Here is a 230,686-nt window from a genome sequence, read left to right as displayed (position 1 = left end):
ACAACGAGTAGCAGCAACAAAGCTTGATATCGAGAAAGTGTTAAACAGAAATAAATTAAAAATGGAGTAAGAACTAATGCAAAATGCGAGGGTTCTAAAAACAAAAAAGTTGGCTTTGCTAATCCTGTAGCTAAAAAATCTATTTTTGTAAGACTAATCAATCCATTTATTAACAAAATTATAAAGCTAACTTTAACAGCACTATAAAAGTGACTGTTCCGGGAGTTATATTTTAAATACAAAGCAGCCAAAAATGCTGACAGCGCCACAATAAATAAGCAAGCAAAGCTGAAGATAAACCGATTAGTATCAATTTCAACCAACATTGGTAGTTGTTGGTTTACAATAAACAGATGTAATGTGATAGAAAAACAACAAAAAAAGATCATTAACAATACAAAAATAGTACTTCGTTCGAATTCTAGCGTTCTATTTAAATAAAAATAAATACCCAGAATAAATATAATGCACAAAGAAGCGGCAACAATACCAGGCGTAAAAGATGATTGTCCGAGTAATATCATTGTCAATGAAGGAAAAAATAGCACCATTGAAAATACAAAAAACATTAACAATGCTTCTAAATTACTATTCTTACATTTTAAAACCATCCGCCATCCCTTTTTTAATCGCCTTTTTTATTTCAGAGGGGGCTGACAGCAACCTAATACTTCGGGTTAAGACTGTATAGGCTAAACTAATATATTTTTTTATACCTTTAATATTTTTACGGATAAAGTAAATTCGATTGCGTGAAAGGTGATAGGCACCAAAATAAGATAAACCACCTCCAGTTGAACTACCTACTTTATGATGAATAACTACATTAGGTAATAGCTCAACCTTATATCCAGCTTGGTTACAACGAAATAAAAAGTCTGTGTCATCATAATAGGCAAAATATTTTTCATCCATACAGCCAACTTTCCCAAGTAAAGATGCTGTCACTATTAAAAAACAAGTTGGAGCATAATCAAATGCAGCCCGTTGAATACTGTTCGGAATATACTCGCCATCTATATTATAATGCGGGGCTACAGCTTTAATAGTGTCGATATACCCGCCAGCGTACCATATTTTTTTGCAGGATAATTTAGAATAACTGGACTACACATATCAAGCATATCGGAATCCATACTGTTTACTAAACTCGAAAGTACATTTTTATCATCGAAGATTAAATCATTGTTAATAAATAATATCAGGTCACAACCATCATTTAAGGCGGCATTTACTCCCTGATTGTTTCCCGCAGCAACTCCTACATTGTCGCCTTTATTATCAATAAATGTTACTGAGATTTGATAATGCTCGGCTAACTCACGAGCCTTTGTCAAAGGTTCAGGGACTGTACTATTATCAACAATATACACTTGGTACTGTTCATAACTTTGACAAGATAAACTAGTGAAAAAATCATCTAAGACATCTGGTGCATTAAACAAAACAGTGACTAAACCCAATCTTTTATATTGATTCATAGCTAACTTTTTTCCAAGATTTACTTTCATGACAATAACGTTTGATAATTTTTGCAGGAGCCCCTGCTACGATACAGAAATCAGGCACATCTTTTGTGACAACTGAGTTTGCTGCGACTACTGAATTTTTACCGATACAAGCACCAATAATACATACATTTTCACCGATCCAAGCCCCTGATTTAATAAGAACATTACGATGGTATTTTACAGGTTGGTGAATTATCGGTACTGAAATCGATTCGTAGTTGTGTAAATTATCTGAAATATAAACTTTATCAGCAACTAACACTGAATCTTCAATTATCACCTTCCTAACAGCAACAATATGAACATAATGGCCAATGTAACAATCATTTGAGATAACAAGCTGTGGATCATTATCATCAATCTTAAGCGCTAATAGCCAAGCATCAGGCATAAATGATGTTCTACAACCTAAATCAATATACTTCGCACCTTGAATATTTCTAGGCTTGTAGATAGTCGTTTTTTTACCAAATGACTTGAAATCTCGCTTAAATAAAATATTCCATAATAATAGGTAAATACGACGATTTACTTTATAGATAAACTCATACATGTGAATTATCAACCTTGGTTAAATATTCATTTAAGCTAATATCATCGAATTCCCACCACGGAATATTAGTTACCTCAGGTTGGGTTCGATACTTAATTATCTTTGCAGGGACTCCGGCGACTATAGCGTAGTCATCAACATTCTTAGTAACGATAGAACCGGCAGCAATAACAGCACCATTACCTACAACAACACCATCCAAAATGATTGCATTTAATCCAATCCATACATCGTTACCTATAGTGACGGTTTCTGATTCGAGAAATGGTTTTGATCTTGAAAAATGCCTATAAGGAAAAATAGTATTACTAGAGAAGGTTGATGGGTGTGTAGAAACCCAATCAAGCGGGTGTAATCCAATGCCAATTTTAACGCCATCAGCAATAGAGCAATAACTACCAATTATTGCGTTGCTCACAGTTCCCTTACCAGCAAAGTAAGTGTATTTCCCTATTGATGAGTGGGATATATCTATTTTTTCAAAAAGTATTGTCTTGTCCGCAAAAATAGAACTTTTATTTAACTTTTTATAATAATTAGACTTTATCACAACTAAGGAATCTCTAATTAGTTGCTTTAGTTTCATTAACAATACCTTTAACTTTCGCAAAATATTTACTCATATAGTACCCAGCAGCAATACTTACAAAGACCTGTGTTAATTGCAAATAGATGCGATATTCATCACTTACATAATCAAAGGAGAAAATTGAGATTACAGCTACTGAAGGTATTAGCAGAAATGACAAGAATATAAATAAAGCACTTTTATCTAAAATAGTTTCTTTTGAGTATTTTATTGCATACACCAACATAATGACTAGTGCAGACAGTATTGTTGAATATGCGATACCTATAGCTCCAAATTCTTTCACAAAACATATTGAACAAACTAAATTTAATACACCTTCAATAACCGGGAAGTGTGCAATTTTAAGCTGATGGCCATTGGCAACTAACTTCATACCATAAGGAGCAATAACCATTCGAATCGAAAATGCGACTAATAAATAGTTGAAATAGTTATTAGCAAGTTCACCATTACTGTCGCCAACCCAAAGCTGAAGAATTTGCAAAGAAATATAATTAGAAATGTTAACACCCAAAAATGTTGCCAATGCAAAAATTATTGACAATGACATAACAAGCTCATCAACTCCCTTTTTATTATCTGCCCCATTCAACTTTACTATTGGTTGAATAATCGGGTTAACAATCGCACCTAATAGACCAACGATTGCATTCACCATGGTCATTGCTAATACAAAATAGGGGAGATTTTCAAAGTCATAAATAGAAACAACGAAAATACCTATTCCTGATATAAGAAACTGAGCAAAATTCCAAATAGTTAGCCCACCGAAGAACTTAATAAGTTCGTCAATTTTACCTTGCAAACCAAATGAAAAATGATGTTTTTGAAAAGTACGAAACTGTTTGTACATAAATAGATATGAAAGCACATTAATCACAAAGTAACTGGATGCAATGGCAATTAAGCCATAGTCGGCTAAAAATACTACTGCTATACCAATAAACACTCTGGATATAAGATTAATATTTGCCGTGACATAGTTTTTTTCTATGCCTATGAAGTAACCAATGACTACTGTAGAAAATATACCGAGAATAAATGAACTGAAAACCAATATGAATGAGATTATTGAATCAAAAATAATATCATTTGGGATGTTGGCGAATATAGATTCAAAGTTTACTATAATGACAGTTAACAACAGCAAGAAAAATACAAAAATACACAAAATGATATTAAAGTAGTTATTAATAACTCGATTTAACCCTAGCTCATCATTGTTAAACTTGAACTGAGAGGTAAAGCGGCCTATCGTTATTTGCCCCGCTACACCAAAAATGCTCACAGCAATACCCGCCTGTAGGCATATTGACCAAACTGAAAACTCTTCAAAGCTTAGTGTATTTATCAAAAATGGGGATATAACAATACCTAATATTACATTAGAAAAACCATTGATTATATTAGCTAAAGAATTTTTCAATAAACGATTAAACCCACTCATTAATTGATACTTAACACTTTTGTAAATTCAACAATCATTTCTTGTAAATCCGCTAATACATTTTTAGGGCTGTAGTTTGGTATTATATGACTTATTAATGCTATATCAGTTGGTGGAAAGACCTCATTTGGAAAATCTATTTCATGCCATACAATTTCACATTGTGTATGTTTTTGTAGCATGTCTGCAATTTGTTGTGCTGTTATATTATAACCCGCAGCAATGTTAATTATTTGGTTATCGCATTGTTCACTTGAGGCAATTGTAATACAACAAAAAGCAACGTCTTCCACTGAAACATAATCTTTAGCATACCCCTTAGGAATATACATATCTACTTTTCTATGATTAATAGCATTACGTGTGATAGCAGGTAAAAAAAGAGGACTGTTTAACGCCACGCCATACACATTACTCGGTCTTACGATACTAACGTTACGACCACTTTTAAGGCATAGCTCTTCTGCTACTAACTTTGTCAAATTGAATAGTCGCCTATTATCATCTACACAAACAGTTAAGTTTTCATGTTCACTTGATAGTGCCTGGTTCATGTATACGCGAGTAGAGGAGACGTAAAGTAAGCGCTCAAACTTTGCTTGTTGTAAAATCTGCGCAAGTAAACTGACATTGGCCTCCAAAACAGAAAATGGTGTGTTTTTACAATCACCAACACCAGAACAGTAAATTACAATTCCTAAGTCGGATTCAAAAATTGCATTATCACCTCTTTTGGGAACGTTAACTGTATGCCCTAGAGCATTTAGCTGATTCACTATTTCAGAACCAATAAAACCACGCCCGCCAAATACTGTATACAATGCCATTATTTATCCCACCCATTTATTAGCTTGTCTTTAATCTCGCTAAATGTTGGCTGAATTTTATCTTTATCAGACAATAGTGGATTATTAAGTGGCCAATGTATTGCTAATTCAGGGTCATTCCATAATAAGCCACTTTCGTCATTTGGATCGTAATAGTCGGTACACTTATACTGAAAGTCAGCGGTTTCACTTAATACACAAAAGCCATGAGCAAAACCAGGTGGAACGTAAAATTGTAGTTTGTTCTCACCAGTTAATAAAACAGCTTCGTGCTGACCAAATGTATCTGAGTGTGGACGTAAATCAACGGCAATATCAAACACCTCACCTTCGGTAACGGATACTAATTTCCCTTGAGGTTTGTTTTTTTGAAAGTGCAGGCCTCTTAATACCCCTTGAGTTGAGCGGGAGCGATTGTCTTGCACAAAATCTGCATTTATTCCAGCGGCTTTATAGCGTTCTGCTTGAAACATTTCATAAAAAAACCTCTTTCATCACCGAAGACTTTAGGCTCTATGATGACTAAATCTTTTATTTTGGTCTTAATAACGTTCATATTTTTATCTTTTAATAACTATTTTGTGATGTTCAATAAATATTGACCATAACCAGTTTTTGCCAAGTCATTACCTATACGATAAACTTGCTCTCTAGTTAACCAACCTTGCTGTAATGCAATTTCTTCTAGGCAAGCAATTTTAAAGCCTTGACGTTTTTCAACTGTTTGAACAAATTGGGATGCTTCTAGTAGCGAATCATGAGTACCAGTATCAAGCCATGCAAAGCCTCGTCCCAATTGTTCTACGTTTAAGGTACCTTGTTCTAAGTAAGCTTGATTTACGCATGTTATTTCTAGCTCACCACGTGATGATGGCTTAACATTTTTAGCTATGTCGATAACTGAATTATTATAAAAATATAAACCAGTTACTGCCCAATTCGATTTAGGATTTTTAGGTTTCTCTTCTATGGACAATGCTTTAAAGTTTTCGTCAAACTCTACAACACCAAATCGTTCAGGATCCATTACTTGATAACCAAAAACACTCGCGCCAGTTAAATTTTCAGCAGCATGTTTAAGCTGTTTACCAAATGCCTGTCCAAAAAAGATGTTATCACCTAAGGCCAAGCACACGTCATCTGTGCCAATAAAATCTTCACCTATAATGAATGCTTGTGCTAACCCATCAGGAGAAGCCTGAACTTTGTAAGTAAGGTTTATACCAAACTGAGAACCATCTCCCAATAAACGAATAAAGCCCTCTTGCTCTTCTGGTGTTGTGATAATTAATATTTCATTAATACCAGCCAGCATTAATACTGATAATGGATAATAAATCATTGGTTTATCGTAAATCGGTAATAGCTGCTTCGATACACCTTTTGTTATTGGGTGCAAACGCGTACCAGAGCCACCCGCTAAAATAATCCCTTTCATATTATTCCTCATTCTTATTAATTAAACTTCCTAAACGTTCACGCTGATAAGAACCATCTTGAACATTTTTACACCACTGCTGATTATCCAGATACCATCGAATAGTTTTTTGTAAGCCTGTTTCAAATGTTTCAACTGGCATCCAATTTAACTCACGACTCATTTTTGATGAGTCTATAGCATAGCGTCTATCGTGACCTGGCCTGTCTGTAACATACGTAATTTGATCAGCATACTTTGCTTCTTTCGGCACTAAAGTATCTAAAATACTACAAATAGTTTGTACCACTTCAATATTTTGCTTTTCGTTGTGACCACCGATATTATAGGTTTCACCGACTTTACCTTCAGTTACTACTTTATATAAAGCACGCGCATGATCTTCTACATACAACCAATCTCGAATTTGGTCACCTTTACCGTAAATTGGTAATTCTTTACCTTCAAGTGCATTCAAAATAACCAGTGGTATTAATTTTTCAGGGAAATGATAAGGTCCATAATTATTAGAGCAATTAGTAACTATTGTAGGAAAACCATATGTTCGTAACCAAGCTCGTACAAGGTGGTCACTCGATGCTTTACTCGCTGAGTAAGGACTACTTGGAGCATATGAAGTTTGCTCGGTAAATAAAGGTAGTTCACCCGTTTGCTCATCAGGATGTGGTAAATCCCCATACACTTCATCAGTCGATATGTGGTGAAACCTAAAGTCTTGTTTAGCCTTATTTTCTAGCGAATTCCAATAATCACGTGCTGCTTCCAATAAATTATAAGTGCCTACAATATTAGTTTGAATAAACTCGGCTGGCCCTGTAATAGAACGATCGACATGGCTTTCTGCGGCTAAATGCATTATTGCATCTGGTTTGTGCGTTACAAACAACCGATCAAGCTCTATCCGGTTACAAATATCAACCTGCTCAAAAGTATAACGTTCACTATTATCCACCGATTTAAGCGATTCTAAATTACCTGCATAAGTGAGCTTATCAAGGTTAATAACTGAATCATTTGTATTATCAATGATATGACGGATAACAGCCGAACCAATAAACCCTGCACCACCTGTAACTATAATTTTCATACAACCTACTTTTAATTCGTAAAAACTTAACGACCCATTCCAAATATTACTGTTTTAACTGTCAGTAATAATATTTTCAGATCTAACATACTCGAATGATGCTTAATATAATAAATGTCATATTTGTGTTTCCAAACAGCGTCCTCAACTGACGCTCCATAAGGATATCTAACCTGAGCTAAACCAGTAACGCCCGGCTTAACAGCATGACGGAAACGATAATATGATATCTCTTTTTCCAAGTCTGCTATAAACACCTCTCGCTCAGGCCTGGGCCCTACTATAGACATTTCACCTTTGAGAACATTAATTAATTGTGGTATTTCATCAATACGTGTTTTTCGAATAAAATTTCCAACTTTTGTTACTCGCGCATCATTTTTACTAGCCCATTGAGCGCCATTTTTCTCTGCATCGTTCCGCATAGAACGAAACTTATACACACAAAACTCAACATTGTACTGACCCGTTCTTTTTTGTTTAAAGAAAATAGGGCCGGGGCTTTCTAATTTAATAAAAAGAGCTGTTAATAATGATATAGGTAAAGTAACAATCAAAATTAATATTGAACTAACTATATCTGTAAATCTTTTTGTTATTTGAGTTCGCTTTTGAGACAAAATTGAAAAAGCTTTTTGATGTAAAAAGTAACTGCTGTGTAATAACCTTACTTCGGTATATTTCAATCTATCATCTAAATAACTTACTAAAGGTTCAACCCATGCTCCACATTCGGTAGCTTTAACTAAAAAATCCCTCTCTTTTTCACCCAAGTCTCCGCTTTTATAATGACAAATTATTTTTTTACTAAAATCTAAAATATCATAATCATTAACAATTATATCAAAACCATAATCGTCAATAACTTCACCTATGTTGAAGGCACATTCAACTGGACAATATACATAAATAATCTTTTGTGTAAGTGCTTCTTTTTTGATTTAAAGCGTTTGTTTAAAAAAAGGGAATTTTTTTCATTTCACTATCATCTCGTTTTTAATTGGCATATCACTCTGCCTCATAGATTAACTTTATTATATAAATCATAATGATATGATAAAAATAGGATTGACTAATCATTTTTTATAAAGTACCGAGTTAAAACAATCATTATTGAAAAGAAAGCACCTATCATTGTACCAAGTATAATTATCAGTACTCGTTTAGGTTTAGACTTCGTTTCAGGAACTAGTGCTGGATCAACTGTTTTAAAAACATATTCATCACGCACTTCAGCAAACATGATGGTTTTAGCTTGTTCTTCAACCAGCTTATATAAAACAGCGCGTATATCTGCAATTTTAGTTTGTTCTAATTGCCGAGTTAAAAACTGAGTGCTTTTATTAGCCTCAATAACATCTCGTGCTTTCATGGTTTTATTTATGTCTTCAACTAACCAATTAATCCATTGTTGTGCAATAAAAGGTGATACGTGTTCAATGGAGAGAATTACCATCCCAGTTTCTTTATCCGTCTTTATTGCAATTAATTTAGTAAACTCTTTGTATGCTTCTTGCATTGACGGCTTTGGTTTATAGGGTGCTTCAACTTCTCGTACCCATTCCCTTAAATTCACGTCATAAATTTCATCATCGTAAATCACTTTATTTTCTAATAGATTCCAAGATTTAGCTGCCATCAAATCACGTAAAGCATCGTGATTTTGTATAAATTCAGTAGTGAATTTACGTGATTTCAACACTTCAATCGCCAACTTGGTTTTAGTATCTGAACTTCCACCCAGACTAACGCCAGCCAAACTTGCTAATCCACCAAATTGACCTGCCAGACCACCTAAACCACCTGACTGCTCTTCTTCAGCAGGCGCTAATAAAGCCTCTGATTTGTAAATATTCGGTTGGCTTATTGCATATATTACTGATGCAACGGAAAATGCAGCGGTAATACTTATTATTAACCATTTTCTTTTCCATATTGCAGAAAATAGTCCATGCAGATCTAATTGCTCTTTCGTAGTATTTTGATTGTCAGTCTTTTGCATTTTTTCACTTACTTTATTTTGTATATAAACACCTCCAAAGCATATAGCAAGGAGGCCTAATTATAATAAATTAAAGACTACCAATCGCAGCAACTGCTACACCTAGCTGATAAAGAATCTGCGTTGCTGTGCTCCATAGCGTTAGCTTATCCATATGCCCTGCATCCATTGGTATTACTATTGTGTCACCTGGTTCTAACTGGTCAGCATTATTTGCTGCAAACCAGCCACCTGTATTAGGGATTTTTACTGAACCATTGGCTTTAATAATATAAATACGGTCTTCAGCCGCACGTTCTTTAAGGCCACCACTTAGCGCTATATAATCATCAACACTTACACCAGCTTGATAAAGGTGAGACGTAGAGTAATTAACTTCACCTATGATGCTTATAGAATCACGCTTACTTGGTACATAAAGCGTGTCACCATCTTGTAATACTAAATTTTGCTGATTACTCACTATACGAGGAAGATCGATAACTAAACGCCCTACAGCTTCAACATTTGCTAAATCGTTTAACAGTTTATCCATTTCATCATAAGAAAGGGTATTGCCACTTACGGAGTTTTGGAAGCTTTTTGATGCAATATCTCGTCGAAGTTCTGTAGACAAACGAGCTAGTTGCTCTTGTTCCTGTTTTTTAATCGATTTACGTGTAAATACCGCAGCTTTTTGCTCTGCAAATTGAGAGAAGCCACCTGCACGCTCTAATAAATCAGTTAGTTTTTCACCGCGACGAATAGTATAAGTACCAGGGAATTTGAGCTCACCTTTTAATTCTACTTTTACGTTTTCTTGCCAGTTGGGAATGGCGAAAATATTAATGCTATCTTTACTGCGTAGTACAATATTACTTTGTAAGTCACCTTTCATGGCGCCTTCAAGATCAAACCTTACATGTTCAACCTGAGATGCATTACCAGACACGATGCGTGTAATTTCTGCTTGCTTAATAAAGGCCGACTCTAATAACCCACCTGAGGCTGTCACTAAATCAACAACTTCGCCGCCCACCGTTAACGGGTAAATACCTGGATAAGTTACATTGCCACTAATTTCAACCAATTTCATTGCTTCGCTAACAGAAGCTTGTTGTTTAAATTTAGCAATAATAGGCGCTAATAAGTTATTGCGACTAAATGACGCATACTCTTGAGCTTTAAGCTCTTGTTCTTCTTCTTTTGCTTTACGTTTAGATATTTCAGCAATAGTGAGTATTTTATTGTCTTCAAGTACAAGCTCTTCGTCTTTTTGATTTATACCTATATATTTTTCGAACTCTTTTTGTTCAAACTTATGCCATTGCTCTGCTTTAGTTTGCTGCTCTTGTTGCTCTTGGCTTAATGCCATATTTGCTAGCGCAGACAACTCAGCTTCTTTCTCTTCAAAGCGGCTAAATACAATTATTTTATCGTTTGCTTTAAGCTGTAGGTTATTTGCGGTGTTTTTAACTATTGCTTGCGCTATATCAAATTGGTGCGCCTCTATGTCACCATTAATATTTGTTTCACGAATAAGTAAGCCGTAACTTAAATCGGCTTGTGGGAGTAAGTCACCACGTACTGATTTTAGAACGTCGGAAATACGTTTTCCTTGATACCATTGATAATTACCCGGGCGTACTACCGCGCCAATCAAGCTAATAGTGTTTTGGTATTGAGAGCTAACTGAATTAAAGCGAATACGGTCGCCATCTTGCGGAATATAGTTAATTTGCGGTTTTGAAAAGTCTACCGATAGAACTTCTTTACGATCGAAGTTAAAGCGCTCTACAATTGCGCTTTTAGCGTATGCATTTGCTTTAAGGCCTCCAGCCATTGCTAATAACTGCTTAGCAGATTCACCTTTTTTAAGTTCAAAAATAGCGGGACGTTTAACTGCACCTTCAACTGTTACTTGAGCGCCAACTGATGGTATAAACACAACATCGCCAGGCTTTAATACGATGTCGTTACTGCTATCGCCATTAATAAGTAAGTCGTAAAGGTCAAAATTTGCTACAACCTTGCCTGCGCGTTTAACTTGAATATTACGCAGTGAAGCAATATCAGACACTCCACCACTTACAAATAATGCGTGCGAAACAGTTGTTAATGAAGAAACACTGTAGCTACCTGGCTTGTAAGCCTCACCTAGCACTAAAATGCGCATACTGCGAAGTTGACCAAGCGATACAAATGCTTTTACACCAATAACTTCTTGCTCTACTTTTGCATTAATTAACTCTTTTACTTCAGCAAAAGTAAGGCCAGCCACTTGAACTGGACTTAAATCTGGAATACTAATACGTCCTTCACGGTCAACTATAACTTCAAAACTGTCACTTTCTTTGCCATAAAAATTTATTTTTAATTGATCGCCAGGGCCCACTATATATGTATCTGGTACTGCAGCATTTTCGCTTGGCATAAATGTAGTTGGCTCACCTGCCAACAATTCGTAACCGTATGGTTTTAATTCGTCTGCTTTTGGTTTGAAGCGCTCTTCATCTGTAAGCTTTTCTTTTTCGGGTTCTGCGCGCTCACCAATACTATTTTGCTGCTGTGCATTATTTTGATTATTAGATTGGTTTGTACCAGTGATCGTTGCTATATCAACACCGTACTGTTTTGCGAGGGCTTCTTGTTGAGCTTTAGGTAACTTTTTAAACTGCTCCAATTGTGACGCTGTTGGCGTTAAAGCCAATGCACTAAAACTGCACAATAGAACAAAAGCACTAAAAAATTGAGTAAATACTTTCACGAGTAGGTATATCCCTAGGTCTACAACCAAAATTGGTCGCCATAATACATTATTTAGTAGCAAATAAAAAAGGGACTTTCGTCCCTTTTTGTCACTTAAATGTCATTTCTTTAGTTACATTGGTTAAAAACTGTAAACTAACGTGAATGACGTTTCAGTATCAGTGCTTTCTTTATCATCAGCAACATCTGAGTTGTTGGTAACATTAAAAGCAACTTTCATTTGTAATGAGCCATTAATTTTTGCAAGTAGTGCAGTTTCTGAACGCGTTTTAGTGTTTGTATCACCATACTCCACTGCAATTAACTGAGTAAAGCGCGCATTATCAGAAATCTTCCAGTTATAATCTAACTTACCTAGAGCAATCACCTCACCTTCAAACTCACCAGCAAGTAAATCGCCGTTGTCGTCAATTTCAGTGCTGTCATCTGGGTATTCGAAATATTTATAACCTGGACCAATTTCAGCACTTAGCCACATGGTTTTTTCGTTTAATAAACGTAAACCATAACCAGCAGAAATTACTGATTCACTTCGGTATGCGCCAAAGTAATCTGACACGTGTGAACCATAAATGAATAAGTGAGCATGCTTTTCATTTAATTTGTAATTACCTTGCGCAGAAATAGAGTATTTTTCGTTGGTACGCTGCTTATCTTTATTACCGTCAGCATCTTCAACTTCATCTTCTTTGAAGATTCCATCGATTTTATACTCATTGTTCCAGTTTTCTAGATTGTGCTGTACTTTAATACCACCTTTAAGCGTGGTTGTTTCTGTATTACCACTTGTGATAATAGCACCAAGCTCACTGGTAACTTCCCACGTTTTTTGCTCTGCATCTTCGGCAAATGCGTTAGTTGCAGCAGAGGCTGCAACTAACATTGATAAAAGCTTTAATTTCATTAAAAAAATAACCTATTTAAAATTAGTCTTGCTTGTGTAAATGAACATCCATTTGTGGAAATGGAATTGAAATGTTTGCGTCGTCTAATGCAATTTTAATATTTTCCATTAGCGAGAAATATGTTGGCCAGTAATCCGCACTGTTAACCCAAGGACGCACTACAAAATTAACACTCGAATCACCTAGCTCAGATACAGCAACTGTATAAGCTGGGTCTTTAAGTAGACGTTCTTCTGCATCTAACACTGATTTTAATACTTCTTTTGCTTGACGTAAATCAGCATCGTAACCAACACCGATAACTAAATCGATACGACGAGTAGATTCACGTGAGAAATTAGTAATAGCACCCGACATAATTTGTGAATTTGGCACAATTATTACTTTATTATCTGGAGTGCGTAGTTCAGTTGAGAATATTTCGATTTTTTTAACAGTACCCATTTTACTGCCTGCTTCAACAAAATCACCTGATTTGAATGGACGAAGTAAAATAATTAGTACGCCAGATGCAAAGTTAGACAATGAACCTTGAAGCGCTAAGCCAACAGCTAAACCTGCGGCACCTAAAATAGCGATGAATGACGTAGTTTCAATACCAATTTGCGAAAGTGCCATTAAAATAGTGACAGCAAATACAAGTGTATACACAATGCTTGAAACAAATGAGCCAACCGCTTTATCTACGTTCTTTTTAGCAAAACCTTTTTCAGTTAAGTTAGAACAAAACTTAGCAATACGACTACCAAGTAAAAAGATAACAAGCGCAACAACCGCCTGTATACCGTAATGTAAAATTAGGCCTGAGTTTTCGTTCAGCCAGTTTAATATTGAATCCATAATCACTCCAAATAGTTTTCATTAAGCGTTTTTCCAGCCAACATTATACATTCATTTACAATTTATTCTCAAAAAACAATGAATTTTCACTACAAAAAACGCTATGTTTATATAAATTAATATATAAAAGCGACAATATGTTTTATATTTATTGAGTATTTATCGTTTTTTTAGAAGGTATGCGCTGTTTCTTAATCATTCGCACTTACTAAGAAAGAAAGTAAGACTTAAATATTTCTTCTCCCTTTACTAATCCCGTTCGTTACACGTTTTGCCCCCAGTTAAATGGTCTAAAGTAGCCATATTTAAGCACTAATCAATCACCACCTTACATACTGTATTTTACGCATTAATGATTTTTTTTGATTTTTTTCACTTTTAGACTTCACAAGATTTATTATTTTATGTATTATGCGCGCCACACCAAACAAGGTGTGTTGTGGCGGTTGTAGCTCAGTTGGTAGAGCCCCGGATTGTGATTCCGGTTGTCGCGGGTTCAAGCCCCGTCAATCGCCCCAATTTTTCTCCTTTTTTATTTTTTGTATAATCATTTTCATATTATTTCCCCAGTAATTTTAAATAACTAAAAATACAATCTATTCCCCCTGCACTTACTTGTCTGAACAGCTAGACCAGTTCTAAACCAATTTTATTAAAACATGACTAATTTACCGAATTAAATTACTCTAAAATGTTGTTAAATTTTATTTAGAATAACTAATACCAATTCCAATAAATAGCTGATCTATTTTACTTGCTAAAACAACCCATTTCTTTGTTGTAAATTTCGCAAAGGGAACACCATTTACATCAATTTACGCCTAGAACTGAATTGTTTTTTCGGCGTAAAATTTAGAACACATACTTAATGGAATTGGTATAAATAACGAAATTTATGCTTTGTTATCAAGCTGTTTTATTATCGCTATAATAGGCCACTAATTTTATGCTATTGATTTAAAAAGCTGGAAGATATTAATATTTACATTTTTGAAATAATGTTTTCATTTGCTTTACATGCCTATAAAAAGTGCTAAATTATTACCTACTACCATCATTTATTAGGGCTTGTTTATCTTTCGAGGTTAGATTTGCAGCGGCGTGTTTGGTTTTAAATAAGGCCCGTGAGCATGATTGGGCAGCTTTGCTCGGTTTTGATTTATTCTTATAGGGATGTAAGCCATTAGAGTAACGCAGGAGCAGTTACCGAGCCCACTAAGCTACAAACCTTGCGCCGCGATTAAGTCGCCCCTAGATAGAACAAATTTCAATCCGCAAAGGTCAACTGACCCTAATGGCAATAAAGGTCAACTGACCCTAATGGCAATAAAGCAAAAAATTTCTTATAGGATATTCGATAAAACATGATTAAACAGGCTCTAGCACATTTACTGTGTGGTTTTTTAACTGTAGTTAGTGTTAGTGCTCTGGCTAAAAATGACGAAAGCTACGCTAAATTGTTAACTGAACTACAACAATTAATTTCTGATCATAAGTTTCAACAAGCCTACAAAATAAGTCATATTGAAAATCAATATTTAGGCGAGCCTGCTTTTGACTTTTTATTAGGGATTTCCGCACTTAAAACAAACCAACCAGCTACAGCAGTCTTTGCTTTTGAACGTGTAGTTGAAGCAAGCCCGCAATGGTACGAAGCTCGCCTACATTTAGTTCGAGCTTATTTAATGGTTAAAAACTTACCCGCAGCAGATACTCAAGCGCTAATACTTATTAACGCGGCTAATACACCTAAAAATATAAAAACGAGCGCGCAATCACTACTTGATGCTGCCATTGTTGAACAGCAACGTGCAGGGCGCACTTATACACAAAATATTCAACTGGCTTTTGGTGTGGATGACAATGTAAACGCAGGCACAGCCGAAGATACTATTATCATACCTAATTTAGGCGAATTTTTACTGTCGCCAGACAGCAAAAGTACTGATGATAACTATATGCAGCTTAACTATAGAGGGAGCTATTCTCATCCTCTGGACCAACAAAGCTTATTAACGTTAAGTGTTAATACTGCATGGTATAAGTTTGAAGCGTTAGAACAATATGACCGCGTTAACACACACATAAATGCAGCTTATAAACACAAACAAGATAAGCTAAGTTGGTATGTACAAGCTGGTGTAACACCATTAATACTTGATGGCGAACTTTATAGAACAGAATCGTCGCTCGTAACAGGGGCTGATTTTAAATTATCTAAAAAGTCTCGCTTATTTGGGGCTGTTTCTTTTGGTGTAATGAATAATAAACTTGATGAAAAACTCGATAACACATTTATTGCACTAAACGCAGGAACTAGTTATGTATCTCAACGCTGGTTTCAGAGTGTGAGTATTAATATCAAAACTGAAAATGCGGATGTACCTGCGGGTAAATCAAATAGTCGTAATATACTTGGCATGTATTATCAGGCTAATTCTCAGCTTGCTGAACATTGGCAACTACTAACACTTGCAGGATATCAATGGATTGATTACCAAGATGAACATCCTTTATTTTTAAAAGACCGTGAAGACAATTTACTGATGCTTACAAGCACCATACGTTATTTAATAAACGACGATTTAGCTATACAACTGGCGGCCAATTATCAAGATAAAACCAGTAATATATCTTTATTTGAATATGATCGCTTAGATATTAATTTAAGCGTTTCTTACTCATTCTAATTTAAGGTACTTATGAAACTTTTACTCCCTGTAATAACAACCTTACTTTGTGTGAGTTTTAATGCACAAGCCGCCAATCCTGCTGGTAAAACGATTCTTGCCCGAGGTACTGTTTTAGCTCTAGATGCTAACTCCGAACAGCAAAGACAATTAAAACGCAGAGACACTGTATTTGGTGTAGATCGCATAACTACTGGTGAAAAAAGTAAGGCACAGTTTTCAATGTCTGACGGTGGCTTGATTGCGCTAAAAGAGAATTCTGTGCTCAATATTGCTAATTATGAATTTGATAGTAATACCCAACAAGGCTCTGCATCAATTGAATTACTTAAAGGTGGTTTGCGTTCGATTTCGGGAGTAATTAAAAAAAATGGTGGCTCTTATAGCGTAAAAACCCCTGTTGGATCTATTGGTATTCGCGGTACACATTTTGAAGTTCAGTTGGTTGAAGGCGATGTATTTTTAGCTGTTTGGGACGGCGCAATAGATTTAACACTCGAAAACCACCAAGTTCTTTCTTTAGGCAGCGATGAAGCGTTTTCCTTTGCACAAGTTACGTCTTCTGGTGAAGTATTCACAAGTATTAGTGCGTCGCGCGTTTTTGATCAAAATATAACAAGTATCGATAGCCCAAGTGAAAGTGAGGAAGAAGAAAGTGAGCAACAAACGGCTACTGCCTCGCCCGATCCTGTTACTGAGATTGTAGTAGAAAGTAACTTTGATTCAGAGACAGTTATTATTGCTGATGTTTATTCTGAACAACAATATCAAACGGTTAGTGATGCATCTTTGGTTGATCAAATAGCACAACGCCAAGGCGTTTTTAACTATCAAGCGACAAGCTTTGGAGTGAATTCTAGTTTAGGTGCAGTGACTGACTTTGCAATGACCATGGCGGTTGATTTTGATAATGGTACGGTGCCCGAGGGTGAAATTAGCTTTAGCGATACTGGTGGTAATTGGTATGCAGCTTACAGCGGCCTAATAGATATAAGTAAACTTGATTTAGCTATTACCTTTGCATCTCATGGCAATAACAAAGCGGCTGGCGATATTGAGGCGATTTTTTTGAATGGTTTAGATACGATTACCGGCAATTTTAATCTCAATGAAATAAATAATCCTAATGTAAATGCTAATGGCTCCTTTAGGTTAGAACCATAAACACATTGGACACAGCGCTTTTTATTATGGAGTATTTAAAATGATAGCAAAAAATATATTTTTGCTTGGTGCCATGGCGTTTATATTAAGCGCCTGTGGTGGCTCAGAAGGCACCACTGCACCAGAAGCTTCGCCAAGTTCGAGTAACGAAGCAACACCTCAGCCTATTTCAAGTAACCTCAACTTAACGGGAGTTACTGCTAGTAATCAATCGACCAAATTTAAAGTTTCAGGTGTTTCGACGTCAAGTAGAGCATTTGTTAGCGATGTAGTTGCTAATTCACAGGCTGATATTATATTTGCGCAAAAAAATGAAGTTGTGCAAGGTAATGTAACGTTTTCACTTGCGGTTTCAGATCCCGATGGTATTGCTACAGTAAGCTTGGTATTACCAAGTGTAGATAAAAGCATCGCACTTTGTTCTGAACTATGTGGCTTAAGCTTTGAACAATCAATTATTGGCTTTAACCCTTATTTTTATGGTGAAAAAGCGGGCGATCTTCGTTTAGAAATATGGATAACCGATAATTTAAATAACCAAGTACTTGCTGACGCGACTACATTTAGCTGGCAACCCCATCAAATTGAAGGCGTTACGGCGCAGCGTAATGATCAAAGTATTGATCTTTCATGGCAAGCCAATTCAGACCTCAATCGCTATAACGTTTATTTAGCAACTCAAGCTGGTGTGACTCCTGAAAATATTAATACGCTCGAAAATGGGCAACAATTTCTAAGCTTATCAAATTCAGCTTTTAGCTTTGATGGATCGCTTGTTGATAAAAGTTATCAAATACTGATCACTGGCATTGATGGCAGTGGCGAAAGTGGTTTTGCTGAAGCAATAAATATAGCCCCTATTGGTGGAGAACTAAATTTTGCCCCGAATGCGCAACCCGATCAATTTCAAATTAATGAAGATGAAAGCCTACAAGGCAATGTAGTTGCTAATGATACCGATCAATATATGGGTGAATTGCGCATAAATTTAGATGCGCTAGTGCAACCACAGCACGGTACGTTAAATATAAATGAGTCTGGTGAGTTTAATTACACGCCAACGGCCAATTTTAATGGTGAAGATGCTTTTAGCTATCAAGTGGTTAATAAGCTTGATATGACAGACATCGCTGTTGTTGAAATTGTTGTTAATCCGATAAATGATGCACCTATTGCACTTGATAACAGCTATAGCATTCCACTTGATGGTAATTTGAATATTGCATCACCTGGCTTACTTGCCAATGATAGTGATATTGATTTAGATAGCTTAACGGTTGATACCTCACCTATCACAGAGCCAAAAAGAGGTCGTTTGACTTTACGCGCAGATGGTAGCTTTGAATACCTTGGTGAAGTAGATATGCGCGGGGAGGATAGCTTTCAATATCGTATTGTTGATAGTCAAGGTGAGCAAGCTATTGCCAATGTAGTTATCATCGGCGCAGCTGAAAATATGCCACCGATTGCGACTAACGATAGTTATAGTTTAAGTGAAGACAGTACATTAGTTGTTGAAGCGATTGCTGGTTTACTTAAAAATGATACAGATCCTAATAATGACAACTTTTTTGTTGATGAAAACTTTATTGTTGCGCCTGTTCATGGCCAATTATTACTAGCAACTGATGGTAGCTTTACTTATATACCCGATGCTAATTTTTTTGGTGTAGATCAGTTTCAATATCAAATAATTGACTCTCAAGGTGCTACAGCTCAAGCCAGCGTAACGTTAACAATTAATAGTGAAGCTGATAATCCGATTGCCCAAAATGATGAGTATTTATTCAGACCGAATAAGTTGCTTGAAGTTAACGTTGAAAGCGGCCTGCTAGTTAATGACATTAATATTGAAAGCGGTGATCTTTATGTTAATACCGTACCGGTTGTGGCTGTAAAAAATGGCGAGCTTAATCTTAATACTGATGGCTCTTTTACTTATCAACCGAATCAAAATTTTGTAGGTGTTGATAGCTTTACTTATTTAGTTTCAAATGAACAAGGCCTTGCGGCGAGTGCTCAAGTAATATTAAGTAAAAGTGGTGTGAATACTTTGCCAAGTGCAAATAATGATACCTTTACACTAAATGAAGATAGTCCAGCGACGTTACTTGATGTACTGGCTAACGATAACGACTTAGATGGCGATGTAATTAGTATATCTCGTATTGAAAACACGATTGGCCAAGCTGTTATTGTCGATAAAAAAATAGAATTTACACCACCAGTCAATTTTAATGGTGATATAACGCTAACTTATAGTATTACTGATGGAAACACCTTAGAAAGCACCAATGCTAATGATACAACCGCAACAGTAACTATCACGGTTATCCCAGTAAACGATACGCCTATTGCGAACGCAGATACAGCAACAATGGCCGAAGATGCCGCCCCACTACTAATTAATGTGCTCGCCAATGACACCGATATTGACGGAGATACCTTAACAATAACCTCTGCAGCTACTGACTTAGGGTCGGTATTAATTGTTGGTAATCAACTTCAATATACACCTGCTATAAATAGTTATGGCGCAGCAACCGTTTTATATTCTGTAAGTGATGAAAACCAAGGCACTGCCTCGGCAAGTTTGTCGATTACAATCACACCTGTAAACGATGCGCCCATTGCAAATGCTGATACAGCAATAATGGCCGAAGATGCCGCCCCGCTATTAATTAATGTGCTCGCCAATGACACCGATATTGACGGAGATACCTTAACAATTACCTCAGCGACCGCCGACTTAGGATCGGTATTAATTATTGGCAATCAACTGCAATATACACCCGCTGTAAATAGTAATGGCGTGGCAGCCGTTTTATATTCTGTAAGTGATGGAAACCAAGGCACTGCTTCGGCAAATTTGTCGATTACAATCACAGCTGTAAACGATGCACCTACTGCATCAAATCAAACATTTAGTGTTAGTGAAAATTCGACAGACGGTGACGTTGTCGGCACCATTGTTGCCAGCGACATTGAAAACGAAAATTTAAGCTACACACTGGTCAGTGGCGACATAGGTTTGTTTAACATTAACAGCAGCTCTGGCCTATTAACAGCAAGCGGCCCGAGCCCTTTTAATTATGAAAATGCGACTCAGCATTTGATAACAGTAGCAGTTACCGACGATGGTACTCCTAATGAAACAACTTCTATTAATATTACTGTTAATGTAATTAATGCTGACGACTACCTCATACCTGTCGAAAATGAAACTTTTGGACGCCCTGTGACTGGTGAGTTAGAGCTGTCTAGTGTTTTTTCAAACGGTGAATTTAACGACAGTATTGAGTTAAATAATAATCTTTATTTTGTTGGGTTTAGTCAAAACACAGACCAAGATATTGTCATTGCTTCATATACTAATAATGGTGCGGCCAATAATGCGTTCGATGAAGATGGCATAAAAATACTGGATTTAGGGCACGATGAAAAAGCAACGGCCATAATTTCAGGTGGCGGTGACTTGTTTATCGCCTTTTCTAGTTTTGATGGTACCAACACCGAAGCATGTTTATTAAAAATGAGCGTTACAGGCGTGATAAGCAACACATCAGGTGACAATAATTCAGGTATTCACTGTACTAAAATGGCAAGTACGCTGGTTATTAATGATCTTGAATTTAGCGACAATAAAATTCAAGCTGTTGGCAAACAGTTTAATGGTAATGACGATGATAGTTTATGGATAAAATATGACATTTCGACATTAGCTTACGAAGCGTCTAGCCCTAAAATTAAAGATGTAAGTGGTCAACAACGCGATGATGAAGCATTTGCCATTAAAAACTTTAATGGTTCTGATCTTATGGTTGTGGGGAGTGTTACCAGTGCAAACGGTGATAAAGATGCATTAATCCGTTACCTTATTTCAGATGGTGAAAATAACGGTAATTTTAATGATTATAATGCACTTAGCATCGATTTATCTGGGAATAACACCGACGATGAACTCTTTGCACTTGGCGGTTTAAATACAGCTGATTTTACCGCCTTTGTTGGCGGATATACCACTCGCCATTCAGGTGAAAAAGAAGCTGTTGTTCTCGCTATTGATAAAAAAGGCGATTTGGTAACGAGTATAGGTAATCATGGTATTGCCGTTTATGACATTGATGGTAATACAGGCACTGGCAATGGTGGTACTGAAATTACTGGCGTAAAATATGAACCTATAAATAATCAAATTACTTTATCGGGCACAACGGGAAAAGGTAAGACTGAAAAGCTGTTTTCTACGCGTATTTTAGCAACCGATGGGGCACTTGATGACACCTACGGCATTAATATTATTTCGGATATTAACGGTAAACAAATAGCTAATGCTGCAACAATAGATTTAAATGATACGCTTTGGGTATCAGGCATCAGCGATGATTCAAGTAGTCTGCCATTTATTGTAGCAATAGACAATCACGCGGCATTGTTTACTGGCTTAGCAGGATCAGGTTACCTTACATTGAGCAACTTAGGGACTGACTCTAATGATCAATCAAAGCAGGTGATACAGCTTAGCCATGGCACCCATGCTGGTAAATATATTATCGCATCAACAGCTCAGCAAGGCTCCGTAATTAAACTAGTATTAACGCGCCTGACCGTTGCCGGGCTGTTAGACACTAGCTTTAGTGAAAGTGGGCACAAGCAAATTGCAATCGACTTAAGTACATCTAATTTTGCATTAATTGAGCAAAATGATGGCAAACTTATTATCGCGGGTTCGCGTAAAACTGAAAATAATGAAGAAGGTTTTGTAGCAAGAGTAGATCAAAATGGTTATTTTGATACAGACTTTGCAACAGAAGGGATTTACGCCACTACAGCCGTAACGACGCAGAAGCTCAATCTAACTGACGCAGCACTGGATAACGATAACGATATTATTGCCGTAGGCTCGTTAACAGTGGCAGATACACCGAGCTCATTTGTTATGAAGTTAACGCCAGAAGGCTCACTGGAGAGCGACTTTGGTAACAATGGTAAAATTATTGGAACCGCTTTCGAATCCTATAAAACTGTTTACATTGATAATAGCGATAAAATTTTTATTGGCGGAAAAGTTGTTTCGGGTTCTGATTCTCAGATACTAGCAGTAAAGCTAAGTGTTGATGGTGAACGCGAATTTAACTATATAGACTCTGTAATGAGTTTAGATAACGATGATAGAATAGTTAAAATATTTGCTGATACCTTAAATAATCTGTATTTAATTGGTAATGAAACGAATACGCCAAACCAAGCTGTCATTGTTAAATTATCATCAGCAGGAATAAAAGAGACTAGTTTTGCTGAAGGTGGAGCTGGGCAGTACATACTGACGCAAACCGGTGACACAAAGGTAAAAGATGCCGCGCTTGATAGCATGGGTAACATTGTACTAAGTGGTATGGGTAATAATAAAGGTGTGTTAGCGCGCATTTTAAGTAATGGTGTATTAGATGGCACATTTGGCCACAACGGTGTTGGTTTTTACAAGGCCGAGCAATGTGCAAATGAACAAGTATTTACATCAATGATTTTACAAAGTGATACCCAAGTTATTGTTAGCAGCACCTGTAATAACGGTACTTCTAATAATATAAGTGCATCTAAGTTCAATTTTTATGTTGATGGAGTTACACCTTAATTTATGAGAGTTGAACTTTTTGGTGTTAGGGGCTCAATGCCCTCAACAGGAAAACATACGCACATTTTTGGTGGTAACACATCTTGCGTATATATAGAGCAGAAAAATGGCAAATCCCTTATTTTAGACTCAGGTACAGGTATTGTTGAACTAGGTAAACGTTTAGTGGTAAAAGCGGAACCTATCGCTATATTACTGACACATAATCATTGGGATCATATTCAGGGTTTCCCCTTTTTCACCCCTATTTATCAATCTAACCAAAATATAACAATAGTGGCTGGAAATGTAGATGACGAAGAAAGCAAAGATGCCATACTAAAACAAATGAGTGGCTCTCAATTTCCGGTTAAATACCAAGAGTTACCTGCAAATATTACGCTAAATACGACATTGTCGGCTAAAAAAACATTTAGCCTTAATAGTTTTTCAATTTCGACTGCGCCGCTTAATCACCCCGATGGCGGTACTGCGTATTGTGTTAACGCTGACGGCAAGAAAGTAGCATATGTTACTGATAATGAATTAAACCCCCAGAAGATCTAAGAACCGATATCAACGAGTGGATTCACTTTATTAAAGGCGCTGATTTACTGATCCATGACGCACAATTTATAGATATCGACTTACCACTTAAGCATGGTTGGGGACACAGCACGATTAATCAAGTTGTCGATCTCGCCGTAAAGGCGAACATCAAAAACATTGTTATTATCAGCCACGACCCTGCAAGAAGCGATGATGAACTTCTAGCAATAGAAAACTCATTGCAAGCTAAATACGGTGACAAGTTACTGATAGAATGCGGCCGAGAAGGACGAGTTTTTGATTTTTAATCTATCAAGGATAAACGCCCATTAGATCTTTAAAGACTATAATTTCCAGGCATTTTTTTATTGGTGCCGTTATAACTTTATTCATTGCATCAATAGAGTTATTTGCGACAGGAACATTAGCCAAATTAGTTAATCGTGTGGAAGGCATCATTTATGATTCTCGGCTCTTATTAACAACACCTGCAACACCTAGACATATCGACGAATCAGTAGTTATTATCGATATTGATGAAAAAAGTATGCGAGAGCAAGGTCGATTTCCTTGGAGTAGATCGAAAATAGCTGATCTTGTAACAAAACTCACCGATGCAGGTGTTATTGTTATCGCTTTTGATATATTTTTTGCCGAGCCTGAAGTAAATCCAGTTACACAAATCATTTCTGAAATACCTAACTTATCAAAGCAATATAGCTTACCACTTGCCAAAATTAAACAGCAAGTAGACGCCGATACCAAGTTTGCTAACGCACTTGCTAAAAATGATACCGCCCTTGGGTTTTTACTAACCGATGACCAACTTGCAGCCCACAGTCCACCCAAAAAAAGCAGCGTTTTATGGCAAAATGCTGAACATGCGAACTCACAAATAAGTGAGTTTTCGGGGGCTATTGTAAATATCCCACAATTACAAAATGCCGCTGCTGGTATTGGTTTTATAAATGCGCATAGCGACAACGATGGCTTTATCCGCAGAGCCGCTCTTATTAATCGGGTCGGTGATAAACTTTATCCCTCTTTAGCACTTGAAGTGGCTCGACTGTATGTCCTTGCTAATAAAATTGAAACGCGCTCAAATATTTTAGATGGTATTACTTTGTTTGAAGGAATTAAGTTTCAAGATAAATGGATTCAGACAGATGAGCACGGCCAAATACTCATTCCCTATAAAGGCCGAGCACATAGCTTCCCTTATTATTCAGCAACCGATGTGCTGATGCAAAGAGTTGGCTCTGATGAACTAGAAGGAACAGTTGCCTTTATTGGTACTTCAGCTGTGGGCTTAGCTGACCTAAGGTCAACCCCAGTTGGTATGCAATATCCTGGTGTTGAAGTGCATGCCAATATATTTGAAGGACTGATGCACCCAGAGATACTGCCAGCCAAGCCCAACTGGTCTTTAGGTGCGAGCCTATTTATTATTGCGCTAACGGGTGTCGTTTTATCACTTTTTAGCCACGGCAGAAGTGCCCGATTTATTATTTTTCTTTCGTTAACTATTACGATAGCTGTTATATCATTTAACGTGTATTTATGGTCAGTACAAAAAATTAGTTTGCCATTATTAATGCCTCTCTTACTCATAATATTATTAGCTGGTTATTACATTATTGTTGGCTCTATCGCCGAGATGCACCACAGCCGAAAAATTAAATCTATGTTCAATCAATATGTCCCCCCTGCGCGTATTGAACAACTTATAAAACAAGGCAATGAGCTATCTCAAAGCAGTGAAAAAAGAAACATGACAGTATTATTTGCGGATATTCGCAGTTTCACCTCATTATCTGAAAACATGACTGCGCATCAATTAAGCGAGTACTTAAACCAATACCTTACTTCAATAACGCAAATAATATTTGATCATAACGGGACTATCGATAAATACGTTGGTGATATGGTGATGGCGTTTTGGAATGCTCCATTAAAAGATGAAAACCATGCACAAAACGGCGTTGAAGCAGCAATGGCTATGATTAACGGTCTGACTCTCATTAATAAATTATTTGCCGAACAAAAACTACCGGCGGTCAAAATTGGTATAGGCTTAAGTACCGGTGATATGAATGTTGGCGATATGGGATCCGTTTATCGTAAAGCTTATACCGTACTAGGTGATACAGTTAATTTAGGTGCAAGAATTGAAAACTTGACCAAGTTTTACGGCGTAGCTATTCTAGTAGCTGAAGAAACAATGAATGCATGTCCACATATAACGTTTCGCTTGATAGATAAAGTGCAGGTCGTTGGAAAAACGACCGCAACGCAGCTATTTGAGCCCATTGGCTTAACAAATAAATTAGATACAAAACAATTCGCTGAAATAAAAAAATCATTTATCGCCATGACCCATTTTTATAATAAAGATTGGCCGCAAGCACTAAGTTTATTTACTGAATTACAAAGTACTACACTGTTTAGTTCGCATGTGTACGGTGTTTTTATCAAACGAATTCAAAATACTGATTTACAAGCACTCGCAAAGGATTGGAATGGTGCCTTTATTCATACCAAAAAGTAGTGGAAATATGCCGCAGCACATCAAAGATAAAATAAACCTGCATCACTTTATTGATATCAGCGTTAGGTTAACAACCGAAAAAGATTCGAGTAAATTACTCGATGATATACTGCAAGTAATTATGTCTATAGCTAATTCAGATGCTGGGACTATTTATTCGATTACAGATAACAAACAACTTAAGTTTGAAACGGTTATTAATGAATCATTGGATCTGTATTTAGGCGGTCGTTTAGGTAAGCCTGTTGATTTTCCTAATATAGATCTTTTTATCGACGGAAAAGAAAATAAAACAGCGATTGTTGCTCATGCGGTTAATTCTGGGGAAGTTATTAATATTCCTGATGTTTATGCTGCACTGCCTTTTGATATGAGCGCAGCTCGCGCTATGGATGCTCGTATAGGTTATCGTACCCAGTCAATGTTAACTATTCCCTTAAAAGATCATGCTGATGATATTATTGGCGTTATCCAGCTTATCAATGTAAAAGACGACGAAAATAATAATATTCCTTTTAGTGAGGAGCTTGTTACGCTAGTTCGTTCTTTCGCCTCTTTAGGTGCTATTTCGTTAACAAACTCTGCATTAATTAAAGATATGGAAGAGTTGTTTGCAACTTTTGCTGAGGCTATTGCCATGGCGATAGATGAAAAGTCACCTCATACAGGAGGTCATTGCAAACGAGTACCCGCATTAACATTGATGCTTGCCGATGCTGTTCATCTAATAGATAAAGGCCCACTTGCTACATTTAAAATGAGTGATGCAGAGCGCCATGAGTTAGATATTGCAGGATGGCTACATGATTGTGGAAAAATTGCGACTCCCGACCACGTCATGGAAAAATCAACAAAGTTAGAAACTATTTTTGATCGAATCAAATTTATCGATGCAAAATTTGAAATAATTAGCAGAGATTTAAAAATAGCGTATCAGCAGAAAATAATCTCTGCGATGAAAAAAATAAGCCAATTGAAGTACTCCAATTTGAACGATTGCTTGATACCGAACTGAAACAACTCGCATTAGATCGTGCATTATTACAACGCGTGAACGTTGGCGGAGAGTTTTTAGGTGAGGAAGAACAGGCGCATATCCAAAGAATATCAACCCAATATCAATTAAAAATTAATGGCGAAAAAATCCCATTACTGTCTGATAATGAAGTTGAAAACTTAATGATTCGGCGTGGTACGCTTACTCAAGGTGAACGTGACATTATGAAGCGCCACATGGATATAACTAAGAATATTTTAGATATCTTACCGTTTCCAAAGCATTTAAGTAATGTATCTGAGTATGCTCTAGGGCATCATGAAAAACTTGACGGTACAGGCTATCCTCGCGGATTGACTAAAGAACAAATGTCAGTACCTGCTAGATTAATGGCTATCGCTGATATTTTTGAAGCTCTTTCGGCTGTAGACCGACCATACAAAAAAGCAAAACCAGTAAGTGAATGTTTGCATATTTTAGGCTCTATGGTTAGTCAGAACCATCTTGATGCAGACATTTTTGCAGTATTTATTGAATCCGAAGTGTATAAACATTACATCAATGAATATGCAAAACCTGAGCAGCTAGATGAAGTCGACCTCGATAACCTTCCCGGTTACTCACCTATCCGTTGATCTATTTATTACAAAAGCTGGTTTGTGTGATTTAAATAACACAGACCAGTTTGTAATAAAATTAAAAATCCTCACACGTTATACCAATTCGCTTATATAGGGTCTATTTAACGTTAAGAAAATCATGCTATAACTAGGCAAAAATTTATTATCCAAAGATCTGATTATTGAATGCTTAATTTAAAATTCTCTACCAGTTATTTTGCTAAAATTAACCTTTTTAAATTTTGAACAAAAAAATGCCACCTTACGGTGGCATTTACACACGGGGTTATTTCTACTTATAGAAATCCTTTTACTTTTTATTAGTTTTTGTCTTATTTTTTTAACAAAAAATATACTGCCAAAGGTAGCATTTAGTGCCTTGTGTGGCAACAGTAAAGGATAAAGATCATATATCTGCCACATTACTGTAATAAAAAATTGATTATAAAGATTTACGTTTACAATCACTTGTACCCATATTGACAATATAGCTGTTAGTTTGTTTTTTGCCCATAAATTAAGCGTTATAAGCAAATAAACCGCGTAAATAAGACGTTATTAAATTTTAATGCACACGTACTTTTCTTCTAAGTACTCATCAAGTCCTTGATGGCCGCCTTCACGCCCTAAACCTGACTGTTTAACGCCACCAAATGGCGCTACTGGGTTTGATATAACACCTTCATTTACGCCGATCATACCAAATTCAAGCCCTTCACTAATTCGGTAGACTTGCTTAATGTTTTGGCTGTAAAAATAAGCTGCTAGACCAAATGGTACATCGTTGGCAAGTGCAAGCACTTCACTTTCTTCATCAAAAGGAATAACCGTTAATACTGGCCCAAATACCTCTTCGTGGTAAATATCCATGTCAGTGGTTACATTATTCACTATTAATGGGTTTTGAAAGCTGCCATCTAAGTCACTATTATCGCCAATCAGCGTCGCGCCTTTATCGAGTGCGTCTTGTACTAACTGCTGCACTTTCTCTTTGGCTTTAGGGTAAATGAGTGGGCCAATATCAACATCGTCCTCAAAACCATTTGCCACTTTTAACGCTGCAACCTTAGGCGTGATTTTTGACAGTACCTTGTCGAGAATATTACGTTGTATAAAAATACGGTTTGCAGCAACACACGCCTGCCCACTATTTCTAAATTTAGCCGCCATTAGCCCTTCAACAGCTTCATCTAAATCTGCATTATCAAAAATGATAAAAGGCGCATTGCCGCCAAGCTCCATTGAAGTACGCTTGATTGTGCTTGCACACTGCGATAGTAATTGCTTACCTACACCGGTAGAGCCGGTAAATGTAAACTTACGCACAACGTCTGAGTCGGTTAACATTTTGCCTACTGTTTTGGCATCTTGTGAAACCAGTACATTAAATGCACCTTTTACAAAACCAGCTTGATCGGCCAGATAAGCAAGTGCAATGGCGCATAGTGGCGTATGTTCAGAAGGTTTAAGTATAAAGCTACAGCCCGCAGCATAAGCTGGAGCCACTTTACGAGTAACCATAGCAACAGGGAAGTTCCATGGCGTAATACCAGCTACAACACCTACAGGCTGCTTAAAGCTAGTTAAACGATGCGAGTCATCTGTTGGCGGAATTACATCTCCGTAACTACGTTTGGCTTCTTCTGCAAACCATTTGATAAACCCTGCACCGTAATCAATTTCACCAAAGGATTCTTTGAGTGGTTTACCTTGCTCTTTAGTCATTAGCTCTGCAAGTGTTTGCTTGTGCTTTATAACTAGCTCATACCAGCGCATCAAGGTTTCACTTCGCTCAGTAGCATTCGTCTCTTTTAACTTAACAAAAGCCCCTTGAGCTGCGGTTATTGCGCTATTTACACCCTGCTCGTCAATATCGCTTACTTCAACAATACTTTTTTCGGTAGCAGGATCGTTAACACTAAAGCGCGTATCAGTTTTATAAAATTCGCCGTTAATAAATGAGTCTGAAAAAATAAGATTACTCAAAATAGATCTCCTAAAGGCTACGTATAAAAATTACAGGTACGTGTTAATTTAGTAACAAGCGAGGTATAAAACCTCACCTACATCAATACATACACCAAACTTGTAGGTGTGAATTTATTTCGCGCTTATGCAACATAGCGAGGTATAAAACCTCACCTACATCAATACATACGCCAAACTTGTAGGTGCGAATTTATTTCGCGCTTATGCAACATAGCGAGGTGTAAAACCTCACCTACATCAACACATACACCAAACTTGTAGGTGTGAATTTATTTCGCGCTTATGCAACATAGCGAGGTATAAAACCTCACCTACATCAATACATACGCCAAACTTGTAGGTGCGAATTTATTTCGCGCTTATGCAACATAGCGAGGTGTAAAACCTCACCTACATCAACACATACACCAAACTTGTAGGTGCGAATTTATTTCGCGCTTATGCAACATAGCGAGATATAAAACCTCACCTACATCAACACATACGCCAAACTTGTAGGTGCGAATTTATTTCGCGCTTATGCAACATAGCGAGGTGTAAAACCTCACCTACATCAATACATACGCCAAACTTGTAGGTGCGAATTTATTTCGTGCTTATGCAACATAGCGAGGTATAAAACCTCACCTACATCAATACATACACCAAACTTGTAGGTGCGAATTTATTTCGCGCTTATGCAACATAGCGAGGTATAAAACCTCACCTACATCAACACATACACCAAACTTGTGGGTGCGAATTTATTTCGCGCTTATGTAATTTGGTTTTAATGCAGCTTTAATGCAAAACAAAGCGAGATATAAAGCCTCACTTACAAAAATGAACGTATACAAACAAAAAAGCCGCTGTATCAAACAGCGGCTTTTAATAAATTTATCGTTAAAAACTAGTGCTCTTCATTAACGATATTGAGATTGTACTTAGGTATTTCAACCACTAGGTCTTCATCTCTTATAATTGCTTGGCAACCAAGGCGCGATTCAGGCTCTAAACCCCATGCTTTATCTAGCATGTCATCTTCTAGCTCATCACTTTCGTCAAGTGAATCAAATCCTTCACGAATCACTAAGTGACACGTAGTACATGCACACGACTTTTCACAGGCATGCGCAATGCTAATACCATTTTTAAGTGCAGCGTCGAGTACCGTTTGACCTGTAGGAGCTTCAATTGCAGCGCCGTCAGGACATAATTCAGGATGTGGAAGAAAAACAATTTGTGGCATTCTAATCTCTCTTAAATGTTGTCTACTGACTGCCCTGTAAGGGCCTTTTTAATTGATGCATCCATTCTACGCGATGCAAAATCGCTACTCGCATTATCGACTTTTTCGATAGCTGCTTTAATTTCACTAGGCTCTTGTGCATTTTCGCGCACTTTTACCAGTTCTGCAATTTCAGCGCGTAAGTTAGCTAGTTGCGTATCGTCAAGCAATGCTCCATCGCTTGCAAGTGATGCATTAAGCGCTTCAATTACGCGCAGTGCTTCTACTTGTTGCTCTTTAAGCATACGCGCTTGCATATCGCCTTTAGCGTTACTCATTGACTCTTTTAGCATATTAGCGACCTGATCGTCAGATAAACCAAACGACGGCTTAACCTGAATCTCAGCTTGTACGCCTGTTGATTTTTCCATAGCTGAAACACTTAATAGACCATCGGCATCAACTTTGAAGGTAACACGAATATGCGCAGCGCCTGCCGCCATTGGTGGAATACCTTTTAAGCTAAACTTAGCAAGCGATCGACAATCATCAACAAGCTCACGCTCACCTTGCAGCACATGTAATGACATGGCTGTTTGGCCATCTTTAAACGTTGTAAATTCTTGTGCGCGTGCTACCGGAATTGTCGTGTTACGTGGGATGATTTTTTCAACCAAACCACCCATCGTTTCAAGGCCCAGTGATAACGGTAATACATCAAGCAATAACATGTCAGAATCGGGCTTATTGCCAATTAACACGTCGGCTTGAAGCGCGGCACCTAAGGCTACAACACGATCAGGATCGATTGAAGTTAGCGGCTCTTTATCAAAAAAACTTTGTACTTGGCTACGTACTAATGGCATACGGGTTGAGCCGCCTACCATAATAACTTGCAGTATTTCTTCGTTTTCTATGCCAGCATCTTTTACAGCACGACGACACGAACGCAGTGTTTTTTTAACCAGCGGCATAGCCATTTCGTCAAACGTTTCGCGCGTTACTTCTACTGTGTATTTTTGATCGTCAAACTCAAGACCCACGTTTACTTTAGCGTATTGGCTTAATGCTTCTTTACAGGCTTTTGCTTTATTGATGAATAAACGTAAAACTGAAGACGATAACGCCGACACACCAGTTTGCTGCTTAAAGTAATCAACAAGGAGCGAGTCAAAGTCATCGCCACCGAGGCTAGAGTCGCCACCGGTTGCCATTACTTCAAATACACCTTGATGTAGTCTAAGTACTGAGATATCAAATGTGCCACCGCCTAAATCGTAAACAGCAATAATACCTTCTTGACCTGAATCTAAGCCATAAGCAACGGCTGCTGCTGTTGGCTCGTTTAATAAACGAAGTACGTTAATGCCTGCAAGCTCTGCGGCATCTTTAGTACTTTGGCGCTGTGCGTCATCAAAGTACGCAGGTACTGTAATTACAGCCCCTAAAATTTCTTGGTTGCCAAAACTTTGCTCAGCTCGTGCTTTTAATGCAGCTAAAATATGGCTTGATGCTTTAATTGGACTAATTTTACCTGCCGCAGTTTCTATTGCTAGCGCACCATTGTGCTCACAAAATTCATACGGTAGTTGCCCATAACTTTGCTCTATTTCAGCCTGAGTTTTACCTAAAAAACGCTTAACCGAAATAAGTGTATTAGCAGGGTCTTGCGTTGCTGCTTGAGCAGCCTCTGCGCCAACAGTAATACCGCCTGCTTGATAACGAACAACCGACGGTAACATAGCCGCGCCAAGATCATCAGTTAACGTGCGGGCTTCGCCACTTTGCACTGTTGCAACTAATGAATTGGTTGTACCAAGGTCAATACCAATCGCTAGTTTATGTTCGTGTGGTGCCGCGCTCTGCCCCGGCTCAGCAATTTGCAATAATGCCATAATGCTCTTTAAACTCGTGTTGCTCGCTTTGCAGCAAGTAATTAATCGTCAAATAAACTGTCTTCAATACGCTCTAGTTCGTCACGTAACTTATAAACAAACTTCAGTTTACGAATATTATCAGCGGCAAGTTGATATTGCTGCTCATCGTTACTTGCGAGTTGCTCGGCAAGTTGTGCACTGTACTGCGTGTTTAGTTGCTTAATTTGTTTTTCAAAATTTGCAATCGCAGTATCAGGATCGCTTGCTGATGTTAGCTCTTCAAGTTCTTCGCGAAGTTCCATTTGTTGCATTAAAAACATTGGATCTTGCAAGGTTTGCTGCTCTGCACGAATATCAACGCCTAGCTCGCTCAGCATATATTCGGCACGTTTGACTGGGTGCTTTAATGTTTGTAGCGCATCGTTAATTTCGGCGGCGCTTTGCACTGCCATTAACTTATCACGGCTACTCGCGTTCGCGTGGCGATCTGGATGTACAGTACGCTGTAATTCCAAGTAGTGCTTGTTAACTGTTGCTAAATCAATATTGTAATCAACGGGGACTGCAAATAATTCAAAGTAACGCATAACTTCAACCAATAAAATTCAGAAATTAATTTCAAAAATAACAAAGCCCTACATTAACTGGCAGGGCTTATTGATACTACAAAGATATTTTAAGCTTAAACGGTAAAGCTTTCGCCACAACCACACTCATCTGCTTGATTAGGGTTTCTAAATTTAAACCCTTCATTTAAGCCTTCTTTAGTGTAATCGAGCTCTGTGCCGTCAATGTAAACTAAGCTTTTAGCGTCAACAATTAAGGTGACACCTTTAGCCGCAAAAATTTCATCGTCTTCGTTTAAATCGTCAACAAACTCAAGTACATAAGCAAGACCTGAACAGCCCGTCGTTTTAATGCCAACGCGCAGGCCTAAACCTTTGCCGCGGTTTGCTAAAAATGATTGTACGCGGTTTGCTGCCGCATCTGTCAATGTCACTGCCATGAGTTTCTCTTCTTACTTCGCTTGTTTGCTTTTGTAGTCTGCAATTGCTGCTTGAATTGCGTCTTCGGCTAAAATTGAACAGTGAATTTTCACTGGTGGTAATTCAAGCTCTGCACTGATATCAGTGTTTTTAATTGTCGCTGCTTCGTCTAGCGTTTTGCCTTTAACCCACTCTGTTACAAGTGAAGAAGAAGCAATTGCGCTACCACAACCGTAGGTTTTGAATTTTGCATCTTCAATAACGCCTTCGGCAGATACTTTGATTTGCAATTTCATTACGTCACCACATGCTGGTGCGCCTACCATACCCGTTGCCACTGACGGATCGTTCTTATCTAGAGTACCTACGTTACGTGGGTTTTCTACGTGGTCGATTACTTTATCACTATAAGCCATTATTCTATCCTCATTACCTGCTAGGGTATGTGCTCACACTATTAGTGGTGAGCCCATTCAACTGAATCTAAATCAATACCTTCTTGATGCATCTCCCAAAGTGGAGACATCTCACGTAGGCGACCGATAGAGTTTTTCATTAATTCGACGGTGTAATCAATCTCTTCTTCGGTAGTAAAGCGACCAATACTAAAACGAATTGAGCTATGTGCTAATTCGTCGTTACGGCCAAGTGCACGCAGTACATAAGAAGGCTCTAAGCTTGCAGATGTACAGGCTGAACCTGACGATACTGCAATGTCTTTTACTGCCATAAGTAACGACTCACCTTCAACAAAGTTAAAGCTGATGTTTACAATGCCAGGTACTGATTGGTCTTGTGTGCCGTTAAAGTATACTTCGTCCATATCAGCCATAATGCCGTCGATTAAACGATTACGTAGTGCGCTGATGTGTGCGTGATCTTTTTCGAAATCTTGCTTAGCAATTTTAAACGCAGTACCCATACCCACTAATTGGTGAGTTGCTAGTGTACCAGAGCGCATACCACGTTCATGTCCGCCACCGTGCATTTGCGCTTCAAGGCGAGCACGTGGTTTACGACGAACGTAAAGTGCACCAACACCTTTAGGGCCATACACTTTATGTGCAGAGAACGACATAAAATCAACTTTAAGTTGTTGCACGTCGATTAATACTTTACCCGCGCTTTGCGCTGCATCTACGTGGAACATAATTTTACGTTCGCGACACATTTCGCCTATAGTCGCGATATCTTGAATTACACCTAGCTCGTTATTAACGTGCATGATGCTTACAAGTACTGTGTCGTCACGCATTGTGTCGGCAAGTTTTTGCAAATCAAGTAGGCCATTTTCTTCAACGTCCATGTAAGTTACTTCAAAACCCTGGCGCTCAAGTTCACGACATGTGTCGATTACAGCTTTATGCTCAGTTTTAGCGGTAATAACGTGCTTACCTTTTTTCTTATAAAACTGTGCTGCACCTTTAATAGCTAGGTTATTTGATTCTGTTGCACCCGATGTGAAAACAATTTCACGTGGGTCTGCATTAATTAAATCAGCAATATCTGTACGCGCTTGGTCAACAGCTTCTTCTGCTTGCCAACCAAAACGGTGTGAGCGTGACGCAGGATTACCAAACTTACCGTCCATTGTAAGGCACTGCATCATTTCTTTAGCAACACGTTCATCAACAGGCGTGGTCGCTGCGTAATCTAAATAAATCGGTAACTTCATTTCTCTCTCCGCTGCAGGTCAACCTTAAAGTTGACAGCTTACTTGAATGTTTTCCAACTGCTTAATTGCATTATTGATACTGTTATCTTGGCGAGATGCTATTTCTTTCACATCTGATTTTTCCACCAATTCAGCAAGGGTAATATTATTCAAAAATTCTTCTATGCGTGCGCTTAAGTCTGACCACAAATTATGTGTTAAACAGCGCATACCACTTTGACAGCCGGTATCGGCACCTTGGCAACGTGTAGCATCGACCGATTCGTCTACGGCGCTAATAATATCACCAACAGAGATAACGCCCGCTTCACGCCCTAGTAAATAACCACCACCAGGCCCACGAACAGAACTTACTAAGCCATTTTTACGTAAACGAGCAAATAATTGTTCAAGGTATGACAAAGAAATTTCTTGTCGCTGTGAAATATCAGCAAGGGCTACAGGACCTACACCTGTGTGCAGTGCAACATCCAGCATCGCTGTAACGGCATATCTGCCTTTTGATGTTAACTTCATAACGCCCCCTGCACAAAGAGTGCAAATTTTAATTACCAGAGTAAATTAGTCAAGTATTATCACTTGATAAAAATTTGATTTAAAACTCTTACTTATTAAATTGTAGAGTTAACAAATTTTTTAATACCTGACCTCTTTGGTCAAGTATTACAGCCATTGTAATTACCTGAGTATTTTAGTCAAGTATTAGCTAGTTATTTAACCACTGGTTTTTATAACTAATCGCTATACCTAAGTTACTTAACCTGAACTCTGGTTACTTAGGGATAGACTTATTAATTGAAGTGAGAATACCGCGTAGAATGTTCATCTCTGCATCTTCTGGACGAGCACGGTTAAATAAACGACGTAGTTTTGTCATTACAATACCTGGGTGCTGTTTTATGATGAAACCGGTGTTAAATAGTGTCTCTTCAAGGTGGTCATAAAACAACTCAGTTTGTTTTGAGCTTGGGTAAACAGTGTCATCTTCTTCAACCTTTTTAGGTTGTTGATTTAAAAACGCCATACGCGTTTCGTAACACAGAGTTTGCACAGCCATCGCTAAATTAAGCGAGCTGTATTCAGGATTCGCAGGGATGCATACATGGTAATTACAAAGCTGTAATTCGTCGTTGCTTAAACCACTGTTTTCGCGACCAAATACTAATGCCACAGGGCCATTTATAGCTTCCGCAACGAGCTTTTCACCACATTCACGAGGTTCAACCATAGGCCAAGAAAGCGTACGTGAACGTGCACTTGTACCAATTGTTAATGCACAATCGGCAATGGCTTCTTCAACTGTACCAACAATAACAGCATTACCTAAAACATCACTAGCACCTGCAGACAAAGCACTCGCGTGGCTGTCTATTTCACATGCAGGGTCAACTAAATACAGTTTTGATAAACCCATGGTTTTCATGGCGCGAGCCGCCGAACCAATATTGCCTGAGTGTGATGTGTTAACTAAAACAACGCGAATATCATCTAAGATCATTGCTATGCTACTTACCTATACCAAAAAATTGCGCGAATTCTAACACGAAAGTGTAATAAGATCCTAGATTCAAAAGGCGAGATCCTAAGATCTGGCCTAATATAAGGCATCTTACGTGAGTCGACTTTAATGTCGCTGCAAGCAAACTATAAACTATGGTTTCAGCGACAATTTAATTGTATAAAAACACCAATCTATTCTTAGTGTTTAAACCATTGCCGCTTTTACATACACATCAAAACGGTTCTTTTTGGTTTTAATTTGCATACTTGGGGTTTTGTCATTTAAAAATGGGGCGTAATCGGGACGTTTTACTACTACGCGCTTACTGGCAAGTGGGTAGGCGAATTCGAGTAAATCGTCAGCGTCGGTATCTGCACCAACAAGCTCTTGAAATACACGCATTTCTTTTTTTACTAATGCTGATTTTTCGCGATGCGGGAACATAGGATCTAAATAAACCACATCGGGCATGCTTTCACATTGCGATAGTAGAGTGTGGCTTGAGCCAAATATAAGGCTCATGCTTTGCTTCATCCATGCGCCAATTTCAATGTCGTTATAAGCACGTTGCAAACCATCATACAATAACGCGGCGACTACGGGGTGGCGCTCATGTAATATAACGTTGCATCCAAGTGACGCAAGTACAAAACCATCACGCCCTAAGCCGGCAGTTGCATCAAGCACTACGGGCGTTGCGCCTTTATTTAAGCCAACCGCTTTGGCAATTGCTTGGCCTTTACCTCCACCAAACTTGCGCCTATGCGCCGCTGCGCCGGTTACAAAATCAACGTTGATCGCGCCTAATTTGGGTTCATCCGTTTTATATAAACTCAGGCCGCTATCGTCGTAATTCAGCCGAAAACCATTGTTTTTCTCTGCCCATTGAGCCAAACCAAAACGCGTTTCTAACTCATTTAAATAAGGGCGACACTCTTTAAAAGCACACTGAATAACCACTCTACACTCCGACGATAAAATACCTATTTAGTATATCAATCAGTACAGGTTAAAGCACTAAAATAGCTCTATATCGTTATTTTCAGTGGTATTTTGTAAGACAACTTCACTATCGTTACTACGCAAGCTAGCGAGTAGCCCATTACGAGTTTCACTAATTTGCTTAAGCTGACATTTAATAAATGCTAAATCGCTATTAGCAGAAGTAAACAACTGCATAGTTTTATCTAGCTTGGTAAAGTAAGACGTTAAGTCACAAATATTATCACTCTCTTTTTGCACTTTAATTGCACTATCAAGCTCACTTAATTGCTCTATAAGCTGTTTAGCAATACTGTTTTTTGCCTGGCCCTGAGAATCTAATTGCTTCACTATGTCTTCAAGCACGATGCCTATTTGCGTGGCCTGTTCGTAGCTATTTTCATTATTTTGTATAGTGATCACTTTTTCATTGGTGATCTCCAATATGTGTGGAAACAAATCTTTGTAATGCCCAAATTTAGCGCTATCGTCAACGGGCATGTTTTTTATCAGTAATGATATTTTAGGGTAATTAATAATTGTGCTGGAGCTAATATCGACAAACCGCTGTGCATGCCTATGTTGTTCTAATAACTCTTGTTCTAATGGGCACACTGCACTTTGCTGAGAATAAAATATGCCTCTACTTTCATACCAAAAAACAACAACAACATCTAAATCTAAATGTGTAAAAAATGCTAAAAAATATTCGCTTAATGATGAGAAATTATTAGCATGATAACTTTGCCCAACGTAGCGTATTATTCGGCCCATATCACCTGATTCAGTCATGGCCATTTCGGCTGTTTTATTTGCGTGAGCTACATCATATTTTAACTTTATGCCTTGCTGTCGATATTCGTAAAGCACTTTTATACGCGCCATTAATTCTTCTGCGTTAAAAGGCTTAGCTATATAGTCAGATGCACCAGCACTGTAACCTTTAACACGATCAGCCAACTCAATGTTGGATGATAAAAACATAACGGGAATATCTTTGGTTAGCTCATTTTTTTTAATCGTTTGGCAAACTTCAAAGCCTGATTTACCCGGCATTTCTATATCGAGCAAAATAATGTCGGGGTTATATTTATTAGCGAGCCTTAAACCTTCATCCCCATCTTTTGCATGAATAATTTTACAAAACCCTGCTAAAGACTCCTCTATTATATGGTGAACCAACTTATCGTCATCAATTGCCAATATTAGCTTTGCCATGCCCTAGTCCATTTTATTAGGTATGTTAAGAGCATAGCTCGGTAGACTGAATTTACTAAAAATTTTAGTGAATAAGTTAAGGCGTATTGATCTTTGTGGATTGAAATTTGTCCCTAGAAAGAACACAAAGGGCAGCGCATGTTTGGCATTTATGCTGCGTTATCGCCTATTTATGGGGAATAACCACACTACATAGGCTCTGCCTTGCCTAAATACCAAACAGTCTGCTGCAAATTCACCCACCAAAGATCAACACGCCCTAAAATTTAGATAATAAAAAAGCGCCATTAGGCGCTTTAATTTGGTTTGTGCTAAATATTAGCTTTTTTAAGCTGCAATACCGCTGTGGCGTAGTAACGCGTCAACATTAGGCTCACGACCACGGAACTTTTTAAATAATTCCATTGGCTCTTCACTGCCGCCTTTTTCTAAAATATTTTGCATGAAAGCTTGCCCGGTTTGCGGGTTAAAAATACCTTCTTCTTCAAATTTAGAATAAGCATCAGCAGATAGAACTTCAGCCCATTTATATGAGTAATAACCAGCGCTGTAACCGCCTGCAAAAATGTGGCTAAAGCCATGCTGAAAACGGTTAAACTCAGGTGGATTAACGACCGAGGTACGGCTACGCACATCGTTTAGTACGGCTTGAATTTGACACTCTTCACCCGCTTTATAATCATTGTGGATTTTAAAGTCGAATAACGAGAACTCAATTTGACGTAGCATTTGCATGCCTGAGTTGTAGTTTTTAGCCGCTAGTAGCTTATCAAGTAGCTCTTTAGGTAACGGCTCGCCCGTTTCATAATGACCTGAAATAAAGCTCAATGCTTCTTCTTCATAACACCAGTTTTCTAAAAACTGACTAGGAAGCTCTACCGCATCCCACGCTACACCATTAATACCCGCAACAGGAGCAGCATCAACTTGTGTAAGCATGTGGTGAATACCATGACCAAACTCGTGGAATAAGGTTGTCACCTCGTCATGAGTAAACAATGCAGGTTTATCGCCAACCGCTTTATTAAAGTTACACACTAAATAAGCCACTGGAGTTTGTAGTTCGCCGTTAGCACGTACTTTACGACCCATACAGTCATCCATCCACGCCCCACCGCGTTTACGGTCGCGTGCATATAAATCGAGGTAAAAACGTCCACGTAAGGTATTGCTGCTATCTACAATTTCAAAAAAACGTACATCTTTGTGATAAGTATCAAAGTCAGTAACTTCTTTTACGCTAATACCAAATAAGCGGTTAACGGTTTCGAATAAGCCACTTAATACTTTATTTGCAGGGAAGTAAGGACGTAGTACTTCATCTGAAATAGCGTATTTTTCTTGCTTAAGTTTTTCGCTGTAGTAACCAAAATCCCATGCTTCTAATTCAGAAATACCATGCTTTTGCTCAGCATAGGCTTTTAACTCTGCCACTTCTTGCTCTGCTTGTGGTTTTGATTTAGCCGCTAGGTCTTCTAAAAACGAGAATACTTGCGCCGGTGTTTCGGCCATTTTAGTTGCCAGTGACTTTTCAGCGTAGCTGTTAAATCCTAGTAACTGTGCAAGTTCATGGCGAAGCGCAAGCTCCTCACTCATAATCTCTGAGTTATCAAATTCACCGGCATTAGGGCCTTGATCTGATGCGCGCGTAGAAAACGCGGTGTAAGTTTCTCTGCGGAGTTCGCGGTTATCTGCATAGGTCATAATTGGTAAATACGACGGGAAATCAAGGGTAAATACCCAACCGTCTAACTCTTTACTTTTTGCTGTGTCAGCTGCAAGCGCTAAAGCAGATTCTGGCAAGCCAGCTAAGTCGCTTTCATCAGTAATATGTTTGTGCCAAGCAAGTGTGGCATCCATTACGTTGTTGCCAAATTTTGAGGCTAGTTCTGATAAACGCGCGCTAATTTCGCCGTAGCGTTTTTGCTGCTTCGGTGCTAATGCAATACCCGATAATTTAAAATCACGCAGCGCATTAGTAATTGTTTTTTGCTGTGCTGTAGTCAGCGTTTTAAATTCGTCGCTGTTATAAAGCGTATTATACGCGTTGTATAAACCTTGGTGCTGACCTACAAATGTTGAATATTCTGATATTAACGGTAAGCATTGCTCGTAAGCTTCACGTAATTCGTCGTTATTCATTACTGAATTTAAATGCGATACAGGGGAAAACATGCGCGATAATTTATCGTCAGCTTCTTCAAGGGGTAATACTAAGTCATCCCACGTGTACGAACCTTTCGCTAGCACGTCATCAATAGCTTTACGACAAAGCTCAATACCGTCTTTTAGTGCTGGTACTACGTACTCAGGCTTTATTTTTGAAAATGGTGGTAAGCCTTCAAGGCCAATTAGTGGGTTGCTCATAAATACTCTCTTTGCGTTAATGCATTACGTTTTAAATTGGGTCTAAAAGTAAAAAAACAACTCAACTGCTTTTAAGTTGTGTAATTTTAATAGGGTTGCTCTAAAGCAAAGCACAAATAACCCATTAATGAATCGGCCACTTTATAACGTTCTAACACCGTATCAACTAGGTTATTGCTGCATATTTGCTTTTGAGTAAGTGGGCTAATGGCTATAAAGTCTTTTCGTTTGAGCTCATCTATTAAGGGATGCTCTTTTTCAAAACCTCTTGGTGGGCGTTTTAGCGACTCTCCTGACATTTCAAATATAGATTTAAATTGCTCATCATAAATTGCTTTTTTATAGCTATTTGGGTTTTCATCTATGCAGGTTCTAATTGCGTTAAGCGCCTTTGATTCTGGTCGCCAAATACCAGCACCTATAAAACATTCGTCATTTGCTAAGTGAAAATAAAAACCAGGGGCGTGTACGTCTTTTCCCATAAAATGGCGAAATTGAATTCCTACATTAATTTTATATGGGGTTTTATCTTTACTAAAACGCGCGTCTTTATGGATTCTCATTAAACTACCGCCGACTTTTTTATCTGATGCGACAAAATGGCTAGAAACCTCAGCAAGTGGTGCTTGCATTTGCCTAATGAAATCTAAAGCGGGCTCTCTTACGTATTCCTCATACTGTGATTTATGGTCGTTAAACCAGTCTCTATTATTGTTTTGATCAAGCTGAGCAAGAAATTCGAATGTTTTTTACTAAACATAGGTCACCTAAACACTCTTTATTTTTAAAACTTAATGTTATGCTAATGCGCATAAAACTCAACGCCTAAGGACATAAAATGACACAACACTTTGATTATATTGCAATCGGTGGTGGCAGTGGTGGTATTGCCTCTGCAAATAGAGCGGCAATGCGTGGCGCTAAAGTAGCACTTATAGAAGCAAAACACATGGGCGGCACATGCGTAAACGTGGGTTGCGTACCTAAAAAAGTAATGTGGCACGGTGCTCAGGTTGCTGAAGCAATTAATTTATATGCCCCAGATTACGGCTTTAATGTTGAAGTTAAAGGCTTTGATTGGAGCAAGTTAGTAGAAAGCCGTGAAGCCTACATAGGTCGAATTCATAAAGGTTACGACAGTGGCCTTGCTAGCAATGGCGTTACTGTAATTAAAGGTTTTGCTAAATTTGTAGATAATAAAACAGTTGAAGTAAACGGCGAGCACTACACAGCCGACCATATATTAATTGCAGTAGGTGGTCGCCCAAGCATTCCGCATATTGAAGGTGCTGAACACGGTATCGATTCAAATGGCTTTTTTGAGCTAAAAGAGCAACCTAAGCGCGTTGCCGTTATTGGCGCAGGCTACATAGCCGTCGAGCTTGCTGGTGTATTACATGGTTTAGGTACTGAAACACATTTATTTGTTCGTAAGCATTCTCCACTTCGTAACTTTGACCCATACATAGTTGAAACACTTGTTGATGTTATGGCTGCTGAAGGCCCTACTCTTCATACAGAATCTGTACCTCATAAATTAGTTAAAGAAGATGATGGCTCTGTAACGCTACATTTAGATAATGGCAAAACTCATAACGTTGACCAAGTAATTTGGGCCATTGGCCGCCAGCCAACAACAGATGCAATTAATGTAGCCGCTGCCGGCGTAGAAGTTAACAGCGATGGTTTTGTTAAAGTTGATGAGTTTCAAAATACCACAGCTAAAAATGTATACGCGGTTGGCGATATTATCGAAAACGGTATTGAACTTACGCCTGTAGCAGTGAAAGCAGGGCGTACCTTATCAGAGCGTTTATTTAATAAAGAACTACCTGATGATTTAAAAATGGATTACAGCCTAGTTCCTACTGTTGTATTTAGTCACCCACCAATTGGTACTATTGGCCTTACTGAGCAAGAAGCTATCTCTCAGTATGGCGAAGAAAACGTTAAGATTTACCAATCTGGCTTTACGGCTATGTACACAGCGGTAACTAAACATCGCCAGCCTTGTAAAATGAAGCTTGTATGTGCCGGCCCAGACGAAAAAGTAGTTGGCCTACATGGTATTGGTTTTGCGGTTGATGAAATGATTCAAGGTTTTGCCGTTGCCATGAAAATGGGTGCAACTAAAGCTGATTTTGATGCTGTTGTGGCTATTCACCCGACTGGCTCAGAAGAGTTTGTAACCATGAGAGGTTAGTGTAAAAAAGATACACATAAACGTTTTCAATATCTGAAAACGTTAAACTCCCCGCATTAATCACTTTATCAATGAGGGGAGTGATCAACTAACTTTAGACAGTAAATTAATTTTTCCATCCGTAGCAGTAAGGCGAGCCGCCTATTGTGACTATGTAGCCCTCCAAGCTTTAATCTATACAGTAACAACCTATATCTTTCTCTATTTCTGAGTTATTTCGATAAACGGCTGTAGGTAACCATTCTACTTTTAAACTTCTTGATAAACGCCCTACCCTTATTATCGCCTTACGGTCTTATGTTTTGTTGAATTGGATAACAGTATGGGAACTTACTGCCAGCTTTGTTACTTCTTTCGGTTACGCTTGTTTCTACCTCCTATCAAAGCTTCTTTTATGACCATAATTAGTGCCATCACTACCGGCGATATCATTCCTACCACGGCAGTAAACGCTTGAAGCTCAAGAAAATATCCAGCAAGGCAAGTTACTAAGACTAACACTACCGTAGTGGGCATCGCCCATCGTCCTATTAACATAATGACAATATCTTGAGGCATAGTACGATTGGTAGATTGATCTATATTTGTTTGCTCAAGCTCGGGGTTAGATTTGTTTTTTGCATCGCAGTCCGATGAACTCTCAAAATTTTTTTCATCAAAATTACTCCTCTGATTAATAAATTTTTTGGGGAAGGAGGGGAGGCAAAAGCCTCCTTAGTCAGTCGCTGCAATAGTCGTTATTAACAGGAGAAGGAAGGAGAGTATGGAAGAGGGTTATGTCTTTAAATAGGGCTACTTAATGAAGCCAAACTTGAGGACTAAAAAAGTGTTGTTCCGGTGAATATTCGAGTTGAGAATATAGGTGTGTTTGATTGGCATAAATATCAAAATAAAGAGTATATAAACGAAGCCATATAGTGAGCCTAGGCTGATCAGTTTGATTAATTTGTTGCAGCGTGTACGAACACATTACGCCACTAATAGGGAGTGAAAAACACTGCTGAAATTGCACTAATAATTCGTCAACATAGCCTTTAACTGATGCTTTAAATAATAAATTAGCAATACTTTGTTGCTGGATATTTTCTCCCTGCAACTGCAGCCATATTTCTTCACAGTAATGATGTTTAAATAGTTGGTATAGCTCAGATGAGGAGAAGCCAATGTCCTTCATGGTTTGCCAGCAGGTGAGATCCTCAATATTGACACTATAAATGTTTGCTGCTTCACGCTTTAAAGCAAAGACTTTTTCAAATGCCTGCACATAATTTGCCATTATCACTTCCTTTGTTAGAACTTCTAGGAATAACGTGCGGGCATTAGAAATGTGAATTAAATTCGACTCAAACTAGTCCTTTTTTCAATAAAAATAAGTGAAATAAAATCATCAAGGATTGATGCTAGCTCTGAATGATTCCTTAAATGCCCGTGCCACAAAGTCTTAGACTCGCCATTCGCTAGAAAATGACTGTATCCTTCATCGTCAAAATATAAGTGTTGTATCTGACTATTTAACTGTGCTGTTTTATAACGACAAGCAATATGATTGCTGCCTGGTTGTGTGAAAAATACCATTTGACTATCACCGGAGGCTATTGTGTCGTCACTTTGTAAATTACCATTAAATTTAAATGTGACTTCATAAATAAAATCAACAACAGTGTTGCCACTCTCTAACTGAGCTGTTTCCGTTATAACTTCACTCGCGTAACCATGACTGGCCAACTCTATTTTTATATCACTTAACTGCGCTAACACTGTGTGTGAAAACAGCTCGTCAAAGTAACGCTTGCGATCGTATTCGCTAAGTAGGCGAGTGCTATCGGCTTTCGCTTTAGCAGCGTCATAAAGTGTTGATTTATGCTGATGTGTAAGAATCAACTCATGCGTGTTGGTTTCGCTATAGGTATGCATAAAAATCCTCTGTAACTTGTTTGTTAAAAACCATACTTCCATTCAATATGAAGTAACGCTTTACCTAACCAAGGCAATGTCACCATGCCAAGCCCCCAAGGCAACTTTGACATTAGAACGTCTTGCGGCATAGTCACTACGCGAATATGACAACCTGATTCTGTTTGCTCAACCGTCCCCTCTCGTGTAATAAACATCTTAGAAAACTCAATCGTTGGCATTCTTTTTAACACTTCCCAACGATTCACAAGCGCATGTAACATATGATCAATTGCCATAATTGTCTGTTCATTCAACTCAATGGGTTCCTCTATTTGGGTATCTAATGGCAGTCCCAGCAACGCATTAACGGTTAAACTAACTTCAATAAGTGGATCAATATTAGCGATATAACAAAGCACGGCATGCGCCTGCATTTGCGTGTCATCGTTTTTAAACTCCCCTTCATCCATCAGCCCAAGCCTGGTAAACAAAGTAGGTAAAAAAGGCCATAGAATAACCAAACCCACATCAAATGTGACAGGCTCACTTTGCTGTTCATTCACTTGTTGTAATTGCGCTAGCTGCGTTTTAACTTGTGAAATAGCACTTTGAACAACCCCTTTTTCGCCCTCTGAAGACGTGGTTCTGGCAAGCTTTGTTAAAAGTCTTTTACTTTGTTTAATTGCCTGTTTGAGATCAGAATTTTGCAGTGTTGATTGAACATCAGCTCGTTTTTCTATGTGAGCTAATAAGTTTTGCGTTTCATCAACGCGTTCAACCGCCATTAATGCGTTAAGCAGCGTTTCTGAGCGGGTTACTACTTGGTTTTTCTCTCCTTGAGGCGAAGTTACGAGCGTCTGTGCTGTCAATGCTTCTTTTGCGTCATGTTTAACTAATATTGATGAATGAGTACCTATGGTTTCCTCTGTATATGAACTCACTTTATTAAGCTTATTATTCTGTGCTGATGACGCTGAACCATGGTGTACTTCGTCGTCTTTAATTGTCTCAATATCCAGCTCGACATGTGAGCTTTGAGTTTGTTTTATACCCCCTTACTTTGACGTGTATTATTATTTTCAAACGCTATTTTTTGCATATTGAGCTTAGGTACTTGCGCTGAGTTTTTATCGAGTGTCACCTGTGTTTTATCGACATTAACTTGATTTTCATCGCTATACTCAAACGTTTCTGAAGGTTTATGACTTATGTTCATATCGCTACTCATGTTTAACAATACGCTGTCATTGTTATCTTCATGCGTAAGTACATCTGGTAGAAAATTATTACGTAGTTTGTCATCGTCTTTAGTGGCATTTAAGGTAGCTTTAGTGAAAGACACTTGCTCGTCCTCAACCAAGGTTGATACCGCTCCATGTGTAATATGCGTATCAACTTTATGCTTTTGCAAATTACATTGCACCGCTAGAGGTTTTTCATCCACCTCATATTCTTGGGTTATGTTATGAGTAACGCTGTCAGCTCGTCGCTCATTTTTTTGTGGCTGAAAAACCGTAACTTGTTCATCATTGAAATTTGCTATGCGTGATGTATAAAGTTCCTCAATATTAAAAGGCTGCAGCCATACACTATTCATTTCTGTTAGATGTTTTGTTGCATGACTAATCAAAGGTGTGAACCAAGCATCCAAACCAACCTCGGCACGCGCTATGAGCGGTAACTTTTGAAGTAGCTCTTTTTCAATCAAACCTAAAGACTGAACGTGCTGTGTAATTATTTTTGCAGCTGCTTGCACTGCTCATCTTGCTTTATTTCACCAAAAAGTAATGAACTTAGTTCATTAGCAAGCCATACTTGCTGATTTAAAACAAAACGATAAACACGTTGTAATGATGGCTGATAGCAAAACTGTAATTTATACCCAAATTTAGCCATGTGGGTGACTCTAGCGTAACATTGCCAAGTAATAGAGCCACGGTTATTCATTGCAGTTTGCCCAGATGTTAAAGCATGTTGTTGCTCAAAACTTTGAACCATGTTTACTAAATTGCGGTTAAGTTTTTGATAAAGTTTATCTAAACACTCATGCATAGCTTTTTCACTCTGCGCACCATCAAATAACAATCCAGTTAAGTTAGCTTGAGTAGTTGATTCATCTGAAAGAGCGCGTTGACACTCTACCTGTAACTTTTCAACGATCCGATTAAGTGCATGACCACTTTCTGTACTGTGTAATTGCAACCATAAGTTCGAGTTTTTTTGAATAGGTAAGCTTTTCAATAGTTCAATAACACAAGGTAGTACTATGTGATCATAGGCATCTAGGGACATCGTTTGTTGATACTGCACCAACCAAATTTTAATCTGTTTGAGCACAGTCGATAGTTCATTATGGTTAACTTGTATAGCGAACTCATCTAATTGCTTCTTCGTCGCTATTTGCTGATATTGCTTACTCCATCTATTTACGTCATCAAACCAGCATTGTATTTCTTGTTCAGGTATACGCTTTTTTACTTGCCATTTAATCGGTCTCTCTAAGAGTAGAGCTGGCACATCAGGCAACCGACTCAACAAGCTATAGAGCCTCAACACTCCCAATTTTTGGTTATTTACGTGGCAACTAAATAGTCCTTCAGAACCTAGCTTGTCTGTTAGTTTTACTATTTTATCTACTGTATGCTGCGGTGTTTCTCTCTTTCGAAAAGTATCGCCGACCGCTTGAGTTATTTGGGTTAATTTGGAAGCTAAAGTTACGCTTAGTCGTGTTTGATTGGCGCGAATAACCTGCAGTGCGAACCAAGCTTTTAGCCTTTGCTTTGGTAAAGCATGTGAATCAGCAAGGATCTGTAATAATGTTAATACCTGTTTTAAAGTTTGTTGTTGCTTTACCCCTAAAACATTGACTTTTTTGGCTATATTTAGTTTCCTACTGTCATTGTTAACCAACTCTGAGTGCTCAACCAGCTCAATTGCTAGATCACTTTGCTTCGCAGCACTAGTCACAATACGCTGTAAATCACTCAGTAATTTTTTATTACACTGCGCTTTATTTAATACACACCACATGCTGAGCATTTGCCTATATTTAGGTGTATTAAGTACAGCAGTAGTTTGTAGTAATAATCGCTCGCTAAAAGCGCTATGGGCAACAAATAATTCATGTAGTGAGAGCAACAAAATGCACTGTTGTTCGCGCTCAGTATGCTCAGTGATACTCGTCGTAAATTCTAATAAGCGAATAAAACGATCACATTGCGCCATACTTAAGCAAGCCAACAATTTGCTAACTCTTTGCTGTTCTTGCGCATTATAAAGTGGCGCCACCAGCAACAGGAGTACCGTTTTATCTTGTTTGAATAACTGTACTAACCTTTGCCTAAGTTGCGGCCAATTTGGCTCTGCTTGGAGTTGCTGAAGCGGGTTAGAGATGGTTTTAATTGCTTCACTAATTTGCCTTTTTAACTCAAGTCTAAGCGTCGTCTTGGCCATTATTCCCTGTGGATTTTGTTTACTTAATTTTGTAAGTAAACTAAGTAAAACTCTATTAAGACGAGTTGCACCTTGGCTATTTATCACAGCGAACTGAGCAGAGTTCTGTTTACGGTATTGTTTTAATGGCCTTGCTATGCTGTCGCTCAGCAGCGGATAAACATAATGTTTAAACGCTGCAAATGGGTCTAGCATTACAAATTGCCAATCAATTTCAGCCAAATCAATAACCAAATCAGGTAACTTAATCGTATCAAGCTGTAAGTCTGATTCATCTAATTCAGGCCAGTCCATTTGTGATAGACCTTGCATGATCCACTCTGAAAATTGACTTTGAACATCATCCAAGGTTATGTCTGATGCACGCAAAGCTGATTGAGGGGCCTGTATATCAGCCCTAAACTGTTTGATGGTTAGTTTCATAATTAAAAGTGATCATTGCGCCAAGGTTGAGTACCACACATCACTGGGCCATCTAAATATAATGCATGCCACCAATAATCTTGATGTGTATGGTCATCGTGACTAATGTCTCCTCCTGCACTATAAATATGATGCCCAACACTCGCCTCCGCACGGTTACTTCGCCAATAACCCTGTGCCATCAGGTTTTGACATTTATATGCGCCACCACCGTATAGCACCGCGGTGTTAGCACGTGCAACTACTTGACAATCATCGCAATACGCAACACCTGCGCCATATTCAGAGTGACATGACGACACATCTAAAGTTGACTCTCGCACACCATACACACCGCCACCTTGGCGTGTTGCTGAACAGTGTTTAATATTGCTAGCTTCGACACCACTGACGTCAGCTTCACCGTAAATAGCCCCACCATCACCATTAACATGATGATTTTCGATGACACAATTAAGTTTTGTGCTTCGCACATAGCGTAAATGAAATGCGCCTCCATTACCTTCATACAAGCCACCATTAAGTAATGAACCATCGAAGGTAAAACCACGCATTTCAACACTTTTGATCAGCGCGTCACTTTGACCATGAATTAAAAAGCGACACCCTGCATGTTCTTTTACAATGCGCGTTTCTCGTTCATTAAAACCTATAATACTAACGTTTGAACCTATGCGTACTTGTTGTTTCAATTTGTAAACTCGGTTCATTTGTGGATGACTGGTGTGTGGCAGTAGTAAAAGAGTCACATTGCAGAGCAACTCTCGGCTCATCACTTCATCAAACTCTTGCTGATTTTGTATCAACAGTACTTTGTTACTTTTAGCCCACGACCAACAATGCGCATCTATATACGCTTTTACGGCAGCCTGTGTTGCCAGAGCTTCATCTGAAGCCATATCACCACCAAGATCAACATCAGCTGATATACAGTCAATCATTTGGGTTTCACCCAATTGGAGTGTTGATGAATTAAGTGACCCATTTACAGTGCAATCACTTTGTATGATGGCACCATCAGCAAAGCTTAAGCTATTATCCACCAGCAATGCATTGCGAACACGTACATCCCCTTCAATATCTAATTTATAGCTTGGTGCTTGCGTGCCGATACCAACATTACCTTCTGATGTTATGTGTAGGGCATCGTGGCCATTAGCTTGAATCATTAATGGAGCTGCATCTTTGCCCGACTCAACATTGATAAGATGCTCACCCTCAGTGCCAAATACCGACATAGAGGGCCCCGTTATACGGCTTCCCATTTGCAAAGTACTAAGTAAATTAACTTGACCATGCACTGTTACTGCATTATTGAACGTGGCTGCTGGTGTAACAGACACCTGTGAACCAACCTCTAATCCTTCAATGTTTATGCCGCCTTGGAACGTTGCTTGCTTAGCAACTGTAAGGGTATCTCGCAATGACGTGTGATTTTGGACCGAAAGCTCATCATTGAGCCTTACCGAACCTTGGAATGTACTTTCACTTTTCACTTCAACATGGCGATTAAATGTTGAGATACCATCCACTAACAACGTATCTTTGAGATGAACATCATCACTAACAGTTAAGTCCGATCGCAGCTCAACATCGCCAAATATTTTTGCTCCATCCAAGCACTCTAATCGACCAGAGCCGTGCAACGTTCCTTTAAGCTCAACATCACCTCTAAATACTGCATTGCCGTTAACATCCAATGCTTGTGTTGGTGAGTCGGTTTGTACACCAAGCTTACCGTCTTCAATCACAACGGGTTTTGCACCTTGATGGTAAACAGCAAAAGCTTTTGCAAAATGATTTTGGTCAATAGCCACTTGTGCTATACCCGCAGGCATACCTGCTGATTCGTCATCAATAACGCTACTAAAAGGTAAACCAAAGCGCGCTTCTCCTGCGAGTTCGCTATTACCGTACACATTAATGTTACTTCTAAAGCTGGCATACTCATCAACATGTAAACTTTCATCGACCTCTAAGCGCCCTTTGATCCCAACGTCTTTTCTAAACTGACTATCTTCAGCAACATCGAGCGCATAATCGGGTCGCTCAACACCCACACCTAATCGACCGTCGTTAAATACTAAACCCGCCTGGCCTCCTTGTCTTTCAATATAAAGCCCTTGCTTTCCTTGCTCTTGAATATGTAATCGTGCGTTTGCCGGTTTATCTGATAGATTTAAGTCACCCTCTATCTCTACATCAGTATCAAATTGCGCTCCGCCTTCAACAAGTAACGCATTACCGCTTTCAGTGGGCGATATTTTCATACCATCCATAACACTCACATGGCCATTCACTGTGAGTGTATTATCGACGGTCGTTGGACCATTAGCATTGAAGTTATCAGAAAAGGTCACAGCACCATCTGTTACCGTTAAGCCATTATGAAAATCAACGGCATCTGTCACAGATAAAGTGCCAGCTAGGTGGCTAGAACCTTGCACAGCTAAGGCATCTTTTTGTTGCTGCGCGCTATTATTCGTTACGCTAAGTGATAAACCATCATCAACTTGAGCCGTGCCATTAACACACAGCTTGTTTTTTAGTTTAGTGTCGCCTTGAACTTCAAGCGCAACCTCTTCACCTGAGTTCGCCTCACCCATGATCTGCACTTGACCAGTCACACAAGCTTGGCCAGTTAGTGCAAAATTCACATCAGATACTGGTAATGGCTGGTTAATAGCAAGTTGACCGGCAGCCATATAAGTTGCAAAACCTTCAGTGGCATGTTCGACTTTTATTGCCGCTTGTTCACTCAATTGGGTGATATGCACTTGCGAGTTGGCAGTTCTTAATAATGGATTACCAGCAACACCCACCGTTAATTGACCATGAACCTCTGTATTACCAAAAATACCAGCACCGCCATGCACACTAAGTTGTGTGGAATAATTACTGTTCCCCACAACCACATTCATATCGTTGACGCTAAAAATGGCTTCGTCATTATTGTTCAATACATTAATATCACTGGCAAAATCTACAGAGTGCGCAAACAGCGCATCAGCTCCTACGTGCAAGGACTTCATTGGGTTAGATTCAAAAAGACCTAATTTATCCATCTTACTGGTGATAATAGGCGTCACTGCTTGGCCGTTAAAATGACTGATCTCAACGCCTGAAGAGTTACTTGGACTACTCAATACAGCAAGCTTTGCGTCGCACTCCCAGTTTAGTTGATCATTGTTTGAAGCAATATTAAGCTGATTATAAATCTGCGCTTGTTCAATATCAGCGTGAGTATTCACCGTTAAACTATCAGTCGTTGTACTGCCAGCAATTAACTGGCCATTTATTGTTGCTGTATCACTATCAAGGTGCTGATTTACTGTTACGCTTTCGCCAGTGACATGTCCCTCAACGCTTAAAGCATCTTTGATTTTAGTTGCTTGGTACACCGTAATTTTTGATTCATCTAGCAATGGGGCATCTGTGACTTTGACAAACTGTGCTGCGTTCGTCGCTATATTTAATAATGACTCTCCGGTGTTACCATTCACATCTAACTTAGCCGTAGCGTTAACTTTGCCCAATGCAAGCTTACCTGATACCGCTAAGCTTCCAGCGTCAATCGGTAATTCATTCACACCCACTGACATTGATTCAGAGACACTAACATTACCTTCAAAGTGACTTTTATCTAGCCCGTTAAGCTTCACATAATGCGCATTTCGTATATCACCAAAAAGCGCATCACTGGCCACATGAAAATCGGCAGCAACATCCGTTGTGCCCACACCAACCTTACCTTCAGAATTAATAAAAAATGGCGTGGTATCGTTGTTATAGTCATCTACTCGCAGCAAGGCATCCATATCACTACTGCGTTTTGATATGTGCAGTTTAGCTTGTGTACTTTGCGCATCAATCCCCACACCTAATGTGTCACTTACTTCTAGATGCCTGGTAAATATCGCATTTTCACCTTCAAGCTTGTCGCTAAGTATTGTTTTACCTGTAACCACTAATGTATTGGCACTGGCATTTGCAAGTGTCGATGATACTGACACCACCAAATCTGACGCATCAATTGTATCCGTCACATTAAGTGATTTAGCTGTAACAGATTTTGTGATGTTTGCATCACCAGATATCGTGACTTTAGGTGCTGTATTTTCATCAAGCTCGGCACGTAAGATTTCTGTACTGGCGTTGTTAACCAGCAATGCATCAGTATTAAGTTGTACCGTATTCACCTGAGTAGTCGCATTGAGCATACTTGCTTGTACAGTGCCCAAAACTTGCAGCTTTTTATCGTCTTTTGAAAGCGACAATACACCGTCAAACATTTCCATGCTGTCACTATCGAGATTTAGCGTTTGCGTCTCACCTTGTGTCATGCTCAATTCGTTAGCACTTAATTTCAACTTTTCATTAGTTTGTGTATCAGATGTGATAGTCAGAGGTGCAGACACTTCTAATTCACTTTTATCATCTACTTTAACCACTTGAATAGGATCATCTACTTGATTGAAACTAGAGCGGATCAACGCCTCAAAATCATTGCCTGAGGGCGTTTTTAGATCATCAAACTTCTCAATAAGTGAATCGCGGTTTTCCTTTTCAATTACTGTTGTTGCATGCGCAGGTAACGTCGCATTTTGATCATTAAGTGTAGTCATTATGTGTTCCTTAATTAAATTCGATTTGGCGTGCTGTTAGCAACGATAAATTGGTACTTCTCTGGCGAAATTGGATTAATAGCAGAAATAGACACAGGAAAAAGTGGCTTTAAATAAGCCAAAGGCGTATAGCTAATGGCGAGCCGCTGCTGACGGGATGCATGCTCTTGTAGACTAGGGCGACAGATTTCATCAATGTGATGCTGTGCTGTTAGATAAAAAATAGTATCGGCATCAAATCCATCGGGAAAGTTCGCATCGTGGCTTAGGATATTCTCATTAACCGAATCATGTATTTGATCAGCGTTTTGCCCTGTGATAATAAAATCAGTATTTGAATGTTCACTATCGTAGGTATTGAGTAGCTCCACTATGGTGGCTTTTATTGCATTCCAATTACCATGCTGCAGTGCTTGATACGTGAGTATTAAATCTGCAAGCAGCCAATGTGTGTGGCCTTTGTCATCAGTACTTTTGGGTTCAATTAAAAAAGAACTTAGTAGCTGGCTAAGTTGCTCTGTAATATTTAGCAGAGTGTCATTTTGCTCACTAAAACGAGTACGTTGAGTTTGCGCAAAATAATTCAACCAACCATAATATAAGCGTTCAAATAAACTCATCGTTTCTCTGTCTAGCCATAGACATTGCACAGGCATATGCAACGGCGTGTATTCACGGATCGTACGTTGTACAAAATCCTGAAATTCTGCTGTGGCAAAACGAGTTGTCCAATCAGGTAAAATGACATGTAAAGTATCGCTCAGTGCTGGCGTTGTAAGTAAACTCCCTTCAACCAAGTAAAAGCTTTCTCGGTTATGGGTGGCCAATGGCATTTGACCAGGGTGCGACATGCCAAGGCGGCGCATAATACCCTTAGCCATAGAACTGCAATGCTGATACTGTAAAGTTTTAGAAAGATAATCAAAACCACGACAACGATTCTGCCCTAAATCACCAATCTCACTTAGCAAGCGGCATTTATCTATGTACTGACGCAACAATACCAAACGCTCAAGCAATGATTCATCAGGGTTAGGATCTCGTTCATCTTTTAAGCTTGGTGCATAAAGCGCAAATACCGCTTTGTATTTTAATAAATTACTATCAACAGGACGTTCAGCAAATCGTGCTAGTAAATGGTCTACGCTTTGATTTAATCGTGTCAATTGTGCAATAGAAAAGTCACTCTCAAGGCTGTGTTGCATGCCCCGCTGCCTGTAATTAAGCGATTGAGTATCTAACAAATGCTCAATTCCACTTATTTCTTCTAGCGCCTGACTTAATTGCGAATGCGGTAAAGTGCAAGCATGCTGCCAAAATACGTCGACCTGTTGAGCATTTAACGACTCACTAGCCAACATACAATCGAGTAACTTACCCAAACTTTCAAATGATTGCGGCTTTGGAAGCGAGAGAATATCGGGCAAAACATCAAGTTGTTTATGCTGATCTGCCAGTATTTGATCAAACAGATGTAAATACCCTTTAAACTGTAGTAATCGAGCCTTTTCAGTACTATCAATAGCTTCATTTAAGGTGTGCTCTGCAACAGCATACACTTGTGGAAGTTCATTCTGTAATGAACGATAGTCACTTAATCCTAAATGCCCTGCTTGCTCAAATTCAGGTAACATGACTGACTGAGTAACTTGAGGAGCTTGATTAAGCACCTGCAAACCTTGGCGTATCAGGGTTTTTTCTTGTTCGGTTAGCTGATATGACTGACCATCAATCAGTAAATTTAAGTCATTAAAAAAATTATCTTCATCAAAGCCTAATTGCGCAATGTTAACGATTTGCTCGTTATCATCGCTACCAAATTGAATTTGCCAAAACTCATAACCATCTTGAGCATTGTAGTTCCCATCCGCATTATTCTGATCGGCTAAAAACCGAAACGCGTTAACGCGCTCTATGTTTTCATACCCATGTAATACACTTAAAATGTCTGAGCTAAACAAGCGCACGCTATAAGATGACTTATGTAAGTCTTCATCTAGTACAAAGCCATGATGTAATTTGGGTCCTTGATAGATTTGCCCAGTACTCATGCCAAGTTGTAATAACTGCTGCGCAGAATACTTAGGGATATCAGGGGAGATCTCCCGACCGATTAACGTATACAAATCCGTTAATAAAGCCACTAAATTATCAACATGTTGTAATGACAAGGTCATGCCTATTGTCACTTTACTGACGTCATAAAATGTAATATCACCTAGTCTATGGTTCACGCATCGAGCTTGGCTAAATACACGGCTAATCAGCTGTGTTACATTTGTTTTTTTGTCGTCATTAGTTGAGTACAACAGCACATTAAAATCTAAAACAGTGGCATTTGAGCCTTCGGTTTGACGCGATATAACATGTACATTTTTAACTTCTAGTAAATCTAAAATAAGGCGTCGATAGTCATCTTCTGTCACACAGTGACTAAATAACACTTGCTCGGGCTCGTAAAATTTAACACTCCCCCACTATGTGGTTGCGCTAATAGCTCCGGAATTGGATAGTCCAACTTATAACTGAGATCAGACAGCACATACACCAACACTTCTAGTACCGTTACACCAGGATCAAAACGGTTGTGATCGGTCCAGGTATTGGGCGCGAATTGTTGTATTCTAGCTATGCCTTGCTGACGCAGTGCCTCTAAATCTTGCCCCGTATTTCTGGGCGCAATATTTAAGATCTGCAGAACTTGATTGTCCATAACATTCCTGAATTAGTCATATGAATAACTACAAGACGCACGCATCCAAAAACTGTGAAAATTAATTTCAATTATTTTGTAAGCGGCCGTTTAATAATTAATTTAGTGGGGGAATACGGGCTTATTGAACAACAAAATCCAGTTCAATTTCCCATTTGCCAATACCTTCAAATACATCGCCTAAGGTATTAGCGAGGGCTATTTTGTGATTGCGAGCAGGCACTAAAATATCATGTGCATTATCGGCGCTAATTACGCTGTATTGTTTCTCAGTTTGACCTTTTTTAGTGGCACGGATCACTTGAATCATATCCACTGCAGGGTGGGTTTCTAGCACTTGTGCTATTGATGCTAAATAAATAGTACGCTCAAGCGGTTTATCTAATTTATTCCATGGTGTTAGTGAATCTACTACCATCTCGTTCAGGTCAATAACAGTGCTTTGAATATCGTATAATGGATCAATTTTTACGATCAATTCCAGCTGTACTTCAACATAATTTGGATCATCTATTTCAATTGTTAAGTTTGGTACAGACAACGCATTTACCTGCTCCCTAACTTGTCGCTTAAGATAACGCGGCACCTTGGGCTGCAACACCGTAACATCATAATTAAGCGGTACAACTACAAGCGATAAACCAGATGCATTAACCACAGGGCGTACCGAATGCAACTGCGGGAAAGTTTGTAAAACGAAGTGCTCATAATCCCACGCGCTTAATAAGCGCTGTCGATGATGTAATCGCTCACTCACCCGACGGTCAAATTGCACTGTTTTTTCTGCTACTTTGGCATCAAAAGAAGCAAAAGGCTGCAATACTTTATCAACGTTAGGATTGGGTAATAGCAACTTACTAATAGACTCACTGGGTAATGGTTGATCAAAATGAGAGGCGTCATTACCTTGGCTGGTTAGAATCACCTTCATACCTTGCGCAAACACCCCTTTGAGTTTGGAGTAAATAGGAAAAGCATTAACGAAGCTACTCGGCACTTCAGTTTGACTATGATCTACCGTGGCGCGTAGCCAAAGCTTACCATCGTGATTAAATGAACCGTCTTGTGTCAGCTCAGGTAAATAAAATACCACTAACCCCGAATCGAGTAGATCATAAGTGCTGTCTCTGAGGATGCGCCCCTCACCCGCTTGACCTTGTGATTCTTCACGCTTGAAACGATGCCAAGTACCTGCGTTAAAGTACTCCCATACAAATAACGGGTTATCACCCATGTTATAACCATCAACGGGGTCAACCTGATAGTACATACGCACTTGCCCTGGCGTATTGACTTGGCTAAGCGCTATATACAAATAACCAAATTTTTCTATTCTGGGCAGTAAAGACAATAGGCTTTGCTTGTTTAATTGCTCAGTTGGTCGCCCTACAGGAGTTATATGCTCTAAAAAAATAGGATTACCCACTGTCAGCGCTGATGAAGTAATACTTTCACTCTCATAGTGTAAAGTTAAGCTATCAAGAGTTGGGGTGTAAGGTGCATTCACTAATACAGGGTTATTTGAATTAGCATTCTTATAAGCAAATAGCTCAATCACTTTGGTATAATCTTTGTGGGCAAAATCTTGCTCTGATAACTCTAAGGTATAATACTTAGGCCATTTACTAGCTGTTGGCTCATCAAGGGGTAATAGCTGATAGTCACGCAATGCATTATTATCGTTATACACAAAGGTTAGTGTGTTAATAGCGATATTATTTTTTACTTCAGGCAACGCGCCCGAATCTTCATTATAAAACAACTCAAGATGCGTTTGCGCATCACTTCTCGCATCTGAGCGAGAAATATTCACCACAGTGTGTGGCCAAGTTAAGCAGTGGCAATCACTTGAAAACAGTGTTTCCACCAACAATTCAATGCCTTCACAAGGTTGATCAATACCACATGAGGCGCTGCTATCAAAATAGCGTTCATCTAGACTATGCTGTGCACTGTAATAATAACTGTAGGCACGATAATAATTATCAAAATTATCGGGTCTATCTAACCATGCAAACTCGACATTAGCATGAGTGATATTTTTGATAACCAGTTCGGGGTGAGTAAAATGAACTTTAGACGCCAACCTTGGCGTCAGACCAAACGGCTCAAATGGCTTTGAGGTATCTAAATCTATCTCGCCATTATTCGCAACCACGCCACCTAGACCGCTCACTTGTGTAGTTAAACTCATTTGTGAGATTGTGAAACTATTAAAGCGCGTAAATACACTCGAATCATCACTATAGAGCAGATAGTAATAATCATTTTTAAGTACCAAAGCAATAAAAGGCAGGGCTTTATCTTCGCCAATAGGCGTATCTTCTAATGGTGTTATGGCAGGAAACAAACTATTGAATGTTAATTGCAGATGCTGTTCAACAACGCTCAATTGAGCTGCATCGATTTCTTTTATCCCTTCACTGGTGGAAATATAGAAGTCAAACCAAGTTAACCAATTTTGTAACAGTGCTTGTTCTCCAAAACCTAAGCTGACGATACGTTCACCGCCACTTAAAAATAAATCTTGTGAAGCAATTTTAAAGCCAACCTCAACACTTGATGACACTTGTTCAGCTAGCTTTTGCCCAAAAGTAGGCTCGCTTTGCTCAAGTAATATACTCTGCTCATTATCAAGTAATACTTGCTGATTTAAACTGATTCGGTCTGAAGACTTGATTTTATTAACAGTAGCAACATAATCCACTTGCGCTTTGCTAATAGTCACTACTTCATCAGTACTGTAAATAAGAGGGGCTCCCTCTGCATCTTTACCACCATCAAATTGTGTTCCCGCAGGTAAAGTCAGCATATCAACATTATTCAACGACATTACTAAATGCGCACTGTCTGCGCTTTCTGATAACGGCTCAAAGCGCAACACTTCACCATAAAAATGATCTAAATGCCGCGCTACAAATTGATTAAACTGAGCATTACTGTGTTGTAATAAATCTATAAAGGTGAGTAATAACGCCATATCAGGACGACTGGCTAACTGTTTAATATGTTCATCCGCGTTACCATATTCAATTAGCTGCGCAAGACCCGCAAGCTTTTCTGGCTCGGGTAGTAGGTTTTCCCATGTGCCATTAGCTGATAATACACGCTCATCGATATAGTTTACTTGTTTGGCCAGCACAGATAAGTACTTCAACCAAGCGTCTACAGTACGCGGCTCTATGTAAAAAAGAACGAGATAACGCTTTAATATTCCGCCCTAGTTGACTTCGTCCCACTTCACTTGGGTTAACTGTATTAAGCGTCGCAACGGTGAGGTTGTTGTTAGACTTCAAAGTCATGATAGTACCTTGATAAGTAATAGATTTAATTAAAATGCAATAAAATAAAGCGTGCTCACAAAGATGACAGAACGTACTTTGATAGTGGCTAAACTGACTGCTCAGTCAAGTAGAATGGAAACACCATGTTGCTACGGCTGTTGGTTTGCCGTATCACGTAGTTAAGCTGAATTAACAGCACGCCGTCGTACAATTCGCTACTATCAAATTCGATGGTTTGCAGAGTAATACGAGGTTCATGATTAAGTAACACGGTGGCAATTTCTTGTCTTAGTTGCGATAAACTCTGTTCATTAGCATCAGCAAATGAATAACTCGAAAGACCAGAACCCATATTGGGCGACAAAGGCCGCTCTCCGACTAAGGTATTTAAAGTCAAATGAATCGCTTGTTTAAGTAAGGTTTCACCGCTATCCATACCAGGCCCTGTGGCGGGGTTGCTAAACTGCACGGGAAAGCTCCAGCCAGTTCCTAGAAAAGCTTGATTTAACATTGCTGCTCCTTTTAGCCTTAATTTGAGGTTATTTTACATCCACACCTTTGCCTTCTAGTGTGATGCTATCTGAAGTTTTAAAATTAATGGCTTTTGCCACCTCTAAGGTAGACTTATCTTTGCTTTCAATCATTAATGACTCCCCTGCAACCAAAGACGTCATGTCTTTTTGGGTTAGTTTTAAGCCTTCTTTAGCGTCAAAAGTGATGGTGTGATCGGCGCTACTTTGTAGTGTAAGTAGCGGCTCTTTTAAGGTGAATTGCAACGCTAATGCTTGCTCTTTAAAAAACAATCCGCGCTGCTCATTTTTATCATCATATTCAAATGGTGGCTTTGCTTTGGGGTTATGACATGCACCTAAAATCACAGGGTAACGACTATCGCCCCCAATAAATCCAACCATTACTTCTGTATCTATGTCTGGGGGCAGAAACAACCCCTCTTCAGCTCCTGAGAAAGGACTGGCTAACCGTGCCCAAAGTGGTTTTTCACCACAGGCACTGGGTAATAAAACTGGGATACGGTGTAATGCTTGTGCATCGGCTTTAAATGCAGCTACTTTCCCTATTAATATTGGGGTATAACTTGGTTTAGCATAGTCTGACCAAATACTTAGCGTTAAAGGAACACCCAGTATGAATTCACTAAACCAGCCATCACTCGACAAATGGTGATGAATTTCACCCACCACATAATCACCACTATATTCCTTTCCCACTCCAGAGAGTGTCAGTGCATCTAAATGCTTGACTTTAGTAAGCGCTTTTTGCGCAGACATATCTATACGTACATGCCCTTGGTACATATCGAGTAATCGATAATATTGCTCAGCACCGGCTTTAGCCGCCAACTCTAATTTTTCAATAGGTGCTTGTGATAGGCGTAAAGTATCAGGTAAAGCCATCGCCGTATCTGCATCACTGTGAGTTTTAAACTTAGCAGCCGGCATGACTGGATCAGCATTGTCGTAGAGTTTTTGTTCTTTTATATCCCAACTACTGTATTGCAGTTTTTTAAGATGCGAACTCACATCACAGTGCAAAGCGAAATCAACACAGCCATCCATTGCCACGTTAAATTCATGCGCAGTGGGAGTGTGTTTTGCCAAATCAACAACGTGATTTTTGCCATCGTTAAAAAATGCAAAACCATTGCACAGCACTCGGCGCATAAACACCGCCCATGGCTGTTCATCCACCACTAAAAATTGGTGATGTTCAATTTTACTGGCCGCTATAGTGCCAGGCGTTGCACCGTATGTAGTGAGTAAATCACTGAGAATATCGCCGTCTTTGGCTTTTTCATCATAGAGTTTACTCATGGCACTTTGACACAGCTTAATTGTATCGGCTCGAGCTTCAATATGCATAAATGGTTGCCGTTCAAAGCCTATACCTTGAGCAGTAATAACACCGCTAAATAGCACACTTTGTTCGCCATCACCAAAGCCGGCTTTTAGCTCTATCGCTTTACCCATAGTGAATAGCCCTTCATCAGTTTTAGCAAAGGTTTCTTTGGCCATATCACCGTCGTCAATTACTAAACTCAGATGCGCAATTTGATTAACGCCGTTTTTTACAGTTGCTTCTCGCAAGGCAAATTTATCACTGATTTTGTTGCCCTCTACGGCAATGGTATATCGCAAATCCATACTAACGCTCCAACGGAGGATAAATGATTTGCGTACCCACCTCAGCGCTACGAATAGAAGGTAGACGATTAACCATCGCCACCTGATGTACAAACTGTTGGTTGCCGTATATTTTTGCACTTTGTACAAGCACCGAACTGCCCGCCTTATGTTGAATAACATGAGTTAAGTCGGGAGAACTTTTACCTGATTTAAGTTTCATTTCTTTTTCAGATAAACACTCCACCACGCAACAATGAACTTTGGCTTTTAAACGGCGTCCTTTGTTATCTACCAGTTCAGTTTCTACTTTAGTGGTGCATAACATGCCATCAAATGTCCCACTTGGGCCATGATTAAGTACCATATTCAATGGTTGGACTGTCACATAAGTGGGTTCGTGTGTTTCACTCTGAACTGCGGTGCCATACTTCAACAAAGTTTGGATGTTTTTTTCTGTTTCTATGTTCCCTTGCAACTTTGCTAGTAATTCGGTGGGTAAATCAATAATGGTGTCATCTAGCAAAAAGGTCACCGATAGCTTTGAAGGCGAAGACTTTTGATATTGGCTTGCGCCGCTTTCGGCGCCTATCGTTTGTGATTTTTGAATACTGTTGGAATAGCTGGTTTGCAACGATTTTGCATCATACGCAAGTGTCATCTCAGCCAGCTGGTTACCAGAGCCACGCTCTATTTTACTATAAAAGGTCACTTTACATAGCGGTGACCCAGCCGCATTTGCACCAATACCTATCATTTTTATGGCCTTTTTTGTTTAGTAAATTGCTGAAATTGCTTGTCTATGTAGCGTTTTAAAGATTTTTCGATTTGTTCAACTTGGTTATTAATAGTCCCAGTATTTTCGCCTGTGCTAGTACTTTGTGATTGCGGCCTATCGCCATCAGGTTCACTTTGTCCAGATAAACGAGCTTTAACATGAATCGCATCACATTGAATTTCCATTAGCATCACCTTGTCTTTAATGTGTTAAGTAAAAGGAATTGGCACTGTCACCAAGTTTTGATAGCTAAACGTAATAGACTCAATGAGTACATCGTTACGCGTTGCATCTAGACTGTCCCACTCCCAACTTTCCATAAATGCGCGAGTGACTAGCCATGCTTTTGTGGGTAGGTTGTTATCGCTAAGTAAAGTGATCAAAATATCGTTGCGAACCGCAAACTGATTCCACTGCGGCAAACTAATAAAGTTTGTTAATTCCAAGGTGCTACCAGTGCGCAGTACACCACGTTTCAAAGTTAAGGTGCGCGATTGTTTATTACTGCCTACCGTTGCTCGATTACCGTCATACTCAATGTTGCGATTAACTTTTAGGCCACTGATTTCCTTAAAAAAATATCTATCGGATTCGGTATAGCCGCTGATGTAATTAGCGCAGCAAAGCGGTATCCCACCATAGGTGTTGTTAGTTCTTGAATCATAGTAATGTCCAAAAAGGGCACTAACGTGCCCAAGACAAGGAGAATAAAATTAGTGGAATTCGATCTTAATATCATCGGCCATCATTTCTAACGACTCCACACTGGCTTCGTTTGAGCCACCATTAATACTTGGCGCTGTAAGCTTTTTAGGAAAAGCATTAATCACCTTCCAAGTAACCAATGGCTGTGAACGGTCTTCGTTAGTGAGTGAAATAGTAATGTCTTTTTTATCAACCAAATTTAAGCTAATTGATGAAATCCAATCATAAAACTGACTCTTTTGACGCACTAAACCTCGTTTAAGTGTGATATTCACATCGGTTGATTGCCCAGGCATGTGCTTTTTGCCGTAACCATCTTTGTAAGTAATGGTTTCAACACCAATGTCTAAGCCCGACACTTCAGAAAACGGAATACTCTCCTCACCAAAACTAACGACAAATCGATATACCGGGATCGGGTATTCTGCTGCAATATCTGCTGCTGTAGTAGCCATAAAAAACTCCAAAAAATAATAATTTTAGTGCCCAAGTTACAATAAAACTTAGGTAAATAAGTAAATTAAAAAGGCTGATTGAGAAAACATAAAACGTATAAATATGACCCCCAACCAACCTTGGTCGGGTTCGTTAGCCTTCTAAGCTCTTATGTGAGAAGGTTAATACAATAAACTCAGCAGGGCGTACCGCAGCTAAACCAATTTCTATATTCATTACACCATTATTGATGTCGTCTTCGGTCATGGTTTGGCCAAGGCCTACGTTTACAAAGAAGGCTTGATCTGGGGTCTCACCAAAGAAAGCACCTTGACGCCATAAATTCTCAAGGTAACTTTCAATCATGGTTTTGAGCTTTAACCAAGTGAAAGGCGTGTTTGGCTCAAACACCGCAAACTGTGTGGCTTTTTGAATTGACTCTTCCACTAAGTTAAATAAACGGCGAACCGATACATAGCGCCACTCATTGTCATTACCAGCAAGAGTACGTGCACCCCAAACCAAAGTCCCTTTACCAACAAAGGTACGAATCGCGTTGATTGATTTACCAGAAATGGCATCAACGTTAAGGCTCTCTTGCTCAGTGCTATCAATAGCAAGCGTTGGCGCAAGCACTTGCGATAAAGCTACGTTAGCAGGTGCTTTCCATACTCCGCGTTCTTTGTCGGTTTTAGCGATAATACCCGCAACGGCAGGTGACGGAGGCAATACGAGATAACTTTTTGCTAACGCCGCCTTAGCTTGATTATAAATTTGCGCGTTATAATCTGTATTTGTACTGTCATCATTACCTAGTACAGATAGCATCACATCTTTGTAAGTTATAGGGTCTGCTGTTTCATCTTCTACCACCTTAACAGTCACGTTTGCTTCATCGTAACTGCGTGCGATAGTCGTCTTTAAATATGGGTAGTAAGATGCACCATATTTTAAACCCTGCGTTACTTTGGCGCGCAAACGTTCAGAGTCATGAACAATTGCAGTAGTCCCAGCAGGCGTTTCTTGCATTTGCACATCAACTAATGCAAAACGGTCCATGCGTTTTTCTGCATGTTTAAGCGCCTTATTTTGCACCTCGTAGTGGCCAACTTCGTCTAAACCAATTGCTTCTGGAGATGAAATAAGTGTTACTTCATCAACCTTATTTAAAAGGTCAATGCCAGCGCTATAAGACTCTTTTGACGCAAGTGTACCTGCCATACCAATAGAAACGACATAACACGCCCCACCACCATTAGCAAAAAAGTGACTAACTGCTTGATGAAGAAAGAACTTAGCACCTTCTAGTTTTGCAAGATCATCAGCAACAGCCGCTACATTGGTAATATCATAACCTTTAGAGCTAGGCATTAGCGTAAAGCTCTCTTTGTATGGGCCACCAAAGTTTGCTTCAAACTGCACCATGCTAGTAATACGCACTGGCATGTTTAAAAAGTTGGCAGCATCACCGGCTTCATTAAGTTGAGTGGTATGACCAATAAATGCTGGAATAGCCGTTGCCACCTCTGCGACTGACGGCGGTAGAATTGATTTTTCTCTAACGTAGACGTCAGGGGTTTTATATTGAGACATAGTATTTCCTTTAGTTAATAGAACGCATTCTTAAACGCCGAAATGGCAAGAATTAGGGATTGAGCACCAAGCAAGCCTTTTATCAATGCCTACCCACCAAATAAAATGGATAAACGCCTGGCGGATCCTACTTAGTACTCAAAAGACTTTATGGGTTAACCCACGGCTCCGCCTCATCAGTCACAACTGATGGCAAAATAATTGAAACTTACTTAGAAGAAAATTTGAGTTACCTCACAACCAGCTTCATCTGTCACGTTAAGGCCTGTTAACCTTTTAAGATTACAGCTTGTTCTATCTAGGGACGATTAATCGCGTTGCGAGGTTTATAACCTAGTGGGCTCGGTAACTGATCTTGCGTTACCCTATTGGCTTACATCCATGTAACAATAAATTGAAACCAAGCAACAAAGAGTAAATCGCCCCTAGGGCGAACCCAAAGGGCTACACATGTTTGGTTTTTTATACTGCGTTATCGCCTATTTATAGGGGATAACGCAGCATAGGCGCTGCGCTGCGTTGCCTACAAACCAAACATACCGCTGTAAATTCAACCTCGAAAGGTAAACAGCCCTAATAACAAGTTTATTTATATTGTGTTCAGAAGACGTTGTTCGATAAGAAATGTGAAAACTAATTGAAATATAATTTTGTAATGCATTATTTTATAGTTAGCGAGAAACACCTTTGAGTTTTTCAACGGTTCGTAAGCCCGCTAACCCCAACATGGCCAAAGTAAGCTCCATCATGACGTCGAGTGGTAATTGTGGAGTACCAATCTCTGGCAACAACCACTGCAATATAGGATTAATAACAAAGGCAAATAAAAAGCCAAGGCCGCACACCCACATTAAAAAAGGCCGGGCACCCGCCACAAATAAACTACGGTGAGATGCTTGCACTTGATTAATTTTTGCTTGAACTAAATTAGGTTGCTGCGCTACACGTTGTTTGAGAATATCTAAATTTAGCGTTTCTTCATCACTAGTAAATAACTCATCTAGTATTGAGCCGATTGCGTTAATAGGCTCTTGTGCTTTGGAAGAAAATAAAACCGATAACAGTCCCATCATTTATTCTCCTGCTTAAAATTAAATATGCTTTTTTGCTGATGAAGAGTAATAACGCTCCACGAACTAAACAACTGTAAGCTTTGTCTGCCCTGCATCAGTAAACTCAATAGTAATATTGATCATAGGAACGGGATCGGGTACACCTTGTGGACTTTGCGCTGGTTTTGAAATTTGTAGTAGCGCCATTATTTGCGTGTCTTTGGTGACTAGCGCTGTTTTAGACTTACCTTTAACCGTTAAATTTGGCTTACCAGAAATGACTTTACCCATCGCAATACCGCCCTTAGAAGCAGCGTTATCGTAGTTTGACTGAAATTTTTGCAACCACTGTTTTACATCATCCTCAGTGAGCACTGCTTTTTTACCTTGTGAGAATTTGTTTTTAGTCGCAGTTGGAATTTTATCACTGGTTTTTACTAGCTGCTGGGCGCCATTAACTGTAATTTTAATCGCAGCACCATCCACACATACAAGCGGCATAACCATCCCTTACTCAAATAAAATAAATTGCATACCTGAACAGACGCGTGAAAAGTAAAAATGTGAAATCCAACATTATCACAATAAATGAAAGTACAATCATGTAGGAAGTTTAAGGGGTCAGGAAAGAAGTCAAGGAAGCCAACGGGTCTTATAAGGAGCCAGGGTCTTAAGAGGTCAGGGTCTTAAGGGGTCAAATCGCTTGCTTCATAATACTGTCAAAAATAGCATCTAATTGTTTTGAAAATTGCTTATCTTCTCTGCGCTTTTTCCTTATTTGATGAGTAATAAAACTCACAGAGCCACTATGACCAAGGTTAAAATACTCTGCAATATTACTTAACTTTTCAGCCAAAACCTCTTGGCAAAAATACATGGCAACTTTACGTCCTTCAAATCCTTTGCTTGGCCCTTTAAGCACACTGGTAATTTTAGATAGCGGGCAAGCATAATAATCAGCAACCGCCATAACCACCTCATTCATTGTGATATTCGGTTTTAGTTGCTGTAAAACCTCAGGTTCGGGGCTATTTATAAGCTGAGTATTTTTAAGCCAACGTTTAAAACCATCACTACCCAAAACCGATGCAATATTACCTTTGTCGTAAAAGTCAGTGAGTTCATCACTGCTACCTCGTAATACATAAGCTTTGTACTGCTTAAACTTGTGACGATGACCCAGTATTTGATAAGTAAAGTCGCGCGTAAGCCATTCTGGTGGTTTTACTTTCCCGATATAAGCTGGGTAGCTCGACCAAGAATAGTGCGCTAAGTCATCCACCAGCGGCATAGTCATATCAATAGGATTACGATGGATATAGCGGCTTAATTGCAGCAAATACTCATCTTTTTCGACCAATATCGCTTTGTACCTCCCACGAAATAATGGCCCATCGGTATGCTTCAACTTATTATATCGCTGAGTATAAACCCCATTAATATGGCGCATAACACGGCCTAAATTCGCTTTGGGTGTTTCAATCAACAAATGATAATGGTTCGTCATAAGGCAATACGCATGAATAACGCAATCAAAGCGCGCTTGTGCTTCACCCAATGTGATTAAAAAGGCTTGAAAGTATAATTCGTCGTGAAAGGTATTTTTCCGTCCGCGCCCACGGTTCATAACATGATAAAAAGCATGTTCGTACTCAATTCGTTGTGGCCTTGGCATTTTGAACTACCTGTTTTAATAATACTCCTTTGAAGGTAGTCGACCTATATCATGAAGCAAGTGATTTGACCCCTTTTTCTTTTTCAGACTTTTCATGGCATTTTGAACTACCTGTTTTAATAATACTCCTTTGAAGGTAGTCGACCTATATCATGAAGCAAGTGATTTGACCCCTTTTTTCTTGAAGGTAGTCGACCTATATCATGAAGCAAGTGATTTGACCCTGACGAATCCCCACAATTTGATACTATAAATCAATAAAGTAGCTTAAAAAACAGTTGAAGTGCACAGCCAATTTTGATCTTATATGTTTTTTCCGACCAAAGAAATTACAGAGTAAATCGACTATGCACTTGGGTAAATTATTACATAAAACTTTTTCTAATACAGCGGGTATTATTGATAAGCGTAACCACTGCACATTAATGAAAGCTGTAGAAACACTCTGCCAACATAAGTTCTTATCCATTGCTGCTTTAGGGCGAAAACTAAAGAGCAATGCGAAGGTTAAACACAATATTAAACGAATAGATAGGTTATTTGGCAACCCTCGCGTCCAGCATTCTCGCTACCATTATTACCAAGAAATTACTCGCCGCGTTATAGGTCAAATTAGGCGCCCATGCGTGACGATTGATTGGTCTGGGTTAACACCTTGTGGCGAGTTTCATTTATTACGAGCAGCAGTGCCAGTTAAAGGTCGAGCAATGACAATCTATGAGCAAAGTTTTCGTGAATGTGAATACATGAAGCAAAGCGTGCATAAGGATTTCCTCAAAACACTTAAATCAATATTACCTTCTGATTGCAAGCCGATCATCGTTACCGATGCAGGATTTCGTAACCCTTGGTTTAAATTAGTGCTTAAATTTGGTTGGGATTTTTTAGGCAGGGTGAGGCATCAAACACAATATCAAAAGCCAGAAGATGATACGTGTTGGTCACCAGTAAAAACACTTTATTCTAAAGCGACAGCAAAACCCGCTTATCTATTTGAAACACAACTCGCTAAAGCCAATTCATTGAGTGGTCACTTTTACTTGTTTAAATCAAAGCCTAAACAAAGAAAAAAGAAAAATCTTCGAGGAAAAACGATTCGTTGCAGCGTAAGCTTGAAACATGCTAAAGGCGCCACGGAGCCATGGTTATTATTTACCTCACTGTGCAATATTAATTATTCAGCACAAGATATGGTTAAAATTTACAGCCAGCGAATGCAGATAGAAGAGTCCTTTCGAGACTTAAAAAACACGAGTAATGGTTTGAACTTACGTCATTGTCGTAGCTATGAAAAAGGCCGTTTGAATGTCGCATTATTGATTGCATTAATTGCTAATTTTATCCTTTGGCTAGCAGGTTTAACGGCAAAAATATTGAATGTGCATAGAAGCTTTCAGGCGAATACGATAAAGAATAGAAACGTGCTGTCTAGCTTTAGTTTGGGGACGCAATACTTCGAAAAATTTGGTTATAAAATAAAACTGAAAACTTTTTTAGAAGCACTCAAGCAATTAAATAAGGATTGCCGTGAGTGCTTGTAGCTCATTAGCAATTGTGGGGATCCCTCAGGATTTGACCCTGACGAATCCCCACAATTTGATACTATAAATCAATAAAGTAGCTTAAAAAACAGTTGAAGTGCACAGCCAATTTTGATCTTATATGTTTTTTCCGACCAAAGAAATTACAGAGTAAATCGACTATGCACTTGGGTAAATTATTACATAAAACTTTTTCTAATACAGCGGGTATTATTGATAAGCGTAACCACTGCACATTAATGAAAGCTGTAGAAACACTCTGCCAACATAAGTTCTTATCCATTGCTGCTTTAGGGCGAAAACTAAAGAGCAATGCGAAGGTTAAACACAATATTAAACGAATAGATAGGTTATTTGGCAACCCTCGCGTCCAGCATTCTCGCTACCATTATTACCAAGAAATTACTCGCCGCGTTATAGGTCAAATTAGGCGCCCATGCGTGACGATTGATTGGTCTGGGTTAACACCTTGTGGCGAGTTTCATTTATTACGAGCAGCAGTGCCAGTTAAAGGTCGAGCAATGACAATCTATGAGCAAAGTTTTCGTGAATGTGAATACATGAAGCAAAGCGTGCATAAGGATTTCCTCAAAACACTTAAATCAATATTACCTTCTGATTGCAAGCCGATCATCGTTACCGATGCAGGATTTCGTAACCCTTGGTTTAAATTAGTGCTTAAATTTGGTTGGGATTTTTTAGGCAGGGTGAGGCATCAAACACAATATCAAAAGCCAGAAGATGATACGTGTTGGTCACCAGTAAAAACACTTTATTCTAAAGCGACAGCAAAACCCGCTTATCTATTTGAAACACAACTCGCTAAAGCCAATTCATTGAGTGGTCACTTTTACTTGTTTAAATCAAAGCCTAAACAAAGAAAAAAGAAAAATCTTCGAGGAAAAACGATTCGTTGCAGCGTAAGCTTGAAACATGCTAAAGGCGCCACGGAGCCATGGTTATTATTTACCTCACTGTGCAATATTAATTATTCAGCACAAGATATGGTTAAAATTTACAGCCAGCGAATGCAGATAGAAGAGTCCTTTCGAGACTTAAAAAACACGAGTAATGGTTTGAACTTACGTCATTGTCGTAGCTATGAAAAAGGCCGTTTGAATGTCGCATTATTGATTGCATTAATTGCTAATTTTATCCTTTGGCTAGCAGGTTTAACGGCAAAAATATTGAATGTGCATAGAAGCTTTCAGGCGAATACGATAAAGAATAGAAACGTGCTGTCTAGCTTTAGTTTGGGGACGCAATACTTCGAAAAATTTGGTTATAAAATAAAACTGAAAACTTTTTTAGAAGCACTCAAGCAATTAAATAAGGATTGCCGTGAGTGCTTGTAGCTCATTAGCAATTGTGGGGATCCCTCAGGATTTGACCCCTTTTTTCAGACTTTTTTCTTGAAGGTAGTCGACCTATATCATGAAGCAAGTGATTTGACCCCTTTTTTCAGACTTTCAGACTCCTTTTCAGACTCCTTTTTATATCATGAAGCAAGTGATTTGACCCCTTTTTTCAGACTCCTTTTTTCAGTGATTTGACCCCTTTTTTCGTATTCTTTTGGTTTTTCTACTTGTTCATACATAACTCAAACCTTTTTGAATTAGCTTTATTCGTTGTTATAGGCTTTCTTCAATTGCCTATAACAATTGGGCTAAAAGACGTTTTAATGGGTTTTAGGTTTTGTTATAGGCGTTTTATACATAAACTACATCGTTTTTAAGTCCTGCAACCACCATGAATTATATGTCTTTTCTAGCTCAGTAACATTTGCACCATATGCTTTAGCGGTAGTTGTATTCTTATACACATGGTCATTTGCTGGATTATATACTTTCACATCGCCCTTGAAAGGCCCCCAAGGATATGAATCACTTTTGCTAGAATTTTTCGAGTATGAAATTATTTGAGCATTAGCTGGGTGATTTCCACCACCACCCGCTTTTGGCACTATATGATCAACCGCAGCTAGGTCAGTTGATAAATCACCAGGACTAAGCAGTCTTGAGCCATCATTATCGTCACTTAAAAGATCAAAAGATCCGATTAATGTTTCTTTTTTAACAGTTTTGGTTTTATTATTACCTAAAAGACTATGTCTTTCACCACTCGAAAATAGTTCCCCCGGACCAGATCCTGCCCACCCAGAACCAGTATATTGCGACCCTTCTATCGGTACTAAAAAGGCCTCGCTCTTAACCCGCTGTTTTACTTGTGATTGTAATCTCCGCTGCGCAACAGAATTAACAATAGCTATACTTTTATTCTCTTTGGACTTTTCTACTTGTGCATACATATTTACAAACCTTTTTAAATTGGACTTTAGCGATTGTTATAGGCTTTTCTTTATTGCCTATAACAATTGAGCTAAAAAGCGTTTTAATGATTTTTAGGTTTTGTTATGGGATTATTTTGGCATTTGAAAACGCTTAGTAGGTCCCCAAATAGCAGGGAACTGATCATGTAAATACTTTATTTGTGCCGCAGCTGCTCCACCATAATTCATTGCGTTAGTTGCGGTTTCATATGCCTTGTTATTATCAGCTACTATGACTATATCATCTGTAGCAAATTTCGGATTGAATTTGGTGAAATTATCCCCTCTGCTCATATTTGATTTTGCATCGATTAACCTTCCGTTACTGTCCAATGCTCCGCCTCCCAAATTCGCTGGAACGATATGATCTACCTGCCCCACAAGATGAGTCACATCAGAAGTGGGTACCAAACCGCTACCATCCAGTTCATTTACTCCTATACGAGTTGAGTTAAAGTTTACAGCCACAACCCCATCTTTATAATACGTATCCTGATTAGTAAACCCCGATTTAGGCGCAGTATCTCCATCATGCGTTCCGTTTCCTTTCACGGAATAACATACTCTCTGAAGAGTATCCCCCGGTCTCGAATTGTCCTTTTTCTTGATAGACTTATCGACCAATTCACTATTTATACTCTTTAATTGTCTACGGCTTTGGCTGACCATTGTATTTTTTTGCAATATTGACAAGGAGCGATTATCCACAAATCCAAAACCCTGGCTAGAATTCCTTTTTTCTGTCCAACATTATTAGCAATTGTCGTACTTTTGTTCTCTTTCATCTTTTCTACTTGTGCATACATATCTCAAACCTTTTAATTTTTATTCAGTGGTTGTTATAGGCTTTCTTTATTGCCTATAACAATCAGGCTAAAAGACGTTTTCAATGGCTTTTAGGTTTTGTTATGGGCTTCTGTGGTAAAGGCTAAATTCAGTGCCTGTTTTTTTGATTGGGTGTATATTAACTTTCATAAAACCTTCTCAACGAGACGAACTTGTGGCTTCAGTTCTTTTATTAAGTCTTTACTTTTATGTAAGTGGACACTAAAAACATCTTTATCTACTTTCATAATGTCGTTCTGCTCTGATTTACCAGTCAATTTATTACCCTGTGGGGCACCGCCCTCACCTCCTCCGTTAACTTTTGAATAGTCCAATAGCTTCGAAGCATCACCTGAAAATTTAAATTCAACAAGCACATCATCTTTACTACTCTTTTTAGATTTATCAAAATAGTGCATTGCCTGACCAAGAGAGCCTCCATGACCAAACAGAATATCTTTCAAATCACCACTGCCTTTGTAATTACTCCAATCGGCTTTAGGCATGGTTCGATAAATAACAAGTTTCTTCTTACGGCCACTGGCAGAACCACCAAAGCCATCGTCAGTTCTTTTAAATTGCCCGTCATGATGGGCAATACCGGCTATATTGTGGAAACCCAATAGAGAGAGTTTGATGTCTTGTGTCACTTGTCTGTATAAATCACTTCTGTCAGCGAAGCTTGTACGGTTATTGTGCTTTCTAAGGGATGCTCGAATGTCAGCTTCGAATGGAGACACGCCTATACTGAGGTCAACAGTGTAATAGGCGTTGACTGCCTTATTAGTATCTCCATTGGTTCCTTTTTTAAATATATTATCTTTAAGCTCTGACCAGGAGTTCAACCGAGGCTTTACGTCTTTCTCAATATCACTTACCAGAACATCATCTGCATGACCTTCCCACTTGTCCCCAATTAATATTTGGCGTTGCAATACTGTAGTACTCAGCCGGCCATAACTAATACTTGGAATATTCGTTTTCCCAAGACTACCTGTAACCTCACCTACTTTTAACTGTATCGATTTAAGACTATCATTAACGGTCTCTTTCATTTTTCTTTTAGAAGTTGCGTCAGACCTATTATCCACAAACCCAAAACCTTGCTTCACATCACTTTTCTTTTGAGTAACAGAATTAGCCACAGCCCTACTTTTGTTCTCTTTCGGTTTATCTACTTGTTCATACATATTTCAAACCTTTTTTAATTGGGTTTTTTCGATGTTATAGGCTTTTTTATTGCCTATAACAATCCCAGATACACCACACAGTGGTGGATGTGGCGTTTATTCTGACTATCTCATTATCATTTCTGGACTTTTAACACCTATTTTGGCTGTTAAAAGTCCACTTTTTAAACTTCATCTACTTCCCATTAGCGGTAGCTCTTTAATACCCGCATGGGCTGTTAAAGCGCCACTCTTTTGGTCATCTATTCACAACCCGTCAATCTCATCCAGCGGTGAACTTATCCCCTCAAAACCTTTCGTGGTTATGTGCGTATAAATCTCGGTCGTTTTAGAGCTAGAATGCCCTAGCAATGCTTGGATATATCTCATATAGGATAAGGGGTCGATAAGGGGTCAAGTCCTGAGGGATCCCCACAATTGCTAATGAGCTACAAGCACTCACGGCAATCCTTATTTAATTGCTTGAGTGCTTCTAAAAAAGTTTTCAGTTTTATTTTATAACCAAATTTTTCGAAGTATTGCGTCCCCAAACTAAAGCTAGACAGCACGTTTCTATTCTTTATCGTATTCGCCTGAAAGCTTCTATGCACATTCAATATTTTTGCCGTTAAACCTGCTAGCCAAAGGATAAAATTAGCAATTAATGCAATCAATAATGCGACATTCAAACGGCCTTTTTCATAGCTACGACAATGACGTAAGTTCAAACCATTACTCGTGTTTTTTAAGTCTCGAAAGGACTCTTCTATCTGCATTCGCTGGCTGTAAATTTTAACCATATCTTGTGCTGAATAATTAATATTGCACAGTGAGGTAAATAATAACCATGGCTCCGTGGCGCCTTTAGCATGTTTCAAGCTTACGCTGCAACGAATCGTTTTTCCTCGAAGATTTTTCTTTTTTCTTTGTTTAGGCTTTGATTTAAACAAGTAAAAGTGACCACTCAATGAATTGGCTTTAGCGAGTTGTGTTTCAAATAGATAAGCGGGTTTTGCTGTCGCTTTAGAATAAAGTGTTTTTACTGGTGACCAACACGTATCATCTTCTGGCTTTTGATATTGTGTTTGATGCCTCACCCTGCCTAAAAAATCCCAACCAAATTTAAGCACTAATTTAAACCAAGGGTTACGAAATCCTGCATCGGTAACGATGATCGGCTTGCAATCAGAAGGTAATATTGATTTAAGTGTTTTGAGGAAATCCTTATGCACGCTTTGCTTCATGTATTCACATTCACGAAAACTTTGCTCATAGATTGTCATTGCTCGACCTTTAACTGGCACTGCTGCTCGTAATAAATGAAACTCGCCACAAGGTGTTAACCCAGACCAATCAATCGTCACGCATGGGCGCCTAATTTGACCTATAACGCGGCGAGTAATTTCTTGGTAATAATGGTAGCGAGAATGCTGGACGCGAGGGTTGCCAAATAACCTATCTATTCGTTTAATATTGTGTTTAACCTTCGCATTGCTCTTTAGTTTTCGCCCTAAAGCAGCAATGGATAAGAACTTATGTTGGCAGAGTGTTTCTACAGCTTTCATTAATGTGCAGTGGTTACGCTTATCAATAATACCCGCTGTATTAGAAAAAGTTTTATGTAATAATTTACCCAAGTGCATAGTCGATTTACTCTGTAATTTCTTTGGTCGGAAAAAACATATAAGATCAAAATTGGCTGTGCACTTCAACTGTTTTTTAAGCTACTTTATTGATTTATAGTATCAAATTGTGGGGATTCGTCAGGGTCAAGTCACTTGCTTCATAACACTTAACTTAAAACAAAGCTTGTCAATTCGACATGACGCTCTAACTTAGTCACATACTCTCTGCTCTTGCCCCTATCACATCGGCTTCATGTTCTAATTTTGGATCATCATTCACCGCTTGCCCTGCAAACTGGGTAGTGGCTTGTACGCGACCTTGCATTTGCTGGCCAATGTGAGCAAGCTCATGCCCTAAATGGCGGTCTTGCCCCGGGCTGATGTGTACTTCTCTGCCTTGGGCATAGGCGTGGGCATTAAGTTGCGCGGGCTTGGATGAGTTGGTATGCACAGCAACGTGGCTTAAATCGACGCCCATCATGCTGCCTACGTTGTCTTTTAAACGCGTTTCTCGGCTTATTGCTTGGCGTTGTACGGGGAGCGTGTCGTGTTCTTGCTGCTTTTGATTAAGTGACTGGTACATAAAAATTCCAAGGTATAATAATAGGTTAAATGAAGCTGCCGTATATAAGATGTCAATGAATAAAAAGCAGCATTAATGCATTTTAATAATGTAACGAATCGGTTGAATGGGGTTATCCACCAACGGTGCCAAACTAGGAGTACCGTTTAGGCCGTCGCAGGCTAAAAAGCCGTCGGGGATTTGTGCGCCGCAGTAGAGTAAAATACAGCCAATTGGCACGCTAACTTGTTGGGTATTTGCGTTAGCCGCACTGTAGTTTGATGTTTCATAAACTCGGCTGGTTGGTGTTGTGGCGCTTGATGAAGGGGCACCGAGTAGCTGCCCCTCTACAATTAAATCGCCTTGAATACACACACTTTGTTGAAAAACTGCATTGTTATGATGGTGTTCTTGCAGTAAAAAGGTCAGTACTTGCCCCGCTGCAGATGACTTCTTCGTAATGCCATCATCACTTTGAATAAACGCTGCATCTAAAAACTCGGCAAACTGCGCCTGGGTTGGTTTTGCACCTGTAATGAAGTAGTGTTTTAGCTTTTCTCGAAAGGTCGTAAACATGGCTTAGTTGTACCGTATAATTACGTGATTACGCAATTACACGCTCTTGCCATATATCGTTGGAGAGGTTGAATATACTGTGTTTTTGTACTAAATCATTTTCAACTAATTTAAGTACAACAACGGCAACATCGCCTAAATATCGTTTTAAAGCAGGGTCTAGGTCGTACGTTTTAAAACCAGCCCCATCATCAAAAATGGTGATTGGATAAATACCGCGATCAGGACCATTTTTAACCAAAAAGTAATCCCCCGTGTAAAACTCTGTTGCGCCAAACATGGCAGGCTCAACCGGGGTCACTGGTAAGTCATCACTAGCGGCGACTACACGACCAGCATAGCCAAGCACATCTGCAATATCTTCTACCCTGTGTAAGTCAGTTGTTTGCATACCTAAATATTGGTTCATATCAGCACGAACCTGATAAATAACACTATTTAATAAGTTTAGGCTTCTAGCTTTATTACTATCACGAGCACTCAGTTCTTCAAGTTTTTGGATCACGTTTACAAAATTATTCATAGGGTTTTCCTTTTAGAGGGAGGGGGTGTTTGAATTGATGACTAAATTAATAACTGGTTGCCTTAGAGAAAAAATTTGCCAGTTGAGTCATAGGAATAAAAAATGTCATTTACTTTGTATAAATCATAATAAGCATGTGAGCTGTTGAGCAATATTGTAAGGCTGGAGTTATCTGCAAATTTAAGAATAACTTGGCTGTTTGTCCCCCAAGTTCCACTAAAGTCCTGCACCCTAAAATAGGTGACTTTTTCATCAATTATAGCTGTCAATGTAGTGTCATCTGTAAGATCTAAAAAATGAATGGAATTTGCGTCAATAGTAAAGTCATTAGTGTGTACTTGAGGGTTAATATTAAGCATTTGGTTTTGAAGCTGTTGCCCAAGCGAAGTTAAGTTTTGCTTTAATAAAGCACTATCAATAACCTTATCAACTCTGCCATTAGCGAGATCATTAGCTGAAGCGAAATTTACACTGAAGCGGTTTTTACTCTTTATGAGCCCATCACCAACAGTCACTAAACTGGCTGTCATTTTCCATTGATACTCAAAATCAGCATCATTATCGTAAATAGCCCTAAGCATAAATGCTTGATCTTTATAAATGTCACCTTGAGTTATGATCACCGCATCGCCGTGAACCATGTCAACAGGTTCATAGCGGACCACAGACTGTAAAGAAAATGAGCTTGATAGTTCATTTACTTGCCATATGCGGTTTTCACTCTTATTCGTTTGGGCGTTCAATAACACCAAATCACCATCAACAAGCATATAACCATCAATTTCACTAGGAACGTTATCAATATCGATGTTTTGTGTTGTCTCAACACATGCAATCAGCAGCGACAACAAATTGGGGCATGTAAGCGCTTCTACTTTTTGATTTAACCAGCCACCGTGTTGTGCGGTAGTCAGCTTGCTTGTATCACCCATTTGAATATCTGCAAACGTTGCAATGGGTAAACTAGTAGTTTGAATATTAGATAACCTAGCCCCATCACCAATAAATTCACCTGCTTTAATGCGCGAATCCGTCACCGTTCCCGCTTGGGTTAAGTCAACTTGCGAAGGGAGATCAATCTGAGGTAAGTTTATAAGGCCAGATCCATCACCAATAAATTCACCTGCTTCAATGCGCGAATCCGTCACCGTTCCCGCTTGGGTTAAGTCAATTTGCGAAGGGAGATCAATCTGAGGTAAGTTTATAAGGCCAGATCCATCACCAATAAATTCACCTGCTTCAATGCGCGAATCCGTCACCGTTCCCGCTTGGGTTAAGTCAATTTGCGAAGGGAGATCAATCTGAGGTAAGTTTATAAGGCCTGACCCATCACCAATAAATTCACCTGCTTTTACACTTGAATCAGTGACTAAGCCACTCTGCGTTAAATCTATTTGAGGCGGTAAATGATTGTTGGCTATATTGCTTATTTTTGCCCCATCACCAATAAATTCACCTGCTTTTACACTTGAATCGGTGACCAATCCACTCTGCGTTAAATCTATTTGAGGCGGTAAATGATTGTTGGCTATATTGCTTATTTTTGCCCCATCACCAATTAATTCATCCGCTTTTACACTTGAATCGGTGACCAAGCCACTCTGCGTTAAATCTATTTGTGGCGGTAAATGATTGTTTGCTATATTGCTTATTTTTGCCCCATCACCAATTAATTCATCCGCTTTTACACTTGAATCAGTGACTAAGCCACTCTGCGTTAAATCTATTTGAGGCGGTAAATGATTGTTGGCTATATTGCTTATTTTTGCCCCATCACCAATAAATTCACCTGCTTTTACACTTGAATCGGTGACCAATCCACTCTGCGTTAAATCTATTTGAGGCGGTAAATGATTGTTGGCTATATTGCTTATTTTTGCCCCATCACCAATTAATTCATCCGCTTTTACACTTGAATCGGTGACCAAGCCACTCTGCGTTAAATCTATTTGTGGCGGTAAATGATTGTTTGCTATATTGCTTATTTTTGCCCCATCACCAATTAATTCACCCGCTTTTACACTTGAATCGGTGACCAATCCACTCTGCGTTAAATCTATTTGAGGCGGTAAATGATTGTTGGCTATATTGCTTATTTTTGCCCCATCACCAATTAATTCACCCGCTTTTACACTTGAATCGGTGACCAATCCACTCTGCGTTAAATCTATTTGAGGCGGTAAATGATTGTTGGCTATATTCGTGATTTGTGCGCCATTAGCTATAACCTCTTTCACTTTAAGCGATGAATTTTCTCCAATTTGAGTTAAATCTATCTGCTCTGGTAAACGATCATTATTGATACTGCTTGTTGCCGTATCAATTAGATCCCCAAATTCTTGTTGAGTAGGGATATCACCACGCTGAAAGTAGCTTTTTAATCGTTCATTGAGTTCTGAAGTACTCATAATATTCCTCTGTAATCTAATAAATAAATGATGATTTCAGCCGCTGAGCTGAATGCTCAACAACTGCCGATTAAATTATGGGATCTGTTAGGTAAAATAATTGAGGTTAAATTAAGCTTTGTTATCTAATAGTTTATTAATTTCTTTTACTATTGGCAGTTGTACTGGCTCAAATACTGGCATAGGCAAAGAGAGCGTATAGAGAATGGTTGCTTTAGGCGTACTCCCGAGTGCCTGCCATACTTGCCCTGTTACTTTTTCACTGTACTCATTACCGAATATTTGGCTGCGGATACCATAAGGTGATATATCAATTTGTTGTGCGAGTAGTAACTCTTCAGGTAGAAAATCGTACCGTCCTATACCTGCAATTAAATAGCCCATGATCAAATGCTCTATCGCAGCGCTTTGCTGTGGGTTTTTACTCCAAACGGTTAGCATATAAGTCAATGACACAAATTTAGGCTCAATGAATCGTGTACGGTGAGTTTGCGTAAAATTTATTTGCGTACGAGGTGGCTCACTTTGACGACGCTGAATATCTTCAGTTATACCAACTAAATAACAATTTATTGCGGGGTCGCTGCCTAAACCAGTAGTAAATTCATTATCTGGCGCTTGAAAGCTCAATACAATAGAAGTATCTACTACATCATCGTTATTATTGAGCGATAAAACTTTGTCTTTAATAAACGAATCAAGTGCCTGTTGTACTTTATAAATTAAGGTTGCGTCCATTGTGCCCTCCCGTTAACCACGTTGATAAAGATTGCTGGGTCATAAAGCCGGCATGTTGTTTTGAGAGTTCTCTATGTAATGCATTGGCAATCTCGGCTCGACTAATCAACTTTTTGTCAGCGATCAAACTTTGCAACAATGCCATTTCGCAGATATTGATTATTTGCGCAGCACTGAGCTCAAACAATGCTGCAAGTTGGCTAATGCCTTGGCATAAATCACTATCTGCATTGGTGCTTAAATTACGCTGCCAAATATCAACGCGCTGCTGTTTATCAGGTAAAGTAAACTCAATTACCCCTTGAAAGCGACGTAAAAATGCCTCATCAAGGTTACTTTTAAAGTTAGTACTTAGTAACAACAAGCCCGTGTAGTGTTCCATACGTTGAAGTAGGTAACTTACGCCCATATTGGCGTTTTTATCATGGCTTGACTCTACCTCGCTGCGTTTTGCAAAAATCGCATCTGCTTCGTCAAACATGAGTACCGCATTATATTTCTGAGCTGAATCAAATAGCTTAGCTAAGTGCTTTTCAGTTTCACCTATCCATTTACTGGCAATATTGGCCAAATTAACTATGTACAGTGGTAGTTGCAATTCACCTGCAATGGCTTCTGCGGCCATAGATTTACCAGTGCCTGGTTTACCCCAAAATAGCGCTTTACATCCTTGATTAAAACTAGGTAGACGCTGTTGTAATGAAGCTTTAAAATTAATTCTGGCGATTAACTCCTGCAATTGCACCGTAATTTTGTCATTCAATATCATGTCGTCGAGGGTAAAGCGCGCTTGACACAATTTAGCTAGTTCATCGCAGTGTTGACTTTGCGCTGAAAAACACAGCGCTTGCAATGTTTCCCAGTAATCTTGTTCATCACTTTTATCTGCCTTAGCATTGTTTGCTAGCTGCTTCATATGAGGTAACGCTACGGGATATTTAGCCACCAACTGCTGAGCTTGGGCTTTATCTAAATGCGTATGTTGCTCGCTATTACATAACGACAACCAAGCCTCTTTTAATTGTGACAAATTTGGTACTTGTACTTTAATTTTTAATGATTGCGTAAATACCTCGTCAAACAAGGGGCTAGCTGTTGTTGTTATTAACGCCAATTTTGTACATTGCTCAACTAGAGTATTTAATTGAATTAAGTTGTGTTGTAACAAGCTACCAATTTCGGGCCAATACAATAATACTGGTTGCGTTTGAGCTATGAGCTGTAAGCAGGCAAATTCATGCGCTAAATGAGATATGTTGAAACCATTGTTTGGCTCTGCTACATAGTGTGCCAACGTGGTATCGCACCGTAATGCCAACTGCTGAGTATACCAGGCGGTTATTTCATCATTTTCACTGTCGATAATAAGTAATGATTGAGCTGCAACCTCTTCTGGTAAACTAAAACAACTATCAAATACTGGGTCCTGCGCCGTGTCTACTAAAGTAAAGAAACTAAGGTAATCACAGCTTGTAGTACCACATTGCAAAAATTCATGTAAATAAGGGGCAATATTCACTGCGCTTTGTAAACCTATACTCTCATTTGTTAGGTATATTAACCCCCATTTAAACAATGCTGATTTAGGGCCAAATTCTGCTATGGTGTTGTATTTATTTAAAGATTCGTCCACTAATGTTACTAACTTATCTAAACTCAATGTTGGCCCTTGCTCAAACCAACTTAATCCTAAAAATGGGGCTATTACGTCTGGATCTTGAACTTGAATATAAACAAGTGCTAGCAACTTAGTTTCAGAATGAGACAACGAAAATAAATCAGTAAGATGGTTAAACCGTGGCATAAAAATTAGTTTATTTAACTGCTCATGTAGCTCTTTAACAGTATCACTTAGATGTTCATCTTGTGCTTTTAGCGCACTACCAAACTGATAGAGATGATAAGCAACTCGCCGCTCTTGCTCTGAATGAGGCACTTGTAATTGAGGTATAATGGCACTCATATCACTCTCCTAGAGCCATTTTTTGTGCCAGCTCATCAGCTCTCACTCCAACCTGCTTAGCCCATCTAGAGTCAAGCATTTCAGCCGCTGCTAAAGGGTAATTTTTATCTTCCAGTGCCCTGAGCATATTTTTAAACTTACATAGCCCTGCAACCCCAAGATTAAACGCCATATCTAGCAAAATAATCTTTTTAGTTTCATTCAATAATTTGAAAACGCGAATATGCACTGCAACCTGTGCTATAACATTATTAATGTCATTGTTTAATAGGTAATCTACCTCATCCAATGACAAACCTTTATCTTCTAAGTTACGGCCAATACCGATCGTTAATTTTCCTTCGGTACATCTATATGGTTTTAATGATAACCCCTCATAACGCAATAATTGGGCTTTCAGCGTTTGTATATTTGTTTCACTTAGATACGCCATAATTAAACCTCAACAATCGGTTTCAATAGCATTTCAGGTAAAGTTAGCATCATACTTTGCGCTAATCCCTCGACTTCAATTGCGACTAATTGTTGATTACGTCGCTCAACCAGAATACCGCAATACCCTTGTAAACTACCGCTAACAATTTCCACTTTAGTTCCTACTAGCAAACGATTAGACAGCACTTCAACCACTTTACCTGTAGATATAAAACGTTGAATTTTTTTCATTTCTTGCTGAGAAATCACAGCTGGTAGATTATTAAATTTAATATATGAAACGAAACCTGGTAGGCGTTTTAACTGTTGAAATTCATTACCGTCAATATAAACAAATACGTATGATTTAAATAACGGTACGCTTACCACTTTGGTTCGGTCACTCCATTGGCGGGCCTGATCTATTAAAGGCAAAAATGCTTCACAATCACTTTGCAAAAGATTGACCTGTACAGCAAATTTTTTCTCACTATTGGCTTTGGTATAAACCACAAACCACTGCCTTTCATTTTTCATATTAATGCTCCAGCCAAGCTCCGCCACATCAATCCCAGCTAAGGTGATGCGAATGTTCGATTTAAATTTGGGTATCTTGGTCAGATACCCCGTTATTTGAATAACGGGGTATTCATCTGTTTGTGAAAAAGATTTTTTAAATTATTTTGTGGTTACAAGCCAAGAAAAACCGATGACCTGAACATGAGGGCTTATACATACTGTAATGCACTTAGTTTCTTACGAGCCAATTGCACACGCTTTCTTGCATTTTCTTGGCTAATTTGTAATTGGTTTGCTATTTCTGAGTACTCCATTTCATAAATAAATTTATACTGGATCACTTGCTTTAAATCATTAGGCAAATCATTAATGGCATCCATCAACTTCTGATATAGGTGAATACGTTCATACTCACTTTCCAATGTTTGTGACTGGCTCTCCGTAAAATAAAACTGTGTTGAGGAGCTGTTGGCTTGTTTCACTAAATCGCTTTCTTTACTATTTAAGCGATGTATATCCATACAGATGTTATGGGCTATCCGACAAAGCCAAGCAAACATGTTTTCTATTTGAGAGCTGTCTTGTATATAAACTTTAAGCGCTTTTTCACACGCTTGTGCCATGGCGTCTTCAACTCGATCTTGGTCACTATATAACCATTTATAGCAACAAGCCCGCACTCGTTTTTCATAATCTGACCAAATAACCCAAAACTTTAGGTGGGGATTAGTTTCAAGCTGAACGCTTGAATGGGAACTCCTTGATAAAAACATCATCTCTCCGCTTTAAATTGAATTTACGAAGCGATGACGTAGAACCAAGAGTTATGTGAACAAAAACAAAACAAAAGAAAAACAAAAAAATAACAATATGTAGTTATTTATCATTAATCGGTGTTTTTCTTACTTGTCTGTATTTAAGGAAATAATAGTATTACTTTTTTGATTCGTGTCTATTACAAAGCATTACAACAAAAAAGCGCCAATATATTGCAAGGTAGAGGAGTGATAAAAACTAATAATCGCTTTTATTACTGTATGTAGTTTTAATTATTAGAATAGCGTTATAAATTAAAGTCTGTGAACTTAAACCTCATCAAATAAAACTGCACTGACAAAAAATTAGCAGTCCTAGTCTCAATAGGACGGTTCAATACCTTCTAACTTATAAGTAGTTGTTTTGTTATTTCCGACTTATAAAATATGGGTTAAATGGAACTTATGAAGTAAAGGGAAAGTACTTAGTGAAATAAATTTAATGCTTGATAAGTATTCTAATTCTATATTGCGCGTACTTAAATAAAAGCCGGAAATACGTATCTAGCAGCTTGTCTTATCGATTAAAACCACAATACCCATCTTCACTTGAAATGCGTGCTTCACACTAAATTATCTATAGGATCTGGACTATTCCACCACGGTACATCTAATTTACTCTCGATAAAATACAAGCAAAGGCATTATTGATGTTAAATAGCCTTTAATACCAACTGACATAAGTACCGGTACAATTTAACGAATTCCCCTTCCAATAGCGTTGTTATAATTTTTATTTAAAACAACTAGATATAAAAAATATTACCTAGTCTTTAAGTATTAAAATTTATTTAACCTAGGGCTGCACATGTTTGGTATTTATACTGCTTTATCGCCTATTGATGGGGGTAACCGCACAACATAGGCTAACCCTTACCTAAAAGATAAACAGACTCTAGTTATAGTGCAATTTACCTATCGTTAAATAGACCTCATATCTAAATAACCTGAACTCTGGATAATAAATTTATCTCAAGCAGTTGTTTTCAGCGCTAACTGCGTTTAATTTACTGAAATCTCTAGCTAGAGAGAAATAAACTTAAATATCACTGTAGTTCAATATGTTAGTAAACCTCTTAACCAGAGATCAAATAGAGTAGGTTGGTTTAACCATTGAAAATTACTGATAAAAACGAATACTCCTTAGCATTAATTTGCTAAAGGGTTTTTATTTGCGTTAAATTAGCCCATTGGCAAAATAAATCAATAAACTGGTCGTGTTTATCAACTTTAAACCATTAGGAATTTATGACTAAAGATATATTACTGCATCCGTTTCTTCTCTCACTAATAATGTTAACAATTGCATTTGTGCTTAAGATACTTGTCGATAAGTTAGCAAAAAGTCGCGCTGAGAAAAAAGAAAAAGATATTCGCTACATCGCGCATAATATTAAGCACTTTATTAACTTTGTAATGGTGATATCACTTCTCTTTGTGTGGTCTACAGAGATTCAAAACTTTGCACTTTCTATTGCCGCCTTTGCTGTGGCGATTGTACTTGCAACGCGTGAATTTATTCAGTGTGTAATAGGCTTTTTTACCTAGTAACAACACGCCCGTTTAGAGTGGGTGATTGGATACAAGTTGGTGATTACTTTGGTGAAGTTGCTGAAACCGATTGGATTAAAACGACCATGCATGAAATTGATATACATACTTATCAATTTTCGAGAAAAACCATATACATACCAAACAATAAGCTAATTACCAGCTCGATTAAAAACTTAAACTTTGTAAAACGCTTTGTTACACACCATTTTATTATTGTCCGAAGAGAGAGCTTTAACCCGTACCCTATTCACGACACATTAACTGAACAGGCTAAGCTGTACTGCGAAGAGTTTCAAGAAGTAGCAAGCCGCTATAATTCGATGATTGAGCGTAAACTTGATGCAAAAATATCTGGCCCAGAGCCTGTAATTCACTTTGGTACAACCGATTTAGGTGAGTTTAAAGCAAGCTTTACCTTGTTTTGTCCTACAGAAAAAGCGCTTGAGATAGAGCACAAATTAACAGAGTGCTTTTTTGCGTTATGGTATAAAGAGGCTGAAAAAACTAAAGGGGATGAGGGAGAAGTATAAACCTCACCTACACAGAGTAAAAATACAAATTGTAGGTGCGAATTTATTTCGTGCTCTATTTCTGAGCTTATATTTAAAAAGCGAGGTGTAAAACCTCACCTACACAGAGTAAGCATGCAAATTGTAGGTGCGAATTTATTTCGTGCTCTATTTCTGAGCGTATATTTAAAAAGCGAGGTGTAAAACCTCACCTACCCAGAGTAAGCAGGCAAATTGTAGGTGCGAATTTATTTCGCGCTCTATTGCGTGAGCGTATATTTAAAAAGCGAGGTGTAAAACCTCACCTACACAGAGTAAAAATACAAATCGTAGGTGCGAATTTATTTCGCGCTCTATTACGTGAGCGTATATTTAAAAAGCGAGTGTAAAACCTCACCTACCCAGAGTAAAATACAAATCGTAGGTGCGAATTTATTTCGCGCTCTATTACGTGAGCGTATATTTAAAAAGCGAGTGTAAAACCTCACCTACCCAGAGTAAAAATACAAATCGTAGGTGCGAATTTATTTCACGCTCTATTACGTGAGCGTATATTTAAAAAGCGAGGTGTAAAACTTCACCTACACTGAGTAAGAATGCAAATTGTAGGTGCGAATTTATTTCGCGCTCTATTACGTGAGCGTATATTTAAAAAGCGAGGTGTAAAACCTCACTTTCATCAAAACGAAAGCGCGAATCCACTTCGCGCTCATGGTTTTTTATGCTGTACCACCCACTGTTAACTGATCAATTTTAAGGCTTGGTTGGCCTACGCCTACCGGTACGCTTTGACCATCTTTACCGCAAACACCAACACCTTTATCAAGTGCTAAGTCGTTACCAACCATAGATATTTGCTGCATTACTTCTGGGCCATTACCAATAAGCGTTGCGCCTTTAATTGGCTGAGTAATTTTACCGTTTTCGATTAAATACGCTTCTGATGCGCTAAATACAAACTTACCTGAGGTTATATCAACTTGTCCGCCGCCAAAGTTAGGCGCGAATACCCCTTTTTTAACACTACTGATAATATCGGCTTGGCTGTGCTCACCACCTAACATGTAGGTATTAGTCATGCGAGGCATTGGTAAATGTGCGTAAGACTCACGACGTGCGTTTCCGGTAGGATTTACACCCATTAAACGCGCGTTTAGCTTATCTTGCATATAGCCTTTTAAAATACCGTTTTCGATTAGCACGTTGTAAGCCGCTGGTGTACCTTCGTCATCTACGTTAAGTGAACCTCGACGGTCAGCTATGGTGCCATCATCAACCACAGTACACAGCTCAGATGCTACTTTTTGGCCCACTTTACCACTAAACGCAGACGCGCCTTTACGGTTAAAGTCGCCTTCAAGGCCATGCCCTACCGCTTCGTGTAAAAGCACGCCAGGCCAACCATTACCAAGTACAACTTCCATCGTGCCTGCAGGTGCATCAATAGCTTCAAGATTTACTTTAGCTTGGCGTACCGCTTCTTCTGCAAATTCCATCCAACGCGGTTTACCATCAACAAGCTCTTTAAAGTAACCATAATCTAAACGTGCACCACCGCCTGCGCCACCGCGTTCACGGCGACCATTTTTTTCAAGCAGTACTGAACAGTTTAAGCGAATAAGTGGGCGAATATCGGTAGCAAACGTGCCATCACTTGCCGCGATTAATACTTCTTCGTATACCGCAGACATTGAGCTAATTACTTGCTCTGCATCGGGTGCTAATTCACGAATGTAGTTTTCAAGTTCGCGTAATAAATTAACCTTGTCGGTATCGCTCATACTCGAAATTGGTTGATGCGGTGCAAACTGCTCTTTAGCTTTAACATCGCTAAATACTTTAATTGCTCTATCTTCGCCAGCATCGGCAATGCTACGCGCTGCTGTTGCCGCTTTATTTAGCGCTTCAAGGTTTATTGCATCAGAGTAAGAAAAACCTGTTTTTTCGCCGCTTACAGCACGTACACCAACACCACGTTCAACGTTATAAGAACCTTCTTTAACTAAGCCGTCTTCAAGCACCCACGATTCGTGGTGGCTTGATTGAAAATATAAGTCAGCGTAATCCACTTTATGCTGATGTATGTAAGCGAGCGTTTTTTCGAGTTCTTCTCTATTTAGCAGGCTGTCGTGTAGTAAATGCTGTTCAACCGAATTCATAATAAATGCTCTCTAAATCGTTGATGAGACTGCACGGGCATATCTCGTCTAATTTTTTGTAACTGGTCTAAATCTGCGTGGCAGCTTATAAAACCGGTGCCTGTTGGCAATTCGCTCAGGGTATTGCCCCAAGGTGAAATAATAATACTGTGACCATATGTTTGTCGGCCATTTTCATGTGTACCGTGTTGAGCCGCTGCAACTACATAGCATTGTGTTTCTATTGCGCGAGCTGCTAATAGCGGTTGCCAGTGTGCTTGCCCTGTAACAACTGTAAATGCACTCGGGACTAAAATAATCTCCGCGCCTTGGCGAACTAGATCATTGAACAAGCCACTAAAGCGCAGATCATAACATACTGTTAAACCTATTTTACCAAATGGAGACTCAACCACCACCACATCGCTACCTGCTTGGGTAAAATCTGATTCTCGATAGCTACCTGTCTTATCATCTACGTTTACATCAAATAAATGTATTTTGTTGTACGTTGCAACAAGCTCGCCTTGATTATTGAGTAAGTGCGATGCTGCGTAATACTTATGTTCGTTAAATGGCTCAGGCATTGTGCCTGCATTTAACCAAATATTATGGTGTTGGCACAATTCACTAAGTTGTAATTTGTATTGCTCAACTTGCTTAGCAACAAGTAAAGTATCGCTGCCACTTTTACTAAACACTAAAAAAGCTTCTGGCAAGCAAACAAGTAATGGCCTTGTTGCTGGCAGAGTTTTAAGTGCGCGCTTTAAGCTTGCTATGTTGTCATCAGGGTTTAGCCCTGAACACATTTGTAGGGCAACTATTGTGGGTGTGCTTATGCTTGCTGTTTTGTTCATTGCGTTACTGTTACTTGTGCATCTTTAAGCTTTAAATCGACTGATGCTTGTGGCTGATTTTGCGCAGCTTGAGGTAGTGTAACTTCACGACTTTTTCTGTCGAGTTCTTGAACAATAGGATCGTTCATTTTACCCGTTACTTTAAAATTGATCTCTGAGATGACGCGCGCAGAATGAATAACTTTATCAAGTGCTAAAGCAGCAAGCCCTGTTACTGGATTAACCATCCATGCCACTATAACCGGAATGCTTGAGGTTACTTGTGGCGCTACAGCAAGGTCATAATCTATATCTAGGGTATTTAAGTTTGCGTAGCCTTTAATAGTTAAATCGGCAGGCACACCGTCCATTTTAGTATCTTTAGTGTAAGCGATACCGTTTTCTAACTGCATAGAGCCTTGCATGCTGTTATAAAAAAGCCCTTTGAAAATACATCTCTAAAATCAAGTTTCAGTTTGCGTACGAGTGAATCAAGGCTCAACAGCGAAAATACGCGTGCACCACCATCACTGATTTCAGTTAAGTGACCTTCCCCTAAATCCCAAGTAACTTCACCACTTAAAGTTTTCACATCAAAATCATAAGGTGCAGCTTGCCAAGTAAGATCATAATTTAGATCAGCTTTAGAATCCTTAATTGCAGAGGTAATATCAAACTCGCCAAACAATGCGCCTATATCATCACTTTTAAGCTCACCACTTAGCATTGTCAAACCATTTTGCCATAGCCCTTTAGTGCGCAGTACATGATCTCCTTTATCGATTACAAGTTCTGATATCGATAAGCGCTCGCCATCACCTAATAATGACGCACTCACTTTATCAAGCTGATAGCGATCAATTTTGCAGTCACTACATTCAAACTCAATGGCAGGTATTTTAGTAAGCCAGCTCAAGTCTTCCTCAGGAAGTACATCTGTTATTTCAATTAATTGCTCGCTAGGCTGTGCAAAATTAAGCCTTAAGTAATCGGTATTAATTCGTATAGGCTGGCTAGGTTGTGATGTAGGAATAAAAACTCCAGCTCTAAGTTCTTTAGCATTTAGCTTTAGGTATAAATCGTCTTTTGATGGTGCTAAACGCATTTCAAAATCATTAAAGATGATGTTACTCGCATCAAGCATACCTACATTTGCGACCACCTCATTAAGCGGTGGCATAATCCCTTTTGATTCTTTATCTGGATTTGCTTTACCTGCTTTAATTATTTGATCAATCAGATCAAACCAAGGCACTAGTTCACTCTGCTCAAGATTTATATTTACGCTTAAGTCTTTTTGGTTTAATCCTAAATCTTGTTTTCCGATCACAAAATGGGCATTACTAAACTGTGATTTCCCATTTTCTAAAATAGCATTAAAGTAAAACTGTTGATTAGCGTTTGCTGTAATGAGATTAGAAATATCATCACCTTGAACTACTGCATCAAGTGCCCACGCTTGTTCGCTATTTTTATTATAAGGTGCGGGTAAGTTACTCGTTAAGCCAAGTAGTTCTGAGTTTACCTGTGCACGGTAATTAAAGCCTTGTTCGGTAAAATTAAGTACTAAACCAATATCAACATCGCTTTGCCCACTTAAATAATTTTTTAATATACCTTGCCCACTATCAATTAGTGTATCGGCGTCAACTTTGGCGTTTATATCTATGTTTGCTTGGTAATTTTTAGCATCACTTTTACTGCTGTAATTAATATTTAGCGGCATACCCAACCACTTCGCAGTCGCATTTTTAAGTGTAATATTGTCGTTTGTAAAATTAAGCTCGCCAGTTAAGTTTTTAAGCTCAATGCCTGGCGTTGCTATAAATACTGGCAAGTCATTTAAATTAACTTTGCCGCTAACACTGGCTCCGCCTTTAAACTTAGAGCCTACTAAAAGCTCAATACTGGCATCGGCTTCGCCTTTGCCCTGTACGACTTTAAAAATTTCAGCAAGAGGTTTGGCAATAGGTGTCGCTGCAAAAAAATCATGTAACTTTTCCATCTCTGCTTTTTTATCAATTTGCACAATAAGTTCATCAGCATTCATTAAATCTGCAATGCTCACCTGTACACTATGACCAATATCTAAATTAACCAACTTGCCTTGCTGGCTATATATGTCCATCCGCTCATTAGCAAAATGTAGCTGCACATTAGCATTAGTGACCGCAGGCCAATCAGGGTCAAACTCATAGGTTGCATTGTCTATTTGTGCTAATACATCAAACTGACCACTACCATCAGTAAATGGGAAACCAGACAAAGGCCCTGCAAATAAGACCTGTGCTTTAGATACTTCTCCGCCTTTAATTGCACCATTTAAATAGCTAACGAGCTCATGGCTCATTGCTTTTAGCGGGAAGTAATGCCCTGCAATATTGGCATCTGGAGCGAACGCTTCTGCATATAAATCTAAACGAGGCGTATCCCCGAGGCTCAGCTGCATTTCAGCAGCAAGTGTTATTTCATTATTATCAAACCAAATTTCATCACTACTGATGTGCCAACCTTCTTTTCGATTTACTAAATCTAAATCGATATTAATTTGATTATATTGGATATCATTACTAAAGTTTTCGCCAGTAACAAGCGTGCCATTTTCGCCAAATAAGCTAATACGTCCGCTTGCTTGATTTACAAGACCACTTACTCTTAACCCTTGAGCAGCCGGTACTGAATCGAGCTCTTGCCAACCAATATTGTCAGCCTCAAACCATAGCTGCCACTGCTCAACGCTTTCAAAATTTAAATATGCTTGTTTAATCAAACCACTTGGTTCACGCTCTAAAAAAGGGGCTAAACCATTAAAATTAGTTAATCCAGCTAAATTATTTAGTAGCTCTAAATCAACTTGCTGTAACCATACTTTGTTTTGCGCATCTAGCTTTGCTTCAAACTCTAAACTTGGCCAAGCCTTGCTGTTACTAGCAAATGTTAAACCTGTACTTTTTAAGCGCCAACCATTTTGCTCTGGGTATAAATGAAATCCCCCTTCGCTTAAACTAACTTGTTGATTTTTTTCTTCATACTGCCAACGCACAAAGCTTGGTAACCATTGCACTTTTATATCGCTAAATAGCCCTTTTTCGAGCTTAAGCCAAGCTTGTAAATTTATATCACTGTGTAATTGCTGCTTTTCACTTGTTATGTATTGCGCTAACCAGTTAGATACATCTACTTTATTTGCTTGCACATACATATCACCAATTACCTTTTCCAAGGTCTTACCCGATAAAGCAATGCGCGCATCAAAATTACCAACTGAGATACCAGGCAATGCCAAGCTACCACTGCCTAGGTGTTTTTTATCTTCATTTTGCCAAGTAATATTTTTAAGCATTACTTTACGCTCTTTACCATCTTCAAGTATGAAGTTGACGCTTGAATTCTCAATAGCAAAATGCCCAGTTTCACCTAAAAAAAGACCTTCAATGAGTTCTTTTTGTTCAAAAGAAACTTCACCTTGCTCATTGCCATTAAATAAGTTGCCCACATTAACGCTGGTGTGAAAGCCACTAATAACAAAATAATTAGATTTTAACTGTAGCGTTTTTAAGCTTTCCCACAAATTAAGCTCTAAACTGGTTTTTGCGATGGTAAGAGAAATAGGAGCCGTTTCATTATCTTTAAAGGATAAATCTTCAAGAACCAAAGCGGGGCCACTACCCTGCCAACTTGCTGAAATAGAACCAATTGAAAGGCTGACATCAAATTTACTGTGTAAGTAAGTTTCAATATCGCCTTTATAGTCATTAGCATAAGGAAGTGTATATTTTAAAATAGAAACAATAACGGCCAGTAATACCAAAATTATGGCGCAGGTTTGCCATAACTTTCTAAAACAAAAAAACAGACCGCTTTTGCTTTCATTACATCATTACCACATCAAACTGTTCTTGGCTGTATAAACTCTCGGTTTGAATATGTACTTGCTTACCAATAAAAAGCTCAAGTTCCGCTAGGTTATGATATTCGTCATTAAGTAAAGATTCACTCACTGCTGGGGCAGCGTACACCATAAATTTATCGGCTGCGTAAGCACGATTAACGCGCACTATCTCGCGTAATATTTCATAGCACACTGTTTCAACTGTTTTTTGCGAACCACGACCTGAACATGCAGGACATACATCACATAAAATATGTTCTAGACTTTCGCGCGTACGCTTACGGGTCATTTCCACTAAACCGAGTGCAGAAAGACCATTTATATTCGTTTTGGTGCAATCTTTCGATAACGCAGATTCAAGCGAATGTAATACGCGGCGTTTGTGGTCTTCGCTTACCATATCAATAAAATCGATAATAATAATGCCGCCTAAATTACGTAGTCTGAGTTGACGGGCGATAGCCGAAGTAGCTTCTACATTGGTATTAAAAATAGTTTCTTCTAAATTACGATGGCCAACAAAAGCTCCAGTGTTTACATCAACCGTGGTCATCGCTTCGGTTTGATCAATAATGATATAACCGCCCGATTTTAACGTTACTTTACGATGTAATGCTTTTTGAATTTCATTTTCGACATCAAACAAATCAAATATTGGGCGCTCACCTGGATAATACTCAAGTACTTTAGAAAGCTGTGGTACAAACTCATCAGTAAATAACTTAAGCTCTTGATAAGTCAATTTTGAATCGACACGAATACGCTCCATGTCTTCACCTACATAATCACGAAGCGTTCTGAACGCAAGTGTTAAGTCTTCATGTAAGATGCTCGCTTTACTTGTTTTTTTCTGCGAGATACTATTTTTTCCCATAACTTTCTTAAAAATTCAGCGTCGTGCCTTAGCTCAGCTTCGATTGCCCCTTCGGCTGCTGTACGCACAATAAAACTGCCATTTTCATCGCCATATTCCGCAACTATTTTTTTAAGGCGTGCACGCTCTTCTTCGGTTTCGATGCGTTGGCTAACTCCTACATGAGTAGCATCGGGCATAAATACTAAATAACGAGAAGGAATTGTTATATCTGTGGTGAGTCTTGCACCTTTAGTACCAAGCGGATCTTTAACCACTTGCACCATAATGTATTGACCTTGGCGAACTAACTCACGAATATCTTGTACTTTTTTTATCGGAGTGTCGTCAACGCCTTCTACAATTGATGCGCTGTTTACGATATCTGACGCATGCAAAAAGGCCGCTTTTTCAAGGCCTATATCAACAAAAGCAGCTTGCATTCCTGGTAATACACGACTTATTTTCCCTAAGTAAATATTACCAACAATACCGAGGTTGCCAATACGCTCAAGTTGAATTTCTTGTAATACACCGTTTTCTATTAAGGCAACACGGCTTTCGCTTGGTGTGACATTGATCAGTAATTCTGTACTCATGTTACCTTCTTAAGAATGCTTGTAATAATTGTTCGGTCTCATATAAAGGTAAGCCTACAACACAAAAATAGCTACCCGAAATATGAGTAACAAAGCGACCGCCTAAACCTTGTATTCCATAGCCACCGGCTTTATCTTGTGGTTCACCACTTAGCCAATATGCTTTTATTTCTTCATCGGTGAGGGTTTTAAACGTAACGTCAGTACTTACTACGCAACTAAGTATTTTATCTTTACTAGCAAATGCGATAGCCGTTAACACTTGATGTGTGTTACCTGATAAGCGCTTTAATGTTTGCGTAAAGTCAGCTTCATCACGAGGCTTACATAAAGACTCGTTATCAATAACAACCACTGTATCACTACCAAGCACCGGTCGGTCGGTATAGCCAAGCTCAACACCTAAGCTTGCCTTTAAACGCGCTAAACGCTCTACATAATTATGCGGCTGCTCATTAGGCAACTGGCTTTCGTCTGCATCAACACTAAATTGCGAAAACTCGATGCCTAACTGATTTAGTAATTCTTTACGGCGGGGAGAGGCTGATGCCAAATACACTGAGGTAGTCATTTACCTGATCCTAAAATGTCTGCGGTACTTACGAAGTAATGAAAATACCCAAAACCAACTCACCATACCGGTAAGCACTGGCCATAAATATTGTGGATTAAAATAAACACCGAGTAAAAAGTGATTTAACCAAAACTGCATTAAATGATAAAGCGTTAAAAACAAACCAATTAATAAGCTTTGCTGCCAAAGCGAAAAATTACGAATTTTTTGGAAATTGCTCGCAGTTACAAAAATACAAATCGAATAAGTCAGTGAATTCACACCAAGTGGCGAACCAGAAGCTAAATCAATTAATAAGCCAACCACCCATGCTGTAGCAATATTTAAACGATGCGGTAATGCAAGTGACCAATACATCAAAACAAGTAATACCCAATCAGGGCGAAATGGTTCAAACGAAAAAGGTAATGGCATTAACGCCATAACTAAGGCAAAAAATATGCTCAACCCTATTAACAATGAATAACGGCTAATCATTATTTAGACGCTCCTGCTTATTGCGCCACAAAATAACTAATAAACGAATACGATCTAGCTGAGCAATTGGCTCGGCATATACTTGAGCAAATGGCTGACCTTCATCTCGGTTAATTTCAGTTACAACAGCCACGGGGTAGCCTTCTGGGAATGTGCCGCCTAAACCTGACGTAACGAGTACATCGCCAATACGCACATCTAAGCTATGTGGCACATGCGAGAGTTTAACGACATTAATTTTACCAATGCCTTCGACCACGGTGCGCACATCATTACGTAAAATACGTACCGGCGTAGCATGCGTGGTGTCTGTCATTAGCAATACCCGTGATGTCGTCGATCCTACTTTAGTAAGTTGCCCTACCACTCCCATTTCATCAATAACGGCTTGCCCCTCACTGAGTTCATCGGTTGTACCACGATTAATTACCACTTGGTGACTATATGGATTTGAATGAACTGAAAGCACTTGCGCAATAATTTTACGATTAGACTGCTTTGCCGATGAGCCAAGTAGGGCACGTAGTTTTTGATTCTCTCTAGCTAAGAATTGATATTGCTGAAGTTGCTCACTTTGTAACATTTGCTTTTTTTAAGCGCTTCGTTTTCAGTAAGAAGTTGATCACGTGTATGCAGGCTTTTGGCACTAAAACTAAAAAGTTCATATGGTAAATTAGCAACATAAATTAGCGGGCTAACGAGGGTATTGAGGCTAGTACGAACAACCGTACCACCTTGTGTGTATCTATCACCAATTATGAGTACGATACTCAAAAACACTGCGACAAAAAGTCGCAGTTGTAAGGAGACGGTTCGTCCAAACATTAATTTCATTAATCGTAACTAAAAACATCACCACCATGAACATCGATCATTTCCAGCGCTTTACCACCACCACGTGCAACACATGTAAGTGGATCATCGGCAACAACAACCGGAATACCCGTCTCTTCCATCAATAAACGGTCTAAATCTTTTAGCAATGCACCGCCGCCAGTCAATACCATTCCGTGCGCAGAAATATCTGACGCAAGCTCTGGTGGAGACTGTTCTAGTGCAACCATAACTGCACTTACAATACCCATTAATGGCTCTTGTAGCGCTTCTAAGATTTCGTGTGAGTTAAGTGTAAATGAGCGTGGTACACCTTCAGCTAAATTACGGCCACGTACTTCAATTTCGATTGGCTCGTCAGTTTTAAACGCAGAGCCAATTTGATGCTTAATGTTCTCAGCTGTTGCTTCACCAATTAAGCTGCCAAAGTTACGGCGCACATAGTTAATAATCGCTTCGTCGAACTTATCGCCACCAATACGTACAGATGATGAGTAAACAACACCGTTAAGTGAAATAATAGCAACTTCAGTTGTACCGCCACCAATATCAACAACCATAGAACCGGTTGCTTCTGATACTGGTAAGCCTGCGCCAATAGCGGCTGCCATTGGCTCTTCAATTAAGTAAACTTCACGAGCACCGGCACCCATAGCAGATTCACGTATTGCACGTTTTTCTACCTGAGTAGCACCACACGGTACACAAATTAGTACACGTGGGCTTGGGCGCATAAAGTTATTGTTGTGCACTTGCTTGATAAAGTGCTGTAACATTTTTTCTGTTACATAAAAGTCAGCAATTACACCATCTTTCATTGGACGAATTGCTTTAATATTACCAGGCGTACGACCTAACATTTGCTTTGCTTCAGTTCCTACTGAGGCTACACTTTTAGGTCCACCAGCACGCTCTTGGCGAATAGCAACAACTGAAGGTTCGTTTAATACAATACCTTCTTCTTTTACATAAATTAGGGTATTGGCTGTACCCAAATCGATCGATAGATCGTTAGAAAAAATACCACGGAGTTTTTTAAACATGAGGCTGGATGACCTTTGAAATACGTTCTTATGTTAGCTGCCTTACTTTAACATGCTTAGTTATGTGAGCAATATAAAGCGCAGCTGCCTTTGTAAATTTGTGAAAAAAAGGAAGCTAAGCTTCCTTCTTAAATTTTATCGTTCACGTACTAGACGAAAACCAATGTAATTAGATCTAAAATCAGGTGCTAAAATTAAGCGCGTTGAAGCACGAGCAAGACTTGGTGCAAAATTCCACGCCCCACCTCTTACTGCAATATCAGATTCACCTGATTCTTTATTGGTCCATTCCCATACATTACCTACGGTATCGTATAGTCCAAATGCATTCGGTGAAAAAGAACCAACTGGTGCAGCGCGCTTATTTGACCATTCACTACCACACCAACCACAGTTAGCTAAACCTTTACCAATTTCGTTACCCCAAGGGTATTCGGTTTCAGTACCGGCTCGTGCAGCATATTCCCATTCAACTTCATTAGGTAAACGAAATTGCTGCCCGGTTTGACCTGATAACCATTCTGCATACGCTTTAGCATCGTTATAGGTTAAGCATACAGCAGGAAAGTTACTATTTTGATCAAATCCTGGGTTGCGCCAATTTAAATTTGCTTCCCATACTGGTTCGCCATTTAAATAATATGCGCACCCTTTATTTTGCTCTGCTTGTGTTTTGTAACCGGTATTTGCTACAAATTTTTCGTAGGCTCCAACGGTCACTTCTCGACTTTGCATCGCAAATGAATTGGCGATCACTTTTTCAACAACCGGACGCTCATTCGCTAAACCATTGCCGTTAATATCGCCCATTTTAAACTTGCCTGCTGGAATAACAACAACAGCGGTCTGAACATTTTCATTTAATACATTTATATTTTCATTAACCTGACGGGTAGTCACTTCTGTTTGCTCACGAGTGTATGTCGGTGCAGCAATCGACTCAGGCTTTTTTACTAAATTTACATGAATAGTCTGTGCTTTATTTAAATCTACACGTGCTTGGTAGGGTTTGTAACCCAACTTACGCACTTCTACATTATGAACTCCACGCGGTAAACTAGTTACTAAACGAGTGGAACCAAAACTAACACCATCAATAAAAACTTCGTCGTCGTACACATTAGAGCGAAGCGTTAACTCTACCTGTTTATTGTTATCATTTGTGGTAATAACACGATTATTGCTAGCAACAGGTTTCATTGTGTAATTACTTACTGACGCCTCATCTAAACGAGATACCTGAACTGTTGCGCTATTATCCGTGCTATTACTGAATGTTAACTGACTATCTGAAAAAGTAGTGCCATAAGCTGGCTGATACACAGCGGTAAGTGGTGTCCCATACTCAGAACAATAATGGTTATCAACACTTAGTAAGTTACATAAACGACTGCTGTTGACTTCACCACGCATTGTGACGCTTAAATTAACGTTGTAATTACCTTGCCCACTAAATGCGCTGCTCACTACATGACTACTTAAAATTTGTACTTGAGCGCCCGCCATATTACGTTTTGGCTCTACTAAGCGCTCTTCCGTTAAGTTGGCAAAAATTTGGTCTACAAAACGTTTTGTTGCTTTTTGTAAGCCCATTTGTTGGCCGCGTTGTTCACAAGCTGCAAGTGTTTCGGTGCGTTTACAGTTAATTGTATGATTAACTTCTAGCGTACCCTCGCGCGTAAACTCATTACGTAAACGTTCAACTCGCGCTGTTGTTAGTTGCTCTTTTAAACTTTCTAAGGTGTTTAGTAACGTATGCTTAGCAACACGGATCTGTTCAATGTCTTTACGGTGGGATGCAATTGCCGCCAACTGCATAGAAATATCGTCTTTATTTTGCTTGTGATCAACCACCGCTTTTTGATAACGCGACTGAGTTGTACTGATATCTAACGTAGGATCGTCAATTAAGCGACGATACATTTCGTTCATTGCGTCAAGTGCTTGGTTTTTTTCTTTATCTAATTCAGTTGAACGAGAACGAAGTAACTCCAGTTGAGTTTGTAACTGATTTTCTTCTTTAAGATGTTTATCAAGTATTCTTGTCGAGTTATCGTATTCTGTTTGTTTAATACTAATTTCTGACTCAATTCCAGTTACAGTTGCTGTATCTTGTGCAAATGCACTACTAGCTAACAAACTAGCTGAAATTAACAGAGATAAAGGAGTAATTCGCATATATTCCAGTCCCAAAAAGCGGCAATTATTTGGTCGTTATTATTTTTTATAATTAAAGTCTTATGCTATGTACTTGCAGCACAAAATACAAGCTTTGTTCAATTATTATCTGAGTTTACAACTATTCACGTGTACCACGCCAGTAAATAACCCGATCATTTCCCTTTAAGCGGCAAAATTATAAAATAGCCACAAGTTCACTTCCCGTCTTTTCAGTATTAACAAGACTTTTGTATTGCATTTAAAAATATGACTTTATAAATAACGCGACCTAACCTGAACTCTAGGTAAGGGACTTACCAGAGCCTGTTGATCTTTTAAGAATCAAACTTGTTCTATCTAGGGGCTATTTAATCGCGGCGCGAAATTTGTAACCTCGTAGGCTTAGTAACTGCTTCTGCGTTACTCTACTGATTTACATCCATGTAAGAATAAATAAAAAATAAATTGCCCCAAGGACGATCCCAAAGGACAACGCAGTTGGCATTTATGCTGCTTATCGAATAGTTTTATGCGCTATTTTATTATCGTTAAATAAACCCTATATAAGCAGGTTGGTATAACCACATAACATAGACTCTGCCTTGCCTAAAAACCAAACCTGCTGCTGAAAATTCAACCCCGAAAGGAAAATAGACCTTGGACCTTAAAACATAGAGCTATGATGATATTTAAATCTATTATCCAACGTTCATATACCTTTATAAAAATCACGATAAGGTTTTTAATGCTTAATTGCCCAAGCATAAACTAAGATATTTCTACATCCATGTATTGATACGCTACATGTGTAGATTACTTGCCTATGGTGCACCTTTAAAAATACAATGTAGCACTCTAAAGTAATAGATTAACCCTAAGTAGGCTGCGGATTAATCATATATTTATTATCAATGCACTAAACAAAAACAGAAGATAAAATGTCTAAGCAATTAAAAATAAAAGAAAATAATTATATTCAAAAAATAGACTCTCAGCTTCTAAAAAACAAAAATATCTCTGTGAGTATTCAACGAGATGACTTAATACACCCATTAATAAGTGGTAATAAATGGCGTAAATTAAAATATAACCTAGCCAATATGCAGAAACTTGGAAAAACTGAATTACTGACTTTCGGAGGCGCCTTTTCAAATCATATTCATGCTTGTGCTGCTGCCGGAAAAGAATTTGGTTTAACTACGCACGCAATTATACGAGGCCCTGAGCTCGACAGTAATAACCCCACACTTGAATTTGCAAAGCAATGCGGAATGAAGCTGCACGTTGTTAATCGTATTGAATACCGACGACGAAACGATGATGATTACTTAAAGTCACTTCAAGCTCGCTTTCCTAATGCCTATATACTTCCTGAAGGTGGTACTAACTCTTTTGCTCTATTGGGCTGTGCTGAGTTAGCAAAAAGCCTTCCTAAGCATGACTACCTAATTTGTCCTACAGGTAGTGGCGGTACATTAGCGGGTCTAATTGAAGGCAGTGAAGAAACCACCCAAATAGTAGGGGTTGCTGTATTAAAACAAGCAGATTACTTAAAAAAAGAGGTAGGTAAATTAAGTAATAAAGCCGATAAGCAAAATAATTGGCAACTACTCACTGATTTTCACGATGGAGGGTATGGTAAGTTCACACCCGAACTATGGCAGTTCTGTCAAAAAATGAGTGATGAACATCAACTTCCTTTGGAGCCAATTTATAGTGGTAAAATGATGTATGCACTTTGGCAATTAATTGAAAAAGATTTTTTCCCTACAGGTAGTAAAATTATGGCGATACATACAGGAGGAATGCAAGGTTTAAACGGGTTAAGGTATAGAGATCTGATTTAATGAAATACGGCCTGAGTGAGTTCCTCTAACGGCTCTGAAAAATAAAACCCTTGAGCCCCTGCTACCCCTAATTTTGTTAGCATTAATAGCTCTTTTTGAGTTTCAACACCCACCGCAAACACAGGTAAGTTTAATGTATTACTTATACTTATAATTGTTTTTATTTGATTTTGGTTTTGTGTTTTTTCATCCACTAGATGTACTAACTCATACGATAACTTTAACCCACACACCTCTTGGTGGTCAGCTAACTTCATTAAATTTTCACTACACTTTACATTATCGATGATAATTCGAGAGCCTCCTTTTTTCATTATTATAAATACGTCCTTTAAAGCCTCATGATGATTAAAAAACTCGACTTCACTTATTTCAAATTGTAACTTACTACTCAGTTTAAAATCATTAATTTGAACGCTAAACCAGCTCCAAAACTTTTTGTTTATCCAGCTGTCAGAACATAAATTAACACTTACGGTTAATTGCGAAGGCTCTGCTAATAGTAATTTTTTAACTTGAATTAAAACACCTTTATCTAATATTAAAGTATCTTGGCGGCTATACGTTTGATCGATAAAATAGCGAGCAGCAATCAAACCATGCTTACTGTGCCTAACTCTAAGCAATACTTCATGTTGTAAAATATCGCCACTTGAGAGTTCGAATAGAGGCTGAAAAAAAGTATAAATTTATGCTTTTTAATATTATCGATAACTTGTTTACTAGAAAGTACTCCTGTTTGGCTTTGATTTAGAGGTAATCGATGACAATGCTTTAACAAGCTACGTTGGGATAAAACTAACGCAGCTTTTGCAAGCTGATAAACAGTTGTTTGATCGGCTCTAAGCCGATAATCACATGCACCGACTTTAATGTCTTTTCTGGTGATATTTTTTTGATAGTTTCTGCATGCTAAAAAAATACTTTTATGTAAGTGTTGTACATATCGTTCAAGTTCTGAAAAAGGAACCTCTGATAATGTAATCGCTAAGTTACCACAATTTAATAACCTTACTGAAACACCACTCAATTCAGAAAAGTTTTTCACCATTAACACTTCAAAGCTGGCTTCTTTATCAATATTGTTATCAAAATGGCAATTACATTGAACCAGTACAAACAAGCTGTGACATACAGGTGCTGTTGTGTACAGCGAGCTTAATTCGAAATTTTTTAATACTTTAACAACCTGTGTATTGTGCTCTTTAACTGATGGAGTTGTGCTGGCGAGTAAGTTTTTCGAACGTGAAATATTGTTGACATGTAACGTGTTCCACCAACGATAAAACCAGCTAGCAGCTCCAAACATAACCAAGTTAAGCAATATAAATAAATAGCTTTCTATTATCCATACAGGAGGGTGGTATAGATTTAAGCTCAGCGTTTTATAGTTATAGACCTCTCGCTCTAACTTTATAATATGACCAAAGTGCGTAAGAGATGAATTCGGCTTAAGCATAAACCCTTCATTTTTTACGAGGGCTGCAAGTATCTTATTATTTGAAGAAGGGGCTATTTCAAGTTCAAAAACTTGTTTAACTAATAGCTGGCCTGAGTGATGTATTTTTTCATGTAATGCATCATTCAAAATAAAATTAAAACCCAAAATTATTAATGCAAGCAGGGCAAAATAGATGACTTTAAATTGATTAAAAATCCAGAACCTTTCCTTTTGCATAGCTTGCCCACTCGTTAAATTAATAACTAAAGTGTTGTTCAAGATCCCCATTAGCACAAGTCAATAAAGTAAGTTTAAATGTTCATTACTAATTTTAAAAAAGCTCTGTATAAACGAGGAATTATGAATTTAAGCGATCTAAAGCAATAATTATCATTCCACTGACTCTCTATAGATCTCCTAAATAGAGCATTGATCAATAATCCCGCCAAGCAAACAGTATATTTAACCTGAATCGTGACTAAATAATTTACTAATACATTGAACCATAATGTATTTAAATTTATTTTTCGTTAGCCAGAGATTCTTCGTAAAAATAAGACGAAGTTACACGCTAACAATAGGCGTCTATTGCAAGTAAATACAACCTAGTAGCACTGAAAAAGCTGCTTGAGATAGATTTATTATCCAGACAACAAGTTACTCAGCGGCCACACATTAAGGCCTCAAAAAAATTAGATCCTTAGATCAAAATAGACTGGTAATTAGTTTAATTGCTCATACATGATCTTACTGCGCACCAATTGAGCCAACGTTTTAGCGCCTAATTTGGCCATTACATGAGAACGATGAACTTCAACTGTACGCTCACTAATACTAAGGTCGTATGCAATTACTTTGTTCATAGCCCCATCAGTCACTCGCTCAAACACTTCTCGCTCTCGATTTGACAGCGACTCTACATTAATTTTATTTTTGTGTTTATCGAGTAATTTCTCACGTTGGCTCTCATTAAATATCAATGCTTCGTTAATGCGATCAATCAAATGCTGCTCATCAAATGGCTTTCTAATAAAATCAATTGCGCCTAAACGCATAGCCTCTACTGCCATTGGAATATCACCATGTCCGGTAATAAATATAATAGGTAGTGAGCAGTTTAAATTTTTAAGTTTTTGCTGCACTTCCAAGCCGCTCATTTTAGGCATACGTATATCCAGCACTAAGCAACCGGTCATATTCTCATTATATACATCTAAAAATGCAGACCCTGAGCTAAAACTCTGTGCATCTATTCCAATGGAGTCTAATAATATTGCAAGCCCTTCACGCACACCTTCATCATCATCAATTATAAAAACGCTTTGCTCATAACTCATTCGCGACTCCTTTTTTCATAAATTGGCAGAGTAAACATAAAAATGGCCCCTGTTGGTTTATTATCACAAAAATTAATATGACCGCCATGCTCTTCAATAATACTTTTTGATATTGATAGGCCAATACCTGTGCCATTTTCTTTGGTTGACGAAAATGGTTTAAATAATCTTTCTCTCATTTCTTGGGCCAATCCTGCCCCAGTATCGGTCACTGATATTTCAACATTTTTATCTTCATTTAGTTTTATTTCAAGCTCTATTTTTGAACCATTATCACAAGTATTTAACTGCATAGCTTCCATACCATTGCGCAACAAATTAAGAATAACCTGCTCTATTTGAACTCGATCAACAAATACATCAACAGCCTCATCACATGCTGTCATTCGTATAGTTACATTGCGAAGCCGTGCTTCTGACTCAGCAAGATTTATTACTTCTTTTATCATAAATATACAATCGATGACTTCTTTTGAGCGCTGCCCTTTTTTTGTCATTAACTGCATACGCTCAATAACGGCTCCCGCTCGACGAGAGTGCAAACTTAATTTTTCAAATATTGAGGGGAGCTTTTCAAACCTTCCTTTTTCACAAAAATTTTTAGCTGTCTGAGAAAAAAGTGAAATTGCAGTCAGAGGCTGGTTTATCTCATGTGCAATTCCTGCTGCCATTTCTCCTAATGCATTTACCCTTTCGGCATGAGCTAATTGTTCAGTATGAAGCCGAGCTTGTTCTTCAGAAGCCCGTTGTTTTGTGATATCTCGAATTAAACCAACAAACATCGTATTTTCATGGTTTTGTATTTCACTTACCGATAAATGAATTGGAAACTGCGTACCATCTCTGCGTTTAGCAATAAGCTCTCGGCCTACACCAATAATATGCGTTTGCTTTGTTTTTAAGTATTGAGCTAAATGTTGATCGTGCTGATCACAAAAAGTTGTAGGCATTAGTATTGTTATGTTTTTATTTTTCACTTCATCAGCGCTATAACCAAACATAACTTGTGCAGCAAAATTAAAGCTTTGAATAAGCCCATGCTGGTCAATTGTAATAACCGCTTCAACTACTGAATTTACTACCGCATCAGAGAAGGCATAACTACTAATTAAATCAGCCTCAGCCTCCTTAATAGAAGTAATATCATTGATAAACCCTTCAATGATTATTTCGCCATTAAAAATAGAACTAACAGGGCCTCCTTTTTCCCATACTAATTTAATGCTACTATTTTTAGTGATAATTCTATATTCAAGCTCAAAAGGGCTGTTTACTTTAAAAGCTTCGTTAAGTGACTTCTCTACCCGTTTAAAATCATCCTCATGTATTATTTTTCTCCACAGCATTCTATTTTTTTAAACTCAGCCCGAGAGTAACCAGTTAAATTTTCACACCCATCACTAACAAGTATCATTGGCCTGTTTATAGTGTTAGATGAGTGATACGCCATACCTGGAAGGTTTTTTAACAAGTGTTCAATTTTATAACGTTCATCTTTTAGTTTACTACGTGCAAATAAATAAGTGTAAGCAGCCAATACAATTATAAAAGTGATAAAAAGGCCCAGTGCAATTAAAATTCTCATTACTTTATAGTGAGCAATATATAAAAACTCATCGTTGGGCGATACGTTTATTTCCCACTCATGACCTTGCAAATAATAAGATGAGCTTTTACTCCAGGCATATGCAATAGCGGGTTGGTTGCTTTGATCTGAGTACACTTTATCCCCATCAATAAACAGTGTGAAATAATACTCGTTGAGTAAAAAATCAGGCACAACAGACTTAATATAAGGTTTAAACAGCAATACACCTGAAATAAAACCATCTAATTTATTGCCTCTTGTACCTGCGTTAAAAATTGGGATATGTATTCCAATCCCTTCATCTCCATGAATAAACGCCAAAGGCATTGTGACTGCCCTTTGCTGTGTATCTTGTGCTTTTATTGCTGTTAATAAGGCAGGTGGATTTAACGCTAAATTAAAATCGATAGTCACTTCATTATTGTGCTTTGGTATTCTTTTTCGAACATGAAAGGTGCTGTCAATCCAGCCAATAGCTTGATAACCATATTGTGTACCATAAAGATTTTTACTAATCGCATCCCAATCACTTTGCGACATACCACTTGAAATAACCGATAGTTTAGATTGCTCTGAAAGTGATGTTATTCGCTTTTCTAAATCGTTTTTAAGTAGTGTTTTAATGCCTTCAGCGGTGTCTTGGGTTATGCGTTCAATATATGTTCGCTCTTGGGAATCTATATGGAAGACTATAATAATCATTAAGCACGTAACCAGCATACCAAGTATTATTGCATACCATAAAATGGCTAGTTGGGATGAGGAAAATAGCCTTGCTTCTTTATCGCTGTAGTTCATAGTGAATTTACACTAACGCCTAGTTGATTAATAACGAGTACACTTACTTATCTCGCACTTCCTTGCTTAATAATCCTCCTCGCTTACACTTGCGTCAAGAGGTAACTAGGGTCTGTTGATCTTTCAAGGTTGAATTTGCAGCAGTCTGTTTGGTATTTAGGCAAGGCAGAGCCTATGTAGTGTGGTTATTCCCCATAAATGGGCGATAACGTAGCATTAATGCCAAACAGGCGCTGCCCAAAGGGTTCTTCCTAGGGGCTATTTACTCTTTGTTGCTCGGTTTTTACTTATTCTTACATGGATGTAAGCCAGTAGGGTAACGCAGGAGCAGTTACCGAGCCCACTAGGTTACAAACCTCGCGCCGCGATTAAATCGCCCCTAGTTTGAACAAATTTTAATCCGCAAAGTTCAACAGACCCTAAACAATAAAATTAGCTCTATTGAGTCAATCACTTAACTTTTCAAGCTGTGGTTTTCCACATGCTTTTACGTAACATCACCAATAGTTTCACTTCAATACTTACTCTAGGATAGTTACATACGCAGTTTCTCGGCGTTATTCATTAAAAATGAAAGTGTTAACAATCTTATTTAGCTTAATTGAGGGTACTATCATGGCTTACGCAACAACAAATCCATATACAGGTGAGGTTGTAAAAACCTTTCCTGATGCTACTGATGCTGAAATCACTCAAGCAATAGAAAATGCCGATTCGGTATTCCAATCTTGGAAGCGAACATCTTTTTCTTCACGCGCAAAAATAATGCAAAAAGCGGCCGACTTATTACGCAAAAATGTTATTAAATACGCTAATTTATTAACCCTAGAAATGGGAAAAATAACATCAGAAGCAAAAGCCGAAGTAGAATTATCAGCCGCTATTTTAGAGTACTACGCTAACAACGCTGAAAAACTTCTTGCACCTACAAATTTACCCGTAGCAGAGCCTGCTGAAGGTGAAGCAGTTGTTGTACACGAACCGCTTGGTGTACTACTTGCTGTTGAACCATGGAATTTTCCGTATTACCAGGTTGCTCGTATCATTGCGCCACAATTATCAGCGGGCAATACGATGCTACTCAAGCACGCTGGGATTGTTCCACAATGTGCAGCAGCATTTGAAGCACTTATGCTCGAAGCAGGCCTACCTAAAGGCGCTTTTAAAAACCTGTATGCCGCACACTCTCAAACAGAAATGATCATTTCTCATCCACGAGTTCGTGGGGTTGCACTTACGGGTTCTGAAAGTGCTGGTGCAATAGTGGCTGCAGCCGCTGGTAAAGCACTTAAAAAGTCTACATTAGAGCTTGGTGGAGCCGATGCGTTTGTTGTACTTGCTGACGCTGAAATGGAAAAAACAGTTAATTGGGCGGTATTTGGTCGCCACTGGAACGGTGGACAAGTATGCGTATCATCCAAGCGTATGATCATCGAAGATAGCGTTTATGATGAATTTGTTGAACTTTACACTGCAGGTGTTGCTAAGTTGCAGGCAGGCGATCCGCTTGTTCCCGCCACTACGTTAGCTCCGCTGTCATCACAAAGCGCTGCTGATGAGTTAAAAACAAAAATCAATGAGGCTATTAAGCTTGGTGCAACAGCCACTGAAGTGGGCCCTAAAGTACCGAGTCAAGGCGCCTTTGTACAACCCACCATTTTAACAAATATTAGCGAAGATAATCCTGCGCGCAACTGGGAATTTTTTGGTCCTGTATCAATGCTATTTCGTGCAAAAGATGAAAAAGACGCAATTAAAATTGCAAATGACTCTCCATTTGGCTTAGGTGGATCAGTATTTACCTCAAATCCTGAACATGGCTTAGAAGTCGCTAAGCAAATATCTACCGGGATGATCTTTGTCAATCATCCAACAATGGTTAAAGCAGACCTACCATTTGGTGGCGTTCGTCGCTCTGGTTTTGGTCGTGAGTTAATTGGCCTAGGGATTAAAGAGTTTGTTAATCATAAACTTATTGATGTTGTTGATATTGACGCGCCTTTTAAAGGCGCTGTTAAATAGCATACAGAAAAATTATTTATATAAATATCTATAAATTCAAGTCTAGAGGACATTCTTATGAAAAATATAAATGACAAAGTAGCACTTGTGACTGGAGCTGGTCAGGGTATTGGACGCGGTATTGCATTACGGCTTGCAAGCGATGGGGCTGATATTGCAATCGTTGATATTAACGAAGAAAAAATGGCAGTAGTCGCTTCAGAAATTGAAAATCTTGGTCGTAAAGTAACGACGTTTAAAGCTGACGTAAGTAACCGCGATGAAGTATATGCTGCCGTTGAACATACTCAAAATACACTAGGTGGATTTGATGTCATGGTTAACAACGCAGGTATCGCACAGGTTAACACTATTGCCGATGTAGAACCTGAAGAAGTCTCGCGCATCTTAAAAATAAACATTGAAGGTGTGCTATGGGGAATTCAGGCTGCAGCAGCTAAGTTCAAAGCTCTAGGACATTCAGGAAAGATCATTAATGCTTCATCGATAGCCGGACATGATGGTTTTGCTATGTTAGGTGTTTATTCTGCAACAAAATTTGCAATCCGAGCTTTAACACAAGCATCTGCGAAAGAGTACGCCAGCGATGGTATCACCGTAAACGCCTATTGTCCTGGGATTGTGGGTACTGATATGTGGGTAACAATTGATAAACGCTTTTCAGAAGTTACGGGGGCTGCTGTTGGTGAAACCTACAAGAAGTTCGTGGATGGCATTGCGCTAGGCCGCTCAGAAATACCTGACGATGTTGCAAGCCTAGTTTCGTATCTCGCAAGCCCAGACTCAGACTACATAACTGGCCAGGCAATCATTACTGATGGTGGTATCGTCTACCGATAAGGTCGCGGACAAGGTGTTCGATTAAGGAAAATTGGCTTACGGCAGCAAGTGAATGAAATGCAAGCTACATCACCCTGTAGTCAGTGAGATGGGGAGCTGTTCTCTATATTATTTCGTGCAAAAGATGTAGTCGACTTAACATTTAATGTTGTTGATATTGACGCGCCTTTTTAAAGGCGCTGTTTCTAGCTTTTTAATATTATAGGAAAAATTATGAACCAAAAAATGAAAGCAGCCGTTGTAGAGCAATTTGGTAAACCTTTAGTTCTACGTGATTTAGATATTCCATCACCTAATGCAGGGCAAATATTAGTTAAAACAGAAGCCTGCGGTGTATGCCACACCGATTTACACGCAGCAAACGGTGATTGGCCATTAAAACCAACTCCACCGTTTACTCCTGGTCATGAAGGCATTGGGCTAGTTACCAAAATTGGTGAAGGTGTTACCAGTGTAAAAGTGGGCGATAGAGTGGGTGTTCCGTGGCTTTATTCTGCTTGTGGACACTGTGAATTTTGCTTAAGTGCCTATGAACCCGTTTGCCCTGATGCTGAGTTTGGTGGTTACACTAAAAATGGCGGCTTTGCCGAATATATTATCGCTGATCCTAATTACGTAGCGCATATTCCTGATGGTTTATCAGCAGTACAAGCAGCCCCTATAATTTGTGCTGGCATTACAACCTACAAAGGTATTAAAGAAACCGATGCTAAACCTGGTGAGTGGGTAGCAATTTCAGGTTGTGGTGGACTTGGCCATTTAGCAATTCAGTATGCTAAAGCTATGGGCCTTAAGGTCTGTGCCGTTGATATTGATGATACAAAACTTGAACATGCCACCTCATTGGGCGCAGATGCGGTTGTTAATGCAAAAAAAGCGAATGCCGCTGATACAGTCAAAGAAATAACGCAAGGTGGTGCGCATGGCGTGCTTATTACAGCGCCTTCACTGCCTGCATTTGAGCAAGGGGTTAACATGACCCGCAAACACGGTACATGTGTTTTAGTTGGCTTACCACCAGGCGAGTTTCCGACGCCGCTATTTGATGTAGTAGCAAATTGTATCACTATAAAAGGATCGTTCGTTGGTAATCGCAAAGATATGGCCGAGGCATTGGCTTTTGCAGCACAAGGCAAAGTTAAAGCTGATATTGAATTACAGCCTTTGAGCGCTATCAATAACATTTTTGAAAGGCTCGAAAATGGCAAGGTCCCTTCTCGCGTAGTTATTGATTTTACACTTTAAATAGCAATAAATACGGTGGACACGTGCCAATAAGCAACAACCACCACCGTATTACTGATTCCACGCCCTAAAACACTAATCTCTACTCTTGGCATTAAAATCTGAGGTATAAAATGAAAATCGGTGTTCCAAAAGAAATTCGCACAGGTGAGCGCCGAGTCGCAACAACCCCTGATGCTGTAAGTAAATTAATAAAACTTGGTTTTAATGTCGCCATTGAAGCGGGTGCAGGTATGGCGGCTAATTACACAGATGATGCGTATATCGCAGCAGGTTGTGAAGTAGTTAACTCAGCACAAGATATATGGGCACAATCTGATATTGTGCTCAAAGTACAAGCACCTGAAGTTGATGAAAATACATTACTAAAAAGTGGACAAACATTAATCTGTTTTTTATGGCCTGCACAAAATCCAGAGATACTAAAAGATTTAACTCAACGCGGCATCACCGCCATTGCAATAGATAGCATTCCTCGTATTTCTCGGGCACAAAAAATGGATGCCCGAAGCTCAATGGCTAATATATCTGGCTATCGTGCAATTGTAGAAGCAGCCCAACATTTTGGTCGCTTTTTTACCGGACAAATTACAGCGGCAGGAAGAGTTGCTCCCGCCAAGGTACTTGTAATTGGCGCAGGTGTTGCTGGTTTAGCCGCTATTGGGGCTGCAAAAAGTATGGGCGCAATTGTTCGCTCATTTGACACGCGCGCTGAAGTAAAAGAGCAAATTGAAAGCATGGACGCTGAGTTTTTAATGCTCGACTTTAAAGATGAAGACGGCTCAGGCGAAGGCGGTTACGCTAAAGTAATGAGCGATGAATTTATCGAAGCCGAAATGGCATTGTTTGCAGCGCAAGCTAAAGACGTTGATATAATTGTTACTACCGCGCTCATACCCGGAAAACCAGCGCCTAAGTTGATCACCAGCGAGATGGTTGCATCAATGAACAGCGGCAGCGTAATAGTCGACCTCGCTGCTGAACAAGGCGGAAACTGTGAATTAACAGTCCCGGGAAAGGTTGCCGTGTGTCATGGTGTGTCGATCATTGGTTACACCGATTTACCAAGTCGCCTTGCTACGCAATCGAGCCAATTATACAGCAATAACTTATACAACCTGTTAGCCGAAATGACCCCAGAAAAAGACGGCGAACTCTTTGTTGATATGACAAACGACGTTGTATTAGGTGCAACCATATGCACAGAAGGAAAAACAACCTGGCCGCCACCAGCGACCACACTATCTGCAACCCCTAAAAAGGTAGCCGCAACACCAATTTCTACCCCCACTATTGTTGAGAAGAAGAAATCGGTATTTGGACCTATTATTGGCGCTGCTATCGGTGCATTAGCACTGCTTGGTCTTGGTGGCGTTGCACCCGCTGATTTTATGTCTCATTTTACCGTTTTTGTTTTAGCCTGCTTTGTAGGTTATATGGTTATTTGGAGTGTATCGCCTGCGCTGCATACGCCTTTAATGAGTGTAACCAATGCCATTTCAAGCATTATTGTTATCGGTGCTTTAATTCAAATAAGCTCAACAGACGACACCATTAAATGGTTTGCCGTTTTTACCGTGTTAATTGCGAGTATTAATATTGTTGGCGGCTTTGCTGTAACACATCGCATGCTCAAAATGTTCCGTAAGTGAGGTTGTCATGATCAGTACTGGTATTGTAACCGTGGCATATATTGCTGCGATGGTTCTTTTTATTTTGGCTTTAAACGGCCTATCCAATCAAGAAACTGCCCGTAAAGGTAATTGGTATGGTATTTCAGGCATGGTTATTGCGCTTTTTGCGACTGTTTTGGGCGTTGTTACCAATAACTATATTGAATTGATGATTGCACTATTAGTGGGTGGCAGTATTGGCCTACTTGTAGCCAAACGCGTGCAAATGACAGAGATTCCAGAGCTGATTGCTATTTTGCACAGCCTTGTTGGGCTCTCGGCTATAATGGTTGGCTATGCTAATTTTGCTGACGCTTCCAGCCACTTTTCGGGTATTGATTTAACTATTCATGATATTGAAACCTATGTAGGAGTTTTAATTGGCGCTATTACATTTTCAGGTTCAATTACCGCTTTTGGTAAATTATCTGGTCGAATGGGCAGTAAGCCTTTAACACTACCAGGACGACACATATTTAATCTTGTTTTATTAGTTGCTGTAGCGTGGCTTGGGCAGCAATTCGTTGTGCAGTCTGCTGTTGGTAATGGCATGTTGCCGCTGGTTATTATGATAGCGCTTGCTTTAGTTTTTGGTGTTCATATGGTTATGGCAATTGGCGGTGCCGATATGCCCGTTGTTATATCTATGCTTAATAGTTACTCAGGCTGGGCCGCTGCCGCGACAGGCTTTATGCTAAATAACGACTTACTTATTGTCATTGGCGCATTAGTAGGTTCAAGCGGAGCTATTTTAAGCTACATAATGTGCAAAGCTATGAATCGAAATTTTTTATCTGTCATTGCCGGCGGCTTTGGTGGTGGTAATGTAAAAGCCCCATCTGGTGAGGTTCAAGATCAAGGTGAAGTGCTTACCATAAGTGCAACCGAAACAGCTGCACTACTTATGAGTGCAAAAGAAGTAATGATTATTCCGGGGTACGGGATGGCCGTTGCAAAAGCACAGCAAATAGTATGCGAACTCACAAATAAATTACGTGAAAAAAATATTAATGTGCGCTTTGCAATACACCCTGTTGCAGGACGCATGCCTGGACAAATGAATGTGTTACTCGCTGAGGCTAAAGTTCCTTACGGTATTGTGTTTGAAATGGATGAAGTAAATGATGATTTTCCACAAGTCGATGTTTCACTTGTGATTGGTGCAAACGATATTGTTAACCCATCTGCACTTGATGAACCAAATAGCCCTATTGCGGGAATGCCTGTACTTGAGTGTTGGCAGGGCAAAACATCCATTGTTTTAAAACGTAGTATGGCAACTGGTTATGCTGGGGTACAAAATCCACTATTTTTTAAAGAAAACACTCAAATGCTCTTTGGAGATGCCAAAGATACGTTAGTTGAAGTTGTTGCTGCACTATAAAAGTAACGTTGCAAAGCCGTGGGGGACTCCATGGCTTTGTTATTTTTGCATTACTTATATTTTTGAGATCAGCTTAATTGCCGTGATTACAAATAGTTAAACTACCTACTAAATTTTTGAATCAAAATTGATTTATTATCCAGCTTTTAGATTAGGGCGTGTTGAGTATTATAGTACTTGTTTTTTTTATAAAACCATTTTTTAAGTCAAATGTGGTGGTATTAGGCTTTTATCACTTATCTGGAGCGCTTTAGCGGCTATATTTTATCTACCTAGACTACGCAGTCTTTAAACACTGAATAATAATGCGATATAACTCTGCGGCTTTTGTTGGCTTAGCCACATGCGCATTCATACCTATTGATAGATAATACATAATATCCTTTTCCATAACATTAGCTGTTAAAGCGATGATTGGAATATTGGCAATCGTTTTATCGCTGTCATTTCGTATCATTTTACTCGCTTCAATACCATCCATAATTGGCATATGGATATCCATTAATATTAAGTCGAATTGTTGAGATTTATGGGCTTGAATACATTCAAACCCATTATCGACTAAATGAATTACCACACCTTTTTTCTCCAACATTGCGCTAATAACTAATTTGTTAATCTCGTTATCTTCGGCTACTAACACCTTTAAACCAATTAAAGATGGATGATTAGCTGAATTTTTTGAATCTAAAATACTGGTTTGAATTGAATTGAAAGAATCTGCAATAACAATTTTCTTATTAACTTTTACTTTCACTGATGCAGTAAATTCACTGCCTAAATGTTGCGTACTTACGACAGAAATATCGCCTTCCATTAACTTACACAAACGTCTACTTATTGTTAAACCTAATCCTGTGCCGCCAAAGTTTCGGGTCGTAGAGCTATCTTCTTGCGTAAATGCATCAAATAAGTGAGATACGTTTTGAGGTGCGATACCAATGCCTGAATCTTTAACAATAAAGTGTATTAATATTGATTCATCATCGTTCAGTATTTGCTCTGCATGAATGCAAACAGACACCTTCCTGTGTGAAGTAAACTTTATTGCATTAGAGCATAAATTTAATAGCACTTGATTAATGCGAACAACATCTCCGACTAAATCAGGTGGAACATTTGACGCTACATTAACTATAAATTTAATGCCCTTGTCCTGAGCTTGGTTTTCAAACGTTGTTTTTATGTAATCTACAACAGCGTTAACCGAAAAAGGAAATTCTTCGAGGTTAGTATTTCCTGATTCAATTTTAGAAAAGTCTAAGATATCGTTTATCACGATTAACAATTGATCCGAAGAGTATTTAATTTTATCTAGGTACTGCCTTTGTTTTAGTGGCAATTCACTTTCAAGTAAAATATTGGTGAGGCCTATAACTCCATTCATTGGGGTTCTTATCTCATGACTCATATTAGCCAAAAACTCTGATTTAACCAAAGCTAAATGCTCCGCTTCATCTTTTGCTGTTAATAACTCTTTGGTTCGTTGCTCAACACGAAATTCTAGTTTTAATTTTTCGCTATCTAACTCTTTTAACAGCTGTACGCGTTTGCTATTCAAAATTAAAAAAAACATTAAAAAACTACTTAGCGTTAATATAATAATAATTGCGCTATAAATAAGCATTTTGTTTTCTTCAAAATAGGTAGGTTCGTAATAGGAAAGCATCGACCCTTGGGGTAAACGTTGAGGATCTATTTTAAACTTTTTTAATTGTCTCCAATCATAATAGTGCGCACTGAGTTTTTCATCATCAATCGGTTTTAAGCTTTTATTTTCCTTAAAAAAATGATTGATTCTGCGATGCGATTACCAATGGTTTCGCCCGATAATAAGTACCCGCCAACAATACCAGAACCTAATAACGCATGCCAATAACTAAAAATAGGAGCTTGGTTATCACTTGTTAGTAATTTTACAAACTGAAAAGGACTTAACTGCTTCCCCTTATACTTTCGAAAAATAGGAGTAAACAATACAATGGCATCAGATGGGGCATTATTTATTTTATTTATTAAGGTCTCGGTTGGCACATCAAACCATTTTTCTATCCTCAAATGAGGAAAATCATTACCAATAACCGGAAGAAGATTTTGATAAAAATTACGCCCCATGTCATTCGTCGTATCTAAAATAACAATGAGCTCTTTTGGGTTTATTAAATTAACTGCATCTTGAGTTGCCTGCTTGTAGTCTAATTTAGCATTTATTGTAACCGTATTGATACTCTCAGGTACTGTAAAATTAGCGCCTGGCTCTAGATATATTTTTGGTACATCTGGGAAAAAACCATAAAATTCAGTCAATAACGCTGCAGCTGATACCGATTGAGTAACAATGATATCAATTTTTCTGTTCTGATACTTTTGCTGTAAATACAGTTTCATCACTTTTTTTGCTGTACTTCATCAAAGCGACCAACATCCATATTTTCAACAAAGAGATCAAAGTCAAAAGCTTGTCTAGTTAATTCTGCACGTAATCCAACCTCAACACTTTTCTGCCATGGCATATCTTGATTTATAGAATTAATTAATAGAACTTGCGTAGTCTCGGATGATACTTGAGCATGCAAATTAGCACTAAAAAGCTGAAAAAATAGAAATACTGTTACGATATGAGTTTTCATATTTCCCATAGCTTCATTTAAAAAAGTCTGTAGAGGATAGATTGCAATCATTTATATATCAACTAATACAAATTACATAAAATAAAATGAGCAACTGATACGATTGGCAAATACTTCTACAACAGAGAAGAAACAAAGTAGATAAGTTATTTAGCTCGCAAGAATGAGTCATATTTTAATAATATTGATATAAACATTAGCTTCAGTTACGTGGCTAATTGTTTAGATAATAGTGACATAGTGTTTTATAGATACACCATGTCATTTTTACATCTTTTAAAAAAAAACCCAGTTTTTACACTGGGTTTGGTTTAACACTTTAATTAAAAGCGATTTATATTTACACTTTTAGATTATACGTAAGCTAGAACGGAATATCGTCATCAAAATCAATGGTTGGTTCCATTGGGTTTGATGCGCCACCTTGCGGAGCACTTTGTGGTTTAGGAGCGAAACCACCTTGTTGCTGCGGTGCACTATTTTGTTGTGGTGCAAAGCCGCCTTGCGGTTGTTGGTATTGATTATTTTGTTGTGGTGCTGGCGCTGACTGAGGTTGCGCTGCAGGTGCTGCTTGCTGTTGTGGAGCATAACCACCTTGTTGCTGGTTATTTTGGCCTTGATTATTTTGGCCGTAACCACCACTTTGTTGAGCACTTTGCGCTTGATTACCTTGGTAACCACCACCTTGTTGTCCACCTTGCGGCTGATTACCTTGGTAACCACCACTTTGTTGATCGCCACCACGTGCGCCTAACATTTGCATTTGACCAGTAAAGCCATCTACAACTATTTCTGTAGTGTATTTTTCTTGGCCTTGTTGATCGGTCCACTTACGTGTTTGAAGTTTACCTTCAACATAAATTTGTGAACCTTTACGACAATATTCACCAACAATTTCAGCTAACTTGCCAAAGAATACAACACGGTGCCACTCAGTTTTATCAACCATTTGGCCAGTGTTTTTATCTTTATAGCTATCTGAAGTTGCTAAGGTAATATTTGCTACACCGTTGCCGTTAGGCATATAACGAACTTCAGGATCTTGCCCTAAATTACCAACCAAAATTACTTTGTTCACACCGCGTGCCATGGAACCATCTCCTATAAATGTTAGATTAAACCAGCTACTTTACGCGCTTGGTCTAGGTCAAATTCTTTATCATTAATCTTTAAATAGCTGCGACTTTCATCGCAAACCACAGTTGCTTCTATTACGCCTGGTAAAGCAACTAACTGAGAAGCAAGTGTTTGAGCATGCTCTTCAGAATCTAATTTGGTCATTAAACTAATAACTTTACTTTTGGGTGGGACTTGCATTTTCCACGCAATAATAAGCCATATTAACCCAACAAGTGCCGCTGCCGCAAACACAGCTTGCGTCGTTGTAGTTTGTGCTACATAGCCACCTAACATACCGCCCAAAAAGGCGCCTAAAAACTGACTAGATGAGTAGCCACCCATTGCTGAACCTTTTTGGCTTGCAGGTGCTATTCGCGATACAAGCGCAGGCATAGTGGCTTCTAAAAAGTTAAACGCCACAAAATAAAGCAGCATACACACAGCAATGCCTACTACACTATTAACCCATACCGACATTGCTAACATACTAATAGTTAACAAGGCTACTGAGCCAATGAACGCTTGTTTTTCTTTCTCTTTTTTAATGGCCACAATCATTATTGGTACCATTAATAAAAAGGCTAAAAACAACACTGGGATATATAAATACCAATGCTGGTCGGCAACCAAACCATCTTTAATTAATTGACTCGGCAGTACCACAAAAATTGTGGTTAGCGTTAAATGCAATAACAATACACCTGCATTTAATCGTGCTAACTGAGGGTGTTTAATTAATTTTTTAATGTCGCTAAAGCTTGCTAATGTATCGCCTTTGGGTGCTTTATTTACCGCCTTTGGCACTAGCATGGTCACTATAAATATACCAAAGACAGCTAAAATAGCAGTCAACCAAAATACACCCGCAATACCCCACGAAGCTGCAACAATTGGTCCAAGTAACATAGCAAAGGCAAAGCTCATTCCTATGCTCATACCAATAACGGCCATTACCTTTGGTCGTTGCTCATCGCGGCTTAAATCTGAAGCAAACGCGAGTAGCGCACTGGCTATTGCGCCCATACCTTGTAGAGCGCGGCCTACGGTAACCATTTGTATAGAGTCAGCTAATGCAGCAACTACAGAGCCAATGGCAAATACAACTAAGCCACCAACAATAACCTTTTTACGGCCAATCTTATCGGATAATCGACCCATAGGTATTTGTAATACAGCTTGCGTTAAACCATACGCACCAATGGCAAAACCAATCCAAATAGGCGAAAAACCTTCAAGCGATTGTCCATAAATAGCCAATACAGGCATCAGCATAAACAAGCCGAGCATTCTAAATGCAAACACACTCGCCAGTGATACAGCGGCGCGTTTTTCTCGTGAATTAAGTGAAGATGCGGTCATTATCTGCGTGATCTTACTCTATGAAAAATTGAGGTTGGGATTCTACCATAAGCTTGGCAATAATTAATCGCCTATAAGTAAGGATTTTTCATTGATCAAGGATTAATATTGCTTCGTATTATGCGATACTGAGTAAATAATTTTGGTAATAAACGAGATAGCATGGAAAACATTGAAGTCCGAGGCGCCCGCACGCACAATTTAAAAGACATCAGCCTAACCATCCCACGTGATAAATTAATAGTTATTACTGGCCTATCTGGTTCGGGGAAGTCATCACTTGCATTTGATACACTTTATGCAGAAGGGCAGCGCCGGTATGTTGAATCACTCTCTGCGTATGCAAGACAATTTTTATCGCTTATGGAAAAGCCTGATGTAGATCACATTGAAGGCCTCTCTCCTGCCATTTCTATTGAGCAAAAGTCAACGTCTCATAACCCGCGTTCAACCGTAGGTACTATTACCGAAATTTACGATTACCTACGACTTATGTTTGCCCGCGTTGGCGAACCACGATGTCCTACACATGATTTACCACTTGCTGCGCAAACAGTGAGCCAAATGGTAGATACTGTTTTGGCTCTACCTGAGGGCAGTAAATTAATGCTGCTTGCGCCAATAGTAAAAGAGCGTAAAGGCGAGCATGTTAAGTTATTAGAACAGCTATCTAGCCAAGGTTATATTCGCGCCCGTATAGATGGTGAAGTATGTGACTTGTCTGATCCACCAACACTTGAGCTTCATAAAAAACATACAATAGAAGTGGTTGTAGACAGATTTAAAGTAAAAGATGGCTTACAACAACGCTTAGCAGAATCGTTCGAAACTGCACTAGAAATGTCTAATGGCGTTGCACATGTAGCATATATGGATGATAGCAGCGCTGAAGAGATTCTATTTTCAGCAAATTTTGCCTGCCCTACTTGTGGCTATGCAATGACTGAACTTGAGCCGCGTTTGTTTTCGTTTAATAACCCAGCTGGTGCGTGTCAAACCTGTGATGGTTTAGGTATACGTCAATATTTTGATCCTAATCGCGTAGTGCATAACCCAGAGTTAAGCCTTGCTGGCGGTGCAATTAAAGGATGGGATAAACGCAGCTTTTATTACTATCAAATGCTGCAAGCGGTTGCGGATCATTACAATTTTGATTTAGATGTGCCTTATCAAGATTTAGACAGCGACTCGAAAAAAATTATATTAGACGGCTCTGGTAGCACTAAAATTGCGTTTAATTACCGTAACGACCGTGGCGATTTAATTACGCGTAACCATGAGTTTGAAGGCGTTTTAAATAACATGAATCGCCGCTACCGCGAGACAGAGTCAAGCTCTGTACGCGAAGAACTTGCTAAATACCAAACAAGCCAAGCCTGTCCTAGCTGTCATGGCTCGCGTTTACGCGAAGAATCTCGAAATGTATTTATTGGACAAACCAACTTACCTGCAATCACATGCATGAGTATTGGTGAAGCCATGGAATTTTTTGAAGGTTTAGAGTTAACCGGAAAAAAAGGCCAAATAGCTGAAAAAATATTAAAAGAAATTCGCGACCGCTTATCGTTTTTAATTAACGTTGGCCTCAATTATTTATCACTTGAACGTAGCGCCGATACATTATCAGGTGGTGAGGCTCAACGTATCCGCTTAGCCAGTCAAATTGGTGCTGGCCTTGTAGGTGTAATGTATGTACTAGATGAGCCATCTATTGGGCTGCATCAACGCGATAACGACCGCTTACTACAAACACTAATCCATTTACGCGACTTAGGTAACACCGTTATTGTGGTAGAGCACGATGAAGATGCTATTCGTGCGGCAGATCATATTATTGATATTGGTCCAGGTGCGGGTGTTCATGGTGGGCATATTATTGCACAAGGTACACGCGATGATATTTTAGCAAGCAAAGAGTCTGTTACGGGCCAATTTTTATCAGGCGTACGTAAAATAGAAATACCAAAAGAACGTCACCCAACGAACGACAAATGGCTAGAGCTATTTGGCGCAACGGGTAATAACCTTAAAAATGTGGATTTAAAAATCCCATTTGGTTTAATGACCTGTGTGACAGGTGTATCGGGCTCAGGTAAATCAACGCTAATAAACGATACTTTATTTAAACTTGCTCATACAGAGCTAAATGGCGCAACCACTGCCGAAGCGGCACCGTATAAATCAATTAGCGGTTTAGATCATTTTGATAAAGTGATTGATATTGATCAAAGTCCGATTGGTCGTACTCCGCGTTCAAATCCGGCAACCTACACAGGTATATTTACCGGCATTCGTGAGTTATTTGCAGGCACACAAGAAGCGCGTTCACGTGGCTACAAAGTAGGTCGCTTTAGCTTTAACGTTAAAGGCGGACGCTGTGAAGCGTGCCAAGGTGATGGCTTAATTAAAGTTGAAATGCACTTTTTACCTGATGTGTATGTACCGTGTGATGTGTGTAAGAGCAAACGCTATAACCGCGAAACGCTCGAAGTACAATACAAAGGTAAAAACATACACCAAGTACTTGAGATGACTGTTGAAGACGCTCATGATTACTTTGATAAAATACCGGCTATTGCGCGTAAGCTTAAAACGCTAATGGACGTTGGTTTATCGTATGTTCGCTTAGGACAAGCAGCTACTACGCTCTCTGGTGGTGAAGCTCAGCGTGTAAAACTTGCCCGTGAGCTTTCTAAACGGGATACAGGTAAAACACTGTACATACTTGATGAGCCCACAACCGGCCTACATTTTGCCGACATTGAACAACTGCTTGTTGTATTACATCGCCTGCGCGATCACGGTAACACCATTGTGGTTATTGAGCACAACCTCGATGTAATTAAAACAGCAGATTGGGTTATCGATTTAGGACCTGAAGGCGGAGCTGGCGGCGGTGAAATACTCATTGCAGGCACGCCTGAAGAAGTAGCCGAATGTGAGCGTTCACATACTGGGCATTACTTAAAACCTCTATTAAATAAATAGAGGTTCAGTTGTTACGAATTAATCGGCTTTGAGGTTATTTAACTGTCGAGATTGCACTTAATTAAAAATGGCGAGAAGACTCACTTCCCGCTATTTTTTTGCTCTAACTTTTCTTTTATCAACATAACAATCGAAAATGTTATTAAAGAAAAACAACATACTGCAATAAATAAATTAGCGACAAAAATGAGTAATACACTCGCCTTAAAACCAAGATAAGCAAATACGCTGCACAATAAGCCAATAACTAATTCAGTGAGTAGCATTTCCCACTCCATTGCATAGCTAGTCTTAATCGTTTTTGCAGCATAGTGCTTAACTTTAAAGCTCATGTAAATTCCTTTCAATACTGTAATGTTGCATAAAATGAATGTACTACAACATAAAATACCGCTAAGTAGCGGTATTTTATGGGGGTTCAATATTTATAATTTAACCGCGAGGTATAAAACCAAGTGCATCGTAAACTGATTTAAGTGTTTTCTCAGCACGTACACTTGCTTTTTCAGCACCTGATTTCATTATGCTATCAAGTAGGTTTTGATCATCTCTGATCTCTTTAAAGCGTGCTTGAATTGGCTCAATCATGTTGACAACTGCATCTGCTGTATCTTTTTTCAAGTGGCCATACATTTTATCTTCATACTCAGGCACTAGGTCTTCAATTGAACGTTTAGTTGCAACACTCAATAAAGTAAGCAAGTTTGATACGCCAGGCTTTTCTGTGCGATCAAAATAAATACGTGCTTGTTCATCTGAATCAGTTACTGCTTTTTTAAGCTTTTTCACAATTTGCTTAGGCTCATCTAATAACATGATGTAACCATTTGGGTTTTCGTCAGACTTAGACATTTTTTTAAGTGGATCTTGCAAGCTCATTACGCGTGCACCAAACTCAGGGATGTACGGCTCTGGTAATTTAAATACGTCGCCATATAAATTATTAAAGCGTGTGGCTATATCGCGAGTCAGCTCTAAGTGTTGCTTTTGATCATCCCCTACTGGTACTTGATCAGCTTGGTATAATAAAATATCTGCAGCTTGCAATACCGGATATGAAAATAAGCCCACGTTTACGTTATTTGCGTGCTTAGATGACTTGTCTTTAAACTGAGTCATTCGATTAAGCTCACCCATTTGCGCGTAACAATTTAATACCCACGCTAATTGTGCGTGCTCAGGTACTTGCGATTGTACAAATAACGCAGATTTTTCAGGATCAATGCCACATGCCGCGTAAAGAGCAATACCATCTAACACTCGAGAGCGCAGTAATTCAGGCTCTTGGCGAACCGTAATAGCGTGTAAGTCTACTAACATAAAGAAACTTTCGTGGTCTTCCTGTAACTTTAGCCACTGGTTAATAGCGCCAACATAGTTGCCTATTGTCATACCACCGGTTGGCTGAATGCCGCTTAAAACTACTGGTTTACTCATGATTTTCCTTTATTTTGCTTAATGAATAATATTTAACGCTGCGTTAGAACAGGTATTATATCTAAGAAGTTATCGCATAGGTACTGCGGATTATAATCCTCAAGACTTTCACCTTGGTTATAGCCATAACTAAGTGCAATTACGTCTATATTAGCGGCTTTAGCTGCAAGTATATCGCTTTTAGAATCACCTATCATTATTGCTTTATTAGGCTCCGCATTTAGTTTTTTGCAGGCAAATAGCAATGGTTCTGGCGATGGTTTTTTTGCCATGTCGTCACCGCATACAACCACATCAAAATGACTCGTTAGGGCCAATTTTTCGAGTAGTTTCTCTGTAAAAATTCGAGACTTATTAGTGATTAGCGCTTTTGGCATACCACGAAGTGCTGCAAGCCCAGTTTCCACGTGTTGGTACAGCACACTATACTCACCAACTTGTTGCTCATAGTGCTTATAAAACCGTGATATTGCTTTATCACTAAGTGACTCGTCTAAATGTTCACTCACTTGCATATCGCCACTCAAAGCACGCTTAACGAGTACTTCTATGCCATTACCTACCCAGCTTTCAACTAAGCGTTGGCTAACGATAGGAAAAGCGAGGTCACTCAAGGTTAGGTTAATAGCAATATACAAGTCGTAAACGCTATCAACCAAAGTACCATCTAAATCAAATAAGGCGACGTCGTACTTCATTATTTTACACTTCCAAGCTGCTCACGCATTTGATCAATCACCACTTTGTAATCAGGTTGGTTGAAAATAGCGGAGCCTGCCACAAACATATCTGCACCCGCTCGAGCCGCTGCTGCAATATTATCGACTTTAATACCGCCATCTACCTCTAAGCGAATATCACGACCCGATGCAACTATACGTTGCTTAGCTTGTCGTAGCTTTTCAAGCGTATGAGAGATAAAACTTTGTCCGCCAAACCCAGGGTTTACCGACATTAGTAAAATGGTATCTAGCTTATCAATAACATGGTCCAAATAACTTAGACTCGTTGCAGGGTTAAACACTAAGCCTGCTTTACAGCCATGATCTTTAATTAACTGTATTGTACGATCAACGTGTTCACTGGCTTCTGGATGAAAAGTAATAATTGATGCGCCAGCCTCTGCAAACAGTGGAATAAGGCTATCTACAGGTTTAACCATTAAATGTACGTCGATAGGTGCTGTTATACCGTAATCTCTGAGTGCTTTACACACCATTGGGCCAATTGTGAGATTAGGTACATAGTGATTATCCATCACATCAAAATGAACCACGTCAGCACCCGCATCGAGTACTTTATCAACATCTTCGCCTAGTTTTGCAAAATCAGCAGACAAAATAGAAGGGGCAATTAAATATTTTTGCTCTGGGTTAAACATGACTAACTCCATCAATAAATAGTATATTTCGTTAATGTAACTTAATTAATGAAGTTACCCAAGAACGGATAAAAGATAATGATGGATCCCTAAAATTAAAAAGAATAGTTAAGTTATTATTTTTAATAATTATTCACTATTATCTTAAATATTTAAGTTTGTTATTTAACCAACCTTTGGTATGATTAAAAAAGTAACAAATAATTAGGTCTAAATATGCGAGCTTTTAAAACAGGGATATTAATTGCATCGGCATTATTGTTTATTGGGGCGTTTAGTTTCTCTCCAAATTCTGAGCCGGAAATTAGCTCAGTAAATAATTGCCATTATCAAAATCTATCTGTGGTTTCTAAAAATACTGCTGAAGTGTGTATTAAGATAGAAGAGGATTCGTCTTGGGTTTCGTGGATTACTGGTGATAGTAGAAGTGCGCAGTTTCATTATTTAGATTTATTAGAACTACTTACCAGCTCAGATGATTCGAAAAAAGCGCCATCTTTAAAACCTCTATTTTAATATAATGCTGCAATTTTTTAGCGCGTTACAAAGTGTGCTAGCAGCATTTTTTGGCGTTCAATCAGAAAGCAAACGCAATTCAGACTTCAAAAAACACTCTCCATATTCAATAATTATAATTGCGATTGTGCTTTTTATAGTTTTTGTATTTTCGATTTACGCGATTGTTGCTTTAGTGGTAAATACATAGCCATTAACTCATCTACTTTATTACGAGAACCGCCTTTAGGGCTAATAGTACGCTTTACTTGAATTTGATCCAATGATGCCTGGCTATAAATCTTTCGTGTCCATACTGTATCGTGGTTAGATATAAGTACTGGTGTATTATTTTCAAATGCTGCCCGCTCTGCCAAATTAGCTAAGTTAGCCTGATCATCTAAATTAAAGCCACCCTTTGCATAAGAGGTGAATGATGCAGTTTTACTTAAGGGTACATATGGCGGGTCGCAATAGATAACTGCATTCTCAGGTACCAATTTAAATACATCATCGTAATCTAAACAGGTGAAAGTTGCTTGCTGAGCTTTCGCGGCAAAAAAATACATTTCTTTTTCAGGAAAATAAGGCTTTTTATATTTACCGAAAGGCACATTAAAAATACCTTTTAAGTTGTATCTACACAACCCGTTATAACCATAACGGTTCATGTACAAAAATAACATTGATCGCTCATATACATCGCGGCTTTGATTAAACTGTACACGATACTCATAGTAAGCGTCAGGATGGTTATTCAAATCAACAAATAGCTTTTTTGCATCACTAATAAACTCATCTGGTGAATTTCTTAGTTCTTTGTATAAGTTTATTAAATCTGCATTTATATCATTAAGAATATAATGTTTAAAATTACTATTTAAAAACACCGATCCAGCACCAACAAAAGGTTCAACCAAAGTGTCTGCATGCTTGCTTGCTTGGTTTAGTCGCGCGTTAATATCATCAACGAGGCTGTATTTTCCGCCAGCCCATTTAAGGAAGGCTCTACTCTTTTGCTGCATCGGCTCTTTACTTCAATCTGGTGTTACGCGATTTTACACTAAAGCGATTTAATTTACTGATCAACTAGTGCTATTTCTTGTTTTATTTTGCTAATTTTTTTATAAAAAGGTTTATTTTTCAAAATGTCAGAAGGCAATGTTTTCATTGCCAATTTTGCATCCTCTAAACTCGCAAAATTACCAAACGTAACTACCCACCAAATTTTGTTGTTTCTTTTAGTTTGATAAGTATAGGCCTCACCTTCCAGTTCATATTTAGTCATAAACTCAATACTAATTTGCTGCTGTGTTACGGCTAATAACTGAATTACAATGTGGTGAGTAGGTTGTTGTAAGTACCAATTCTTTTCAATATCTGATTGTTCATTCTTCATTTGCGATTTAGGGTGCTCTTCAGCTATTTTTATATTTGTAGCTAACCGTTCCGTTTTTACGCTCGCTTTTTTTAAGCTTTGCATAATTGCGGGCACATCATTCTGGTGCTCTTTAAGCTTCGTCTCGTTTATTACATCTGGAAGTATTTGGGGGATAGGCGCTTCATTAGGAGACATGAGTCGATTACTTACTTCGCTCACTGGAATGGCTAACGTTAGCAACTCAGGTTGCTCCTGCTGATGATATTGCTGCCACCATTGCGTCATATTTGATTTATACAATAAACCTATAATTAAGAACATTATTATCAACAGTAAAGTTAATAAGTGTAATCGCCACGATACTTTGTCTTTGACTGTAAAATCTGCCACATGTTCAGTGGGTTGCCATGCCAACAATAAGCTAGGATTCCCTCGAGCTTCAGACAAAAAAGTCTGGAAAACAGGATCCTCGTCATAAGGAAGAGCAGTGAAGTACCAACTCATAAGCTGCTTACTTTCTCGTAGACTTAAAGGCTCTAAATAAATTTCAACAACATCATTAAAAAACAGTTTTGATTGTGAAGCGACCATAATATACAAGGTACTTGGACTCATTTTAGCCAATGACTCAAGCTCAATGAGTATTTCTTCTGAAAGATGTCTACCACCGTCAAGCACCCACAAACAAGGCCCACATGTTTGCTGTTGAAGCAATTGATAATAGTTTTCAGATAAGCTTAAGTTATGATCCACCAAAGGAGCATTAAAGCTTTGTTCTAATAACTGACTCATAAGCTGAGTATCAGTCATTTTTCCTGTTACTTGTACAAAAGCTTTATTGAAGTCATTATATTTATCGGTAATGAAGGTTTCGAGCATATAACTTTTACCTAGCCCTGATGTGCCAAGTAAAACGATAAGGTTTTGCCCGTATTCAAATTGCAATGCGATTCTATCCACCAAAGCCGCACGGCTTGGTAAAATTTGTGACTGCATTTATTGCTCGATTAAGGCTCGAACTTGGTCGTCAGATACATCATCAACTAATGCGCATTGACCAAATTGGGTTGGTAAAATAAACCGAATTGTACCTTTTTTATTCTTTTTGTCTTTACGCATATGGGTTAAAAACTGCTCGCTTGTCATTTCTGTAGGTATTTTAGTTGGTAAGTTATATTGCGTAATAACATCAATAATACGTGCCACTTCATCAGCACTCAAGTCTTTGCGTGTATGAGCAAGTTGTGCGGCAAGCACCATTCCTGTTGCAACAGCTTCACCATGTAGCCAAATACCGTAACCCATTTGCGCTTCAATCGCATGGGCAAATGTATGACCCAGATTCAAAAGTGCCCTAAGGCCTTGCTCTTTTTCATCTTGAGCAACAATTAAAGCTTTAATTTCACAACATCTAAAAATAATATGCTGTAAACACGCTTCATTTAATTGCTGTAAGTCTTTTACGTTTTTTTCTAAATAACTAAATAATTCAGTATCATAAATCAATCCATATTTTATAACCTCAGCCATACCGGCAGCAAACTCTCTTGCTGGTAGCGTATGCAAAGATTTGGTATCAATAAAAACCGCTTGTGGCTGATAAAATGCCCCAATCATATTTTTACCTAAAGGATGATTTACAGCTGTTTTACCACCAACTGATGAGTCTACTTGCGATAACAATGTGGTTGGTATTTGAATAAATGGCACACCGCGTTGGTAACATGCAGCTACAAACCCAGTTAAGTCACCTATAACACCACCACCTAATGCAATTAAGCACGTATCACGACCGCAGTTATTTTGGAGTAAAAAAGCAGATATTTTTTCAAACCATTCTAGTGATTTATATTGCTCACCGTCAGGTATGACAAAAGAGAGTGGTTTTAGCTCAGCTAACGAATCAAGTAGTCCTTGTAGATATAAAGGTGCAACTGTGTCATTAGTAATGATGATAGGCCGACAATCACCAATGTAGTGAATTAGGCGGCCATTATCTTGAAGTGCAGATTGACCAATATATATAGGATAACTTCGCTCGTCCAAATTAACAGTTAATTCAAGCATGCTCAGTCTTCCTTTATTATTGGTTTTTAAAAATCTAATTTCTCGATGATTTGGTTAGCAACAACTTTAGCGCTTTGCTCATCAGTGCGTACAACAAAATCAGCCACTTCTTTATATAACGGTTCGCGTTCTTCTGCTAAGCGCTCTAGTACATCACGAGGTGCTTCTTCAGTTTGCAGCAATGGGCGACGCTTGTCGCGTTGTGTGCGTGCAACTTGCTTTTCTATAGGTGTCTCTAGGTATACTACTATACCGCGAGCAGAAAGCTTGTTTCGGACTTCTTTACTCATTACTGAACCACCACCAGTTGCAAGTACAATACCTTGCATCTCAGTTAAGTCGCCAATAACAGATTCTTCACGAAGTCTAAAGCCTTCTTCACCTTCAAGATCAAACACCCAGGCAATATCTGCACCGGTACGGCGTTCGATTTCTTGATCAGAATCAACAAATTCAAGGTGTAATTGATCGGCAATGTGACGACCAATTGTGCTTTTTCCAGCCCCCATGGGGCCAATTAGAAATATATTACGTTTCTCAGCCATATCTTTTAGTACAAACGAACTCTAAAATTTGAAATAAAACCCCGCCTAACGACCTGGCCCCAAAATTAAGGAGGGGATTATCTCAGTAATTGCTGGGGTATTTCAAGTCAATTAGAATAAAAAGCCATATAACGAGCAATTAATCTGAATAATCGCCCATTGGTTAACAAAAATACGCCTAATTTTAGTCTATTTGTATTTTTGGTGTTACAAAAATAAGTAATTCTCTCTTTTCGTTAAACTCACTTGTACTCTTAAACAGCCTTCCTAAGTACGGAATATCACCAAGTAGAGGTACTTTTTTAGTCGAATTTATGATTTGCTGCTGAAAAATACCGCCGAGCACGATTGTTTGCCCATTTTCCACTAGCACTTGTGTCTGAATTTGCTGAGTATCAATTGCAACAGCTGGCCCAGTTCCTGTTTGAACTGTATCTCCTCGCGTATCTTGAGTAATAATTAAATCCAAAATAACTTTATTATCAGGAGTTATATGAGGTGTTACTTGTAAACTCAGTACTGCTTTTTTAAAGCTAACCGTTGTCGCACCACTAGAAGCTGACTCAACATAAGGTATTTCAGTACCTTGCTCTATTCGTGCTTGTTGTTGGTTTGCAGTAGTAATACGAGGGCTCGCAATAATCTCACCTTTGTTTTCTTCCTCAAGAGCTGTTAACTCTAAATCAATCAAAGTACCGTTAGCTAACTTGGCGATATGCATGCCGATACTTGCTGATGGGTTTGTCACGGGTAAATTCACGTTTAAACGATCAGAGATATCAGGAATGATACCATTTGATATTGTATTAGCGCCTTCAAGTGTACCTGATATGCCATCACTGCCCTGCTGGTCGCTAAACCCCCAACGCACACCTAAATCTTCGGTTACATTATCACGCACGGTTACCATACGTGATTCGATTACAACCTGTCTAACCGCTATATCAAGTGTTTCGACCATGCGTCGCACGCTCTCAATACTTTTGGCCGTATCTTTGAGTAATAATGTATTAGTACGCTTATCAACAGATACGCTACCACGTTGAGTGATAATACTATTTGTATCTGTTTTTAATAAATCAGCAAACTCTTCTGCTTTTGCGTAGTTTAAACGAATGTATTCACTGTAAAGCGGCTCTAAGTTTTCTACGTTCTGCTTTGCTTGTAAATCTTTAGCTTCACGTGCTGCAAGCTCTTCTGATGGGGCAACCATCAAAATAGAACCATCCATACGCTTGTCTAAGCCTTTAATTTTAAGTACAACATCAAGCGCCTGATCCCAAGGCACGCCATCTAAGCGTAATGTAATATTGCCTGTCACCGAGTCACTAGTGACTAAATTAAAGTCATTATAGCCCGCTATGATTTGTAACACTGCACGAACAGAAATATCTTGAAAATTTAATGTCATTAGGCGGCCTTGGTAATCTTTACCACCATCTAAATATGCATTTTGCGTTTCGTCTTTTTCCACCGTTAAAGTAAGAATATTATCTATTTGTTGGTAGGTAAAAGTAAAAGCGGCATTTGGTTCAATAACAACGCGGCTTAATCCATCTTCTTTAAAAGTTTCAATGCTGCTTACTACGGTGCCAAAATCGAGCACATCTAACTCATACAGTAAGTCATCTAAAATATCTGTATGATGAAAATCAGCAATAATTTTACCACCACTTTCATGCACTTCTATTGCGGCTTGCGTATCTTGTAAGAACACCAGTATTTTTGCCTCGCCCTTCTCCCCCGACGAAAGTCAATAGACTGAATCCGATTGATATAATTTCCAGACACTGCATCAGAGTTAGTTGCTTCATCATCAACGTCTTGCTCTGTTAATGGGTTATCAGAAACACGTAAAGACACTAAATTATTATTAACTTCCGTCTCATAGATTTTCAAACGAGTAAGATTTATTGTTACTTTTAATCCCTTATCAGTAAGTACATTAGTAACATTATTAATACCAGCTTGGTTTACCTGTACATTTTCAAGACCTTGCTCTAATTGTGCCGAATCAAACATCATTTCAATTCGTGCCGGGCTATTAAATACTTGTATTTTTGGTTCTTGCGTTAACTTTTCATCAAATACCAGCTGCAACTCGGTTTCACCCTTGAGTAATGGGTTATAACGAATATCATAGAGCAACGGCGCTGCAATAGCTGAATTGGCTATAACCAGAGCTAAAGTTGCAAATAGAGCTCGTTGAATACGGTTGTGCCAAAGTACACCCTTATGCATTTTGTTCTTACCTTTTTTGTTATTAACCTGCGCCATTGGTTGCCGCCTCTAACATTTCTAATTTAGTCAGGCGCTCTTTCCAACAACCAGACCCATCTGGGATTAATTCTATTAACTCAATATAATCATTATTTACTGATTGTACTTTGCCATCATAGCTACCTAAATAATTACCGACTGTAATACGATGTAAAGTATCGTCTGTAGCTGTAATGAGCGCCCAAGCTTGTCCACTTGATCCGATTGTTCCTTTCATAGATAAATTATCCAGTGGGTATTTTTCTAAGGTTTCACGTTGGCGTTCAGGATCCGGATGTAAACAATTTTTAACTTGAGTTAATTTGTTTTGGATTATTTCAGGCTGCGGGGCCACAAAAGGACTCCTTAGCTGCCCAGCGTTATATTCAAAATGCTCGAACTTTGTTAATTCAGGAATTGCTTCAACTCTAGCAGTCGTACTCGCTTTAACTTGATCTATAAACTCTTTTTGTTCTGAGGTATCGTCGTTACAACCACTTAGCAGGAGAGCAACTATAGGAATAAAGGAAAAATGCTTCACTTTACCTCCCCTTCTTCATAGCGATAAGTTTTTGCCACCACACTAAATGTTAACTGCTTTTCGCCTGAGGATGAAATAGAAAAGTCGTGTAAGCTCACAATACGCGGCAATTGAGCCACTTTTCCCACAAATTCACCAAACTCATGATAAGTACCTACAACCTCTATTTTAATAGGTAGCTCAGTATAAAATTCTTTTTCAACTTCTGGCAGCCAGCCAATCTTTAAAAAAGTTAAACCACTTGTAGTTCCCACATAAGATAAATCATCTAATAAACCAGGGGTTTCATTTGAGGTTGGTAAACGCTTTAATAATTGAGAAAATTTCTCCTCCATTTTAAGCATTTGTTCACGATAAATATCAAGCCTGCTGGCTACAGCATATTTGGTACGATAAGTTGTCCGTAATTCAACTTCTTTTGTAACCGCATTATGGTAACTATCAATTTCATCAGATACCAATAAGCTATAACTAAAAAACAGCACTAAAGCAGCAACAAATGTAGCGCAAATAACCTTAACAGCAATTGGCCATTCGCCAATATTATCAAGTTCAATTTCATTCCAATCAATATCACTAAACGCTTTTAAATCAAGGTTCATTTGGAACCTCACCAATTTTATCAAATGGTTTAACGTAAAACTCCATATTGAAATCACTAAGTAAACGAGAAGATTGATTGCCAGCAACAATGCCTTGCATTGTTGGGCGCTCTAATAAATATGAGTTTTGTACTTCTCTAAGCATGTTGGAGAGGCGGTTATTTGATTCACTGCGCCCTAATACATGAATTCTATTGCCTCGACGTTCTAACTTAGTTAAATAAACACCAGCGGGGACTATTTTAGCAACTTCATCCATTATTTGAGTGCCTAAGTTACGACTGCTCTGTAATTCTTCAATTAGATGCATACGTTGTTGTAAGTTTTCTTTCCTATAATCTAAATCTCTAATATCACTAATTTTCTTATCTAATAGACTAATTTCTGAACTGAGGTAGTTATTTTTTAAATTCTGTCCATCCTTTAAAGCAGTATAGAACGAGTTCAATACATACATACTTGCAAAACAAACAATAACAACAGCAATTAAAATAGTAACAAATTTCTTTTTTGACTCTTCGCGTTGCAATTCACGCCAAGGTAATAAATTTATATGTGGCATGATGAAAAATTCCTTAATGCCAGTCCTGTCGCAATAGCAAACTGTGTTCTATGGCGTTGCATTACATTACGGTCTACCTTGGGAGAAATTTCCATATTCGTAAACGGTTCTACAACAATGGAGTGGATACCAAGTTCTTCTATTAATAAACGATCTAGCCCATTTATCATGGCAGTTCCACCGGTTAGAACAATATAATCAATTTGGTCTTTACCGCTGGTAGTCAAAAACATCTGTACCGCTCGACGTACTTGTTGAAGTAATGATGTTTGAAAAGGAGCAAGTACTTCAAAAGTGTAATTTGGCGGAAGATCACCCGATGTTTTTCCAATTTCAGCTTCATCGAACCCTTTATTATAGTAAGCAACAATACTATTGGTATATTGATCGCCGCCAAAAACTTGATCGCGGGTATATATTGTTTCACCGGCTTGTACAACACTCACCAACATCAACACAGCACCAATATCAACTACAGCAACACACTTATTAAAGGCATCGCTTGGTAACTGCTTGTAATAAACATCCATCGAGCGGCTCAATGCATAGCTTTCTACATCAACAACTTTCGCTTCTAAATTGGCAACTTCTAAAGCACCAACTCGCGCTTCGACACTTTCTGTGCGGGCTGCAGAAAGTAACACATTCATTTTACTTGGATCGGCTTCATTTGTTGATAATTTTTCAAAATCTAAGCTAACTTCATCAAGGGGGTATGGAATAAGGCTATCAGCCTCAATTTCAATTTGTGATTCAAGTTCAGCGTCAGTTAATGACACATCCATAAAAATAACTTTAGTAATAACTGTTTGGCCAGAGACGGCTACAGCAGCAGATTTTAGTGATTTTGGTAACTTTCTTTTTAATTTTGATATTACATTACCAATTGCTTCAATATCTTGAATAATACGTTCGCTCATTGCGCCCTTAGGCATTGGTTCAATCGCTAATGCTTCAAGACGAAATCCAGTTTCAATTTCACTTAAAAGTACCGCCTTGATAGAGTGCGATCCAATATCAATTCCTACCATCATTTTTGACGGCTTTTGAAATAGTTGACTTAGCATGTTTGAAACTTGGCCTTTGTTTTAATAATAAACAAGTTATAATTTTTATCTTAAAAAATATTATTCATTTTTTAATCAATATATACTAGCAGTCTCCATACATAATTGGGAGTCCATTTAGGGAAATATAAGTGATTTTATTAAAACGAACTTTACAATTTTTTATCATTTGCACATTACTTGGGCTGATTACTTTAATCAGTCTTTATTACTACGTTAAACCTGATATTCCAAGTGTGCAAGTTTTAAAAGATGTGCAATTACAAACTCCTATGCAAGTATTCACTAAAGATGGCCTTCTGATCAATCAATTTGGTGAAAAAAGACGGATCCCCGTAACGATTGACGAAATACCAAAACCTTTAATAAATGCATTTTTAGCAACTGAAGATAATCGTTTTTATGACCATGTGGGAATAGACCCTATTGGTATTGTTCGTTCTGCATTGGTTTTGATTTCAACAGGCGAAAAAAAGCAAGGTGCAAGTACAATAACAATGCAGCTAGCTCGAAACTTCTTCTTAACTCGTGAAAAAGCTTATATTCGTAAAGTTAAAGAAATTTTTATAGCGCTTCATATAGAAAATTTACTAACGAAAGACGAAATTCTTGAACTCTATTTAAACAAAATAGAACTAGGTAACCGTGCTTTTGGTATTGGCGCTGCTGCACAGGTATATTACGGAAAAGAATTAAAAGATCTTACACTTGCCCAAATGGCGATGATTGCCGGCTTACCCAAAGCGCCATCAGCCTTAAACCCGATCCGTAACCCAACTCGCGCAAAATCTCGTCGCAATGTTGTTCTTGGCCGCATGTTAACAGAAAACTACATAACACAAACACAATACAACGATGCCATCAGGCAACCTATTACAGCTTATTTTCACGGTGCAGAAATTGATCTGTATGCTCCTTATATTTCTGAAATGGTGCGTGCAGAAATGGTGGCACGTTACGGAATCGATAAAGCCTATAACTCAGGTTATAAAATATTTACTACTGTTGAGTCACAAGTTCAAAAAGCGGCACAAACAGCACTCATCAATAATTTACACAATTATGATATGCGCCATGGTTATAGAGGCTCTGTTAAAACGTTGTGGGATCCAGAAACACAGCCTGTATTTAGCAAGTCTCAAATACTCAGTGAGCTAAAATCTGTAAATGAGTTTGGCCAATTAAAAGCGGCCGTTGTAATCGCAGTGAATGACAAAACAGCTGATGTATTACTTAAAAGTGGCGAGCAAACCACACTAACTTGGGATAACCTAAAGTGGGCTCGTAAATACATTACGCGTTATCGCCAAGGCTTTGCACCTAAAGCAGCCAATGAAATACTCGCACCCGGCGAACAAATTTGGTTACGTAAAAATACCGACGGTAGCTATTTACTTAGCCAAATTCCTGAAGCATCTAGTGCCATCGTTTCTCTTGACCCACAAAATGGGCGCATTAAAGCGATTGTGGGTGGTTATAGTTTCGAACAAAGTCAATATAACCGAGCAGTACAAGCTAAGCGCCAAGTAGGCTCTAATATAAAACCTTTTATTTACTCTGCTGCACTGGAAAAAGGCTACACCTTAGCCTCAATATTAAACGATGCACCAATTAACCAATGGGATAAAAGCCAAGGTGTTGCATGGCGACCAAAAAACAGCCCCGCTGTTTATAATGGGCCTATTCGTATTCGTCGTGCTTTAGCACAATCTAAAAACGTTATTTCGGTGCGCTTGTTACGCGGAGTTGGCCTACAGCGTACGGCAGAGCACCTACTAAAATTTGGCTTCAAAAATTCAGATATTAATCGCAGTGAATCACTTGCGCTTGGTAGCGCTTCTATTACGCCGCTTGAACTTGCACGCGGTATGAGTGCTTTTGCAAATGGCGGGCATTTAATAGAACCCTACTTCATTTCTGAAATTCAAGATGCTTATGGTGACGTGTTATTTAAAACAAACCCAACAGAAGCTTGTGACGATAGCGATAGTACGTTAAGCGTATTGAACAACGATGTAACAATGCAGAATTTCGAAACTGAAAAGCAACAAGAAAAAAATGCGCACCACGGATTATCTCTAAACAGAATGCATTTTTAATTGCTGATGCAATGCATAGTGGTATTTGGGGCGGTGGTAGTTGGGCACATAAAACAGGCTGGAGCGGAACAGGCTGGCGTGCTCAAGCATTAAAGAGACGTGATCTCTCAGGTAAAACAGGCACGACTAATGACTCAGTAGATACTTGGTTTAGTGGCTTTAATCGTAATGTACTAACGTCTGTATGGGTTGGGTTTGATAACCCCGGTAACTCGTTAGGCCGCTCAACATATAATAACAACCTTGATAGCAGTCAAATCTCAGGGGCAGAGTCAGGGGCTAAAACGGCGCAACCAGCATGGATTGAGTTTATGAAAGTAGCACTTGAAGATGCACCAGAAGCGCCTATAGAACCACCCGAAGACTTAGTATCTATTCGTATTGATTTAGCAACAGGTTTACTGAGCCACAAAAACGATTACACAAGCCGCTTTGAATATTTTGACAAAGGTACAGCCCCAACTAAGTATGTACTTTCCCAACCTACCGATATATTTGAGGAAGATACAAAAACAGAAGAAGAGCTATTTTAAATAGCGTTAAATAAAAACGGCAGCCACTTTAGGCTGCCGTAATGCTACCTTAAATTTTGGACCAGCCAATACAAATCAGAATGTACACCCGCTGCAGTGACCTCTTTACCAGCACCAGGGCCTTGGATAACGAGCGCGTTATCGCTATACCACTTACTATTTATAACAAAAATATTATCTCCTGGCGTTAAACTAGCCAAAACATCACTTTGTAATACATACGCGATACCGACTTTCGCTATTACTTCATTTTCTGCGATTTCGAGTAAGCCTGTATAACGAAGCACCGAATTTTGTGCCTTAGCTCTCTTTGCATGCTCTTGAATAAAGCTATCTAACTGGGATTTTTTACTTAAAAAATCATCCCAACTCCCTTGCGCAAGCTCATCAGGCATCAATGCCGAAAGACTAATATCCTCAAGATTTAATTCAACCCCCAACTCTCTGGCTAAAATAAGCAATTTTCGCTGCATATCACGCCCAGATAAATCCTCGCGAGGATCGGGCTCCGTAAAACCCATTTTTTGCGCTTCGAGCACTAAATCTGAAAATATAATCGAACCATCATACTTACTACACAACCACGATAACGTCCCAGAAAACACGCCCTCAATACGTGTTATTTTATCGCCACTATTTTGTAAATCAGCAAGCGCAAAATTAATGGGTAAACCAGCCCCCACACTGGTGTTATAACGCCAATGTAAGTTGCGTTCAGAGATACTTGTACGTAGTGCTTTATACCAATTAGTAGGAGCTGTACCTGCATACTTATTAGCACTTATTAAATGACAATCCATTTCTACAAAATCAGGATATAACCGGCTAAACTTTTCACTCGCTGTTATATCTACAATCACTTTATGTTCGTAATCAAGTTCATCAATTGCATTTAATAATGTTTGGTTTTGATAATCAGACGCTTCAAGTTGAAACTGGGTTTTCCATTGCGATACACCAATCCCATTAGGATTAAAAAGCATTTTTTGAGAGCGCACTAAGCCAACAAGCTTAATACTAAAGTCATCTGACAAGCGCTCAACTTGAGTAGATAACTGTTCAATAAACACCTCACCTACATTACCAAGTCCAGCGACTATTAAAGCAATTTCCTGCCCTTTGTTAATCAGCTTATCGTGTAATATGCTAAGTATATCGCTATCAATCACTTGATCAGTAAGTAATAAAATATAGCCGCTATCTTGGTGTGCAAATCGTGGTTCAATCGCATGTGAATTTAATAAATTAATCGCCAATAAGTGCAATTTACTAATATCTTGCTCTGGCGCTATCACAGCACACCCGTGTAAGCTCGATTCGTTAATATTAGCTCGACCTTCAAAATAGCTAATAACCTGATGCGTCGAAATAGCTGGCACAACTAAGTACGTCTCACCATTTTGACTAAAGTGATGCAAGCTATGCTGAATAAGCTGACTCACATGCGCAATATCTCCTTCACTTAAGTTTTCAACTATCAATAAATCAATATTTTGTAACGTTGTTATAAAGCGCTTTTGTTTGGCACTACCTTCTTTAACGATGTCAGTAGAGCTAGCTTGTACATCAAAACTACTTCGTACTGATAATTTTATATCCGTATTTTTAAGAGGAGATAATGTTTTAGCATGCAATACGGGGTTACCTAGCCGTGCTAATAAATTGGCCTGTCCACGACACACCTTCGCGTATTTAATCGCTTTACTAACTTTACGAGGGTCGGTACTAAATACACCTTGTGTATCAGTCCAAATACAGACTTGTTTTGCATGACAATAATTAGCGAGTAAGGTCGCACTATAATCACTTCCATTACGACCAAGCGTTACAGTATCCCCTGCTGTATTAGCTGCAATAAATCCAGTCACAACGTTAATTTTATTATGCGCAATTAAATTTGCGCACTGTTGAGTATTTTGTTCATGTAATAACTGCCCATCATTTAATGTAAATAAAGCACGCGCATCGTGAACACACGCATCAACATTAAGCTCCTGCAGGTAAGCAGCGAGTACGCGTGCTGACCATAACTCTCCATGAGCAAGCAATTGGGCTTCTTGTAGCTGCCCTGTTTGCGCTAACAGCGTTATTGTTGATAGCTCTTCATTCAATATTTTTAGAGCGTTACGCTTTGTATTAGCTTGTAATAACTGCTCTATTAAATCTATTTGATGATTATTTAACTGTAATAAAATATCAGCAATTACATGTGTATCTTGCTGCTGGTAACTTTGCCATAACTTAACTAGTGTATCGGTTGTTTTCCCAGCTGCTGATACCACAACGCAATCACCAGGTTGTGTGTGCTCTAATATAATACCCGCAACACTTTTGTAACGCTGCGCTGAACTTAAACTCGAACCGCCAAATTTATGTATATTTTTAGTCATGTTAGTTACCAAAGCGCGGGGTAAGCGGCACTTAACTTAGCATCACCGCTCGATGTTCCCGCACCTTTAGTTAATCGATTTGTATTGTTTTTTCTGCCAGGTTTTACAAGTGTAAATACACGTTCAAGATCTGCTAATAAATCTTCAATGTCTTCTATTCCGACAGAAACACGAATAAGCGTATCACCAACGCCGGCTTCTAAGCGCGCTGTTGCATCCATCCCTGCATGCGTCATGGTAGCAGGGTGGCATATTAAGCTCTCAACGCCGCCTAGCGACTCAGCTAAACTAAAGTTATGTAGACTAGTTAAAAAAGCCGCAGCATCGTTTATATCGCCTTTAATATCAAAGCTAACCATGCCACCAAAACCAAGCTGCTGTGCTTTCGCTAATTCATGTTGGGGGTGCGACTCAAGCCCAGGGTAATAAACTTGGCTAACGAACTCAGATTCTTCGAGATACTTAGCTATTGCTAATGCATTTTCTTGATGCTGCCTTAATCGCACATTTAAAGTACGTAAACCACGAAGCGTTAAATAGCTATCAAAAGGTGCCCCTGTGATACCAATGTTATTAGCCCACCAAGCAAGCTCGTCACCGATCTCTTGTGTTGCAGCAATAACAGCACCGCCCACTACATCTGAGTGTCCGTTAATATATTTAGTGGTTGAATGCACCACAATATCTACACCAAACTTAATCGGATTTTGTAAAGCAGGCGATAAAAATGTATTGTCAGCGGCCACCAGTGCGCCACACTGCTTAGCAATATCAGTAACCGCTTTAATATCAGTTAAACGTAGTACAGGGTTACTTGGTGTTTCAATCCAAATGAGTTTTGGTTTAATTACTAATATTTTTTGAAGACTTTCTGGTTTTGTTAAATCTAAAACCTCAAGCTTTAGCAAGCCACGCTTTTGCAGGGACGTAAATAAACGGTAGCTTCCACCGTAGCAGTCGTGTGGGATCACTAGCGTGTCGTCGTGATTAAGCAGCTGAGTTGCTAAGTGTACAGCCGCCATGCCTGTGGCTGTAATTATGCCGCGTACTCCACCTTCGAGCTCAGCAAGGGTCTCGGCTAAGATATCGCGGTTAGGATTACCGCTGCGGCCATAATCATATTGGCGTTTAGTATCAAAATCGGCAAACGAATAAGTAGTCGATAAATAGATTGGCGCGACCACTGCACCGTGGTGTTTATCGGCTTCAACGCCACTACGGACCGCAATGGTTGCTTTGTTTTTTTCGCTCATATTCGTCACCTGATTAATTTGGATGTTTAGACGTCTAAAAGAGTAGTTTATTCAATTTGAGAAGTCAAAACATTTAAACAGCTAGATGGCCAAACAACTAGTATTTGACTATCTTTTTTAAATCGATAGAATTTCACGCATATTCACACGCATTTTAGCGCATGTGAGCAATTAATAATCTGAGGCAACGATACATCTTATGGCTAAATGGAATGGTGAGTATATTCACCCATACGCAGAACACGGGAAAAAATCAGAACAAGTTAAGAAGATCACCGTTTCGATCCCACTGAATGTATTAAAGGTATTAACTGACGAACGTACTCGTCGTCAAATTAATAACCTGCGTCACGCAACAAACAGTGAGCTACTATGTGAAGCGTTTTTACATGCATTTACAGGTCAACCTTTACCTAATGACGATGACTTACGTAAAGATAACGCTGAAAAAGTACCAGAAGAAGTGAAAAAAATAATGCAAGAAATGGGGTTAGAAGTCCCTGTTTTAGATGACGAATAAATAGATAAAGTAAAATAAAAAAACCTCAGTAATTACTGAGGTTTTTTTATGATTAAATTTTACGGTATAGATTTACTGCATATAGCTTTCTGGCAAATCAATTTGTGCTACACCCGACTCAACAGCAGCAAGAGCAACCGCTCTTGCTATACGTGGTAATAAACGTGGATCCATCGGTTTTGGAATAATATATTGAGCACCAAATTCCAGCTTATCAACACCGGCGGCTTTTAAGACCTCTGCTGGTACAGGCTCTTTTGCAATGCTACGAATCGCTTCTACTGCTGCTATTTTCATTTCATCGTTAATTGCACTTGCGCGCACATCTAGTGCACCACGAAAAATAAACGGGAAACACAAAACATTATTCACTTGGTTTGGATAATCAGAACGCCCTGTCGCCATAATTAAATCGTTGCGTGCGCTGTGTGCAAGTGCGGGATCAATTTCAGGGTCGGGGTTTGAGCACGCAAACACAACCGGCTTATCAGCCATCAGTTTTAAATCATCGGCTGCTAACAAATTAGGGCCAGATACACCAACAAATACATCAGCATCAGCAATAACATCTTGCAACGTACGCTTATCCGTATTGTTAGCGAATAGTTGTTTGTACTCGTTTAAATCATCACGACGAGTATGAATAACGCCTTTACGGTCAAGCATGTAAATGTGTTCACGCAGTGCACCACACTTAATTAACAGTTCCATACAGGCAACTGCAGCCGCACCAGCACCTAAACATACTATAATAGCCTCTTCTATCGATTTCTCTTGCACTTCAAGTGCATTCAACATACCAGCGGCTGTTACAATTGCAGTGCCGTGTTGATCGTCATGAAAAACCGGAATACTACAGCGCTCAATCAATGCCTTTTCAATTTCAAAACACTCTGGGGCTTTAATATCTTCAAGATTAATACCACCAAATGTATCGGCAATATTAGCAACCGTGTTAATAAAGTCTTCTGTTGTTTTATGCTTCACTTCGATATCAATAGAATCAAGGCCTGCAAAGCGCTTAAATAACAGCGCCTTGCCTTCCATTACAGGCTTTGATGCCAAAGGGCCTAAATTACCCAAGCCCAAAATTGCAGTACCATTAGTGATAACTGCAACCATATTACCTTTACCGGTATATTTATAAGCATTTGCAGGATCAGCAGCAATTTCACGCACAGGTTCAGCAACACCTGGGCTATATGCTAAAGCTAAATCTTGAACCGTTTCGGCAGGCTTGGTTAGCTCAATGCTGATTTTTCCTGGAACGGGATGAGAATGGTAATGTAGTGCTTGTTCACGAAAGTCTGACATAACGCGATTGTATCCTGCAATTTAAGTTAAAGTGAGAGGTGTTGTCTGGGTTACGATACCCTTATTATTTTTAAATTCCAAGCAATATCAGGTCTATCCTGTTATATGCTAGATTCATTAATTTTAAGAGGTTTTTCAGTAACTTTGCGAAGATATAGCGACATTTCATAAATAGAAATTCATATAAAAAGCATTTTTAGAGGTACTTTTAGCCGCGAGCCATTTTCTCTAAAAACGACTATCAAATTTTTAGTATAAATAACTATAAACAGCTTAATAGTCTACTTTAAAAACATTTATCTTCACGTTAGCTACATTTAACAACTTAGTTAAAAAATGAACACTTCAAAATATAGAGACTATTACGTACTTTGTCTGCAAAGGTTTATGCATACTCAGAATAAGAACAAGAAATAGTTATGCAAAGGAGATAACGTATAAATAGGCAGGAAAAGCACGTAAAGATAAATTTCAGGCACAAAAAAAGCACCCTAAGGTGCTTCTTTTAACTAAATAGCAAAAATTACTTCTTGCTACCAAGTGCGCCGAAACGCTTGTTGAAACGATCAACACGTCCGCCAGTGTCTAAAACTTTTTGCTTACCAGTATAAAACGGGTGACACGCAGAACATACGTCTAAGTGAATGTTTTTACAAAGAGTAGAGCTTGTTTCGAATTCATTTCCGCATGAACATGTTGCTGAAATTACTTCGTACTTAGGGTGAATACCTTCTTTCATAGAAACCTCTAGTTAAGGCCGCATCGCTCTCCAAACCCGTAGTTTGGTACCATACGTCGTTAAAACAAATTTGTTGGTGGCGGATTTTATCCAACAACTACCGAGCACACAAGGTTTAATTATAATTTTTTGCTAAAAAAGTAACCAAATAATAAAATGACTATAATTTGCTAGTAGGTTTTTAACTGTATATTTAGTACATTACACCATTAATTTTATTGGTTGAGTTGTTATGCGTTTTGTTGAAGTTGCTATTAAAGTCCCATTACCGCGCACCTTTGATTATAAAGTAGATGAACAGCTCCCAGGCTTGGTTTCTGATCTGAAGCCCGGAATGCGCGTTTTGGTACCCTTTGGTAATCAGCGTAAAGTGGCTGTTATATTAGCAGTAAAAAAGAGTACTGAAGTACCCGAGAGTAAAATTAAAAGCATTTTTGAAGTTATCGACGATACCCCAATATTATCTAGCGAACATTTAGATCTCCTTAGTTTTACAGCGCGTTATTATTGTTACCCACTCGGCGAAACGATTCATATAGCTCTGCCTAGTGCACTACGCCAAGGTGAATCACCAGACAAAACAAGCATTAACATGGTAATGCTTACCGAAAAAGGCGCTAAAGTACCGTCATTAAAAGCTAAAACTCAACTCAACTTATTAAAGCAGTTATCACAATCAGGTAAGTCATCGTTAACCGAACTAAAAGCACTTGGCTTTAGTAAAAAAACAATAGATAGCCTCATTGCTAAAGAACTCATCACACAAACTATCGAACACGATAACCAATGGCAAAGCGTTGCGCCAACCGTCGGTAGTAAACCGGTACTTAATAAAGAACAAGCAGTGGCCTGTACAGCAATCAATCAAAGTACCGGCTTTAGCAGCTTTTTATTAGAAGGCGTAACGGGCAGTGGTAAAACTGAAGTGTATTTACAGTGCTTAGAAGAAATATTAAAACGTGGCGAGCAAGCCCTCGTACTCGTGCCCGAAATCGGCCTAACACCGCAAACGGTAAACCGTTTTCGTCGCCGCTTCCCAGATACACCTGTTATGCTTTGGCACTCAGCACTTACCGACAACGAACGCCTACAAACATGGCGATTTTGTGAAAAAGGCAGTTGTGCGATAGTTATTGGCACACGTTCGAGTATTTTTCTGCCATTTTTAAAACTCGGTATGATTGTTGTTGATGAAGAACACGACTCGTCATTTAAACAACAAGATACCCTTCGTTACCATGCTCGTGATTTAGCCGCTTATAGAGCTTTTCAGCATAAAATTCCACTTATATTAGGCAGCGCCACACCCGCGCTTGAAACGCTCCACAAAGCACTTAATAACAAATATCAGTTATTAAGCTTAACCGAGCGCGCGCAAACAGCCACCGACAACCAGTTTAAGTTACTCGATATGAAAGGTCAGCCCAACCAAGCAGGTATTGCACATGCTAGCCTTGCCACTATGCGACAGCATTTAAACCGCGGTAAACAGGTTATGGTGTTTTTAAATCGTCGAGGTTTCTCACCCACTCTTATTTGCCATGAGTGTGGCTGGCTAAGTGAATGTAAACGCTGCAGTACCAGCGCCACTTTTCACAAAGCGATTGGGCAAATGATCTGCCATCACTGTGGCGACCAGTACCCTGTTCCTCACCAATGCCCTGATTGTGGCAGCACGCAAATATTTCCTAACGGCAAAGGCACAGAGCAAATTGAAGAATTTTTATCAACCGAATTCCCTGATACACCCGTTACTCGCATAGACCGCGATTCAACTCGCCGTAAAGGTAGCCTTGAAAAAGCACTAGATGAAATAAACCTAGGCGGTGCACGCATTCTAGTAGGCACACAAATGCTTGCTAAAGGTCATCACTTTGCAGATGTAAGCCTCGTTATAATTTTAGACGTTGATAGCGGGTTATATTCATGCGATTTTAGAGCGACAGAGCATTTAGCACAGTTAGTTACTCAGGTAGCTGGTCGTGCAGGACGTTCAGGGGAGCCTGGCCAAGTATTATTACAAACACACTTTCCAGAGCACCCACTTTTACAAGACTTAGTTAATAACGGTTATCAGGATTTTGCCCGTTTTGCCCTTAGTGAGCGCGATGATGCGGACTTACCACCCATTACAAATATGGCCATTGTCCGTGCACAAGGACATAGTATTAAACTAGTCGTCGATTTTTTGACGGATTTGGTTCCTGTGAATGGGGTATCTGGTATACAATTGCTCGGTCCGATCCCTGCACCTCTTGAAAAAGTCGCAGGTATGTATCGCTTTCAATTACATATTCAAGCGCAAGATCGTCGCATATTACATCAGTACCTTGCGCAAATGGTTGATTATTTAAGCTCAAGCAAACTTGCACAAAAAGTGCGCTGGAGCTTAGACGTAGACCCTATAGACATGATTTAGGTTAAGGCCAAAATAACGCTATGGCACAGCACGATTACATTAACAAAAAACCAGCAAATAGAAAAAACACTAAAAAAGCACCCACTAAAAAACCATTTCCAATTTTTTTAGTGAGCATTGCTATTTTACTTGTAGGTGGTTTCGTTTACGGATTATGGTTTATTAAAAGTAATGCCGATCCAAAACTTGTCGAAAAGCAAGCTCACCCAACTGCGCCTGAAAAAGTAGAAGTTGTTATTCCACGCACGCCGGAATTTATTAAAGAAATTAGAAACCACGAAATTCAAGTTGAAGTAAAAGAGCTTGAACAAAAAGGTCCTTATGTTATGCAATGCGGTTCGTTTAAAACCCACGCACAAGCTGAATCGTTAAAAGCTAAAATCGCATTTGCAGGGCTCATTTCTGAGATAAAACAGGCTGAAGGCAGCAATGGTACTTGGTATAAAGTACGTTTAGGCCCTTATAAAACCAAACGCCAAGCCGAAAGCGATAAAAACAAACTTAAACGTGTAAAAATAGTCGGCTGCGGAATTTGGGGCTGGACTTGAAAATAAACCATTCACCCATATAACCTCATCATAATCGTTTTTTACGAGTTGCCTCTGCAGCTCGATGATGAGGAATAACATGACTACTATCGTAAGTGTTCGCCGCGGCGACAAAGTTGTAATTGGCGGCGATGGCCAAGTGTCTCTTGGTAACACCGTAATGAAGGGCAACGCCCGTAAAGTTCGACGCCTTTATAATGGCAAAGTAATCGCTGGTTTTGCCGGCGGTACTGCTGATGCCTTCACTCTTTTCGAACGCTTTGAAAGCAAATTAGAAATGCACCAAGGAAACCTAACTAAAGCCGCAGTAGAAATGGCTAAAGATTGGCGAAGTGACCGTGCACTTCGAAAACTCGAAGCATTGCTCGCTGTAGCAGACGAAACAGCCTCTTTAATTATTACCGGTAACGGTGATGTGGTTCAGCCAGAAAACGACCTAATTGCAATTGGCAGTGGTGGTAACTTTGCCCAATCAGCAGCAACAGCCTTATTAGAAAATACCGACTTAAGCGCTCGTGAAATAGTAGAAAAAAGTTTAACTATTGCAGGCAACATCTGCGTATTTACTAATAACTTCCAAACAATCGAAGAATTATAATAGGAACTATTATGTCTGATATGACCCCAAGAGAAATTGTTCACGAGCTAGATCAGCATATTATAGGTCAGGCTAAAGCTAAAAAAGCAGTAGCTATCGCGCTTCGTAATCGCTGGCGTCGTATGCAATTAAATGAAGATTTACGCAGCGAAGTAACACCAAAAAATATTTTAATGATTGGTCCAACCGGCGTAGGTAAAACAGAAATTGCACGCCGTTTAGCAAAATTAGCGAATGCGCCATTCATTAAAGTAGAAGCGACTAAGTTCACTGAAGTTGGCTATGTTGGTAAAGAAGTTGAGACAATCATCCGCGATTTAGTCGATGTATCAATTAAAATGACTCGCGAACAGCAGACTAAAAAGTTTAAACATCGCGCCGAAGAAGCAGCAGAAGAGCGCATTTTAGATGCCCTTTTACCTCCTGCAAAAGACCAATTTGGCGAAAGCCAACGCGACGATAATTCATCAACACGTCAAACATTCCGTAAAAAGCTACGTGAAGGTCAGTTAGATGATAAAGAAATTGAAATCGATTTAGCACAAGCACAACCAAACGTAGAAATTATGGCGCCTCCTGGTATGGAAGATATGACCAACCAGCTACAAAGCATGTTTCAAAACATGGGCGGCGATAAGCGTACTAAACGTAAACTAAAAATCAAAGAAGCCTTCAAACTATTAACGGAAGAAGAAGCCGCTAAATTAGTAAATCCTGAAGAGCTAAAAGAACAAGCTATTTTTGCAGTAGAGCAAAACGGTATTGTGTTTATTGATGAAATAGACAAAATTTGTAAGCGCGGCGATTCTTCAGGCCCTGATGTGAGCCGAGAAGGTGTTCAGCGCGACTTGCTACCGCTAATTGAAGGCTCAACAGTAAACACTAAACACGGCATGGTTAAAACTGACCATATGTTGTTTATTGCCTCTGGTGCGTTTCAGATGGCAAAGCCATCAGATATGATCCCAGAGCTACAAGGTCGCTTACCGATTCGAGTAGAACTTGAAGCACTCACTGCAGATGACTTTAAACGCATCCTTACAGAGCCTCATGCATCGCTTACTGAGCAACAACGCGAGCTACTTAAAACTGAACAGGTATCAATTGAGTTTAGTGATGATGCAATTGAGCGTATTGCTAAAGCCGCTTGGCAAGTTAACGAAAAAACCGAAAACATCGGTGCTCGTCGTCTTCATACTGTAATGGAAAGATTGATGGAAGAGATTTCATACGATGCTTCTGAAAAAGCAGGTTCGTCTTTAGTAATCGATGCCGCTTATGTTGAAAAACACTTAGGTGCACTTGTTGAAGATGAAGACTTAAGCCGCTTTATTCTATAAAACGAATATAAACGTTATACTAAAAGCCTCCATATTGGAGGCTTTTTAATGGGATATATTAAATGAAACACGTAACAAAAGTGCATTACCACAGTGTGAGTAAAAATCTAGATGTTTACTTTGATGATGACAGCCAAGCCGTCTTTAGCTGTGAATTTTTACGTGTTCACTCCCTTCTGCTGAAGTGCAAGGCCATGGCTCTGGTCCAATGAAGCTAGTACTTAATAAGCAAGATGTAGGAATAAAAAGTATTGCACCTGTTGGACACTATGCCTTGCGCTTAGATTTTGATGATGGCCATAATAGCGGGTTATTTAGCTGGCACTATTTTGTAAAACTGCAAGAGCAGCACGATACATTGTGGGCTGAATATTTAGAGCGTGTAATTGAGCTCAAGCAAAGTAAAGACAGTGTACCAATAAAGTTTATTCCTTAAACTTTATTGGTTATTTTTTACAAGCTTTATTTATACCTTAAACTTATCAATCGCGCTAAATAACACACGAGCCTGCTCAGATACTTCTTCACTTGTTTGTGCATTGTTCGCGGCATGCCCTGATGCATCTTGAGCAATATCACGAATACGCACTACATTTTTATTAACCTCTGACGCCACTTGGCTTTGCTCGTCAATTGCGACGGCTATTTGAGTACTCATTTCCATTATAGTTTGTACATCTTCCGTAATTGCACCTAATAATTCTCCGGCCTTAATCGCTTGCGAGGCACTTTCATCGCCTTGTGAACGACACTGATGCATAATACTCACAACTTCTTGAGTGCGCTGTTGTAATGTATTAATAATCCCTTCAATCTCGCTAGTAGACTCTTGTGTACGTTGTGCAAGTGAACGGACTTCATCTGCTACTACAGCAAAACCACGACCATACTCACCAGCTCGAGCAGCTTCAATTGCAGCATTAAGTGCGAGTAAATTTGTTTGCTCAGCAATACCACGGATCACATCAAGCACAGAACCAATTGTCTCCCCATCTTTTTCGAGCTGTGATACCACACTCGATGCATTCCCAAGGGATTCAGATAGGTCTCTAATATGCTTAACCGTTGAATCCACTTCATTACGCCCTTGCTGTGCACTTAAGTTGGTCGATTCCGCTTTTTTGGCTGCTGCTTCGGTATTATGAGAAATATCTTGAATAGTCGCCTGCATTTCAGTTGCCGCGGTTGCTACCATATCTGCTTCATGAAGTTGCTCTTGCATACCTGAACTTGTTGCTGCAGTGCTTTCTGATAAATGCTCAGTGGCTACATTAAGCGTATTTAAAGCCGTGTTGACTTCATTTATTAAGTTTCTAAAGTCACCAATGAGGCTATTAAAATCGATTGTCATGGTGGTAATTTCATCTTTACCTGTTTGCTCTATCATCACACTTAAATCATTATTACGGCGAATGTCGTTAATGGTGTGATAAACACGCTCTATAGGTACAATGATTGAGTGACTGGTAAAGTAAACAAGCGCTAGAACAATCACACCTGCAATTACAAAAACCAAAATGGCTAAAAATTGTGCTTGTTCTACACTCTTTTCAACTTGTAGTTTTGTTTCTTTAACAATTTGAGTAACAATTACATCGCTTTTATTGACGCTTTCTCGCATCACACCTAACGCACCAGAATTAAGGTCTAAGCCTAATGCTGTTTGCGCTTGTACAAGTGTTTCAAACTCATTTTGATACATATCAATCAAAGGGGTTATTTTTGCTTTGTAGCTGCTTAGCAGATCAGTCGATGCTATCTGTTGCTTAAACGTATTTATGCCTTCATTAAATCGCTCTAAGTATTTAATATCAAATCTCAGCATAAAATCTTTTTCTGAGCGCCTAAGTTGCAACATAGATGATAAAAGCTTGTAGTCTTGCTGCTCTTTCAGCAGTACTTCGACTTCATGCACAGCAGCTCTGAGCTTACCATATAAGCCATCTTTAGGATTCAGCCCAATCTCTTTTTGTAATTTAACAACAGTATTAAAATCATTGTTATAACTATTAATTAGTTGCTCAAAATGCTCAACCTGAGCAGCAGAAATATCTTGTTGGCTCATTGATTGCTTTAATTTTGTAATTTTACTACTTAACTGCTTAAAATCAGTTTCAAATTCAGTTAACGCTTCTTCGTGCTTATAAAATAGAAAATTTTTCTCATGTTTACGCAGTGCTAGTGCATGTACATTAAGTTCTTCTGCTAATTGAATAGTCTTATTTAAGTTTAAGGTTGTACGTGATTCAAAAATGATCACACATAAAAGAATCACCATAGCTAAACCAACAACAACTGCGTTTAATTGCAAACGTCGTTTAATAGTTAAGTTTTGTAAAAAAATCATCGAAAACGCCTTTATTAAATATGCTTTAATATTATAGCTTATTGAGTCAAAGCAACTAATTAAATTAATAGATTTTTATTTTATATAGTTATTTAGTGTTGTTAATTTTAGTTTTCATCATTATAAATTCACACTTCCCCATAAACCTTTATGTAATGAGTGTGTATTATTCCATTGTTTTTTAAGCAGCCAAAAAATTAAAGGTGCGGGATCACTGGGATAATTAATCTGTTTATTTTGTGGCGCAGTATTCCAATCATCAAGCGCTTGGGGATTTAAATAACTCATTACATGTGCCATGCCCATTGCAAGTAGCGTTTGTGCATTAGCGCCTTGCTCAAACTGCCCGTCTAAAGGTTTTAATAATAATTTTTTTCCTAATTTTAATGCTTCACTAGCAAGCTCAAACCCTGCGTTTCCTATTACGCCACTTGTATTTGCTAAATCATTTAAAAAGCCAGTGCGTGAAGGGGAACGCAAATGTATATGTCCAATAGATTGATTACAGGCGTGCGGGTGATAACAATAAAACTCTTTTTCGGGGAAGTCTTTTAAATAATCTATAATGCTGTCTAAATTTTCGAAAGGTAAATACACCAATACTTTATTCATAACCGCCACTGGATTGCCATGTTGATGATTAGCGATAAAAGGGGGAATAATATTATGCGCGAAAGGCTGCCAATGAACACCTAAATACGTATTGGCTGGTGCGTAGTATTTAATAAGTGACTTACGTAAAATCCCGCGACTAAACATAGGCACACTACTGGACAAAAATGCGGCCTGATGGCTAATTCCAACAACCGGAATTCCAGCCCTTTTTGCAGCCCATGCAGAAACTGGCTCAAAGTCATTGAGTACAAAATCATACTGTTTTACATCGAGCGACTTTATATCTGCAAGCAATTTACAAGGGCGTGCGTTGCTAACTGTTCGATAGCTTTTTACTTGACCATTTTCTGTATCAAAAGATAACCCCCGAAAACTTTTATACTGCCCAAACTCTTGCATATCAAAGTAGTCTTTTTTAGCACGTCCTGAAAAAATATAATCAACATCAATTCCTAATTCCTTAAAACCACTTGCCATGACCCGGGCGCGAGTAACATGACCATTCCCAGTACCTTGAATACCATATAATATTTTCATTCAGGCACCACTAATGCTAAAGAAAATATCGCACATGAACTACCAACCACAGCACCTAGAATAATATCTGCGGGAAAATGAACCCCGAGTACAACTCGAGAAATTGCCACTCCCGAGGCCCAGCCAAATAGTAGCCAAGTATATTCAGGAAAAAAATGGCTTAAGATCATCGCGACTAAAAATGCGGCTGCACTGTGTCCTGAAGGTAAACTAAATTTATCACTAGGTACTATGTAAGCGTTTGTAACTAAACAATCGCACGGCCGAACCCGAGCAAAACGATTTTTAGCTAAAAAGTAGATAGGTCTTTCTATCGCAAATCCGAGTAGCAAAGTTACTGGTAATAACTGATATGGTTCATTGTCACTTAACCACCATACAGCCCCACATATGAGTAGATAAAGGCCACCATCACCACTTTTTGATAGTCCAAATGCAATTACTTTCAGCCATGAAGGCGATTTACAATTAAACAGAGTTAAAAATAATTGCTCATCTATTTGAGCTACTTTTTTAAGCATATTATTACCATCCATCACTTACTCCTAGCTGCATAATATATGAACACTGTTTTAGCTTAGGTGTTGTAAATAACAATTGCGTGACGCTTTTAAGACACTATTGTTGCTTTTATTGATTCTCTTCTTATTTTGCCTAAATTTACTGCGATTAAGTCGTTGTTATTGCTTATGAGGAGGGTATACTGAGGTATAAATTAATGTACCTTTTGAGGATAAAATAATGGATTACAGCACTTCTGATTTATGCGACCACTTTGCTGATGTGGTTGACGTGCTAGAACCAATGTTCATCAACTTTGGTGGTCGCCACAGTTTTGGTGGTCGCATTAAAACTGTTAAATGTTTTGAAAATAATGAACTGATCCGCGAATTACTTTCTCAAGATGGTACTGGCTTAGTGCTTCTTATTGATGGCGGTGGTTCAACTCGTCGTGCGCTTATCGACATCGAAATAGCCGAACTTGCACTCGAAAACAACTGGAATGGCATTGTTGTATACGGCGCAGTACGTCATGTCGATGAGCTTGAAGAACTTGATTTAGGTATTCAAGCAATTGCCTCAATACCGGTTGCTGCCGACAGCGAAGGTGCTGGCGAAGACGCTATAGGTGTTAACTTTGCTGGTGTATCATTTTTTGATGACGACTTTATTTATGCTGACAGTACTGGCATTGTTTTATCTGCTGAAGAACTAGAATTGGAAATCGTAGAAGCATAACGTGACCAAGCATTTAAAGGTATATGATGAAAGCGCGGTTAAAGCGATTTGCTCTATCCGCGCAAACGAAAAAAGCTTGGCAAGCGATGGCCTTGCTCGATACTCAAGTTAATGTGCAACAAGCACTTATTGATGCAGCACAGTTTGGTATTCGCTATGTATTACTCGGTATTTGCGAAGATATTGGCCCCAAAGCAAACCTAGGAAATGGCGGTGCAGACGAAGCGTGGCCGGCTTTTTTAAAGCGTTTTTTAAACCAACCTCATAATCAATTTATTGCTACACAAAAAGTACTTTTATTAGGTGAAGTCAATGTTGATGATCTAATGGCAAAAAGTAAGCAGCTTGATAATCAACAGCCTAAACAGTTAAATCAATTACGAAATTTATGTCAGCAACTCGATGAACGAGTAGAAAATGTATTATCCCTTATATTTAAAGCAGGTCTTGAGCCAATTATTATTGGCGGGGGGCATAATAACTGTTTAGGTATTATTCGTGCTTTAAGTAAATATAAAAATACACCGGTTAATGCCATAAATTTTGATCCTCATGCCGACTTTAGAGACTGTGAAGGCCGTCACAGTGGCAACGGTTTCCGGTATGCGTACAACGAACAACTCTTAAATAATTATCACGTGATTGGTTTGCACGAACTGAAAAACAATCAAGCTATTCTTGAAGCTATGGCTAACGCTAATTTTAAATTTAATAGCTACCAATCGATAAAAGTGAGACGGGATATTACACTCACTCAAGCCGTTAATAATGCACTAAATAGCTTTGATAACTTACCACTTGGAGTTGAAGTAGATTTAGACAGCATTTCTTACATGCCAGTAAGTGCCTATACGTGCAGTGGATTTAACGTGGACGACAGTGAGCACTTTGTGCATTTAGCCGCTAAAAACCGTCAGTCTCAGTATTTACATTTATGTGAAGCTGCACCAAATCAGCATCCAAATGACGTTGAGAATGGCATGCAACACTGTGGGCAAGTAATTAGCGCGCTAGTGAATACCTATTTACAAGCTAAAGAAGGTCTTTAGTAAACGCCTTACTTTTATTGAAATAAAATTAATATTGCTATTTACCGTGAAGTAGGAGGAATATATTCCCCTTGTGTTAACTGCCACTGCTTTAGCCAGCTCATTAAACCAATACTACTCAATGGATGACCAAAGTAATAACCTTGTGCAGCATAAGCATTTAAACTTTTAACAAATCTCAGTTGCTCAAACGTTTCTACGCCCTCAAAAATAACTTTAGTCTTTTGCTGGTTATGCATTTCAACCATGCCACTAATTAAACTGCGTATATTATTTTGATTGCTAAAATCAGCAGTTAACGACGGTGCAACTTTAATATACTCAACAGCTAAATTGGGTAATTTAGACAGTAGTACTGGATTATCACCGAGCCCATCAACACAGACTTTTAATCCAATGTTATTGAGCCTAGCAATCATCGCCCTACCTCTATTATCTAAATTGGTAAAAATGTGTAACGGGCATTCAACAATTAAATCCCCAGCCTCTAGTTGATGTTCACTTATGATGCGGTCAACAAACTCAACAAACTCTTCATTAAGCATTTCAGGACCAAATACATTAATACTAAGCGGTATTGCTATCCCTTCTATACGCAATGCCATTGCAAGTTCTGCCGCACGCTCTATCACAAAAGTAGCTAATGGATAAGCCAATCCTGCAATTCTAATATCATCAATAAATCTATTTGCAGATAAAATACCTTGCTTTGGATGCTGCCAACGTAACAACAGTTCTAAAAATTCTATTTTTCCATCATCATTACGAATAATTGGTTGAAAATAGAGCTCTAGTTCACTTGAAAAGTCGATATTAGCTAACTCTTTTAAGCGTGCTTGTTGCTCAAGTTGCTCTACCATCATTTGCTGATGATACGGGACCACCTTTCGTTGAGGGTGACTATCAAGCGCTAAATATGCGTAGGAGATTAAATCATCAAAATTATTTTCTTGTGCCCCGCAATCCACATAACTTGCTCGTGCGTTAACCTCTACGGTACAGTTTGCAACGTTGAAAGGTTTTAATGTTGCACCAAGAATGTGCTCTATAACGTGCTCATGAAGATGATTTTGAGTCGCCAAACTACAAATAAAGGCAAAGTTAAGTCCACCTAAATGCGCCAGTTTTTCTTGTGACCCTAAATCAAAAATCTCATCGTTTTCTAATAGTTTTTTTATTCTATTTGCTGATTGAGTCAGTAATAAGTCACCGAAATCTCGCCCTATTTGCTGGTTAACTTGTTCAAAGCCCTCTAGGCGAATAATGACTAGTGCTGCCTTTATGGGTGTATCATCACACCAGGCATAATAGCCTTCTCGTAACTTTTTTCTGTCTGCAAAGCTAGAAAGTGGTGAATTTTCAATAAATATTTCTTGCGCTTTATCTTCGACAATCACTTCCTCAGCCAATTCATCTTCACTGATAAAACCGGCAACAGCTAAGAATAAAATAGCGATAACAATCCAAAATAAAGGGATTGCTAATAATAAATGTGCAGAAAAAAGTACAACAAATAACAAACTAGCAAACGAGCTGATGATGATCATAGTCCAATTACTACGCTCAAACGCCTGCCACAAATGAAAACAAAACCCAAAGGCAAGTAAAATAGCTAACCAAGCAGTACCCAGACTTAAAATTGCTAAGCCAACAGCAGCAATGCATAGGTAGCTAAACTTCATACCGCTATTTTTTATAGTAAATAAGGACGCGATCATCGCCATTAACAAGGCACCACTAAAAAATATCGGGAAGTTACTGTCGGTTAAAAAACTCAAATTAGCACCACTTGTACTCGCTAAAAAATTCAATAAAAGCATGTTTATTATGGACGAAATTAATACTAACTAAGTTTACCCAAAATCCATAAGTTTAACAGTCTATTTACGCCAAATTGGTAACTTAATTGTGACGGATGATTTATTTGCCAATGCGCAATGTCAGCTCTTGCGCCAACCTTTAAAACACCACGCTCATCTAACCCCAGAGCCTTAGCTGCATTTCGAGTAACACCAGCTAATGCTTGCTCAGGTGTTAATCTAAATAATGTGCACGCCATGTTCATCATCAAGTGCACTGAACATAGGGAGATGTACCTGGGTTAAAATCACTCGCAATAGCTATCGGTACTTTATATTGATTAAGTAATTCAATAGGTGGGAATTTAGTTTCTCTTAAAAAATAAAATGCGCCTGGCAATAACACCGCGACCGTCCCAGCGTCTGCCATAGCTTTTACACCCTCTTCGTCAAGATGCTCTATATGATCCGCCGAAAGGCCATTGAACTGCGCCACCAGCTCAGCACCATGTTGATTAGATAACTGTTCAGCATGGCATTTTACTGGGAGGTTATGCTTTTTAGCTGCCTGGAAAACGCGTTTGGTTTGCGAATAATTAAAGCCTACATTTTCACAAAATACATCGACTGCATCAGCAAGATTATTAGCCACTACCTGATCAAGCATGTCAGTACATACCAAATCAATATATTCATCAGCACGGCCTTTGTATTCAGGCGGTAGAGCATGCGCCCCTAAAAAAGTAGTTTTAATATCAATAGGGTGATGTTCACCTAATAAACGAGCGACTTCTAATATTTTTATCTCGTTTTCAGTATCTAGTCCATAACCTGACTTTATTTCAACGGTGGTTACACCTTCTTTTGACAACGTATTTAAGCGATCTTTTGCATCAACAAATAGCTGTTCACGATCGGCTGCTCTTGTGGCTTTAACCGTACTTGCTATGCCACCGCCTTGTGCTGCGATTTGCTCATAACTTACACCCTGCAAGCGCTGTTCAAACTCTTGCGATCTTGAACCTGCAAATACTAAGTGCGTATGACAGTCTATTAGGCCCGGCGTTAACCATTGTCCTTTTACACTCAATGTCGGCGTTGCAAACACATCAAAACTAGGCAATATTGATTGCTCTCCAATCCACGCAATTTTACCATTTTTAATGGCTATAGCAGCATTTTTAATTGCGCCATAAGGGGCATTTATATTGCTATCCATAGTGGCAATATTGGCATCAGTTAAAAGTAAGTCGATTTCTTCTAACTCATAATTTTGTGTTGTACTTTGCATATTGCAGCCCTTTTCACACCGTGAATAATGAAAATATAGTCTAACAACCCATCTTGTATATACAAGATAATTGTGTCATCTTATTATATAGTTTATTTTTAATGTAACCATAAATTTAATGACGACACCTAAATTTGCGCAAATAAAACAATTCATTGTTGATAAAATTCGCAGCGGTACGTGGCAAGAAAACCAACGTGTTCCCTCTGAAAACGAACTAAGTAGTCAATTTAGTGTAAGCAGGATGACAGCCCGCAGAGCACTAAGCGAATTAACCGAGGCAGGTATTTTAACCCGCAGCCAAGGGTTAGGTACATTTGTAGCTACATTTAAATCGCAGTCATCGTTACTTGAAATAAAAAATATTGCTGATGAAGTAAAAGAGCGTAACGGCAACTACACCTGTAGCGTACTCATACTCGAATCAATAAATGCAGTCGCACCTATTGCCATTGCACTTGGTGTTGAGGTTGACAGTGTTGTATATCGAAGTGTACTTGTGCATAACGAAAATGACAGCCCTTTGCAGCTAGAAGAGCGTTTTGTAAACCCTGCCCTTGCGACTGGCTACTTACAACAAGACTTCAGCACGCTTACACCACATGAATATCTATCTAGTGTTGCCCCACTTACCCAAGCAAGGCATACCGTAGAGGCTATTATGCCAAACAGCGAAATGTGCCAATGGTTAAACTTATATAACGAAGAGCCATGCTTACAAGTTATTCGACGCACATGGTCTATTAACGGCATTGTAAGCTTTGCGCGCCTTGTATCACCAGGCAGTAAATATCGCTTAGGTGGTCACTTAACATTTAAAAAATAACAAACAATAGCGCTTACTGCGCTTTTTTTATAACAAATCACCTTGTATATACAACAGGAGAAAAACATGAACAACCGACTCGACACAAGTCGCGTAATACGTGCACCTCATGGCGATAAAATAAGTGCTAAAAGCTGGCAAACTGAAGCAGCTAAGCGCATGCTAATGAATAATTTAGACCCTGAAGTAGCAGAACATCCTCATGCACTTGTTGTATATGGTGGTATTGGCCGAGCGGCTCGTGATTGGCCAAGTTATGACAAAATTATAGAAACCCTCGATAGACTCGAAAGCGACGAAACCCTGCTTGTACAATCAGGAAAACCCGTTGGTGTATTTAAAACCCACAGTAATGCCCCTCGCGTGCTTATTGCTAACTCAAATCTTGTTCCACACTGGGCAAATTGGGAGCACTTTAATGAGCTCGATAAAAAAGGCTTGATGATGTACGGGCAAATGACGGCGGGTTCTTGGATTTATATTGGCTCGCAAGGCATAGTACAAGGAACTTACGAAACCTTTGTAGCTATGGCAAAGCAACATTTTGCAGGTAGCGCTAGTGGTAAATGGGTATTAACAGGTGGTCTTGGTGGTATGGGCGGTGCGCAACCACTTGCAGCTACAATGGCTGGGTTTAGTGCACTGGTTGTTGAATGTGATGAAAGCCGTATCGATTTTCGTATAAAAACAGGCTACGTTGATGTAAAAGCAACAAGTCTTGAACACGCACTGCAATTAGTAACCAATGCATGTGTTAAAGGTAAAGCTCTCTCAGTGGGTTTACTAGGTAACGCTGCCGATGTATTTAGTACACTGGTTAAAACAGGCATTACCCCTGATGTAGTCACAGATCAAACATCTGCTCACGATCCATTAAATGGTTACTTACCACAAGGCTGGACAATGGAGTACGCAGCAAAAATGCGTGAGCAAGATCCAAAAGCCGTAGTAAAAGCCGCTAAACAATCAATGGCAGTCCAAGTTAAAGCTATGCTAGCACTACAAAAAGCCGGTGCCGCCACTACTGATTACGGTAATAATATTCGTCAAATGGCGTTTGATGAGGGTGTTACCAACGCGTTTGATTTTCCTGGATTTGTGCCTGCATATATTCGCCCTTTATTTTGTGAAGGGATTGGACCATTTAGATGGGTAGCATTATCAGGCGACCCTGAAGATATATATAAAACCGACGCTAAAGTAAAAGAGCTTATTCCTGATGATGCACATTTACATAACTGGCTTAATATGGCGCGGGAACGCATACAATTCCAAGGTTTACCTGCACGCATTTGCTGGGTTGGCCTAAAAGATAGAGCACGCCTTGCACTGGCCTTTAATGAAATGGTTAAAAATGGCGAACTTAAAGCCCCTATAGTTATTGGTCGCGATCACCTCGACTCTGGCTCAGTTGCCAGCCCTAACCGCGAAACAGAGAGCATGAAAGATGGCTCAGATGCAGTATCAGATTGGCCATTACTCAACGCACTGCTTAATACCGCAAGTGGCGCTACTTGGGTGTCGCTTCATCATGGTGGCGGTGTAGGAATGGGATTTAGTCAGCACTCTGGTGTAGTTATTGTTGCCGATGGTACTGATGAAGCTAAAGAGCGTATTGCTCGCGTACTGTGGAACGACCCTGCAACAGGTGTAATGCGCCATGCTGATGCCGGATACGACATAGCAAAAAACTGCGCTAAAGAACAAAATTTAGACCTACCTATGTTAAACGAGGAATGATCATGTTCGAACTTACTCTCACACCCGGATCACTTGATTTAAACACACTAAGAAAAATTAATAATTCACCGGTAAAGTTAAGCCTTGCAAAGCATGCCGAGTCGCAAATAGCAGCCAGCGCGCAAACCGTTCAAAACGTTATTAATGAACACCGCACTGTATACGGAATTAACACCGGCTTTGGATTATTAGCCAATACCAAAATTGCCGACGACGAACTTGAATTATTACAGCGCTCCATTGTACTTTCACACGCTGCGGGTATTGGCGAATACATGGATGACAGCACAGTAAGGTTAATGATCACCTTAAAAGTAAACTCGCTTTCACGTGGCTATTCGGGCATTCGCCTGCAAGTAATCCAATTTTTTATGCAGCTGCTTAGTAGCGAAGTATATCCATGCGTGCCTAAAAAAGGCTCCGTGGGGGCATCGGGAGATTTAGCTCCTCTTGCGCATATGTGCCTACCTCTATTAGCTGAAGGTCAAATGCGACATAAAGGAGAAATAATTAGCGCAGCACAAGGGTTAAAAATAGCGGGACTTGAACCCCTAACACTTGCAGCCAAAGAAGGCTTAGCATTATTAAATGGTACACAAGCGTCGACTGCGTTTGCACTTCAGGGGCTATTTAGAAGTGAGAACCTATATGCACAAAGCTGCGTTATCGGCTCGATAAGTATAGAAGCCGCAATGGGCAGTCGCGCGCCATTTGATGCACGTATTCATGAAATTCGCGGTCAGCGCGGACAAATAGACACCGCTCAAGTATTTAGAGAGCTACTCGATACGCACTCTCAAATTAGTGATTCCCACGTCAATTGTGAAAAAGTACAAGATCCATACTGCCTTCGCTGCCAACCTCAAGTGCTAGGTGCTTGCCTAACTCAGATACGCCAAGCCGCAGAAGTATTGTTATGCGAGTCAAACGGTGTAACCGACAATCCGCTAGTTTTTGCCTATGTAGGCGACATAATATCGGGAGGTAACTTTCATGCAGAGCCCGTTGCAATGGCCGCCGATAACTTAGCTATCGCAATTGCCGAAATTGGCGCATTAGCAGAAAGGCGAATTGCATTACTTATCGATTCAAACCTATCCAAATTACCGCCATTTTTAGTTGAAAACGGCGGTGTAAATTCAGGATTTATGATTGCCCAAGTTACCGCAGCAGCGCTTGCATCAGAAAACAAATCATTAGCGCATCCGGCTTCGGTCGATAGCTTGCCTACATCTGCAAATCAAGAAGATCATGTTTCTATGGCAACCTTTGCAGCAAGGCGCTTAGATGAAATGGCCAATAATACCCAAGGTGTTTTGGCAATAGAATGGTTAGCATCGGTTCAAGGGCTAGAATTTAGAAAGCCGCTTGAACCATCAGATAAAGTGCAAAGCGCTAAAGCGTTGTTACGCGAACATGTGAGTTATTATGATAAAGACCGCTACTTTGCTCCCGATATCGAAGCTGCTAATACATTACTAAGTGAAGGTAAGCTATGCGACTTCATAGAGAGCAGTCCCCTGCCTTCAGCATATTAAATACCGTGCTGATAGCTAAACCCTAAGGCTTCAATGGCTGAGCCTAATACTTTGCGCTCAGCCGAATAAGTTCCTGTAAACGTTGGCATTTCACCACCATATTGCTGACACTTCATCGCGTAATATTCAGCTTTTGTGGGGTGCGCAGGATTAACCACATTATAAATATTTTGCCCTACTTGCCAGTGCTCTATCACCGCAAAAATAGCATTAATGACATCTTGTTGATGCACCATATTTACTACTTGCTCACTTGATGTATTGAGCTCTTTGCCTGCCACAAAACGCCCCGGCTCTCTATTAGGCCCAAGTAATCCAGCTAAACGCAGCACTTTGCCATCTTGCTCAAGTACTTGCTCTTCTGCCTCATAGAGCTTTATTTGGCGCTCGTTTGTGCATGAAATATCGCTACTTTCGCTATACACACCAGGCTCTTGATCGTATACCCCGGTTGATGAGCACAATAAAAAGCCCTTTGCGTTTAACTCCTTTGAAAGCTTAAGCGCTGCGGTGAGTATTTCAGGATAATTACTTTCACTGTGCCTGCTACGTGGTGGAATAGCACATACCCAATAAGCATCTTGTAAATCAATTTGATGTGTTAGTTGCCCATCTTCAAGTGCAAACTGACGTTCAAAATTAAACTCGTGTATATCTGTTCTATGCGTTCCTTGTACTTGCCAATCAGCTTTTTGCGCACTTACGCATAAAGCATGTCCTAACCAACCTGCACCTAATACTAGCAATTTATTGCTTTTATTTTTCATTTTCACCTAAACCTTTATTTTATAAGGAAAACAAGTGTAAAGCTCTAACTTTAATTCAAATTAAAACTAGATATGATTATAACCACTCTACTAAATCAAAAGCGTATGTGCACTGATGTAAAAAATTATTTTACAAAAAAATCAATCATTTTTGAAGTATTGTTGTTGGTTAATTAAATAGATTAGGTGCAAAAATAGCGCGTTTAGAATTCATAACCATGCGTTAAATTTAAGCATGAATGCCCCCTTGTTTTTAATTTATTTAGCACCATATCTTTACAGTTCGCTACTATTTTTACTGTAATTGGGTAATACAAAGTTATTTTTACGAACCAGATCAAATTTTTCGATTTTATATACAGATCTTTTTATTGAGATAGTTTGTTGTTTGGCAGAGTCTGGTATAGTAGCGCACGTAATAAACAGTGCTTTTTAGCGGTTTAATACAAAATTGCTAATTAATATGTTCTAAGTGTTACTTGAAAGCATATATTAATTACCAATTATTAAAAATGGGTTAGCCGATAATCGGCTGACAAAGAATACATTGTAACGGTTTTATCATGATATCTAATTTATTTACCAAGCTTTTTGGTAGTCGCAATGACCGCACTATTAAAAACTTTAGAAAGACGGTCGCGCTAATTAATGCGCTAGAAACGCAACTTGAAGCGCTTTCTGATGAAGATTTAAAAGCTAAAACAGCCGAGTTTAGAGAACGTTACGATAACGGGCAAAGTCTAGATGATATTTTACCTGAAGCCTTTGGCGTAGTGCGTGAAGCGTCAAAACGCGTTAATGGCATGCGCCATTTTGACGTACAGCTATTAGGCGGCATGGTTTTACATGAAGGCCGCATCGCAGAAATGCGTACTGGTGAAGGTAAAACACTTACAGCGACTTTACCTGCTTATTTAAATGGTTTAACCGGTAAAGGCGTTCACGTAATTACCGTGAATGACTATCTTGCTAAGCGTGATGCCGAAACAAACCGTGCGTTGTTTGAATTTTTAGGCCTTACTGTAGGCTGTAACGTACCTGGTATGATGCCACAGCAGAAAAAGTTAGCGTACACTGCTGATATTACTTACGGTACAAATAACGAATTTGGTTTTGACTATCTTCGTGACAACATGGCTTTTAGTATTGATGAACGCGTACAGCGTCCATTATTTTATGCTGTAGTGGATGAAGTGGATTCAATCTTAATCGATGAAGCACGTACCCCACTTATTATTTCAGGCCCAGCAGAGGATAGCTCTGAGCTATACACTGAAATAAATACCATCGTGCCTTTACTTGAACTTCAAGAAAAAGAAGACGAAGAAGGCATTGAAGGTGACGGCGATTACACGATTGATGAAAAGTCTAAACAAGTTCATTTAACAGAACGTGGTCAAATTAAAGTAGAAGAGCTACTTACTGAGCGCGGCTTAATTGAAGAAGGCGATTCGCTTTATTCAGCAGCAAGCATTACGCTACTAAGCCATGTTTATGCCGCCCTTCGTGCTCATAAGCTATACCAAAAAGATGTTGATTACGTTGTAAAAGAAAACGAAGTAATCATTATCGATGAGCATACGGGTCGTTCAATGGAAGGTCGACGTTGGTCAGAAGGTTTACACCAAGCTGTTGAAGCTAAAGAAGGTGTGAAAATTCAAAATGAAAACCAAACGCTTGCCTCTATTACGTTTCAAAACTACTTCCGTTTATACGAAACATTAGCAGGTATGACAGGTACTGCCGATACTGAAGCATTTGAATTTCAGTCAATCTACGGCCTTGATACCGTTGTTATGCCAACTAATAAGCCGATGGTTCGTGACGATCGCGCCGATTTAGTTTACCTAACGCAAGAAGAAAAATACGAAGCTATTTTAATTGATATTAAAGATTGCCAAGAGCGCGGACAACCTGTGCTAGTTGGTACTATTTCAATTGAAAGCTCTGAGTATCTATCGCAGTTTTTACGCAAAGAAAAAATTAAGCACAACGTACTTAATGCTAAATTTCATGCGCAAGAAGCAGATATCGTTTCAGACGCTGGCCTACCAGGGACAGTAACAATTGCAACAAACATGGCCGGTCGTGGTACCGATATCGTGTTAGGTGGTAACTGGAACAGTGAAGTTGAAAAACTTGAAAACCCGACTGATGAACAAATAGCTGAAATTAAAGCCGCTTGGAAAATTCGCCATGATGCAGTAATTGATGCTGGTGGTTTACATATCATTGGTACTGAACGTCACGAATCTCGTCGTATAGATAACCAATTACGTGGTCGTTCTGGTCGTCAAGGTGATGCTGGTTCAAGCCGTTTTTACTTATCGATGGACGATGCGCTAATGCGTATATTTGCCGGTGAGCGTATGACTAACATGATGCGTAAATTAGGCATGCAACGCGGTGAAGCAATTGAACATCCATGGGTTAACCGTGCGATTGAAAATGCACAGCGTAAAGTAGAAGCACGTAACTTTGATGTACGTAAGCAACTACTTGAGTACGATGATGTAGCAAACGATCAACGTCGTGTTGTTTACTCTCAGCGTAACGAACTACTTGAAGAAGGCGATATTTCAGAAACTATTACTGCAATTCGTGGTGACGTACTTAGCAATACAATTGATCAGTACATTGCACCGCAAAGCCTTGCTGAAATGTGGGATATTCCTGGCCTTGAAGAGCGTTTAAAACAAGACTTCTTAATTGAGTTACCTATTACTCAGTGGTTAGCAGATGACAATAAGCTATACGAAGAAAAGCTTCGTGAGCGTATTGAGCAGGCGGTTGAGCAGTCATACAAGCAAAAAGAAGAGCAAGTTGGCGATTCTGTTTTACGTCAATTCGAAAAAGCGATTATGCTACAGAGCCTTGATCAGCATTGGAAAGATCACCTGGCTGCTATGGATCATTTACGCCAAGGTATTCATTTACGTGGTTACGCGCAAAAGAATCCTAAGCAAGAGTACAAGCGTGAATCGTTTGAGCTGTTCTCCGAAATGCTTGAAAACTTGAAAGTAGATGTTGTAAGCATTCTAAGTAAAGTACAAGTACGCGCAGAAGAAGATGTTGAAAAAGTAGAAGAGCAACACCGTAAAAGTGAAAATGCTCCTCGCGAATACCAACATGAAGAAGCTGAGCACGTAGGTGGCGAAGCGCCAGAAACAGCGACAGTAATGGCTCGTACAGAACCAAAAGTAGGTCGTAATGACCCTTGTCCTTGTAAATCAGGTCAAAAATTCAAACAGTGTTGCGGTAAATTAAAATAACCCAATATTGTCAGTAGCTTATTAAAAAGCGGCGCTAGCGTCGCTTTTTTTATGGAGTTTTAAAGTAATGACTATAGAAATTGTACATGTAGCTGTTGGTGTTATTAAGAAAAATAACGCTATATTCATTTGTAAACGTGCAGATGAACAACATCAAGGCGGTTTATGGGAATTTCCTGGTGGTAAAGTTGAAGCTGGAGAAAGTGTGTTTGTTGCACTTAAACGCGAGCTTATTGAAGAAGTTGGACTAACCATTCACAGCTCTAGCCAATTGATGGTGATTGAACATGACTACGGCGATAAATGCGTTAAATTAGATGTACACGTAGTAAGTAACTTTAGCGGTGAGGCACATGGTGCTGAAGGGCAACCTAGCGAATGGGTAGCAATTACTGAATTAGAAAATTATGATTTTCCTGAAGCGAATGCTGAAATTATCGAAAAAATAGTTGCCCGATACGCATAAAAAAGGGCATAAGTGAGCACAATGAATATCTCAATACAAAATAAGCTAAGCGAACTGTTAGCACTGCCCCCTGAGTTAACTCAAGTTAGTGCGATTGGTAGCGGTCATATAAATAGTACATGGCTACTTACAAGTATTGATAAACAGTTTATTGTGCAAAAACTAAATACTGAGGTATTTAAAAACCCTGCTCAGTTAGTGAGTAATGCAAAACTAATTGAGCAGCATTTAAATGCTAAACAACTGCAAAATAATTACCCGCTTGAAATAATCAAACATATAGCTACACAAAACGACGAACACTTAATAGAAATTGATAATGCGTATTATCGCGTCCTTAACTATATTAGTGATAGCTACAGCGAAGACGTTGTTAAAAATACCCAGCAGAGCGAGCAAGCGGCTTACGCCTTTGCCGTATTTGCTCATGCATTACAAGATTTTAATGCGCAACAGCTACACACTATAATTCCTGATTTTCATAACTTAGCGATGCGCTTTGAGCAATTAAATACCGCAATCACTAACAACGTAGTTAATAGAGTAAAGCACTGCGCTGACGAAATAGAATATTGCTTAACGCAGCAGCATTTAATTACTGAGCTTAGTCAGGTAGCTAAACACATACCGCTTAGAGTGTGTCATAACGATACAAAAATAAATAATATGCTGTTTTGTAATACAACTCACAAATCAAAAGCAGTTATTGATTTAGACACCTGCATGGCAGGATTTTGGCTTTATGACTTTGGCGACATGGTACGTACATTTTGCTCCCCGAAGCCGAGGATTCAACAAACTTACGCAACGTTGTTATTCGAAAAGATATATTTTCAGCCATTGTTAAAGGCTATGTAACGCCATTAAAAAGTAGCATGAGTAAACAAGAACAAGAAAGCCTGCTGCTAGGCGCTAAAATAATGCCGCTCATGTTGAGTGTGCGCTTTTTAACTGATTACTTAAATAACGATGTGTACTTTAAAGTGGCTCATGCAGAGCACAATTTAGAGCGCGTACAAAACCAACTCGCGCTTTATAAAAACATACTGAGTAACGAAGAATGGATGCACGCGTGCTTAGTCGATGAACAAATTCAAGATACAAAAAAACCAGTAAGCTAAAAACTTACTGGTTTTTATTATTTACATACAATGTAATTACCAGATTTTTACGCGGTCTTCTGGTTTGATATACATTTTATCACCTTCTTTTACGTCAAACGCTTCGTAAAACTCAGGCATATTCGACAGGATACCGATTACACGGTAGTGACTTGGTGAATGAGGGTCTGTTAATAAACGATTACGTAACTCTTCATCGCGATAGTTACGACGCCAAATTTGTGACCAACCCATAAAGAAACGTTGATCGCCTGTGTAACCATCAACCACAGGTGCTTTTTTATCACCTAAAGATAGCATATACGCTTTATGCGCAACCGTTAAGCCACCTAAGTCACCAATGTTTTCGCCAAGCGTTAGCTCGCCATTAACACTTGCATCTTCAAATGGTTTATATTCGTTATACTGTGCAACTAAAGCCGCTGTACGCTCTTCAAATTGCTTAAGGTCAGTCTCACTCCACCAGTTACGTAAGTTACCGTCACCGTCATATTTAGCACCTTGGTCGTCAAAACCATGACCAAGCTCATGCCCAATTACTGCGCCAATTGCGCCGTAGTTTACAGCATCATCCGCTTCTAAATTAAAGAATGGCGGTTGTAAAATAGCAGCAGGGAATACAATTTCATTGTTTACTGGGTTGTAATACGCATTTACTGTTTGCGGAGTCATGTGCCACTCAGAGCGATCAACTGGTTTACCCAATTTAGCAATCATGTCTGCGTATGCCCATTCGCTATAACGAATGTAATTGCCTACTAGCTCATCTGAATTAATCTCTAGCTCAGAGTAATCTTTCCACGTATCTGGGTAACCAATTTTAGGCGTAAATTTGTCTAATTTTTCTTTCGCTGCAAGCTTTGTTTCAGGGCTCATCCACTCAAGATTTTCAATAGCAACGCCATAACCTTTAATTACGTTATCAACTAATTCTTCCATTCGTGCTTTAGCTTCTGGCGGGAAGTTATCTTTAACGTATACCTTACCTAAAATTTCACCAAGTACACTGTTAGATGCATCAACCGCTTGCTTCCAAAGAGGTGCTTGTTCTTTTACGCCACGAAGTGTTGTGCTGTAAAAGTCAAAGTTAAGGTTAACTAAATCTTCGCTAAGTAGCTCTGCATAACCACTTACAAAATGAAATTTTAAGTAGTTTTTCCACGTCGCTAAATCAGTATCTTTATAAATAGTAGCAAGTGCTTCTAAGTAGCTTGGTTGACGTACAATAATATCACTTGCACTCACACCTGCATCTTTAAAGAATGCAGCTAAATCAAGGTCGCCCATCAACTTGCTTGCGTCTGCTACTGTCATCTTGTTATAAGATTTAGTTGCATCACGGCTTTGCACACGGCTCCACTGAGCATCAGCTAGTGTATTTTCAAATGCAAGTACGCTCTTAGCAGCTTCTGCTGCATTTTTAACGCCTGATTTTGCTAAAACATCTGTGATGTATTGCTCGTAAGAAGCACGAATTTTAGTGAATTTTTCGTCATCATTTAAGTAATAATCACGATCTGGTAAACCAAGACCCGACTGAGATAAATACAATGCATACTCGCTCGAGTTTTTAGCATCGTTATTTACAAACCAACCAAACGGTAAAGTACCGCCTTGTTTTTGAATTTTAGCCATTAAACCCACTAAGTCAGCTTTAGATTTAACGCTATCAATCGTATCTAATGACGGTTGTAATGGCGTAATACCTAGCTCATTACGCGCAGATTGATTCATGTAGCTTTTATAAAATGCGCCAATTTTATACTCATCACTGCCTTTTTTAGCGGCCTTATTCGCGGCTGCGTTTTCAAGGGCAATTTTCATCGCTTTTTGTGACTCATCATATAGCTGCGAAAAAGAACCGTAGTTAGACTTATCACCTGGTATTTCAGTTTTTGCTAACCACTGTCCATTTACATGATAATAAAAATCGTCTTGTGCGCGTACTGAACTATCCATATTCGCTAGTTCAATACCAAGCTCTAGTGGCTTTTCAGCGGGTGCTGTTACTACAGGAGTATCGGTTACTTTAGCTTCTTGTTGTTTTTCACCACAACCTACTAGACCAAGTGCAAGCGCTATGCTCGCAGCGGCCATTGTTACTTTATTCATAATGATTCCGTTTGTTAGTTAGAATTAAATCATACCAATCTGCTTATGTATGGGGTCTAATTAACGTTAAGAAAATTACGCTAGAACTAGGCAAAAGTTTTTGTATCTAGTTGTTCTAAATAAAAAATTTTTAACGACGTTATAGTGCAATTTAATTCGTTAAATTGATCAAAGATTTATGCAGGTTGGTATCACATACCAACTCCATTAAATTCTTGAATATAGCAGGAGTAAAAATAGCACTGCCTGTACGCTTTTACTTAATGGAATGGGTATCAAGGGAGCTTTAAATAATAAAGCACACCACGCAGTATCATAAACCTCATTAGACCAACAATAAAATGGAATATGTAACAAAGTATTTTGAATGCGGTGAGCTGCAAAAATAGCCCTACCAATAACAATATAGTGGGTGGCTAAGGCTAACTTTTATTCTTCCCGTGGAGCGCTAAACGCTCTAGTTTTTCTTTTAATGAAGGGGGGCAGAAGCCGCTATCGCATTTAAGTAATTAGCGGTTTGCTCACTCATTTTCCGAGAGTTGGTAACTGTAGGGCTGCCCGATTTATTCGCGGTACTTAATCGCTGAGTTGCTTGAGGATTTGCAGTTATTTTTATTTGTCCAAGCTCTGCCATTCCAGCAGCTCTAAAGTGTGAAAGCATATCCATTTTTAAATAATTAAGCCTAAGCGCGATAGGCGCAGACACGGCTTCTATCATTAGCGTGCCGTCTCGGTAATTACTAACTCGGCATTTATCACCCAATTTAGGGCCTAAAAAATCTTTTAATAAGGTTTGCTGTGTATCAAGTGCTTGGCTTTTTCCTGCATAAGCCGATAAACGATTATTTAACCCCGCCATAATATCGGTTAGCGGTTTTGGTGCATATCTATCTTTAGCCATTTTACACCTCGTAAAAACTCACTTAGACCCAGAGATAATACTCTGAGTCTAAGTATACACTGCGTATTAATACTACGCGCCGGCTATTTGCATTTGCTCTATTAGTACTGAGCCTGTTTGAATACCACCACGGCGTTCTATATCACCACCAATGGCAGAAATACCTTTAAACATGTCTTTTAAATTACCAGCAATAGTAATTTCACTTACCGGATATTGAATTTCACCATTTTCAACCCAAAAACCTGCAGCACCACGAGAGTAGTCACCCGTTACGGTATTTACGCCCTGCCCCATTAGCTCTGTAACTAATAAGCCAGTACCCATGGTTTTTAATAGTGCAGTTAAATCGTTATGAGTTTGCTCAACGAGCCAGTTATGTATACCGCCCGCATGCCCTGTTGGGGTCATGTTCATTTTACGCGCAGCATAACTTGCTAATAAATAAGTTTGTAACTCGCCGCCTTGAATTATTTCTCTATCGAATGTTTTAACACCTTCGCTATCAAACGGAGACGATGCCAACCCTTTTAAAATATGTGGGCGCTCAGCAATATTCACACAATGACTAAATACCTGAGTGCCTAAGCTATCAAGTAAAAAACTTGATTTACGATAAAGCGCGCCACCACCAATTGCCGACACCAAGTGACCAAACAATGAATTTGCAATATCTGCTCTAAAAATAACAGGCACTTTCATTGTGCCTAACTTTTGGCTGTTTAATTTAGCTAAGGTTTCAGCTGCCGCTTCAAGACCCACTGCCGCAGCATCATTTAAACCAGCCTGATCGCGAGCAACTGTATAAGCAGAGTCGCGCTGCATGTGTTCGCCATCTTTACCTATTACCATAGTACTAATACTATGACGAGTGCGCGGAAAACCTGCAATTAAACCGTGGCTGTTACCATAAACACGTAATCCCTGATGCGATGAAAAACTCGCACCATCAGAGTTAACAATACGCTCGTCTGCATTTAATGCAGCTTGCTCAGCAGCATGACAAAGCTCAATGCCTTCCTCAGGACTTACATCCCAAGGATGATATAAATCTAAATCTTTAGGATTAAATTCAAGTAACTCTTTATCAGCAACGCCGTTAAATGGGTCATCAGATGTAAATTTGGCTATATCAATCGCTTTTTCGACTACCGTGCGCAATGTTTTTGGATTTAAATCAGCCGTTGACGCCGAGCCTTTATTATTACCAACATATACACTAATGCCTAAGCCGCCGTCTTGGTTGAACTCAATGGTTTCTACTTCACCCATTCGTGTACTAACCGATAAACCAGACGTGCTAGACATCGCAGCTTCTGCAGCTGTAGCGCCTAATTTTTTAGCATGTTCGAGTACTTCTGCTACCGCATCTTTAACTTGCGATATTTGAGAATAAATTGGATCGTTTTGTTGGCTTTTCATAAATTAAGTCCTGAGCCTTAGAGGCATAATGCACGCATTTCTTATATTTAAATGCTAACACACTCAATGCATCACATCAGCTAATATTCCTAAGTATCATATTCATGTATAATGGCAAAAGTTATTTTTATTTAAGAGCACCCCATGGCAAAGAAAAAAGGCAAGCCTGCTGAAATTGAAGAAGAAATTGAATATGTATCAAGAACGGAGCTTAAACGCGAAGCGCAAGAGTTTCATCAGTTAGGTACTGAAATTGCCAAAATGGGTAAAAAACAGCGCGAACGCCTGCCATTAAATGACGATTTAAAAGAAGCGATGGTTGTTGCTGATAAAATAAGTAACAAAAGCGACGCGTATCGCCGCCACTTAAATTACATCGCTAAAACACTGCGTACTGTAGAAAACATTGATGATATTAAAGCGATTATCGATGTGATGCTTAATAAAAATAACCAAGCTGAAGTATTGGTCAAAAAAATTGAGCAATTACGTTCAGATTTAATTGAGCAAGGTGATGACCTTATCAATGAGACTATTGAGCAGTTTCCATCTCTTGATCGTCAACAAATGCGCCAATTGGTTCGAAATGCGGCAAAAGAAGCGAAAGCTGAAAAGCCGGGTAAAGGTTATAAAGAATTATTTCAATACCTTAAAGATGCTCATACTATTACGTATTAATTAGGTCGTATTAAGTTATATTTTATTAAAAAAGGTGCTTCGGCACCTTTTTTGTTATAGATCAAATCGCCTTCCTGAGTACTTTTTTATAATCCCCAATAAATAAATACTTAGGTGTGCGTGATGATTAAACTTCCACAATGGGATGAAACCCTAATAAACAAATATAATGTGTCTGGTCCGCGTTATACCTCTTATCCCACGGCTTTATCACTGCGTGACGGATATCAGCAACAAGACCTACTAAGCGCTATAGAATCGTCAACAAGTCGCTCTCTTTCTTTATATATTCACATCCCGTTTTGTAGTCAGCTTTGCTACTACTGTGGCTGTAATAAAATAATTACCCGTCATCAATCTAAGGCAGATACGTATCTCGACTTTTTAGCAAAAGAAATTACTGCCCAAGCGCCTTTATTTAAAAGCTACACGGTTGAGCAATTGCATTTAGGTGGCGGTACTCCCACCTTTTTAACCGCAAAACAAATGACCCGTTTAATTAAACTTTTAGAACAACACTTTAATTTTACACGCACAACAGAGCGCGGTATTGAAATAGACCCACGCTCACTTGCCGATAATATGCTTGTTGATTTAAGAATGCTTGGCTTTAACCGTGTCTCATTTGGGATTCAAGACTTTAACGACGACGTGCAACTTGCTGTTAATCGCCCGCAAAATGCAGATACCGTTAAGCAATTAATTACACAAGCTCGCGAGCTAGGATTTCAATCTATTAATGCAGATATGATTTACGGGCTACCTCTGCAAACGCCAGAGAGCTTTAAGAAAACTATAGAGCAACTTATTGAGTTAAGCCCTGACAGAGTATCAGTGTTTAACTACGCGCATTTACCAGAGCGCTTTGCTGCACAGCGTAAGATTAAAGATGCAGATTTACCCAGTGCTCATAATAAGCTCACCATGTTTAAAAATACGCTTGAGCAGATGACGCAAGCAGGCTATCAATTTATTGGTATGGACCATTTTGCAAAAACTGATAATGAACTAGCTGTTGCGCAAAATGAAGGCAAGTTACATCGTAACTTTCAAGGTTATACAACCCATGGAAATTGTGATTTATTAGGTTTAGGCGTGTCATCAATTTCACAAATTGGCACCGCCATTTTACAAAATCAAAAAGAATTAAAACATTATTACCACAACGTAGAAACACAAAGCGGTAGTGCTCTTAATAAAGGAATGCACTTAACACATGATGATGTAATTCGTGCTGATGCAATTAAACAGCTCATTTGCCAATTTGAATTAGATATACAAGACTTTAGTAAAAAACACGCGCTTATATTTAATGACTACTTTGAGGATGCATTAGTAGCGCTGGCGCCACTTATAAAAGATGAACTAGTCACTATAATTGATAATAAAATTAGCGTAACACCACGCGGAAACTTATTCATTCGTATTATTTGTATGTGCTTCGATGCTCATTTACAAAAACAAATAAATGCGACGCGTTTTTCAAGGGTGATTTAGCCTGAACTCTGGATAATAAATACATCGGCACAAAAAAAGCAGACCTAGGTCTGCTTTTTGTATTTAAGTTGTAGCTTTAATTAAAAACGACTTTATCGCTACCTGGAGCGGCTTTAAACTCGATAATAATTTTAGCGCAATCCGCTTTAACTTCATCTTTAAGTGTTTTTTCAGCTTGCCAGCGAGCCTTATCTAGCTTAAAAATCTCTTTTTTAGAGTATTTTTTACGTGCATCGTGCGTCGGCATTTCTTTAACTACCTGATACATTTTATAAATACCAGGATACTGCGTCGTTAAATCACGCTCGCTTTCAAAGGCATACTGAGACATAAGTACCCAAATACGTAAACAGCCTTCAGAAAACTCACACTGCTCTTCATTCATTGCACGTGCGATTAAATGAATACTATCGGCTAGTTTTGCGTTTCGCTTTAAACGCGACTTTTCAAGCTTTTGCTTTTGTTCAGCCTGCGTTTTAGCAATTAACTTTTTTTGCGCATTTAACTTATACAATAACTGACCTGCATAAAATGCCAAGCCAGCTATAATAGCAGCGCCTAAAAGTAAGGCTAAAATTACCGCGGTACTCATTAATTACCCTTATTAATTACTTGTCTTCTTCATCATCTAGCCATTCATTTGCTAGATCATTTGATAAATACTGATCAAAGTCAGAATTTGACTTGTCTTCATCACTAAAGTCATCTTCAAGCTCTGGTTCATCTTCGTCTTCAAGACCTAACAATTCACATAAAACTTGATGACGAGCAATGCGGCTATTAAAATATTTAGCATCTTTGCCTGTTAGTAATTCACCACCTTCATGGCGCTCAACTAATTTAAGTAAACGCACATCGTTCTCAAGCGCTTCAAGCTCTTGCTCTGGTGTAAACTCTGGCTGTACAACTTTTTTAAGCTCAATAGTTGGCTTCAAGTTACGTTTCATTTCTACTTTTGGTTCAACAGCAGTTGCAACCAATGGCACTGGTTTTTTACTACCAATACGCTTATCTCTAGAACCTGATTGTGAATTTTGGCTATCACCATTTAATGCATCCGGTGCATTACGCGAACCAGGCTTAGCGCCTTTGGTTTTTTTAACTCGTTGCTCTTTTAACGCACGCATCTCTTTAAGCTTATCTTGGCTTAAACGTACAGGTCCATTTGCTGGGCTTTTGCGTGACTTTTTCGTTCTACTCATATCTTGATCGTCTCACTTAAGAGGTTTTGAGCGAGGCGCAAATTAATGGGCATCGCAATGCTGGCATAGCCAGAAGAATTCAGTTTGCGCTTCAGAGGTTGGGCTTCTCTGTGTTATAGCGCCTAAACTAGCTTACTGCTAGTTATTAAACGGTGGGTATTGTAACAGGACAAATAAAAAGGCGGTAGAGAAAACATCTCTACCGCCTGCTAATCTGAGCGCCATTATCTGGACACTTCTCCCTTCGACTTTTTTTAGTCTTTATTATTTTTATTATTATTAGTCCGTATTGTTATTATTTTTACGTTCCTTGTAGCATTCCATTTTGTTTTTATTATTAAACTTCCATGAGTTTTTATTATTATCGGTCTTCCTGACTCTTTTTTATTATTTCCTTTAGTAGCACCAATCTTGTGCTATGTAGTCGTGCCGCGCTACTTTCCTTATAGCTATTTCCGTTTTTTTATTGTTTTTTTGCGACAGGGGTTAATCTACTCGTTAATAATTTTGTTACAACTAATTTATATCTTTTTTCTTACACTACATACACTAACAAATTTAACTTATTTTAAATTACAATGAGTTAATGAAAAAAAATATTTAAAATAAGACTTTTCTTACACCACTGCATGGTCAATGTCTTACAAAGCATAACGGTAATATCGCTAATTTCGGACACAAAAAAAGCAGCTTAAGCTGCTTTTTTATACATATTGTAGTCTATTCATTAATTAAAAATAAATAAATACGACTTTAGTGTAAACCACCTAAGTACTGAGAAAGTACTTCAATGTCTTTATCTGTTAATTTTTTTGCAATATCGCCCATCATGCCATTTAGGTCATTATGACGAGTACCATCACGGAATTTTTCAAGTTGAGACTTGATGTATCCTGGATGCTGAAAAGAAATTTTTGGAAACTTAGCAAGTGACGAACCGTTACCACGTGGACCATGACATGCTGCACATGATGGAATTCCACGCTCTGCATCGCCTGCTTTAAAAAGCATTTCGCCAACATCAACGACATCTTTAGGTGTAGCACCTTCGGTCATGTTCATTGAAGAAAAATAAGCTGCTAGATCTTTCATGTCTTGCTCGCTAAGTGGCATAGCCATAGCGCTCATTACTGGATCCATACGCCCTTCTTTGCCGCCTGACGTCATACCTAATTTTAAATCCTGAAGTTGCTTAAGGATATAATCTGGATGTTGACCTGCAATTTTAGGGTAAATATTAACCGGCGCATTACCGTCTGGGCCGTGACAAGCCGCACACGTTGCTGATTTTTCTTTACCTGCGTTTACATCGCCATCAAATGCTGTTGCGTTGCTTGCTGACAACGCACCAAGCAATATTGTTAAAGATAGTGCTATTTTTTTCATGGTGAATTCTCTGTTTCCGACCCTGTATCATCTACAATCGTGATGCTGTAATACATATATTCTACACGATAATAAATTCTCTGGCACGTTTTCTACACATATTAAGCTTATAATTTACAGGGTTTTGACTTAGATTAAGCTTTAACATGTTTTAAATGTACCATAGGTACTGTTTTTAGGTGGTTAAATACGCTTTTTAATACATCCTTTATAGTATAAAATACGTGCCCTGAGTGAATTTGGTTTACTCAACGTTATTTTTTAAGTTTTAGGAGAGCCTGTGCTCAAATCTCGTATCAAATATAATACTGCGTCTTTCGTAACAAGCGCTCCCGACATTACTAAATTACCTGCTGATACGGGAATTGAAGTTGCGTTTGCCGGTCGTTCCAATGCAGGTAAGTCGAGTGCATTAAATGCATTAACCGATCAAAAGCTAGCACGTACAAGTAAAACACCTGGGCGTACCCAGCTAATCAATACATTCGATTTAGCGGATGTTGACGATATGCGCCTTATCGATTTGCCAGGCTATGGCTTTGCTAAAGTACCAATCGAAATGAAAAAGAAATGGCAAAAGTCGTTAGGCGAATACCTACAAAAGCGTCAAAGCTTAAAAGGTATTGTTATTTTAATGGATATTCGTCATCCATTAAAAGACTTAGACCGTGATTTAATTAACTGGGCAATTGGTAGTGAAATTCCAGTATTAGCACTATTAACTAAAGCCGACAAACTAAAGCAAGGCCCTCGTAAATCACAAGTACTGCAAGTTCGCCGTGAATTAAGCACGCTTGATGGGGATATTACAGTTCATGCATTTTCATCATTAAAAGGCACGGGTTTACCAGAAGTAGCTAAAAAGCTAGATGAATGGTTTTTAGGACCTGTGATTGCTATACCACCTACTGATGAAGTAGTCACTGACGAAACTAACCCAGAAGCTTAAGATCTGGTGTTAGGATAAATAAAACTGCTCTTTGGCAGATTTAATAAAATAGCCGAGCTTATCAGACTCGGCTTTTTCAGCCCACTGATAAAATACACTGCGTGAAACTCGCGCACTACACCCATACGGTAGCTTTAAATAAGGCACCTTTGAACCTTTGTAGTCTTTTATATGCAAGGGCTGCTGAGCGCTCACCAGCCACTGCCTAGCTAGATTATCAATACAACACAACACCTGTCCTTGCGCTGTATTTTCAAAACGCCAATCAACAATAATAAACGGCGCATCATCAACCGTTATTGTTATTTTTTCGACAGGTGTTTTTAAATAAAATTGCTCACCTTCTTTACACAATACAGAAGCAAACAACTTCACCATGGCTGGGCGTGCTATTTCGCTGCCATCGTAAAACCATTTCCCCTCATGATTAATAACAATTGGCAGCTCCCCACAATGGTTAGGCTGCCAACTATCAAAAGGTTTGCTTGGCTCGCTTAATTGCTTGCTAAGTTCACTTAAAGAAATCACTGTTTTTTAAGTGTAATTGCAAACGTAACAGGTACTGCTGTTGCAATTGAAGGTAAACCCGCTAATTTTTGCAGTTGTTTAACGCCTTCAGTTACACCAAAATCACTACTATTAATAATAATAGGTGTTAATGATGATACGGTTAAATCGCCACTTTGCGTGCTATTAACGAGTACATCAATAGCCAATGATTTTTTATTACCATGAAAATCAAGTTCCGCTTCAATACCTTTCAATACATATTGACCAGATTTTTTAAGATTACTCAGCTCTTTAGTTAAATTTGCAGTTAAAACAGCATTGGGGAATTTAGCTGCTTCAAATAATATTGCTGTTAAACGCTCATTACGAATAGGAATTAGAGTTTCGGCTGATGTTAAATCAACATTAACGCTAAACTTACCTTTATCAGAAAGCATACCTTCAAGGTTAGTAAAATGGTGAGCTTCAGCAATCGAATCTTTTTTAATTGAAACAAAGCTTAGTTGGCTTTTATCATTCACTAGCTGCCAATCGGCCTGAGCAACATTAGAAATAACTAAACTTGATAAAGAAAAACCTGCAATAGCTAATGCTTTAAACATAACGCACTCCTTAGTAATAAAATGAAAATAATAATATTACTTTGATGGTATCACCTGCGATGTACCCAAACCACCTCGAAATGACGAATGAATAATACAATTGGTATAGCGCAATAAATAATTTTTTAGATAGGATTTTCAGGTGTAAAACAAAAAACGGCCCACCAAACAAGTTGGTAGGCCGGTATAGCAAACTGGGGAGAAGCTATCAATTTGTTGCACCCTTTCAGATGCATCATCAACAGGATGTCCTACAGGATAGGACAGGCGGGACTTTAACAAAAGCACGCATTAAAATACAATCATATTCCTGTAAAACAGCTCGAATTGACGAACATATAACGATTTAATACAAATAGTTGCTTAAATTAACCTTATTTTAACTAAAGCTTGCACATAGCTAATTGAATCGCTGTTATTCGCCCTTTTACTTAAACATAAAAAAAGCGCCAAAAGGCGCTTTAATTAAAATGCTCAAATTGCATTAATGGGCTTGTTCCCAGTTGTCACCCTCGTCGGCTTCAACAATAAGTGGCACATCAAGCGCTGCAGCTTGCGACATCAGTTCACAAATATGTTTTGTATATTCTGGTGCGCAGTCTGTTTTAATTTCAAATACTAATTCATCGTGTACTTGCATTAGTAGCTTAATCGTATTTGGCGCCTGTTCGTGTACCCAACGGTTAACACTCAGCATTGCTTTTTTAATAATATCGGCGGCAGTACCTTGCATTGGTGCGTTTATAGCAGCACGTTCGGCTCCTTTCCTGCGCGCGCCATTACGTGCGTTTATTTCTGGTAAATGTAGGCGGCGACCAAATATTGTTTCAACATAGCCATTTTCAGCTGCTTTTTCGCGTGTTGTTTCCATGTACTCTAATACACCTGGAAAACGCTCAAAGTATTTATCTATGTAATGCTGCGCTTCATGGCGTGGCACATCTAGTTGACGTGCTAAACCAAATGCCGACATACCATAAATTAAGCCAAAGTTTACTGCTTTCGCCTTGCGGCGCATATCGGTAGTTACATCATCAAGCTCTACACCAAATACTTCAGCGGCAGTTGCACTGTGTACATCTAAGCCGTTAGCAAATGCATTTAATAAACCTTTGTCTTGTGAAAGGTGCGCCATAATGCGCAGCTCAATTTGACTATAATCGGCAGCGACAATTTTATAACCATCTGCAGCTATAAACGCTTCACGAATTCGACGCCCTTCTTCTGAACGAATAGGAATATTTTGTAAATTAGGATCGGTTGAACTCAAGCGCCCCGTTGCAGTAATTGCCTGATGATAAGACGTATGTACACGCTGGGTTTTCTCATTCACCATTAATGGTAATTTATCGGTGTAAGTTGATTTAAGCTTTGATAAACCACGATGCTCTATAATTACTTTAGGTAGTGGATAATCATGAGCAAGCTCTTGCAATACTTCTTCTGCGGTAGAAGGTGCACCTTTAGGTGTTTTTTTGATGATAGGCAGGCCAAGCTTTTCAAACAACAATACTTGTAGTTGCTTAGGAGAGCTTAAATTAAATGGTTCGCCTGCTATTTCAAATGCTTCTTTTTCAAGTTCAATTAAACGCTCGCCTAATCGTTGGCTGTGCGCTGCAAGCATATTGCTATCTATTGCTACACCGGTTCGTTCAATATCAGAAATCACACTAACAAGTGGCATTTCTATATCTTCGAATACGGATTTTAGCTTTTCATCAGCCGCTATTTTTGGCCAAAGCACTTCATGTAGGCGCAAAGTAATATCGGCATCTTCTGCAGCATAAGGCGCAGCTTTTTCAAGTTCAATTTGGTTGAAGGTAAGTTGCTTTTTACCTTTGCCAGCAATATCTTCAAAGCTAATATTTTTATGGCCTAGATATTTAAGTGCTAGCGAGTCCATATCATGGCGTGTACCCACACTATTAAATACGTATGACTCAAGCATGGTGTCAAACTTAATACCATTTAGCGCAAAACCTGCATTCGCTAATACACTTTTGTCGTATTTAAGGTTTTGCCCTACTTTAGCTTTGTTTTCATCGGCCAAAATTGGACCTAGCTTTTGCATTACAAATTCAAGGCTTAGTTGATCAGGCGCACCTGGGTAGTCATGCGCTAGAGGTAAATACACAGCTTCACCCGCTTTTACGGCAAAACTCATACCCACTAATTGCGCTTTCATGTAATCAAGGTTGGTAGTTTCTGTATCAAATGCAAATAACTCGGCACTATTTAATTGCTCTATTAACGTATCAAATTGCGCTTGCGTTAAAATAGTTTCGTAATGAGCATCTTCTACTTTTGGTAATTCAGTGGCTTCGGTAGGTACAGCTAGATGTGTTTCTGCATCTTTAGGGTTATCTAGCAACTCAGCTAACCAACGACGGAATTCGCACTCACCATATAGTGCAATTAATTCGTCTTTATTTGGCTCTTGTAGTTTGAACGTATCAAGATCTGATTCGACTTCAACATCGCACTTAATTGTTGCAAGCTCGTAGCTTAAAGGCAGATGATCGAGAGCTGCAGCTAACTTTTCACCTATTTTACCCTTGATCTCACTTGCGTGATCCATTACACCTTGCAACGAGCCATATTTTTCTAACCACTTAACCGCCGTTTTAGGCCCACAACCTTCAACACCAGGGATGTTATCGACCTTATCGCCCATTAATGCTAAGTAATCAATAATAAGTTCAGGACCTACACCAAACTTTTCAACCACAGTAAGGGGATCTGAAATACTGTCGGTCATCGTGTTTATGAGCGTAACGTGTTCATTTACAAGTTGCGCCATATCTTTATCACCAGTGGAGACGAGTACATGTCGTTTTTGCTCTGATGCTATACGTGCAAATGTGCCAATAACATCATCGGCTTCAACACCTTCGATGCTAATTAGCGGAAAACCCATCGCTTTGATAATACTGTGTATTGGTGCTATTTGTGTGCGTAAGTCATCCGGCATAGGCGGACGATTTGCCTTATACTCGCTATACATGTCGTTACGGAATGTTTTGCCTTTTGCATCAAATATAACCACCATGTGTGAGGGATCATATTGTCTGATCAAGCTTTTAAGCATGTTGATCACGCCGTAAATAGCGCCCGTAGCCTCACCTTTAGAATTAGTTAAATGCGGCGGAGAATGATAAGCACGAAATAAATATGACGAGCCATCAACTAAAATAAGTGGGTTTTCGGGGATCTGAGCCATGGTGAATTTGGATCCTAAATGCAAAAAATTAAGGTGATTGTAAGCATGCCATAAGGTAGGAAATAAAACGACTGTGAATTATCAATCATTGTCTCATTTCAACTTGAGCAAGCTGTGGATAAGTATGTAGATAACAGCCACAAAAATTCTTCCAAAGCATAATACAATGCCTAGAAAATACTTTAACTACATGTTTTTATTTAAAAAAGATAATACGAGGTTCTTTTTTTATTCTTTTAGACCAATGTGGAAAAAGGTTTTTTAACGACTACATCCGCTGTTACTCACTTCGATTATAGTCATCCAACCCAATAACCGGACGAGTATTCTAGCATAATGGATCAAAGATCATAGCGATCCTTTATACTTTTTTTCATTAGCTATAATCACCAAAAGATATATACCGCATTACAACTTACCTAGCGTACAATTTTCACACTGAAATTAATTTAAATAGACAATTTAGTACATGTTAAACTTCAAACTATAAGCTTAATAAATTTAATTAAGGAATATAAAAGCATGAAAAAAGTAGCTGTAATATTAGCAGGAAGTGGCGTATACGATGGCAGTGAAATTAATGAAGTAGTTTTAACGCTATTACACATAGCCAAAAATGGCGGGGCTTATCAATGTTTTGCACCTGATATTGAGCAACTTCATACCATTAACCACTTAACAGGCGATGTTATGCCTGATAAACGCAATGTATTAACAGAAGCTGCTCGTATTGCACGGGGCGACATAAAATCCCTGATTGACCTAGATGTAGCTCAATTTGATGCGTTAATTGTACCTGGTGGTTTTGGTGCGGCTAAAAACTTATGCGACTTTGCAATTAAGGGCACAAAAGCAAATATCAATCAGGACGTACTTAATACTTGTAAAGCATTTGCTAAAGCAAAAAAACCTGCTGGGTATATGTGTATTGCACCCGCTTTGATCCCATTTATTTACGATAATGCCCAACTCACTATTGGTAACGATGTAGATACAGCACAAGCACTAAGCACATTAGGCGCCAAACATATTAACTGCGCAGTGGATGATGTAGTGTTCGATGAAGCAAATAAGCTAGTTACCACTCCTGCTTACATGTTGGCACAATCGATTCTTGATGCGGATGCGGGGATCGCAAAACTAGTTACTAGCGTATTAACAATGAATTAATTTTGATCTTAAGATCTAAGAAGTTAATTATATGACTGATTACGCTTATTAAATTGCTCAACAAAAAACAATAAATAATTAAATTTTATTGCGTTAACGCAAAAAGTAGTCAGTTTTATTAATAAAAACGTCTCTTAGCATTTTATAAATTGGCTCAGAGAGTTATAATCGGTTTAATTTCCGTCATCTATATCGTGATTGATCACGTTCAAATCGAAGTGAGCAAGGCAAAATGAAAAAATTAACAGCTGCTGCATTATTATTGCTAGCAACCACCGCATACGCACAGCCATATGATAACTCTATGACTGAAGATGCAATTAAAAAACGTCTCGCGCCGGTTGGTGCTGTGTATCTTGAAGGTGATAAAGCAGCTGTTGCTGCAGTACCTACAGGCCCACGTTCTGGTGAGCAAGTATATCAGGGGGCATGTTTTGCATGTCATGGCACTGGAGCACTAGGCGCGCCAAAGTCAGCTGACGATTGGGCTCCACGCATAGCTAAAGGTAAAGACACTTTACTTGGGCATGCAATTAATGGTTTTAATGCAATGCCGCCAAAAGGCACTTGTATGGATTGTTCTGATGATGAGATAAGCGCTGCAATCGATTTTATGACATCTAAATAAGTATTTGCAAAATAAAAAAGGTTTACCTATGGGTAAGCCTTTTTTAATACCTTTTTAACGCTTTTAGCGCCTTAATTAGGGTAATATCCACTTGACGATCGCCGCTAAAAATGAAATTATAAGGCTAATAACTATACAATAATAATAGTCGGTTAACGTCATTGGAAGATAAACTCTCAGCATCGAGTAAGTTAGCGTATCAAAACAAGCGCCTTAAAGTGCTACTCGAAAAGTACAAACAATCCCATCACCTACAAAATGCGCTGATCCAACTATCAGAGCAAGCTAGTACTGTTGCTGAGTTAACTCTGTTATATCCCGCTATCCATGACATTTTACAAAAATATGTGCCTAGTAAAAGTTTTTATGTCGTTTTATCGAATCAAGACACACAATCATTAGAGCTTTCTTACTTTTCAGATGAAAAAGATGGAATTGCAGTTGCACTCAACCAAACAAACAGCTTTGATGAAGGCGCGACTGGCTATGTATTTAAACAAGGCAAAACAACCTGTTTTACTAAGCAGCAAATGCAAGACGCAGCTGCAAAAGGTTTATTTAAAGCATTAGGCACCCCCGCCGAGCATTGGGTTGGCGTACCTGTTTATCAGGAAAGAAATATCATTGGTGTGCTCGCTGCGCAAAGTTACGATACTCGAAAAGGTTACAGTGACCAGCAAATACAATTGCTTGAGGTTATGTCACTTTACTTAGCAACAGCAATAGAGCGCGTTAAAAAACGAGAGCTATTAGAATCAGAAGTTAAAATTCGTACCCGTGCACTCACTCAGAGTAATGACGCATTAAACCTAGAAATAGAGCAACGAAAACGCGCACTTCAACGTCAACAAATTCTATTTAAAATTTCAGAATTAGCGACTCAAGCTAAAAACCTTAACGATGCTTACGTTAAAATACATGAAATAATAAAAACAATTACCTATGCAGAAAATTTATATATTGCACTTTATGATAAAGAATCTGGCTGGATCAGCTTTCCTTATTGTGTTGATGAATTTAAAGATAATACGCAACCAAGACGCTTTGCTAAAGGCTATAGTGAGCTAGTTATAAGCACCGAAGAAACACAACTTATACATCCGTGCAGAGCAAAAAAATTAATAGAGAAAGGCGTAGTACAACGAGCTAAACCAGTAAAAAAAGAGCAAATGGCCACCAGTTGGTTGGGTGCTCCACTAAAGACCTCGCAAGGAGTTATGGGTTTAATTGTTTGCCAAGCCTATTACAACAAACATATTTTTAACCAAGATGATTGCGAACTTATCACCTTTGTATCGCATCAAATTGCAGCTGTATTGCAAACCAAACTAGCTAACCAAGCAATAAAAAAAGTCACCAAGAGCTAGAGTTTCGGGTGAGCGAAAAAACGAAAGAGTTACGTCAAACTAATTTACATTTACAAATGCAAATGGAAGAGCGAAAAAAATAGAACAGCAGCTTTATCATGATGCACATCATGACTCTCTCACTAGTTTGCCTAATCGTAGTTTATTTTTAACACAACTAGAAAAAACGCTACAACATTTTCAACGCTTTCCTGAACATCATTTTGCTGTGTTATTTATAGATTTAGACAAATTTAAAGATATAAACGACCAGTTAGGACATCATGCCGGTGATCAATTTTTAATTAGTGTCGCAGAGCTATTTTCTCAGTGCATACGCGAGCACGATTTACTTGCTCGCTTAGGCGGGGATGAATTTGTTATTTTATTAACGCATTTAACCGAGCCACAGCAAGCGGAAGACGTTGCAAATCGTATTATTGATTTAATGAAGAAACCATTTAGTTTAAAAGGTACCTCTCTTCAAAGCGGAGCGAGTATAGGAATAACCTACTCAAAGCACGACTATACACACACAGACGAAATTATTCGCGATGCTGATGCAGCTATGTATTATGCAAAAAATTCGGGCCGAAATCGCTACGAGTTATTTCATCCACTCTTGTCACAATCAGTATCACAGCAAGAATTACATATATTGCATCATTTAGATGCATTACCAATGAGCTTTAGAAGCTCAGAAATTATTACCTTAGATGAGCAACATCAATCTGAATCATTATTTGAAGCATTTGGTGAACACCCAATACTTGGTTTTACTAGCTTTGATATTTTGAAAAAGTTTGCATCCGACAAAGAACAGCATCTTGAGGTAGAATTACAGCTACTACAACGAGCTTATGCACAAGCGCTTGAAGCTAATGTAAGCATGGCACTTGTGCCCTGCTCTTGCTTGTTATTAGAGCCTCATGAATTTACTTTATTCACCGAAGTACTGAGCAAACAAATTGGCCAAAGCCAGCTTTGTCTATTATTTGATGAACAAGAAATTCGCCATGCATGTGCTACACAACTCGAAAATCTAAAAAAACTTCCCCAGCTTGGCTACTCTATTGGATTAAACAATTTTGCTAGAGATAGATGTGAACTTAATTTATTAACCGACGTTAACTTCGACTATTTATTACTAAGTTCAACATTTAGCAAGCGTATTCTACAGCAGGAAAGCTATGATTTTCAGTTACAAGGCGTATTAGCAATAACTAAACTTAAAACAATAAAGGTAATAGCCAAGGGCCCTTCAATACTCAACTTTAGAACATTATTAGATAAACACGGTTTAGCTTTTTTTGTCGGTAAACAACATTCTCTTGTTTGCGCTGAGCAATCACCAACAAGCACAACGCAATCACAGCTCAGCTAAGTAATTACCCTTTATAATAGTTAATTACTCAGGTTTTTTATTAAACATAGCCCGTAAATTAGCGACTCTTGCTTGGCCTTTTTCCATGCGCTCTGCTTGCGTATTTGGCGCCTTTTTGTTTTCGAACGCGAGATCGTCCTGCGGTAACTCTTGTACAAATCGGCTTAACTCAGTTTGTGAGGTTTCACCAAATTGACGACGAATTTTTGCATAAGTAAGTGTTAACTCCTGCTGTGCACGAGTAATACCAACATAAGCTAAGCGGCGCTCTTCATCTACGTTGTCCTCATCAATACTGACCTGATGCGGAAGTAAGCCCTCTTCCATACCCACCATAAATACGTATGGGTACTCTAAGCCCTTTGATGCATGTAGTGTTGATAAGTGCACTGCATCAGTTTCATCTTCTTCTTCGTTACGCTCAAGCATATCGCGAAGGGTTAGCTTACTAACAACCTCAGCCAATGTCATTGGTTCGTTATCGGCATCACCGGTCAACATATCGGTGATCCAACGATATAGCTCGGATACGTTTTTCATGCGCATTTCAGCGGCTTTTGCGCTAGGGGACGACTCGTACAAATACGCCTCGTAGTTAATATTACGCACCAAGTCTTTAACTGCTTCGAGCGTGTCGCTTCGTACCGCGTTATCAGATAGCTCAACAACCCAACGAGCAAACCCAGCAAGCGCATTAAAGCCACGCCCTTTTAATCTGTAGCCTAAATCGTTATCAAAGCAAGTAGCAAACAAGCTCGCATGTTTTTCATTAGCAAGCGTACCAAGCTTTTCAAGGGTAACCGTACCTATTTCGCGTCGCGGTGTATTTACGATACGTAAAAAAGCATTGTCATCATCTTGATTAACTAGCAAACGTAAATACGCCATAATATCTTTAATTTCTGAGCGAGCGAAAAACGACATACCGCCACTAATTTTATAAGGGATACGGTTACTCATTAGTGATTTTTCAAAGCCACGTGCTTGATGATTACCACGATATAAAATCGCGTAATCTTTATAGCTGGTTCGCTTCATAAACTTATGTGAGATTATTTCAGCAACTACGCGCTCAGATTCATGCTCTTCATCGCGGCACCCTATTACTTTAATCGGCTCACCATAACCTAGTTCACTAAATAACTTTTTCTCTATGTCATGTGGGTTATTGGCAATTAAAATGTTAGCCGCTTTTAGTATTCGCCCTGCACTTCGATAATTTTGCTCAAGCTTTATTAGTCTGAGCCCTGGGTAGTCTTTACCTAATAACACTAAGTTTTGCGGACGTGCACCACGCCAAGAATAAATTGATTGGTCGTCATCACCTACCACGGTAAAACGGGCACGCTCGCCTACTAGCAATTTAACGAGCTGATATTGGCTCGTGTTGGTATCTTGATACTCATCCACCAGCAAATATTTAAAGCGTTGCTGCCAACGCTCACGGGAAGTGGCATTATTAGTGAGTAACAAAGTAGGGATCATAATTAAATCATCAAAATCCAGTGCGTTATATGCACGTAGCTGATTTTGATAGCGAGCATAGAGCTGTGCAAACAAGGCTTTTTGCGCATCGCGCGCTTCACGTATTGCTTGCTCTGGCAGTACTAATTCATTTTTCCAACTACCAATTTCCATTTTAAGTAGTTTGAGTAGGTCTTTGTCTTTTTTTAGTTCGTCTTCGGTGAGCTCACTAAGAAGCTGATTAGTATCTTGATCATCAAATAACGAAAAGCCAGGTTTAAACCCCAATGTGCTTAACTCTTTTTTTATTATTTCTAAACCTAGTGTATGAAACGTTGATACCCATAAACCTTTAGCGTCTTGCTTACCGAGCGTTTGCAGTACTCGCTCACGCATTTCTTTAGCTGCTTTATTGGTAAAAGTAACGGCGGCTATATTTCGCGCTTTGTACTCACATTTTTTCACTAAATAAGCGATTTTATTCGTAATAACACGGGTTTTACCAGAGCCTGCGCCTGCGAGTACTAAGCATGGACCACTAATATATTTTACGGCTTCATCTTGTTTAGGATTGAGTTTCATAACGACCAAAGAAATTTAAAAGACGCACAATTTTAACGTAACCATTACTGCGAGCATAGCAATTGCCTTAATTAATTAAGGTAAAGATGATCATGTGTTAAATACCGTGGGTATAAGGTAATATTAGTTATTATCATTTAGGCAATGCCGAAGGGACAAATATGATCAACCCAGCAAAACTTGAAGAAATTGCTAAGCAAATTACTAGCAATATGCCACAAGGTGTAAAAAACCTAGCAGACACACTCGAAGGTAAAACAAAGCAAGTTTTACAAAACAAGCTTGCTGAGATGGACTTTGTGAGCCGTGAAGAATTTGATGTGCAAAGCCAAGTACTTATTCGTACTCGCGAAAAGTTAACCGAACTTGAAGCTAAAGTTGCATTGCTTGAGCAACAACTTAGCACTGAGACTGATACTGAATAATTACAAAGGCAGCTTAGGCTGCCTTTTGCGTTTTACTAAGTTTATTCAAATAGCTCATCAAGTACGTAATAAAATAACTTAGTCTGTTGCTCTAAACTCACACTCAGCATTTTTTGCGCAACTTGCTCGCCAGTTATTGGTTTGTAACGCTTTAAAAATGGAAGTCGTGTAATAACAGGAAAAATAATACTGCCTATTTTTTCTGCCACTCTAAATTGCTCACGATCACCTAACAATAAAGACGGTTGAAAAATGCTGACTTTATCAAAAGCGAGTGCTTTTATATGCTGCTCAAGCTCACCCTTCATTTTTAAATAAGGGCTATTGCTGTGCGTGTTCGCCCCGCTTGATGACACTAAACAATAATGCGTAACGCCATTACATGCCGCTAACTGCGCCGCTATAAACTGATAATCAAAATCAACTTTACGCTGAGCTTGTATCGATCCAGCTTGCTTACGGGTGGTGCCCAAACACGAAAACAATACGTCACCTTTAAACAGCTCAACGTATTGAGTTAATTTTTCAAAATCAATAACATGATTAACTAGCTTTGCGTGTAAAATAGGCAAAGCCCGACGGCTCAACGTAACCACTTTAGTATAATGCTCGCTATTAAGTAGCTTATGGAGCAACTCATTACCGACCAAACCTGTAGCACCAATTAATACCGCCGTTTTAGTCATGAATTTATTTACTCTCACCCACTTTATTAAGTACGTGTTGTACTGCTCTTTTATAGCTTTGCGTTTCTTCGCTCGCGCACGTCACTACAGATTCTAGATCATGAAGATGCCCGTTTTCTAAACCATACACCCAACCATGAACGCTTAGCTCTTGGCCACGCTCCCACGCATCTTGCACTATATTAGTACGGCATACATTACGTACTTGCTCTATTACATTTAGCTCAATAAGGCGGCTTAATCGTTCGCTTTCTGGCATTGCGTCAAGTTGTTCAAGGTGCTTTTCTTTTACATCCCCTACATGGCGTAGCCAGTTGTCAATAAAGCCAAATTTTGCATTGCTTAAAACGGCTTGTACGCCACCACAACCGTAATGCCCCACAACCATGATATGTTTTACTTTTAAAACCTCTACAGCGTACTGCATAACCGATAAACAGTTATGATCGGTATGTACAACCACGTTAGCAACGTTACGATGTACAAATAATTCGCCTGGTAGTAAATCAACTATTTGATTAGCAGGTACACGAGAGTCTGAGCAACCAATCCATAAATATTCAGGATTTTGTTGCATAGATAAAATTTTAAAAAACTCAGGGTCTGCTTCACTTGTACGAGCAGCCCAACGTTTATTGTTATCGAATAAATTTTTTAACTTTCTCATTGCATCTCTTATTAAGTCGAGGGCGGAAATTTAGTGGATATTAGCAAGAATCAAAATATTGCGAGGCGTTAACTGCTTTTCACAAAACGTTTTAACGCTTACTTGATAGCCTTGCTGTTGCAAATATAAAGCACGATCGAGCACAAGCCAAACCTCAATTGCCCTTCTGAACACATGTCGAACCAGTTCAACGCGATCTGTTATTTTTTTCGAGCCTGCCCAATAGATAAATATTTATTGTAATCAGTATCTTGAGGTATTTTTAGTGTCTTTTTTTCTGCTGCCCATCCGCAAAATGATTTAAACGAATCTGAGAATATAGCTTTATTAACCGAAGGAACACTTACGTAGTGTTGTTCGCCAGTAATCGACTTTCTTAGTGCATCAAAACCGAGTCGCCATTCTAGTTCTGTTTTGCGCACTTTTTCTAAACGAGAAGGCGCAGTAACAGTTTCTTGTAAAGCGAGCTTTAAATCGCGGTGTGTTAGGTTTAGTCCACTTTGTTTTGCAACCTCACTCATTGCAAGGTATTCATTAGCCGTAAATAAATGATAACAACAAGGTGAAAAACTAATTTGTTGTACTTTTGCTAAACTTGCTTGGCGCATAAATGTTTGGTGTAAACCTCCACATGCGTGAAGTGCTACAGCATGCATATCTGTATTAAAAAATTGAGTGATATCGTCTTTTAATACATTTGCTTGGCTAAAGTGCATTACCAAGCCTTGTTGCTGTACACTTTTTTGTCCTTGCTCGCATAAGCTTTGTTGCAGTTCAATACTATGCACATTACTTGCGCCATTAAACGCAAGCATTCGCCCTAAGTGCCCTTTACCGGCGCACCATTCTAAAACTGGTTGCTTAGTATTAGGTAGTGCAGATACAAAATCTTTTAACTGCTCAAATTTACGGCCTTTAATGCCGTTACTCAGCCAAAAAGGATAATCAACTTTCGCGTGTGCGGTGCTAGGTAATTCGCATAAATTAGCGAGCTCATCAAGTTGGTTTATATGATTGCTAAAAAATTGATATAGTTTATCTTGATCATTATCAAGTGCGATTACTTGATCATCCGTTAGATTATTGAGTGTGTCTTGTAGATCTCCCCAAGGAATCGCGTCAAAATCAAACGCAGTGCACTGCCAATAATGACGATTACGCATGAGTAATGAATCAAGTGCAAAAAATTGTTCCGCTAAAGTCATAACTGCTTAAAGTATAAAAAAGACAATTAATTATACCAGCTCGATAAACTCTCATTAAGTGGTTATTTTTTGCTGAATATTAAACGTAAATACAGAGGAATAGAAACAATACTAATAATCATCGCAGCAATTAACATCCACGATAACTGCACTTTTTCGGGTTCTTGATATTTATATATAAAATTCGCTTTCACCTCATCAAATTCATTTTGCTCAATTGCATATAGATCAGCAATTAAACGCCATTTTGCTATCGACATATGCCCTAAACTGGTCGTGGGTGGCGTTATATAATCCCTTAGTACTTCGGCCTCAAAAGCGAGCTGATGAAAACTTTTACTCGGTGCATATCTTTGCTGGGTTACCGCAATAGCTTCATCCATATTCATCATTGCATAGCGCCAGCCTTTTAGGCTTGCTTGATAAAACTTTTCCACCGTTTGCGGATTTTTTTAAGCATACTTTCGCTGGTAAATAAAATATCTCCATATACATCCATACCATAACGCTGTGGGCATATAAGCCGGTGAGATACGCTTTGCTGAGTCATGTAGTACGGCTGGTTAGTAACATACACTTGCATAGCATCTAGCTTGTTTTCAATCCAAGCCTGATCTGGATTTTCGCCATCGTAAAGTTTGAGTTTATCGACATCAACGCCACTGCGTTTAAGCATAATAAGTAGTTCGGTACCATCATTTTTGCTCACCGCAGTGATACGTTTATTAACAAAGTCACGTGGATGAAAAATATCAGACGTGTCTTTAACCATCCAGCAGTAAGGTGAAAACTGTAATAAGGCAGCCATAGCAACAAGAGGTTGTCCATTAATACGTTGCTGTAAAATGCCTGAATGTCCGACACCAAACTGTGCTTCTCCATTGGCAACAGGACCAAAAGTATCAGGCATCATTGGATTAGCTGGTTTTATAGTTACATCAAGGCCTGCTTCATTATAAAAGCCTTTTTGCTCTGCCATATAATAACCGGCAAACTGAAACTGATGCGTCCATTTTAGCTGTAATGTAACTGATTCTTGCGCCACTATGTGACTACAAAAAAAACACAATACAAAAATTAATCCTTTTAATAGCAACCAAGTGCCCTCAAAAAGTATGACGATTACCTGTAACTATATGTAAAATTTACGATAAAGCAAGCACCCTAGTTAGGTGCCTGCCTTTAAAGAAGGACTATACTGAGGCGAGTTTTTCGGCTTTTTCTGCTTGCGGCTTTGATGTTAAAAATTGGCTAAAGCACGGATTTTGTGTTTCATCTTGTACACTGTAACCTAAACGGTTTAAGTGCTCGTTAAACATCTCATACTGACTTGGCTCAATAGCAAAACCTGCCAGTACATTCCCCATAGAACCACCGTGATTACGATAATGAAATAAGGTAATGTTCCAATTACTACCTAAAGTATCTAAAAAGCGTGCAAGCGCACCTGGATATTCAGGAAATTCAAAGCGAAGTAAGCGCTCATGTAATTGCTCTGGTGCTTTTCCGCCAACCATATAGCGCACATGTAATTTAGCGAGTTCGTTATCCGACAGGTCGCAAAATTGGTAATCATTATTTGTTAAGTCTTGCTTTAGCTCATTAAGCTCTTGCTCGCCTTGGCGCAGGGCAATACCTACAAATATTTGTGCTTCACCAGGTCCTGCATAACGGTAGTTAAACTCAGTAATAGCACGGCCACCTAAAGAAGCACAAAACTGTTTAAAACTGCCTTTTTCTTCTTTAATAGTAACCGCTAATAACGCTTCGTTTTTTTCACCCAGCGCAGTGCGCTCTGCAACATAACGCAGGCGATCAAAGTTTAAATTAGCACCCGAAAGCACAGCCGCTAAATGTAACCCTTTTAACCCTGACTGTTGGCTCCACTTTTTAAGCCCTGCCGTTGCAAGTGCACCTGAAGGCTCTGCAATTGCACGGGTAGATACAAAAATATCCTGCATGGCAGCACATATTTCGTCGCTGGTAACGGTTATAACTTCATCACAAAACTTTTGCGCTAAGCGAAATGTTTCAGTGCCAATAATTTTAACCGCTACGCCATCGGCAAAACTGCCAACGCGATCAAGCTCTACTGGCTTGCCGGCTTCAAGTGCTGCTTGTAAACACGCACTTTCGTCGGCCTCTACACCAATTACTTTTATATCTGGACGCAGCGATTTAATATAAACCGCCATCCCAGCAAGTAAACCGCCGCCGCCAACAGGAATAAACACCGCATCGAGCTCGTTTAATTGCTGCATTAGCTCGCGTGCTACAGTGCCTTGACCAACAATGACATCCGGATCATCAAATGGTGGGACAAATATACCATTGCGTTGCTCTGTAAGCTCAAGCGCATATGCTTTTGCTGCATCAAAATGATGGCCATGTAATACAACTTCACCGCCAAGTGCACGCACTGCGCTGACTTTTATTTCAGGCGTTGTTACTGGCATTACAATTGTAGCTTGATGCCCTAAGTGAGAAGCACTTAGTGCAACCCCTTGAGCATGATTACCCGCAGAAGCAGTGATAACCACTGAGCCTTTAGGTAATTTATTTAATTTGTTATACGCACCGCGTAATTTAAATGAATACACGGGCTGTTGGTCTTCACGCTTTAACCAAACATGGTTACCTAATTTAGCACCAAGCTCAGCCATTTCGCTGACCTCAGTAACTTTAGCCAAAGGCTCCATGTTTGCTTGAATAATAGCGCGAAAATAATCGAGCTCTTGAGAGACCATAATTAACTAAGCGCCTCCAATTTAGCTAAGTCGCGCACTGCGCCTTTATCAGCACTTGTTGCAAGTAATGCATAAGCCTTTAAAGCAGACGATACATAGCGCTCACGATCAACTGGTTTGTACGCCAGTTTTCCGCGTGCTAATTGTTTTTGTTTACGTGCTTCAAGCTCTTCATCACTTAACGCTAACGTAATTTCACGGGTTGCGATATCAATAATGATTTTGTCGCCATTTTCAACATAAGCAATTGCACCACCACTTGCTGCCTCTGGTGACACATGACCAATTGATAAACCCGAAGTACCACCCGAAAAGCGACCATCAGTAATAAGTGCACATTTTTCAGCTAGGCCTTTTGATTTTAAGTAGCTAGTTGGGTATAGCATTTCTTGCATACCTGGGCCGCCTCTAGGCCCTTCATAACGAATAACAACAACATCACCGGCTTTTACTTCGTTATTTAAAATCCCTTCTACTGAATCATCTTGTGATTCGTATACAATGGCGGTGCCTTCAAAATGTAGCATTTCATCAACTACGCCAGCACTTTTTACAACACAGCCATCAACCGCTAGATTACCCGAAAGCACAGCTAAACCACCGTCTTGGCGAAAAGCGTGTTCAACGCTTCGAATACACCCATTCACACGGTCATTATCGCCCTCGTCCCAACGACACTCTTGGCTCATTGCTTTAGTTGTACGAATGCCCGCAGGACCCGCACGGTAAAATTTGCGCGCTACTTCGTTAGTTGGGTCGGTTGCATCCCATTTTTTAACAAGCTCAGCCATTGTTGACCCAGCTACATGATTAACCGACATATCAACTAAGCCCGCTTTACCAAGCTCGCGTACAACAGCCATCATGCCACCTGCACGGTGTACATCTTCAATATGATATTCAGGTGTTGCTGGTGCAACTTTACATAAAAAAGGTGTTTTACGAGAAAGCGCATCAATGTGCGACATATCAAAATCAACGCCCGCTTCTTGCGCTGCAGCGAGTAAATGCAATACCGTATTTGACGAGCCACCCATTGCAATATCAACAACCATTGCATTCATAAAGGCTGTTTTGTTAGCAATAGCACGTGGCAATACATCTTGATTATCTTTTTGATAATACTCACGACATAAATCAACAATACGAGCCCCCGCTTCAACATACAGTTGTTTACGGTCTTTATGAGTAGCAAGCGTCGTGCCGTTACCTGGCAATGCTAAACCTATTGCCTCTAACAAACAGTTCATTGAGTTTGCAGTAAACATGCCTGAACACGAACCACATGTTGGACATGCAGAGCGCTCAACTTGTTCTGAATCTGCATCACTTACCGATTCATCAGCGCCTTTAACCATGGCATCGACTAAATCAAGTTTAATGTCGATGTTAGCAAGTTTAGTTTTACCCGCTTCCATTGGGCCGCCCGATACAAATATTACCGGTATGTTTAAACGTAGCGCTGCAAGCATCATCCCAGGAGTGATTTTGTCGCAGTTTGAAATACAAATCATCGCATCGGCGCAGTGACCATTCACCATGTATTCAACCGAGTCAGCAATTAAATCGCGTGAAGGCAGCGAATAAAGCATACCGCCGTGTCCCATCGCAATGCCATCATCAATAGCAATGGTATTAAATTCTTTAGGAACGCCACCCGCTTGGGTTATCGTCTCACCCATAAGCTCACTAAGCTGATTAAGGTGTACATGCCCTGGTACAAATTGTGTAAACGAGTTAACTACGGCAATAATCGGTTTACCAAAATCAGAGTCTGTCATACCTGTTGCGCGCCATAATGCTCTTGCGCCTGCACGTTTACGTCCTTCAGTTGTTGTTGCACTTCTTAATTTAGCCATAGTTACCTCAGTTTTTGCCGCAATATAAGCGGGCATTCCTCATTCTAAAATTGGTGAATAACCGAGAGACTCAGTTACTCGTAAATTATTTTTTAATTCGTAATTACACAGCCTGTTGTTGCTGTAAATTTTGTAAAGTGACTTCTTTGACATCCACCAGCTTATTTAACTGGCTGGTTAATAGGTAAATTGGTTTATCACTATCTACCGTCATGTCTACATTATAAAAACCATCATCCATATTGAGCTGAAAATGCGTAAGGTCAAAACCACGATGACGCACCACTCGTAAAAAGCGCTCTACCGCTATACTTTGGCTTTTTAATGCAATAGTTAGGCTATGTTTCATTTTGCTTTCTCCGTCATCATTTCGTCGTTAGCAGCCCCAGGTGGTACAAGTGGCCAAACATTTTCTTTATCATCAATACAGGCATGTACTATGTACGGCCCTTTACTATTAACTAATGCAGTTATCGCATCATCAACTTGATTAGCGTGAGTTATTGTTTGCCCAGGAATACCAAATACAGCGGCTAATTGAACAAAGTCTGGGTTATCCGACAGGTTAGTTTCAGAATAACGCCCTTCAAAAATAGTTCCTGCCATTGGCGAACCATCCCTAAACGTTGGTTATCTAAAATTAATATTTTTACAGGTAAATTATTACGGCGAATCGTGGCCAACTCTTGAATATTCATCATTATTGAGCCATCGCCCGATACAGTAATAACAAAGTCATCAGGGCGTGCTACTTGCGCGCCAATAGCCGCAGGTAAACCAAAGCCCATTGTGCCTGCACCACCACTACTTAAATGATTACTCGGGTGAGTAAACTTCATGTGTTGTGCTACCCACATTTGATGCTGACCCACATCGCAGCACACAACCCCTGTATTTGGCATGCGTTGGCTTAGTTGGTTTAATAAGTACGGTGCAAAAACCTTCTCACCTGGGTAGTCGTAACGCCACGCATGCTTAATATTCATTTCTTTATTTGTGTCACACCACGCTTTAGGGGTTACAAAGCACTCAAGTGCGGGTAGCGACGTTTTTAAATCAGCAATTAATGAGGCTTTAGCAGGTTTTCGCTTACCGACTTCAGCGGCATCTATATCTAAATGAATTACTTTAGCTTTAGCTGCAAATTTAGCTAAGTTACCTGTTACGCGGTCATCAAAGCGCGCCCCTATACATACAAGTACATCACATTCTTGTACTGCGATATTAGCAGCTTGACCACCATGCATACCCAACATACCTAAGTAATGTTCGTAATCTGGTAACACACTACCCAACGCTTTAAGTGTTGATACAGCTGGCATCTGCGTTTTATTTAAAAATTGCATTAGCTCGTCTTGCGCATCAGCGGCTTGTACACCACCACCTACATACGCTACAGGCTGTTTAGCCTCACTCAACAATTGATTAGCAATAGCAACTTGCTTTAAATCTAACTCTGGTAAGTATTCATCAGCTGCTAGCCAAGGTTTAAAAGGGACTTGCGCCATTTGAATATCTTTTGGGATATCGACAAGTACAGGGCCTGGTCGGCCGCTTTGCGCTAAATGAATCGCTTCTTGTAATATCTCTGCTAAGTCTTCAGCTCGTTCTACCATGTAGCTGTGCTTAGTACACGAAAGCGACATACCTAGTACATCTATTTCTTGAAACGCATCTGAACCAATAGCTGCAGTAGGCACTTGGCCAGTGATCGCCAATAATGGTACTGAGTCCATCATCGCATCAGCAAGAGCGGTTATTAAATTAGTTGCACCTGGGCCCGATGTTGCAAAACATACGCCTAATTTACGTGTGCTGCGAGCATAACCAACTGCTGCAAACCCTGCACCTTGCTCATGGCGAGTTAGGTAGTGTTTGACTGGCGCGCCATACAGCGCATCGTAAATTGGCATAATAGCTCCGCCTGGGTAGCCAAATACTTCATTTACGCCGTGTTTGGTCAATAAATCGATTGTTAGTTCTGCGCCTGTCATTAATAAACCCTCATTCCTCAGTGACAACCCAATTACATTTTTACGCTAAAAACTTTACCCTTAAAACTAAAAAGCCCTCCGAACGGTTAAGTGCGGAGGGCTTTTTTAATGCTTAAGTTTTTAAAGCACTACGAAGCCCTCGCGGGAATAATCACCACGATAATAATCAGGACTAGGTTAAGTGCATTTGTAAGCATGTAATTAATACCAAATTTTGTTCAATTATCGCGAAGGTTATTCCTTCGCTCTCTTTTTATATTAGTACCGCGCTAGGCCCTTTAAGTCAACACCAAAGTTAATCTAACAAAAAGACTAAAAGGCAATTTATCAGGTTTTAAAATTCATTATATAAACTGGTGGTGGTTTTTTTATGCTCTAATTTCATTCTCAGAAATTCACTATTCTTATATCCCTTATTTAAGGTTTGATTAATTTTTAAGAATATTTTTATAAATAAAATTATTTATCACCTTCAGGTAATGCGTAGCTTCTCTTAAGCTGCCCTTAAGTATTGTTGCATAGCATGGCGTTGTTATTTTAAACGAGCCTGTATATGAACGTAGTTAGCCAAACACCAGCACAAAAAAGCCAAATCGTAGTAAACGGTTTTACATTCACTGCAGTGCAAATGCCTTTGTAGTGATGATTGCCTGTTATTACTGTTTAGTTATAAACATTCCTTTTATTCAAGGTTCGTTTAGCGCCATCACCTCCCTTACATCTTTTTCGTGGCTATTTTTACTTTCAGTGCCACTACTGTTGTTATGCCTTTTAATCATTTTCTTTTCGATAGTGTCGGTTAGGTGGTTACTAAAGCCAATTAACTACCTTTTACTGATAATTTCGAGCGCTGTGCTTTACGGCTCATTAAATTACGGCGTCGTGTTTGACTATTCAATGATTCAAAACACATTTGAAACTGATTTAAGCGAAGCGTTGAGCTATTTAAACCCGCAGCTCATAGGTTTTCTACTGCTGTTTTGTGCGCTACCTGTTTTTGTATTAAGCAAAGTAAAAATACACTTTACCCGCCCTCACCAAGAAGCGATTAGCCGCATAAAACTTATTATTGCCTGCTTAACGCTAATTGCTTTAGTGGTCGCTAACTTTTACGCCGACTACGCAGCCACAGGCCGCAATAACCGTATTTTAAAAAAGAAATCATTCCATTTCAATACCTCTCTAGCGGTTATAAATATATGCGCGATCAGCTGCTGTATACCAATATGGAATTTAAAAATATAGACGCAACACCTACTCTTATTGCACCCAATACCACCAGCGTAACCGTTATAGTTGTTGGCGAAACCGCACGAGCAGAAAACTTTACTTATCAAGGTTATAAGCGCAACACAAATTCTTACACACAAAAGTACAATGTTACATATTTTAATAATGTGGCGTCTTGTGGCACCGCTACTGCAGTGTCTGTGCCGTGTATGTTTTCACTGCAAACACAAGATAACTTTGATCGATTAGCAGCCGACAACCAACAAAACCTGATTGATTTAGCACAACAAGCTGGCAGCGATGTACTGTGGGTTGATAATAACAGCGGCTGTAAAAACGTATGCACCCGTGTTGTTAACATTGACATCCCAACCACCCCATCAGCACTTTGCGATGGAAAATATTGTTTTGATGAAGCACTGCTTGTTCCACTTAAACGCAAACTCGCTAATTTAAGCCAAGCTAACACCGTTATCGTCCTACATATGATGGGCTCACACGGACCAACCTACTTTAAACGCTACCCAGAAAAATTTAAGCAATTTACGCCCACGTGCGACAGAAGCGACATTCAAAACTGCTCACTCGATGAATTAGTTAATACCTACGACAACACAATTGCGTACAGCGACTTTGTTAACGCCCAGGTAATTGAGCAATTAAAAGCACTGCCAAACAACATAGATAAGCAGTTTTTATATGTCTCTGATCATGGTGAATCACTTGGCGAAGCTGGTGCTTATTTACATGGTTTTCCGTATAGCTTTGCCCCAAGTACACAAACACATGTCCCCCTTTATATGTGGGCTGATGAGCATAACCAGCGCATTACCAATACCTGTTTAGTTAATTTAGACACCACTGCTGCACGCTCACACAACAATATTTTTCACACCCTTTTAAATTTAATTGGCATTAAAAGCAAAGCGTATCAGGCATCCCTTGATTTACTTGCTAGCTGCCAAACAACACCAAGCGAAATACAATTATGAGTAATAAAACCGTTATAAAACGCCAAGGCTTAATGCGCCTTATTTTTACCTTAAGCCATTCTTTTAACGGCTTAAAATGGATGAGTCGATTTGAAGCGGCGTTTCAACAAGAGCTAGCACTGTTTTCATTATTGGGTGTGTTCGTGTGGCTACAAGAAGTTACACTAAGCGATAAACTATTACTTATTGCCAGCCTGCTTTTTGTGTTGTTTGCTGAATTAGTAAATACGGCAGTTGAGGTTGTAGTTGATAGGATTGGCAGTGAATACCATGAGCTTTCAGGGCTCGCTAAAGATATTGCCTCTGCAAGCGTGTTTATAGCTATGCTAATTGCCGCACTTATTTGGTGGGCTGTGTTATGGGCATAAAGCTAACTTTTATAGCTAAAATAACGAAGCTAATATTTAAAGTAATACCTAAAGTACAAAATGCACTTGGCCCTGTATGGATTTTTATTGTATTTGCTATTTTAGCACTTAGCTTTTTAACACTTGCCCGCTTTGGTTTAAGTGTATGGCAAGGCGAACGTGTATTTGGATCGCATGCGTGGTTGTCTATATTTATAGGTGGTTTAAGAGTTGATATAGCCACTCTAAGCTACATTATTATGCCCGCATTACTACTTACCTTACTGATGCAAAGCGTAGGTTGGCAAAATAAAGTACGCGGCCTAATTAAAATTTACTTAGTGGGGATGTCTGCTTTACTCGTTTTTTTTGAAGTGATTACGCCTACGTTTATAAACGAGTACGACTTGCGCCCTAACCGCTTATTTATAGAATATTTAATTTACCCTAAAGAAGTCTCAAAAATGATTTTTTCAGGCTATAAGTTAGAAGTATTTATTGCTGTTATAGCACTTGTTTTAAGCTGTAAATTTGCAAGCAAAATATTTAGCAATCAATGGCAAAGTACGTCATCACTAACAGGCTTAAACCAATCAATTTTAGCGCTCGTTTTAGTATGCTTAACTATTTTGGGCGCGCGTAACTCATTAGGGCACAGACCACTTAACCCCGCCATGGTCTCGTTCTCTACTGATCACTTACTTAACGACTTAACCCTTAACTCACTTTATAGCGTCGCATTTGCAGTTAAGCAACTCTCTAACGAACAATCAAGCCAAGACTATTATGGCAAAATGCCTACCGCTGAATTGCTTAGTATTGTGCGTAGAAACATGCAAAACACGCAAGCTGCATTTAATGATGTAACCGCCCCTACAAAAACGTTTCATGAAGCAAGTAATACAGGTAAACCAAAAAATCTAGTCATTATTTTACAAGAAAGTTTAGGTGCTCGTTATGTAGGCACGCTTGGCGGTTTACCGCTTACACCTAATATAGACGCCCTTTATAAACAAGGCTGGGGGTTTGATAATTTATACGCCACGGGTACACGTTCAGTGCGTGGAATTGAGGCAGTAATTACAGGGTTTACACCAACGCCTTCGCGTGCGGTTGTTAAGCTTGATAAATCACAACGTGATTTTTTTACCATTGCTGATTTTTTAGCGAAGCAAAATTACAGCACACAGTTTATTTATGGTGGCGAAAGCCATTTTGATAACATGCGAAGCTTCTTTTTAGGCAATGGTTTTAAAAGTATCGTAGATACAAATAACTTTAAAAAAATAGATTTTAATGGCTCGTGGGGCGCATCAGACGAAGACTTGTACGACCAAGCCGACATAGAACTTACTAAGCTTAAAAATCAAAACAAACCCTTTTTTAGCCTTATATTCTCAAGCTCTAATCATAGTCCGTATGACTTTCCTGACGATAAAATAACGCTGTACGACAAACAAAAACAAACCCGTAATAATGCAGCAAAGTATGCAGATTACGCGCTAGGTACATTTATCGAAAAAGCCAAAAAATCGAGCTACTGGGACGACACTGTATTTATAGTTATTGCCGATCACGACTCGCGCGTATCGGGTTCGAATTTAGTACCGGTTGATCACTTTAAAATTCCGGCCGTTATTTTTGGTAAAGGTATTACCCATAAACGAGATAGCCAACTAGCCAGCCAGATCGATATTCCTGTTACTCTACTGTCTTTAATTGGCGCAAGTGGTAAGCATCCTATGATAGGCCATGATTTATCAAAGCCAATTAGCGACAACAAACAACGCGCAATGATGCAATACGACAAAAACTTTGCATATATGCACGATAATAAAGTGGTGGTGTTACAACCACAAAAACCAGCTACCACCTATACGTATAGCAATAACCAGCTTGTACCATGTGAAAACGATGAGCAACTAGTTAAAAAAGCCCTAGCCCATGCGAACTTAGGTAATTTAGCCTACACAAATGGCTGGTACCATTAGTTCTTATTCTTGCAGTGACTTGATAATAAAGCCTTGTTAAAGTAACAAGGCTATTTTTATAAACCGAGTAAACATGAAAATTCTCGTTATTGAAGACTCTGAAGCACTAAGGCGCAGCTTGCAAGTTGGCCTTAGCAACCTTGGTTTTACCGTAGATGAAACTGGTGATGGCTCAGAAGGGTTGAGTATGGCACTGAGTGGAAACTACGACCTCCTTGTACTTGATTTAATGCTACCCAGTGTTGATGGCATGAGTATTTTACAAGCACTGCGCAGCAGTAATAGCCAAAGCCGTGTGCTAATTTTATCTGCACGAAGTGAGCCTCAAGATAAAATTAACGGTCTTATGAAAGGCGCTGACGATTATTTAACTAAGCCATTTTCGTTTGAAGAACTCCATGCTCGTGTCCTTGCATTACTTCGTCGTGGTTCACTGCAAAACCAACAAAATACCCTTACCGTAGGTGATTGCGTATTAGATCTCTCGCTTAAAACTCTTCACTACAAGCAACATGTCATTGAGCTCACTCGCAATGAATACAAAATAATAGAATGCTTATTTAATGCCCCAGAGCGAGTATTAGGACTCGAGCTTATAAGTGAAGCGGTGGTAGGTCAGTTTGATATGCTCTCTAAAAATGCGCTTGAAGCACACATCTCAACCATACGTAAAAAAGTAAGACAGTTTGACGGCGAGCTCCCGATAAAAAATAAACGTGGATTTGGTTATGTCGCAACAACAAAATAAAAGTCACTCAATAAAACGTAAACTCGTTAATAATATTAGCGCTGTGATCTCAGTTATTTTATTCACCATATTTTTAACCGTTGATTTAAGCGTTGATACTTGGGTGGAAGATCAGTTCAATCAGTCTTTAACTAACAAAGCTAACTACTTAAAAACCTTAGTTGAAGATGACAACAACGTGGTTGAATTTGATTTTGCTGGTGAATTTATGTCGGAGTATGAAGCAGCCGATGCCACGGAGTTTTACCAGTTATGGCATGGCCGTGATGTGTTTGAGCGCTCGGACTCATTAGCGCTTTATAAAAATGCTAACCTGCCTTTTTTAGAAATGCCGATAAACGAATCTAAAATTATAGATTACGAGCTCCCTAACGGGCGTGATGGCCGCGCACTTATAAGTCACTTTGTAGCCCAAAAAGACGATAGAAACCCCACTCACTCTGCTGTTTTTAATACCATGACTCTTGCGATTGCAGCGCCGACAGCCGAACTTAATAAAGTACTTATTATTATTGATGTGGTCTTTATTTTAACCTGTGTGCTTGGTGTGTTTGGTGTGCGCTATTTAGTGACACGTATTGTAAATAAAGGCCTGCACCCGCTACATAATTTAAATGATCAAATTAAGTTACTCGATATTACCGGTGTTGCGCAAACAATAGAAAGCGACTTTAAAGTAGAAGAAATAGAACCCATACGTAACGAGCTAAATAAGTTTATTACCGTTAATCAGCAACTCTATAGTAATGAAAAACGCCTAACAAGCGACATTGCACACGAGCTAAAAACCCCAATAGCTGAACTCATAAGCCTCTCAGAGGTGGCTATTCGCTACCCTGACGATAAACGTATTAGCGACACCTATACCAGTGATGTACTTAATATTTCACAGCGCATGAAAACAATTGTTAGCAACCTATTACTGTTGCAGCGCTCAAGTAGCAGTACAATGCAATTAAATGCGCAAAATATCATTCTAAATAACTTAGTAAATCAAATTATTGATGAGCTGACCTTTAAGCATCCAAGTATCAAAACGCGTTTAAATAACGAAATAAGTGACGAGATTACACTTAATGTTGACGAATTTAGTTTAAATACCATTTTATGTAACTTAATCGATAACGGACTATTTTATGGACTCCCTGAGGCGCCAATTAAATTAACTGCCGTAAATAACAGCACAAACATGAGCATCTCTGTTAGTAACAAAGTAAATAAACCACTAAGTAGTGAACAGCTCACTGCTATTTTTGACCCGCTCTATCAGCTAGATTCATCTAGAACTAATAACCAGCGCCATGGTTTAGGATTATCAATTGTACAGAGCTTATGTAACTTAAATGGCTTTACTATTACGGCCAGTAATACCGAAAACAATACGCTAACGTTTATATTAACGTTACCTCTGAAGTAAATTTAGGTTAGTATTTACACTACTAATTTTGAGATTTTAAGGACAAACCATGAATGCTCTTACCCGTGTTAGCCACTTTTTTATTGTGGCATTACTTATAACATTTAGCTTTAACAGCTATGCAGCACCTGCCTTATATAAAATAGAAAAAAATGGCGTCAGCTCTTACCTATTTGGCACTGTACACGTTGGTGATGCCAGCATGAAAGGCTTACCTAAAAATGTAACCGATGCAATTAGTGCAAGCAAAGAAGTCATTGTTGAAGTTGATATAAGCAAACTTACTCCACTTGAAATGCAGCAGCGCTCAATGCCATTTATGATGCTAAGTGACGGTAAAACATTACAAACTGAGCTTTCAAAGCAAAATTATACCAAGCTAAAAGATTACTTTGCTAAAAAGTCGATTGATATTGCTATGTTTAATGGCTTAAAGCCTTGGGCTGTTATGGTGACTATGATGCAAATTGAATTTCAAAATGCAGGTTATTCAGATAAAACCGGCATAGACAAGCAAGTGCTTAGTTATGCTAAAGAGCATAATATTAAAATTGGCGAGCTTGAAACCCTAGAACAACAACTACAAATGTTTGATGGTATGGTGCTATTAAGCAATGAAATGATTGAAGAAACCTTTGAGCAACTAGCCGATATTAATACTTACTTTATCAAGTTAGTTAATGCGTGGAAAAGCGGTGACATGGACACACTAACCGATTACTACAACATGAGTTTTGATGACAGTAATTACGGTGAAATTAGCGAGCAAGTAATGCTAACTAACCGCAATAATAATTGGGTTAAACAACTCACACCGCGTTTAGCAAACGAGCAGCTATTTATTGCTGTAGGCGCTCTGCATTTACCTGAAAAACACGGGTTACTTAAACAGCTTCGAGATAAAGGCTTTAGCGTTACTCGTCTTTAAAATAAAAATGGGTTGAGTGAATTCTCGCTCAACCTTTCTGTGAGCTTTTAATGAAAGTCTTCCATTTTTAAGTAATTCTCTATTCCTTTAATTTTGTCTGCCGCATGATGATTTACATAAATCACAGTACTTGTATTGGCAGCACAAATTTTCTCTATTAGTAGCAGTACACGCTGCCTGTTTGCTTCATCTAAGCCTAAGCAAGGTTCATCTAAAATAAGTAACGTTGGATGCTTTACCATAGCTCGCACAATTAAAAGCATACGTTGATCGCCGTACGAAAGCTGGGTGAATGAGGTGTTTTGCTTGTCACTTAAACCAATAAATGCCAGCCACTGCTTAGCAATATTAATTTGTGCGTCGCTCGGCTTTTGATATAAACCTATGCTGTCGTAAAATCCTGAAATAACAGTATTTAAAGCCGATATACTTACGCGGTAATCCATATGTAGCGCGTTAGATATAAAACCAATATGCTGTTTTATATCCCAAATACTCTCCCCGGTTCCGCGTTTAAAACCGAACACTTCAATGTCATTGTTATAACACTGTGGGTTATCACCTGTTATTAAATTTAATAGGCATGTTTTACCTGAACCGTTCGCTCCAGTAAGCTGCCAATGCTGATGCTTTTTTATAGTCCAATTGAGATTTTTGAATATGCTTACGTCACTATAACTAACTTTAGCATTACTCAATTTAACTAAGGTATTACCAGTGAATGCCTTTTGCTCTTGCTCGGTATCAGGAGATGGCACATCCAATAAGGTATGTTCTAAATGAAGTAGTTTTAGTAAATCACTCAATTGCTCCTTGTCTGGCTTTGCCAAAGTATGTAACAAGCAACCTTGGTTTACATAGCCATAATGAGTAATGAATGAAGGGATTTCGTCTAGGCGGTTTAGTACAAAAACAAAAGTAATTGTTTGGCTAAGCTCTATGAGTATTTTATTAAGTTGCTGGCACGATTGTACGTCGAGCCCATGAAATGGCTCATCAAGCACGACTAACTCACTATGGGAGCTGAGTCCTTTTATAAGTAGGAGTTTACGAGTTTCACCCGTTGAAAGGTCTCTAAAATGCCTATTTAGTAATGAGCTAAATTTAAATAATTCTATTAGCTGCGCTAATAATTCATCATTATTACTATGCCCTGTAAAAATAAGGTCTTTAACGAGAGTGTGCTTTTCATGCTCTAATTCTTGAGCTAGTAACTGTTTATGTGAATCTGAAGACACGAGCATAAGCTTATTAATACTACTTATACGCTTACCACTTTCGCACTTAGCCTCACCGATTAACGCAGCTGTCAGAGCAGATTTACCAGCTCCATTAGCACCTAAAAGTAACCAATGTTCTCCTAGGTTTACTTGCCAATCTAGGTTGCATATATCGTAACGGCTTTTACCTTGCCCTTGTAAGTAACCATTAAATTGCTCAAGCGTAATTGACTGCACTAACTTTTCCTAATAAACCTTAAAACAGCAAGTTAACGTATATTAAAAGTGCTTAGCAAGCTTGTTATCCGCAAAATTAATTTATTTCACTAGGGCGTATTGACCTTTGTGGATTGAAATTTGTTCAATCTAGGGACGATTAAATCGCGGCACGAGGTTTGTAACCTAGTGGGCTAAGTCAAAACCGAGTAACAAAGAGTTAATCGTCCCTAGAAAGAACCCAATGGGCAGCGCATGTTTGGTATTTATGCTACGTTATCGCCTATTTATGGGGAATAACCACACTACATAGGCTCTGCCTTGCCTAAAAACCAAACATACTGCTGCAAATTCAACTACCAAAGATCAACACGCCCTAACAACGCTAATACTATTTAATGCATCTTTAATTGCTTGCTGGCTTATTGGCTTATGAATATGGAGGTTAGCTCCGTATTCATAAACTCGCTCTATATCATTTTGTGAGGTATTTGCTGTTATAACAATAATTGGCATTACTTTATTAAGATCGGAACGTATTTTTTTAATAGCCTCAAACCCATCCATTACAGGCATATTTAGGTCCATAAAAACAATATCGTACTGATTTTCACTCACCATATCACACGCGACTTTACCATTTTCTGCGCAATCATAGCTTAAACCTAATAAACTAAGTATGCGGGTTAATAACATAGTGTTTAATGGGTTATCTTCAACGACTAAACACGTTAGCTTGTCGTTTACTTTAAGAGGTGTTGGGAGGGCTTTACTTATTGTCACTGGTAAATACAAAGACACCAAAGCACCATGAGTTTTATTATTTGTAAAAGTAATTTCACCATGCAGTGCTTTTACAACGTATTGAACCCGGGTTAGGCCTGTTCTTAACCCTTGAAAGTGATTGGTTTGTTTAAATGAGTCAAATTCAAGACTGGTAATCTTCTTCGAAAAGCCACTGCCAGTGTCACTCACTGTTAAATGAAATTCATCATCTAAAAGCTTAGCTGAAACAGTAATTTCACCTTTTTGTGTAAACTTAATTGCATTACTAATTAATTCTGTAAGTGTGTGCTGCAAACGTTGATGATCCAATTTACATACACAATTTAACGATTCATCTAAAGAGCTAACTAGTTTTAGGCCTTTTTTCTTACACGCATGCTTGTAAGCTATTATTACTTTATTACACGACTCTAGAAGGTTTTCATCATTTAAATGCGGTACCCATTTACCTGCACTTAAAGCCTGCAAGTCTTGTAATTCATCTAATATGGCTATTAACCTAAGCGCGCAATAGTTAGCTTGGGTTTTAACGCTTTGCTGTTTATCAGAAACGTCTAGCTCCTCAATAGACGTAATAAGTCCCTGCAAAGGTGTTCTAAATTCGTGACTAGCTCTGGCAATAAAATGTTCTTTATTTTGACTTGTTTGATAAACAAAATCTTTTTGTTTTTGTAGCTCTAAAAGCGTGTCTGAAACCTCTTTTTCCATTGGTATAAAAACAAATCTTAACTCAATAAGTAATAATGTCATTGCCAATAACCAGCATAGTATCTCTAGGTTGGCGACCCAATTTACTTTTTTAACAGCTTGAGATTCAAATAAGCTCACTGCCTTATCAAGCTTTGATAATAACGTTTCAACATGCTTTATAGAAAATACTGAGTGGTTTATCTCTCCTTGCTGATACAAAAGCCGCTCTGTTTGTTCTATATAGTCAAATACCGCTTTATCTAACCCAATCGTTTCACCAAAATATAAGTCTACTAACGCTGGATTTAAGTAAATGTATTCGTCATCAGAGTTTTTAGTTAATAATATTTGATGGGACTTTTTAAATGTATTAAGGGACTTCTCGAGTGACTCAGTATGAGCGGGCGAGTAATTACTGATGTTAAGCATAGCATTACTGTGCCAAGCAATTTTCTGTGAGAGCATACGCTGGCTACCAGCGATGTTAATAATTTTTGCATCAAACTTTTGAACAGAAAAACTATGCTGCATTAATAAAGCAGAGCCACTTATTAATAGCGCTATTGCAATTAGTGCCCATCGGTAACGTGTTCTCACGCTTTTAATAATATTGAACATGTATAAACCAGTTTTTTATATAAGTGTAGACTAATTTTTTAAAACGAAGAATCAGTCAAAATAATTAAGCGAATTATTAATACCCAATAAAAAAGCCCAGCATCAAGCTGGGCCATAGTAGTAAAATTATATTAGCGATTCTCTAATCGATTATAATCGAACATTCCATATTCTATCCCACGATACTTTTTAGCCGTGTCGTGCAAAATATCACTGTATTGCCAAAATTGTGGATGAGTCCGTCGGATACCAAACTTAGATTTTAGTGTTCTATAATCAGCTTCTATTTGCATCATAGGCAATTGCTCGACAAAAGCATTTACTTGCTGATCGTTATTTAAATACCAAATAGCTGCTGGATAATCACCTATAAAGCCAGGAACAATCGTTGCGGTATCTTCATCATAAGCACGCTGCCCATCTTCGTTTAATAAACTAGATATATTGTAGTGCGCATTATGATGGATAATGGTGTAAGCCTTATGACTATTATCGGCTTGCTTAACTAATACAAAAGACAATTGTGGTAATAAATTGATCGCTTTTGCTGGCATGTTATTTATTATACTTAACTCTTTAGAAACTTTAGTATAATCATATTGCTCACTTAATACAGGCGCTAAGGCTTCTTTCATCAAGGTATATAGCTCATGCTGTGGATCATCAGTTTCATAGTTAATACCACTTGGCTGGCTAAATTCACGATTGCTTTTAAAGAACTTAGATAAGTCAGGTGGTGAATTACGGTACCACTGCTTTTTAATTTGATTACGCTTGTGCTCAGGTAATAGAGCTAAAAAGTTTTGCTCCCCCTCTAAACGTAAAAAATCCATATATAGGCGTGTCACTAATTGATGGCCTATATTTCCGTACACATCAAAGCCTGCTACAAGCAAATAGTGAATACGCTCAAACAAAGCATAATCTAATATCCAGGTGGTTTTAGGCTCTTGACCAATAAAACCTTTAACTACAGTTGCACTATCAAAATGGCGGAAAATAGTTAGTGCCGCATTTTTATTATGCTCATCACCTTTCCAAAGTAAGTCTGTTGTAAGGTGCTCACCACCTTTGAACATTTTGTTAGCCAACTCTACTTTCGCCTGTAAATACTTTTTCTCGCGAACTGAATATTTAACCCAGCTAGAAATGGGTAAGGCATTACTCTCCTCAGCGGCAGGAAGTTCTAATGCCTCTTCATGTTGCATTAGCATTTCCCCTACAGCCGGAGTCGCTACTTTATTAGGATCAGCAAAAGCCACCCAAAAATGATCGTTTATAACATTTAAAGCAATCTGACCACGACAAACAGGCCCTTTTATAAAGCCCATAATAATTAACTCTGCCTCATCAAGCATAAATTGATACTTAGAATTAATTGGAATAACTTCGAAAGTTTTAAAAGGGTTAGATGCTGCCTTAGCCTCATAACTAGGCATTTTCGTAACAGTATAATCTGGCGCAATAAACTGCTCATATAAACGCAGTAATTTAGCTTCATTAAGCTCAAGTGGTAAATGTGTTTTAGAAAGTATGGTTGTACGTTCTTGCATAAAACGATAATAAACACGGCTAACTTTAGGGTCATCGTATGGGCGGCGCGTGTCAATTAACTTTATTTCCTCACCAGGAGGCGTACTTGAGCGAACTAATTTGAAAAAGCTTTGTGGGTTTTCTGAAGTAAAATAAATATGTGCTAAAAACCAATGCTCATAAATATACCGTGCTGATAACTGATACTTTAAGCTATCTTGATTTAAAAATGCTTCCCAGCCCGCTATTTTATTCTGATCATATTTACTTGGTGGCTGAATATGTGACATTTTACCACCACCTTTAAGCCAGTTCTGTAAGTGATTAAACTCTTCACGCGAAACACCAGGTAAACCATAAGGCATGCCGCCATGAGGTTGATCACTTGCCAATCGATCGAACTCACCCATTGTTGCGCAAGTTTGCGAACGCGCTAACGAAAATTCAAACTCATCACCTAACACTTCATTTACTGGCAATTCATGGCTTTGCTTTAACACTAAGCTATTAAATAACACACTGCCCGCTAAGTTAGCTTCTTCACTTTGCACGCGCTCATTTAGCACTGGCGTAAAGTTTTTCTCTCGCCATTGCTGAGTATTAGTTGCATCAAATAATAAACGGCTTGGGGTTGTTGCCAATAAACGAGTTCCATCGTAAACGAGCTCTTTACTCAAACCTCGGTCAATACCTTCAGGAGATGAAAGCTTAAGCTGGCAAGGTGCGTCATAACAACCATGGCAAACGACGCAGCGGGTATCGAGTACTGGTTTTACGTTTTGTAAAAAATCAGCGCCAGCTAAGGTAGAATGCGGAACAATACGCTCTTGCGCTTGCTCAGGCCCAAATAAATCATCGTAATGTGCATTACCTAAGTAAGCACAACCACTGAGAATAATTAGTACGAATATGCTTATTATTATTTTTTTCATTAGTCCTCGTCACCTAAATCGAAGGTGGGCATCATATCCATTTGAGGAGAAACGAATGTCTTTTGACCTTCAGTATTCAAAACAACACTTAAAAGAGGCCCATGCGTTAATGTTATTTGCGCATCATGTTCTTGGCTCAATATGTTTAAATACAAAGGGGCAGTAATAAGTAATTCATAACTATCAATGGTAATACCTACACTGCTATCTTCACTTGGATTTTGGCAAATTTGAGCAAGTAACTCATCATCAAGTCCAATTGATATTTCAAAATCAGGCTGCTCTAAATCTCTATCACTTAATGATTCATCTAATAGAAATAAAGGGAGGGTTAAATTGCTATCTTGTTCAAATTCCATTGCGTTCTCTGCACTTTCTGACGATTTAATTGTCGAGTATTATAACAAACTAGCGAGTAAATTAACGCTAAAGCTAATGTAACTATTTAAACGTCATCCATAACAGATTCGATCACCGAAAATACAGCACCTTGAGGGTCGCATATAACACTAAAACGACCAACATCGGGGATGTCTGTTGCAGGAACACATACTTGCCCGCCTAAGTTAGCGGCTTTACTAACAATTACATCGCAACTCTCTACTGCAAAATAAATCATCCAATGAGCAGGGGTATCATCAGGCCATTCACTTGTCATTTCAAGCATACCGGCAATTGGTTGTCCATCGACTAAAAATAAAATGTAGTCCATCCCTTCCATAGGCTTTATTTCGCTTTCCCAGCCTAGTAAAGCACAGTAAAAGTCTCGACTTACTTTACTATCTCTTGTTGCTAACTCATGCCAATAAGGCGTATTTAATTCACCTAAGTGCTTACAACCTTTATGCTCATTCCCCTGCCATAGTGCAACAGTTGCGCCTACTGGATCTTTTAGCATCAACATTCGTCCTGCATTCATAACATCATGAGGACCGGCAATAACCTCAGCACCTAGTTCTTTTGCTTTTAGCGCACAATCATCGATATTATCGACGGCAATGTAAGCCAACCAATGACTTGGGATACCTGCACTAATTTGCTCTTTAGGCATTTCGTACATTGCAGCGATATCATCACCTTGCTTTTGTAGCATGGTGTAGTATATGTTCTCTCCAATAGGTTGATCGTCATGCCCCCAATCAAATAATGATGTATAAAACGCCTTACCGTCTTTCCAATTGTGCGTACAAAGCTCTGACCAACAAAAAACACCATGCGGGTGGTTTTCAACTTTACTCATGATTAAGCCCTTATTATTCTAATTTTACCTAAACGAACGCTGTCACATTTTATAAACTACATAATTGAACAGATCATAAATTGAGATTAGAGCAATAACTAAGCGGAGTCGATAAAAGAAGGACAAAAATTCGTTATCCAGTTGTTTCATATTTGAGGTTTTTAACGCAGTTAGGGTCAGATTTAATCCCTCAAATTGATTAAATATTATTGCTGATTGATACAAATTATTCGCCAAGAAGCGCTTCGCTTAGAGGAATACCTAAATCACTTTTCTGTAGACGTAAAAAAGCCCGACTATTTCTAGTCGGGCTCTCTACAATTTGAAGTCTGGTACTGTCGTAGTGCCCACAGCGGTGGAGAGTCACATAGCAAATGCTACTTTATTGGCCGACTGAAATACTGAGAAGTTTTGTTGTGATTTTAACGTAGGGAGTCGCTACGCTCGCCCGACCTACGTGATGGGTGTTGCTGTGAGTGTGTATTAATTGCGCATATTTTACTTTTCTGCAGACGTAAAAAAGCCCGACTATTTCTAGTCGGGCTCTCTACAATTTGAAGCCTGGTAATGTCCTACTTTCACATAGCAAATGCTACACTATCATCGGCGCTGTTTCGTTTCACTACTGAGTTCGGCATGGAGTCAGGTGGGTCCAAAACGCTATTGTCACCAAGCAAATATGGTGCAAAGAATTAATGACAAGCACGTAGTGCTACCATTTTCTTTGCGCAAGGTGCCTCAACTTTAACGCTACGCGCTAAGAGTCACCTCTTGAATTTGGAAAATATCTGATAATATTTTTTAAGTCTTTCTAAGTAATATCTACTTTAGTCATATTAACTTCTTCGCTTGCTTCACTATCACATAAAACGCGTTTGGCGTTGTATGGTTAAGCCTCACGGGTAATTAGTACAAGTTAGCTTAATGGCTCACACCACTTCCACATCTTGCCTATCAACGTTGTAGTCTTCAACGGCCCTTCAGAGACTTTAAAAGTCTAGTGAGAACTCATCTCGAGGCCTGCTTCGCGCTTAGATGCTTTCAGCGCTTATCAGTTCCGAACGTAGCTACCGGGCAATGCCATTGGCATGACAACCCGAACACCAGCGGTTCGTTCACTCCGGTCCTCTCGTACTAGGAGCAACCCCTCTCAATTCTCAAACGCCCACGGCAGATAGGGACCGAACTGTCTCACGACGTTCTAAACCCAGCTCGCGTACCACTTTAAATGGCGAACAGCCATACCCTTGGGACCGACTTCAGCCCCAGGATGTGATGAGCCGACATCGAGGTGCCAAACACCGCCGTCGATATGAACTCTTGGGCGGTATCAGCCTGTTATCCCCGGAGTACCTTTTATCCGTTGAGCGATGGCCCTTCCATTCAGAACCACCGGATCACTATGACCTACTTTCGTACCTGCTCGACGTGTCTGTCTCGCAGTTAAGCTGGCTTCTACCATTACACTAACCGTACGATGTCCGACCGTACTTAGCCAACCTTCGTGCTCCTCCGTTACTCTTTAGGAGGAGACCGCCCCAGTCAAACTACCCACCAGGCACTGTCCGTAACCCCGATTCAGGGGCCAACGTTAGAACATCAAAACTACAAGGGTGGTATTTCAAGGTTGACTCCACAACAACTAGCGTCGCTGCTTCAAAGTCTCCCACCTATCCTACACATGTAGGTTCAATGTTCAGTGCCAAGCTGTAGTAAAGGTTCACGGGGTCTTTCCGTCTAGCCGCGGGTACACAGCATCTTCACTGCGATTTCAATTTCACTGAGTCTCGGGTGGAGACAGCGTGGCCATGGTTACACCATTCGTGCAGGTCGGAACTTACCCGACAAGGAATTTCGCTACCTTAGGACCGTTATAGTTACGGCCGCCGTTTACCGGGGCTTCGATCAAGAGCTTCTCCCTAAGGATAACCCCATCAATTAACCTTCCGGCACCGGGCAGGTGTCACACCGTATACGTCATCTTGCGATTTTGCACAGTGCTGTGTTTTTAATAAACAGTCCCAGCCACCTGGTCACTGCGGCTCCCGTCCGCTTAGAGAGCAAGTCTCATCACAGATAGGAGCGTACCTTCTCCCGAAGTTACGGTACGATTTTGCCTAGTTCCTTCACCCGAGTTCTCTCAAGCGCCTTAGTATTCTCTACCTGACCACCTGTGTCGGTTTGGGGTACGATTCCATATAATCTGAAGCTTAGAGGCTTTTCCTGGAAGTATGGCATCAGCAACTTCATCACCGTAGTGACTCGTCTCGTGTCTCAGGTTTAGTGTTCGTCCGGATTTACCTAAACAAACGCCCTACTCACTTTCACATAGACTACCAACGCTATGCTTGCTTAGCCTGCTCCGTCCCCCCATCGCAATTATATCGAGTACAGAAATATTAATCTGTTTCCCATCGACTACGCCTTTCGGCCTCGCCTTAGGGGTCGACTTACCCTACCCTGATTAACATGGGATAGGAACCCTTGGTCTTCCGGCGTGGGAGTTTTTCACTCCCATTATCGTTACTCATGTCAGCATTCGCACTTCTGATACGTCCAGCATACCTCCCGGTACACCTTCAACCGCTTACAGAACGCTCCCCTACCACTCAGAATAAATTCTGAATCCGCAGCTTCGGTGCATAGTTTAGCCCCGTTACATCTTCCGCGCAGACCGACTCGACCAGTGAGCTATTACGCTTTCTTTAAAGGATGGCTGCTTCTAAGCCAACCTCCTGGCTGTCTGGGCCTTTCCACATCGTTTCCCACTTAACTATGACTTTGGGACCTTAGCTGGCGGTCTGGGTTGTTTCCCTCTTCACGACGGACGTTAGCACCCGCCGTGTGTCTCCCGGATATTACTTTACGGTATTCGGAGTTTGCAAAGGGTTGGTAAGTCGGGATGACCCCCTAGCCTTAACAGTGCTCTACCCCCGTAAGTATTCGTCCGAGGCTCTACCTAAATAGATTTCGGGGAGAACCAGCTATCTCCCGGTTTGATTAGCCTTTCACTCCTAGCCACAGGTCATCCCCTAACTTTTCAACGTTAGTGGGTTCGGTCCTCCAGTTGATGTTACTCAACCTTCAACCTGCCCATGGCTAGATCACCGGGTTTCGGGTCTATACCTTGCAACTAATCGCCCAGTTAAGACTCGGTTTCCCTACGGCTACCCTATTCGGTTAACCTCGCTACAAAATATAAGTCGCTGACCCATTATACAAAAGGTACGCAGTCACCCAACAAGTGGGCTCCTACTGCTTGTACGTACACGGTTTCAGGTTCTATTTCACTCCCCTCACAGGGGTTCTTTTCGCCTTTCCCTCACGGTACTGGTTCACTATCGGTCAGTTGGGAGTATTTAGCCTTAGATGATGGTCCACCTATATTCAGTCAAAGTTTCACGTGCTCCGACCTACTCGATTTCACTTAAAATGTCTTTTCATGTACGGGACTATCACCCTGTATCGTGGCGCTTTCCAGCAGCCTTCCATTAACACATAATAAGCTTAAGGGCTGTTCCGATTTCGCTCGCCGCTACTTTCGGAATCTCGGTTGATTTCTTTTCCTACGGGTACTTAGATGTTTCAGTTCTCCGCGTTCGCCTCGTTAACCTATGTATTCAGTTAACGATACCTGCAAGCAGGTGGGTTTCCCCATTCGGAAATCTTAGTCTCAAGCGCTTTTTACTAGCTTGACTAAGCTTATCGCAAGTTAATACGTCCTTCATCGCCTCCAACTGCCAAGGCATCCACCGTGTACGCTTAGTCACTTAACCATACAACCCAAACGGGTCTTTGTTTTGTGACAGTTTAACTTCGCCAGAAGTCAATATTGAATACTAAAGTAGATACCAATCAATTAACTCATAGGAGTTAACTAAATGGCACTCAATGGTACTGCTACCATTGTTTTTTTACTTTTGAAAACTCTTGATAAATACAATGTATTCATCAGAATTTTATTATCAGCTTTTCCAAATTTTTAAAGAGCATATTAATTAGTTATCCCAAAGGGACACGCACTAATTAACAATCATCTGTGTGGACACTACGAACAAATAAGTTCTAAATCGTATAAGGAGGTGATCCAGCCCCAGGTTCCCCTAGGGCTACCTTGTTACGACTTCACCCCAGTCATGAATCACTCCGTGGTAAACGTCCTCCCGAGGGTTAGACTATCTACTTCTGGAGCAACCCACTCCCATGGTGTGACGGGCGGTGTGTACAAGGCCCGGGAACGTATTCACCGCGTCATTCTGATACGCGATTACTAGCGATTCCGACTTCATGGAGTCGAGTTGCAGACTCCAATCCGGACTACGACGCACTTTAAGTGATTCGCTTACCTTCGCAGGTTCGCAGCACTCTGTATGCGCCATTGTAGCACGTGTGTAGCCCTACACGTAAGGGCCATGATGACTTGACGTCGTCCCCACCTTCCTCCGGTTTATCACCGGCAGTCTCCTTAGAGTTCTCAGCATTACCTGCTAGCAACTAAGGATAGGGGTTGCGCTCGTTGCGGGACTTAACCCAACATCTCACAACACGAGCTGACGACAGCCATGCAGCACCTGTATCAGAGTTCCCGAAGGCACCAAACCATCTCTGGTAAGTTCTCTGTATGTCAAGTGTAGGTAAGGTTCTTCGCGTTGCATCGAATTAAACCACATGCTCCACCGCTTGTGCGGGCCCCCGTCAATTCATTTGAGTTTTAACCTTGCGGCCGTACTCCCCAGGCGGTCTACTTAATGCGTTAGCTTTGAAAAACAGAACCGAGGCTCCGAGCTTCTAGTAGACATCGTTTACGGCGTGGACTACCGGGGTATCTAATCCCGTTTGCTCCCCACGCTTTCGTACATGAGCGTCAGTGTTGACCCAGGTGGCTGCCTTCGCCATCGGTATTCCTTCAGATCTCTACGCATTTCACCGCTACACCTGAAATTCTACCACCCTCTATCACACTCTAGTTTGCCAGTTCGAAATGCAGTTCCCAGGTTGAGCCCGGGGCTTTCACATCTCGCTTAACAAACCGCCTGCGTACGCTTTACGCCCAGTAATTCCGATTAACGCTCGCACCCTCCGTATTACCGCGGCTGCTGGCACGGAGTTAGCCGGTGCTTCTTCTGTCAGTAACGTCACAGCTAACGGGTATTAACCGTTAACCTTTCCTCCTGACTGAAAGTGCTTTACAACCCGAAGGCCTTCTTCACACACGCGGCATGGCTGCATCAGGCTTGCGCCCATTGTGCAATATTCCCCACTGCTGCCTCCCGTAGGAGTCTGGGCCGTGTCTCAGTCCCAGTGTGGCTGATCATCCTCTCAAACCAGCTAGGGATCGTCGCCTTGGTGAGCCATTACCTCACCAACTAGCTAATCCCACTTGGGCCAATCTAAAGGCGAGAGCCGAAGCCCCCTTTGGTCCGTAGACATTATGCGGTATTAGCAGTCGTTTCCAACTGTTGTCCCCCACCTCAAGGCATGTTCCCAAGCATTACTCACCCGTCCGCCGCTCGTCAGCAAAGTAGCAAGCTACTCTCTGTTACCGCTCGACTTGCATGTGTTAGGCCTGCCGCCAGCGTTCAATCTGAGCCATGATCAAACTCTTCAATTAAAAAGTTTTATGTCTTTCGACAGCTCAATGAATTCTGAATTTTTTAATATCTTTCGATATTGAATTGACTGTGCCGAATAATTACCTAAATAACTATTCTGTTGGTCACTCAGTTTTCAATTGAGACTCTAATTTGTTTGCCTCGCTACCTAAGTAGCTTGGCTGTTAGAACTCAATCTGTACGAGTGCCCACACAGATGATTGCTTTATATTGTTAAAGAACGTTTTGAGTCGCTTTAGCGTCTCAAGGGATGCGAATAATACACCCTTTATTTTTCGAGTCAATACTTTGTTTTAAACTTTCTTTTTAGAAGATTTAAAACCGAAGTTTTATTTAACTCTCTGAGTAGTTCGTGCCTCGCTATGCGTTGGCCTTTCCCGTCTCAGTGGGGTCGCATTATAGGGAGATCCGAAAACAGATCAACCCTTTTTTGAAGAAAACTTGAAATAATGTGCTGTTCGCTGACTATTTGAGCTAAACAGGTTAAAAACACAACATAACTAGCAAAACATTAACAAAAAAAGGCACTTTCAGTTTTCTTATTGTCTAAAAGTGCGCTTAAGCGATTTTCATATAAAGGCTTACACCCCAAATGATCAACACGATCGTTAATGAAAGTGTTACGGCTGCAGATCCCATATCTTTGGCTCTGCCTGACAATACATGTAATTCTGTACTTACTCGATCAGTTAATGCTTCGATGGCAGAATTTAGTAATTCAACTATTAGTATAATAAGCAATGAGCTTACTAGGACTGCCCAATGTAATAATGATGAGGCAAGCCAAAATGAGATAGGGAATAATATAAGGCTTAGGAGTAGCTCTTGTCTAAATGCTGCTTCTTCTTTAAATGCAGCTTTAAAGCCAAGGTAGGAGCAATAACTTGCTTTAAAAACACGCTTAAGGCCTAAGCCATTTGGTTTTAATACATCTTTCATTAATAAACTCTATGAATGAAGGTCAAAATAAAGCCCCGCACTGCGAGGCTTTTTATTTACGCTACGCCGTATTGATCACGGTAAGCTTTAACTGAAGCTAAATGCTCATCCATCGTTCCTTGGTTTTCAAGGTAACTAATAAGATCAGCTAATTTTACAATAGAGATCACTTGGGTATTAAAGTCGCGTTCAACTTCTTGAATAGCAGATAACTCGGCTTTACCTTTTTCTTGGCGATCTAATGCTATTAATACACCGCTAAGATCTGCGCCATTTTGTGCAATAATTTCCATTGACTCACGAATAGCAGTACCTGCGGTTATTACATCGTCCACCAGCATTATTTTGCCGTTGAGTTCTGAGCCTACTAATGTACCGCCTTCACCATGTGCTTTTTTCTCTTTACGATTAAAACAGTAAGGTACATCTTTATCATGGTGATCTGCTAATGCAACCGCTGTCGTTGTCGCTATTGGGATACCCTTATACGCGGGACCAAATAGTACATCATACTCTATCGCTGAATCTTCTAATGCTGATGCATAAAAACGACCTAAGCGTGCTAAGTCACGACCTGTATTAAACAAACCGGCATTAAAAAAGTACGGACTTGTACGGCCTGACTTTAAAGTAAACTCACCAAATTTTAATACCTGCTTCTCTAGAGCAAATTCTATAAACTCTTTTTGATAATCTTTCATATCGAGTGGCCTACCTATTTATGCTAATGCTTGCTTTTGTACGTCAATGATTTCACGAATAGAATGTTTAGCTAAAGTAAGTAGCTCATCTAGCTCATCAAACGAGAAAGGTTCGCCTTCGGCTGTACCTTGAATTTCTATAATTTTACCTGTTTCGGTTAAAATTACATTCATATCAGTCTCAGCAGCTGAATCTTCAATGTATTCTAAATCGCTAATTGCTTGGCCTTTATATATACCAACTGAAATAGCTGCAATCATATGTTTAAGTGGGTTTGAATTAATCATACCTTTTGCACGCATATGCGTTAACGCATCAACAAGTGCAACACATGCACCACTTATAGAAGCAGTACGTGTACCGCCGTCAGCTTGAATAACGTCACAGTCAATGGTAATTGTGTTTTCGCCAAGCGCTTTTAAGTCAACAGCCGCACGAAGTGCACGTGCAATTAAGCGTTGAATTTCCATAGTACGGCCGCCCTGCTTACCACGTGCAGCTTCACGAGCATTACGCGTATGCGTTGCTCGCGGTAACATACCGTATTCAGCATTGATCCAACCTTTACCCTGACCTTTCATGAAACGAGGAACGCCCGATTCGACAGTAGCTGTACAAAGTACTTTGGTGTTACCAAACTCAACAAGTACTGAGCCTTCAGCATGCAAAGTATAATTACGTGTAAATGTAACAGGTCTAATTTGGTTAGGTGTTCTTTCGCTTGGACGCATTGACGATCCCCTTAATTCAGAATTTGCGACATTATAAGTGTATGTGGGTATAGATACCATGCTGATTTAAATAAATAGCTGTATGCAAAATATTCAGTGTATTAAATTTTCCCTAGAGCTTAAGCAGTGTTACGGTATAATCATCATAGTATTGTATTTATAAATTTAGGAAAATATCCATGATCCACAGTATGACAGCTTATGCGCGTCGCGAAATAAAAGGCGATTGGGGAACTGGCACTTGGGAAGTTCGTTCAGTGAACCAGCGTTACCTTGAAACATTTATTCGTGCACCAGAGCAATTTCGTGGCATGGAACCGGTTATTCGTGAGCGCTTACGTAAACACTTACAACGCGGTAAAGTTGAGGTTTTTTTAAAGTTTGTAGCAAACCCTGCTCATGTTGGGGAGCTATCAATTAACCAAGCTCTGGCTGAGCAACTTATAAATAGTGCTAAATGGGTTCAACAACAAAGTAATGGCGACATTAACCCTGTTGATATATTACGTTGGCCTGGCGTTATGGAAGCACAAGAACTTGATATGGATAGCGTTAATACAGCGCTAATTGTTGGTCTTGATCAAGTAATAGAAGATTTTAAATCAGCACGTGGCGATGAAGGTGCAAACCTTGAAGAAATGATAGCAATCCGCCTTGATGCGATTTTAGAACAAGTAGAAATTGTAGAAACGCACATGCCAGAAATTGCTAAATGGCAGCGTGAAAAACTGGCTCAAAAATTAGAAGACTTAACAGCAAACATTGACGAATCGCGCCTTGAACAAGAACTTATTTACCTTGCGCAAAAACAAGACGTGGCTGAAGAATTAGATCGCTTAAAGTCTCACGTTAAAGAAACTAAAAAATCCTTAAAAAAGGAGGCGCATGTGGCCGCCGCTTAGATTTTATGATGCAAGAATTTAATCGTGAAGCTAACACGCTAGCGTCTAAGTCTATCAATAGTGACATCACTACTGCAGCCGTAGAGCTAAAAGTACTAATTGAACAAATGCGTGAGCAGATCCAGAATATTGAGTAATACTTCTGAGTATACGTTCTCAACGCCCTATAAAACCTAGCATTTGCTAGGTTTTTTGTTTTCTTTATTTATTAAATTACCGTATCCATTCAAACGGCTAACTAGTAAAAGGTAATAATCCCTGAAAAATAATAGAAGCTATCGTTTATTCAGTATGACTGATGATTATAATCACGAAGGACTCACAAAAGGTGCTGAATTACCACTCCCAGCCGAGCGTGTTATTGGTCACTTAATCAAATTATAGAATGGCGCGGAAAGCCTACATTTATCAGGTGTGACAATTAACCCGAATATACTAATTATTCATTCAGGTACCTTATGTAGCATGGTTTAACACGACTGGCTAAGCTACTATATTTACGTAATATTAGTGAGTTACAAGATATACCTAAAGATTGGTTATGGACTTATAATAATGAACAACCTAACATCGAGTTAGACGATACAAAAACTAAAATAATAACCACGTAGATATTCTACTGCCCGTCTATATTATGAATGGGGATACCGTGGAAACAGTAATAAATAATAATTAAGAACAGGCTTATAAATATTAAAACTAAGTTTTAGCAATCTTGTCTATAACTTACTAAATATAAGGAAATAATTTAAATGATAGGGATTTTCAAATCCGCTTTACATGCTCTATTTGGCCGAAAAAAGCATTTATAGATTTTACTCCTAGTAGCTCAACTCAAACGACCCAACTTTCTAGCAGCTCAGCGAAGAAAATCAATAATTTCAAAGTGAGACATAAAGAACCAAAAGCTACCCCAGAAGTAGATAATGCAATTATCAACGAAAATAAAAATAAGGATCGCTGCCAACGTATCCTAAATTACTGGTTAGATGCTGAGTTGTTTGATTTACCGGAGTGTCCTGTTGATTATAAAAAGAATCTTATCAGTGAACCGGCTGATAAGTTTAAAACAAGTTGGATAGAACAAGCCGAAGACAAGTTCAAAGATGGCAAACTGGAAATAACTGAAAATAGCCGTTTAATGATTATGTTTCAATGTCATCGCGCAGGCTATATTGCTAAAGATGATGAAAAACACCCTAACTATAAAACGCCTCGTACATACCTTGTTGGACAAGCACTAATACCTCGTTGGGATGAAGATAGGGAGATTATTGTATGGTCACGTTCAGAAGAAGATGAAGACCTGATTATTAACTTGGCAACTATTCGTACATTATATCGTCGCTGCAATTCATCTATCCCTGATAGTATGAGCTTGTCTGAATGGGTAGAAGCTCGAATGGAAAATATAGAAACAGTTCTCCACTCAGGTTTTCTGTCTGAAGATGAAAATACGCCGCTGACATCAACAGAGTTGAGCAAAAGAATTCTACTATTAAACAGAGAGTTAGCTGGACAGTTCTGGCCTGATGAATTATCTCGACAGTTTATGATAGAACAATGCCAGCCAATTGATCCTAGCTATGATTCCAATTCAGATATACCTGAAGTTGGAAAAAAATCAGGAGCCGTTACATTTCGTTGGCGTTTTTGTTATTACCCGGATGGGTTAGAGAGTAAACAACTAGGTCCATTTTTTGTTGATGATCTTGAAAGGTCCATTTCAGCTGTTAGTAAATGGGGTACAAAGGGCTTATCTTTACCTTTGAGATCTTATTTACTCGGACGTAAGGATAAAACCGAAGTCCCGGAAGCAGTTAACCAAGGCGACTTTTTCTGGCCTTTAACTAATGGCATTATATATGGACGTTGGCCTGAGAACCCCGAGTTTGGCCTTAGTTTGCTACAGTCATTTGCTGTGAATACAGCAAAAAAGGCAGGCGATAACCCTGTTGTTGCTGTCAATGGTCCTCCTGGGACAGGTAAAACAACATTATTAAAAGATATTATTGCTGACAAACTTGTTTCGCGTACTCTGTTATTAAAGGAGCTTAGCGATAAAAATGACTGGTTCAGTGATGAAAAAGTCACTCGCTTAATTATGCAACACAGTATGGTTGTCGCTTCTAGCAATAATAAAGCTGTTGAGAATATATCTAAAGAATTACCTTCCTTATCAAAACTTCATAAAGCGTTCTCCTCCAAAACCAAGCATTTTAAAATCGTTGCCCCAGAAGGTGACTGGGGGTATTTTGTGCAGTGTTGGGGAATTCAAAAAACCGTAAAGCATTTAAACCACTTTTGAAGGCGCTCTCTGCGCATCTCAATAAAGTGAGTGATTTCTTTCACCTTGATTCTTTAATGAAAGATTTGAAGAAAAAAGGCAAAGAAAGTGCAAAAGAAATTATTGCTAACTTTGTTCAGTCATTACAAGAGCAAGAGAAGCTTATGTTGTTGGCCAGTGATATTAAGAAGTGTCATGCTAACAATAAGTATAATAAGTTTTTCTTACCTTTTACAGACGCGTTAATTAGCATAGAGCAGTCAGAATTATCAATAGATGCGTTTTCAACTAATTGGGCTAAATTTACTAATGAACAATGGCTAGCAGTGATAGAAGCTTTAGATTCTTTTAAAAAACAGTGGTTTGGTAAAAAACTTCATCAAGACCATAGTGAACGAAAATTTAAAACAGCTAAAAGTGATTTTGAAAATGCCTTTGCAAAGATAAAAAAGTTAGCTGATAGATCGTCTAAAGAATGGGTGTTTGATCATGATAGACACTTAATTGGTACAAAGGCTTATTCGAAAAGAAGTGACGAATCTTTCGAAGAAGCAGAAAAAAGATTGCAACAACAATCACCTTTAGGAAGTGAAGAGCTAAACCGTTGTAGAAGTGAATTATTTATTTATGCTATGGCATTGAATGAAGCGATTCTTGAGCAAGGAGCAAGTCAGTTTAAAAAGCACTGGGGAAATCTTGGTCAACTTATTGATGGTCGACTAGAAACTAAAGAAGCTATTCCTGAGCATCAACAATTATGGTCAATGTTGTTTTTGTTTTTTCCTGTGATTAGTACCTCACTTTCTTCAGTAGAGAATCAATTTAAGTTAATGCAAAAAACAGGTGGTTTTGGCTTATCAATGATCGATGAAGCAGGTCAGTCTGTTAATTATCATGTGGCTGGCCTTCTACAAAGAAGTAGGCAAACTATTTTTGTTGGAGATCCTATCCAGCTTGAGCCAGTAGTAACAATGCAACCTTCAATTGACTTAGCTATAGCAGCTGATTTCCTTCCAATTTCTAAAAAAGATACCGCTCGCCAGTGGGGAGATGATTACATAGTTAGTACTAGTTCTGCTCAGTCTCTTGGCGATAATGCAGGGCAATACATTGCAAAAATAGGTGAGCGAAAAGTAGGTATTCCTTTATTAGTACATAGACGGTGCACCGAGCCTATGTTTTCTGTGGCAAATAAAATTGCGTACGATAACCGCATGGTTCTAGCTAGCCAGCCTTTTAAGTGGAAGGCTATTCAGAGTGGCTGGATAAACGTTTCGGAAAAATCTGATGAAATAAATAAGCAGGGATATGCTAATCAAAAAGAGGCAAGAATTGCACTTGACGTAGTTCAGTTTTTGGTTAAAGAGCAACCCGAAATGGTTGCTGGAGGAGTGTACATAATTACACCGTTTTCTAATATGAGTGCTGTATTGAAGAAAGAGTGGGAAAGTAGATCAAACGATTCAGGTAATCATGACTGGATGCAGGAAGCGTTAGGTGAAAGTAAACAGAAACAAAACTTAGCTACTTTTGCTGAAGATAATATTGGTACAGTTCATACCTTCCAAGGGAAAGAAGCTTCAACAGTAATTATATGTACCGCAGCGTCTAAGGTGCGTAATAAAGCAGGAGGTATAACATGGGTTAATGGGAAACCTAATTTACTCAATGTGGCCGTTACTCGGGCAAAGCATCACTTATTTGTTATCGGAGATATCAACGACTGGTCTACTGATACTTTATCCTCTGAATTACAGCAAGGAGGTATGAATTGCTATGACAGCTTTGACCACTTTACCGAGAAAGAATCAGTGCTGTATGACGATTTCGAAGAAAATAAGGTAATGACAAAGCAAGCTTCTACAGAAGTAGAGTTTAACTTTGGTTAGTTTAATTCGAACCTTTAATATTGGGTAAGCAGAATCGCATTAAAAAGCCTAGATTTTTCTAGGCTTTTTTGTTTTCTACCGTTCTAGGGGCTGTTGATTTTTCAAGTATACTTTTTAAACAGCATCGTGAGCGGGTATAATTTACTTCGCCAAAAACAAAAAATAGCGACTCTCTATGCTAAGACTAATGTTAACAGATGAACGTTGGGAAATCCTTTACAAAGCAATGCTAAGTTCGGGGAGAATTTATGATAAGCCTGCGCATCAAATAACCATGGAAGGAATACTCTATCGAATGCGAACAGGTTTACCATAGCGTGATTTACCAAAAGAATTTGGATGCGCTGGAGTAAGGTTTCTCGCCGATTTAACCTATGGTCAAGTAAGGGGGTCTTATCTCATGCTTTCAATATATTGGTGGATTCTGAAGACGTCGAATGGCTCTTTATAGATGGGTGTAGTGGTACAGTGATTTTGGCCACCCATTAAGAAAGAAATGTTATGCTAATAAGCATACAAATTTGGGTGAAAAAATGACGAAATTAAAACGCGCAACATATTCAGCGGCAATTAAATTAGAAACGGCTCAGCTTGTAGTAGACCAAGGTTATACGCAAGAAGACGCAGCAAAAGCTATGGGGGTGGGTAAATCAACCGTAAGTAAATGGGTTACTCAATTAAAGCTAGAACGCAATGGTCAGACACCCACAGCTTCACCAATGACGCCCGAACAAATTGAAATCCGCGAACTTAAAAAGCAAATCCAACGCATTGAATTAGAAAAGGATATATTAAAAAAGGCTACCGCTCTCTTGATGTCCGACTCCCTGAACAATTCTCGTTAATCGAGAAGTTAAATCAACGAGAGCGTTATCCAGTTAGTCTGCTGTGTAGCGTATTCAATGTGCATCGCAGCAGCTATAAGTACTGGGCCATACGGGATACAGCGCCGACACCTGAGCAAGCAAGATTAGAGGCTGAAGTAAAAGCAATACATGCGATGAGTGGTGGTTCAGCAGGGGCACGGACAATCGCAGCGATAGCAACGAACAATGATTTTGAATTGAGCCGTTATCGTGCAGCTAAGCTAATGGTTAAATTAAAGCTCGAAAGCTGCCAAGTACCTCAACATTCATATAAACGTGGTGGTAATGAACACCTTGAAATCCCAAACCTGCTTGATAGACAGTTTGATGTTGTTGAGCCGGATACCGTGTGGTGCGGTGATGTGACGTATATTTGGACAGGCAATCGCTGGGCTTATTTAGCCGTGGTTATTGATTTATTTGCACGCAAAGTGGTTGGCTGGGCAATGTCGTTGTCACCAGATACTAATTTAACGCTAAAAGCGCTTGAACTCGCATATGAAAGCAGAGGGAAACCGACAGGACTCATGTTCCATTCAGACCAAGGTAGCCATTATACAAGTTTAAAATATCGTCAACGTTTATGGCGCTATAAAATCACACAAAGTATGAGTAGACGTGGAAATTGTTGGGATAATGCGCCAATGGAGCGATTTTTAGAAGCTTTAAGACGGAATGGATGCCAAAGATTGGATATGGAAACTTTATAGACGCTAAATATAGCGTGAGTGATTACATAAATGGATATTACAACAATGTTAGGCCGCATCATTATAATGCCGGTTTAGCACCAAATGAATCTGAGGTTAGATATCAAGATTCTAAAACTGTGGCCAAAATTAGTTGACCACTACAGGGAGTATTATCAGTGCTCATCAACATGGAACGGGTGCGGCTTCTTCAGCGACCGAAGATATAGGGAAGAGCCGAGGAGGCAACTCAACCAAGATCCATTTAGCGTAGATAGCGGCGGCTTACCTGTTTACTTTGAGTTTTCACAAGGACAAGTAAACGATATCGTTCATGCAAAAAGTTTGATAAAAAACTCGCCGAAAGCTGAACATGTTGTCGCAGATAAGGGCTATGATAGCGACACTTTTCGTGAAAAAATAGAAAAATGGGAGCAGATTCAACAATCCCAAGAAGGAAGAGCCAGAAGAAAGGTAATAAGGATGTTGATTGGTGCTTATATAGATACAGACATTTGGTTGAGAATGCATTCGGTAGAATTAAAAATTATCGAGCAATAGCAACAAAATACGATAAATTATCGCGTAATTATTCAAGTATGATTACGCTTAGTTTTTTGATGATGTGGCTGCCAATGCATGCATGAACAATTTATATACAGCAAAGTTCAACAGATCCTAGGGCAAGGGTAATAGCATGAAAAAAAGCGGACTACTTGTAAATTTTAGTGATAAGCACGCTGGAGTTAATCTAAACAGACTGAGAAACATTCAAAATCTAGATCGCTTTTGTTGATTCCATTTTGAGCTACCCTTACCATTAGTGTCCTTGCCCTGTCAAACCATCAAAGTGTATTATGTAGGTACTAAGCTATCCCCTAAATAGTTACCATAACTAAATAAAACTATAATTAACTATGCAACGATCAAATATGTAGGATACATAGAACTATGTCTAAATTTCCAAGTCTATCTACTGTTAGCCGAATAAGAGGTTTGTCTGCTTTATTGCTATTTTTTTTATTGATCGTAATTTTATATTCTCTAAGTACTTTGCAAACCATTGAAAAGGAAATGCATGAGTTAACTAAAGTTGATATTCCATTAAATGAAAAGATTAATGAAATAGAAATATTGCAAATTAAGCATCATTTATTGATGGAGGTCTCTGAAAGTAAATACTTTAAAAACACTGAAATTCAAAAACATTTAGGGCTTAAAAACAATATAAAAGAAAGTATTGAACATCAGATTGTACGAATTAGATTAGCTTTAAAAATCATTGAACAGGGTATAGCAAACGAACACATTGCTGTTGTCCAAACAGCACACATTTCTGCTATTGATTCAATAAAAAGATTAGATCAACTATATTCTGATTATAAAAATTACCTAGCAATTTTGCCATTAAAAAACAAAAACTTAAGTATAGAACAATGGAATCATGCCAAACAGTTAGACACGCAACTTGATAATGAGGTTGAGGCCCTTTTATTAAAGTTAGAAGAAGTTACAAAGGAAGTCTCTATTTATACCAATAAACACCTTCAACAATTTGTTATTATTAATTTTATTTTAGGACTGTGTGCTCTAATAATTGGTTCTATTATGACTCAATACATTATTAGCTCTTTCAGAAAGACATTCTCTCGAATTCATGACCATTTAGAGACAATTCGTGGTTCACTAGCCGACTCTGATGTTGAAGATGTGCCTGTTCAAGATGAAGCTAAAAAAGATGAGCTTAGATACCTAGAAAAAAACTTACAAACACTTTCCGAAAATTTGTCTCAAGAGCTAATAAATAGAAAAGACGCTGAAAATAAATTACTAGAACTTGCAACAAAAGATAGATTAACAGGGGCTTATAATAGACATCGTTGGGAAGAGCAGCTTACTCATGAGTTAAAAATAGCGTCTAGAGGCGGATTACTCGGTGTACTTGTACTAGACGTAGACCATTTCAAAAAAGTTAATGATAGTTATGGACATGATGTTGGCGACAAAGTTCTTATAAAATTAGCCCGTGAAATTACTAATGAACTCAGAGAAACAGATCTACTTTATAGACTCGGTGGTGAAGAGTTTGCTGTATTAATTCGCGGGCAAAGCAAAGAACAGTTACTCCATTGTGCTGAGCAATTAAAAGCTTATATAAGCAATATTAATTTCCCTAAAATAGATCATATAACGCTAAGTATTGGAATTACGAGTTATAAGCCAAATGATACTGAGAACACTTTTTTTAAGCGTGCTGATATTGCTCTTTACGAAGCAAAAGCTGATGGACGAAATAAAGTAAAATTTGCTTAACCCAAACCCATTTTGACCTAGTTGAGTACCATTCACTAAATACAGTACAATGCGGGTATTAAAGGCTTAGTTTACTCGTAATCCAAGCCTGTTTATTTTTAAATAGAGAATGTAATGGTAAAATCGCGCGGAAACCTATTTATTTTATCAGCCCCTTCTGGTGCTGGTAAATCAAGCTTAATCAATGCGTTATTAAAAAAGCATACTGATATGAAAGTATCGGTCTCGCACACGACTCGCTCTCCTCGCCCCGGTGAAGAAAATGGCGTGCATTATCATTTTGTCTCTACAGATGAGTTTAAAGCGCTGATTGAAAAAAATGACTTTTTTGAATGGGCTCAAGTATTTGATAATTACTATGGCACATCAAAGCAAGCTATTGAGTCGCAACTTGATGCGGGTATTGATGTGTTTTTAGATATTGATTGGCAAGGCGCGCAGCAAGTGCGCAAAATTATGCCAAGCGTACAAACCATTTTTATTCTACCTCCTTCAAAAAAAGAGCTAGAGCAGCGTTTAAATAACCGTGGCCAAGATTCGGCTGACGTTATTGCCGGACGTATGGCACAAGCACAATCTGAAACGTCACATTATAACGAGTATGACTTTGTAATTGTAAATGATGACTTTGAGAGCGCACTTGCTGATATAGAAATGATTGTAATGGCTCAACGCTTAACCCTAAAAGCTCAAGAAGATCGTCATCAAGTTTTACTAAATAGTCTGCTTAAATAATTTAAGCCTATTTAAATTAGGCTTAGGCGAGTAAAACTGATAAAAATTGAACACTGGCTATTGGCGAAAGTGGCTCCTTGGAGTAAACTACGCCTTTGCTTTTAAATTATTTTTGGAGTGCTGTGATGGCCCGCGTAACAGTTG

General features: G+C 39.1%; 160 protein-coding genes, 1 tRNA gene, 3 rRNA genes and 25 pseudogenes (2 of these 189 only partly in view). 58 read left to right on the top strand and 131 right to left on the bottom strand.

Annotated elements, in window-relative coordinates; translation table 11 throughout:
* The 15 genes and pseudogenes from P4S65_RS06865 to P4S65_RS06795 all read right to left on the bottom strand — a co-directional run.
* Positions 1-611 carry the 5' portion of a hypothetical protein gene (locus P4S65_RS06865; RefSeq protein ID WP_337119804.1) on the bottom strand. Its footprint begins 655 nt before the window's first position, so the window shows 611 of its 1,266 coding nt (coding positions 1-611); it begins with the start codon at positions 609-611; the stop codon falls past the left edge of the window.
* A complete protein-coding gene (locus P4S65_RS06860; RefSeq protein ID WP_337119803.1) occupies positions 595-915 on the bottom strand; it encodes a glycosyltransferase family 2 protein in 321 nt (106 codons plus the stop codon). The genes P4S65_RS06865 and P4S65_RS06860 overlap by 17 nt, the downstream gene beginning before the upstream one ends.
* 119 nt (positions 916-1,034) lie before the next feature.
* Entirely contained in the window at positions 1,035-1,481 is a 447-nt protein-coding gene (locus P4S65_RS06855; RefSeq protein WP_337119802.1) for a glycosyltransferase, read from the bottom strand.
* The gene (locus tag P4S65_RS06850) at positions 1,468-2,064 is read right to left on the bottom strand and encodes an acyltransferase (protein WP_033038722.1); all 597 of its coding nucleotides are present in this window, start codon (positions 2,062-2,064) and stop codon (positions 1,468-1,470) included. Before P4S65_RS06850 ends, P4S65_RS06855 begins: the two co-directional genes overlap by 14 nt.
* Positions 2,057-2,482, bottom strand: coding sequence for a CatB-related O-acetyltransferase (locus P4S65_RS06845; protein WP_237113681.1), 426 nt, complete (start codon positions 2,480-2,482; stop codon positions 2,057-2,059). The genes P4S65_RS06850 and P4S65_RS06845 overlap by 8 nt, the downstream gene beginning before the upstream one ends.
* Positions 2,483-2,627: 145 nt before the next feature.
* Positions 2,628-4,103 (bottom strand): lipopolysaccharide biosynthesis protein, encoded by a 1,476-nt coding sequence (locus tag P4S65_RS06840; RefSeq protein ID WP_337119801.1) that lies wholly within the window; start codon positions 4,101-4,103, stop codon positions 2,628-2,630.
* On the bottom strand, positions 4,103-4,930 hold the full coding sequence (locus P4S65_RS06835; protein WP_337119800.1) for an NAD-dependent epimerase/dehydratase family protein: 828 nt from the start codon (positions 4,928-4,930) through the stop codon (positions 4,103-4,105). Before P4S65_RS06835 ends, P4S65_RS06840 begins: the two co-directional genes overlap by 1 nt.
* Positions 4,930-5,486 (bottom strand): annotated as a pseudogene (rfbC, locus tag P4S65_RS06830) (dTDP-4-dehydrorhamnose 3,5-epimerase). The gene P4S65_RS06835 and the pseudogene rfbC overlap by 1 nt, the downstream one beginning before the upstream one ends.
* A gap of 18 nt (positions 5,487-5,504) precedes the next feature.
* Positions 5,505-6,368: a glucose-1-phosphate thymidylyltransferase RfbA gene (gene rfbA / locus P4S65_RS06825; protein WP_007376729.1), complete on the bottom strand. Its 864-nt coding sequence runs from the start codon at positions 6,366-6,368 to the stop codon at positions 5,505-5,507.
* Position 6,369: 1 nt separating this feature from the next.
* A complete protein-coding gene (gene rfbB / locus P4S65_RS06820; RefSeq protein WP_337119799.1) occupies positions 6,370-7,455 on the bottom strand; it encodes a dTDP-glucose 4,6-dehydratase in 1,086 nt (361 codons plus the stop codon).
* A 26-nt stretch (positions 7,456-7,481) separates the two neighbouring features.
* Positions 7,482-8,407: pseudogene (locus P4S65_RS06815) on the bottom strand (exopolysaccharide biosynthesis polyprenyl glycosylphosphotransferase); the annotation flags it as partial.
* Positions 8,408-8,527: 120 nt separating this feature from the next.
* Positions 8,528-9,457, bottom strand: coding sequence for a Wzz/FepE/Etk N-terminal domain-containing protein (locus P4S65_RS06810; RefSeq protein WP_033038708.1), 930 nt, complete (start codon positions 9,455-9,457; stop codon positions 8,528-8,530).
* 70 nt (positions 9,458-9,527) lie between these two features.
* Positions 9,528-12,203: an SLBB domain-containing protein gene (locus tag P4S65_RS06805; RefSeq protein ID WP_337119798.1), complete on the bottom strand. Its 2,676-nt coding sequence runs from the start codon at positions 12,201-12,203 to the stop codon at positions 9,528-9,530.
* 123 nt (positions 12,204-12,326) lie between these two features.
* The gene (locus P4S65_RS06800) at positions 12,327-13,109 is read right to left on the bottom strand and encodes a DUF481 domain-containing protein (protein ID WP_007376723.1); all 783 of its coding nucleotides are present in this window, start codon (positions 13,107-13,109) and stop codon (positions 12,327-12,329) included.
* 22 nt (positions 13,110-13,131) lie between these two features.
* The gene (locus P4S65_RS06795) at positions 13,132-13,950 is read right to left on the bottom strand and encodes a mechanosensitive ion channel family protein (RefSeq protein ID WP_008133554.1); all 819 of its coding nucleotides are present in this window, start codon (positions 13,948-13,950) and stop codon (positions 13,132-13,134) included.
* A 442-nt stretch (positions 13,951-14,392) separates the two neighbouring features.
* Between P4S65_RS06795 and P4S65_RS06790 the strand changes: the two genes are divergently transcribed.
* The 7 genes and pseudogenes from P4S65_RS06790 to P4S65_RS06760 all read left to right on the top strand — a co-directional run bounded on the left by P4S65_RS06790 (position 14,393) and on the right by P4S65_RS06760 (position 28,147).
* Positions 14,393-14,468, top strand: a tRNA-His gene (locus tag P4S65_RS06790).
* Between the two features lie 846 nt (positions 14,469-15,314).
* A complete protein-coding gene (locus P4S65_RS06785) occupies positions 15,315-16,640 on the top strand; it encodes a DUF2860 family protein (protein ID WP_337119797.1) in 1,326 nt (441 codons plus the stop codon).
* Between the two features lie 12 nt (positions 16,641-16,652).
* Positions 16,653-17,804, top strand: a complete 1,152-nt coding sequence (locus P4S65_RS06780; RefSeq protein WP_337119796.1) for a FecR family protein — start codon at positions 16,653-16,655, stop codon at positions 17,802-17,804.
* A gap of 40 nt (positions 17,805-17,844) precedes the next feature.
* Positions 17,845-23,439 (top strand): Ig-like domain-containing protein, encoded by a 5,595-nt coding sequence (locus P4S65_RS06775; RefSeq protein WP_337119795.1) that lies wholly within the window; start codon positions 17,845-17,847, stop codon positions 23,437-23,439.
* 3 nt (positions 23,440-23,442) lie between these two features.
* Complete coding sequence (locus P4S65_RS06770; RefSeq protein WP_337119794.1) at positions 23,443-23,985, top strand: MBL fold metallo-hydrolase; 543 nt, start codon at positions 23,443-23,445, stop codon at positions 23,983-23,985.
* 427 nt (positions 23,986-24,412) lie between these two features.
* Positions 24,413-26,515: a CHASE2 domain-containing protein gene (locus P4S65_RS06765; RefSeq protein ID WP_232224791.1), complete on the top strand. Its 2,103-nt coding sequence runs from the start codon at positions 24,413-24,415 to the stop codon at positions 26,513-26,515.
* Positions 26,487-28,147: pseudogene (locus tag P4S65_RS06760) on the top strand (HD-GYP domain-containing protein). The gene P4S65_RS06765 and the pseudogene P4S65_RS06760 overlap by 29 nt, the downstream one beginning before the upstream one ends.
* Positions 28,148-28,690: 543 nt before the next feature.
* On the opposite strand, the gene P4S65_RS06755 reads toward P4S65_RS06760, so the two are convergent.
* The 13 genes and pseudogenes from P4S65_RS06755 to P4S65_RS06695 form a co-directional block, all read right to left on the bottom strand.
* The gene (locus P4S65_RS06755; protein ID WP_337119793.1) at positions 28,691-30,118 is read right to left on the bottom strand and encodes an NAD-dependent succinate-semialdehyde dehydrogenase; all 1,428 of its coding nucleotides are present in this window, start codon (positions 30,116-30,118) and stop codon (positions 28,691-28,693) included.
* Between the two features lie 892 nt (positions 30,119-31,010).
* On the bottom strand, positions 31,011-31,349 hold the full coding sequence (fdx, locus tag P4S65_RS06750) for an ISC system 2Fe-2S type ferredoxin (protein ID WP_007377671.1): 339 nt from the start codon (positions 31,347-31,349) through the stop codon (positions 31,011-31,013).
* Positions 31,350-31,360: 11 nt separating this feature from the next.
* Complete coding sequence (hscA, locus tag P4S65_RS06745) at positions 31,361-33,223, bottom strand: Fe-S protein assembly chaperone HscA (RefSeq protein WP_007377672.1); 1,863 nt, start codon at positions 33,221-33,223, stop codon at positions 31,361-31,363.
* A gap of 41 nt (positions 33,224-33,264) precedes the next feature.
* Entirely contained in the window at positions 33,265-33,792 is a 528-nt protein-coding gene (hscB, locus tag P4S65_RS06740) for a co-chaperone HscB (RefSeq protein WP_096792404.1), read from the bottom strand.
* Between the two features lie 95 nt (positions 33,793-33,887).
* Positions 33,888-34,211 carry an iron-sulfur cluster assembly protein IscA gene (gene iscA / locus P4S65_RS06735; protein ID WP_096792403.1) on the bottom strand — a complete coding sequence of 108 codons (324 nt, stop codon included), beginning with the start codon at positions 34,209-34,211 and terminating at the stop codon, positions 33,888-33,890.
* 12 nt (positions 34,212-34,223) lie between these two features.
* Entirely contained in the window at positions 34,224-34,607 is a 384-nt protein-coding gene (gene iscU / locus P4S65_RS06730) for a Fe-S cluster assembly scaffold IscU (protein WP_007377675.1), read from the bottom strand.
* 41 nt (positions 34,608-34,648) lie between these two features.
* Complete coding sequence (locus P4S65_RS06725; RefSeq protein ID WP_002958425.1) at positions 34,649-35,866, bottom strand: IscS subfamily cysteine desulfurase; 1,218 nt, start codon at positions 35,864-35,866, stop codon at positions 34,649-34,651.
* A gap of 24 nt (positions 35,867-35,890) precedes the next feature.
* Complete coding sequence (gene iscR, locus P4S65_RS06720; protein ID WP_002958424.1) at positions 35,891-36,382, bottom strand: Fe-S cluster assembly transcriptional regulator IscR; 492 nt, start codon at positions 36,380-36,382, stop codon at positions 35,891-35,893.
* Positions 36,383-36,638: 256 nt separating this feature from the next.
* Positions 36,639-37,364: a tRNA (cytosine(32)/uridine(32)-2'-O)-methyltransferase TrmJ gene (gene trmJ, locus P4S65_RS06715; protein ID WP_096792402.1), complete on the bottom strand. Its 726-nt coding sequence runs from the start codon at positions 37,362-37,364 to the stop codon at positions 36,639-36,641.
* Positions 37,365-37,571: 207 nt separating this feature from the next.
* Complete coding sequence (locus P4S65_RS06710; RefSeq protein WP_007377683.1) at positions 37,572-38,327, bottom strand: class I SAM-dependent methyltransferase; 756 nt, start codon at positions 38,325-38,327, stop codon at positions 37,572-37,574.
* A gap of 57 nt (positions 38,328-38,384) precedes the next feature.
* Positions 38,385-39,566 carry a response regulator transcription factor gene (locus P4S65_RS06705; protein ID WP_337119792.1) on the bottom strand — a complete coding sequence of 394 codons (1,182 nt, stop codon included), beginning with the start codon at positions 39,564-39,566 and terminating at the stop codon, positions 38,385-38,387.
* 327 nt (positions 39,567-39,893) lie between these two features.
* Positions 39,894-41,933 carry an oligopeptidase A gene (prlC, locus tag P4S65_RS06700; protein WP_306725130.1) on the bottom strand — a complete coding sequence of 680 codons (2,040 nt, stop codon included), beginning with the start codon at positions 41,931-41,933 and terminating at the stop codon, positions 39,894-39,896.
* An 86-nt stretch (positions 41,934-42,019) separates the two neighbouring features.
* Positions 42,020-42,682, bottom strand: a pseudogene (locus P4S65_RS06695) (DUF2461 domain-containing protein); the annotation flags it as partial.
* An 89-nt stretch (positions 42,683-42,771) separates the two neighbouring features.
* Here P4S65_RS06695 and gorA point away from each other — a divergent pair.
* The gene (gene gorA, locus P4S65_RS06690) at positions 42,772-44,136 is read left to right on the top strand and encodes a glutathione-disulfide reductase (protein WP_096792397.1); all 1,365 of its coding nucleotides are present in this window, start codon (positions 42,772-42,774) and stop codon (positions 44,134-44,136) included.
* A gap of 796 nt (positions 44,137-44,932) precedes the next feature.
* Here the strand turns inward: gorA and P4S65_RS06685 are convergent.
* From P4S65_RS06685 to P4S65_RS06595, 19 genes are all read right to left on the bottom strand, one after another.
* Positions 44,933-45,412: a hypothetical protein gene (locus P4S65_RS06685; RefSeq protein ID WP_007377688.1), complete on the bottom strand. Its 480-nt coding sequence runs from the start codon at positions 45,410-45,412 to the stop codon at positions 44,933-44,935.
* A gap of 56 nt (positions 45,413-45,468) precedes the next feature.
* Complete coding sequence (locus P4S65_RS06680; protein WP_007377689.1) at positions 45,469-46,050, bottom strand: hypothetical protein; 582 nt, start codon at positions 46,048-46,050, stop codon at positions 45,469-45,471.
* A 23-nt stretch (positions 46,051-46,073) separates the two neighbouring features.
* Positions 46,074-46,973, bottom strand: coding sequence for a contractile injection system tape measure protein (locus tag P4S65_RS06675; RefSeq protein WP_337119791.1), 900 nt, complete (start codon positions 46,971-46,973; stop codon positions 46,074-46,076).
* Positions 46,974-47,077: 104 nt separating this feature from the next.
* A complete protein-coding gene (locus P4S65_RS06670) occupies positions 47,078-47,788 on the bottom strand; it encodes a hypothetical protein (protein WP_337119790.1) in 711 nt (236 codons plus the stop codon).
* Complete coding sequence (locus P4S65_RS06665) at positions 47,767-49,908, bottom strand: hypothetical protein (protein ID WP_337119789.1); 2,142 nt, start codon at positions 49,906-49,908, stop codon at positions 47,767-47,769. The genes P4S65_RS06670 and P4S65_RS06665 overlap by 22 nt, the downstream gene beginning before the upstream one ends.
* A gap of 2 nt (positions 49,909-49,910) precedes the next feature.
* Positions 49,911-54,533, bottom strand: coding sequence for a hypothetical protein (locus tag P4S65_RS06660; RefSeq protein ID WP_337119788.1), 4,623 nt, complete (start codon positions 54,531-54,533; stop codon positions 49,911-49,913).
* 14 nt (positions 54,534-54,547) lie between these two features.
* A complete protein-coding gene (locus tag P4S65_RS06655) occupies positions 54,548-56,959 on the bottom strand; it encodes a hypothetical protein (protein ID WP_337119787.1) in 2,412 nt (803 codons plus the stop codon).
* A 408-nt stretch (positions 56,960-57,367) separates the two neighbouring features.
* On the bottom strand, positions 57,368-60,388 hold the full coding sequence (locus P4S65_RS06650) for a hypothetical protein (RefSeq protein WP_337119786.1): 3,021 nt from the start codon (positions 60,386-60,388) through the stop codon (positions 57,368-57,370).
* On the bottom strand, positions 60,357-60,548 hold the full coding sequence (locus tag P4S65_RS06645) for a hypothetical protein (RefSeq protein WP_337119785.1): 192 nt from the start codon (positions 60,546-60,548) through the stop codon (positions 60,357-60,359). The genes P4S65_RS06650 and P4S65_RS06645 overlap by 32 nt, the downstream gene beginning before the upstream one ends.
* An 88-nt stretch (positions 60,549-60,636) precedes the next feature.
* A complete protein-coding gene (locus tag P4S65_RS06640; protein ID WP_008136319.1) occupies positions 60,637-61,041 on the bottom strand; it encodes a GPW/gp25 family protein in 405 nt (134 codons plus the stop codon).
* A gap of 28 nt (positions 61,042-61,069) precedes the next feature.
* Positions 61,070-62,692: a phage baseplate assembly protein V gene (locus P4S65_RS06635; protein ID WP_337119784.1), complete on the bottom strand. Its 1,623-nt coding sequence runs from the start codon at positions 62,690-62,692 to the stop codon at positions 61,070-61,072.
* 1 nt (position 62,693) lies between these two features.
* Positions 62,694-63,428, bottom strand: a complete 735-nt coding sequence (locus P4S65_RS06630) for a CIS tube protein (RefSeq protein ID WP_007377696.1) — start codon at positions 63,426-63,428, stop codon at positions 62,694-62,696.
* Positions 63,429-63,430: 2 nt separating this feature from the next.
* Positions 63,431-63,634, bottom strand: coding sequence for a hypothetical protein (locus P4S65_RS06625; RefSeq protein ID WP_007377697.1), 204 nt, complete (start codon positions 63,632-63,634; stop codon positions 63,431-63,433).
* A gap of 24 nt (positions 63,635-63,658) precedes the next feature.
* Positions 63,659-63,988 carry a phage tail protein gene (locus tag P4S65_RS06620; protein ID WP_337120735.1) on the bottom strand — a complete coding sequence of 110 codons (330 nt, stop codon included), beginning with the start codon at positions 63,986-63,988 and terminating at the stop codon, positions 63,659-63,661.
* Positions 63,989-64,162: 174 nt separating this feature from the next.
* A complete protein-coding gene (locus tag P4S65_RS06615; RefSeq protein ID WP_007377699.1) occupies positions 64,163-64,609 on the bottom strand; it encodes a phage tail protein in 447 nt (148 codons plus the stop codon).
* A 133-nt stretch (positions 64,610-64,742) separates the two neighbouring features.
* The gene (locus P4S65_RS06610; protein ID WP_007377700.1) at positions 64,743-66,182 is read right to left on the bottom strand and encodes a phage tail sheath family protein; all 1,440 of its coding nucleotides are present in this window, start codon (positions 66,180-66,182) and stop codon (positions 64,743-64,745) included.
* Between the two features lie 671 nt (positions 66,183-66,853).
* Positions 66,854-67,255 carry a 3TM-type holin gene (locus P4S65_RS06605; RefSeq protein ID WP_007377701.1) on the bottom strand — a complete coding sequence of 134 codons (402 nt, stop codon included), beginning with the start codon at positions 67,253-67,255 and terminating at the stop codon, positions 66,854-66,856.
* A gap of 63 nt (positions 67,256-67,318) precedes the next feature.
* Entirely contained in the window at positions 67,319-67,735 is a 417-nt protein-coding gene (locus tag P4S65_RS06600; RefSeq protein ID WP_337119783.1) for a hypothetical protein, read from the bottom strand.
* A 193-nt stretch (positions 67,736-67,928) separates the two neighbouring features.
* The gene (locus P4S65_RS06595; protein WP_198403005.1) at positions 67,929-68,909 is read right to left on the bottom strand and encodes a transposase; all 981 of its coding nucleotides are present in this window, start codon (positions 68,907-68,909) and stop codon (positions 67,929-67,931) included.
* 347 nt (positions 68,910-69,256) lie between these two features.
* Between P4S65_RS06595 and P4S65_RS06590 the strand changes: the two genes are divergently transcribed.
* Together P4S65_RS06590 and P4S65_RS06585 are read left to right on the top strand one after the other, a co-directional pair.
* The gene (locus P4S65_RS06590) at positions 69,257-70,450 is read left to right on the top strand and encodes an IS4 family transposase (protein WP_337119363.1); all 1,194 of its coding nucleotides are present in this window, start codon (positions 69,257-69,259) and stop codon (positions 70,448-70,450) included.
* Between the two features lie 161 nt (positions 70,451-70,611).
* The gene (locus P4S65_RS06585) at positions 70,612-71,805 is read left to right on the top strand and encodes an IS4 family transposase (RefSeq protein ID WP_337119363.1); all 1,194 of its coding nucleotides are present in this window, start codon (positions 70,612-70,614) and stop codon (positions 71,803-71,805) included.
* Positions 71,806-72,170: 365 nt separating this feature from the next.
* On the opposite strand, the gene P4S65_RS06580 is transcribed toward P4S65_RS06585, so the two are convergent.
* The 13 genes from P4S65_RS06580 to P4S65_RS06520 all read right to left on the bottom strand — a co-directional run bounded on the left by P4S65_RS06580 (position 72,171) and on the right by P4S65_RS06520 (position 84,877).
* Entirely contained in the window at positions 72,171-72,758 is a 588-nt protein-coding gene (locus tag P4S65_RS06580; RefSeq protein WP_096792392.1) for a hypothetical protein, read from the bottom strand.
* A gap of 111 nt (positions 72,759-72,869) precedes the next feature.
* A complete protein-coding gene (locus P4S65_RS06575; RefSeq protein WP_337119782.1) occupies positions 72,870-73,487 on the bottom strand; it encodes a hypothetical protein in 618 nt (205 codons plus the stop codon).
* A 263-nt stretch (positions 73,488-73,750) separates the two neighbouring features.
* Positions 73,751-74,794 (bottom strand): hypothetical protein, encoded by a 1,044-nt coding sequence (locus P4S65_RS06570; RefSeq protein ID WP_096792390.1) that lies wholly within the window; start codon positions 74,792-74,794, stop codon positions 73,751-73,753.
* Positions 74,795-75,222: 428 nt separating this feature from the next.
* Entirely contained in the window at positions 75,223-76,416 is a 1,194-nt protein-coding gene (locus tag P4S65_RS06565; RefSeq protein WP_337119363.1) for an IS4 family transposase, read from the bottom strand.
* Positions 76,417-76,612: 196 nt separating this feature from the next.
* Complete coding sequence (locus tag P4S65_RS06560; RefSeq protein WP_008138021.1) at positions 76,613-76,981, bottom strand: eCIS core domain-containing protein; 369 nt, start codon at positions 76,979-76,981, stop codon at positions 76,613-76,615.
* A 72-nt stretch (positions 76,982-77,053) separates the two neighbouring features.
* Positions 77,054-77,536 carry a hypothetical protein gene (locus P4S65_RS06555; RefSeq protein WP_007377706.1) on the bottom strand — a complete coding sequence of 161 codons (483 nt, stop codon included), beginning with the start codon at positions 77,534-77,536 and terminating at the stop codon, positions 77,054-77,056.
* A gap of 28 nt (positions 77,537-77,564) precedes the next feature.
* Positions 77,565-78,059, bottom strand: a complete 495-nt coding sequence (locus tag P4S65_RS06550) for a hypothetical protein (RefSeq protein WP_096792389.1) — start codon at positions 78,057-78,059, stop codon at positions 77,565-77,567.
* Positions 78,060-78,121: 62 nt separating this feature from the next.
* A complete protein-coding gene (locus tag P4S65_RS06545; RefSeq protein WP_337119781.1) occupies positions 78,122-80,467 on the bottom strand; it encodes a hypothetical protein in 2,346 nt (781 codons plus the stop codon).
* 111 nt (positions 80,468-80,578) lie between these two features.
* Complete coding sequence (locus tag P4S65_RS06540) at positions 80,579-81,205, bottom strand: Pvc16 family protein (protein ID WP_007378999.1); 627 nt, start codon at positions 81,203-81,205, stop codon at positions 80,579-80,581.
* Positions 81,183-83,168: an ATP-binding protein gene (locus P4S65_RS06535; protein ID WP_007378998.1), complete on the bottom strand. Its 1,986-nt coding sequence runs from the start codon at positions 83,166-83,168 to the stop codon at positions 81,183-81,185. Before P4S65_RS06535 ends, P4S65_RS06540 begins: the two co-directional genes overlap by 23 nt.
* 1 nt (position 83,169) lies before the next feature.
* Complete coding sequence (locus tag P4S65_RS06530; protein WP_007378997.1) at positions 83,170-83,601, bottom strand: glycoside hydrolase family protein; 432 nt, start codon at positions 83,599-83,601, stop codon at positions 83,170-83,172.
* A gap of 2 nt (positions 83,602-83,603) precedes the next feature.
* The gene (locus tag P4S65_RS06525; RefSeq protein WP_008137321.1) at positions 83,604-84,146 is read right to left on the bottom strand and encodes a UpxY family transcription antiterminator; all 543 of its coding nucleotides are present in this window, start codon (positions 84,144-84,146) and stop codon (positions 83,604-83,606) included.
* A gap of 164 nt (positions 84,147-84,310) precedes the next feature.
* The gene (locus tag P4S65_RS06520) at positions 84,311-84,877 is read right to left on the bottom strand and encodes an RNA polymerase sigma factor (RefSeq protein WP_232224826.1); all 567 of its coding nucleotides are present in this window, start codon (positions 84,875-84,877) and stop codon (positions 84,311-84,313) included.
* Positions 84,878-86,164: 1,287 nt separating this feature from the next.
* Here P4S65_RS06520 and P4S65_RS06515 point away from each other — a divergent pair.
* Positions 86,165-87,000 (top strand): annotated as a pseudogene (locus P4S65_RS06515) (mechanosensitive ion channel family protein).
* 698 nt (positions 87,001-87,698) lie between these two features.
* Here P4S65_RS06515 and tldD read toward each other — a convergent pair.
* From tldD to P4S65_RS06470, 9 genes and pseudogenes are all read right to left on the bottom strand, one after another.
* Positions 87,699-89,138, bottom strand: a complete 1,440-nt coding sequence (gene tldD, locus P4S65_RS06510) for a metalloprotease TldD (RefSeq protein ID WP_033040856.1) — start codon at positions 89,136-89,138, stop codon at positions 87,699-87,701.
* Entirely contained in the window at positions 89,135-89,974 is an 840-nt protein-coding gene (locus P4S65_RS06505; protein WP_096792387.1) for a carbon-nitrogen hydrolase family protein, read from the bottom strand. Before P4S65_RS06505 ends, tldD begins: the two co-directional genes overlap by 4 nt.
* A pseudogene (locus P4S65_RS06500) lies at positions 89,971-93,826 on the bottom strand (YhdP family protein). The gene P4S65_RS06505 and the pseudogene P4S65_RS06500 overlap by 4 nt, the downstream one beginning before the upstream one ends.
* Positions 93,826-95,297, bottom strand: a pseudogene (gene rng, locus P4S65_RS06495) (ribonuclease G). Before rng ends, P4S65_RS06500 begins: the two co-directional pseudogenes overlap by 1 nt.
* 1 nt (position 95,298) lies before the next feature.
* A complete protein-coding gene (locus tag P4S65_RS06490) occupies positions 95,299-95,868 on the bottom strand; it encodes a Maf family protein (RefSeq protein WP_008137331.1) in 570 nt (189 codons plus the stop codon).
* Positions 95,869-96,348, bottom strand: coding sequence for a rod shape-determining protein MreD (gene mreD, locus P4S65_RS06485; RefSeq protein ID WP_007378603.1), 480 nt, complete (start codon positions 96,346-96,348; stop codon positions 95,869-95,871).
* Positions 96,341-97,182: pseudogene (gene mreC, locus P4S65_RS06480) on the bottom strand (rod shape-determining protein MreC). The gene mreD and the pseudogene mreC overlap by 8 nt, the downstream one beginning before the upstream one ends.
* Positions 97,182-98,225, bottom strand: a complete 1,044-nt coding sequence (locus P4S65_RS06475; protein ID WP_002958401.1) for a rod shape-determining protein — start codon at positions 98,223-98,225, stop codon at positions 97,182-97,184. Before P4S65_RS06475 ends, mreC begins: the two are co-directional and overlap by 1 nt.
* 135 nt (positions 98,226-98,360) lie before the next feature.
* Positions 98,361-100,403 (bottom strand): SUMF1/EgtB/PvdO family nonheme iron enzyme, encoded by a 2,043-nt coding sequence (locus tag P4S65_RS06470; RefSeq protein WP_096792385.1) that lies wholly within the window; start codon positions 100,401-100,403, stop codon positions 98,361-98,363.
* 920 nt (positions 100,404-101,323) lie between these two features.
* On the opposite strand from P4S65_RS06470, the gene P4S65_RS06465 reads away from it, so the two are divergent.
* Positions 101,324-102,232: a 1-aminocyclopropane-1-carboxylate deaminase/D-cysteine desulfhydrase gene (locus P4S65_RS06465; protein WP_337119780.1), complete on the top strand. Its 909-nt coding sequence runs from the start codon at positions 101,324-101,326 to the stop codon at positions 102,230-102,232.
* Here the strand turns inward: P4S65_RS06465 and P4S65_RS06460 are convergent.
* From P4S65_RS06460 to P4S65_RS06440, 5 genes are all read right to left on the bottom strand, one after another.
* Entirely contained in the window at positions 102,229-102,858 is a 630-nt protein-coding gene (locus P4S65_RS06460) for an EAL domain-containing protein (protein WP_337119779.1), read from the bottom strand. The two genes, P4S65_RS06465 and P4S65_RS06460, sit on opposite strands and share 4 nt — an antisense overlap.
* Entirely contained in the window at positions 102,825-103,820 is a 996-nt protein-coding gene (locus P4S65_RS06455; protein WP_337119778.1) for a hypothetical protein, read from the bottom strand. The genes P4S65_RS06460 and P4S65_RS06455 overlap by 34 nt, the downstream gene beginning before the upstream one ends.
* A gap of 575 nt (positions 103,821-104,395) precedes the next feature.
* Entirely contained in the window at positions 104,396-105,010 is a 615-nt protein-coding gene (locus P4S65_RS06450) for a response regulator transcription factor (RefSeq protein ID WP_337119777.1), read from the bottom strand.
* Positions 105,007-106,356, bottom strand: a complete 1,350-nt coding sequence (locus P4S65_RS06445; protein ID WP_337119776.1) for a PAS domain S-box protein — start codon at positions 106,354-106,356, stop codon at positions 105,007-105,009. Before P4S65_RS06445 ends, P4S65_RS06450 begins: the two co-directional genes overlap by 4 nt.
* Positions 106,338-107,396 (bottom strand): hypothetical protein, encoded by a 1,059-nt coding sequence (locus P4S65_RS06440; RefSeq protein ID WP_337119775.1) that lies wholly within the window; start codon positions 107,394-107,396, stop codon positions 106,338-106,340. The genes P4S65_RS06445 and P4S65_RS06440 overlap by 19 nt, the downstream gene beginning before the upstream one ends.
* Before the next feature lie 615 nt (positions 107,397-108,011).
* Between P4S65_RS06440 and P4S65_RS06435 the strand changes: the two genes are divergently transcribed.
* The 5 genes from P4S65_RS06435 (at position 108,012) to P4S65_RS06415 (ending at position 114,560) form a co-directional block, all read left to right on the top strand.
* Positions 108,012-109,418, top strand: coding sequence for an NAD-dependent succinate-semialdehyde dehydrogenase (locus P4S65_RS06435; RefSeq protein WP_337119774.1), 1,407 nt, complete (start codon positions 108,012-108,014; stop codon positions 109,416-109,418).
* A gap of 57 nt (positions 109,419-109,475) precedes the next feature.
* Complete coding sequence (locus P4S65_RS06430) at positions 109,476-110,258, top strand: acetoin reductase (RefSeq protein WP_337119773.1); 783 nt, start codon at positions 109,476-109,478, stop codon at positions 110,256-110,258.
* Positions 110,259-110,483: 225 nt separating this feature from the next.
* Positions 110,484-111,503 (top strand): alcohol dehydrogenase AdhP, encoded by a 1,020-nt coding sequence (gene adhP / locus P4S65_RS06425; protein WP_337120734.1) that lies wholly within the window; start codon positions 110,484-110,486, stop codon positions 111,501-111,503.
* A gap of 113 nt (positions 111,504-111,616) precedes the next feature.
* Positions 111,617-113,155 (top strand): Re/Si-specific NAD(P)(+) transhydrogenase subunit alpha, encoded by a 1,539-nt coding sequence (locus P4S65_RS06420; protein WP_337119772.1) that lies wholly within the window; start codon positions 111,617-111,619, stop codon positions 113,153-113,155.
* 10 nt (positions 113,156-113,165) lie between these two features.
* Positions 113,166-114,560, top strand: coding sequence for an NAD(P)(+) transhydrogenase (Re/Si-specific) subunit beta (locus P4S65_RS06415; protein ID WP_096794063.1), 1,395 nt, complete (start codon positions 113,166-113,168; stop codon positions 114,558-114,560).
* 277 nt (positions 114,561-114,837) lie between these two features.
* Here P4S65_RS06415 and P4S65_RS06410 read toward each other — a convergent pair whose 3' ends face one another.
* The 5 genes from P4S65_RS06410 to P4S65_RS06390 form a co-directional block, all read right to left on the bottom strand.
* Positions 114,838-116,136, bottom strand: coding sequence for an ATP-binding protein (locus P4S65_RS06410; RefSeq protein WP_337119771.1), 1,299 nt, complete (start codon positions 116,134-116,136; stop codon positions 114,838-114,840).
* A gap of 188 nt (positions 116,137-116,324) precedes the next feature.
* Positions 116,325-116,948: a hypothetical protein gene (locus P4S65_RS06405; protein WP_337119770.1), complete on the bottom strand. Its 624-nt coding sequence runs from the start codon at positions 116,946-116,948 to the stop codon at positions 116,325-116,327.
* Positions 116,948-117,241 (bottom strand): hypothetical protein, encoded by a 294-nt coding sequence (locus P4S65_RS06400; protein ID WP_337119769.1) that lies wholly within the window; start codon positions 117,239-117,241, stop codon positions 116,948-116,950. Before P4S65_RS06400 ends, P4S65_RS06405 begins: the two co-directional genes overlap by 1 nt.
* Positions 117,242-117,554: 313 nt before the next feature.
* A complete protein-coding gene (gene ssb, locus P4S65_RS06395) occupies positions 117,555-118,280 on the bottom strand; it encodes a single-stranded DNA-binding protein (RefSeq protein ID WP_007378609.1) in 726 nt (241 codons plus the stop codon).
* A 20-nt stretch (positions 118,281-118,300) separates the two neighbouring features.
* Positions 118,301-119,668, bottom strand: a complete 1,368-nt coding sequence (locus tag P4S65_RS06390; protein ID WP_096792377.1) for an MFS transporter — start codon at positions 119,666-119,668, stop codon at positions 118,301-118,303.
* A 162-nt stretch (positions 119,669-119,830) separates the two neighbouring features.
* Between P4S65_RS06390 and uvrA the strand changes: the two genes are divergently transcribed.
* A complete protein-coding gene (uvrA, locus tag P4S65_RS06385) occupies positions 119,831-122,656 on the top strand; it encodes an excinuclease ABC subunit UvrA (protein WP_337119768.1) in 2,826 nt (941 codons plus the stop codon).
* 80 nt (positions 122,657-122,736) lie between these two features.
* Here uvrA and P4S65_RS06380 read toward each other — a convergent pair whose 3' ends face one another.
* The 4 genes from P4S65_RS06380 to rpe form a co-directional block, all read right to left on the bottom strand.
* Positions 122,737-122,988, bottom strand: coding sequence for a hypothetical protein (locus P4S65_RS06380; RefSeq protein WP_096792375.1), 252 nt, complete (start codon positions 122,986-122,988; stop codon positions 122,737-122,739).
* Between the two features lie 100 nt (positions 122,989-123,088).
* A complete protein-coding gene (trpS, locus tag P4S65_RS06375; protein ID WP_096792374.1) occupies positions 123,089-124,093 on the bottom strand; it encodes a tryptophan--tRNA ligase in 1,005 nt (334 codons plus the stop codon).
* Between the two features lie 32 nt (positions 124,094-124,125).
* The gene (locus tag P4S65_RS06370; RefSeq protein ID WP_096792373.1) at positions 124,126-124,791 is read right to left on the bottom strand and encodes a phosphoglycolate phosphatase; all 666 of its coding nucleotides are present in this window, start codon (positions 124,789-124,791) and stop codon (positions 124,126-124,128) included.
* Positions 124,791-125,474 (bottom strand): ribulose-phosphate 3-epimerase, encoded by a 684-nt coding sequence (rpe, locus tag P4S65_RS06365; RefSeq protein ID WP_096792372.1) that lies wholly within the window; start codon positions 125,472-125,474, stop codon positions 124,791-124,793. Before rpe ends, P4S65_RS06370 begins: the two co-directional genes overlap by 1 nt.
* A 216-nt stretch (positions 125,475-125,690) precedes the next feature.
* Between rpe and P4S65_RS06360 the strand changes: the two genes are divergently transcribed.
* Together P4S65_RS06360 and P4S65_RS06355 are read left to right on the top strand one after the other, a co-directional pair.
* On the top strand, positions 125,691-125,990 hold the full coding sequence (locus P4S65_RS06360) for a hypothetical protein (protein ID WP_096792371.1): 300 nt from the start codon (positions 125,691-125,693) through the stop codon (positions 125,988-125,990).
* Positions 125,991-125,994: 4 nt separating this feature from the next.
* Positions 125,995-126,180 carry a DUF2970 domain-containing protein gene (locus tag P4S65_RS06355; RefSeq protein WP_081824543.1) on the top strand — a complete coding sequence of 62 codons (186 nt, stop codon included), beginning with the start codon at positions 125,995-125,997 and terminating at the stop codon, positions 126,178-126,180.
* On the opposite strand, the gene P4S65_RS06350 is transcribed toward P4S65_RS06355, so the two are convergent.
* The 9 genes and pseudogenes from P4S65_RS06350 to P4S65_RS06310 all read right to left on the bottom strand — a co-directional run bounded on the left by P4S65_RS06350 (position 126,125) and on the right by P4S65_RS06310 (position 134,993).
* Positions 126,125-126,994: a Dam family site-specific DNA-(adenine-N6)-methyltransferase gene (locus P4S65_RS06350; RefSeq protein WP_007378664.1), complete on the bottom strand. Its 870-nt coding sequence runs from the start codon at positions 126,992-126,994 to the stop codon at positions 126,125-126,127. The two genes, P4S65_RS06355 and P4S65_RS06350, sit on opposite strands and share 56 nt — an antisense overlap.
* 53 nt (positions 126,995-127,047) lie before the next feature.
* On the bottom strand, positions 127,048-128,346 hold the full coding sequence (locus P4S65_RS06345) for an AAA family ATPase (protein WP_337119767.1): 1,299 nt from the start codon (positions 128,344-128,346) through the stop codon (positions 127,048-127,050).
* Complete coding sequence (gene aroB / locus P4S65_RS06340; RefSeq protein WP_033028836.1) at positions 128,347-129,417, bottom strand: 3-dehydroquinate synthase; 1,071 nt, start codon at positions 129,415-129,417, stop codon at positions 128,347-128,349.
* Positions 129,418-129,443: 26 nt separating this feature from the next.
* Entirely contained in the window at positions 129,444-129,962 is a 519-nt protein-coding gene (gene aroK, locus P4S65_RS06335; RefSeq protein WP_006793103.1) for a shikimate kinase AroK, read from the bottom strand.
* 184 nt (positions 129,963-130,146) lie between these two features.
* Positions 130,147-132,239, bottom strand: a pseudogene (locus P4S65_RS06330) (type IV pilus secretin PilQ).
* Positions 132,226-132,762, bottom strand: a complete 537-nt coding sequence (locus P4S65_RS06325; protein ID WP_007378658.1) for a pilus assembly protein PilP — start codon at positions 132,760-132,762, stop codon at positions 132,226-132,228. The pseudogene P4S65_RS06330 and the gene P4S65_RS06325 overlap by 14 nt, the downstream one beginning before the upstream one ends.
* Complete coding sequence (locus P4S65_RS06320) at positions 132,759-133,364, bottom strand: type 4a pilus biogenesis protein PilO (protein WP_007378657.1); 606 nt, start codon at positions 133,362-133,364, stop codon at positions 132,759-132,761. The genes P4S65_RS06325 and P4S65_RS06320 overlap by 4 nt, the downstream gene beginning before the upstream one ends.
* Complete coding sequence (locus P4S65_RS06315; protein WP_007378656.1) at positions 133,354-133,926, bottom strand: PilN domain-containing protein; 573 nt, start codon at positions 133,924-133,926, stop codon at positions 133,354-133,356. The genes P4S65_RS06320 and P4S65_RS06315 overlap by 11 nt, the downstream gene beginning before the upstream one ends.
* Complete coding sequence (locus tag P4S65_RS06310; protein WP_007378655.1) at positions 133,914-134,993, bottom strand: pilus assembly protein PilM; 1,080 nt, start codon at positions 134,991-134,993, stop codon at positions 133,914-133,916. The genes P4S65_RS06315 and P4S65_RS06310 overlap by 13 nt, the downstream gene beginning before the upstream one ends.
* 131 nt (positions 134,994-135,124) lie before the next feature.
* Here P4S65_RS06310 and P4S65_RS06305 point away from each other — a divergent pair.
* Positions 135,125-137,625 (top strand): annotated as a pseudogene (locus P4S65_RS06305) (penicillin-binding protein 1A).
* 44 nt (positions 137,626-137,669) lie between these two features.
* Here P4S65_RS06305 and metL read toward each other — a convergent pair.
* Both metL and metB read right to left on the bottom strand, forming a co-directional pair.
* A complete protein-coding gene (gene metL, locus P4S65_RS06300) occupies positions 137,670-140,015 on the bottom strand; it encodes a bifunctional aspartate kinase/homoserine dehydrogenase II (RefSeq protein WP_337119766.1) in 2,346 nt (781 codons plus the stop codon).
* 5 nt (positions 140,016-140,020) lie between these two features.
* Positions 140,021-141,268: a cystathionine gamma-synthase gene (gene metB / locus P4S65_RS06295; protein ID WP_096792367.1), complete on the bottom strand. Its 1,248-nt coding sequence runs from the start codon at positions 141,266-141,268 to the stop codon at positions 140,021-140,023.
* 199 nt (positions 141,269-141,467) lie between these two features.
* Between metB and metJ the strand changes: the two genes are divergently transcribed.
* Positions 141,468-141,788 (top strand): met regulon transcriptional regulator MetJ, encoded by a 321-nt coding sequence (gene metJ, locus P4S65_RS06290; protein WP_007378651.1) that lies wholly within the window; start codon positions 141,468-141,470, stop codon positions 141,786-141,788.
* A 72-nt stretch (positions 141,789-141,860) separates the two neighbouring features.
* Here the strand turns inward: metJ and P4S65_RS06285 are convergent, their stop codons facing one another.
* Positions 141,861-143,102 (bottom strand): malic enzyme-like NAD(P)-binding protein, encoded by a 1,242-nt coding sequence (locus P4S65_RS06285; protein WP_008137651.1) that lies wholly within the window; start codon positions 143,100-143,102, stop codon positions 141,861-141,863.
* Positions 143,103-143,625: 523 nt separating this feature from the next.
* On the bottom strand, positions 143,626-143,841 hold the full coding sequence (gene rpmE / locus P4S65_RS06280; RefSeq protein ID WP_007377245.1) for a 50S ribosomal protein L31: 216 nt from the start codon (positions 143,839-143,841) through the stop codon (positions 143,626-143,628).
* Between the two features lie 232 nt (positions 143,842-144,073).
* On the opposite strand from rpmE, the gene priA reads away from it, so the two are divergent.
* The 5 genes and pseudogenes from priA (at position 144,074) to P4S65_RS06255 (ending at position 149,182) form a co-directional block, all read left to right on the top strand.
* Positions 144,074-146,260, top strand: a complete 2,187-nt coding sequence (priA, locus tag P4S65_RS06275) for a primosomal protein N' (RefSeq protein WP_337119765.1) — start codon at positions 144,074-144,076, stop codon at positions 146,258-146,260.
* A gap of 20 nt (positions 146,261-146,280) precedes the next feature.
* On the top strand, positions 146,281-146,808 hold the full coding sequence (locus P4S65_RS06270; RefSeq protein WP_149613920.1) for an SPOR domain-containing protein: 528 nt from the start codon (positions 146,281-146,283) through the stop codon (positions 146,806-146,808).
* Between the two features lie 79 nt (positions 146,809-146,887).
* Positions 146,888-147,406, top strand: coding sequence for an ATP-dependent protease subunit HslV (hslV, locus tag P4S65_RS06265; RefSeq protein ID WP_002958366.1), 519 nt, complete (start codon positions 146,888-146,890; stop codon positions 147,404-147,406).
* Between the two features lie 11 nt (positions 147,407-147,417).
* Entirely contained in the window at positions 147,418-148,746 is a 1,329-nt protein-coding gene (gene hslU / locus P4S65_RS06260) for an HslU--HslV peptidase ATPase subunit (protein WP_007377248.1), read from the top strand.
* A 62-nt stretch (positions 148,747-148,808) separates the two neighbouring features.
* Positions 148,809-149,182: pseudogene (locus tag P4S65_RS06255) on the top strand (gamma-butyrobetaine hydroxylase-like domain-containing protein).
* Positions 149,183-149,212: 30 nt separating this feature from the next.
* Here P4S65_RS06255 and P4S65_RS06250 read toward each other — a convergent pair.
* From P4S65_RS06250 to P4S65_RS06240, 3 genes are all read right to left on the bottom strand, one after another.
* On the bottom strand, positions 149,213-151,093 hold the full coding sequence (locus tag P4S65_RS06250) for a methyl-accepting chemotaxis protein (protein ID WP_008137662.1): 1,881 nt from the start codon (positions 151,091-151,093) through the stop codon (positions 149,213-149,215).
* Positions 151,094-151,213: 120 nt separating this feature from the next.
* Positions 151,214-152,245, bottom strand: a complete 1,032-nt coding sequence (locus P4S65_RS06245; protein WP_096792361.1) for an MJ1255/VC2487 family glycosyltransferase — start codon at positions 152,243-152,245, stop codon at positions 151,214-151,216.
* Positions 152,242-152,781, bottom strand: a complete 540-nt coding sequence (locus P4S65_RS06240; RefSeq protein ID WP_096792360.1) for a phosphatase PAP2 family protein — start codon at positions 152,779-152,781, stop codon at positions 152,242-152,244. Before P4S65_RS06240 ends, P4S65_RS06245 begins: the two co-directional genes overlap by 4 nt.
* Before the next feature lie 205 nt (positions 152,782-152,986).
* On the opposite strand from P4S65_RS06240, the gene rraA reads away from it, so the two are divergent.
* Both rraA and P4S65_RS06230 read left to right on the top strand, forming a co-directional pair.
* A complete protein-coding gene (rraA, locus tag P4S65_RS06235) occupies positions 152,987-153,484 on the top strand; it encodes a ribonuclease E activity regulator RraA (protein WP_007377253.1) in 498 nt (165 codons plus the stop codon).
* A 1-nt stretch (position 153,485) separates the two neighbouring features.
* Positions 153,486-154,533, top strand: a pseudogene (locus tag P4S65_RS06230) (formimidoylglutamase).
* A 41-nt stretch (positions 154,534-154,574) separates the two neighbouring features.
* Here P4S65_RS06230 and P4S65_RS06225 read toward each other — a convergent pair.
* Positions 154,575-156,257 (bottom strand): bifunctional diguanylate cyclase/phosphodiesterase, encoded by a 1,683-nt coding sequence (locus tag P4S65_RS06225; protein WP_337120733.1) that lies wholly within the window; start codon positions 156,255-156,257, stop codon positions 154,575-154,577.
* A 119-nt stretch (positions 156,258-156,376) separates the two neighbouring features.
* Positions 156,377-157,623, bottom strand: a pseudogene (gene hutI, locus P4S65_RS06220) (imidazolonepropionase).
* Between the two features lie 118 nt (positions 157,624-157,741).
* Here hutI and hutC point away from each other — a divergent pair.
* From hutC to hutH, 3 genes are all read left to right on the top strand, one after another.
* Positions 157,742-158,449, top strand: coding sequence for a histidine utilization repressor (gene hutC, locus P4S65_RS06215; protein WP_337119764.1), 708 nt, complete (start codon positions 157,742-157,744; stop codon positions 158,447-158,449).
* A 66-nt stretch (positions 158,450-158,515) separates the two neighbouring features.
* Positions 158,516-160,189 carry a urocanate hydratase gene (gene hutU / locus P4S65_RS06210; protein ID WP_337119763.1) on the top strand — a complete coding sequence of 558 codons (1,674 nt, stop codon included), beginning with the start codon at positions 158,516-158,518 and terminating at the stop codon, positions 160,187-160,189.
* A gap of 2 nt (positions 160,190-160,191) precedes the next feature.
* The gene (gene hutH, locus P4S65_RS06205; protein WP_337119762.1) at positions 160,192-161,727 is read left to right on the top strand and encodes a histidine ammonia-lyase; all 1,536 of its coding nucleotides are present in this window, start codon (positions 160,192-160,194) and stop codon (positions 161,725-161,727) included.
* Here hutH and P4S65_RS06200 read toward each other — a convergent pair.
* On the bottom strand, positions 161,724-162,494 hold the full coding sequence (locus tag P4S65_RS06200; RefSeq protein WP_337119761.1) for an NADP-binding protein: 771 nt from the start codon (positions 162,492-162,494) through the stop codon (positions 161,724-161,726). The two genes, hutH and P4S65_RS06200, sit on opposite strands and share 4 nt — an antisense overlap.
* 563 nt (positions 162,495-163,057) lie before the next feature.
* Here P4S65_RS06200 and secA point away from each other — a divergent pair.
* The 3 genes and pseudogenes from secA to P4S65_RS06185 all read left to right on the top strand — a co-directional run bounded on the left by secA (position 163,058) and on the right by P4S65_RS06185 (position 167,353).
* Positions 163,058-165,766, top strand: coding sequence for a preprotein translocase subunit SecA (secA, locus tag P4S65_RS06195; RefSeq protein ID WP_096792353.1), 2,709 nt, complete (start codon positions 163,058-163,060; stop codon positions 165,764-165,766).
* A 67-nt stretch (positions 165,767-165,833) separates the two neighbouring features.
* Positions 165,834-166,232: an 8-oxo-dGTP diphosphatase MutT gene (mutT, locus tag P4S65_RS06190; RefSeq protein ID WP_007377262.1), complete on the top strand. Its 399-nt coding sequence runs from the start codon at positions 165,834-165,836 to the stop codon at positions 166,230-166,232.
* A gap of 21 nt (positions 166,233-166,253) precedes the next feature.
* Positions 166,254-167,353, top strand: a pseudogene (locus P4S65_RS06185) (phosphotransferase enzyme family protein).
* A 36-nt stretch (positions 167,354-167,389) separates the two neighbouring features.
* Here P4S65_RS06185 and P4S65_RS06180 read toward each other — a convergent pair.
* The 3 genes and pseudogenes from P4S65_RS06180 to pmbA all read right to left on the bottom strand — a co-directional run bounded on the left by P4S65_RS06180 (position 167,390) and on the right by pmbA (position 171,788).
* Entirely contained in the window at positions 167,390-169,465 is a 2,076-nt protein-coding gene (locus P4S65_RS06180; RefSeq protein WP_337119760.1) for a M13 family metallopeptidase, read from the bottom strand.
* A 422-nt stretch (positions 169,466-169,887) separates the two neighbouring features.
* A pseudogene (locus P4S65_RS06175) lies at positions 169,888-170,366 on the bottom strand (DUF721 domain-containing protein).
* Between the two features lie 72 nt (positions 170,367-170,438).
* On the bottom strand, positions 170,439-171,788 hold the full coding sequence (pmbA, locus tag P4S65_RS06170) for a metalloprotease PmbA (protein WP_165742846.1): 1,350 nt from the start codon (positions 171,786-171,788) through the stop codon (positions 170,439-170,441).
* A 144-nt stretch (positions 171,789-171,932) separates the two neighbouring features.
* Here pmbA and yjgA point away from each other — a divergent pair, with 144 nt between their 5' ends.
* Positions 171,933-172,466, top strand: coding sequence for a ribosome biogenesis factor YjgA (gene yjgA / locus P4S65_RS06165; RefSeq protein ID WP_002959930.1), 534 nt, complete (start codon positions 171,933-171,935; stop codon positions 172,464-172,466).
* A 123-nt stretch (positions 172,467-172,589) separates the two neighbouring features.
* Positions 172,590-173,963 carry an oxygen-independent coproporphyrinogen III oxidase gene (hemN, locus tag P4S65_RS06160; RefSeq protein WP_337119759.1) on the top strand — a complete coding sequence of 458 codons (1,374 nt, stop codon included), beginning with the start codon at positions 172,590-172,592 and terminating at the stop codon, positions 173,961-173,963.
* 76 nt (positions 173,964-174,039) lie between these two features.
* Here the strand turns inward: hemN and P4S65_RS06155 are convergent, their stop codons facing one another.
* The 3 genes from P4S65_RS06155 to P4S65_RS06145 form a co-directional block, all read right to left on the bottom strand.
* Positions 174,040-174,555, bottom strand: coding sequence for a DUF2489 domain-containing protein (locus P4S65_RS06155; protein WP_337119758.1), 516 nt, complete (start codon positions 174,553-174,555; stop codon positions 174,040-174,042).
* 16 nt (positions 174,556-174,571) lie between these two features.
* Positions 174,572-175,165 carry a Der GTPase-activating protein YihI gene (gene yihI / locus P4S65_RS06150; RefSeq protein ID WP_007377270.1) on the bottom strand — a complete coding sequence of 198 codons (594 nt, stop codon included), beginning with the start codon at positions 175,163-175,165 and terminating at the stop codon, positions 174,572-174,574.
* A gap of 753 nt (positions 175,166-175,918) precedes the next feature.
* Positions 175,919-176,551, bottom strand: coding sequence for a c-type cytochrome (locus P4S65_RS06145; protein WP_007377271.1), 633 nt, complete (start codon positions 176,549-176,551; stop codon positions 175,919-175,921).
* A gap of 280 nt (positions 176,552-176,831) precedes the next feature.
* Between P4S65_RS06145 and yihA the strand changes: the two genes are divergently transcribed.
* Positions 176,832-177,500 (top strand): ribosome biogenesis GTP-binding protein YihA/YsxC, encoded by a 669-nt coding sequence (gene yihA, locus P4S65_RS06140; protein WP_008137691.1) that lies wholly within the window; start codon positions 176,832-176,834, stop codon positions 177,498-177,500.
* A gap of 9 nt (positions 177,501-177,509) precedes the next feature.
* Here the strand turns inward: yihA and P4S65_RS06135 are convergent, their stop codons facing one another.
* The 3 genes from P4S65_RS06135 to polA all read right to left on the bottom strand — a co-directional run bounded on the left by P4S65_RS06135 (position 177,510) and on the right by polA (position 181,832).
* Positions 177,510-178,028, bottom strand: coding sequence for a DUF1285 domain-containing protein (locus P4S65_RS06135; protein ID WP_337119757.1), 519 nt, complete (start codon positions 178,026-178,028; stop codon positions 177,510-177,512).
* Positions 178,025-178,612, bottom strand: a complete 588-nt coding sequence (locus P4S65_RS06130; RefSeq protein WP_337119756.1) for a YceI family protein — start codon at positions 178,610-178,612, stop codon at positions 178,025-178,027. Before P4S65_RS06130 ends, P4S65_RS06135 begins: the two co-directional genes overlap by 4 nt.
* Before the next feature lie 484 nt (positions 178,613-179,096).
* On the bottom strand, positions 179,097-181,832 hold the full coding sequence (gene polA / locus P4S65_RS06125; protein ID WP_337119755.1) for a DNA polymerase I: 2,736 nt from the start codon (positions 181,830-181,832) through the stop codon (positions 179,097-179,099).
* Positions 181,833-182,354: 522 nt separating this feature from the next.
* On the opposite strand from polA, the gene elbB reads away from it, so the two are divergent.
* From elbB to P4S65_RS06110, 3 genes and pseudogenes are all read left to right on the top strand, one after another.
* A complete protein-coding gene (gene elbB, locus P4S65_RS06120) occupies positions 182,355-183,002 on the top strand; it encodes an isoprenoid biosynthesis glyoxalase ElbB (RefSeq protein ID WP_337119754.1) in 648 nt (215 codons plus the stop codon).
* Between the two features lie 232 nt (positions 183,003-183,234).
* The gene (locus P4S65_RS06115; RefSeq protein ID WP_007377277.1) at positions 183,235-183,630 is read left to right on the top strand and encodes a c-type cytochrome; all 396 of its coding nucleotides are present in this window, start codon (positions 183,235-183,237) and stop codon (positions 183,628-183,630) included.
* A 161-nt stretch (positions 183,631-183,791) separates the two neighbouring features.
* A pseudogene (locus P4S65_RS06110) lies at positions 183,792-186,360 on the top strand (diguanylate cyclase domain-containing protein).
* 24 nt (positions 186,361-186,384) lie between these two features.
* On the opposite strand, the gene rep reads toward P4S65_RS06110, so the two are convergent.
* Complete coding sequence (gene rep / locus P4S65_RS06105; RefSeq protein ID WP_033028820.1) at positions 186,385-188,406, bottom strand: DNA helicase Rep; 2,022 nt, start codon at positions 188,404-188,406, stop codon at positions 186,385-186,387.
* Positions 188,407-188,567: 161 nt separating this feature from the next.
* On the opposite strand from rep, the gene ubiK reads away from it, so the two are divergent.
* Positions 188,568-188,831: a ubiquinone biosynthesis accessory factor UbiK gene (ubiK, locus tag P4S65_RS06100; RefSeq protein WP_007377280.1), complete on the top strand. Its 264-nt coding sequence runs from the start codon at positions 188,568-188,570 to the stop codon at positions 188,829-188,831.
* 41 nt (positions 188,832-188,872) lie between these two features.
* Here ubiK and P4S65_RS06095 read toward each other — a convergent pair whose 3' ends face one another.
* The 8 genes and pseudogenes from P4S65_RS06095 to ilvG form a co-directional block, all read right to left on the bottom strand.
* Positions 188,873-189,517 carry an NAD(P)H-binding protein gene (locus tag P4S65_RS06095; protein WP_008137703.1) on the bottom strand — a complete coding sequence of 215 codons (645 nt, stop codon included), beginning with the start codon at positions 189,515-189,517 and terminating at the stop codon, positions 188,873-188,875.
* A 4-nt stretch (positions 189,518-189,521) separates the two neighbouring features.
* Complete coding sequence (can, locus tag P4S65_RS06090) at positions 189,522-190,184, bottom strand: carbonate dehydratase (RefSeq protein WP_007377282.1); 663 nt, start codon at positions 190,182-190,184, stop codon at positions 189,522-189,524.
* Positions 190,185-190,214: 30 nt separating this feature from the next.
* Positions 190,215-191,389 (bottom strand): annotated as a pseudogene (locus P4S65_RS06085) (methyltransferase).
* 62 nt (positions 191,390-191,451) lie between these two features.
* Positions 191,452-192,485, bottom strand: a pseudogene (locus tag P4S65_RS06080) (ABC transporter substrate-binding protein).
* 97 nt (positions 192,486-192,582) lie between these two features.
* Positions 192,583-194,136: a threonine ammonia-lyase, biosynthetic gene (ilvA, locus tag P4S65_RS06075; protein WP_033028819.1), complete on the bottom strand. Its 1,554-nt coding sequence runs from the start codon at positions 194,134-194,136 to the stop codon at positions 192,583-192,585.
* 2 nt (positions 194,137-194,138) lie between these two features.
* Positions 194,139-195,995 (bottom strand): dihydroxy-acid dehydratase, encoded by a 1,857-nt coding sequence (gene ilvD, locus P4S65_RS06070; RefSeq protein ID WP_337119753.1) that lies wholly within the window; start codon positions 195,993-195,995, stop codon positions 194,139-194,141.
* Positions 195,996-196,098: 103 nt separating this feature from the next.
* On the bottom strand, positions 196,099-196,344 hold the full coding sequence (gene ilvM, locus P4S65_RS06065) for an acetolactate synthase 2 small subunit (RefSeq protein WP_008137711.1): 246 nt from the start codon (positions 196,342-196,344) through the stop codon (positions 196,099-196,101).
* Positions 196,341-197,989 (bottom strand): annotated as a pseudogene (ilvG, locus tag P4S65_RS06060) (acetolactate synthase 2 catalytic subunit). Before ilvG ends, ilvM begins: the two are co-directional and overlap by 4 nt.
* A gap of 553 nt (positions 197,990-198,542) precedes the next feature.
* Here ilvG and P4S65_RS06055 point away from each other — a divergent pair.
* The 6 genes and pseudogenes from P4S65_RS06055 to P4S65_RS06030 all read left to right on the top strand — a co-directional run bounded on the left by P4S65_RS06055 (position 198,543) and on the right by P4S65_RS06030 (position 205,642).
* Positions 198,543-200,211: pseudogene (locus tag P4S65_RS06055) on the top strand (phosphoethanolamine transferase).
* Positions 200,208-200,579: a diacylglycerol kinase gene (locus P4S65_RS06050; RefSeq protein WP_282130751.1), complete on the top strand. Its 372-nt coding sequence runs from the start codon at positions 200,208-200,210 to the stop codon at positions 200,577-200,579. Before P4S65_RS06055 ends, P4S65_RS06050 begins: the two are co-directional and overlap by 4 nt.
* On the top strand, positions 200,570-202,549 hold the full coding sequence (locus tag P4S65_RS06045; protein WP_337119752.1) for an LTA synthase family protein: 1,980 nt from the start codon (positions 200,570-200,572) through the stop codon (positions 202,547-202,549). The genes P4S65_RS06050 and P4S65_RS06045 overlap by 10 nt, the downstream gene beginning before the upstream one ends.
* A 73-nt stretch (positions 202,550-202,622) precedes the next feature.
* Complete coding sequence (locus P4S65_RS06040) at positions 202,623-203,297, top strand: response regulator transcription factor (RefSeq protein WP_033028815.1); 675 nt, start codon at positions 202,623-202,625, stop codon at positions 203,295-203,297.
* Entirely contained in the window at positions 203,278-204,714 is a 1,437-nt protein-coding gene (locus P4S65_RS06035; protein ID WP_337119751.1) for a sensor histidine kinase, read from the top strand. Before P4S65_RS06040 ends, P4S65_RS06035 begins: the two co-directional genes overlap by 20 nt.
* A 49-nt stretch (positions 204,715-204,763) precedes the next feature.
* The gene (locus tag P4S65_RS06030) at positions 204,764-205,642 is read left to right on the top strand and encodes a TraB/GumN family protein (RefSeq protein WP_337119750.1); all 879 of its coding nucleotides are present in this window, start codon (positions 204,764-204,766) and stop codon (positions 205,640-205,642) included.
* A gap of 47 nt (positions 205,643-205,689) precedes the next feature.
* Here P4S65_RS06030 and P4S65_RS06025 read toward each other — a convergent pair whose 3' ends face one another.
* From P4S65_RS06025 to rph, 11 genes are all read right to left on the bottom strand, one after another.
* A complete protein-coding gene (locus P4S65_RS06025; protein WP_337119749.1) occupies positions 205,690-207,099 on the bottom strand; it encodes an ATP-binding cassette domain-containing protein in 1,410 nt (469 codons plus the stop codon).
* A gap of 345 nt (positions 207,100-207,444) precedes the next feature.
* Entirely contained in the window at positions 207,445-209,172 is a 1,728-nt protein-coding gene (locus P4S65_RS06020) for a response regulator (protein ID WP_337119748.1), read from the bottom strand.
* A gap of 131 nt (positions 209,173-209,303) precedes the next feature.
* Complete coding sequence (locus P4S65_RS06015) at positions 209,304-211,637, bottom strand: fatty acid cis/trans isomerase (RefSeq protein WP_337119747.1); 2,334 nt, start codon at positions 211,635-211,637, stop codon at positions 209,304-209,306.
* Positions 211,637-211,996, bottom strand: coding sequence for a hypothetical protein (locus P4S65_RS06010; protein WP_149613945.1), 360 nt, complete (start codon positions 211,994-211,996; stop codon positions 211,637-211,639). The genes P4S65_RS06015 and P4S65_RS06010 overlap by 1 nt, the downstream gene beginning before the upstream one ends.
* Before the next feature lie 86 nt (positions 211,997-212,082).
* Positions 212,083-212,877 carry a VOC family protein gene (locus tag P4S65_RS06005; protein WP_337119746.1) on the bottom strand — a complete coding sequence of 265 codons (795 nt, stop codon included), beginning with the start codon at positions 212,875-212,877 and terminating at the stop codon, positions 212,083-212,085.
* A 559-nt stretch (positions 212,878-213,436) separates the two neighbouring features.
* Positions 213,437-213,551: ribosomal RNA gene (rrf, locus tag P4S65_RS06000) — 5S ribosomal RNA — on the bottom strand.
* Between the two features lie 211 nt (positions 213,552-213,762).
* A 23S ribosomal RNA gene (locus tag P4S65_RS05995) occupies positions 213,763-216,653 on the bottom strand.
* 299 nt (positions 216,654-216,952) lie between these two features.
* Positions 216,953-218,488: ribosomal RNA gene (locus tag P4S65_RS05990) — 16S ribosomal RNA — on the bottom strand.
* The 16S, 23S and 5S rRNA genes sit together here, the layout of an rRNA operon.
* Positions 218,489-219,047: 559 nt before the next feature.
* Entirely contained in the window at positions 219,048-219,428 is a 381-nt protein-coding gene (locus tag P4S65_RS05985) for a diacylglycerol kinase (protein WP_008139662.1), read from the bottom strand.
* A gap of 56 nt (positions 219,429-219,484) precedes the next feature.
* On the bottom strand, positions 219,485-220,129 hold the full coding sequence (gene pyrE, locus P4S65_RS05980) for an orotate phosphoribosyltransferase (RefSeq protein WP_096792328.1): 645 nt from the start codon (positions 220,127-220,129) through the stop codon (positions 219,485-219,487).
* A gap of 18 nt (positions 220,130-220,147) precedes the next feature.
* Positions 220,148-220,861 (bottom strand): ribonuclease PH, encoded by a 714-nt coding sequence (gene rph / locus P4S65_RS05975; protein WP_002958890.1) that lies wholly within the window; start codon positions 220,859-220,861, stop codon positions 220,148-220,150.
* A gap of 179 nt (positions 220,862-221,040) precedes the next feature.
* Between rph and P4S65_RS05970 the strand changes: the two are divergent.
* The 10 genes and pseudogenes from P4S65_RS05970 to rpoZ all read left to right on the top strand — a co-directional run.
* A pseudogene (locus P4S65_RS05970) lies at positions 221,041-221,900 on the top strand (YicC/YloC family endoribonuclease).
* Between the two features lie 148 nt (positions 221,901-222,048).
* Positions 222,049-222,185, top strand: a pseudogene (locus tag P4S65_RS21870) (IS3 family transposase); the annotation flags it as partial.
* Positions 222,186-222,649: 464 nt separating this feature from the next.
* Positions 222,650-224,071 (top strand): hypothetical protein, encoded by a 1,422-nt coding sequence (locus P4S65_RS05965; RefSeq protein WP_337119745.1) that lies wholly within the window; start codon positions 222,650-222,652, stop codon positions 224,069-224,071.
* Positions 224,026-225,939: a DEAD/DEAH box helicase gene (locus P4S65_RS05960; RefSeq protein ID WP_337119744.1), complete on the top strand. Its 1,914-nt coding sequence runs from the start codon at positions 224,026-224,028 to the stop codon at positions 225,937-225,939. Before P4S65_RS05965 ends, P4S65_RS05960 begins: the two co-directional genes overlap by 46 nt.
* A 175-nt stretch (positions 225,940-226,114) precedes the next feature.
* Positions 226,115-226,395, top strand: a pseudogene (locus P4S65_RS05955) (transposase); the annotation flags it as partial.
* Positions 226,396-226,472: 77 nt separating this feature from the next.
* A pseudogene (locus P4S65_RS05950) lies at positions 226,473-227,652 on the top strand (IS3 family transposase).
* A gap of 8 nt (positions 227,653-227,660) precedes the next feature.
* A pseudogene (locus P4S65_RS05945) lies at positions 227,661-228,141 on the top strand (IS5 family transposase); the annotation flags it as partial.
* 304 nt (positions 228,142-228,445) lie between these two features.
* Complete coding sequence (locus tag P4S65_RS05940; RefSeq protein WP_096792312.1) at positions 228,446-229,807, top strand: GGDEF domain-containing protein; 1,362 nt, start codon at positions 228,446-228,448, stop codon at positions 229,805-229,807.
* Positions 229,808-229,921: 114 nt separating this feature from the next.
* The gene (gmk, locus tag P4S65_RS05935; RefSeq protein ID WP_337119743.1) at positions 229,922-230,542 is read left to right on the top strand and encodes a guanylate kinase; all 621 of its coding nucleotides are present in this window, start codon (positions 229,922-229,924) and stop codon (positions 230,540-230,542) included.
* Between the two features lie 125 nt (positions 230,543-230,667).
* Positions 230,668-230,686, top strand: the 5' end (the start) of a protein-coding gene (gene rpoZ / locus P4S65_RS05930; protein WP_007378835.1) for a DNA-directed RNA polymerase subunit omega. 257 nt of this gene lie beyond the right edge of the window; the window shows 19 of its 276 coding nt (coding positions 1-19); it begins with the start codon at positions 230,668-230,670; the stop codon falls past the right edge of the window.

The organism is Pseudoalteromonas sp. B131b (assembly GCF_037162545.1).
Taxonomy (GTDB): Bacteria; Pseudomonadota; Gammaproteobacteria; order Enterobacterales; family Alteromonadaceae; genus Pseudoalteromonas; species Pseudoalteromonas fuliginea.
This window is presented reverse-complemented; position numbering and strand designations above follow the sequence as displayed.

What these genes read in the sequence shown, in the direction of transcription:
- aroK (WP_006793103.1), bottom strand. Translation starts at nt 129,962, where the DNA reads ATGGCTGAGAAACGTAATATATTTCTAATTGGCCCCATGGGGGCTGGA.
- P4S65_RS06725 (WP_002958425.1), bottom strand. Translation starts at nt 35,866, where the DNA reads ATGAAGTTACCGATTTATTTAGATTACGCAGCGACCACGCCTGTTGAT.
- aroB (WP_033028836.1), bottom strand. Translation starts at nt 129,417, where the DNA reads ATGCTTGAATTAACTGTTAATTTGGACGAGCGAAGTTATCCTATATAT.
- P4S65_RS06045 (WP_337119752.1), top strand. Translation starts at nt 200,570, where the DNA reads ATGGGCATAAAGCTAACTTTTATAGCTAAAATAACGAAGCTAATATTT.
- P4S65_RS06315 (WP_007378656.1), bottom strand. Translation starts at nt 133,926, where the DNA reads ATGCCACATATAAATTTATTACCTTGGCGTGAATTGCAACGCGAAGAG.
- hutH (WP_337119762.1), top strand. Translation starts at nt 160,192, where the DNA reads ATGTTCGAACTTACTCTCACACCCGGATCACTTGATTTAAACACACTA.
- P4S65_RS06360 (WP_096792371.1), top strand. Translation starts at nt 125,691, where the DNA reads ATGCGAGCTTTTAAAACAGGGATATTAATTGCATCGGCATTATTGTTT.
- ilvA (WP_033028819.1), bottom strand. Translation starts at nt 194,136, where the DNA reads ATGGTCTCTCAAGAGCTCGATTATTTTCGCGCTATTATTCAAGCAAAC.
- P4S65_RS06005 (WP_337119746.1), bottom strand. Translation starts at nt 212,877, where the DNA reads ATGAGTAAAGTTGAAAACCACCCGCATGGTGTTTTTTGTTGGTCAGAG.
- P4S65_RS06450 (WP_337119777.1), bottom strand. Translation starts at nt 105,010, where the DNA reads ATGAGTTATGAGCAAAGCGTTTTTATAATTGATGATGATGAAGGTGTG.
- P4S65_RS06640 (WP_008136319.1), bottom strand. Translation starts at nt 61,041, where the DNA reads ATGTTAAATCAAGCTTTTCTAGGAACTGGCTGGAGCTTTCCCGTGCAG.
- P4S65_RS06680 (WP_007377689.1), bottom strand. Translation starts at nt 46,050, where the DNA reads ATGCATACCTATAGCGAAACCAACACGCATGAGTTGATTCTTACACAT.
- P4S65_RS06795 (WP_008133554.1), bottom strand. Translation starts at nt 13,950, where the DNA reads ATGGATTCAATATTAAACTGGCTGAACGAAAACTCAGGCCTAATTTTA.
- P4S65_RS06800 (WP_007376723.1), bottom strand. Translation starts at nt 13,109, where the DNA reads ATGAAATTAAAGCTTTTATCAATGTTAGTTGCAGCCTCTGCTGCAACT.
- P4S65_RS06780 (WP_337119796.1), top strand. Translation starts at nt 16,653, where the DNA reads ATGAAACTTTTACTCCCTGTAATAACAACCTTACTTTGTGTGAGTTTT.
- fdx (WP_007377671.1), bottom strand. Translation starts at nt 31,349, where the DNA reads ATGCCACAAATTGTTTTTCTTCCACATCCTGAATTATGTCCTGACGGC.
- P4S65_RS06270 (WP_149613920.1), top strand. Translation starts at nt 146,281, where the DNA reads ATGGCACAGCACGATTACATTAACAAAAAACCAGCAAATAGAAAAAAC.
- P4S65_RS06610 (WP_007377700.1), bottom strand. Translation starts at nt 66,182, where the DNA reads ATGTCTCAATATAAAACCCCTGACGTCTACGTTAGAGAAAAATCAATT.
- rfbA (WP_007376729.1), bottom strand. Translation starts at nt 6,368, where the DNA reads ATGAAAGGGATTATTTTAGCGGGTGGCTCTGGTACGCGTTTGCACCCA.
- P4S65_RS06465 (WP_337119780.1), top strand. Translation starts at nt 101,324, where the DNA reads ATGTCTAAGCAATTAAAAATAAAAGAAAATAATTATATTCAAAAAATA.
- ssb (WP_007378609.1), bottom strand. Translation starts at nt 118,280, where the DNA reads ATGGCACGCGGTGTGAACAAAGTAATTTTGGTTGGTAATTTAGGGCAA.
- P4S65_RS06420 (WP_337119772.1), top strand. Translation starts at nt 111,617, where the DNA reads ATGAAAATCGGTGTTCCAAAAGAAATTCGCACAGGTGAGCGCCGAGTC.
- P4S65_RS06130 (WP_337119756.1), bottom strand. Translation starts at nt 178,612, where the DNA reads ATGTTTAAAGCATTAGCTATTGCAGGTTTTTCTTTATCAAGTTTAGTT.
- P4S65_RS06410 (WP_337119771.1), bottom strand. Translation starts at nt 116,136, where the DNA reads ATGTTTTTTTTAATTTTGAATAGCAAACGCGTACAGCTGTTAAAAGAG.
- P4S65_RS06030 (WP_337119750.1), top strand. Translation starts at nt 204,764, where the DNA reads ATGAATGCTCTTACCCGTGTTAGCCACTTTTTTATTGTGGCATTACTT.
- P4S65_RS06200 (WP_337119761.1), bottom strand. Translation starts at nt 162,494, where the DNA reads ATGAAAAATAAAAGCAATAAATTGCTAGTATTAGGTGCAGGTTGGTTA.
- P4S65_RS06320 (WP_007378657.1), bottom strand. Translation starts at nt 133,364, where the DNA reads ATGAACCTTGATTTAAAAGCGTTTAGTGATATTGATTGGAATGAAATT.
- P4S65_RS06470 (WP_096792385.1), bottom strand. Translation starts at nt 100,403, where the DNA reads ATGCGAATTACTCCTTTATCTCTGTTAATTTCAGCTAGTTTGTTAGCT.
- P4S65_RS06570 (WP_096792390.1), bottom strand. Translation starts at nt 74,794, where the DNA reads ATGTATGAACAAGTAGATAAACCGAAAGAGAACAAAAGTAGGGCTGTG.
- ilvM (WP_008137711.1), bottom strand. Translation starts at nt 196,344, where the DNA reads ATGAAACATAGCCTAACTATTGCATTAAAAAGCCAAAGTATAGCGGTA.
- P4S65_RS06565 (WP_337119363.1), bottom strand. Translation starts at nt 76,416, where the DNA reads ATGCACTTGGGTAAATTATTACATAAAACTTTTTCTAATACAGCGGGT.
- P4S65_RS06405 (WP_337119770.1), bottom strand. Translation starts at nt 116,948, where the DNA reads ATGAAACTGTATTTACAGCAAAAGTATCAGAACAGAAAAATTGATATC.
- ilvD (WP_337119753.1), bottom strand. Translation starts at nt 195,995, where the DNA reads ATGGCTAAATTAAGAAGTGCAACAACAACTGAAGGACGTAAACGTGCA.
- metL (WP_337119766.1), bottom strand. Translation starts at nt 140,015, where the DNA reads ATGACTAAAAATATACATAAATTTGGCGGTTCGAGTTTAAGTTCAGCG.
- P4S65_RS06020 (WP_337119748.1), bottom strand. Translation starts at nt 209,172, where the DNA reads ATGTTCAATATTATTAAAAGCGTGAGAACACGTTACCGATGGGCACTA.
- P4S65_RS06155 (WP_337119758.1), bottom strand. Translation starts at nt 174,555, where the DNA reads ATGAGTACCGCGGTAATTTTAGCCTTACTTTTAGGCGCTGCTATTATA.
- P4S65_RS06635 (WP_337119784.1), bottom strand. Translation starts at nt 62,692, where the DNA reads ATGGATTTGCGATATACCATTGCCGTAGAGGGCAACAAAATCAGTGAT.
- pyrE (WP_096792328.1), bottom strand. Translation starts at nt 220,129, where the DNA reads ATGAAAGATTATCAAAAAGAGTTTATAGAATTTGCTCTAGAGAAGCAG.
- P4S65_RS06010 (WP_149613945.1), bottom strand. Translation starts at nt 211,996, where the DNA reads ATGGAATTTGAACAAGATAGCAATTTAACCCTCCCTTTATTTCTATTA.
- P4S65_RS06855 (WP_337119802.1), bottom strand. Translation starts at nt 1,481, where the DNA reads ATGAATCAATATAAAAGATTGGGTTTAGTCACTGTTTTGTTTAATGCA.
- P4S65_RS06590 (WP_337119363.1), top strand. Translation starts at nt 69,257, where the DNA reads ATGCACTTGGGTAAATTATTACATAAAACTTTTTCTAATACAGCGGGT.
- elbB (WP_337119754.1), top strand. Translation starts at nt 182,355, where the DNA reads ATGAAAAAAGTAGCTGTAATATTAGCAGGAAGTGGCGTATACGATGGC.
- iscU (WP_007377675.1), bottom strand. Translation starts at nt 34,607, where the DNA reads ATGGCTTATAGTGATAAAGTAATCGACCACGTAGAAAACCCACGTAAC.
- P4S65_RS06685 (WP_007377688.1), bottom strand. Translation starts at nt 45,412, where the DNA reads ATGGCAAATTATGTGCAGGCATTTGAAAAAGTCTTTGCTTTAAAGCGT.
- gmk (WP_337119743.1), top strand. Translation starts at nt 229,922, where the DNA reads ATGGTAAAATCGCGCGGAAACCTATTTATTTTATCAGCCCCTTCTGGT.
- P4S65_RS06225 (WP_337120733.1), bottom strand. Translation starts at nt 156,257, where the DNA reads ATGGCGATGATCGCGTCCTTATTTACTATAAAAAATAGCGGTATGAAG.
- P4S65_RS06050 (WP_282130751.1), top strand. Translation starts at nt 200,208, where the DNA reads ATGAGTAATAAAACCGTTATAAAACGCCAAGGCTTAATGCGCCTTATT.
- hscB (WP_096792404.1), bottom strand. Translation starts at nt 33,792, where the DNA reads ATGCGTTACTTTGAATTATTTGCAGTCCCCGTTGATTACAATATTGAT.
- rpe (WP_096792372.1), bottom strand. Translation starts at nt 125,474, where the DNA reads ATGTTTAACCCAGAGCAAAAATATTTAATTGCCCCTTCTATTTTGTCT.
- yihI (WP_007377270.1), bottom strand. Translation starts at nt 175,165, where the DNA reads ATGAGTAGAACGAAAAAGTCACGCAAAAGCCCAGCAAATGGACCTGTA.
- P4S65_RS06850 (WP_033038722.1), bottom strand. Translation starts at nt 2,064, where the DNA reads ATGTATGAGTTTATCTATAAAGTAAATCGTCGTATTTACCTATTATTA.
- P4S65_RS06400 (WP_337119769.1), bottom strand. Translation starts at nt 117,241, where the DNA reads ATGATTGCAATCTATCCTCTACAGACTTTTTTAAATGAAGCTATGGGA.
- hslV (WP_002958366.1), top strand. Translation starts at nt 146,888, where the DNA reads ATGACTACTATCGTAAGTGTTCGCCGCGGCGACAAAGTTGTAATTGGC.
- prlC (WP_306725130.1), bottom strand. Translation starts at nt 41,933, where the DNA reads ATGAGCAACCCACTAATTGGCCTTGAAGGCTTACCACCATTTTCAAAA.
- hemN (WP_337119759.1), top strand. Translation starts at nt 172,590, where the DNA reads ATGATTAAACTTCCACAATGGGATGAAACCCTAATAAACAAATATAAT.
- iscR (WP_002958424.1), bottom strand. Translation starts at nt 36,382, where the DNA reads ATGAAGTTAACATCAAAAGGCAGATATGCCGTTACAGCGATGCTGGAT.
- P4S65_RS06285 (WP_008137651.1), bottom strand. Translation starts at nt 143,102, where the DNA reads ATGTCAGACTTTCGTGAACAAGCACTACATTACCATTCTCATCCCGTT.
- rep (WP_033028820.1), bottom strand. Translation starts at nt 188,406, where the DNA reads ATGAAACTCAATCCTAAACAAGATGAAGCCGTAAAATATATTAGTGGT.
- P4S65_RS06115 (WP_007377277.1), top strand. Translation starts at nt 183,235, where the DNA reads ATGAAAAAATTAACAGCTGCTGCATTATTATTGCTAGCAACCACCGCA.
- metB (WP_096792367.1), bottom strand. Translation starts at nt 141,268, where the DNA reads ATGAGCGAAAAAAACAAAGCAACCATTGCGGTCCGTAGTGGCGTTGAA.
- P4S65_RS06355 (WP_081824543.1), top strand. Translation starts at nt 125,995, where the DNA reads ATGCTGCAATTTTTTAGCGCGTTACAAAGTGTGCTAGCAGCATTTTTT.
- P4S65_RS06370 (WP_096792373.1), bottom strand. Translation starts at nt 124,791, where the DNA reads ATGAAGTACGACGTCGCCTTATTTGATTTAGATGGTACTTTGGTTGAT.
- P4S65_RS06615 (WP_007377699.1), bottom strand. Translation starts at nt 64,609, where the DNA reads ATGGCTACTACAGCAGCAGATATTGCAGCAGAATACCCGATCCCGGTA.
- trpS (WP_096792374.1), bottom strand. Translation starts at nt 124,093, where the DNA reads ATGAGTAAACCAGTAGTTTTAAGCGGCATTCAGCCAACCGGTGGTATG.
- P4S65_RS06245 (WP_096792361.1), bottom strand. Translation starts at nt 152,245, where the DNA reads ATGAAAATATTATATGGTATTCAAGGTACTGGGAATGGTCATGTTACT.
- gorA (WP_096792397.1), top strand. Translation starts at nt 42,772, where the DNA reads ATGACACAACACTTTGATTATATTGCAATCGGTGGTGGCAGTGGTGGT.
- P4S65_RS06585 (WP_337119363.1), top strand. Translation starts at nt 70,612, where the DNA reads ATGCACTTGGGTAAATTATTACATAAAACTTTTTCTAATACAGCGGGT.
- P4S65_RS06430 (WP_337119773.1), top strand. Translation starts at nt 109,476, where the DNA reads ATGAAAAATATAAATGACAAAGTAGCACTTGTGACTGGAGCTGGTCAG.
- P4S65_RS06535 (WP_007378998.1), bottom strand. Translation starts at nt 83,168, where the DNA reads ATGAGTGCCATTATACCTCAATTACAAGTGCCTCATTCAGAGCAAGAG.
- adhP (WP_337120734.1), top strand. Translation starts at nt 110,484, where the DNA reads ATGAAAGCAGCCGTTGTAGAGCAATTTGGTAAACCTTTAGTTCTACGT.
- P4S65_RS06035 (WP_337119751.1), top strand. Translation starts at nt 203,278, where the DNA reads ATGTCGCAACAACAAAATAAAAGTCACTCAATAAAACGTAAACTCGTT.
- P4S65_RS06645 (WP_337119785.1), bottom strand. Translation starts at nt 60,548, where the DNA reads ATGACTTTGAAGTCTAACAACAACCTCACCGTTGCGACGCTTAATACA.
- rpmE (WP_007377245.1), bottom strand. Translation starts at nt 143,841, where the DNA reads ATGAAAGAAGGTATTCACCCTAAGTACGAAGTAATTTCAGCAACATGT.
- P4S65_RS06600 (WP_337119783.1), bottom strand. Translation starts at nt 67,735, where the DNA reads ATGCCGCTTGTATGTGTGGATGGTGCTGCGATTAAAATTACAGTTAAT.
- P4S65_RS06705 (WP_337119792.1), bottom strand. Translation starts at nt 39,566, where the DNA reads ATGGCAAAGCTAATATTGGCAATTGATGACGATAAGTTGGTTCACCAT.
- rfbB (WP_337119799.1), bottom strand. Translation starts at nt 7,455, where the DNA reads ATGAAAATTATAGTTACAGGTGGTGCAGGGTTTATTGGTTCGGCTGTT.
- P4S65_RS06660 (WP_337119788.1), bottom strand. Translation starts at nt 54,533, where the DNA reads ATGACTACACTTAATGATCAAAATGCGACGTTACCTGCGCATGCAACA.
- pmbA (WP_165742846.1), bottom strand. Translation starts at nt 171,788, where the DNA reads ATGAAAAGCCAACAAAACGATCCAATTTATTCTCAAATATCGCAAGTT.
- can (WP_007377282.1), bottom strand. Translation starts at nt 190,184, where the DNA reads ATGAGAAAGTTAAAAAATTTATTCGATAACAATAAACGTTGGGCTGCT.
- priA (WP_337119765.1), top strand. Translation starts at nt 144,074, where the DNA reads ATGCGTTTTGTTGAAGTTGCTATTAAAGTCCCATTACCGCGCACCTTT.
- P4S65_RS06390 (WP_096792377.1), bottom strand. Translation starts at nt 119,668, where the DNA reads ATGACCGCATCTTCACTTAATTCACGAGAAAAACGCGCCGCTGTATCA.
- P4S65_RS06350 (WP_007378664.1), bottom strand. Translation starts at nt 126,994, where the DNA reads ATGCAGCAAAAGAGTAGAGCCTTCCTTAAATGGGCTGGCGGAAAATAC.
- hscA (WP_007377672.1), bottom strand. Translation starts at nt 33,223, where the DNA reads ATGGCATTATTGCAAATTGCTGAGCCGGGGCAGAGCGCGGCACCACAC.
- P4S65_RS06775 (WP_337119795.1), top strand. Translation starts at nt 17,845, where the DNA reads ATGATAGCAAAAAATATATTTTTGCTTGGTGCCATGGCGTTTATATTA.
- P4S65_RS06440 (WP_337119775.1), bottom strand. Translation starts at nt 107,396, where the DNA reads ATGAACTACAGCGATAAAGAAGCAAGGCTATTTTCCTCATCCCAACTA.
- P4S65_RS05985 (WP_008139662.1), bottom strand. Translation starts at nt 219,428, where the DNA reads ATGAAAGATGTATTAAAACCAAATGGCTTAGGCCTTAAGCGTGTTTTT.
- P4S65_RS06560 (WP_008138021.1), bottom strand. Translation starts at nt 76,981, where the DNA reads ATGTACCAGTCACTTAATCAAAAGCAGCAAGAACACGACACGCTCCCC.
- P4S65_RS06835 (WP_337119800.1), bottom strand. Translation starts at nt 4,930, where the DNA reads ATGGCATTGTATACAGTATTTGGCGGGCGTGGTTTTATTGGTTCTGAA.
- P4S65_RS06520 (WP_232224826.1), bottom strand. Translation starts at nt 84,877, where the DNA reads ATGATGTTTTTATCAAGGAGTTCCCATTCAAGCGTTCAGCTTGAAACT.
- tldD (WP_033040856.1), bottom strand. Translation starts at nt 89,138, where the DNA reads ATGAATTCGGTTGAACAGCATTTACTACACGACAGCCTGCTAAATAGA.
- P4S65_RS06810 (WP_033038708.1), bottom strand. Translation starts at nt 9,457, where the DNA reads ATGCAAAAGACTGACAATCAAAATACTACGAAAGAGCAATTAGATCTG.
- metJ (WP_007378651.1), top strand. Translation starts at nt 141,468, where the DNA reads ATGGCTAAATGGAATGGTGAGTATATTCACCCATACGCAGAACACGGG.
- hutU (WP_337119763.1), top strand. Translation starts at nt 158,516, where the DNA reads ATGAACAACCGACTCGACACAAGTCGCGTAATACGTGCACCTCATGGC.
- ubiK (WP_007377280.1), top strand. Translation starts at nt 188,568, where the DNA reads ATGATCAACCCAGCAAAACTTGAAGAAATTGCTAAGCAAATTACTAGC.
- P4S65_RS06770 (WP_337119794.1), top strand. Translation starts at nt 23,443, where the DNA reads ATGAGAGTTGAACTTTTTGGTGTTAGGGGCTCAATGCCCTCAACAGGA.
- P4S65_RS06475 (WP_002958401.1), bottom strand. Translation starts at nt 98,225, where the DNA reads ATGTTTAAAAAACTCCGTGGTATTTTTTCTAACGATCTATCGATCGAT.
- P4S65_RS06250 (WP_008137662.1), bottom strand. Translation starts at nt 151,093, where the DNA reads ATGATTTTTTTACAAAACTTAACTATTAAACGACGTTTGCAATTAAAC.
- P4S65_RS06625 (WP_007377697.1), bottom strand. Translation starts at nt 63,634, where the DNA reads ATGGAAATTCAATGTGATGCGATTCATGTTAAAGCTCGTTTATCTGGA.
- P4S65_RS06580 (WP_096792392.1), bottom strand. Translation starts at nt 72,758, where the DNA reads ATGTATGCACAAGTAGAAAAGTCCAAAGAGAATAAAAGTATAGCTATT.
- P4S65_RS06545 (WP_337119781.1), bottom strand. Translation starts at nt 80,467, where the DNA reads ATGAGTACTTCAGAACTCAATGAACGATTAAAAAGCTACTTTCAGCGT.
- P4S65_RS06505 (WP_096792387.1), bottom strand. Translation starts at nt 89,974, where the DNA reads ATGAACAAAACAGCAAGCATAAGCACACCCACAATAGTTGCCCTACAA.
- rph (WP_002958890.1), bottom strand. Translation starts at nt 220,861, where the DNA reads ATGCGTCCAAGCGAAAGAACACCTAACCAAATTAGACCTGTTACATTT.
- P4S65_RS06605 (WP_007377701.1), bottom strand. Translation starts at nt 67,255, where the DNA reads ATGATGGGACTGTTATCGGTTTTATTTTCTTCCAAAGCACAAGAGCCT.
- P4S65_RS06630 (WP_007377696.1), bottom strand. Translation starts at nt 63,428, where the DNA reads ATGATAGGTATTGGTGCAAATGCGGCTGGGTCACCGCTATGTAAAGTG.
- P4S65_RS06595 (WP_198403005.1), bottom strand. Translation starts at nt 68,909, where the DNA reads ATGCCAAGGCCACAACGAATTGAGTACGAACATGCTTTTTATCATGTT.
- P4S65_RS06785 (WP_337119797.1), top strand. Translation starts at nt 15,315, where the DNA reads ATGATTAAACAGGCTCTAGCACATTTACTGTGTGGTTTTTTAACTGTA.
- uvrA (WP_337119768.1), top strand. Translation starts at nt 119,831, where the DNA reads ATGGAAAACATTGAAGTCCGAGGCGCCCGCACGCACAATTTAAAAGAC.
- hslU (WP_007377248.1), top strand. Translation starts at nt 147,418, where the DNA reads ATGTCTGATATGACCCCAAGAGAAATTGTTCACGAGCTAGATCAGCAT.
- mutT (WP_007377262.1), top strand. Translation starts at nt 165,834, where the DNA reads ATGACTATAGAAATTGTACATGTAGCTGTTGGTGTTATTAAGAAAAAT.
- P4S65_RS06555 (WP_007377706.1), bottom strand. Translation starts at nt 77,536, where the DNA reads ATGTTTACGACCTTTCGAGAAAAGCTAAAACACTACTTCATTACAGGT.
- P4S65_RS05940 (WP_096792312.1), top strand. Translation starts at nt 228,446, where the DNA reads ATGTCTAAATTTCCAAGTCTATCTACTGTTAGCCGAATAAGAGGTTTG.
- P4S65_RS06550 (WP_096792389.1), bottom strand. Translation starts at nt 78,059, where the DNA reads ATGAATAATTTTGTAAACGTGATCCAAAAACTTGAAGAACTGAGTGCT.
- P4S65_RS06095 (WP_008137703.1), bottom strand. Translation starts at nt 189,517, where the DNA reads ATGACTAAAACGGCGGTATTAATTGGTGCTACAGGTTTGGTCGGTAAT.
- P4S65_RS06180 (WP_337119760.1), bottom strand. Translation starts at nt 169,465, where the DNA reads ATGAATAAAGTAACAATGGCCGCTGCGAGCATAGCGCTTGCACTTGGT.
- P4S65_RS06540 (WP_007378999.1), bottom strand. Translation starts at nt 81,205, where the DNA reads ATGGACGCAACCTTAATTTATAAAGTACAACAGGCACTTGATTCGTTT.
- P4S65_RS06435 (WP_337119774.1), top strand. Translation starts at nt 108,012, where the DNA reads ATGGCTTACGCAACAACAAATCCATATACAGGTGAGGTTGTAAAAACC.
- polA (WP_337119755.1), bottom strand. Translation starts at nt 181,832, where the DNA reads ATGGCTCAGATCCCCGAAAACCCACTTATTTTAGTTGATGGCTCGTCA.
- P4S65_RS06490 (WP_008137331.1), bottom strand. Translation starts at nt 95,868, where the DNA reads ATGACTACCTCAGTGTATTTGGCATCAGCCTCTCCCCGCCGTAAAGAA.
- hutC (WP_337119764.1), top strand. Translation starts at nt 157,742, where the DNA reads ATGACGACACCTAAATTTGCGCAAATAAAACAATTCATTGTTGATAAA.
- P4S65_RS06310 (WP_007378655.1), bottom strand. Translation starts at nt 134,993, where the DNA reads ATGCTAAGTCAACTATTTCAAAAGCCGTCAAAAATGATGGTAGGAATT.
- rraA (WP_007377253.1), top strand. Translation starts at nt 152,987, where the DNA reads ATGGATTACAGCACTTCTGATTTATGCGACCACTTTGCTGATGTGGTT.
- P4S65_RS06345 (WP_337119767.1), bottom strand. Translation starts at nt 128,346, where the DNA reads ATGCAGTCACAAATTTTACCAAGCCGTGCGGCTTTGGTGGATAGAATC.
- P4S65_RS06040 (WP_033028815.1), top strand. Translation starts at nt 202,623, where the DNA reads ATGAAAATTCTCGTTATTGAAGACTCTGAAGCACTAAGGCGCAGCTTG.
- P4S65_RS06015 (WP_337119747.1), bottom strand. Translation starts at nt 211,637, where the DNA reads ATGAAAAAAATAATAATAAGCATATTCGTACTAATTATTCTCAGTGGT.
- P4S65_RS06240 (WP_096792360.1), bottom strand. Translation starts at nt 152,781, where the DNA reads ATGGATGGTAATAATATGCTTAAAAAAGTAGCTCAAATAGATGAGCAA.
- P4S65_RS06145 (WP_007377271.1), bottom strand. Translation starts at nt 176,551, where the DNA reads ATGAAAAAAATAGCACTATCTTTAACAATATTGCTTGGTGCGTTGTCA.
- P4S65_RS06445 (WP_337119776.1), bottom strand. Translation starts at nt 106,356, where the DNA reads ATGCTGTGGAGAAAAATAATACATGAGGATGATTTTAAACGGGTAGAG.
- iscA (WP_096792403.1), bottom strand. Translation starts at nt 34,211, where the DNA reads ATGGCAGTGACATTGACAGATGCGGCAGCAAACCGCGTACAATCATTT.
- P4S65_RS06665 (WP_337119789.1), bottom strand. Translation starts at nt 49,908, where the DNA reads ATGAAACTAACCATCAAACAGTTTAGGGCTGATATACAGGCCCCTCAA.
- yjgA (WP_002959930.1), top strand. Translation starts at nt 171,933, where the DNA reads ATGGCAAAGAAAAAAGGCAAGCCTGCTGAAATTGAAGAAGAAATTGAA.
- mreD (WP_007378603.1), bottom strand. Translation starts at nt 96,348, where the DNA reads ATGATTAGCCGTTATTCATTGTTAATAGGGTTGAGCATATTTTTTGCC.
- P4S65_RS06860 (WP_337119803.1), bottom strand. Translation starts at nt 915, where the DNA reads ATGGATGAAAAATATTTTGCCTATTATGATGACACAGACTTTTTATTT.
- trmJ (WP_096792402.1), bottom strand. Translation starts at nt 37,364, where the DNA reads ATGATCTTAGATGATATTCGCGTTGTTTTAGTTAACACATCACACTCA.
- P4S65_RS06840 (WP_337119801.1), bottom strand. Translation starts at nt 4,103, where the DNA reads ATGAGTGGGTTTAATCGTTTATTGAAAAATTCTTTAGCTAATATAATC.
- secA (WP_096792353.1), top strand. Translation starts at nt 163,058, where the DNA reads ATGATATCTAATTTATTTACCAAGCTTTTTGGTAGTCGCAATGACCGC.
- P4S65_RS06380 (WP_096792375.1), bottom strand. Translation starts at nt 122,988, where the DNA reads ATGAGCTTTAAAGTTAAGCACTATGCTGCAAAAACGATTAAGACTAGC.
- P4S65_RS06530 (WP_007378997.1), bottom strand. Translation starts at nt 83,601, where the DNA reads ATGGCGTATCTAAGTGAAACAAATATACAAACGCTGAAAGCCCAATTA.